Source organism: Candidatus Omnitrophota bacterium, assembly GCA_021735655.1.
Taxonomy (GTDB): domain Bacteria; phylum Omnitrophota; class Gorgyraeia; order Duberdicusellales; family 4484-171; genus JAHKAJ01.
The window spans coordinates 173,014-341,261 of sequence record JAIPGM010000001.1 but is presented as its reverse complement, the minus strand read 5'-3'; the positions used below and the strand labels follow the sequence as shown (position 1 = coordinate 341,261).

At 36.7% G+C, this 168,248-nt stretch carries 136 protein-coding genes and 1 tRNA gene (1 of these 137 running past the window's edge); 9 read left to right on the top strand and 128 right to left on the bottom strand.

The window, feature by feature from the left end:
* Window positions 1-361: 361 nt before the first annotated feature.
* The 26 genes from K9L86_00930 to K9L86_00805 all read right to left on the bottom strand — a co-directional run bounded on the left by K9L86_00930 (window position 362) and on the right by K9L86_00805 (window position 23,979).
* Window positions 362-790, bottom strand: coding sequence for a hypothetical protein (locus K9L86_00930; protein MCF7907432.1), 429 nt, complete (start codon window positions 788-790; stop codon window positions 362-364).
* A gap of 176 nt (window positions 791-966) precedes the next feature.
* Window positions 967-1,479 (bottom strand): hypothetical protein, encoded by a 513-nt coding sequence (locus K9L86_00925; protein MCF7907431.1) that lies wholly within the window; start codon window positions 1,477-1,479, stop codon window positions 967-969.
* Window positions 1,480-1,764: 285 nt separating this feature from the next.
* Window positions 1,765-1,841, bottom strand: a tRNA-Met gene (locus K9L86_00920).
* A 22-nt stretch (window positions 1,842-1,863) separates the two neighbouring features.
* Window positions 1,864-2,160 (bottom strand): septum formation initiator family protein, encoded by a 297-nt coding sequence (locus tag K9L86_00915; protein MCF7907430.1) that lies wholly within the window; start codon window positions 2,158-2,160, stop codon window positions 1,864-1,866.
* Window positions 2,132-3,397: a phosphopyruvate hydratase gene (gene eno / locus K9L86_00910; protein ID MCF7907429.1), complete on the bottom strand. Its 1,266-nt coding sequence runs from the start codon at window positions 3,395-3,397 to the stop codon at window positions 2,132-2,134. The genes K9L86_00915 and eno overlap by 29 nt, the downstream gene beginning before the upstream one ends.
* 74 nt (window positions 3,398-3,471) lie before the next feature.
* On the bottom strand, window positions 3,472-3,927 hold the full coding sequence (locus K9L86_00905) for a YbhB/YbcL family Raf kinase inhibitor-like protein (GenBank protein ID MCF7907428.1): 456 nt from the start codon (window positions 3,925-3,927) through the stop codon (window positions 3,472-3,474).
* 75 nt (window positions 3,928-4,002) lie between these two features.
* Complete coding sequence (locus tag K9L86_00900; GenBank protein MCF7907427.1) at window positions 4,003-5,151, bottom strand: aminotransferase class I/II-fold pyridoxal phosphate-dependent enzyme; 1,149 nt, start codon at window positions 5,149-5,151, stop codon at window positions 4,003-4,005.
* Window positions 5,148-5,864: a 4-hydroxy-tetrahydrodipicolinate reductase gene (gene dapB, locus K9L86_00895; protein MCF7907426.1), complete on the bottom strand. Its 717-nt coding sequence runs from the start codon at window positions 5,862-5,864 to the stop codon at window positions 5,148-5,150. The genes K9L86_00900 and dapB overlap by 4 nt, the downstream gene beginning before the upstream one ends.
* Window positions 5,865-5,882: 18 nt before the next feature.
* On the bottom strand, window positions 5,883-6,761 hold the full coding sequence (gene dapA / locus K9L86_00890) for a 4-hydroxy-tetrahydrodipicolinate synthase (protein MCF7907425.1): 879 nt from the start codon (window positions 6,759-6,761) through the stop codon (window positions 5,883-5,885).
* A gap of 17 nt (window positions 6,762-6,778) precedes the next feature.
* Entirely contained in the window at window positions 6,779-7,591 is an 813-nt protein-coding gene (gene dapF / locus K9L86_00885) for a diaminopimelate epimerase (GenBank protein ID MCF7907424.1), read from the bottom strand.
* Between the two features lie 6 nt (window positions 7,592-7,597).
* A complete protein-coding gene (lysA, locus tag K9L86_00880) occupies window positions 7,598-8,854 on the bottom strand; it encodes a diaminopimelate decarboxylase (protein MCF7907423.1) in 1,257 nt (418 codons plus the stop codon).
* Between the two features lie 6 nt (window positions 8,855-8,860).
* On the bottom strand, window positions 8,861-10,255 hold the full coding sequence (gene argH / locus K9L86_00875; GenBank protein MCF7907422.1) for an argininosuccinate lyase: 1,395 nt from the start codon (window positions 10,253-10,255) through the stop codon (window positions 8,861-8,863).
* 121 nt (window positions 10,256-10,376) lie between these two features.
* Window positions 10,377-11,549: an argininosuccinate synthase gene (locus tag K9L86_00870; protein MCF7907421.1), complete on the bottom strand. Its 1,173-nt coding sequence runs from the start codon at window positions 11,547-11,549 to the stop codon at window positions 10,377-10,379.
* Window positions 11,549-12,484, bottom strand: a complete 936-nt coding sequence (argF, locus tag K9L86_00865; GenBank protein ID MCF7907420.1) for an ornithine carbamoyltransferase — start codon at window positions 12,482-12,484, stop codon at window positions 11,549-11,551. The genes K9L86_00870 and argF overlap by 1 nt, the downstream gene beginning before the upstream one ends.
* A 7-nt stretch (window positions 12,485-12,491) precedes the next feature.
* The gene (locus tag K9L86_00860; protein ID MCF7907419.1) at window positions 12,492-13,673 is read right to left on the bottom strand and encodes an aspartate aminotransferase family protein; all 1,182 of its coding nucleotides are present in this window, start codon (window positions 13,671-13,673) and stop codon (window positions 12,492-12,494) included.
* A gap of 10 nt (window positions 13,674-13,683) precedes the next feature.
* The gene (argB, locus tag K9L86_00855) at window positions 13,684-14,535 is read right to left on the bottom strand and encodes an acetylglutamate kinase (GenBank protein MCF7907418.1); all 852 of its coding nucleotides are present in this window, start codon (window positions 14,533-14,535) and stop codon (window positions 13,684-13,686) included.
* Between the two features lie 8 nt (window positions 14,536-14,543).
* Window positions 14,544-15,632: a bifunctional glutamate N-acetyltransferase/amino-acid acetyltransferase ArgJ gene (gene argJ, locus K9L86_00850; protein MCF7907417.1), complete on the bottom strand. Its 1,089-nt coding sequence runs from the start codon at window positions 15,630-15,632 to the stop codon at window positions 14,544-14,546.
* Window positions 15,629-16,636, bottom strand: coding sequence for an N-acetyl-gamma-glutamyl-phosphate reductase (argC, locus tag K9L86_00845; GenBank protein ID MCF7907416.1), 1,008 nt, complete (start codon window positions 16,634-16,636; stop codon window positions 15,629-15,631). The genes argJ and argC overlap by 4 nt, the downstream gene beginning before the upstream one ends.
* Window positions 16,637-16,741: 105 nt before the next feature.
* Entirely contained in the window at window positions 16,742-17,095 is a 354-nt protein-coding gene (locus tag K9L86_00840) for a DUF192 domain-containing protein (protein ID MCF7907415.1), read from the bottom strand.
* Entirely contained in the window at window positions 17,095-17,469 is a 375-nt protein-coding gene (locus K9L86_00835) for an acyl-CoA thioesterase (GenBank protein ID MCF7907414.1), read from the bottom strand. Before K9L86_00835 ends, K9L86_00840 begins: the two co-directional genes overlap by 1 nt.
* A 176-nt stretch (window positions 17,470-17,645) precedes the next feature.
* Window positions 17,646-18,194, bottom strand: a complete 549-nt coding sequence (locus K9L86_00830; protein MCF7907413.1) for a prepilin-type N-terminal cleavage/methylation domain-containing protein — start codon at window positions 18,192-18,194, stop codon at window positions 17,646-17,648.
* Window positions 18,195-18,247: 53 nt separating this feature from the next.
* Entirely contained in the window at window positions 18,248-18,907 is a 660-nt protein-coding gene (locus K9L86_00825; protein MCF7907412.1) for an RNA pseudouridine synthase, read from the bottom strand.
* A 7-nt stretch (window positions 18,908-18,914) separates the two neighbouring features.
* Complete coding sequence (locus tag K9L86_00820) at window positions 18,915-20,480, bottom strand: long-chain fatty acid--CoA ligase (GenBank protein ID MCF7907411.1); 1,566 nt, start codon at window positions 20,478-20,480, stop codon at window positions 18,915-18,917.
* Window positions 20,481-20,492: 12 nt separating this feature from the next.
* Window positions 20,493-20,828, bottom strand: coding sequence for a VanZ family protein (locus K9L86_00815; GenBank protein MCF7907410.1), 336 nt, complete (start codon window positions 20,826-20,828; stop codon window positions 20,493-20,495).
* 39 nt (window positions 20,829-20,867) lie between these two features.
* On the bottom strand, window positions 20,868-21,257 hold the full coding sequence (locus tag K9L86_00810) for a response regulator (GenBank protein MCF7907409.1): 390 nt from the start codon (window positions 21,255-21,257) through the stop codon (window positions 20,868-20,870).
* Between the two features lie 49 nt (window positions 21,258-21,306).
* Window positions 21,307-23,979: a PAS domain-containing protein gene (locus K9L86_00805; GenBank protein ID MCF7907408.1), complete on the bottom strand. Its 2,673-nt coding sequence runs from the start codon at window positions 23,977-23,979 to the stop codon at window positions 21,307-21,309.
* Window positions 23,980-24,086: 107 nt separating this feature from the next.
* On the opposite strand from K9L86_00805, the gene K9L86_00800 reads away from it, so the two are divergent.
* The 5 genes from K9L86_00800 to K9L86_00780 all read left to right on the top strand — a co-directional run bounded on the left by K9L86_00800 (window position 24,087) and on the right by K9L86_00780 (window position 28,316).
* The gene (locus K9L86_00800; protein ID MCF7907407.1) at window positions 24,087-24,818 is read left to right on the top strand and encodes a ComF family protein; all 732 of its coding nucleotides are present in this window, start codon (window positions 24,087-24,089) and stop codon (window positions 24,816-24,818) included.
* Window positions 24,815-25,903 (top strand): LptF/LptG family permease, encoded by a 1,089-nt coding sequence (locus tag K9L86_00795; GenBank protein MCF7907406.1) that lies wholly within the window; start codon window positions 24,815-24,817, stop codon window positions 25,901-25,903. The genes K9L86_00800 and K9L86_00795 overlap by 4 nt, the downstream gene beginning before the upstream one ends.
* Complete coding sequence (locus K9L86_00790) at window positions 25,887-26,972, top strand: LptF/LptG family permease (GenBank protein ID MCF7907405.1); 1,086 nt, start codon at window positions 25,887-25,889, stop codon at window positions 26,970-26,972. The genes K9L86_00795 and K9L86_00790 overlap by 17 nt, the downstream gene beginning before the upstream one ends.
* A gap of 55 nt (window positions 26,973-27,027) precedes the next feature.
* The gene (locus K9L86_00785) at window positions 27,028-27,654 is read left to right on the top strand and encodes a prepilin-type N-terminal cleavage/methylation domain-containing protein (GenBank protein MCF7907404.1); all 627 of its coding nucleotides are present in this window, start codon (window positions 27,028-27,030) and stop codon (window positions 27,652-27,654) included.
* 77 nt (window positions 27,655-27,731) lie between these two features.
* Entirely contained in the window at window positions 27,732-28,316 is a 585-nt protein-coding gene (locus tag K9L86_00780; GenBank protein MCF7907403.1) for a prepilin-type N-terminal cleavage/methylation domain-containing protein, read from the top strand.
* Window positions 28,317-28,325: 9 nt separating this feature from the next.
* Here the strand turns inward: K9L86_00780 and alr are convergent, their stop codons facing one another.
* From alr to K9L86_00645, 27 genes are all read right to left on the bottom strand, one after another.
* Window positions 28,326-29,450, bottom strand: a complete 1,125-nt coding sequence (alr, locus tag K9L86_00775) for an alanine racemase (GenBank protein MCF7907402.1) — start codon at window positions 29,448-29,450, stop codon at window positions 28,326-28,328.
* Complete coding sequence (gene tsaB / locus K9L86_00770) at window positions 29,429-30,094, bottom strand: tRNA (adenosine(37)-N6)-threonylcarbamoyltransferase complex dimerization subunit type 1 TsaB (protein ID MCF7907401.1); 666 nt, start codon at window positions 30,092-30,094, stop codon at window positions 29,429-29,431. Before tsaB ends, alr begins: the two co-directional genes overlap by 22 nt.
* The gene (tsaE, locus tag K9L86_00765) at window positions 30,091-30,570 is read right to left on the bottom strand and encodes a tRNA (adenosine(37)-N6)-threonylcarbamoyltransferase complex ATPase subunit type 1 TsaE (protein ID MCF7907400.1); all 480 of its coding nucleotides are present in this window, start codon (window positions 30,568-30,570) and stop codon (window positions 30,091-30,093) included. The genes tsaB and tsaE overlap by 4 nt, the downstream gene beginning before the upstream one ends.
* 5 nt (window positions 30,571-30,575) lie before the next feature.
* Entirely contained in the window at window positions 30,576-31,424 is an 849-nt protein-coding gene (locus K9L86_00760; protein MCF7907399.1) for a thiamine-phosphate kinase, read from the bottom strand.
* Window positions 31,421-32,458, bottom strand: a complete 1,038-nt coding sequence (mtnA, locus tag K9L86_00755) for an S-methyl-5-thioribose-1-phosphate isomerase (GenBank protein ID MCF7907398.1) — start codon at window positions 32,456-32,458, stop codon at window positions 31,421-31,423. The genes K9L86_00760 and mtnA overlap by 4 nt, the downstream gene beginning before the upstream one ends.
* Entirely contained in the window at window positions 32,458-33,246 is a 789-nt protein-coding gene (locus tag K9L86_00750; GenBank protein MCF7907397.1) for a TatD family hydrolase, read from the bottom strand. Before K9L86_00750 ends, mtnA begins: the two co-directional genes overlap by 1 nt.
* Complete coding sequence (gene metG / locus K9L86_00745; GenBank protein MCF7907396.1) at window positions 33,236-34,822, bottom strand: methionine--tRNA ligase; 1,587 nt, start codon at window positions 34,820-34,822, stop codon at window positions 33,236-33,238. Before metG ends, K9L86_00750 begins: the two co-directional genes overlap by 11 nt.
* Window positions 34,782-35,579 (bottom strand): stage 0 sporulation family protein, encoded by a 798-nt coding sequence (locus K9L86_00740; protein ID MCF7907395.1) that lies wholly within the window; start codon window positions 35,577-35,579, stop codon window positions 34,782-34,784. The genes metG and K9L86_00740 overlap by 41 nt, the downstream gene beginning before the upstream one ends.
* A gap of 7 nt (window positions 35,580-35,586) precedes the next feature.
* Window positions 35,587-36,369: a hypothetical protein gene (locus tag K9L86_00735; protein ID MCF7907394.1), complete on the bottom strand. Its 783-nt coding sequence runs from the start codon at window positions 36,367-36,369 to the stop codon at window positions 35,587-35,589.
* A gap of 30 nt (window positions 36,370-36,399) precedes the next feature.
* A complete protein-coding gene (gene tmk, locus K9L86_00730; protein ID MCF7907393.1) occupies window positions 36,400-37,032 on the bottom strand; it encodes a dTMP kinase in 633 nt (210 codons plus the stop codon).
* Complete coding sequence (gene cysS, locus K9L86_00725) at window positions 37,014-38,417, bottom strand: cysteine--tRNA ligase (GenBank protein MCF7907392.1); 1,404 nt, start codon at window positions 38,415-38,417, stop codon at window positions 37,014-37,016. The genes tmk and cysS overlap by 19 nt, the downstream gene beginning before the upstream one ends.
* On the bottom strand, window positions 38,414-38,890 hold the full coding sequence (ispF, locus tag K9L86_00720) for a 2-C-methyl-D-erythritol 2,4-cyclodiphosphate synthase (GenBank protein ID MCF7907391.1): 477 nt from the start codon (window positions 38,888-38,890) through the stop codon (window positions 38,414-38,416). The genes cysS and ispF overlap by 4 nt, the downstream gene beginning before the upstream one ends.
* A gap of 6 nt (window positions 38,891-38,896) precedes the next feature.
* Complete coding sequence (ispD, locus tag K9L86_00715) at window positions 38,897-39,559, bottom strand: 2-C-methyl-D-erythritol 4-phosphate cytidylyltransferase (protein ID MCF7907390.1); 663 nt, start codon at window positions 39,557-39,559, stop codon at window positions 38,897-38,899.
* 3 nt (window positions 39,560-39,562) lie between these two features.
* Window positions 39,563-40,549: a TRAM domain-containing protein gene (locus K9L86_00710; protein ID MCF7907389.1), complete on the bottom strand. Its 987-nt coding sequence runs from the start codon at window positions 40,547-40,549 to the stop codon at window positions 39,563-39,565.
* A gap of 58 nt (window positions 40,550-40,607) precedes the next feature.
* Window positions 40,608-41,933: a DNA repair protein RadA gene (gene radA / locus K9L86_00705; GenBank protein ID MCF7907388.1), complete on the bottom strand. Its 1,326-nt coding sequence runs from the start codon at window positions 41,931-41,933 to the stop codon at window positions 40,608-40,610.
* Window positions 41,934-42,033: 100 nt separating this feature from the next.
* The gene (locus tag K9L86_00700; protein MCF7907387.1) at window positions 42,034-42,750 is read right to left on the bottom strand and encodes an MlaD family protein; all 717 of its coding nucleotides are present in this window, start codon (window positions 42,748-42,750) and stop codon (window positions 42,034-42,036) included.
* 2 nt (window positions 42,751-42,752) lie between these two features.
* Window positions 42,753-43,505, bottom strand: a complete 753-nt coding sequence (locus K9L86_00695) for an ATP-binding cassette domain-containing protein (protein ID MCF7907386.1) — start codon at window positions 43,503-43,505, stop codon at window positions 42,753-42,755.
* Window positions 43,502-44,266, bottom strand: a complete 765-nt coding sequence (locus tag K9L86_00690) for an ABC transporter permease (protein MCF7907385.1) — start codon at window positions 44,264-44,266, stop codon at window positions 43,502-43,504. Before K9L86_00690 ends, K9L86_00695 begins: the two co-directional genes overlap by 4 nt.
* The gene (locus tag K9L86_00685; GenBank protein MCF7907384.1) at window positions 44,266-45,189 is read right to left on the bottom strand and encodes a hypothetical protein; all 924 of its coding nucleotides are present in this window, start codon (window positions 45,187-45,189) and stop codon (window positions 44,266-44,268) included. Before K9L86_00685 ends, K9L86_00690 begins: the two co-directional genes overlap by 1 nt.
* Window positions 45,186-47,630 carry an ATP-dependent Clp protease ATP-binding subunit gene (locus K9L86_00680; protein ID MCF7907383.1) on the bottom strand — a complete coding sequence of 815 codons (2,445 nt, stop codon included), beginning with the start codon at window positions 47,628-47,630 and terminating at the stop codon, window positions 45,186-45,188. Before K9L86_00680 ends, K9L86_00685 begins: the two co-directional genes overlap by 4 nt.
* A gap of 4 nt (window positions 47,631-47,634) precedes the next feature.
* Window positions 47,635-48,702 (bottom strand): protein arginine kinase, encoded by a 1,068-nt coding sequence (locus tag K9L86_00675; protein MCF7907382.1) that lies wholly within the window; start codon window positions 48,700-48,702, stop codon window positions 47,635-47,637.
* 11 nt (window positions 48,703-48,713) lie between these two features.
* Window positions 48,714-49,199, bottom strand: a complete 486-nt coding sequence (locus K9L86_00670) for a UvrB/UvrC motif-containing protein (protein MCF7907381.1) — start codon at window positions 49,197-49,199, stop codon at window positions 48,714-48,716.
* A gap of 12 nt (window positions 49,200-49,211) precedes the next feature.
* The gene (gene ilvE / locus K9L86_00665; GenBank protein MCF7907380.1) at window positions 49,212-50,093 is read right to left on the bottom strand and encodes a branched-chain-amino-acid transaminase; all 882 of its coding nucleotides are present in this window, start codon (window positions 50,091-50,093) and stop codon (window positions 49,212-49,214) included.
* Window positions 50,090-50,758: an ABC transporter ATP-binding protein gene (locus K9L86_00660; protein MCF7907379.1), complete on the bottom strand. Its 669-nt coding sequence runs from the start codon at window positions 50,756-50,758 to the stop codon at window positions 50,090-50,092. Before K9L86_00660 ends, ilvE begins: the two co-directional genes overlap by 4 nt.
* Window positions 50,751-51,908, bottom strand: coding sequence for an ABC transporter permease (locus K9L86_00655; protein ID MCF7907378.1), 1,158 nt, complete (start codon window positions 51,906-51,908; stop codon window positions 50,751-50,753). The genes K9L86_00660 and K9L86_00655 overlap by 8 nt, the downstream gene beginning before the upstream one ends.
* Entirely contained in the window at window positions 51,908-53,323 is a 1,416-nt protein-coding gene (gene lysS, locus K9L86_00650) for a lysine--tRNA ligase (GenBank protein ID MCF7907377.1), read from the bottom strand. The genes K9L86_00655 and lysS overlap by 1 nt, the downstream gene beginning before the upstream one ends.
* Window positions 53,324-53,362: 39 nt before the next feature.
* A complete protein-coding gene (locus tag K9L86_00645) occupies window positions 53,363-54,649 on the bottom strand; it encodes a hypothetical protein (GenBank protein MCF7907376.1) in 1,287 nt (428 codons plus the stop codon).
* Between the two features lie 88 nt (window positions 54,650-54,737).
* On the opposite strand from K9L86_00645, the gene K9L86_00640 reads away from it, so the two are divergent.
* Window positions 54,738-56,003 (top strand): O-antigen ligase family protein, encoded by a 1,266-nt coding sequence (locus K9L86_00640; protein ID MCF7907375.1) that lies wholly within the window; start codon window positions 54,738-54,740, stop codon window positions 56,001-56,003.
* Here K9L86_00640 and K9L86_00635 read toward each other — a convergent pair.
* The 46 genes from K9L86_00635 to K9L86_00410 form a co-directional block, all read right to left on the bottom strand.
* On the bottom strand, window positions 55,923-56,927 hold the full coding sequence (locus tag K9L86_00635) for an undecaprenyl/decaprenyl-phosphate alpha-N-acetylglucosaminyl 1-phosphate transferase (protein ID MCF7907374.1): 1,005 nt from the start codon (window positions 56,925-56,927) through the stop codon (window positions 55,923-55,925). The two genes, K9L86_00640 and K9L86_00635, sit on opposite strands and share 81 nt — an antisense overlap.
* The gene (locus tag K9L86_00630; protein MCF7907373.1) at window positions 56,914-58,041 is read right to left on the bottom strand and encodes a glycosyltransferase family 4 protein; all 1,128 of its coding nucleotides are present in this window, start codon (window positions 58,039-58,041) and stop codon (window positions 56,914-56,916) included. Before K9L86_00630 ends, K9L86_00635 begins: the two co-directional genes overlap by 14 nt.
* Window positions 58,042-59,145 carry a glycosyltransferase gene (locus K9L86_00625; protein ID MCF7907372.1) on the bottom strand — a complete coding sequence of 368 codons (1,104 nt, stop codon included), beginning with the start codon at window positions 59,143-59,145 and terminating at the stop codon, window positions 58,042-58,044.
* 230 nt (window positions 59,146-59,375) lie between these two features.
* Entirely contained in the window at window positions 59,376-60,128 is a 753-nt protein-coding gene (locus K9L86_00620; GenBank protein ID MCF7907371.1) for a hypothetical protein, read from the bottom strand.
* 151 nt (window positions 60,129-60,279) lie between these two features.
* Entirely contained in the window at window positions 60,280-61,023 is a 744-nt protein-coding gene (locus tag K9L86_00615; protein MCF7907370.1) for a polyprenol monophosphomannose synthase, read from the bottom strand.
* A 131-nt stretch (window positions 61,024-61,154) separates the two neighbouring features.
* Window positions 61,155-62,096: a flippase-like domain-containing protein gene (locus K9L86_00610; protein MCF7907369.1), complete on the bottom strand. Its 942-nt coding sequence runs from the start codon at window positions 62,094-62,096 to the stop codon at window positions 61,155-61,157.
* A gap of 1 nt (window position 62,097) precedes the next feature.
* Complete coding sequence (locus tag K9L86_00605; protein ID MCF7907368.1) at window positions 62,098-63,204, bottom strand: radical SAM protein; 1,107 nt, start codon at window positions 63,202-63,204, stop codon at window positions 62,098-62,100.
* Complete coding sequence (locus tag K9L86_00600; GenBank protein MCF7907367.1) at window positions 63,204-64,187, bottom strand: glycosyltransferase; 984 nt, start codon at window positions 64,185-64,187, stop codon at window positions 63,204-63,206. The genes K9L86_00605 and K9L86_00600 overlap by 1 nt, the downstream gene beginning before the upstream one ends.
* Before the next feature lie 25 nt (window positions 64,188-64,212).
* Complete coding sequence (locus K9L86_00595; GenBank protein ID MCF7907366.1) at window positions 64,213-65,196, bottom strand: radical SAM protein; 984 nt, start codon at window positions 65,194-65,196, stop codon at window positions 64,213-64,215.
* A 7-nt stretch (window positions 65,197-65,203) separates the two neighbouring features.
* Window positions 65,204-66,184 (bottom strand): radical SAM protein, encoded by a 981-nt coding sequence (locus tag K9L86_00590; GenBank protein ID MCF7907365.1) that lies wholly within the window; start codon window positions 66,182-66,184, stop codon window positions 65,204-65,206.
* Window positions 66,185-66,189: 5 nt separating this feature from the next.
* On the bottom strand, window positions 66,190-67,356 hold the full coding sequence (locus K9L86_00585; protein MCF7907364.1) for an aminotransferase class I/II-fold pyridoxal phosphate-dependent enzyme: 1,167 nt from the start codon (window positions 67,354-67,356) through the stop codon (window positions 66,190-66,192).
* A 68-nt stretch (window positions 67,357-67,424) separates the two neighbouring features.
* Window positions 67,425-69,032 (bottom strand): hypothetical protein, encoded by a 1,608-nt coding sequence (locus tag K9L86_00580; protein MCF7907363.1) that lies wholly within the window; start codon window positions 69,030-69,032, stop codon window positions 67,425-67,427.
* A gap of 10 nt (window positions 69,033-69,042) precedes the next feature.
* Window positions 69,043-69,783 (bottom strand): glycosyltransferase family 2 protein, encoded by a 741-nt coding sequence (locus K9L86_00575; protein ID MCF7907362.1) that lies wholly within the window; start codon window positions 69,781-69,783, stop codon window positions 69,043-69,045.
* Window positions 69,784-69,795: 12 nt separating this feature from the next.
* The gene (locus K9L86_00570) at window positions 69,796-70,653 is read right to left on the bottom strand and encodes a ChbG/HpnK family deacetylase (GenBank protein MCF7907361.1); all 858 of its coding nucleotides are present in this window, start codon (window positions 70,651-70,653) and stop codon (window positions 69,796-69,798) included.
* Between the two features lie 22 nt (window positions 70,654-70,675).
* On the bottom strand, window positions 70,676-71,692 hold the full coding sequence (locus tag K9L86_00565; GenBank protein ID MCF7907360.1) for a radical SAM protein: 1,017 nt from the start codon (window positions 71,690-71,692) through the stop codon (window positions 70,676-70,678).
* 10 nt (window positions 71,693-71,702) lie between these two features.
* A complete protein-coding gene (locus K9L86_00560) occupies window positions 71,703-73,256 on the bottom strand; it encodes a glycosyltransferase family 39 protein (GenBank protein MCF7907359.1) in 1,554 nt (517 codons plus the stop codon).
* Window positions 73,257-73,497: 241 nt separating this feature from the next.
* Window positions 73,498-74,322, bottom strand: a complete 825-nt coding sequence (locus K9L86_00555; protein ID MCF7907358.1) for a polysaccharide deacetylase family protein — start codon at window positions 74,320-74,322, stop codon at window positions 73,498-73,500.
* Window positions 74,323-74,357: 35 nt separating this feature from the next.
* The gene (locus K9L86_00550) at window positions 74,358-75,326 is read right to left on the bottom strand and encodes a hypothetical protein (GenBank protein MCF7907357.1); all 969 of its coding nucleotides are present in this window, start codon (window positions 75,324-75,326) and stop codon (window positions 74,358-74,360) included.
* A gap of 83 nt (window positions 75,327-75,409) precedes the next feature.
* On the bottom strand, window positions 75,410-76,447 hold the full coding sequence (locus K9L86_00545) for a glycosyltransferase (protein ID MCF7907356.1): 1,038 nt from the start codon (window positions 76,445-76,447) through the stop codon (window positions 75,410-75,412).
* Window positions 76,416-77,795: an NAD(P)-binding protein gene (locus K9L86_00540; protein MCF7907355.1), complete on the bottom strand. Its 1,380-nt coding sequence runs from the start codon at window positions 77,793-77,795 to the stop codon at window positions 76,416-76,418. Before K9L86_00540 ends, K9L86_00545 begins: the two co-directional genes overlap by 32 nt.
* Before the next feature lie 3 nt (window positions 77,796-77,798).
* Window positions 77,799-78,788 carry a radical SAM protein gene (locus K9L86_00535; GenBank protein MCF7907354.1) on the bottom strand — a complete coding sequence of 330 codons (990 nt, stop codon included), beginning with the start codon at window positions 78,786-78,788 and terminating at the stop codon, window positions 77,799-77,801.
* Window positions 78,789-78,797: 9 nt separating this feature from the next.
* A complete protein-coding gene (locus tag K9L86_00530) occupies window positions 78,798-79,775 on the bottom strand; it encodes a radical SAM protein (GenBank protein ID MCF7907353.1) in 978 nt (325 codons plus the stop codon).
* A 61-nt stretch (window positions 79,776-79,836) separates the two neighbouring features.
* Window positions 79,837-80,673: a hypothetical protein gene (locus tag K9L86_00525; GenBank protein MCF7907352.1), complete on the bottom strand. Its 837-nt coding sequence runs from the start codon at window positions 80,671-80,673 to the stop codon at window positions 79,837-79,839.
* Between the two features lie 200 nt (window positions 80,674-80,873).
* Window positions 80,874-81,053 carry a DUF5989 family protein gene (locus K9L86_00520; GenBank protein ID MCF7907351.1) on the bottom strand — a complete coding sequence of 60 codons (180 nt, stop codon included), beginning with the start codon at window positions 81,051-81,053 and terminating at the stop codon, window positions 80,874-80,876.
* A 12-nt stretch (window positions 81,054-81,065) separates the two neighbouring features.
* The gene (locus tag K9L86_00515; protein ID MCF7907350.1) at window positions 81,066-82,343 is read right to left on the bottom strand and encodes a hypothetical protein; all 1,278 of its coding nucleotides are present in this window, start codon (window positions 82,341-82,343) and stop codon (window positions 81,066-81,068) included.
* Window positions 82,344-82,345: 2 nt separating this feature from the next.
* A complete protein-coding gene (locus K9L86_00510; protein MCF7907349.1) occupies window positions 82,346-83,635 on the bottom strand; it encodes a hypothetical protein in 1,290 nt (429 codons plus the stop codon).
* Window positions 83,636-83,645: 10 nt separating this feature from the next.
* The gene (locus K9L86_00505) at window positions 83,646-84,602 is read right to left on the bottom strand and encodes a radical SAM protein (protein ID MCF7907348.1); all 957 of its coding nucleotides are present in this window, start codon (window positions 84,600-84,602) and stop codon (window positions 83,646-83,648) included.
* A gap of 19 nt (window positions 84,603-84,621) precedes the next feature.
* A complete protein-coding gene (locus K9L86_00500) occupies window positions 84,622-86,049 on the bottom strand; it encodes a B12-binding domain-containing radical SAM protein (GenBank protein ID MCF7907347.1) in 1,428 nt (475 codons plus the stop codon).
* A complete protein-coding gene (locus K9L86_00495) occupies window positions 86,049-87,164 on the bottom strand; it encodes a radical SAM protein (GenBank protein ID MCF7907346.1) in 1,116 nt (371 codons plus the stop codon). The genes K9L86_00500 and K9L86_00495 overlap by 1 nt, the downstream gene beginning before the upstream one ends.
* Complete coding sequence (locus K9L86_00490; protein ID MCF7907345.1) at window positions 87,161-88,144, bottom strand: glycosyltransferase; 984 nt, start codon at window positions 88,142-88,144, stop codon at window positions 87,161-87,163. The genes K9L86_00495 and K9L86_00490 overlap by 4 nt, the downstream gene beginning before the upstream one ends.
* Complete coding sequence (locus K9L86_00485; GenBank protein MCF7907344.1) at window positions 88,134-90,068, bottom strand: hypothetical protein; 1,935 nt, start codon at window positions 90,066-90,068, stop codon at window positions 88,134-88,136. The genes K9L86_00490 and K9L86_00485 overlap by 11 nt, the downstream gene beginning before the upstream one ends.
* On the bottom strand, window positions 90,068-92,002 hold the full coding sequence (locus tag K9L86_00480; protein ID MCF7907343.1) for a hypothetical protein: 1,935 nt from the start codon (window positions 92,000-92,002) through the stop codon (window positions 90,068-90,070). Before K9L86_00480 ends, K9L86_00485 begins: the two co-directional genes overlap by 1 nt.
* 15 nt (window positions 92,003-92,017) lie before the next feature.
* A complete protein-coding gene (locus tag K9L86_00475) occupies window positions 92,018-93,589 on the bottom strand; it encodes a glycosyltransferase family 39 protein (GenBank protein MCF7907342.1) in 1,572 nt (523 codons plus the stop codon).
* Complete coding sequence (locus tag K9L86_00470) at window positions 93,586-94,557, bottom strand: hypothetical protein (protein ID MCF7907341.1); 972 nt, start codon at window positions 94,555-94,557, stop codon at window positions 93,586-93,588. Before K9L86_00470 ends, K9L86_00475 begins: the two co-directional genes overlap by 4 nt.
* Window positions 94,502-95,716 carry a DUF362 domain-containing protein gene (locus K9L86_00465; GenBank protein MCF7907340.1) on the bottom strand — a complete coding sequence of 405 codons (1,215 nt, stop codon included), beginning with the start codon at window positions 95,714-95,716 and terminating at the stop codon, window positions 94,502-94,504. The genes K9L86_00470 and K9L86_00465 overlap by 56 nt, the downstream gene beginning before the upstream one ends.
* Before the next feature lie 11 nt (window positions 95,717-95,727).
* Complete coding sequence (larC, locus tag K9L86_00460) at window positions 95,728-96,909, bottom strand: nickel pincer cofactor biosynthesis protein LarC (GenBank protein MCF7907339.1); 1,182 nt, start codon at window positions 96,907-96,909, stop codon at window positions 95,728-95,730.
* The gene (larB, locus tag K9L86_00455) at window positions 96,906-97,652 is read right to left on the bottom strand and encodes a nickel pincer cofactor biosynthesis protein LarB (GenBank protein MCF7907338.1); all 747 of its coding nucleotides are present in this window, start codon (window positions 97,650-97,652) and stop codon (window positions 96,906-96,908) included. The genes larC and larB overlap by 4 nt, the downstream gene beginning before the upstream one ends.
* Window positions 97,642-98,502, bottom strand: a complete 861-nt coding sequence (larE, locus tag K9L86_00450; GenBank protein MCF7907337.1) for an ATP-dependent sacrificial sulfur transferase LarE — start codon at window positions 98,500-98,502, stop codon at window positions 97,642-97,644. Before larE ends, larB begins: the two co-directional genes overlap by 11 nt.
* Before the next feature lie 11 nt (window positions 98,503-98,513).
* The gene (locus tag K9L86_00445) at window positions 98,514-99,809 is read right to left on the bottom strand and encodes an SGNH/GDSL hydrolase family protein (protein ID MCF7907336.1); all 1,296 of its coding nucleotides are present in this window, start codon (window positions 99,807-99,809) and stop codon (window positions 98,514-98,516) included.
* A 150-nt stretch (window positions 99,810-99,959) separates the two neighbouring features.
* Entirely contained in the window at window positions 99,960-101,543 is a 1,584-nt protein-coding gene (locus tag K9L86_00440; GenBank protein ID MCF7907335.1) for an amino acid adenylation domain-containing protein, read from the bottom strand.
* A gap of 1 nt (window position 101,544) precedes the next feature.
* On the bottom strand, window positions 101,545-102,690 hold the full coding sequence (locus K9L86_00435; GenBank protein ID MCF7907334.1) for an acyl-CoA dehydrogenase family protein: 1,146 nt from the start codon (window positions 102,688-102,690) through the stop codon (window positions 101,545-101,547).
* A 27-nt stretch (window positions 102,691-102,717) separates the two neighbouring features.
* Entirely contained in the window at window positions 102,718-102,954 is a 237-nt protein-coding gene (locus tag K9L86_00430; protein ID MCF7907333.1) for an acyl carrier protein, read from the bottom strand.
* Window positions 102,955-102,973: 19 nt separating this feature from the next.
* On the bottom strand, window positions 102,974-104,017 hold the full coding sequence (locus K9L86_00425; protein ID MCF7907332.1) for a hypothetical protein: 1,044 nt from the start codon (window positions 104,015-104,017) through the stop codon (window positions 102,974-102,976).
* Between the two features lie 163 nt (window positions 104,018-104,180).
* Window positions 104,181-105,743 carry a glycosyltransferase family 39 protein gene (locus K9L86_00420; protein MCF7907331.1) on the bottom strand — a complete coding sequence of 521 codons (1,563 nt, stop codon included), beginning with the start codon at window positions 105,741-105,743 and terminating at the stop codon, window positions 104,181-104,183.
* Between the two features lie 111 nt (window positions 105,744-105,854).
* Window positions 105,855-107,354, bottom strand: coding sequence for a glycosyltransferase family 39 protein (locus tag K9L86_00415; protein MCF7907330.1), 1,500 nt, complete (start codon window positions 107,352-107,354; stop codon window positions 105,855-105,857).
* Window positions 107,351-108,202 carry a glycosyltransferase family 2 protein gene (locus tag K9L86_00410; protein ID MCF7907329.1) on the bottom strand — a complete coding sequence of 284 codons (852 nt, stop codon included), beginning with the start codon at window positions 108,200-108,202 and terminating at the stop codon, window positions 107,351-107,353. The genes K9L86_00415 and K9L86_00410 overlap by 4 nt, the downstream gene beginning before the upstream one ends.
* A gap of 216 nt (window positions 108,203-108,418) precedes the next feature.
* Here K9L86_00410 and K9L86_00405 point away from each other — a divergent pair, with 216 nt between their 5' ends.
* On the top strand, window positions 108,419-109,465 hold the full coding sequence (locus K9L86_00405; protein ID MCF7907328.1) for a radical SAM protein: 1,047 nt from the start codon (window positions 108,419-108,421) through the stop codon (window positions 109,463-109,465).
* A 22-nt stretch (window positions 109,466-109,487) separates the two neighbouring features.
* Window positions 109,488-110,648, top strand: a complete 1,161-nt coding sequence (locus K9L86_00400; GenBank protein ID MCF7907327.1) for a nucleotidyltransferase family protein — start codon at window positions 109,488-109,490, stop codon at window positions 110,646-110,648.
* A gap of 19 nt (window positions 110,649-110,667) precedes the next feature.
* On the opposite strand, the gene K9L86_00395 is transcribed toward K9L86_00400, so the two are convergent.
* The 10 genes from K9L86_00395 to K9L86_00350 all read right to left on the bottom strand — a co-directional run bounded on the left by K9L86_00395 (window position 110,668) and on the right by K9L86_00350 (window position 120,197).
* A complete protein-coding gene (locus K9L86_00395; GenBank protein ID MCF7907326.1) occupies window positions 110,668-112,101 on the bottom strand; it encodes a radical SAM protein in 1,434 nt (477 codons plus the stop codon).
* Window positions 112,102-112,112: 11 nt separating this feature from the next.
* Window positions 112,113-112,958: a signal peptidase I gene (locus K9L86_00390; GenBank protein MCF7907325.1), complete on the bottom strand. Its 846-nt coding sequence runs from the start codon at window positions 112,956-112,958 to the stop codon at window positions 112,113-112,115.
* Window positions 112,959-112,984: 26 nt separating this feature from the next.
* Window positions 112,985-113,710: a hypothetical protein gene (locus K9L86_00385; protein ID MCF7907324.1), complete on the bottom strand. Its 726-nt coding sequence runs from the start codon at window positions 113,708-113,710 to the stop codon at window positions 112,985-112,987.
* Window positions 113,703-114,593, bottom strand: coding sequence for a hypothetical protein (locus K9L86_00380; GenBank protein ID MCF7907323.1), 891 nt, complete (start codon window positions 114,591-114,593; stop codon window positions 113,703-113,705). Before K9L86_00380 ends, K9L86_00385 begins: the two co-directional genes overlap by 8 nt.
* Before the next feature lie 15 nt (window positions 114,594-114,608).
* Complete coding sequence (locus K9L86_00375; GenBank protein ID MCF7907322.1) at window positions 114,609-114,782, bottom strand: hypothetical protein; 174 nt, start codon at window positions 114,780-114,782, stop codon at window positions 114,609-114,611.
* Window positions 114,783-114,819: 37 nt separating this feature from the next.
* A complete protein-coding gene (locus K9L86_00370; GenBank protein ID MCF7907321.1) occupies window positions 114,820-115,974 on the bottom strand; it encodes a radical SAM protein in 1,155 nt (384 codons plus the stop codon).
* Complete coding sequence (locus K9L86_00365) at window positions 115,974-116,267, bottom strand: PqqD family protein (protein ID MCF7907320.1); 294 nt, start codon at window positions 116,265-116,267, stop codon at window positions 115,974-115,976. The genes K9L86_00370 and K9L86_00365 overlap by 1 nt, the downstream gene beginning before the upstream one ends.
* 3 nt (window positions 116,268-116,270) lie before the next feature.
* Window positions 116,271-117,764 (bottom strand): alkaline phosphatase family protein, encoded by a 1,494-nt coding sequence (locus tag K9L86_00360; GenBank protein ID MCF7907319.1) that lies wholly within the window; start codon window positions 117,762-117,764, stop codon window positions 116,271-116,273.
* Window positions 117,752-118,990, bottom strand: coding sequence for a glycosyltransferase family 4 protein (locus tag K9L86_00355; GenBank protein MCF7907318.1), 1,239 nt, complete (start codon window positions 118,988-118,990; stop codon window positions 117,752-117,754). Before K9L86_00355 ends, K9L86_00360 begins: the two co-directional genes overlap by 13 nt.
* A 67-nt stretch (window positions 118,991-119,057) precedes the next feature.
* Window positions 119,058-120,197: a hypothetical protein gene (locus K9L86_00350; protein MCF7907317.1), complete on the bottom strand. Its 1,140-nt coding sequence runs from the start codon at window positions 120,195-120,197 to the stop codon at window positions 119,058-119,060.
* Between the two features lie 120 nt (window positions 120,198-120,317).
* On the opposite strand from K9L86_00350, the gene K9L86_00345 reads away from it, so the two are divergent.
* Window positions 120,318-121,664, top strand: coding sequence for a coproporphyrinogen III oxidase family protein (locus K9L86_00345; protein MCF7907316.1), 1,347 nt, complete (start codon window positions 120,318-120,320; stop codon window positions 121,662-121,664).
* A gap of 7 nt (window positions 121,665-121,671) precedes the next feature.
* Here K9L86_00345 and K9L86_00340 read toward each other — a convergent pair whose 3' ends face one another.
* The 19 genes from K9L86_00340 to K9L86_00250 form a co-directional block, all read right to left on the bottom strand.
* Window positions 121,672-122,475 carry an ABC transporter permease gene (locus K9L86_00340; protein MCF7907315.1) on the bottom strand — a complete coding sequence of 268 codons (804 nt, stop codon included), beginning with the start codon at window positions 122,473-122,475 and terminating at the stop codon, window positions 121,672-121,674.
* A 1-nt stretch (window position 122,476) separates the two neighbouring features.
* On the bottom strand, window positions 122,477-123,154 hold the full coding sequence (locus K9L86_00335) for an ABC transporter ATP-binding protein (protein ID MCF7907314.1): 678 nt from the start codon (window positions 123,152-123,154) through the stop codon (window positions 122,477-122,479).
* 45 nt (window positions 123,155-123,199) lie between these two features.
* On the bottom strand, window positions 123,200-124,300 hold the full coding sequence (locus K9L86_00330) for a glycosyltransferase (protein ID MCF7907313.1): 1,101 nt from the start codon (window positions 124,298-124,300) through the stop codon (window positions 123,200-123,202).
* Complete coding sequence (locus K9L86_00325) at window positions 124,300-125,460, bottom strand: glycosyltransferase family 4 protein (protein ID MCF7907312.1); 1,161 nt, start codon at window positions 125,458-125,460, stop codon at window positions 124,300-124,302. The genes K9L86_00330 and K9L86_00325 overlap by 1 nt, the downstream gene beginning before the upstream one ends.
* A complete protein-coding gene (locus K9L86_00320) occupies window positions 125,457-128,615 on the bottom strand; it encodes a radical SAM protein (GenBank protein MCF7907311.1) in 3,159 nt (1,052 codons plus the stop codon). Before K9L86_00320 ends, K9L86_00325 begins: the two co-directional genes overlap by 4 nt.
* Window positions 128,616-128,625: 10 nt before the next feature.
* Entirely contained in the window at window positions 128,626-130,788 is a 2,163-nt protein-coding gene (locus K9L86_00315; GenBank protein ID MCF7907310.1) for a B12-binding domain-containing radical SAM protein, read from the bottom strand.
* A 9-nt stretch (window positions 130,789-130,797) separates the two neighbouring features.
* Window positions 130,798-131,670 carry a radical SAM protein gene (locus tag K9L86_00310; GenBank protein ID MCF7907309.1) on the bottom strand — a complete coding sequence of 291 codons (873 nt, stop codon included), beginning with the start codon at window positions 131,668-131,670 and terminating at the stop codon, window positions 130,798-130,800.
* A 25-nt stretch (window positions 131,671-131,695) separates the two neighbouring features.
* Window positions 131,696-132,508, bottom strand: a complete 813-nt coding sequence (locus K9L86_00305) for a class I SAM-dependent methyltransferase (GenBank protein MCF7907308.1) — start codon at window positions 132,506-132,508, stop codon at window positions 131,696-131,698.
* Between the two features lie 12 nt (window positions 132,509-132,520).
* Window positions 132,521-136,375 (bottom strand): radical SAM protein, encoded by a 3,855-nt coding sequence (locus K9L86_00300; protein MCF7907307.1) that lies wholly within the window; start codon window positions 136,373-136,375, stop codon window positions 132,521-132,523.
* Window positions 136,372-138,600 carry a radical SAM protein gene (locus tag K9L86_00295; protein ID MCF7907306.1) on the bottom strand — a complete coding sequence of 743 codons (2,229 nt, stop codon included), beginning with the start codon at window positions 138,598-138,600 and terminating at the stop codon, window positions 136,372-136,374. The genes K9L86_00300 and K9L86_00295 overlap by 4 nt, the downstream gene beginning before the upstream one ends.
* A gap of 121 nt (window positions 138,601-138,721) precedes the next feature.
* The gene (locus K9L86_00290; GenBank protein MCF7907305.1) at window positions 138,722-142,189 is read right to left on the bottom strand and encodes an ABC transporter ATP-binding protein; all 3,468 of its coding nucleotides are present in this window, start codon (window positions 142,187-142,189) and stop codon (window positions 138,722-138,724) included.
* The gene (locus K9L86_00285; protein MCF7907304.1) at window positions 142,186-142,968 is read right to left on the bottom strand and encodes an ABC transporter permease; all 783 of its coding nucleotides are present in this window, start codon (window positions 142,966-142,968) and stop codon (window positions 142,186-142,188) included. Before K9L86_00285 ends, K9L86_00290 begins: the two co-directional genes overlap by 4 nt.
* Window positions 142,969-144,264, bottom strand: a complete 1,296-nt coding sequence (locus K9L86_00280) for an FAD-dependent oxidoreductase (GenBank protein ID MCF7907303.1) — start codon at window positions 144,262-144,264, stop codon at window positions 142,969-142,971.
* Window positions 144,265-144,419: 155 nt separating this feature from the next.
* On the bottom strand, window positions 144,420-145,388 hold the full coding sequence (locus tag K9L86_00275) for an ATP-binding cassette domain-containing protein (GenBank protein ID MCF7907302.1): 969 nt from the start codon (window positions 145,386-145,388) through the stop codon (window positions 144,420-144,422).
* 6 nt (window positions 145,389-145,394) lie between these two features.
* Window positions 145,395-146,360, bottom strand: a complete 966-nt coding sequence (locus K9L86_00270; GenBank protein ID MCF7907301.1) for an ABC transporter ATP-binding protein — start codon at window positions 146,358-146,360, stop codon at window positions 145,395-145,397.
* Window positions 146,361-146,375: 15 nt separating this feature from the next.
* Window positions 146,376-147,470: an ABC transporter permease gene (locus K9L86_00265; GenBank protein MCF7907300.1), complete on the bottom strand. Its 1,095-nt coding sequence runs from the start codon at window positions 147,468-147,470 to the stop codon at window positions 146,376-146,378.
* Between the two features lie 28 nt (window positions 147,471-147,498).
* Window positions 147,499-148,464 (bottom strand): ABC transporter permease, encoded by a 966-nt coding sequence (locus K9L86_00260; GenBank protein ID MCF7907299.1) that lies wholly within the window; start codon window positions 148,462-148,464, stop codon window positions 147,499-147,501.
* On the bottom strand, window positions 148,465-150,183 hold the full coding sequence (locus tag K9L86_00255; protein MCF7907298.1) for an ABC transporter substrate-binding protein: 1,719 nt from the start codon (window positions 150,181-150,183) through the stop codon (window positions 148,465-148,467). It lies immediately after the preceding gene.
* 40 nt (window positions 150,184-150,223) lie between these two features.
* Window positions 150,224-168,248 carry the end of a 4-alpha-glucanotransferase gene (locus K9L86_00250; GenBank protein ID MCF7907297.1) on the bottom strand. The gene runs 119,639 nt beyond the window's last position, so 18,025 of the gene's 137,664 nt are visible here — the last part of the coding sequence; its start codon lies beyond the right edge, outside the window; the stop codon is at window positions 150,224-150,226.

The following is a 168,248-nucleotide window of genomic DNA, read 5'->3' as shown; positions in this document are numbered from 1 at the left end:
CTCCTTTACGGGGTCAATTAAGCCCCAGAAAAACAATACAACCTATAACCTATCTACTCTGTGACTATCTATTTATTCTACTGATAATCCAGAGTTTTCACCAACTATCATTGAACAATTATCGTATCATCTCCTTTTATTTTTCATCTAACACAAAAATTAGCTATCTAATTAGCTGCACCAAGGATGAGTAACCCTAAACTTATTAACCCTTCTCTTGTTATGATTTTCTTGGTTTTAAATTGTATATTAGCCCCTTATAATACTCCAAACAAAAATAACAAAAGCATCAGTATTGTGCCTACTGCTGCCGCAATTATATACCAATGCATTAATTTTCTTATTAACATATTACCTCCTATTATTTCCTCAAGGCTTTGATTGCCCAGATAATGAAACGGATAGATAGGTAGATGGGATAACCCAAAAAAAGTAAAAAAATACCACAGAACCCTGCCGTCCGAACCAATAGTCTAAGTTTTCCTGACTGCCCACACCGCTTCAATTCATTCTCAATCACCTTTGCGAAAATGGCATCATCTACGGAATCATATTGAGGGTATTCTCCACGGATATCTTCTAATATTTTTTCTTTAGACAAATACTTATCCGATGTTCCTGGTTGTTTATACCTCTGATTAAAAAAATAACAATTAGACTTTTGAAAAGAACAATTAGACTTTTGAAAAGATAAGAAACCGCCTAAATAAGCTAAAAAAACTCCACAGAGTATAATCCCTAAGATAATTAACCCTTCTCTCTTTATGATTTTCTTGATTTTAGCTTGCATATTAGCCTTATTCTACACCCAACCCAGTTTCTTTTAAAGTAAAATAATAAACCCGCTTTCTAGAATTTGATTTAAGTACCAAAAGCAGCCCTTATAACTATATCTGGGGCTAAATTTGAAAACCTATTTATAGAGAAGTATGAAGGTAGTTATGAGAAAAAATAAGGCATACTGTTTCATTTCTTATTTTTTCTTTCTTGTAGATGTAGGTATATTGATATACATATAGTTGCAAGAACGAGTACAAAAATAAGCATAATCTGGTCTAGTGTCGTTTGAGTGCCTGAAAAGATAGTTACACACACTGCACCAGCCAAAATTAACAGTAGGTAGTTTCTCCATCCCCGCCAATGACATCGTATTGCATCTTTTTTTCTTTGTTTACATTCTTTTGGAGCAAAAAAATAATGCCACATAGCAAAACCTGGGAGTATAGTAAATATCCTTTTTTGTGTAGGAGTTAATGTTTGCAAAGCGAGCTTTTCTTTAACTTCTCGTTGCAAAGATGAAGCCTTAATGAGAATTTCCCTTGTTCCTGCACCAAAGCCTCTTGACTTAGCGGCGTCCAAAAGCAACTGATAGACGCCATCTTTATATCCCTTTTCATCAGCTAAGAGCATTTCACTTAGCTCTTCTTCAGGTATATGCAAATACCTTTCAAGTATCTTCTGTTTTTCTTTTGTATCCATTTCGTTCTCCTTACACAACATTATACCATTCTCAAAAAAGATAAAAAAATAAATTTCATACCCCTTTTAGATAGCCTAAGAGTATTTTTTAAAATTTCCTCTACGCACCAAAAACAGCCCTTATAACTATATCTGGGGCTAAATCGGATGGGGTGGGGGTCTTTATGGGGCGAGGAATAAAAGTCTACAGGATACTTTTGTTATCCCAGTGTTATCCGAACGCCCTTTCCTCTACCCAAATAAAAAACCCAGACTAAAATTAATTAATCTGGGCTTTTATAAAGATGGTTGCGGGGTTGGGATTTGAACCCAAGACCTCAAGGTTATGAGCCTTGCGAGCTACCAGGCTGCTCCACCCCGCGAAATTATAACTATGTTAACAACTTATTCTTCGATGTCAATAATTATCTCATTCTCTCTGGCTATCCCTAGATCATCACGAGCAATTCTTTCATAAAGATAAGGATCACCATCTAGATTACTAAGCTTATCCTCATAGTCAATTATCTCAACTGACAACTTCTTAATCTCCTCAGTCAACCGGCTATTTTCCTGCCGCAGGCTTCTAATCCTTGCATAATTAGGAAAATAAATAACCGTAACGATAATTAAAATTAAACAACCAATAACCGGCCATTTAAGCCGCTTAAGCTTATTTATATTTAAAAGTTTTACCGCCATAGCGTGCTTTTTTACCTAATTCTTCCTCTATCCTTAATAGTTCATTATACTTAGCAACCCTATCAGTTCGGGACAAAGACCCGGTCTTAATCTGACCAGTTGCCTTAGCAACTGCTAAATGAGCAATAGTTGTATCTTCAGTTTCACCGGAGCGATGAGAAATAACCGCTGTGTAGCCGGCCCGATGGGCCATATCAATTGCAGCTATGGTTTCGGTAAGTGTACCGATTTGATTGACCTTAATTAAGATAGAGTTAGTAATATCATTTTTTATTCCTTTCTTCAAACGCACTACATTGGTAACAAAAAGATCGTCACCGATTAGCTGAACTTTTTTACCTAATCTTTTTGTTAGCTTAGACCAGCCACACCAATCATTTTCATCTAAACCGTCTTCAATCGAAACAATTGGATATTTATTTACTATCTTTTCATAGTAGTCGATCATGTAGTTAACATCTCTTTTTTTACCTTCAAAGAGATAAGCCCCATTCTTATAGAATGAGCTTGCCGCAGTGTCTATTGCCAAGGCTATCTCTTTACCCGGTTTATAACCGGCTTTTTTAATAGCCTCAATAATTAAATCCAAGGCCTCTTCATTCTTTTTTAAATTCGGAGCAAAGCCTCCCTCATCGCCTACTGAGGTTGAAAGTTTCTTGTTCTTTAAAATTGACTTTAAACTATGAAAAGTCTCAGTTGCCGCAGCAAGAGCCTTGCTAAAAGTGCTAAAACCTAATGGCGCAATCATAAACTCCTGAATATCTAAATTATTATCAGCATGGACTCCACCGTTAACAATATTCATCAAAGGAAGCGGCAAAACAACACCCTTTGCACCACCTAAGTACCGATAAAGCGGCTGCTTCTTAGATATGGCATCAGCCTTAGCCACGGCCAAAGAAACCGCCAGTATTGCATTTGCCCCTAATTTTGATTTGTTATCAGTGCCGTCAAGCTTGATCATTATCTTATCAATGTTACGAAAATTAGCTTCTTTGCCTTTTATCTTAGGAAAAATAATTTTCTCAACATTTCTTACTGCCTTTAAAACTCCCTTACCACAATAAGCTTTACCGTTATCGCGTAACTCAACAGCTTCAAACTCTCCGGTTGAAGCTCCTGAGGGAACTATGGCCCGACCTAAAACACCATTAGTTAAAATTACATCCACCTCGACAGTGGGGTTTCCCCGTGAATCAAGAACCTGCCTTGCTTTTACTTTTTTAATCTTTGCCATTTTCCTCCTCCTTCCTTAATTTAACAATAAAAGTGAATACTGCATTTAACGAAAACTACCTTAACTATTTTTAATTAACGCTGATAAGAAACGACTATTTTAGTTTCAGCGATAATATGACCCTGGATTGCTTTTATGAGCTCACTTTTAGTCGCTCCCTCCTCCAACGAAAGTTTCATATCTAAAGCGTAGAGCTTGAAAGAATAACGGTGGGGTTTACCTTGAGGCGGACAAGGACCTCGATAGTCCAAAACTTCAAAGTCATTGGTTCCCTGAACTATTCCTAAAGAACTTAGCTCATCAATGGTAATGTTCTCTTTGAGCTTGCTAGTCTCAGCCGGTATATTAAAAATTACCCAGTGGACCCAAACCTTAAACGAAGCATCGGGGTCATCGACAATTAAGGCAAAACTCTTGGTTGCTTGAGGCGCATTGCTCCAGGAAAGAACCGGAGAAAAATCCTGGGCATCACAGGTGTAGCGATCAGGAATATAACCGCCATTCTTAAAAGCATCGCTCTCAATATCCAAAGCAAAGTTACTGCCGGCAATTAAACTACTCGCCAACAAAAACAAAATTATTTTAAAACTACACTTGCTTAACACTTATATCCTAACCTTTCTTAAAATGTTCTTATCTACAGTTAAAGCAAAGCGAATAAACCCTTCGCCGTACTTTCCAAATCCTAAACCGGGAGTTGCAACAATTCTTTTTTCTTGAAGCAAGTATTTAGAGAAGTCTATCGAAGACTTAAACTTTCTCGGGACTCTAGCCCAAACATAAAAAGTTGAGTCGCAATAGCAAGGCTCAATGCCTGATTTTTCTAAAACATCAATAAAGATATCCCTTCGTTGTCTAAGCGTTTTTCTCAAATTATTAACGTAACCGCTCTGGGTATCTAAAGCAGTTATTGCTGCCTCTTGAATTGCGCCGAAAATTCCTGAATCAACGTTAGCCTTAACCTTAAGCAGGCCTTTAACTAATTGGGGATTACCGCTGGCCCAACCAACCCTGAAGCCGGTTACACAATATGTCTTTGATAGTGAATGGAACTCCAGGGCAACCTCATCGGCTCCTTTAACTTCTAATACACTGTGCGGCTTATCTTTAAAGTAAATTTCCGAATAAGCATTATCATAAGCAAGGATTATTCCATATTTAGAACAAAAATTTACCACCTCTTTTAAAAATCCTAAAGGGGCCAGGCTTGTTGTCGGATTATTCGGATAGTTCAAATAGATAAGTTTGGCTTTATTTCTCACCCCAAGCGGAATCTTTGAGAGCTCAGGCAAAAATCTGTTCTTCTCAAGGAGCGGTAATTCATGAATCTTTGCGCTTACAAAACGAGCTGCACTTTTATAGCCGGGATACCCGGGTGAAGGCACAATTATATATTCACCGGAGTTAACAAAAGCTAAAGGAAAATGAATCAAACCCTCTTTTGAGCCGATTAAAGGAAGCACCTGACTTTCAGCGTCAACTGATACTCCAAAACGCTTCTTCTGCCATTTTTTTATAGCCAAACGAAAAGCGGTCTTTCCTTGATCTAAAGCATACTTCTGATTAATCTTTATTTTTGCGGCTTTGCTTAAGCTGTTGATTACGGCTAATGGTGCGGCAATATCCGGATCACCGATACTAAGATCGATAAATTCAACCCGCTTCTTTCTTAAAAGTGACTTTTGCCGGTCAATTTCAGCAAATAAGTACGGTGGGAATTTTTTTAGCCGTTCTGACAATTCAAATTTTTTCATTTTCCTAAAACATCCTCCATCGAATATAAACCAGCCGGTTTACCTTTAACCCAACTAGCGGCAACTAATGCTCCCTGAACAAAAATATCTCTGGTCTTAGCCGAATGGGATAACTCTAGCTTATCAAGATCGCTTTCAAAAACTACTTTATGATCACCAACGATTTCATCCTCACGCTTAGCTTCGATATCTTCAACTTTTATATTAAAATCATAACCGTTAATAATTTCTGCTATTTTCTTAGCGGTTCCCGAAGGAGAGTCTTTCTTATGGATATGATGAGCCTCAAAAATACTGGCTTGGTAGCCAGCTAAACTTTTGGCTGCCTCTTTTAATAAACGAAACAAAATATTAACTCCCACACTCATATTCGGTGAAAAAACTATCGGGATATTTTTTGCTGCCGACTTTATTTTTTCCTGACTAGATGAATCTAAGCCGGTTATACCGATGACTGCTGACTTCTTAAACTCCGTTAAGTAAGATAAATTATCAGTTATCGCCTTGGCGGCACTAAAATCAATCAAACAGTCACACTGCTGGATATAGTCACGGGATTCAACTATCGGCACCCCATTGATATTCTTTCCGATGTCAGGATGGTCCAAGCGCTCCAAGCCAAAAATTATCTGAAAATCACCTGACTCTTTAGCCAAGGCAATTATCCGCTCACCCATCTTTCCCCGGGCACCGCTTATGCCTAATTTAACCACTATATCCTCCCTAAACTATTAAATTAACTTATACTTTTTCAAAACTATCTTTAAAGTACTTAGATTTGTCTCACTCAAATTACATAAAGGTAGGCGCATATTCGGCTCAATTAACCCCATAAGCCCTAAGGCAGTTTTTACCGGGATCGGATTTGTTTCAACAAAAAGAGTTTTAATTAACTCATAAAGATGGAGTTGAATTTTTCTAGCCTCAGCTAAATCACCCTCTAAAAACTTCGCTACCAGCTGATGGATTTCCTTAGGTACGATATTTGCGGCCACCGAAACTACTCCTGATGCGCCGGTAGCAAGTATCGGCAAATTGATCTCATCACTTCCTGAAAAAAGCAGAAACTTATCGTCTACCAAACTCATTATCTTAGTAATTTGATCAAGTGAACCACTAGCTTCTTTAATCCCGACAACATTCTTACAATCCTTATAAATTCTAGCCACGGTCTCAGGAAGGATGTTGCTTCCGGTGCGCGAAGGAACATTATAAATAATTATCGGCATATCAACATTATCAGCTATTTCTTTAAAGTGCCGATAAAGCCCCTCTTGGGTGGGTTTATTATAATAAGGAGTAATTACTAAAGCAAAATCTGCTCCAGCGCTCTTGGCATGAGTAACCAGATCAAGAGCCTCATGAGTTGAATTAGAACCGCAACCAGCCAAAACCGGAACTCTTTTATCTATATGCAAAACCGCTAAATCAATAATCCGCTTATGTTCAGGATGAGTAAGAGTTGCACTTTCTCCAGTCGTCCCGCAAACTAAAATACCGTCGGTGCCGCAATCAATATGCCAATCAATCAACTCTTTCAACTTAGCTTCGTTTATATTTCCTTGAGAGTCAAAAGGCGTTACTATAGCGACAATACTTCCTTTAAGCATAAATCCTCCTAAATAATTTAAAACTTTAAACTTCCCTGGCAAACCAGATCAGCTTTGCCTTTAAGCCAAACATCCCTTACTTTATCATCAATCTTACTAAAATGCACGCTTAAGGTTTCTTGGCTTTTAGTTAAGACTCTAACCTTATGATTACCGCTTGTGACTTTAAGTTTAAATTTTAATAAAATTGCCGCGGCAACACTTCCAGTGCCACAAGCTAAAGTTTCAGCTTCAACCCCCCGCTCATAGGTTCTTACCCGAACAAAGTTATCATTAATTATCTCAACAAAGTTAACATTTGTCCCGGCCGGTTGAAACTTTTTATGAAATCGTACTGCCCGGCCTATTTTTTCAACATCGATTTTATCTAATCCAGAAACAAAAATAACCACATGTGGCACGCCGGTATTGATAAAATTTAGATGTATCTTTCGACCCAAAACAACAATTGGGATACGCACCTTAATCTGTTTAGGGTCGCTAAGCTTAATAGCAACCCTATCAGCTTTTAAGCAAGCTTCAATTATTCCGGCTTGAGTTTCAAACTTAACCTGTTTAGCTTTACTCTTGGCCCAATAAGCAGTACAGCGAGCGCCGTTTCCACACATCTCGGCCTCTGAGCCGTCAGCATTAAAAATCCTCATCCTGAAAGATGCTTTCTTCGAAGACTCAATAACCAAAAGGCCGTCAGCTCCGATAGACAATTTGCGCTGACAATACTTTCGGGCAAGCTTTTTTAGCTGGCCGGCCTTAAGCTTTGTCTTACGATTATCAATAAGAATAAAATCATTACCGGAAGCCTGCAGTTTATAAAAAGTTATCGTAGTCATTATGTTTTAAAAAACAATCCTTTCGGATTTAACTAAATCGGCATACTTTTCTCTTCGGCGGATACGCTGAGCCTTGTCTTTCTTTACTATTATCTCAGCTGCGCGGGGTCGTGAATTATAATTCGAGCTCATGCTAAAGCAATAGGCTCCGGCGGCCATAATTGCCAAATAGTCACCCTCATTTACAGTTAGATTCCTGGCTTTACCTAAAAAATCACCACTCTCACAGATCGGCCCCACCACATCAACTAATTTCTTAGGCTTTGCTTTCTTACTCTGAGCCTTTTTTACGGTAATTATATTATGATAAGCCCCGTATAAAGACGGCCTAATCATATCATTCATGGCCGCATCAACAATTATAAACCTCTTCTTAAAAGTATCCTTTAAATAAATTACCTTGGTAACTAAAATACCGCTATTACCGACAATAAAACGACCCGGCTCAAGTATTACCTTTAAGCCGATGCTTTTCAGCAACGGCAAAACTTGTTTAGCAAAGCTTTGAGCAGTCTGAGCTTTTTCCTTATTGTAAACTATACCCAACCCCCCGCCGATATCAAAATATTTCAATTGAACTCCGGCTCGTGAAACCTCATCGACTAATTCTTTTACCTTTCGAATCGCTTTTAAGTACGGTGCGCTTTCGGTAATTTGCGAGCCAATATGAATATGGATGCCAATTATATTCAAATATGGATAATTATCTCTAACTAGAAGGATTTCTTTTACCGTATCGATGTCCATTCCAAACTTGGTTTCCTTTTTACCGGTAATAATATAACTATGAGTCTTAGGCGCAACATCAGGATTAAGCCTTAAGGCCACATCCGCCCTTAGCTTTAGCTTTCTGGCTAAAGCATTAATTCTTTTTAGCTCGGCCAAAGACTCGACGGTAAACATCAATATACCGTAATCAAGCGCTTCTTTTATCTCCCGATCAGTTTTGCCGACTGAAGCGTAAACTATTTTCTTAGCCGGACATTTTACTTTTTTAGCCCGATAAAGCTCACCACCGGAAACAATATCCAATCCGGCTCCTTGATCCACCAAAAGCTTCATGATCGAAAGATTAGAATTAACTTTGGCTGAATAGCAAATTAAGGGTTTAATCGAAGAAAAAGCCTTCTTAATCTTTAAAAAGTGATCAACGATTGTCCTTGAGCTGTAGACAAAAAGAGGGGTTCCGTATTTCGTGGCTAGTTCTTGAACCGGCAAATCCTCACAATAAAGTCTGTTTTTCTTAAAACGAAATTCGTGCATTTTAGGCTACTTCTTCTTAGAAGGTTTTTTGGAAGTAGTATGCTTCTGTTTCGGTAACGATTTTTTTGACGCCACCGCATGCTCGGCGCTCATTATTTGATTTACGTTTTTATGATTCAACGACGAATTAAACTTTTTTAAAATTTTATCCGACATATCTTTAATCTTAATTTTGTTATCTTCGGAATAAATTATCAGCTTTCCAATCGTAGTATGGGCTTCCGAGAAAGCAACCCCGGCATGAACCAAAAACTCTACTAATTCTGTAGCATAAAGCTCCTCATCTTCAAGGGCTTCAAGAATTCTTTTTTTATTCAACTTTATACCAGCAATTAGCCCGGCAACTATTTTTAGCTCTTGTTCTACTACCTCGGTAGATGAGAAGAGCGGCTCTTTATCTAGCTGCATATCCCGATTATAAGTTAACGGTAGCCCCTTCATCATAGTTAAAACTGAAACTATATTACCATATATTTTTCCGGTATTTCCCCTGACTAACTCTAGAAAATCAGGGTTTTTCTTATGCGGCATAAGTGATGAACCGGTGCAGAACTCCTCCGGTAAATCAAGAAATCCAAACTCTTTGGTCGAATAAAGGATAAAATCTTCAGCCATGCGTGACAAATGCATCTGTAATATTGATAGAATGCTCAAAAACTCAATTACAAAATCACGGCTGGCAACATTATCTAAAGAATTTTTAACCGTGTAAGACTTAGAATGTTTTAACTGTGCTTTTGAACTTTCCAAAAACTTTTTTAAAGCCTCACTATAGGCTGCCTTAGGAATAGCACTTCCGGCCAAAGCACCGGAACCGATATAGATCTCTGACTTCTTTACGAAGGCATCTAATCTCTCAAAATCCCTTTCAAACATACAAAAGAAAGCTCCGGTATAGTTAATAAATGAGACTACCTGAGCTCGCTGAGTATGAGTATAGCCGGGAATAAGCGTATCTCGGTAAGTGTTGCCGAGATGATTCAGATTAGCCAAAACTACATTAATCAGACTTAAAGTATAGACCCCTTCCCGATAGCAATACCACTTCTCATCAAAAACAACTTGATCGTTTCTTGAACGTAGAGTATGTAACTTCTGAGCCAGCTTCCCTAACCTTTTAGAGACTCTATTTTGAATATCAGTATGGATATCTTCAGAATTAGGGTTAAACTTGAATCTTCCTTCTCTAACCTCTTGAAAAATATCGCTTAAAACAGAAGTTAATTTAATGGCATCGTCTTTACTTAAAAGCCCGGCCTCTTCCAGGGCGGTAACGTGAATAATTGAATGATAGATATCATATTCAACGATTTTATAATCATATTGTATTGATTTCTGAAATTCAAAAAAATCTTTATTTACTTCCTTCCTAAATCTTCCACCCCATAATTTATCAGCCATGTTTACCTCCTCAATGAAACTTGCATTTTTCTTCGAAAAATGCTTAGTTGAATTGATATCCGCCGAGTTACGGTAAATTTACGGAGGAAATTTACCGTATATCTAGCGAGGCGGATATATTCTATTTACCAACAAAGGGCATTCCCCAGATTTTAATAAACCCTTCGGCCCAATCTCGGTTAAATTTATCTTTTTCACCGTAAGTTGCCAGCTCTTCCTTATATAAAGAGTGCGGCGAACTTCTTTTAGCGATAATTATATTTCCTTTGTATAGTTTCAATCTTATCTTTCCGCTTACTTTGCTTTGAGTTTCTAAAATCGCCGCATCAAGGCTGATCTTCAGCTTAGAAAACCACAAACCTTGATAGGCCAGTTGGGCATATTTCAAGGCTAAAAGCGCTTTTTGTGAAAGAGTCTCTCTGTCTAAGACTAAACTTTCAAGCTCCTTATGAGCTAAGTGCAATATCCAAGCTGCCGGAGCCTCATAAACCTCTCTCGACTTTATACCGACAACCCTGTCCTCAATAACATCAGTCCTGCCGATTGAGTGTTTGCCACCGATTTTATTAAGCTTGTTTATAAGCGCCACCAACTCCGTAGATTTCCCGTTTAGCTTAACTGGCTTTCCTTTAGAAAACTCAATATCTAAATATTGAGGACTAGAGGGAGCCTTTTTTAAACTTTGAGTTAAAATAAAAGCATCTTCTGGAGGCTCGTTGTCCAAATTTTCGAGGCTGCCGGCTTCAATGCTTACTCCCCAAATATTTTTATCAATGCTGTAAATCTTCTTCTTGGTTGATTTAATCGGCAACTTTTTACTTTTTGCATATTTAATCTCTGAATCTCTAGAGGTTAAGTGCCACTCTCTCAAGGGAGCAATAACCTTTAGTCTAGGATTCAAAGCTTTCACTGCTATCTCAAACCTTACCTGGTCATTACCCTTAGCCGTACAGCCATGAGCAACATAAGTTGCTTTTTCCTTTTTGGCTACTTCAACTAAATATTTAGCAATTAAAGGACGTCCAAGAGCTGTCGCCAGAAGATATTTATTCTGGTAAACTGCCCCGGCCTTAAGTGCCGGAAGTATATACTGATCAGCGAATTCTTTTTGTAAATCTTTTATATAGATTTTAGATATTCCGCTGGCCTTAGCCATGCTTTTAAGCTCTTTAGGTGAGAACTCACTGCCTAAATTAGCAGAAAAAGCTACCACCTTGTAGCCTTTATCTCTAAGCCAAGCCACACAACAAGAAGTATCTAATCCTCCCGAATAAGCTAAAACTACTTTTTTCATTATTTATCCGCCTTATTACCTTTTAAAAGATAAACTAAAATTGCCTTTGCCGCATGGAGACGATTCTCAGCCTGCTTGAAGACTGCCGAATTTTTACTGTCAATTACCGAATCGGTAATCTCCTCCCCTCTGTGAGCCGGAAGACAATGCATCACGATACAATCACTCTTAGCAGCTTTTAAGATTTTATCATTTATCTGAAAGTTTTTAAAAGCTTTTTTTCTTTTCTTTCTTTCCGACTCCTTGCCCATTGAAGTCCAAACATCGGTGTATAGAACATCCGCGCCTTTGGCTGCTTCACTAAGTGAAGGATTAAAAGATATCTTTGCCCCGGAAATCTCTGCCTGAGCCTTAGCCTCAGCTAAAACTTTATTCTTAAGCCCATACCCATAGCCTTTAGGAATACTTAGAGTCAAATTGCCACCTAAAATAGAAAATGCATGAATTAAAGAGTTGCAAACATTATTACCGTCACCGGCATAGACGATTTTTAACTTTTTTATATCGCCCTTAGCTTCCTTGATTGTAAGAATATCGGCTAATACTTGCGAAGGATGAAAAAAATCACTTAAAGCATTAACTATCGGTATTTTTGAAAGTTTTGCAAACTCTAAAATTGTATCATGCGAAAAGGTACGCAAAACTACCGCGTCTAAATACACTGAAAAAGTTCCGGCAATATCACCAACCGATTCTCTTTCTCCGATTTTTATCTCTTGAGGGGTATAGTAAATAGCTTCAGCGCCTAACTGTACCGCCCCAATATAAAAAGCAGTCTTAGTCCTCAAGGACGGTTTTTCAAAAATAAGCCCTATTGATTTTCCCTTCAGTGAATCTCGATAAAGACTTCGATTGCTTTTTATCTTTATCGCTAAATCAATAAGCTTTTCAATCTCTCCTTGAGAAAAATATTTAAGGGCAATAAAATGATTCATTCTGGCTCTACTTTTTTTTAGCAAACTTAGCTAATACCGCATCTAATATCTCTAGACCCTGATCCAACTCAGATCTAGTTACGTTTAAGGCCGGTAACATCCTTAAAACTGTTCTATGGGTAGCGTTTATTATTAACTTCCTCTTTAAACACTCTAAAAATAAAGGCTGCGCATCAATTGATAGCTCGATTCCCAGCATTAAGCCTTTTCCTCTCACTGCTTTAACCAACGAATACTTTTTCTTGAAAGTCAAAAATCTCTTATGAAGATAGTCACCATTCTTTTTAACCTTACCAAGAAGCTTCTCTTGATCAATTACCTTAAAAGTTTCAAGTGAGGCCGCAGTCACTAAAGGCGATCCGCCAAAAGTTGAAGCATGCATCCCCGGCTTAATTATATCAGCTATTTTCTTGTTAACAACTATTGCTGACATCGGGGCTCCTGCCCCGATACCCTTTGATAAAACCATTATATCAGGAGTTATGGAATAATTCTGATAAGCAAACAGTTTTCCAGTTCTGCCCATTCCGGTTTGGACCTCATCAATAATTAATAAAAGGCTATGCTTTTGGCAATATTGCTTTAACTGCCTTATATAATCTTTATCAGCTACGTTTACTCCACCCTCTCCCTGAATTAGTTCTAGGATTACCCCGACCGTCTTTTTATTAACCTTATTCTTAAAGCTCTTTATATCATTAAACTTTGCTTCTTTGAAACCTCCGAGTATCGGCTTAAACGGTTTTTTATATTTAGCTTGGGCTGTCGCTGAAAGAGCACCGAAAGTTCTTCCGTGAAAGGAATTTTTCATAGTAATCAACTCATATCTTTTTCCTTTACCAAAGAGACGGCTAAGCTTTATCGCCCCTTCAATGCCTTCAGCCCCGGAATTAGCAAAAAATACCTTAGCCGGAAAACTCTTTTTCACAATCTCTTTAGCTAATAAGGCCTGCTCTTTAAAAAACAAATTATTCGGAAGATGAATTAACTTTTTTGTCTGTTTATTAATAGCCGCCGCGATTCTCGGATGACAATGGCCCAAAATTGATACCCCCCAGCCGGGAAGTAAATCCAAATATTTATTACCTTGGGCATCCCAAAGCCAGCTTCCCTTACCTTTAACAAATACCGGACCTACTCTAGTGTAAGTATTTAACGAATAATCCTTATATAACTTCTTAATGTTCATTTAATCAATCCTATTTTACTATCTCGGTGCTAATACCCTGATCGGTAAATATCTCTAAAAGCAAAGCATGGGGAATTTTGGCATCAACAATATGAGCCTTGCCTACACCGTTATTAATTGCTTTTTTGGCAGCCATAACCTTTGGCACCATACCCTCATCGATTATTTTTTCCTGAATTAACTCTTTTACCTCTTTGGCAGTTATAGTTGAAATTAAAGAGTGATCGTCCTTAGGGTCTCTCATTACTCCTAAAACATTGGTTAAGAGAACTAACTTTTCTGCCTTTAACTCAGAGGCCAGAAAAAAAGCTACCTCGTCAGCATTTATGTTATAGGAAACTCCGTCAGCTGATACACCCATCGGGCAAATAACCGGAATACCGCTCTCTAAAGCCTTAAATAACGTTTCTTTATCGAAACCGACCATCTCACCGACCAAACCTAGGTCAACCTTACTCTTTTTTTTCTTAACCCTTAAGATACTATTCTTCTTCTTAAAACCTAGGGCCTTAACTTGATGGGTTGCTACTTCGCCAAGAATAAGATCATTTAATTTATTAAGCTCCTCTTCGACTACATTTAAAGTAAACTGATCAGTCACTCTCATGCCGTCAACAAATTCAGTTGCCACCTTATGGTCTCTGAGTCTTTCAGTAATATTAGGTCCACCGCCATGAACGATAATTGGCCTAATACCGGCAAATCTTAAAAAAGCAATATCCTCAAGAACGCACTTCCTGACTCTTTCTTCGCCTAGAATTGAACCTCCATACTTAATTACAAATATCTTTTTATGAAACTTCTTGATATAAGGCAGCGCCTCAATTAAAACATCGGCTTTTTTTATTGCTTCTTGAACCATATTAACTCCTAACTATATTCAGCGTTTATCTTAACATACTGCGGGGTTAGATCCGAGGTGTAAATGCTTGCTGACGACCTACCTCTCTTTAGGTCAATCGCTATATCAATATTTCTCTTCTTAAGGGAATTTGTTTTAATACCTATATTTTCTCCCAACTTAACCCCGACTTGCCCCAAACTTTGGATAATCCTTCCCCAATTTGCATTCTCACCATAAATAGCACATTTAAAAAGATTGGAATTTGCTAAAGCTAAACCGCACTTCTTTGCCTCAAGTTTAGTTTTTGCTCCCTTTATCCGAATATGAATAAATTTACTTGCCCCTTCGGCATCTTTGACTATTAGCTTGGCTAATTCTAAACATACAACCTTTAAACTCTTAGAAAAATCAGCTATTTGAGCTTTGTTCTTTAAAGGAACCTTTCCGCTCGAAAGACATATTAAGGTATCATTAGTACTCATACAACCATCAACGCTTATTGAATTAAAACTTTCTTCAACTGCTTCTTTAGCAATTTTTTTAAAAACAGCCTGCGGTAAATCACAATCAGTAAGCACAAAAGCTAACATTGTAGCCATATTAGGACAAATCATCCCAGCGCCCTTGGCAAAGCCAACCACGCTGGCCTTACCTTTAAGAATCTGTTTGCCGGCAGTTTTAACAAAGGCATCCGTAGTAAGAATGCTCTCTGAAAAATTCTTAGACTGCTTTCCCAAGTTCTTTATTAAAGGCTCTAATCCCGATATGATTTTTTGCTTCGGTAATTTTTTACCGATAATACCAGTAGAAGCAATCAAGATGCTAGATTGTTTTACTCCTAGCTTCTTAGCTAACTTTAAAACTATATCTTCGGTATCTTTTAAACCAGACTTATGAGAATAACAGTTCGCATTTCCGCTATTGACTAAAACCGCCTTAATCGGATTTTTAATATTTTTCTTAGCCGCTACGACCGAATAAGAAAGATTAGCATTCGTTGTAAAAAATCCGGCTACCTTAGCAAAATCCTCAACATAAATAAGTCCAAGATCCAACTTTTTTCTTTTTAACCCGCAATTGATTCCGGAAGAAAGAAAACCTTGTGGTAATTTCATAATAAACCCAGTTTTTCATCCCAGCCTAAAGCTATATTCATATTTTGCACTGCCTGGCCGGCGGCACCTTTTATTAAATTATCAATCGTTCCAATGATGACTATCTTTTTATCTTTAATCTGGAAACCAATATCACAAAAATTACTACCGACAACATCTTTTAATTGAGGAAGCTTCTGCTTAAACAACCTCACGAAAGGGGCTTTCTTGTAGTACTGAGCATAAATACTGTTAACCGTATTTTCTTTGACCGGTTTGACTAAATCAGCATAGATAGTCGCCAAAATTCCTCTCTCAGCCGGAATAACGTGCGGAGTGAATCTAAGTGAAACTTTCTTTTTACTAATATTAGAAAGCACCTGTTCTATCTCCGGTAAATGCTGATGATCAAAAAGTTTATAGCCAAACAGATTACCGCTTAAATGATCATAGCGATAAGTTAAATCCGGATTTCTTCCGGCACCGCTAATCCCACTTTTAGCATCAATAATTACATTCTTAACTACGCCTTCTTTCAACAAAGGAGCTAGACTTAAAGTTGAGACCGTAGGATAACAGCCTGGGTTAGCGATAAGTTTCGCCTTTTTTATCTTCTCTTTATAATATTCCGGAAGCCCATATACCGAGTTCTTTAAATTTTTTAAATCCTTATGTTTAGCCTTATAAAATTGTTCATAAACCTTCGGATCTTTTAGTCTGTAGTCAGCTGACAAATCTACTACTAGCTTTCCTTTCTCTAAGAAAAAAGGCGCCACCGTATAAGATAACTTATGCGGCAAAGCTAAAAATATAACCTCAGCCAGTTTGGCCGCCTGCTCAAGATCAGGATTGGCACAAACCATATCCAATTTGTTTTTAAAATGAGGGAAAATAGTTGAAAATTTCTGAATTTTTTCAACCTTTGCGCAGATATAGCCAATCTGCACCTTAGGGTGATTAAGTAGAATTTCAATCAATTTTTCGCCGGTAAAACCGGTTGCTCCTAATACTGCAGCCTTAATCATTTAAACCTCCCATACCTATATATTATAAGAACAAAGCCTATCATAAACTAAAAGTTAAACCTAGTCAATATAATTTAGAAATAGGCCTGAAATTACTTAGGCTTTTCAATCTCCAAGAGTTATCTCTAATTGATCACCTAGGGCCAAAGATCTGCGCTTGGCGCGATTGGCAGGAAGTTCTATAGTAATAGCCGCCTTGGAGCAAGTAACCATTTTCCAAGGCTTAACTGCTTCACAAATTCTTATTACCTTATTGCTCTTATCCAAAAACACAATATCAATAGCAAACCTCATAAAACAAGTGTGAATCGCCGGCGCATTATGAAAAATAAGGGCTTCTTTTTCATCAATTTCCTTTTTAAACATTAACCCCTTTAGACGCAAGCCAAAACTCTTAGCTATCCTGGCTTTACCACTTATTACTGTACCCTTATCTTTATCAAAAATCGAATATGTCATTATCCTATCCTCTCGTTTACCTCTTTTGACATCGCCTTGGGCTTAAAATTACTCCCCACACAAACAAGTTTAGTAATTGCTGAAACTAACACCTGATCAGCTCTTTTTACTTCTTGGGAAAACTCCAAAGATACGTTTTTCTTTTTAATAACCTCAGTATAGATTGCTAGCTTATCGGCATATTTAGCCGGAGCCTTATAACTAATATTTACACTACCAACCACAAACAAAGTATCTTCTTTGGCCAATTTATCTACATCCAAACCCTTATCGAGTAAAAATTCGGTTCTGGCTTCTTCAAGATACTTCAGGTAATTAGAATAATAGACCACTCCTCCGCAATCAGTATCGTGGTAGTAAATCTTTTTTTCTATCGTATGCATAAGGTAACAATTATACTAATCACTAGTTTTTTAGTCAAATAAATGTTTTTTAGCTTAAAGAAACGGTGAGTTTAGGTCGGTTGAATTAAATTGTTCGCTGGTCAGGTAATCTCTAAATTTTGTACTATTTAAGTTTTTAGCCAGCTCTTTTTATTTTTACAAAACGTTCAATTATGAAAAGTCAGAGCACCTAAGGTTCCAGCTTCACCGCTGATTGGTGACTGGACTGTTCCACTGGTAAGAGTGCCGTCATCTAAAATCTCAGAAATTTTTATCAGTGCTTTTTGAGGAACTTGTCCCTGGTTATCCGCAACTCCCATTCCCGGCCGGTCATCATCCATGACAACAATACCATCATTTAAAGAACCGTCTCCGTCCCAAGCATAGTTCTGAATCCAGCCGTAGCTACCTCCCCAAGGGTGTGCGGGCCACTGTTCAAGATAAGCACCATTCCAACCGGCATCTCCCGAATCAGTTATATAGGGATTGTTAAGGTAAGTTGTAGAATCCTCCATCATGTAGGTCGGCGCCCGTTTATTAGTGGACACATAATAATTACTTGCGGCTCCTTGCAGAGTTTTTATGTCGCTTACTGCTCGAGCGACCTTTGACTTCTCGATTGACCTAAAAGCATTAGGAGCGACAATAGAAGCAAGGATGGCAATAATAGCAATAACCACTACTAATTCGATTAAAGTAAACGCCTTTTCTCTCATAATTTTAGTCTATCATTAATGCCTCTTATGTAAAGATTTTTTTTGAAAATTATTTACTTTCTCCTTTTATCTAAAAAATCCTTCATATCATTAGCTAAATTGATCTTTAAATTAACCTTATCGGAGCTCACCGGATGAAGAAATTGCAAATAAAAAGCGTGCAAAGCCAGCCGTCGAAATCTAATTGCAAAATCCTTCCGGAAGGCATACTTTGTTTCACCTAAGATCGGATAACCGATATTAGCTAGTTGTATACGCAACTGGTTAGTTCTTCCAGTTAAAGGAGTAAGTTCTAAAACACTGAAATTAGGAAATCTTTCTAACACCCTATAAATTGTTTTTGCTCTTTTGGGTTTTTCACCAAAACGTTTCCCCTCGCGATCGATTATCTGATCATCAAGTAAGCCTTCCCTTCCATCTAAACGACCCTTAACAAAAGCAATGTACTTTTTTTTAACTTCACTCTTTCTGAACTGCCAGGTAAGATCAGTCTGGATGGCTGAGCTTTTCGCGTAAATAATCAAACCAGTAGTTTCTCGATCTAATCGATGACAAGGAAAAACTTTCTCATTTAACTCTTTAGCAATAAGCGTGGTTAAAGTCACCTCTTTCTTGCTAGATGCAGGTTGAACTAAAATTTTCGCAATTTTATTTACAACAACTAAATATTCGTCATTAAAAACAATTTCAAACGCTTTATTATGGGAATTCATTTTATCCTTATTCCTTTATTCCTTCGAAAGTTGCCCTAACCTCATCTCCCAGCTCTCTTTTTAGTATCTTTCCGGTAGCATTTTTAGGCAAGTTTTCTTTAAAGAAAACTTTAAGCGGTATTTTATAGGCTGCTAAATTCGACCTTAAATAATTAATAATTTCACGCTGTTCTATTTTACCCTCTGTAACCACAAAAGCAACCGGGACCTCTCCCCGATGTCGATGGGAAACACCGACCACCGCAGCCTCCTTTATCTTCGGATATTGATAAAGTAAATCTTCAATCTCCCGAGGATAAACATTAAAACCTCTCACATTAATCATCTCTTTGCTGCGACCAATGATATAAATACAGCCTGCTTCATCCATCTTAGCTAAATCGCCAGTATAAAGCCAGCCTTCTTTTAAGGCTTTTTTTGTATCCTCAATTAAATTATAATAACCACTCATTACATTAGGGCCTTTAACCAATAATTCACCAACCTCACCCAAGACAACTTCCAGGCCATCTTTACCTACAATCTTAACCTTAACCGAAGGAAGAACCCGGCCGACTGAACCTGGTTTGAGTTTTCTATCTAAAAGGTTGAGGGAAACTACCGGTGAAGCTTCAGTTAAACCATAGCCTTGAAGCAAGGGTCGCTTAAAATTCTTCTCAAAATCTTTAGCTACTTTTAAAGGAAGAGCTGCCGCACCAGATATGCACAGACGAATTGGATTAATAAAAACATTTAAAACCCAGCGCAGCTTAGTAAGCTTCATCGCACTCAAAATACTATAAAGTGAAGGTACCCCGACAAAAATAGTAATCCGATGACGAAAAATTGTCCGAATGACTCGCTTAAACGGACGCACTGAGCGCATAATAACTACTAGACCGCCATTATAAATAGGAAGCAGCATGCAAACGGTTGAAGCAAAAGAATGGAAAAGAGGCAAAATACAAACCACCGAATCAGCTTTGCTGAATTTTATAACTTGCGAACAATCCTTAATGTTAGAAATAAGATTTTTATGACTGAGGCAGGCGCCCTTAGGTTTTCCGGTTGTTCCGGAAGTGTAAACTATTTCAGCTAAATCATTTTCAACCACTTCGCACCTTTTAAAATTCCCTTTAGAATTCCTAACTAAAGAATGAAAGCTAAGCATCAGCCTGCTTTGACTCGGGGCCGGTAGAGAAATTATATTCATAAGCGTATCAACACGCGAAAGAATATTCTCAACATCTTCCACTTTATCAATAGAACAAATTAGAATTTTTGCCTGAGAATCGGAAACTAAATAACGGGCCTCCTCTCGCTTAAACATCGTATTAATCGGAACAACTACTGCGCCTAGCCGGGTAATCGCAAAAAAAGAAAATACAAACTCCGGGCAATTGGGCAACCAAACAGCAACCTTATCCTTGGATCTTATTCCTAAACGATAAAGAGAAGTCGCTAAATTGTCTGCCGAGACTTTTAACTGCTGGTAGGTTATTTTGCGGGCTCCAAAAATTAATGCCGGACGATTAGCAAATTTAGAAACTGCATTGTCTAAAAGTTGATTTAAATTATTAATATTATTTTTCATGCCTATCTTTAACTAGATAACTCTAAGCAAACAACCCAAAAAACTTCCCAAAAAATTAGCAGCTATATCCGTGACCTGAAAACTTCGATAGGGAATAAAGTACTGAGCTATTTCGATCAATATGCTCAGCGAAAAGGAATAAATGAATCCACCAAGTACAGCATGCTTTTTATTTGCTTTGCGGAAAGTATTCACCGTTACAAAACTAAGCAAAAAATAAGCTAATCCGTGGAAAAATTTATCTAAAAAAGGAAAGACAATTTCTTCGGCTACGCCAATCGGAGAAATAGAAAGTACGAAAATTAGCAAAGAAAAAGTAATTACTGTTGGCCAAGAAAAAAAACGCATAGGTTGGACTGGGTTATGTTTTAAAGCTTTAGGCTAAAATCACAAGTCTTCTTCAAAGTTCCGACGTTTTAGCACTTCTTCAATTTTTGCCCTTAAAACATCTATTTGGACAGGTTTAATCAAATAATCTTCGTTATAAGCACTTGCCGCTTTTACTTTAGACTCTTCGTCAGCCCTAGCAGTGAGCATAATTACCGGAATAGACATTGTCTTCTTTGAACTCTTAAGTTTATCTAAAGTCTCATAGCCATCCATACCCGGCATCATAATATCAAGAAGTATTATATTCGGCATGTACTTGGCGGCGACTCTAATACCTTCTTTACCGCTAGTGGCCGTTGTAACTTCATAGCCTTCAACTAACTCTAGGTTCGCTTTGACAAAAAAGGACAGATCTTCTTCATCATCAATAATTAGTATCTTTTTCATCAATAACCTCCCTAAAAAAATAATACACCTTTATTAAAAGATGTCAACCCTATCCAGCGGCTATCGGCAGAATAACTCTCGCCATAGTCCCCTTCCCAAACTCACTATCAATAGTTAACTTACCCTTATGGTTCTCAACTATTATTTTAGAAATTGATAACCCTAGACCAGTCCCCTTCTTATCACGCTTTGTAGTAAAAAAAGGCTCAAACAGCTTAGATAAATTATCTTCAGATATACCTTGGCCGGTGTCGTTTATTTCAATAACGCAGGCTGGATAGGCTAAATAACCAGCCGAGACTTTTAAAGTTTTTATCTTAATAATCGAACCCTTAGCTACAGCATCGACGGCATTCATTATTAAATTAAATAAAACTTGCTGTAGCTGGTTTTTGTCTCCGGAAACGAAAATATCTTCTTTAGTAAAATCAGTATCAATTTTAACATTAATTAAAGAAATCCGATACTTAACTAACGTGAGGGTATCGTTAATCAAATCAACTGGATTAAGTTTTTCGGTTTTTATTTCCGAAGGCATTGCAAATTTAAGAAGATTACGTACTACGCTGTCGGCCCGCAGAGTAGACTCTTTAATTTTTTTAATAGCTAACCTTTCATCTTTGTCTGCTTTAACTAGTTTTTTTTCTAAAAACTCAATACCTCCCAAAATAATACCCAAAGGATTCTTTACCTCATGGGCCATACCCGAAGAAAATCGTCCCAAAGCCGCTAGCTTTTCAGACTGAACGAGCTCATGTTGAGCCTCTTTTAATCTATCATAAGCAACATCAAGATGCCGCTTCGACTTTATACGTTCCTCCTCAACGCCGATGGCTGAGGCAATAACCCCTAAGAACTTGCGATCATCTTCCCTAAGTCTAAAATAGTCCCTGTAGAAACCACTCAGCAAGCCAACATAGCTACCTCCGCACCTAACTGCCTGGCCAACAAAAGTATGAAGTTTAGAATTTTTTGTCGATTGAGAAATTTCTGATACATCTTTAACTAATATCTCGCCTTCAGCTCTCATAGTCTCATGACAAGCACTCTTATAATATTTTACTAACGGCTTATAGCTACCAGAGCTATTATACTCACCGAGAATCTCAAAAGAATTTGTATCTGGATTAAATTGCTGATAAAACATCGTATCAACTTCAAGGATTTCGCCGCTTAAAGCAACAAAGCTCTGAATATTAGCAACCGGGTCTATTCCCAAGCTCACAAAACAATCATTTGTCTTGCCTAATCGTTCCTCGACTTCTTTACGATGGATTACTCCAGCTAAAGTATTAGCAATGGCCGATAAAAACTCTTCCTCCTGTTTACTCTGGATATGGCCATCTTCCATATATATATCTATTACCCCCAAAACTGCCCCTGAGTAGATGATCGGCAAACAATAATGGGCGTTAATTCCGCCATTTTTAATTCCGATCTCATTACCTTCCTGAATATGGGCTGAAAATTGTGGTCTTGCCAACTGGGCAGCTCGACCAGCAATATGCTCACCAAAAGCAAAACGCTTTATACCCGGGATCTCTTCTTTAGAAAAATTAACCTGAGCTCTCAAGACTAAGACTTCCGGTTCATCTCCAACTAAGTAAATCGCCACCTTGGATTTTGAACTAAGCCAAGGGGTAGATACAATAATGCCCGGGGCACATTTTAAAAAACCCTCAAGAGTAATATTCTCTAAAGAAAAACGTAAAAGAGAATTAATTACTGCCTGAGCAAGGTAGCTGCGTCTTATTTCGACTTCCTGATGATTAATTTTTGTAAAATCCTGAATTGTTTCTATCGCACCAACGATTTTACCTTCAGTGTCAATAACTGCCGATGCAGAAACTTTATAAACCATCCTTTTACCTAAAGCGTCAACCTCAATCATTGCTTCATGAGCCACGCCATCAGACAAAACTTTACAACTCGGACACTTGCCGCAATTTTGAGAAGAAAAATTACTAAGAATATCATGGCTGACCGATTGGCTAGAAACATCTCCTTTGGGAAACCATTCTTTGTATTGGCGATTTTTATAAGCAATCGATAAATCCGGAGAGACAACCGAAATGCCGATACCAATATTATCAATTAGCCCCTGATATTGTCGATTAAAACCCCTGAATATATTTTGTTTTTGCTGGTATTCGGTTATATCTGTGCCAACGCTTACAATGTATTTTAGCTTTGATTCCTTGTCTAAAACCATCGTGTTGTGCCATTTTATAAAAATACGCTGCCGATTACGAACTAACCAAATATTCTCATACTCTCTAGGGAACGATTTGCTACTAATCCAATTAAGTCGCTCCCTCATCAATTCAGCAGTATCCGGCTCTAAAAAGAGTTTCCAAAAGGATTTATTCCTTACTTCACCGAATGTATAACCGGTTATTTTTTCGCAAGCCTGATTAAAACGTAAAATTTTACCGGTAGGATCAAAAACAAAGGTCATAGCCCCAATCCTATTTAGAGCTATTGGAGAAAGGCAATACTCCTGATCAAGCTCATTCTCGATAACCTGACGCTTTCCGATAAAATATCTAAAGTAGCCACTGGATATTATTAGAACTAAAACTACTGACAAGCGATGAATTAATTCTTGAGAGCTAGGGGCAGTAAGATTTTCAAAAAAAGTTCCCTGACCAAAAATAAGCATGTCGCTCAGGGCGGAAAAAATCCAATAAATTAGAGATATAACAAATCCAAACAGTAACATCAATCCCCCTTCTCAATTACTCTATAAACAATATTATACTACAAATCTAAAAATAACGAAACAAACTAACTATTGAAATTAAAAAAAAAGCTAATACAATAGCCCTTGTGCTTAAAAAGTATATAAAAACTGCCAAGAATTTACTTTTTCCCTTAACCTGTTTTAGCTGCGAGAAAAAAATACATCAGGGACAGCTCTGTAATGACTGCTATAAAAAAATAAAGTTCTTAAAACCGCCTCTTTGCCGCTATTGTTTACGAAAAATAGATGAACCAGAAAAATTAACCTGCAATAAATGTAAAACTAAACTATACCCCTATATGCGAGCAATCAGTGCAACCGAATATAAAGAGCCCTTAACTAAGCTAATTCAGCTATTTAAATACCGTAATTGCGATTATTTAGGTGACCTCCTAGCTCAGCTAATAATTAAGCATCTAGAAGATATCCAATTTTCTGCTTATCGCTATCACTGCATAACTGCCGTTCCCTTGCACCGTTATAAACTAAAAATGAGGGGTTATAACCAAGCTGAGGTCTTAGCTAACTTCCTATCAAATCATTTCAATATTCCCCTAAGAAATGATATAATAAGTGTCACGAGATTCAGGCCTTCTCAGACAAAACTGGCCAGGCTTAAAAGACAAAATAATGTAAAAGGAATATTTAACGCAAGCAACGCTGTGAAAAACCTAAATCTTATTCTAGTTGATGATATCTTCACTACTGGATCAACTATTTTTGCGTGTTCAGAAGCCCTAAAAGAAAAAGGTGCCAATATAATCACAGCCCTAACTTTATCCAAAACTGTAAGAAACCAATTTAAACAACAATCATGAAAATAATCCGCAGCTACATCATTAAAGATTTCTTTACTGTTTTTATCTTCTCGCTTCTTATTTTAAGCACCGTGCTGTTGATGGGCAAACTGATTGATCTCTCAGATATGATTGTTCGTAAAGGCGTTAATATTAAAGACGCCTTTACTTTGTTGTCATTTGCCTTCCCGCCGCTCATGCGCTACACCCTACCATTAGCATTCTTCATGGGTGTACTCCTATCTATGGGCCGATTAATCGCCGACAATGAAGTAATTGCCATGCGAGTAGCCGGGGTCTCAACTTTTAAAATACTACACATTTTTCTGATTATTGGAACAATCTTCGCATTGCTACTATTTATTCTAAATGATAAGGTAGTGCCTCAACTTACCTACCGCTACCATAATGTAAAAAAAATACTTATGAAAAATATATCGGCCTTTATTGAGCCGGGGGTCTTTTTAGAGCATTTCGAAAATCATGTCATCTATGTATCCGATAAGCAAGAAAATAAATTAAAAAATGTCATAATTTATATGCTCGATAAGGAAAATAAAAAAGCGACCACAATGATCGTAGCTAAACAAGGAGAGTTCATCGTAGAGAAAGACGTGCTAAAAATGAAACTGGAAGATGTCTATTATCATGACATCGACTCCGCCGGCAAACGTGATGTACGTGGTGAATTTAAAATCTTCTTTAAAAATATCCCGATTGAAAAAGAAAAACCGACTAAAACCGAAAAGAAACCTTCAGACATGAGAATAGAAGAGCTACTCAGTAAGATTAAACAATACCGGCAAAAAGGCATAGAAACGACCGATTTTCTGACTGAATTTCACGAAAGGATAAATCTATCCTTCTCGATCATTGCCTTCACTATCTTAGGTTTCGGAGTATCTCTAGTTGTACGCCACCGGGAAAAATCGATTAACTTCGGTATTGCCTGTTTAGGTGCACTAACCTACTACCTGCTTTCAATACTAGGTAAAGCCTTAATCGAACGTCAAATAGTAACCCCTTGGATCGGAATTTGGCTATCCAGTTTTATAATTATGCTTTTAGGAGTTTCTCTTATCTATAAGTATGCGCATTCTCGATAAATATACTTTAAAAAGTGCTGTTTTAGGATATATTTCTATCCTAGCCATATTTATCGGTCTTTTCTTTGTCATTGATACCTTCAGTAATCTTGCCGATATCCTAAAATCAAAAATACCATTTCTAATGCTCGTGCGTTATTATCTAAGTATGATTCCTTGGATCTTCAAATGGGTAAGCCCTTTTGCACTCCTGATCAGTATGCTTTATACCTTAGGGGAACTCAATCGGGGTAACGAAATTGCCGGAATGCGCTCAGCCGGAGTAAGCATTATGTCCCTGTCTTTGCCGCTGATTTTGTTTTCAATTGTTGTCTCCTCTGGCGCCTTCTACCTTCAAGAAAAAGTACTGATTAAATCTCAAAGAGAAGTTGAAGAAATTAAAAGAAACTTCATAAAAAAAGACCTCTCCGGATCTTCGCTTGAGCGAAACTTTAAGTTCTCCTCAGGTGGAATGATTTTCTTTGCCCGGGAATTTTCACCAAGTGAAAAAATCTTAACTGATGTTGCAATCTTTCAAGAAGACAAAGAAGGTGACTTTATAAAAGAAATAATCTGTAAAACTATCTACTATAAAAATGAACAGTGGACCGCTACATTAGTTAAAGAAAATACCTTTGACCGCTATGGTAAAAGCATCAACAGCCAAAACTTGGACAAAAAGCCTATTCCCTTAGCTGAAAACCCTCAGGAACTTCTACTTAAAAAAAGTATTCTCCTGGAATTCACTCCTCTCAATGATTTACAACGTGAAATAGATCAGTTAAAAAAAATCGGCTCACAAGAAAAACTAAAAGAATTAATCATTCACTATAACCAAAAATTAGTCGAGCCTTTCTCCCATTTCTTCTTAGTTATCGGAATTCTACCCTTTGCTCTAGAAATTAAAAAACGTAAGGTTGGCCTTACTTCCTTGGGGGTAGGGTTTATCTTTATCTTTATCTACTACTTTATCTCTTCATTTAGCGTTGCTTTAGGAAAATCAGGCATTATTCTGCCAATGATTAGCCCTTGGATGGCGCCACTATTCTTTTTAACTATCGGCGTAACCGGATTGCGCCTAATAAGGTAAATTACACTATTAAATCCATCTTATCGTGATATAATTATTCAAAAGGAGATTTTTTATGAAAAAATCATTCACTCTAATCGAACTTATCGTAGTCATTGCTATCATTGCTATCCTTGCAGCAATTATCGCTCCTAATGCCTTTAAGGCCATTGAAAAAGCCAAAGTTGCCAGAGTAATTGCTGATTCCAGAGTTCTTAAAACCTCAGTTGGTGCTCTTTATGCTGATACTGGACGTAAAGTTATGGATGGCTACACTGGTACGCAAATGCACTTGTTACCAGGTCAAAACCCTTTAGACACAAATCCTCTCAATATTACTCTGCATTGGGCACCAGCAACCTGGCCAGGCTGGGATGGACCTTATGTGGAAAAGACTCCCGGAATGCATCCTTGGGGAGGCCAATATGCTTTTACTTGTTGGCAAGATTATAGCGATCCGGTAAATGGCATAGAAGAATTAGTTTTAGAAATAGATAATTATTGTTATCCTTACGTTGAAGGCGTTATTAATCCTAGTACCTGTCGAATGCCACAGAGTGCTGCTAAAAAGTTAGACACTATGGTGGATGATGACGAAGATTGGCCGCTCAATACCGGTAATGTTCGCGGATCAGCCGGAGGGTCAATGTCTGATATTCACTGGATATTATTTTGGGATTATGACGATCGCTATACTCCATAATATTTAGGCAAACAGCAAATTACCCTATTAAATTACCTCTTCCTGTTGTGATATAATTATTCAAAAGGAAATTTTTTATGAAAAAATCATTCACTCTAATCGAACTTATCGTAGTCATTGCTATCATTGCAATTCTAGCGGCAATCATTGCTCCTAATGCTTTCAGGGCTATTGAGAAGGCTAAAGTCACTCGGGCTATAGCTGATATTAAAGCTACCAAGACTGCTATCTTATCCCATTACGCTGATACCGCTCAATGGCCATTAGAAGAATTTCCCGACGATGACCCCGCCGATGGTTTCGTAGATGAAACAGAATGGGTACCGGTATATAGTTCTACTTTGGTTAATGCAACCTCTGGTGCAACGATTAGAGGTTGGGACGGTCCATACTTAGACGGTAGTATGGTCATGCATCCCTGGGGAGGAATTTATGCTCTTTATTGTTATGATCTCGAAGCAGATGGAGCTCCTTATGAGCTTAGTATTTTAATTTCTAACCATTGCTTTCCTACGCCAGGTGTTTTTTGTGCACCAAAAGCTGAACCATTACAGAAAATTGACGATACCCTTGATAATGGTATTCTAACTAATGGAACCTTTCGCATACATCCAGTTGTTGGCAATGATGAAGCATTTTATATCTATCACACCGGGGCTTAAAAGAAATTTCTACTTCTTGTAAATTCGAGGTATTCTCTCGGAAAGTCTACTTACAATTTCATAGGGAATAGTTTGAGCCAGTTCAGCTAAGTCTTCAGCCAATATTTTCTTAGTTTTGCTTTCACCAATTAAAATTACTTCTTCACCAACCTTAATATCGCTTCTACCTTTTAAGTCTATCATAATATGATCCATGCAAACTCTACCGACTAACTCGAAAAATTTACCCTTAATTAAAACTTTAGACTTGTTAGACAAAGACCAAGGATAACCATCAGCGTAGCCAACCGCCACCGTAGCGATATTGCGGTTATTCTTAGCTATGTAGGTTCTTCCGTAACTAACTCCTGAGCCTTTTTTAACCTGTTTAATAAAGACAATCCTTGACTTTAAACTTAATACCGGTTTAATTCCGATATCTACCTCAGCCTGAGGTTTAACCCCATAAAGAATGAGCCCGGGACGAACCATATTAAAATAAGTGTGACTGTAACGCAATAACCCAATACTGTTAGCGCAATGTTGATATTTAAATGATATACCTTCGGTTTTTAACTGCTCGATAAAACCATTAAAAGCATCTATCTGATACTGAGTAAAACCAGGGTCACTGTCAGCGGCCGGGAAATGGGTATAAATACCCTCAAGAATTATATTTTTAAGTTTAGCTAACTCCCTGACAAATTGGTCAGCTTGTTTATAATGAAACCCTAAACGACCCATCCCGGTATCAACCTTTACATGAACGGCTACTTTACGACCCATCTTTTTAGCCAAACGATTTAATTTTTTAGCAAATTCTAAATCGACTATTGTCGGAATAACCTTGTGTTCTAAAAATAAATTACAAAAATTACTTAAGACTGCCGTTAAAACAATCACCGGGGAATCAAAACCAGCCTCACGCAAAGCCAGGGCTTCCTCAATACTGCCAACACCAAAAATATCTACGCCGTCTTTTTTTAACTGTTTGGCTACTGGAACAAGACCATGCCCATAGGCAGACTGCTTGATAGTTGCAATTATCTTAGTTTTTGGCTCAAGGTAAGCTTTGATTGCTTTAAAGTTACTACTTAAAGCCGCTAAATCAACTTCAATCCAAAGCGGACGAATTATTTTTTTTGGATTTGGCATGTTTTTGGATGTAGATATAAAGGCTTTAACTTGTCAATTGTGGTAAACTTACCTTGATTATAACACAGCTCAGCCTCAAGTAGCAAATCCCGAGCCTTAGGGTATAAATCTTTATCATAAAACCCAATCTTTTTATTTAAATTGGAAACCTGATCTCTTAGATCTTTATCATAGGTACAAAAAAGATAATCCTCTTTGTTCTTGATAAACTCCTCTAGTTTGTAAAGTTTTTCTTTAGCCTCTTTCCTTAAAACTCCCAATCTAGACTTAAAACAAACTCCGTAGATTAAACCTCGCCGGGCATCGGAAATAACCGCTATTTTGCTAGACTTATTCCTCAAAGCATAAGCTAAAGAATAAGAACTTCCCACCTCGATAGTCGGTTTTTTAGTTACCAACATAAAGGCTTTAATTACGCTAAAGGATATCCGAAGGCCAGTAAAAGAACCTGGGCCACTGCCAACTACAAAAGCATCCATTGACTTTAGACTTAGCTTATTCTTACTTAACTGCCTGTCAATCTGCTGAATAAGTAAAGACGCCCCAAAGCGTTTCTTTCGATTAAAATCAGCCACTAGCTTTCCTTTATATTTTATAGCTAGTGAGATATTCTCAGAACTGGCATCAACTACTAATAAATTCATTTGTTAATCAATCCTTTTATGGCTTTTATTTTCTGCTTATTATAACCTACCGTTGAAATTAATAACTGCCTTGAACTTTCAGCTAAGTATGAGAACTTAACCACTATATACTTATCCAATTCCTTATCTATCCTATCACCCCACTCAATCAAAGTAAGACTATTATCGGAATAGATAAAATCATCAAGCCCTAGGTTTAAGGCCTCATTTTTATCCAAGCGATATAAATCAACATGATAGGTCTTAAACTTTTTAGTTAGATACTCACGTACTAAAGTAAATGATGGGCTTAGAACCCGACCCCGATAACCTAAACCTTTAAGAATGCCCTTGGTAAAGGTAGTTTTACCGCCGCCCAAGGCTCCAACTAATACAACCAGGTCCCGACCAGACAAAGCCTTTGAAAACAATTCACCGTAGTGCTTAGTTTCCGTAGCCGATAAACTCTTTAACTTTAATGTCAAATTAAACTTCATCTCAATTAAAAATGCAAGTAACCGTTCGGCGATAAATTATATAACTTATTGTTTTTCTCAATTTTATACCCAAACTGCTTAGATTTCACCCTACCAACACAGTAGAATTTCTTTTCCAAAGTTTTAAGCTTCTTCTCAGCCTTATCTACAGTAAAAATCAATTCATAGTCTTCTCCGCGATAAAAATCAGCTTTCCCGTTGACGGCAGGTATAGCCTCTTTATTAAGACAAGCACCTTTTTTACTTAAAGTCAAAACTCGATAAAGATCTACAATAAAACCATCGGATATATCGATCATCGAATTTAATCTAAAATTCTTAGCTAAATATTGGGCCTCCTTAAGCCTTGGCTCAAAAGGCTCATTTAACCTATTTGTACCTAACTTTCCAGTAATAAAAATATAATCTCCAACCTTTGCGCCGTCTCTTGAGATAAATTTAGGGGCTACACCTAACCCCCAAACATCTAAAAATAATTTTGCACTTTTAGCAGTATCACCACCAACTAAAGAGAATTTATATTTCTTAGCCTGAATTAAAACTGCTCCCAATATCTTCTTTACGTCGCTAATTTTTAAATAGCTGGGAATGCCTATTGAAATACCGATAAATTTTGGAACTCCTCCACAAGCAGCAAAATCTGAAAGCACTCTTGCTACTGCCCGCAAACCGATTGTTTTAAACCCTGTCTTTCCTAACTTAAAATGAATATTCTCAATAAATAAATCGCTCTTAAGTAATAACTTATCGCTTCTGGATTTAACTTGAGCACAGTCATCGCCGATGCCGATTAAAACTTCCCGGCTCTTGGGAACTATTTGTCTCAAGTAATCAATCCAAGCTAATTCCTTCATCGACACAACACCTTTTTAATATTCTTTCTAAACGGCGGATAGATAATCCCTTTATCGCTAACAATAGCTGTAATCAGCCTACTCGGAGTTACATCAAAGGCCGGATTACAAACTTTAGCCTGCTTTGGCGCTATATAAACTTTGCTTACCACCTTACGTACTTCATCAGGCTTTCGTTCCTCAATCGGAATAGAAGCACCGCTTTTTAATGATAAATCAAAAGTAGAAAATGGTGCAACCACATAGAAAGGTACTTTATGGTAATTAGCAATAACCGCAACATTATAAGTACCAATTTTATTAGCTACATCACCGTTGGCTGAAATGCGGTCAGCCCCAAGGAAAACTTTATCTATCTTGCCTTTAGCCATAAGTGAAGCGGCCATGTTATCGCAGATAACATAAGAAGGTACTTTTTTCTTTATTAGTTCCCAAGCGCTGAGGCGTGAACCTTGTAGTAGCGGTCGAGTCTCATCAGCATATACAACTATTTTATTATTATACTTTTTCGCAGCCTGATAAATCACCGCTAAGGCTGTACCTTGTCCTGAAGTAGCAAGAAATCCGGTATTACAATGAGTTAGAATCTGATCACCTTTTTTAATTAGCTTTAAACCGCAATCAGCCATTTGTTTACACAACAAAACATCCTGTTTATGAATTGCCTTAGCCTCATTTAATACTTCCCTTTTAATGACTGAAATACTTTGCCCGCTAACCTTATTGGCTGCCTTCCTGAGGCGATTAAGGGCCCAGGAAAGATTAACTGCTGTCGGCCGACAAGCCTCTAAATCTTTCAAAGACTTTTTAAATTGCCTCAAAAAAACATCTTTGGACTTTGAAAGGTTGTTAAGATGAATTGCAACACAATAAGCCGCAAAGACTCCAATCAACGGAGCTCCTCTGACTCGCAAGAGTTTAATTGCCAAAAAGCCATCTTCTAGCCTCCGGCACTCTCGCCAAAGCTCTTTTAGCGGCAGCTGAGTCTGGTCAAGATAAAACAAACGATTATTTTTAAATCTTAGCGAAGTCATCATTTGCCTCCGGGGTTAAATGAAAATGCCTTTCTGGCATTTAAAAAAACTTGTTTTTCTAATTCATCCCTCGCCACACCTTTTATTTGAGCTGCCCGATCGTAGACTTTACCTATATCTAAAGGCGTGGAATTGGTATCTTTTATTCTCATATAAGGAGAATCGGTCTCAAACAAAATATTTTCTAAAGGGCATTTCTCTAAAGATCTAAGTATTTTATTACTCTTACGCAAAATATTCAAAGAAAAAGAGACAAAACCCATCTTCTTAATAATTCTTTCTAAAATTTGGACCGAATGAGAAAAACAATGGAATATCACCATTTCGTAAGTTTGATAAAATTCATCCAATATATCCAATACCCGTTGAGGCTCATTTAACTTATCTCCTAAAGGATTAATACGATTATGTATAGTTATCGGCAAATTATTATCTTTAGCAATTTTAATAAAAGTCTTAAAAATTTCTTCCTGTTTTTTGGTTGATATAGTCGCTTTGTAGTCAAGACCGATTTCACCGACAGCAATAACTTTATCATTATTTTTAATTAGATTTCCGTAAGCTTTTGGTGTTTGATGATCAAAGCTCTCTCCCGATAAGGGATGAAAACCTAATGATGTATAGACATGGTCGCAACTCGCCGACAATCGACTAGAAGCTAAAGAACTATTCAGGTCTATACTCGAATCGATAAAGCAATATTGAAAGTCATTTCTTGAAGTATCCAGAATTTCTTTTCTGGTTATTTCTGAAAGGTTATTGAGGTGACAATGAGAATCAATCAGCATCAATGCGTGGAAAAAGCGGTTTTTCTTTTTTTATTTTGAATTCTTTCTGAGTGCCCCATTTAGCTGAAGCTAAAGAAAATTCACCCTGAGTTAGCCCTAACTGAGAATAAATCGACTTAGCCGCATTCGGCATAGCCGCAGATAAATACAAAGCTGATATACGAATGCCTTCAAGAAGATAATATAAAAAGTTTTCAAGTTCTTCAACCTTTTTCTCTTTCCAAAGAGTCCAAGGCTTTGAGTCTTCGATAAACTTATTCATGGCTCTAATAAAACCAAAAACTTCCTCTAGGGCAACTGAAAAAGCACAACTATCCATAAGCTCAGAATACCTAGCCTCAAGGTTACCAAGACTTTGCTTAAACTCAAAAGGGAGACTGCTCTTTGAGGGCTTAACTTTACCTTCAAAATACTTTTCAGCCATATTTAAGGTCCGATAGACTAAATTACCTAAATCATTAGCTAAATCAGAGTTAGTTCGATTAAACAAAGCCGGCCAAGAAAAAGTACCGTCAGAACCTATTGGTACCTCGCGCAACAAAAAGTATCGTAAAGCATCTACGGCCATCTCTTTGCTTCCTGAGAGTGAAATAGCTAAAGTCTCGATAACGTCAAAAGGATTGACGATGTTCCCTCTTGATTTAGACATTTTTTCACCCTCAAACTTCCACCAACCATGGGCAAAAACAACTTTAGGCAGTTCAAGATCCAAAGCCTTTAGCATTATCGGCCAAAATATGGCATGGTGGCGTAGGATATCCTTAGCCATAAAATGAATCTCGGCTGGCCAAAGTCGAGAGAATTTTTCCTGATCTATACTGTAACCGGCTCCACTAATATAATTAATTAAAGCATCAAACCAGACATAAATTACATATTGATCGTCACCGGGAAAAGCAACCCCCCAACTTAAACGCTTTTTAGGACGGGAAATACACAAATCCTCCAACTTATTCTTTTCTAAAAATGCTGATACCTCATTATAACGACTCTTGGGTTGCGCAAAACCAGGATTATTTTTAAGATGACTAACTAACCAATCCTGATATTTTGAAAGTTTAAAGAAATAATTATCCTCTTCGATAAGCTGAACCTCCCGCTTACAGTCCGGACAACCTCCAGCTTCCTTAACTTGAACCGGAGTCCAAAAACCTTCACAAGGGGTACAATAAAACCCCTTATATTTGGCCTTATAGATATCACCCTTTTCAATTAATTTACTAACCACCACCTGAACTACTTGTTTATGGAAATCATCAGTGGTCCGAATAAAAAAATCATTGGAAATATTTAGTTTTTCCCACAACTTCCTGAATATCTCTGCCTTATTGTCGATGAAAACCTTAACCTCTTGTTGCTGAGCCTCAGCAGCCTTCTTTATTTTTTCGCCATGTTCATCAGTGCCAGTCAAAAAGAAAACCTGGTTGCCTTTCAAGCGTTGATAACGAGCCGTGCAATCAGAAATTATATTGGTATAGGCGTGGCCGATATGCGGTTCGGAATTCACATAATAAATAGGGGTAGTAAGATAAAACTTACTCATTTTCTTTAAAGGTGATTTTTTCTGTTCGGCCATCTTCAAACTGAACACAGACAAGCCGCTTTAAAACATTTACTGAAATTACCTTACCCTTTCCTTGTTCAGTATCGATAGTTTGGCCCTCTTTAGGTAATCCCTTAGATAATTCACGATAATTCTTGTACTCATAAAAAAGACAACACATTAACCTTCCGCAAATACCGGAAATTTTACCACTACTTAAAGGTAATTTCTGAGCCTTAGCCATCTTCATACTTACCGGCTCAAAACTTTTCAAAAATCGGATACAACAAAGAGAGTGACCGCAAGGTCCTACGCCGCCAAAAAGCCTGGCTTCGTCGCGTACGCCAATTTGCCGCATCTCTATTCTAATCTTAAAAACTTTGGCTAACTCTTTTACTAGTTCCCGAAAGTCTACTCTTCCTTCAGAAGTAAAATAAAAAACAATTTTTTTCTTATCGAAAGAATACTCAGCGTCAACCAACTTCATCGCTAATTTGTACTCTCTAATTTTACGCGCACATAAGCGCATCGCATCTTTGGATTCCTGCCTATTTGCTTTAATCACCTTCTTGTCTGGGGGAGTTAGCTTTCGGACAATACTTTTGACCGAACTTTCCTTACTCTCACTTTTTGGACAAAGGTTGGCCTCACTTACTTCGATGACCTCACCATAATCAAGTCCCCGATCGGCCTCAACAATAACATAATCATGAACACTGACGTCCTCGGTAACCTTATAAGTCATCAGCTGTCCAGCTTCGCGCAACCGTACTAAAGCAACTTTCATTATCTTTTCCTTATTTTAGTTTAGCCTTTATTAAATTCAGGGCTAAATTAATATTCACGCTACCATGAGCACTGTAAATTTTCAATAAATCCTCTAAAATACTGCTGATTCGGGACGGACTGTAAGAATTTAAAATTATCGCACATTCCTTATAATTAGACAACTGATTATTTCGCCCACCCTTTTTTACCAATAAATCAGTATGCAGCAAAGCAATTAGTCCCCATAAGAAAACAGAAAATTCCTTACGGTCCTTAAAAAACAGATCCCGGCCGGCGAAAAGATCAAAAATAAGTTCCCGATCGCTCGAAACTAGGCTATTTTGGCTAAACGGTAAGAAAATCTTCCGGCAACGCGAGATAATTGTTGCCGGAACCCCGTCTAATTTTGACATACAAAGAGCAATGAAAGAATTGTCCGGGGCCTCCTCCAAAGTCTTCAGAAATGCTGCTGCAGCCTGGGGAGTTAAATTTTGGGCACCTTTTATAACTATAGCTTTACGTGTTAGACGAAAACTTTTTAAAGAAAGAAAACGAATCGCCTCACGAATAGCTTCGATTTTTATAGTTAAGCCCTGCGGCTCAATTGTCAATAAATCCGGGTGATTAGCCTCGTCGATCCGTTTGCAATCCCAGCAACTATTACAAAAACGATCTGCATCTTGACAATTTATCAATTTTATAATATCGGGAACTTGCGAAAAGTCCTCTCCGATAAAAGTATAGCCGACTCCAATGCAGGAATGTTTTTTAAGGGTATGGAAATAACTAAATAACTCTTGGCTTTGGTCCATCGTAAGCGTCAATTTGGCGACTATTAAAAATTAACAATACTTGACTAAAATTCTGCTTATTTTTTTATAGATACTTTCTAAATCTCCGCGGGCATCAATAGTTTTTATCCGGCGAGGATATCTTTTTGAAAGCTGTAAGAATCCTTTGCGTAGCTTATTATGAAAATTTAAAGGCCGCGACTCGATCCGATCACGCGTCTTTAAGCGACTAAGGCCTTTTTTTGCCGGAAGATCAAGATAAAATGTTAAATCCGGCTTAATTCCTAAAGAAAATATTTTAACTGAAAGTTCAGTAGCTTTCTTTAAGCCAAGAGCAAAGCCTTGGTAAACTAGAGTAGAATCAAAAAAACGATCACAAATAACAAAATCATATTTCAACAGGCTTTTTTCTAACTCCTCCTCGATGAGCTGGGTTCTGGCTGCTAAATATAACAAGAGTTCTGTGTGTGCCGACAATTTCTTGTTCTTTTTATCTAAAAGAATTTTTCGGATCTTTTCACCGATTGCGGTTGAGCCTGGCTCACGATAAATTTTAACCGAAAACTTTTTCCGCCTTAAAAAATTATTTAAAAATTTTATAACGCTGCTTTTTCCACAACCTTCTAGCCCTTCAATGGTAATAAAAATTGCTTTTTTCTTGGCTTTTAAAGCTTTCTTCGCCATGTTGTTCCATCCTTAGTGTCTTCTAAAATGATTCCTTTAGCTTCTAAGTCTTTCCTGATTGAATCAGCCTGGTCAAACTTTTTCTTCTGCTTACACTCTGACCTAAGTTTAACCTTCTCATCTATCTCCTCAACCGACACTCCTTTAGCTATCTCCTGTTTAAAGCTAAGCCCAAGAATACCTCCCATTTCTTTTATTAGTTCTACCCCACGGCGAAGCATGAATTGTTTATTCTCCTGGTCGCTTTCTAAAAGTTTATTACACCTTGCAACTAAATCAAATAATACAGCTAAAGCCTTTGCGGCATTAAAATCATCATCCATCGCTTCAGTAAACTGCTGTTTATACATAAGCATACCTTCCTCTCCAAGACCACTCTGGACACCCTTAGCCTTATCGACCAATATCAAAATTCTTTCGTAAGCTTTCTTTAACTCCTCCATTCTTTCCCAAGTAAAATCTACCGGATGTGAATAATGACTTTGCAAAAATAAAAGTTTAAGCACATCTAGAGGGTAGCCTCGATCTTCTAGCTCATTAATAGTAATAAAATTGCCTAATGATTTAGCCATCTTCTCTTTATTAATTGTCAAAAGACCATTATGAATCCAATACCTAGCAAATTTTCCGCCGGCGCCTTCAGATTGAGCGATTTCATTTTCATGATGAGGAAAAATAAGATCAATTCCTCCGCCATGGATATCAAACTGACTGCCTAAAATATCAGAACTCATAACCGAGCATTCAATATGCCAACCCGGGCGCCCCTGTCCCCAAGGACTATTCCAACTGCGTTCATCAGGTTTGGCCTTCTTCCAAAGAGCAAAATCTAACTGGTTATGCTTAATCCCGATTTGATCTTTTTTCGATCCTGACTCCAACATCTCTAAGCTCTGGTTAGATAATTTACCATAGCCGATAGCCTTGGTGATATCAAAATAGACATCTCCTCCTGACTCATAAGCAACGCCTTTTTTGATTAACTTTTGTATAAAAGCTATCATCTTCTTGATATATTCAGTAGCCTTTGGTTCATGGGTAGGTTTCTTTATTCCCAATTCATCTATACATTCATGATAAGCCTTAAGATACTTTTCTGAAACCTTCTTAACTGCGATATTTATATCCTCATTTTTAAATTCTTCCTTGGCCTTATTAATTATCTTATCGTCAATATCGGTTACATTCCTAACAAATTTAACTTTGTATTTTTTAGATTCAAAATAGCGTCGAATAACATCAAATATATAGGCGCTGCGCACGTGTCCGATGTGCGGCTCGCCATAAACGGTCGGACCGCAAACATACATTGAAACCTTACCTTTTCTCAAAGGTTTAAACTCTTCCTTTTTCCTGCTCAGCGAATTATATATTTTGATACTCATTTTTCCTTCAAAAGAGCTACAGCTAAACAGCTCATACCATTTTTGGTACCAAGAATGTTTTGGCCCTCTTTCGATTTAATCTTTAGGTTCACATTTACTGTTACTAGGATCTTCCTCAAAGATTTAGTAATTGCCTGTTTATACTTAACTAGACGAGGTTTATCGGCTACGATAATAATATCAACATTCTCAATTTTGTATTTGCCGCCGATTTTTTTAAGCACAAAGCGAGTGATATCTATGCTATCGATATTCTTTGACTGCTTGCTCTCAGGAGGAAAATAATCACCGATGTCGCCTAAACCAGCTGCGCCAAGTATCGAATCACTTACTGCATGTAATATTAAATCTCCATCAGAAACTGCTTCAAGACTAAAGGCAGCCGGAATCTTCATCCCGCCCAGAATTAAGCTTTTCTTCTTTGTGCTAAATTTATGAACATCAAACCCCAAACCAACTTGATAACCATTCATATCCTTTCACCTCTTAAGTCTATATATAGCTTCAGCTAAAGCTATATCTTGGGGATAGGTTATTTTAATATTATATCTATCCCCCTCTACGATTTTAACTCGCTTACCTAAAAGCTCAACCGCCTGGGCACTATCGGTGATTGCTTTTGACTTAAACTTTTTATAAGCCTCGACTATTAAATCTTTTCTAAAACCTTGCGGGGTTTGAGCACAATAAAAATCATCCCGCTTAACAGTCTTTTTGATAATCTTTCCTTTAGTCAACTTCAAGGTATCAGTAGCTTTAACTCCTAAAATTACTGCCGGATTAATTTTAAGTGCTTTGATTACCTTAATTACTAGTTCTCTACTTATCAGCGGCCTGGCTCCGTCGTGGACAAGAACCGAATCAATACCGCCGTCTAAAGCCAACAAACCGTTATATACTGAATCTCTTCTCCGTGCGCCACCCTCAACTAAAATCACTCGGCCGTCTTGAATAAACTTTCGAGCTAAACGAAAATGGCTCTTTCTCAACACCAAAACAATCTGCTTTACCTGTTTTAGACTTTTAAAAACTTCTAAGCTATGGGAAAAAAGAGGCTTCGAGCCTAACTTTAAAATTGGCTTATCTCGCTTTCCGAGCCGCGTGCCAATGCCAGCAGAAACAATTACTACGCCAAGGTTCATTACCTACTTTGCTAATTTTGTAAACACAATTCTTCCGCTTGAACTCTGTAAAATCGAAGTAACCTCAATAGTTACAATTTTACCGATTAAGCGTCGACCACCCTCAACCACAACCATAGTTCCGTCCTCTAGGTAACCTATAGCCTGGCTCTGTTCCTTACCTTCTTTTATCAACTTGAGTTGAAAACGCTGACCGGCAACAAAAGTTGGCTTCAAAGCATTAGCTAAATCATTGATATTTAAAACACCTACGCCCTGCAACTGAGCTATCCGGTTTAAATTATAATCAGTGGTCATGACCTTAGCATCTTGCTCTTGACCCAAACGGATAATCTTCTCATCTACACTTTTAACCCCTTCTACCGGCTTATCATATATTTCAACGTCAATGTTTGGCTCTTGTTTTAAAGAATGTAGAATTTCAATACCCCGCTTCCCCTTTTGGCGTTTCATATGATCAGTGGAATCACTCAAAGCATGAAGTTCATTAAGTACAAACCGAGGAACTAAAAACTTAGCTTCGATAAACCTAGTCTTCACAAGATCTAGTATCCTTCCGTCAATAATAACACTAGTATCCATGACAATAATTTCTTCCTTCAACTCTTGACGTTTAAACTTAATATAAGGAATAATTAAATGGAAGTCATCTTTGCCTTTTAGGCCTAAGGTGAGTCCCAAGTAAACAAAGATGAAAGTGACAAATATTCTAATATTATTAACTACTTGGGAAGGGAAATCTGGAGATGATGAAAATTGGTTTAAGGTTTCAGAAAATATCCAAGCCAACAAAAGCCCCAGCATTATTCCAAATACTGCGCTAGATAAGCCTTTTAAGGAAACTCGCCGGGCAAACACCTCAAAGAGAACGACAACGATACCAACCGCAGCGCCGATTGCCGCAAAAAATATTGAATCGGTTCCGCCCAGAACATAACCCATTCCGATAAAAATTAAAATAAACAAGATTCTTAAAAAAAATAAACCCATAAAAACCTCCTCAGCATGTCTGCTTTTTGCAGAATTGATTAATGAATACTTTTTTCACTCAGAATACCTCTTTCACTGCCTCTTTTAGACAACCATAACTTTTAATTCTTGAACTAAAACCTTTATCCACCTCCTTTAGGTTAGGCTCAGGAATTATACAATATTTAAAATCAGCTCTTTGAGCTTCCTTCAGTCGCAAATTTATGTTAGAAACACGCCGCAGCTCACCGGCCAGCCCTACCTCTCCGATAAAAAGCGTCTCGGGAGGTAAATTCTTATCCCGAAAGCTAGATATAATTGCCATCACTGCACCAAAATCTGCTGCGGGGTCATTAAGTCTCAAGCCCCCGGCAACATTTAAAAAAATATCTTCGCTGGAAAGAGATAATTTTAAGCGTTTTTCAATAATCGCCACCAAAAGTGAAAACCGGTTGAAATCAAAACCAAGACTTCTTCGACGGGCCACTCCAAAAGAAGCCCGACTGACTAAAGATTGAAGCTCAATCAACAATGGTCGCAACCCTTCAATTACACAAACAACACAGCTCCCCGGAAATGATTGCTCACGATGAGGAAGAAAAATATCAGTGGTCTTCTTAACCTCCGCTAACCCAATTGATTTCATCTCAAAAACAGCTAAATCCCCAGTCGGTCCAAACCTATTCTTCATTGACCGTAAAATACGATAATTCGAAAGTGATTCACCTTCAAAATAAAGAACACAATCGACAATATGTTCAAGTACTTTAGGCCCAGCAATTGCACCATCCTTAGTAACATGGCCAACCATAAAAATAACAATTCCCAAGGTTTTGGCTATCTGAGTAAGGTAATCAGTGCAGCCTCTAATCTGAGAGATGCTTCCCTTGGAACCATCAAGTTGCGGATAATAAACTACCTGAATCGAATCAATTACCACAAATTTGAATCCATTCTCCTGAATCGCTTTATAGATATATTCAACATTGTCTTCATCAAGAATATAAAGTTTTTTGGTATCGCTTTGAAAACGTTTAGTTCTAAGAGTTAGCTGCTCAATTGACTCTTCAGCACTAACATAGAGAGTCTTACCATTTTTGGTGAGACGGGCAGCCACTTCCAGCAAAAGAGTTGACTTGCCTACGCCGGGCTCACCACCAATAAGCACTACCTCGCCGGGAACAAGCCCACCGCCGAGCATTCGATCAAACTCCCCAATTCCGGTTTCGATCCGCGATAGCTCTTTTGAATCTATTTCACCGATAAGTTGAGGTAAACGCTTCTCCTTTCTAACGCCACCGGAGGTTTTTTTTACCTCCTCAACAAAAGTCTCCCAGCCTTGGCAAGTAGGGCATTTGCCCAACCATTTAACCGATTGATACCCGCATCCGGAACAATTAAACATGATTATATAATTGAATAATTGGTAATTGGTAAGTAGTTAATACTAAAACCGACGTGATAAAGACTGCATCTTTAATCAATTAACTACCTTCTAAAATTTCCTATTTTCTTTTTTTGCGATCTTTAGGCTTATGTAATAACTTCCAAGGATGAGCCTTCAAATCTCCGATAAACTCCTCGGTTGTTTGATAAAGTGAATCGTCATACAGCAAGCGTCCGATGGTCCCTTGTTTGTCCTTCATATCTTCAAGTAAACCCTTCACTTCTAAAGTAACATCTTCAATATTATTAACTATATTGGCAACTGACTGTTTAATTTCGCCCTCTCTTAAAAAAGCTCTTACCTCATTCATGGTTTTGGAAGCACTGGCAAAAATATCAAACAAGGGAACCGGAGAGATTCCTTCAACAATATCACCCTCTTGGATATAAGCAGTTACCTTTTGCGGCGGATCGATCTCTAGATACTTTTCACCGAACAAGCTTAAACTATTTACAAAAAAATAGGAGTCTTTAGGAATATTCACTCCTTTTTCTATCTTCGCATAAACAAATACCAACGGCTTATCGCCAATCTCCTTAACTACTACCGTTCTTACCTCACCTACGTCTACACCGCAAAAACGGACCGGGGAAGCATTCGCTAACCCTTCGGCAAAATCAAAGGTAACCGTCACTTCATAGGTACCTTTAAAAATATTTACCTCTTTCAAGGAAATCAGTGTAATGAATACTATAATCAACGCTCCTAAGAAAAAACTCCCCACTTTAATGTAAACGATATTTTTCTTCCTATCCCAAAGATTTTTTACAGTCATATTTATACCTCCATTTCCTGTATTGGGCCTCCAGAAGACCCTTTTAAGAATTGAATAAGGCGGTCGTCTTTACTATTTTTTAGATCTTCTTTATCGCCCTCAAATATTATCTTGCCACCAAGCAGAAAAGCCAATCGATCCGCAAGCCTTAAGCCGACTTCTAAATCATGCGTTACCACTACTGAGGTAATCCCGAGGCGCCGATGGAGATCTTCAATTAAAGAAACTATCTTGTCAACAGCGATCGGGTCAATTCCGGTTGTCGGCTCATCATAAATTATAATTTTCGGATTATAAATAACTGAGCGAGCTATAGCAACCCGCTTTCTCATTCCACCACTTAATTCATAAGGATAAGAATCTTCTATCCCCTTTAACCCTACCAAGGCTAATGTTTCGGTAACCTTTTTTCTTATCTGCCGTTTACTCAAAGTTGTATGCTGATAAAGAAAAAATCCAACATTTTCCTCGATACTTAAAAAATCAAACAAAGCACTGCCTTGAAAAACTAAACCAAATTCTAACCTTACTTTTTCTAATTTCTTTTTGCTCAACTGAGTAATATCAACATCATCAATGCAAATTGTACCATGATCCGGTCGAAGCAAGCCGATAATATTCTTTAAAAGGACAGTTTTCCCGGCGCCACTGCGTCCAATCAAAAGGAAAGTTTCCCCCTTATTAACCGTAAGGTTGATTCCTTTTAGAATCTGTTTTTCGCCAAACGACCTGCTTATTCCTCTTATTTTTATCATACTCCAGTAAAGTAAAAAAGTGCCGTTAATACACAATCAAAAGCAACAATAAAGATAAACGAACGCACTACCGAATGAGTAACTGAACGCGATACGTCAATCGAAGAAGAAGGACGAAATCCTTCATAACAAGATACAAAAGCAATAATGCTGCCAAAGGAAAAACTCTTAACCAAGCCGCTCATAATATCTCGGCCGCCTAAAGCTTGAAAAGTCATTCTAAAATATAAACCGAGGCTAATTCCAAACTTAGTTGTACCGACAAGATAACCGCCGATTATCCCCATACAATCAGCGTAGATAATTAGAATCGGCATGCAAATTGCTAAAGCTAAAAACTTAGGCACAACCAGATAATCTATCGGATCCACCCCGAAAGTCTCTAAAGCATCTATTTGCTCACTTATCTTCATCGAGCCAATCCCGGCAGTGATTGAAGCACCACTTCTAGCGGCAACGATTAATGCTCCGATAACCGGGCCCAACTCCCTAACCATCGAAAGAGCGACTAAGGTTGCCAGCTGAATTTCCGAACGAAATGCTCTTAATTGATAAGCAGTCTGAAAAGCAATAATTATTCCAAGAAAAAATGAAATAAGCGAGACCAAAGGCAGGCTATCGATACCGATAAAGACAATCTCTCTACCAATTGCCCTTAAGCTGCGCTTTTTGATAAAAATCCAACGAATGGTATCTTTAGCGAAAAATCCCAAACTACCCAAATAATGAAATAATTGGCCAACTGATTTCAATAGGCTCATCAAAAATCCCTTCGCTTTTCAATACCAATAACGGTGCTATTTTCTTGCATTTTTAGCTTCAAATACTTATCATCTTTCATCCTGTAACGCAACTCGGTGTCAGGCGAAGCTGAATCTTCTTGTTTGTCGGTTCCAACCGAAACATCTATATTCTCATCAAGACTTTTCTTTAATCCGAACCTACTTTCATCTTCCGAAAAGAGTTGCCACTCATCAATAAAGGCCTTTTTAGCCCGATATTCGGCTTGTGGTATATAGCTATACAGATTTCTTAAATCTAGAACTTTATCTCCTTCAAGAGTTGCTACCGTACCATCAGTCATAACAAACTCTGAATCAGTAATATTGAGTACCGGTGGTTTCCCCAAAAGATCTAAACGTAAATGGGCAAACTCCCTACCCTTATAGGTCCCCTGGTCAATAGTTAAAAAACCGCTGAGTGAAAAATTACTACTACTGCCCCAAGCCTTAGCCGAAACTTTTAAGTGCCCCTCTAAAAACTGATTTGCCGCATCCCACTCGGTATTAATATCCAAAGAAAAATTAGACTTAGCTAAGTCAATACTCCCTTTGATTAAAGCTTGCGGCCAACAAAGTTGCTCGATAAAAATAACCTCACCCCGTTTTACTGCTTTAAGCGCAAGCCAAGGTATTGTTTTATCACCGAAGGTCAAAGACGACCCCTCCGAAGCACCAATAGAAACGTTACGCCCCTCAACCTCGTAAATCAAAGAACCTTGATCTTGATAGCTGCCCAGCGAAAAATCTCCACTTAGAGCATAATCACCAAGGTTAAAGTCTACTAATTTTATTTCTCTATTGTTTAAGTTAAATTCGATGTAATTTTCTGAAAATGGAAAAGCAGATATTCCGATTAAACTCAGAATAATAAAAAAGAGGAGCATAAAAAGGCAATTTTTCATTCAAATACTAAAGCTCCCCCTTTTTTAATTACTTTTATCTTTATTTTATCGCTCTCTGACTTCTTTTTTAGCTTTTCGGTAAATTTGCCTCTAATAATATCCTCAGCCAAAGGATCCTCAAGGAATCTTTGAATAACTCTCTTTAAGGGTCTTGCGCCAAAAACCGGATCAAACCCTTTTTCAATAAATAAATCCTTAGCTTTAGGGCTTAGTATAGCTTCAAAACCTTGCTCAGCTATTCGACTATTAACATAAGCTATTTCGATATCTACTATCCTTGCCAAATCTTTTCTATTCAATGGCCTAAAAACAACCGTCTCATCTAAACGATTTAAAAATTCCGGCTTAAAGGTCTTCTTTACTTCTTCAAGAAGAAGATTCTTCATTTCTTCATAGCTTATATCTTCACTAATTGCTTTAAACCCCAAAGAGCCCCGCTTTCTGATTATTCCAGCTCCGACATTAGAAGTCATAATCAAAATTGTATTTCTAAAATCAACTCTTCGACCATAACTATCAGTTAATCTTCCTTCTTCTAAAATTTGTAAAAGTATATTAAACACATCAGGATGAGCTTTTTCAATTTCGTCTAAAAGCACAACCGAATAGGGCCGACGTCTCACGCGCTCAGTAAGCTGACCCCCCTCTTCATAACCAACATATCCCGGAGGAGCCCCAAGCAACCTTGAAACATTAAATTTTTCCATATATTCACTCATGTCCAATTGGATAAGTGCTTCTTCATTACCAAACATATATTCAGCTAAAGCCCGAGCAAGCAAAGTCTTGCCTACCCCGGTAGGGCCCATAAACAAAAACGAACCAATCGGCCGACGCGGTTCTTTGATTCCAGCCCTGGCTCTTCTAACTGAACGAGCAATTGCATCAATTGCTTCATCTTGCCCGGCCACTCTTTCACGTAGATCATGCTCTATCTTTAAAAGTTTTTCTGATTCTTTTTCCTCTAAACGATAGATCGGCACACCAGTAATGCTAGCTACTAGCCGAGCAATTTCTTCATATCCAACCTCAGGAGTAATCTGATCTCTTTTCTTACTCCATTCTTTTCTTAAAACCTCCAACTTAAGGCGCAAAGTTTTTTCTTCATCACGAAGACGAGCAGCCTTTTCGAAATCCTGTTGCTTAATAAGCGCTTCTTTTTCAATAATAATATTAGAAATTCTCTCCTCTAGTTCCTTTATTTCTGAAGGTGCGGTTAATACATTCAATCTTGATCGGGCACCCGACTCATCAATTAAATCGATAGCTTTATCCGGCAAAAATCTTCCCGAAACATAACGATCAGACAGTTTTGCCGCAGCCGATAATGACTCGTCGGTAAATTTAACCCGATGATGAGCTTCGTACTTATCACGCAAACCTTCTAAAATCTGAATAGTTTCCTCAACGCTATTGGGTTCAACATATATTGACTGAAATCTCCGCTCAAGAGCAGCATCTTTCTCAATATGTTTTCTATATTCATCAAGAGTAGTTGCTCCAATGCATTGGATTTCGCCGCGGCTTAAGGCTGGTTTTAAAATATTAGAAGCATCAATCGCTCCTTCGGCGGCACCGGCACCAACTAAAGTATGGAGCTCATCGATAAAGATAATTACATCTTTAGAACGCTTTATCTCCTCCATTACCGCTTTTATTCTTTCCTCAAACTGACCGCGATACTTGGTTCCGGCAATCATTAAAGCCAAGTCTAAAACTATTATTCGTTTTCCCCGCAAAACCTCGGGAACATCACCTTTAATAATGTCCTGGGCTAAACCCTCAACAATCGCTGTCTTACCAACTCCGGCTTCACCTAAAAGCACCGGGTTATTTTTTGTTCTTCGGGATAAAATTTGGATCACTCTTTCAATTTGGGTTTTTCTTCCGATAACTGGGTCAAGCTTTCCATCACGAGTTAGCTTAGTTAAGTCACGACCAAAAGAATCCAAAGCCGGCGTTTTCGACGAACTTTGATTAGTATTCTGATTTTGAGTTTGTGTTGCTCCGCCTAAAAGAGCAGAAATCTCATTTTTTATTCTTTTTAAATCCGCCCCTAAAGAAATTAAAACCTGTGAGGCAATGCCTTCTTCTTCACGAAGTAAACCTAAAAGTATATGTTCGGTTCCAATATAATTATGACCTAAATTCCTAGCCTCCTCAGCCGACAGTTCTAAAGCCTTTTTAGCGCGAGGGGTAAAAGGAATATCTCCCAACACCGAGGATACACTTCCGGTAGAAATCAACTTTTCAATTTCAATACGTAAACGTTCTAAATCAACGCCTAAATTTTGCAAAACCGCACAGGCTACCCCTTCGCCTTCGCGAATCAATCCTAGAAGGATATGCTCAGTGCCAATATAATCGTGATTAAAACGACGGGCCTCTTCTTTTGCCAAAACTAAAACTTTTCTTGCTCTTTCAGTAAAACGATTAAACATTTTATTATCCTCCTAACCTTTCTCTTAAAATATCGGCTCTAATTGAATCACGTTCTTTTTCTTTTAAAGTCCGGCCTTCAATTTTTTGTAAATGAGCCGGTTGAATCATAATAAATAAGTTACGCAACAACTTCTTGCCAGTCTTACACTTTGAAAAATCTACATCTTTAATTATACCTAAATCTAGGCCTAATGACAAGATAGAAAGATGACTCAGGGCTTCTTTGCTATTAATCAAACGAGCATTTCTTAAAATTCCTAAAGCCCGCCAGACATTATCCTCTAGATTCTTTTTGTACTTCTTAATCAAAATATTGCGAGCACCGATTTCGTGATTTTTGACCTGGTTAACTACACTGATCAAATTGTCGATTAGCTCTTCCTCGCTTAAACCTAAACTCACTTGGTTGGAAATCTGAAAAAAATTTCCTAAAGCTTGCGTGCCTTCACCAAACAAACCCCGAGTAGTAAAAGATATCCGGGCCAAAAGCTCTAAAATCTTATTGATCCGTTTGGTAAGGATTAATGCTGGGAGATGCAACATACATGACGCTCTAAGTGCGGTTCCAACATTAGTCGGACAAGCAGTTAGATAGCCTACATCGGGCAAAAAAGAGAAAGATATTTTTTTACTCAAATCATTATCGATATTATCAAGAATATCCCAGCATTTCTTCAGATCAAAACCAGAGGTAATTACCTGCATCCGGAAGTGATCTTCCTCATTTACCATGATTGAAATCTCCTCATCCTTAGACATAATAAGTCCTCGGTGTGAAGCCTGGACTAAGTGCTCTTGAGCAATTAAGTGCCGCTCAAGAAGAAAGTGACTATCTAGCTCTCCGAGGTCATCCATGTTAACAAAAAAACTATTCTTGAATCTTTTAATATGCGGATAGGCTTCCTTGGCTGACTTGAATACTTCCTCCCGTTGAGCAATTGTAGCTTTAGAAGGAAAAGGAATTCCGTCAATGTTACGAGCCAGACGGATGCGCGATGAGAAAACGATCTCCGATTCCGGACCCTTCTTGCTCAACCAACTATCTTTGTTATCGAGAAAATTCCTAAACATTATTTAAATTACTACTTGTTTTTATCCAACTTCTTAAGTTTATCTCTAATTTTTGCTGCCGCTTCGTATTCCTCCAGCTGGATCGCCCGCTCTAGCTGATCATTTAACTCTCTTAACTTTACTTCTGAAGAAACCGGTCTCTTAACATCTAAAGGAATTTTACCAGTATGGCGGATTGCTCCGTGAATCTTCTTAAGCAAAGGAAGTAACTGTCTTCTAAAAGCTGTATAACACCGGCCACAGCCCAGCCTCCCTTTTTTCTTAAAATCATTATAGTTAAAACCGCAGGCCGGGCATTTTAAGGCTCGATTATCTTTTTTAGTCAAATCAGCATTTACCAGACCGCCAACAAAATCAGAAATATTCGGCTGCTGAGCAAGACCTTCAGACTTATTCTGAGCACAAGCCTGGCAAATATGCATCTCAGCTACCTTATCATTAATAATCTCGGTAAGATGAACTGTAGCAATGTTTTTATGGCAAATATCACAAAGCATAGCTTTATTTTCCTACAACTTATACCTTACACCTGAAGTTTTAGTTAAATTCCTAAACTCCTGCATTATTTTTTTAGTAAATTTACCCGGAATGCCAGTGCCGATCCTCCTACCGTCTACCTTTACTACCGGAACGATTTCGGCTGCAGTTCCAGTTAAAAAACATTCATCGGATAGATAGAGTTCATGCCGGGTTAAAACGTGCTCATTGGTAGAAAGTTTTAACTTCTTAGCAATATCAAGTACTGCATCGCGGGTGATCCCCCGAAGAGTACCCATACATTGAGGTGGCGTATAGAGCTTACCCTTCTTAACCATAAATATATTGTCACCAGTACATTCAGCTACATAGCCGAGATGATCAAGCATCAAAGCCTCTTGATAACCGGAGTTGATCGCTTCAATCTTGGCTAAGATATTATTCAAATAGTTAAGCGACTTAATCTGTGGATTTAAAGCTTCCGGAATATTACGTACCGTAGGAACAGTTATTATCTCCATCCCTTTTTGATATAGCTGTTTAGGATAAAGAGTAATCTTATCAGTAATAATAACTAATGTTTCATTGCCCTTACATTTTCGCGGATCAAGACCTAAATCGCCTTCACCACGGGAAACAACTACCCTGATATAACCATCTTTAAGTTTATTCGCCTTAAGCGTTTTTATAATTGCTTCCACCATCTGTTTTTTAGTGAAAGAGATATTTAGCATAATTGAATGAGCAGACTCATACAATCGGTCGACATGCTCTTTCAGTTTAAAAACCAAACAGTCGTAGGTTCTTATTCCCTCAAAAACTCCATCACCGTAAAGATATCCATGATCAAATACTGAAACCTTTGCGTCTTTTTTCTCAACTAACTCTCGGTTAAGATAAACTTTCATGCTCACCCTCCGTTTATTTTTCCGTCTTCAATAACTAAAACTTTTTTTGCCTGTCTAGCTAGCTCCTGATTATGGGTCACTAAAACTATTGTTTTTTTCTTGCTCCTATTTAAATTCGAAAGCAAACTAACCACTCTCTCTTGTGACTCCTTATCAAGATTACCAGTCGGTTCGTCACAAAAAAGCACCTGAGGGTCATTGACCAAAGCTCGAGCAATAGCTACCCTTTGTTTTTCGCCACCGCTAAGTTGCGATGGAAAAGCCTCAACTCTTTTTTCAAGTCCTAAATATTTTAACAACTCCTTAGCTTTTTTGAAAGAGTATTTTTGCATCTGACCAAATACGGCAATTGCTACATTTTCCAATACATTCAGCTCTTCGATTAAATGATAAAACTGAAAAACAAAACCCACGGTTTTATTACGCCAAAGGCAAAGATCGCGATCGTTGAGCTTAGATATTTGCTTTTCTTGAAAAAATACCTCACCGCTAGTCGGAAGTTCAAGGCCGCCGATAATATGAAGCAAGGTTGATTTTCCGGCTCCCGAAGGACCGGTTATTGCCAAATAGTCTTGTTTAGCTATTGATAAAGATATATCACAAAGAGCCGCAAAAGGCATACCGTTGTTATAAGTTTTGTTTACAGATTTTAATTCTATCAACTCATTCATATCTAAGCGCCTCACAAATATTAAGCTTACTCGCTCGATAAGCCGGCAAAAAACTAGAGATAAAAGAAATAATCAAACCGACGATAGCAATTGCTAATACGTCTTTATAGTCAACTACCAACGGCAAGTAATCAGTGCCAAAAATGTCAGCCGGAATTTTAACAAAAGGATACTTCTCAAACACAAGACAAGTACCAACTCCGAGCAAAGACCCCAAAACTACCCCGGTTGAGCCAATCATTAAACCGCCAAGGGTAAAAATAGTTCGGATGCTTCTTCTTCTGAAACCTAAAGACCTTAAAATTCCAATATCTTTGGTCTTCTCAACTACCTTAACTGTCAGCGCCGAGAATATGTTAAACGAAGCTACCAAAATAATTAAACCTAAAATAATAAATAAGGCTAACTTTTCTAGTTTTAAGGTAGCAAAAAGAGCTGAGTTTGACTCAATCCAGCTGTTAACCAACAACTTGTTGGAATATTTATTTAACAGCCTTTCCTTAATTTGATCAGCCAAGTAGGGATTTTTGAGTTTTACCCCTAAGAATAAAGAATAATTAGCCGAAAGAGACTTTGCTTTCTTTAAATCAGTAATCAAATAATAATTATCAATATCGTATAAGCCTACTTTGAAGACCCCTCTAACCTTGCTGCTTTTAAGTTTAAGGTTTTTCTCTAAAGGGTAAAACTCTATTTTTTTATCGATAAAGAACTGCTGGCTTAAGCCTTGGCCGATGAAAAAACCCTCTTGGGCAAACTCTTTCTTTATATATTGAGAAAATTCCTCTTTAGCTTTAGGGTCAGAAAAGTCCACCCCTCTTACAGCTAAAGGCATTATTGTTTCACCAAATTTAGCAAAAACTTGAGTATTAACTGAAATTTGAGCTGTCTCGACCTCATCCCAGTTTTCTAGATCTTGTTTAACCGCCAGCAGACTTTCTTGATCGAAACTATCAACGGTCAAGTGATCCTGAAAACGCATGATTCGTTTCATCAAACCGCCATCAATTCCATTTACAATTGAAAAGGCGATAATCAAAGCGGCGACCCCGACAGCAACTCCTAAACAAGAAATGATACCAATAAAAGAGATGTGTCGAGTGCGACCCCTAAAAATATAACGTCTAGCTAAATAAATTTCGGTTAACATTAACCTAAAGGTTTAAGCAGCGGAAAAAGAATCACGTCTCTTATCGAGGGTTGGTTGAGAAGAATCATAACTAGCCTATCAATGCCGATTCCCAAGCCAGTAGCTGGAGGCATTCCGTATTCTAAACTTAAAACAAAATCATCATCAATTTTCTTTGGAAGCTCATCTTCAGTCTCTAGTTGCTTTTTAAAACGTGCTCTCTGGTCAATCGGGTCATTGAGCTCAGAGTAAGCATTGGCAACTTCAAGTCCAGCAACAAAAAGTTCAAACCGCTCAACTAAGTTTGGGTTATCCCTTTTGCGCTTAGCCAAAGGCGAAGTCCAAGTAAAAAAATCAACAATGAAGGCTGGTTTATCCTTAGGATAGTTTTTCTCAATCAACTCCTCAGTTATATTCAGGATTTGAGAACGACTCAAACCCTTTGCTAATTTTAATTTCTTACTAATTTTATCAAACATTTCCTTCTGAGAATCACTAGATTCGACATCAAACTCTTTTTTAAAAAGTTCAGCAAAAGAAATCCTCTGCCAAGGAGGAGTTAAATCTAACCTTTGCCCCTGATATTCAATCTCACAGCTGCCGTTTATTTCTTTAGCTAAATAAGAAAACAAATCTTCGCAAAGCTTCATCATATATTCATAGTTCTGATAACAAGAATAGGCTTCAAGCATAGTAAATTCCGGATTATGCCGGGTTGAAGTTCCTTCATTCCGAAAGCTTCGATTCAACTCATAAACCTTTTCAAGCCCACCAACTAAAAGCCGCTTCAAATAAAGCTCAGGAGCAATCCGCAAATAAACATCAGCATCAGTTGCATTATGATGGGTCATAAACGGTCTACCGGCTGCTCCTCCGGCTACCGTGTGAAGCATCGGTGTCTCAACCTCAATAAACTTTAACTGATTTAAAAACTCTCTGATTAAAGAAATTATCTGAGAACGTTTTATAAAAACATCACGAACCTGAGAGTTAGCAATTAAATCTAAATAGCGCTGACGATACCTTACTTCAACATCTTTTAAGCCATGCCACTTCTCAGGCATTGGCCGAAGAGCCTTAGCTAGGAGTTTTAATTCATCGATTAAAACCGTTTGCTCACCGGTCCGAGTAACAAAAAACTTGCCGCGGATTCCGACAATATCGCCGATATCCATTTCCTTATAAAGCTTATAAACATCCCCTAATTTATTAGCCTGAGCATAAAACTGGATCCTTCCGGTATGATCGCTCAAATGAGCAAAGCCGCTTTTTCCGTGCTCACGCTTAGAAATTAATCTTCCGGCAACCAGGACTTCTTTTTCCTCCTCAAATCCATCTAGTATCTCTTTAATAGTCAAAGACTTAGGAAAGCTCGTCTCCAAGAAGGGGTTACCAAACTCTTCGCTTATTTTCTCTAGTTTTTCATTCAATTCCATGATGTATTGATTATATAGAATATACCTTGATATGTCAAATCACTTTAACTTAGCGTAATATTCCTGCAATTTAAAGAATATTTCTTTAGGCTTGCGTTCAGCGTTAACTATACCGAAATACTCCTCGTTAGCCACATCATCAGGGTGACCCCCAGGAAGATAAAACCCTTCGGTATTATAAGTTCTAAAACTAGATCTTTCTTCGGAGTAATAGTCAACTAAACCTCCTAAACCTACATGATAAGAGCCAACCTTCCAAAGCGAATCATTAAACTCATGGACCAGGCCGCCTAAACACTGCTTATCGGAATGAATTCCCGAAAGATTACTTTCTATCTCCCGCCAAAGGCCTAAAACAAACTTTGCCTGTAAAGCCTCATGCTCCCAACCTTTGCAGTTGTCAGCCTGATGCTCATCAACCACCTTGAATTTAGTAGTACGAAAAGAGTCGGTTCCAAACTCAGAGATATAAAAAGGTCTTTCAGTTAAGCTCTCAACTTGTGAAAAAAAATCTCTAAAGCTTTTTCCCCGGTAAACATTAAAACCCCAAACATCTATCTCTAAACAAATATCAAGTATGTGGCTTACCGAATCTTCAAAATCGCAATCACTAAAACGATCACCCAAAACTGAGGTCACCGGATGATCTGGATCAACTTGCTTTATTGCTTTAGCTACCTGGTTTGTAGCTTGGGCTGCTGCTTCTACTGTTTCATAACCCCAATATTTATTATAGTCAAGATTCCACTCGTTACCGATCGCCCAAAAAAGAATTGCCGGATGATCTTTGTAAGCTTCGACTACTTTTAAATACTTCTGGTTATCAATGTCAACTTTAGACATTGCTACATTCATAATAATCATAATCCCATTATCGAATAACTCATCTAAAACCTTACGGCCCTCTCTAAAATCATCGCCGAAGGAACTATAAACCCTAACTGTATTTAAATTCATCTTCCTCATCAGCGGAACATCAGTTAAGTAATGCTTAACAAACTGCCGCTCCTTCCAATAAACAAAAATCTCATGCCCCTGAGGTATACGGCCGGCCCAATCAAAGAAAAAACCATATTCTACAGTTTCGTTTGGGCATATTGGGTTAGGACCAAAATCAGGAGCGGCTGTCTCCGGAGACCAGGTAACTCCTTTGATTATAAAGGGAGAAGCCTGGCTATATCGACCCTGACTATCAGGTTTAGCTACTAAAAGCTGTTTTCCCTCAAAAAAAACCTTACTCGACCGATAAGAGATAGCAGCTTCGAGATAGCTAGATATCAAAAATAACAGCCCGAAAATAATTATAGTTAAAAATAATTTTTTCACGTTTTACCTTTTAAATCTACCTTTAAAGTATATAAATCTTTTTACTATATGTCAAATTCTAGTTATAATAGTAACAAACCTAAAAAATATGCCAATAATTACTTTAACCAAATCAATAGCGAATAAACTTAATTCACCGCTCAGGCCTCTGACTGAAAAACAGAAATTAAAACTACAGTCAGCAATATGGAAAATTATAGTTAGCTGTATTTTCCTTTACCCGCTTCTGCCGATATTTGGCTCTAGGATGCTTGATTCAACAGTTAATTTTGTAATTTTTTGCTCTAGCCTTTTATATATTTTTATCTTCCGAAAAAATATCAAGAAAAGTTTTTTTAACTTAATAATCATAGTTTTTTTCTTAAACCTATTTGGTTCAGCACTGTTTGTTTCTGATCTTGTATCAAATCTAAATAAAGTTTATGACTTTTTTATCATTCTGTTATTATTTTACTTCGCTAAGCTTACCCCAAAAAACAATCAAATAGTTCTGATAAAAACACTCCTCCTGAGTTGCTGCTTTGTGGCCATTTACAGCCTTTGGGCATTATTTAATAACTATTTTGTAAAAGAGCTATTATCGCAATCAAGAGCCTTGGCCCCTTTCATTAACCCCAATCTTTTAGCCGGTTATCTAATAATACTAATCTTCATCAGCCTTGGCCTACTTTTACAAAAAAAAGAAGAAGCTAAATGGGTATTTGATAAATACCTGGCCTTTTTTTGCGTCCTTATTTCTTTTATTGCCTTCTTCTTTACTAAATCTATCGGCGGATGGTTATCCTTGCTTAGTCTGTTGCCTTTTCTACTATTTTGGCGTAAAAAAATAAACAAAAAAAGCATTACCGCTATTCTTGTAATCGGCTTATTATCAATAATTGTTTTTTATCTACGTCTGAACAATCCGGAAAAAATAACCAACCCCTTTTTTTCTATTCACCAAAGAGTCGCTTACTGGCGCGGAACAACTGAAATAATCAAACAACACCCTTTTGTCGGCGTCGGTTTAGGCAATTTTTATTTGCCCGGGTCTCGCTATAGCCACAACTCTTATCTTCAAATTTGGGGTGAGCTTGGAATGATAGGAATTTTAAGCTGGCTAGTGATAGTTTTTAATTATGTAAGAATGAACTTAAAAATACTTATAGCTTCGAAAAACACATTACTATCATTAGCTATATTCGCAGCTGGGTTGTCGTTTCTCCTGCATAATATTGTCGATTTCTCTTTCTTTATTCCTCAAGTAGCTTTTCTCTGGTGGATAATCCTCGGACTAACAACTAGAAAATTTACTGACATTAGCCTTAATGATCATAAGAATTGTTCCCAAAAAGGCAATAATCAGAAAAATTAAACACCATAGGCCTGGACCATTCAATAAAAGAATTGCACTTAAACACCAAACCGCAGTTAAAAAATAAATACTTGCCAAAGACCGCTTGTAAGAATAGCCCTTTAACAAATAACGTAAAATGATGTGATCATCACTTTTCCGTAAAGGAGAGATTTTCTTACTAGCACGCACCACAATGAGATAAAATGTGTCAACAATCGGCAATCCTAGAACCAACAGGGGCAAAAAAATGGCTAAAATATTATCGAAGCTGGCATAGTCTCCATAAATGCTTAAGGTTGCAAACAAGAAGCCTAAAAAGTGACTTCCAGCATTACCCATGAATATTTTAGCCGGAGGGAAATTAAACAAAAGAAAAGCCAAAAGAACCCCAAAAAGAGCAACAAAAACAAACAATAAAAAGCTTCCAGTCTTTAAAGCTATCACTAAACATGCCAAGCTAACAATCAAAGCTATACCTGCACATAGCCCATCAGCGACATCAAGATGATTAAAAGCATTGGTTATCCCTACTATCCATAAAAAAGAAATAAGATAATTAGCCCAGTTTGGTAAAAAATAAATCTGGATTTGCTTTCCGTAAAGGAGAAATAAAAATACAAAAATGATTTGAATCAGGACTCTGGCCTTAAGCTTTAAATCCTTCAAATCGTCTATCCACTCAACCAACAACAATATAAATGAAAAGGTAATTATCCAAATAAACTGAAAAGGCACAACTTTAGCTTTAATAAAAGAAAATAAAATAAGGCAAATGATAAAAACCAGAGAAAAACTAACCCCCCCAATATAAGGTATATTTCTATCTCTGATAAAAAGATTGTGTTTTAAAGATAGCTTTCTTGAAATAGCAAGAAAAAATATACTGAGCGTAAAAGCAAAAAAGAAAAGCGCTAACAGCTCTATCAACTTAAATAGTAGCATAAATATTTTCTATTTCTCTCAGCGTTCTAGCAAAAGACCAATATTTTAAATTTAACTTTTTCCGGCCATTCCTGACAATTGTACTCCAATTATCATAGTTTTTCAATATTTCCCAACAAGCGCTCTCTATTTCTAAAATATTGGTTGGATTGACGACCACCCCCTGATTGCCGCTTTTCACTATATCGAAAATGCCACCGGTATTAGTGACTACCACCGGAACTCCTGATACAACCGCTTCAATCAAAGACACTGGTAGACCTTCCCATAAAGAAGTGAGCACAAACAACGATGCCATTTTAAATAAAAGAGAAACATCGTCAGACCAGCCCTTTAGGTGCACCTTACCGCTTAGCCCTAGTAACTCTATCCTTTTCTCCACTCTCTTACGCAAAGGTCCGTCTCCGGCTATGATAAAATTCAACTGAGGATTTCTATCAAGAAGCATTTTTGCTAATTTCAAAAAATTAAAAATATCCTTTTGAGGCTTAAACGAAGAGATTGTAAAAACAGTATTACCAGGAAAAATTTCGCTTCTTTGATCATACACCTTATTAAACTTATCTATTTCTATGCCATAATGAACAAGAAAAATTCTATTTTTATCGGCGATTTCATTCTCTATTCCTGTTCTAAGGTCTGCTTCAGAAACAACTATTATCTTTTTTGTAATCTTGGCGGTCACTTTTTCAATTAAAATATATAAATAATGCACTATCGGATTCATGAATTTATGAAAAGGCCAACCGTGTACAGTGTAAATAATACCTTTTACGCCTGCCAGATAAGCCGCCCATCTTCCCAAAATAGAAGCTTTAGGGGAATTAGTATGAACTATATCGAATTTATTTTTTTTGATATAGAAATATAATTTCAAAAAAGCAATAAAATCGTAGAAAGGATTAATATTTCTTATCAACTCCGGAATTAATTTTATATGTAAATATGGGAGTTTTAAAAATTCTTCCTTGAGATAGCCCTGGTCTCCGGAAGATAAATACAGTGAGTACTTGTTTCTATCTAGATTTTTTACAAGCAAAAGCAACTGACCCTGAGCTCCTCCCAATTCAAGGTGGGTAATAATAAAAAGTATCTTTTTTTTAAACGGCTTCATTTAATTTTCAAAAATAGGAATAAGTTTATTTTTGTATGTCGCGATAGAAAGCTCTTCAGGGATATATAATTCTTGGAGCTTTTCTACTCGTGCTGGTTCAAAGTTTGAGGCTATCTCACAAATCCTATCTATACTAAAATCGTTTCCCCGACCAAAGATATCACGTACTTCTTTTAGACCTCCAACCTGAGGAAAAAAAGTTATTTTACCAAAAGTTAAACTTTCAGCTACAGAAATTCCAAACGGTTCTTTTCTTTTAAAAGGAAAAACGCAAATATTGCTTAAAGAAAGTATCCTATCAACATCATCTCTAAAACCTAAAAGGACTACATTTTTTAGAGTATCCCCCTCTATCAATTTTTCTATTTTTGCTTTATATAAACGATTTCTTAAATTGTTCGGCGATATATCACCGGCGATAACCAAAAGGATGTTGGGATTTTTCTTTAATGTCCTTTTAATATCAACTATAAATTCATACTGTCCCTTAGAAGGATGCACTCGAGAAATTATTGAAATAACCGTTGATTTTATAGGGATATTTAGCTCACTTCTTGCAAGATCTGATTTGTAGATTTTATAGTCCGTAGCATTTAAAGGTTCATAAATAATAATGCCCCTTTCTTTGCCAAGCAAGGCTTCCCTAATAGCTTGAGATTGACATATTATTTGGTTTGAAAATCTGATAATGAATGCCCCTAGAGCTTTATTCAAAAAACTAGAAGGCAGAAACTCTCTTAAATACCAGATATGTCTTTTTTTGGTAAATTTAGCAACAATAGCCGGAAAAACTAAAAGTAAAGAATTACTACAAATTATTTCAATATCTTTGCGGATTGCATAAATGCTAAAATAAATAACGGAAAAAATAAAATGAAAAGGAAAAAAAATATAATATAGCGGTGAAAGCGAGATTTTAAGGATCGGTATCGGAAATATTTTTAAAGATACATTTAATTTTTCGATTTTTTTAGAAAGGGGGCCTTGGGAAGGCAAGACTACCGTTATTTCAAATTTATCAGACAAAGTTCTAATAAAATTAATTAACCCTCTTTCTGCTCCGTAGATATAAGCTCCAGCGTTAAAAACCAGAATTTTTTTCATTTTTCGCCCTACAACTATCAACTATATATAGCTTAACATCTTTATTAATTCGTATTTTATGTTTATGCGTATTTTGATAAGACTGCAATTCATGAGGAACTTCACATGTTGATCGGATTAACCCCCCCCCATAAATTGTAATATTGAATTTGAATCGTATAGAAGGATTTATGAAACTGCAATAAAAAAATTATCAAGTTTCATTAGCTAAAACTTGCACGCTGGCCTTATTATTCTTGACTTTCCTTTGGAGTTCCGATTTGTTGACCATTTACCTTTGCTGAAACCAAATTTCGCTTGTTGGTAGTAGTACTATCCTCGCCTGAAGAAAAATCATGTTCGATATAAATATAATCAGCCTTAACTACACCTACCCCTAAAGCAAGCCAAACGGTAGACTCAATATTTTCATAATTGCCATCTGCGTAGGCTCTTTCACCCGTCGACGTAAATTTAAGGCAATCATCAAATAATCCTGCGGGAACTTCTACTCTTTCCACTGATTCCAATGTTATCGTATTTGTATTCAGTCTGGCTCCTTCACTTGAGCGATCACCATACCCGATTGCATTGCTTAAGAAAGTTTTACTCTCTCCAACTGCAAGATTTGCCAACTGCATGAACGGCGGGGTAAATATATCATAACCACCTGGACCATCTATTAACTTGTACAGTTTTAGTCCTTCTGAGTCTACAGCCAAACATTCTTTTTCCTCTAAGGCTCCCGAAACCTTTACCATGGTCCTTTTACCGGAAATAGATTCTTTTGATTCTATTTTATCTACTTCAATCATATCGGAAAATTCTGCCTTATCTGCTCCACCCTCAACGTAGCCTATTCCGCTTGTTAAATACTCCCAACTATCACCTTCATTTAAAGGGTAATACTTACTTAAATCATAAGCTAAAGCTAATGGAGTAAAAGCAAATGTTATTGCAAAAATCAAAGCCGCAAAACATAAAGTTTCCATGGTCCTAATCATTTTGGACACCTCCCTTTAGCATTGTAAATTGTGCATCTAATATAAAAACACACTTCTTTATCCCTTAATTTTATCATATTCTATATAGAATCAAATACTTTTTTAATCGTATTTCTTAAAAAATTTCCCTAACCTTTAAGTCGAAAGGCCTTTATTTATTGATAATATTTGATCCTGTATTGCGCCCCCTGGAGAATCGATTAAAAAACAAACACAAAACTCTAATAAAAGCCTCTATGACAATCGGCAAAGACATTTTAGACTTATCATATCTTCTTCCTTGAAAGATAATTGGATGCTCAATTACCTTAAAGCCTTTCCTTAAAGCTCTAAAAACCATTTCAATCTGGAAAGCATACCCTCTGGAAGATATAGTTTGGAAATCTATTTCTTCCAATACATTCTTTCGCAAGCATTTGAATCCGCTGGTTAAGTCATAGACCTGCGTCCTAAGCAATATTTTTGAAAAAATATTTGCCCAGCGGCTCAACAAAACTCTCGGATATGACCAATCGTAGACTCCTCCACCCTTAATATATCTGCTGCCAATAACTAGATCATACCTCTCAATTAAAGCGATCATCTTTAACACCTCACGCGGAGCGTGAGATAAATCTGCGTCCATTTGAATTATTATATCGTAACCTTTCTTTAGGGCATATTTAAACCCCTCTATATAAGCACTGCCCAAGCCTTGACGACATGCCCGAGTTATTAAATGTAGCTTAGGATATTCTCTTTGCAACTTTATTACTATTTGAGATGTCCCGTCAGGCGAGCTATCATCCACTATCAAAACAGAAATATTACTTGCCAGAGAAAAAAGTTTACCTAACAAAGGTAAAATATTCCCAGCCTCATTGTAAGTAGGGATAATTGCTATTATCTTGCTCATCGTATACTCATTTTGCTACCTTAATGCTATATATCTTTTTTTGCCGCTCAAAAATAATAAATTATTTATCTAGCCAAATATTTCCGCATTACTAACCTTTAAAAACTCTCCTAGAAACCATAAAATATTAATCAGACCATAATCTTTTTCAAAAACTTTCTAAGGAATAACAAACTGAATGTTAATGGTAAAACAAATTGGATAAATGACATAAGCACTCCACTGCTCAATAATTTTTCAGGTGAGCCAAATTGTAAAAAAAGTAAAACTATGCTAGCCTCCCTTGTCCCTAAACCCGAAATGGTTATGGGGATATTACTTATTATGATTGTCCAAGGTACAAATATAAGTATCGCGTATAGTGGTATATCTAAACCGACTGTCTTAAATATAAAAATAAATATAAACAATTCACCGACCCACATAATAACCGAATAAAAAAGTATCACCACTAAACTTTTTAATTTAAAATTCCTGTGAATATTGAATAAAGCCTTTAGAGACTCATAAAATTGAAAATTTACTTTTTTAGCCAAATAAAGAATAAACTTATTTATAAATTTAAATGATAATATACAAAAAATGAATAGAAATGCTAAGATTAATGAGAAAAAAATAATGTTATCTAATTTAAAAAAATAAATGTAAGCAGACGACATAATGCTAATTAAAACTAAAAGATTAATTATGAGCTGAAAGAGTAAAGAACCAACCCCCAAAGAAACTGGAAATTGCTTCTGTTTTTTAAGATAAAAAGCTCTTAACAACTCTCCGCTTCGAAATGGCAACATCGATTTTGCCGGAATACTTCCAATCCTTATAAACATTGCTTCCTTCAAGCTAATATGGCAATTGAGCTGTCGAAGTATTTCTACCCACTGAACAGAAGAAATAAATAATTCGGTAAATATAAATATACCGACTCCTAATAATAAAAAAAATAGATTTGCCTCTTTGAGATGCTCGGCAAATTGATAAATATTTATCTTAGAAAACAATACAACGAAAATAATTATCGTAACAATAGATATCGTAAAAGATTTTATTTTTTGAAGGTTAATTTTAGTCAACATATCAATTGTAGTTATTGCCTGATCTCTTTAATAATACATTTATATAATTCACAGTCATCTTAGGTATATATCGAGAATTATATAAAACATTAGGTAACATATTACAACCATGAAAACAATGGCATTTAGTTTCTTTTATTTTCTCAAGAACTCTTTTTGATTTTTTTGAAAACCATATTTTTTTAAAATCATAATTCGCCGTCCTTAAATCTCCCAACTTTTCCTTTCGCAATTCACAAGGAAACACCCCTCCGTCAGGGTAAATAACTACATTTATTTTACCGGCATAACAGGGAGTTATATATTTGTCAGCCTCAAAAGTCTTTACGCTTAAATCTGTCGCAATAAATTTAGCCGCAGATATTACATTAGATATAAAATGATCGCTGGCCCCTTTTAATTTACCGCTGACAACATCAGCTCTCACAACCTCTGAAAGCTTTTTGTATATAGCTATATCACTTGATTTTATTGAGTTGTCTTTTAAATTACCGCGAACTAAAGGACAATTAAATGAATCAAGTTTAAGAACATCCCTTGCGTAATGATAAATATCAAAAATATCGTTTTGATTTAAAACTGAAAATGAGCAAACGGTTGAAATAGATAATTTCGGATAAGAATTCTGAACTTTTTTTAGATTGCCAATGGTATTAATTGCTCTTTGAAAAATACCCTCTAGGCCTCTAATTTCATCGTGCCTTTTGCCAATGCCATCCAAGGAAATACTTAGGTTCAACTGTAATTTTGGACACCTTCTTAATATTTCCTTAGTATGTCCAATTATTTTATCAGTAAAATAGCCATTGGTCACTAGGGAAAGTTTTTTAATGTTGTTATTCTCATAAAAAATACGAGCAATCTCTGAAATATCTTCTCTCATGAATGGCTCACCGCCGGTGATAAGTAAAAATATAAAGTTGCCCATATTTTGCGATATCTTTTTAACCTCCTCACAAGACAATTCGTTTTCGTCTGAATTAAGGCTAGACCAATATAAGCAGTGCTTACACTTTGCATTGCATTTATTAGTAATAAAAAATGTAACATATTCTGGATTCACACTTTTCTTATTAATCAGTTTAAAAATTTGTTTAATATACTGCATTAGATAATATTACCCCCCCCAAACTTGATTACACCCCAGGTTATGCCAACGAAAGCAACTAAGCAATTAAGGTAATAAAAAACAGCAGCTTTAATTGCAAACATTATCCCTTTGGATTTCAAGGTAAAATAGATAAACTGCCTGCTAGACAATAAATATAGCAATAAGGCTGAGAGAAAAATTACATACGTTTTTGGAGCAAAAATTAAAATAATGGAACTGATCAGCAACAAAGGCGACAATAATACTGAAAATATTTTTTCCTTCGAGTGAGGAGTTTTATCCGGAGAAAATTTAAATAAACTTTTATTTTTCATTAAAGTATACACTTTATCTTGGGATTGAATAAACATTCTTTTTAGTACGCCTCGTAATTTAATATAACTTCTGTGCTCAATTTTAATGTTTTTATTTAGATATATTATTCTTTCCTGCTCAGACAGTCGCATACCAAAATCACCATCCTCGACGCTTGCATTTTTAATATTTTCATTAAACCCTCCTACCGAAACAAAGTCTTCTTTTTTTACTGCAAAACAATTTCCGATGAAAGTCCTAATATATTTACACCTGATTGCTTCAATGTGAAAATATAGGTATAAATTATGATATTGGCTTGCAAAATTCGTGAATCTACAATATTCTGTGCATGCAGTTTGAACGGCAGCAATTTCTGGTAAAGATTGAAATGAATCACTTATTAATCTCAAGGTATTGCTAAATATTTTAACATCGGAATCAATGAAACAAAAAATATCCCCTTTTGCTTGACAAGCACCAATATTTCTGGCTTTGGCCGGACCGACGTGTTCTTTCAACTTAATTATCTGGCAAAAACTATCTATTTCTCTGAAATAATCAAGAGTTGAACAATCATCTACCAAGATAATCTCACAAGGCCTAAGATCAGATTCAAAAATAGATTTCAAACATTCTTTTATGTCAGCTGGTCGATACGATGGAATTATTACTGAAATATCCATATTCTAGTTTAGAAATTATCAGATATCAATCAAATAATCTTCTAATGTTTAAAATTGTATTAAGGTTAAACTTCATCAGGCAATTTAGTTCCAAAGTACTTGAGCACCAACAGCCCTGACAAAATGGCATAGCCAACCCTCGAGCAAACATCTTTTTAAATTTTGGGTCTAAACAGTTCAAATGATAAGATTCCTCACGCGCCGCTGAACAAGGCCAAACTTTTCCATTAGCTGTGATGCAACAGATTAATTTTCCGGCATAACATTTTAATTTTAGAGGGTGCGGCCAAGTACTAAGATAGTTAAGGCTAGCAATCGAATTAATAATAAATTTATTAGTCCTTTTTGAGTCGATCAACCTTTGAACCGCCTGTTTATACTCTTTAATCTCGGGAAAAAAATCGCGAATGTCTTTTCCGGCTGAGTGCACATGGCTAACCGGTTGAAATTTTACTTTTACATTTAATTGCTTTGCCTTTTCCAAAATGAAATCTATATATTCTATATTATATTTAGTTAAAGTAGTATTGAACTTAACCTTGATGTTGTATTTTTTTGCCGTTTCAATGGCCACCATAACATTGTCATATGACCCTTTACCCCTTAAAAAATCATGTACATCTTTCGGACCATCGAAACTTATCTTTAGCATATCCAATCCCTTAATCTCATTTATTCTTTCTGGGACTAAATCACCGTTAGAGGTCAACCCCGTAAAGATACCCTTAGCCTGACTATAATCTATGATTTTACCTATATCATCCCTAAGTAAAGGCTCTCCGCCGCTAAATATTATCACCTGGTTGCCCATTTGAGACAATACATCGATTACGCAAAAAACCTCATCGCTGGATAGTTCTTTCTCAACGGTGCTCCATCGATAACAATATTTACATTTTCGATTGCATCGATTAACCAAATGCCAACTTACTATTAAAGGAATCCGGTAAGAAAAGCATTTAGCCTTTAGGATAGATTTAAGAGAAGCTATTTTATTTATTAATTTCATTACCCATTTAAAAGACATTAACCGCATTTAATATCGCCAAAGGATGCAGAGATAAAAGATAATTTAACTCAATGGTTGTGTTCCGCCAGCAACCTTGGCTACAGTTGGGGGGCCGCATACCCTTAAGGGCTGACTTAAAATCTCCTTTCAAAATATCAAACGGTAAGTAGCCGTCAGGAATCCTGTCACAAGCAGAAAAACTGCCTTGAGGACCTATCCTAAAATGAAGCGTTCCGGCCCAGCACTTTAACTCTTTGCCATGGGGCCAATTATACAAATATCGTAAGCCGGGCAGCGAATTAGCAATGTACCTATTTCCTCTTTTCTTTTCATATATAAGCCTATTTATGGCTTTTTTATATTTAGCTTCCGAAGGCATATTGTCGAATATGAAATCCTGATCATTGCGAAACTCCAAAGGTTGGAAAGTAACTCTGATACCGAGCTTAGCGGCAATTAACAATACGTAATCAAGCCTTTCCACATTCGTTTTAGAAATAACACAATTAAAGATCACTTTAATCTTGGATTTCTTTAGCAGCTCTGCAGCGCCGATAGCATGCTCATAAGAACCCGACTGGCGGTTTGAATCATGTACCTCTTTGGGGCCGTCAAAACTCAACTTAACAGACCCGACGTCTTTAATCTGGTCTAGCTTTTTAGAAATTAAAGAACCATTGGTGGTTAACTTGGTATATATTCCTTTCTGATAACAATACTTTAAAATCTTTCCTATATCATCACGCAAAAGCGGTTCGCCTCCAATGAAAGCTATAGCTTTAGTTCCCCATTTCGATAATTTATCAATGACAGCGCAAACATTCTGATAATCTAAATCTCTTACTTTTTTATTCCAAATACTGCAATATTTACAACGATAATTACACCTCTCGGTGATTACCCAACTAACCAGAAGTGGTGTCCTTTTCTTCAACAATATTTTTCCGAGTATAGCACCGCCAACCAATAATTTTTTATACGACTTCATTTTCGCTATTCTTGTTTAAAATACCTATTTAGAATGCTAGACAAACGCTCAATGTCTTTTAAAGAAAAATTACTGTATACCGGTATTTGAAAAAGATCGGCATCCGCTTCCCGGGCAACCGGATAATAATCGCCGAGAGAACTATCCTTACAGCAATTTTGTGCCATATTAGTAGTCCCGATTATCCCCTTACGGAATAAAACATTAGAAAAATTCTTCCTATTTTTGCTTTTAACAACAAAGTAATAAAATATAGGCTTAGTATGGTCGTCTAAATTCTGAGTGGCTATACTTTGATCTAATCTTTCATTTAGAAGCTTTACATTCATAATCATTCTTTCAAGTTGAAAATCTAAGGCTCCAAATTTAAGAATTCCTATTGAAGCCTGAAAATTAGTATACCTTGTCTGAAGCAACTTAAATTTTCCCTTTGTCCGCTTGGCGACTTTCTTAAGATCTTTACCAAAAATCATGGCCAGGAAAAAAAGTGGGTATATAAAAATTGTGAACAAAAAATAGCTGGTTAACATTGATTCCATAATGGTAAAAAATATCTTCTTAGCAACTCCCGAATACTTCGGGTAAGAACATACCTGCGTAGCTTTTTTTAACTTTTGATGTAATGATTTGTTACTAGTTACTATCATTCCTCCGCCGAAAGTATGAAAAGGTTTTACTGTTTCAAAACTGAAATAGGCACAATTACCGAAAGATCCGACTTTTTTATTTCGATATTCAGCGCCAATTGACTGTGCACAATCTTCAATCACGAACAAACCATGCTTTTTAGCAATCTCTGATATTCTATCCAATTCGCAAGGTTTTCCGAAAAGGTGTACCGCAATGATAACTTTTGTCTTTTCGGTAATTTTCTCTTCTATACATCGGGTATCTATATTATAATCATTAGCGTTTATGTCCACGAACACCGGGACAAACCCCGCCTTTTTGACCACTTCGGGAACAACATAAAAAGTATAAGCCGGGATAATTATTTCATCGCCTTTTTTTAGCCCTAAAGACTCTAGTATCAATTTCAATCCGTATCTTCCCGAGGAAACAGCACAGGCCGATTCGGTTCCGATATATTCAGCAAACCTCTGTTCAAATTCCTCAATAGAATCGCCCTCCATAAGCTTCCTCTGGAAAAAAAGGCTTAATAGCTTTAACATTTCTTTATATGTAACGGCTATCCTATGCGGTGGTATAGCTTTTATAAACATGGCTAGCGTAAACTCCTTTAGAAAACAAGGCTATCCTTTGCGATCACAAAAACATCTTCGGTCTCAAACAATCTGCTATCTTGAGGGACGTCCATTAAGGCAAATTTCTTTCTATTCTTTATAATATCTTCAACGTAAGCATTAAAAGGATTAAAATAAAATTGAGATCTTTTTATGTAGTCCTCGGAAAAATTACTTTTTTGGACAACCATGTGGGTTATATTATACTTTTTAAAAAAATCATCAATTTCTCGCAAATCATTAGAATAATAGGCCCGGAAAAAATCATAGGTGCGCTTCTTAATGAAAGGATAAAAATTAGCGTAATAAGGCATAGAGGTTTCTTGACTAATAAACACTATTCTTTTGGCAAAAGTAGGCACATCATCCATTAAAACCGGGTGTCCGGCAATAAGACTACTTTCAGGAAGCGTTGATAAAAACCTATAAAGGCCGGGATAGGGAGCTACGACATAATGAGCATGTAGCTTAGGCGCAAAGGATAAACCAATCAAGGCGATAAACCCTGTTATAAGTGCTATCCTGCCTGCTGACACCTTTATCTTTTGTGTAATCTCACTAACACCTAAGGTTATAATAAAAATTAAAAATAAAGGTAACGGATATCTAACATATCTTGAAGGACCGTATAGCGAATACATGAATAAATTTGCGATCCCAAACAATACAAAAGAAATAAATATAAAATAAAACAGCTGCGGTGGCATAACCTTCAAAATTTTCTTTCTGAGAACAAGGAGGGCGATCGAAGCGACCCCAAACAACCATCTCAAAGGATAATCTATTGCCAAACCACTCTCGTAGTTAGTCCAGCGTTCATAACTAGACTCAAAAAAAAGTGGTTTTCTCCCTCCGGGATAAAACTCCTCCATGGCCTTCATCTCTTTTAATTTAGTAAGCTTTATTTGACCAGATAAATATTTTGGCCACAATATTAAAAATATTATTATTAAGGTTATCATAAAACCCAATAGTTTCTTTGAGGCTGATTTATTATGTTTCAGGCAATCTATAATCAAAACTAAAAATTGAGTCAATAGACAAATTAGAAGTAAGGACGGGTGGAAAAGTGAAAGCAAAATCAAAGTTATACTAGACTTAAGTAAATCTTTTTTCAATAGATAATACAAAAACATCACACAGAAAACTACCGCAAAATCTTCTCCATTGCCGGTACCAAAAACTTCAAAAGCCTCTCTGCTCCAGGCTAAAGAAATAAACAAAAGGCCGCTTAAGAATCCACAAAGATTACCTTTCAATATCTTACCTATCCCGAACATGTAAAGCGCCGAAAACACACAAAGAAAAAAAGGTAATATTTTTGTAACCCCTATCGGATCATGAAACAGGCTTGCAAAATAATAAAATGTATTTAATCCCGAAGGATTCCAACTTCGGTAATAATCAGTTATTGGATCGTTCCGAAAAAGATTACTATTATTGTAATTACTATAAAAGTAGATTTCTTGGCGCACATCATCGTTAATCGCATATTTATTTGTCAACAAAGGGTACTGGCAATATAAAGTAACCAAAAGAGAAATCACCGCCAAAATACCCAACAAAAGTCTTTCTGTATTTTTTGAATATCGCGCTGTAGTCATAATGATATATTTACTTATGATATTTCATGTCTTTTATTGAATAAACAAGCTTTTTTGGCTTAGAGCTTTTATCACCACGCGCCCACAATAACATTACTAAATCGTGAATAACACTCCCTACCCTGCCGATATTGTAATGGGACTTGCCATAAAGCCTTTTATTGTGCCTTATCTCTACCTCGCACACTGAACAATTGCTTTCAATAAGTAAAGGGATAAAACGATGCAAACCACCGTACAAAAATATATTTTTGACCACGTCTTTCTTGTAAGCCTTATAAGTTGAACTTACTTCGTGCATCTTTACCTTAAATAAAAAAGAAATTACTCTATTTACAATTAAAGATGGCAGCCTTCTTGTAAAAAAGTTATCGGATCTTTTAACTTTCCACCCACCTACCATATCGTAACCGTCCTGAATTTTATCGATAAACTTATGAATATCCTCTGGATCATGCTGCAAGTCTCCGTCCATGGTAATAATAATATTTCCCTTTGCAAACTTAAATCCTGCGGCCAAACCGGCGGTTTGGCCATAATTTCTATCAAAACTAATAATGTTTACTGAGGTATCCTTCTCGTAAATATCAGTTAATATTCTGAAGGTATCGTCGTCGGACCCATCATCCACAAAAATAATCTCATAATCCCTACTCAAGCGCTCTAATTCCTTTTTTAACTTGTCATAAAGAATCATTATATTCTTGGATTCATTATGCAAAGGTATAATTACAGAAATATCTTTTATCATGCCGCCTTTAACTTATACATCCTTATAACTAACTAAACTTATATTGAATTGCTTCACTAATTCGCTGAACTTTGGATTAATCAATGCCTGCAATTCGCGTTCGCGTTTACCGATTAGCGAATATCTATTATAATTAAGTAAAGTACGCTCTTGCTCTCCGATGATATAGCCTGGATGACACATTATTTCAGTAAGACCATCCTCTAGGCAAGAAAACAAATTTTGATATTTTTCTAAAATCATATTGCCTGCTTCGTAAGAACCGTAAAAATAATCAGTAGATCTTAAGCCCTGCATTTGGTTTGATAACAAATTAACAACTAGTGTTTTATAAAAACATTTTCTAAAAATGCAAAAAGGGTTCGAAAATATCTTATTAAAATACATAGGCTCATTAATCGCTCTTATTTTTGATATCTTATAGCGTTTTGCCAACACTTTAAGAATCTTTAAAGCTGGCCCTATCAAATGCAGATGCTTTTCGCTATCTAGATGAGTAACTGACATTCCATTTTCTAAAGCTCTCTCAATCTGAGCAACCCATTCCGACTCAAGCTCAATCAAATCTATTTTATTCTGATATATGCCTGCTATAATTTTAAAAATATTTCGCAGGAAAAAACCTTCTTTATCAACAAGCGTTCTAACGTTCCCTAAAGGAAGAACCGGCTCACCGCGCACAATATTAAGATGAACCCCCACACCCAAACCAGGATTATCTTTAGCTAACCTTATAGCATCATAAAATGATGGCATATTTGTCATTAATGATGCACTAGTCACTGCCCCTTTCTTATGTGCTTCTATTATTCCTTTATTAATTCCTTCAGTTAACCCAAAATCATCAGCATTGATTATAACTTTTTTCATAAATATTCAATTAATTCTGCTATCACAAAAGCGATAAATCCCCCGATAAACAACCCAAACTGCAATCTTTGCACAAAGATGTTTTACCCGCACCCTTCGATGCATTCTTTCGAAATAATTTATACTTATCGCTATTCCAAATTTGCTTCAATTCCACCTGCAATATACTTCCTAAAGAATAATGCCCCTCCATATCAAAACAACAAGGAACAACCACCCCATCCCACAAAATAAGCGTTGATAACCACAGTTTATAGCAATTATTGCTTTTGTAAGTTTTTTTTCGATATGCTTTTCGAACATATCTTGAATTTTTAGGCAAAAAACTTTCATCTGAAGGAATTCCTGGAAAGTTAACACGCAACTTCTTGATTAAGGCCCGATCAACCCCCAGATTCCGTGCTAATTCCTTAAAATGAATAATGTCCCTCTCAATACCTCTCATGGCTAAAACTTGCAAATCAACGAAAGGCTTCAAGTTGTCTCCCCGCTGTTTAATTAGCAAACCTGTATTTTCAATAACTTTTTTGAAACCATCACTCCCCTTATACTTTTCGTATATCTCTGAATTTGCACAATCAAGAGAAATAATCACCTCGTCTACTTTAAATCTAACTAAATTCTCTATGTCTTGCTTGCTCAAAAATGCACCATTGGTACTGAGTCTAATAAAAATCTTCTTCATCTTTGCATACTCTATCATTTTGAATATTTCTTTATTTAATAAAGGTTCGCCTAAATTATACATAACTAAGTAAATTATGATATCTTCCAGCTGGTTTATTATTTCTTTAAAAAAATCAAAAGACATATCTCCTTTAAGCCTCTTTAATTGACCTCTACCAGTAAGGCACAGGGCACATTTCAGATTGCAATTAGTGGTCGGTTCTATCTGGACAATTGGCGGCAAACCCCACGCCTTAGGCCTTCGAAACATATAAGAAAGCAAAGATTTAAAGGCGTTAGGTAATCTCCGGCTATAAAATGTCGCCCTCAGCAATGACGCATATTTAGATAACAATATTTTTAATTTTTTCATAATTACAATCTTAATAAAAACTATTTGCTTTGTAAATAGCTACCTCGGTTTGGATATCTTTAAATAATTTTTTCCTTACTATCTTGTAGCAATCTTGATTATTCAATAACTCTCGGCAGACAGCCAAAACTTTCTGATATCGAAGGTCTCCATGTTCTGTCGAATCACCTAACCATTCTGTAAAAACAATATAATCAACTTCCTTTTCATCCAAATATTCTCGTAAAGACGCAACTAAATGTTTAGCATCATACAACCTATCGTCTGCTAAATTCCAGAGAGGAACAGATCTTAATTTTAAGTCATCATAGCTTATATCTTTATTGGAAGGCCTAGCAAGAATATGCCAAGTAAGTCCTTGTATCAAAAGAGGATCACGGAACCCAACTTCAACTACTTTTTTATTAACATCTATATGTGAAAGAATGAAATTGTAAACTTCTAAATGATCTTTTTTAGACTCATATTCCCATGATAAGCGTTGCGGATAATTCTTGTATAGATTAACCACGCTTGGAACATGTAAAAATACAAATAAAACAACGAATAGATTAAGGAAATATCTATAAGCAAGCGACATCTTTTTTGCCTTAAGTATTAAATTATTAATCTGATAACCGGCTAAAAGCCAAAGGCAGGGAACAGCTGATATTATGTATCGATGAGATTTAATCGGGTAAAGGAAAGCTAATATCATTGTAACAACAAAATATATCAAAAAAACATTAGTTCTCTTATTTTTTATATCACGAAAAGAAACTGAAAAAAATACAAGAAGCAGCAAAGCAACAATAAGCGAAATTGAAAATTGATTACTAATTATTTTAAAATAATAAACAGCATTTTCCCAACTAAACATCTTATAGTGCGATACATCTGAGGTTGGCAAATATAAAAGTCCAGCAAGTTTATAGGGCAGTTTAATTTTTAGGTAAGAAGAAGCGGTAAAAGGAATCTTACTAACATAGCCTACGAAGCGAAAAGGAAAACTTAGCCATATAATTGAAAGAACAATGAAAGGTCCAAAGAGATAAGCAACCGATTTGTTTATAATACTTTTGACTTTGAAACCATTATTTATTAAATGAGTTGCTAAAAGCGTAATTACCATTAGAATTCCATAGCCATACTCGATCAAAAAACCAGCAGCCATCAAACAACTCACTGCGATTAATTTATTGCGACTGGGCTTGTTTATTGTATTTAGATACAAAGCAAATGTACAATAGGCTACAAATAAGTAAGGTAATTCAAGAGTGCTCTTAGCTGCATAAATAAGCACTATGCTACTAGTTAAAGCAAAAAAACAAGGAATCAAACCTGAAATAGCGCTAGGTCTTTTGCATATTTTTCTACCGAGAAAATATAAAACAATAAGGAAAAAAAAGTAACAAATTAAACTATAAACCCGAGAACTAATTATGCTAACTCCAAAAATACAATAATATAAGCCTAGAAACCAGGAATTTAAAAAAGGGTACACTGATTGGTCGAATGTATGCTTGAGAAAGGAAATTAAGTCGCCTGAGCGAAAATCCTGATAAATAACCAATGCTGGCAACACTTTCTCACTCTCTTCATTATCATAAGTTAAATAGGAAAACTTCGCTATATTATTAAATATAAATAAACATGCTAGCAAGACTACAAAAAAAATAATTAAATAGAAAATAAAATTTGTAAATCGACTGCGAGTAATCATCATAATAATACTTTCTAAGTAGTGAACATTTAAAAAATAATAATCATAAATCCATCTTTAAAAAATAAGCAAAAAAGATTCAAACGCTTCTTTTAATGCTACATTACCTAAGCTGTAAAACTTCTTTTATTGAAGTAAATTTAAAGCTTTGCAAAAGTTCTAATAGCTTTCCTTTCACGCTGCCTATATTACTATATTGAATCAATCTTTTCCAATTAGGAATTTTGAACTTAGCTGCCTGACTATCAAACTCCCAAGAGTGTAGATAGACCATGGCCGGATGGCCTTTTGCGTTTATCTCAATAATTTTATTCTTGATAAAACTAAGCGGAAAATTACGTAAAAACATGCCTCCACAAAAAGGTAAGTTGTAATTCAAAAATTTGAATGTAGAGGGCGGAAATTCAATAAAATTATCATTAATTTTATATGGAAACCTTTCTAATTTTCGAGATTTTATCAAATTAAAACTAAAAGGATAAATACTTGAATCATACCTTAATCCTGCCGCCTGAAGAATATCTACCGCCCAATGAGCATCATTAATAATTGACCAAGTCGGGGCACGATATCCTAAAATATTCGTCTGTGCACTCTCTCTTAAAACATCTAACGAAAGGGCAAGGTCACGAGAGAACTCCTGCTTAGACATTCTATAAACTAATTTATGGAAATAACCATGGCTGGCCAACTCATGACCTCGCTCAGCTATCATTCTAACAATATCAGGATATTGCTTAACTACTGATCCTACAATAAAAAAAGTAGCTTTCGTGTTACACTCCTCAAAAAGTGACAATATCTCATCTATATTTTTTAATAAACTTGTAGATTCTGTGTTACTAAAATTATTTCCATTGATAAGCGTTGTTTGGTACCACTCTTCTACATCTATACTTATCGCGTTCAGCCCACTTTCAACTTGCATCAACACTCCAAAATGAATAGATTAATTATAATATATTAACAACCAATAAACCAATTTCTAATCAAATATGGCAAATTTTTCGGATTATAAATTACATTATTAAGGATGGCGCACTCCCAATTACAGCTACACTCAGAATTTATTTTGTATTTTTTCTCAAAATCGTATCTTTTTTTAGAGTAAATTATTTTTTTTATATCATAACCATCATCACGAAGGCTGCCTATTCTTTCGCTAATTGGCTCACAAGGAAAAACATTCCCCGTTTCATCTATGACAATTATTTTATTCCCTGCTGTACAAGGAGACCTTAACCTTCCATATTTTATCACGTTAACAACTTCTTGAGTGACTGATTTTCTTAAAGCACGAAGCCCTCTTTCAAAAGCCTTTTTGCTACATAATTTATCTTTATAAAGTAAATTCATAGCCTCGGTATACTTATCTAACCCGAAACTCTTCGCCATAGGATCCCTAGGATTACCATGAACCGTTGATATAGTAAAATCATCTAAAAAATTTTTCTGCTTTATATACGAAATGATCTCCTTAAGCTGGTTTTGGTTGTAATAAGAAAAAGTTGTTGCTGCCGCCAATCGTAGATTACCATACCTTTTCTTTAGCTTTGATAGCCTCCAATATGTATCTTCAAGTTTATCAAAGCTTCCTCCTACCCCTCTGATATGATCATGAGCTTCTCCGATGCCATCTATAGATAATTCAATTGTAACCGTAGACTTTTTGCATAGTCGCAATATTTTTTCAGTCATCAAACTTATTTTTGCCGGAAAACTTCCATTTGTAGGAATATTCATAAATCGCAAGTGATTGTTTTTATAAAAAATAAAACAAATTTGGTCAAGATCGTCACGCAAGAAAGGTTCTCCGCCAGAAATAGCAAGATTCATAATCCAATCAAAAGACCGAGATATAGCTTCTATTTCATTTAAATTTAGCTCTTCCTCCGCCTTGGCATTCTCTATGCGTTTCCAATAAAAACACATTTTGCATTTTAAATTGCATCGAGCAGTGACAAAAAAAACAACATAAGTAGGCGGACTTTTTTTAGAGTATCCCTTAATAAATTTTATAACGTCAAACTTTCGGAGCATTTTTCTAATCTTCCCTGTTTAATCCTAACGGTTACATCCCCATAATTTCTGTTAACAAAAAAATAAAAAGTACCTGCTAAAAAACCTATTAGCTCAACTATATGCGTCGATATAAATACTATCGGCAAAAGAATAAAAATCTTTTTATTTTTCCGAAACCAAGGGTAGGAAAACCACAAAATTAGCCCAAAATAAATTGCTAAAAATGGCATGATATACATGCTATTACTAAAAAATAATAAAAAAATAAGAATTATGATCGGATATAGTAAATATACAAACCATATCTGAGGAATCAATGAATAAATCTCCCTAAACATCATAGCATTCATGCCCGTATAGAACCGCTCGTTAAACTTCTTTTTTAGGTATCTAAAAGGAAATGGTTCTGGCCGATGGTGAACTAGCATCTTCGGTATATAATGGAACCTGTACTTTTTGTTACAAGCCAAATAAAAAAACTCGATATCATCAATGTGATAATTAGCTATTTCATTGAATCCTCCCACGGCCTCCCACACTTTACGCCTCATAATCACATTACATAAACGAATATTATAAAATCTTACTGGCCCCTCACTAGTAACATTCATCCGCTCAACTCCTTCTACAAAAAAAGTCTCATTAGCTGCCCCGGCCAGAGTATAACCCAGTGATAAGTTATTTTGCGACTGCAATTCAGGCCCACAAACACCATCTACCGATTCTTTCTCGATGTATCGAACTGCTTCGCTAAGCCACTCTGAGCAAGGTATAGTATCATCATCCAAAAAAGCCAATATCCTTGCATTAGTTAGCTTTACTCCTAAATTTCTCCGAAAAGCAGGGTGCGGATTTTCCTCTTCTATAATAATTATCTTTATATCAGTTTTTTTTAATTCTATAACCTGATCCTTATCTTTAATGAGGATAATTTCAATTTCAGAATTAAGAAAACTTTGTTTTGAAAGGGCATCTACGCAGATAGCGGCCTGCTCTGGTCTAGTTACGGGGATAATTACTGCTATTTTCATGTAAAAATTTAACCTTCTCTTTCACATCATCGAGGCATTCTTCCATATTAAAATAAGAATGGGTTCCATTCCTTCCTATTAAAAAAAGATTATTAAAAGAACTAAGTGCCTTTTTAGCTATGGATAAATATTTTTTATACTCATAAGTTGGTAGCGGATAGGCATATCTTATCCTCTTTACGCAAAAATTACCTACATCTTGATCACTATCGATTAATTTATTAATCTTTAAACCTTCTTTTACTGCTATTGCTAGGTCACGATCATTCATAAGCCAACATGAATCATTGTAGTTACAAAACACTTCTGCACATATCAATGTCTTGTTCTCATCTACAGCCATACCATTACTCCAAAACTTTGGCTCATGTAATCTTGAAAATATAACTTTCCGGGAAGGAAAATAACACCAATGCCACCGGGAGATATTTTTCTTATTAACAATCATACTTACCAAAACTAAACTTCTATATTGTATTCCTTTTTCTAAATTGTGAGGCAAAGTTAACCCATCAATAGATAATGCTTTAAAAAGCTCTGTAAGCGGTATTGAAGAAAAGATATATTTAAAATTTATCTTGTAAGGTTCTCCTTTAGAGCTGGCCAATAAACAGCTCAGCCCTCCGTTAGACCTGGTAATTTTTCCGATTCGAACATTTTTGTGAATATTACAACTAGTACCTAATTTTTGCTCGAAAGCATTAATTAACGCCTCCATTCCTTCTTGAGGGTAATAAAAAGAGCGGGCGCTTTCCCTGAAAGCATCGTCACCCCTAGAAATACATTTAGTTAATTTTGATAGTTTTTTACTACCCATTCTCCTTATCCCCAAGCTAGAAGAAAGCTCGCCACACGGCCTGCCCCAGACTTTCTCTGTATATTCCTTGAAAAACATATTGTACAATGTTTTCCCGTAATGTATCTTTATCCAATCTTCAAAATTATCTGGAGTCAAGTTATTTTGTCTTTTTAAATACACACCAAGCCTATCAAAAGCTATTTTTAATAAATGCATTTTTTTTACATTAAATGCGGTACCGATGCTCAAGGGGTAATTTACATATCTATCGTTAAACATGATCTTGCTTTTTCTCTTCAAAAATAAAAACTTTTTTTCACCAAGGATATCTTTAAAATAATTTATATTCTCTGACTTATTAAAACAAACTCTATGCCCTCCGATATCAAACTTAAAGCCCTCGAATTGAACTGTCGTTGCTAAACCACCGGATACAGACTCTTTTTCTAAAATAAATATTTTTTTTCTTTCTTTAGATAAAAGCTCTGCGGCTATTAGCCCGCTCAACCCGCCACCAAGAATAAGCACTTCGGTTTCAATCTGTTTCATATATTATAATTTATAAGTTCTTTTTACCTCTAAAATAGCTCCTAAATTAAAAGAATATATACGATTCAACTCAATTCTGGTATCACACCAACAGGATTTACAATCATTAAATTCAATATTCTCGAAAGCATTTTTAAATCCTAATTCTAAACAGTTACGAGGTTTGCTTTTAAAAATTAAATTGCCACAAGGAAAAACATCACCATTGGACTCAATCCGACAGTAAATTCTTCCAGCACAGCAATTTATTTTTCTATACTCAGGCCACTGCTCAAGGTATTGCAAACCACTAAGTGAATTACTAACGCTACTATTACCTTTTCTTTTTTCAAATATGAGATATTTAAGTGCTGATTTATACTTATCTTTTGGTGGCAATAAAGTCTTAACTGCTTCTTCTTTACTAAAAGGAGTGAACTCGACAACAGCAAAATTCACAGTTAGGTCCAACTTTTTGGCAAAATCTAATATAGAATCAACATGCTCTATATTATGCCTAGTCAAGACTGTATGAAGTTTTACAAAAATATTACATTTTTTTGCTGCCTCGATCGCATCCAACACAGATTGATAAGAATCTTTTTGCCTCTGCCTACCATGCACATCTTGCGGCCCATCATAGCTTATAATAATAAGGGGGTTAGCTTTACGAATCTCTTTAATCTTTTGGGATACTAACGAACCGTTACTGCTAATGGTTACGTTGATGCCTTTTCTTTTTGCATAATAAACTATTCTATCTATATCATCTCTTATCAATGGTTCACCCCCAGTAAAATTAATACTATAGGTGCCCATCTGAAATAATTCGTCCAAAATAGAATAAATCTGTTTTGTATCTAGCTCTTCTGAATGATCACTCCATCGCGTACAATAAGCACAGTGCCAGTTACATCTATTAGTAACAGACCATCCGACCACTAAAGGAATTTTCTTCCTAAAAAATTTTGCCTTTGACAAATTATAAGCAGCTAATAGTTCGGCTTTTTTCATTTCATATCATTAAATTAACTTGATAATACTAAAAACAGTATCTAATTTTATGGCAAATAAACAGTTTAATTCTACAAGTGAAGCGCACCAGCATTCATCACAAGCAAAAGGCACAAGGCTATCAAAAGCTTTTTTAAAGCCAAGGGTTATGCAATCTACCGCAAGGCCTTTATTTTTATAATCATTGCATCCATAAAGACGGCCATCAGGTTCAAGACGACAAATAATGCGACTATTTACACAGGAAATTTTTGACGGTGATGGCCAATCATAAAGATGTTTTAATCCTGAACAAGAATTACCTATATATTTGTTTTTTCTTTTTTCTTTTATTAAATAGCTAACTGCTTGATTATACTCTTCTTTGATAGCGGCAATGGAGTTAGGCTTACTTCCCTCAAGCACCGAAATCGTCGTCGGTTGGAAAGTAACCGGAATCTTCAATTCCTGCGCTTTATGCAAAATAAAATCAATATGGCCTAGATTTAACTTTGACAATACGGTTATTATTTTTATTTTTATATTATTTTTCTTAGCTGCCTCTATCGCTCCCATTACTTGTTGGTAAGAGCCCTTACCTCTGATGGAATCATGCACCGCTTCTGGCCCATCTAAGCTTAACGACAATAAGTCGAGATTAATAAGGGATTTTATTTTTTCAGGAATCAAAAACCCATTAGAATTCAATGCAGTACTTATTCCCTTTTTTTTACAATAAATCAGAATCTTATCGATATCATCTCTTAATAAGGGCTCACCACCGGTAAAATGTATCCGTTGAGTCCCTGCCGCCGCCATTTGGTCGATAAGTGAAAAAATTTGTTCGTTGCTTAATTCATCCGAAGTTTTTTCCCAAATGCCACAATATAAACATTTATGATTACACCTATAGGTTAACGACCAGCTAACTATCAAAGGTATTCTTTTTTTCAATAATTTTATTCTCAGTAAAGCGCAAGCTAATCTTACTTTCTCAATATTTTTCATCGGCTTAATTTAAATTATTATCCTTAGCAAATTCTGCACACTGGCTCGTTATTTTTAAATTTTATCGCAATCTAGCTAGGCTACTGCTTTCTTTTTTATTAAAATATTCATCTAACAAAGGGTAAAAATAATTTATCTTTTCTTTATAGAATTCTATACACACATCCTTATATTTTTCATAACCATCTTTTGGCAAATAATACCAAAGTGCTAATATATAAGTTAATATAAATTGAAAACATCTATACTGCATCTGATGATCAAGCTTTGTTCCTTTAATATTATCCGAAGGAAAAATGCCCATTTTATGCAATATTTCACCAGTTGTAGGATTGTTCGACTCAGAATCAACAGCGAAATTATCTGGCTCTGAAATGTTTAAATCTAATTTATATTTATCAAAATATCCTATTTTTCTAGGGGTGCCACATTCATATACTGGCAACGAATAGATAATTCCGTAACGAAAATACATATCTTTGATTAAGCCAACTACCTCCCTCATGTGGGTTGGGAATAAAACCATGCTTTTATCCACACCATCACACACATACTTTATATCATTGTCTAAGCAATACATTAAAGAACGAATATGCAAAGTTATTTTACACAAACCACACATCGTAAGCATAACAAACTTATGTTTTCTAAGATTATGCATGTAGTTAGAATACGATACCTTTCGAAATATTTTATCTACATCGATTATTTTATGAATAAACTTATCTTTACCGAATTTTTCTACAAGCCTTTCGACATTTTTTTTAGAATTTTCTATCGAAAATACACCAAAACGTGTATAAGATAATAAATGGATCTTATCAAACTCTTTAGCCATTAAAGCTGCGGCACAGGTTGAATCTGTTCCGCCAGAGTATAAAATAACAAGCTCTTTCATTGCGTTTTAATTTTACCCACTTTAAGTGACTTTATTATAAATTTAAGTATAGAAATATAAGCCCAAAAGATTAATTGCATCGACCAGCCAAGTATCTCGCAATAGATAATTCTAAGTCTATGCGGCAATAGCAATGCTATAGAACAAACAACAGAAGCAATAACTTTTCTTAATAATGTTGCCATTTTATTTCAGTAATATTAAAATAAAGCGTAAACTGCAGGCAAAATAGATTGATTTCCTGTCAAGCTGACAAATAAACCTAAAATTACTAATACTAAAAATATAGGCAGTAACCACCATTTCTTATTTTCTTTAATCAAAAAGAATATTTGCCACAGAATCTCTTTATTCTGTTTAAAACTAGTTTTTCTTTTCATTTGTTAACCTCCCTATGGTTCTATTTTGCCGATATCCTCTTGCTTAAAAACATTATATATGTTTTCTGCCATAATCCGGTACCCCAAAGGGGTGCAATGAAGATCATCTTGAAAATAAATCTCTCTTTTATTCCTAGCAATTAACCTACTAAAAATTCTGCCTTGATCGACTAAAGTTAAAGAATATTTGAGAGCTACATCGGCTATGACCTTGTCAATCATTGGATAAGGGTAAGGGTAATTTTGGATAACAATTCTGACATTATTGTCTCGACACACACTAATAATCTTATCCAAATCATTTATCAGCTGCTGCTCAATTCTTTTTGCTTTATAGAATTTATCTATACTTTGTAAATACGAATAATAGTCCATGAACGCCTTATCATCTTTCAGACTAGGGTTACTTTCTAGATTTTTTCTAAAATCAGAAAGCACCTCATCCACACTCAAGGTTTTGCTATTATACATATCGTCATATATATCAAGTATAAATTCAGGACCATAATAAGCAAACAATTCTGAATTAGGGTCAATGACCAACACCGATTTTCTAAACAAATCAGAAGCTTTATCGTGCTCACCTGCCGCCCTTAGGTGCTCAATTAAGTCATAATCAGCATCTGCTATTTCTGCAAATATGTGCTCGTCTGGATTAAGAGCTTTACTCAATTGACGCTTTGATAGCGATGCTTGAGTAGCAAAAGTACTATCTTGCTCGAAACTATCTTTAAAAATCTTTTGCCGAATATTTAAAGCTACAATCCTTAACATCTTGTAAGTTCTGAGCTTATAAACAAAGTTAGGCAATTTCAAATAGGTTTCTGCTTCCCTGTCGAATCCAATAAAATTGAATTGGTTAGCAACTCCAACCAAAAAAATAATTATCTCAGGTTTGTAACGTTCTATGTAGCGAGGTAATATCTCTAGAACCTGAGCAGAATTGATCTCGCATACACCGCTATTAACAACGTGAAATTTACCTTCACCATACCCCTCATTCAGCATAATCTGCAATTTACTAGGCCAGGCGTTTTTCTCTCCTACGTTAGCCCCAACTGTGTAAGAATCACCAATACACAAAATTACTCTTTCGCCTTGTTTATTTTGGAATTCTGCAAATATTTCATCTGCCGTTGGTCGCGATGAAAAATAAACATGCCCAATAATTCTTAAAACTACCTCCAGTACGATTAAAGAAAAAAACAGACTAAACAAACTTATGCAAACTTTTGCCCTTAAACGATATTTGGTCTTCTTAGATGTATTATGAGTATTATTTTTATCCACGATTACCTCCTATTTTCCTCATCGTTTAATAAGTAATCATTATCAGTTAAAGCATCATATAATAGCCCGGCAATAATTTTATGACCTGAAGCATTGGGGTGGATTGGTGTTTTAAAAAAACTCTTATTATTACTTCCAACAACCGCACGCATCGCATCCAGGCAAGGTATATTTTTAGTATCAGCTAATTGCTGCATGAGATCTTGATAAATTTGGATATCTTTCCTATGCTGATAGGCTTGAGCCTCCTTCGCTTTCAAAAAATAATCTTTTGCCGATAGGGAATCTTTTTCTAATTCATAACACATTCCTAAATAGTAAAAAACTTCGCTTGAATAAGGATTATTTATAGCTGCCTTTTTAAGATTTGCAATCGCTTGGTCTATAGCTCTCGCCTTAATGAGCTTTAGTCCGATTGATAAATACTCCTCAGCTTTAAGTTTTTTTTGGTCTGATATTGGTTCCGGTAAAGATAGGTCCATGGGCATTTTAATGAATATGATTTTTATTCCTTTCTTCTTAGCTATCTTTAAAATCTCATCGAGATTATTTTTATAATCTTGAGGCGATACTCTTACGCTATCAGAAAAAGTACTTCCTTTAATTCCTGAAAAATCTTTCCTGTAACCTTTAAGATATAAAACAAAATCCCTGCACACTCTAACTAATTTACTATTATTAAAAATGTTCTCCAGAAAAACTGAGCTCCTATTCTTAGGATACAATTCCTTATCCATTTTGCCATTGCTCCGATAGAATCTGTGCTTGTCCATATCATTAACTCCATAAGCTATGGTAATAATATCCGGATCAAACCTGAGCAATTCATTTTTTAAAAATAATAACCCCTGATAAGAACTATATCCGATGACTCCGGCATTTATGACCTCGTAAATTTTTTTGCCTTTGGGGTTATGATTAAGCATATTTTCTAGCTGGTCGGGATAAGAGTCTTCACCTTCCACTGCCCATCCAAATGTCGGCGATGCACCCAAGCAAATAACCCTAACCAGATTTGCTTTTTTGCCGAAATTCTGAACCTCGTCCCTTAAGCCGATAAAATTTGTCTTTAGGCCTGTCTTTTGAAATTCTGTATCTAAATTTTCCCTCTGGCGCCAAAAAAGTATTGAATCTTGCTCTAAAACACGAAGTATCTCTTGAAGTCGATCATTATTGGGAAATAAATACCTAGCCCCTACCTCTAAAGTTACAAATAATATACAACTAACGATTACACACGCTATGCTAGAGTATATAAATTTTAAGCACTTTCCAGAATTATTTTGAACCATATAACCTTCTTTATTCTTGTTTATCTAATATCTTTCTTATCGAAGAAATAATATCGAGTTTAAAATTCATAAGATAATTTAGCTCTAAAGAGCCACAAAAACCGCATCCCGAACAATGCGCTTGAGGTAACTGATCTAAAGCTAACTTTAAGGCCTGTTTTTTACAATTCGGGAGCGGAGAATTATAATTAATTCTATCGCAAGGAAATAGCTCACCATCGGCATTAATAATACAAAAAAGCCGCCCCGACCAGCATCTAAGTTTTTTATATTTTGGCCAATTATAAATATGCTTAAGTCCGCGAAGGGAATTACGCATATGCCTATTACCGGATTTCTTAGTTTGGATAAGCTTATCAATAGCCTTTTTAAATTTATCCTGAGATGGCGCTAAATTAGAAATGTCACTTATCCCTCGATAGAGTTGCTTTAAAGGCTGAAAAGCCACTATCGTATTGTACTTTTCTGCTATAGCAAGAAGAAAATCAAGATGATCTATATTATACTTTGTTAAAGTCGTGGCAAAACCAAAATTCATCCCCTTCTTAGAAACAGAATCAGCAGCCGCTAGAACCTGTCCATAGGAACCTTTGCCCCGTAATAAATCGTGTATTTCTTTTGGCCCGTCTAGACTCAATTTTAGAAAATCTAAGTTACTAATTTCATCTACTCTTTCAGGCACTAATGTGCCATTGGAATTCATTTCAGGATAAATACTTTTTTCTCGGCAATAGCTTATGATCTCACCTATATCTTTTCTTAGCAACGGCTCTCCGCCACTAAAAGAAATTCTTTTAGCCCCCAAAACGGCTAATTGATCGATAAGACTAAATATTTCTTCTTTGGTGAATTCTTCAGTTTTTGTGTTCCAAAGATTGCAATATTTACATTGTAATGTACAGCGATTTGTAACCTGAAGACGGACCGCCAAAGGTATTCTTTTTTTTAAAAACCTTACTTTAAACATACAATTGAAAGAATGAAGTTTATCTTTTAAGGTCATATTCTTTTTTATTTCCAAAAAGCATCCGTAATCCAACCCGGAGATACTTAACAAATTCAGAAAAAGATTTTACTTTTAAGGTAATCTTGAGAATATGCACAGGTCGAAAGTAAAAACTACGGTAGGCTTTAACTGTATAATATTCTATCTCCTCTTGGGATAGGTCAACCCAAGGAGTTAACATCCTTCGTTCCTTTTCCTTACCAAGCATATAGTCGCTCCAATAATCCTTACCAGTCTTACTTTTCAGTATCTCGTTTAATCCTGAATTAGGTTTAGCAATTGCCCTGCAAAACTGCACAAAATCCAAGCCTAGATCTTTTGCGAATTTAATTGATCTATTTATGCTATCCCTGGTTTCTCCGGGGTTTCCGATCATGAAAAAACCCATAGTTAAAATATTGTATTTCCTGCAAAGCTTAATGCTGTCCTTAACTTTTTCAATGCTTATTTTTTTTTGGATTCCTTGTAGCACTTGTTGGTCTGCCGACTCTATCCCAAACAATATCTGTCTACATCCTATAGATTTAGCCTCTTTAATTATATCCTCATCGACTACGTCTACCCTAGATCTACAAGACCACTCAATTTTAATATTTCGTTTCTTCATTTCTTTGCTTATCTCGAAAAATCTTTTCTTATTAAAAAAGAATGTGGCGTCAAAAAAGTCTATCTCACGAATATTATATTTATGGTAGCACTCTTCGATTTCGTCAACGACGTTTTGGGCTGACCTTTCCTCATAAACCTGGCTGTTAGAAATCGCGCAAAAATAACAATTATACGGACAACCCCGGCTAGTAACCATAATCGTAAAATTCTTTCTCTTTGAAAGAAAAGAAACATATTTATCGTTAGGAAGTAAATCCCGGGCCGGAAAAGGAAAATTGTCAAAGCCGATGGCTTTATCGGAAGGCGGGTTAATCATCAGTTTTCCCTTATGCCGATAGGCAAGACCTTCTATAGTTCTAAGGTCTCTGCTTTCGGCCAAAGCCCGAAGAAGCTTAGGCAAACTCTCCAGGGCATCATCCAAGATGCCGTAATCTATCTCCTGATAAAAAAGTGACTCTTTAAGATATAATTTTAGATTGATTCCGCCAACTATGATTGGAATACCCAACTCCGACTTTAAAGTTTTTATCCAGTCAAGAGTGTTATGAAAATGGTAAGATTCCAACCGAAACCCAAGAAAATCTGGCTTGAAATTACGCAAAATACCCAAAACCTTCTTTTTTGAAAGCCTAAGGGTGTAAGCATCTATTAAAATTACTTTGTGACCAGCTTGGCGTAAAATAGACGCAACATAAGCCAAAATTATCGGCGGTGCCTGACAAAACTCTTCATCAACAACCCGTAAATTCTCGGAAAATATTTTATGTCGATACAATGGATGTATTAAGGCTATTTTCATTATTTAAATTTCGTCTCTTCTTTTACAAAGTTGATAAAAGTTTTTCTTTGAGCCAGCCATTCTTTCAAAATTGAAGGGTAAGTACTAAAATTGTGTACTATGCTGTTAACTATAGCGCACTCCCAAGAACAATAACAATCGCCCTTGGCTATCTGCCTCTGAATTTCTTTGGCTTTTGATGAATTGATAAGTTTAAATATATCATACTTAACGTTCCTTAAATTACCGTAGCTCTGGGATAAAATCTCACAAGGCCGCAGTTCACCATCTTCAGAAATAACAACCATCTTCTTTTTAGCAACACTGCAAGATATAGGCATCTTTCGATTCCGCAAAGCCCCTATGAGATATTTTGATACCAAGCTTTTCACTGGCCAGACAAAAGACGACAACGGCAAGCTGCTCCTCAATGAAGGCCTTTTATTTAAATTTACATAATTTATTGCTTTTTCAAACATCTCTAACGATATATCTTCGCATGCTTCGATTCCCACATTGCCGCGCATATAATTTAAATCAAAAGAATCAACTTCAAATTCATTTACAAAATTCAATACTTCAGGTATATCTTTTGAATTATAACTAGAAAAAACAGTAGCTACGCCTAACCCCAGATTTGGATAATCTTCTCTCATCCTATCTATCAGCCCAATCGTCTTTTTCGCTTTACTAAATATACCGTCTACGCTACGTATATAATCATGTTTTTCGCCTATATTATCTATGGATATTTTAACATCCAGATAGGCATCTTGTAAGCTATTCAATATCGTTTTAGAAATGTCCCCTATCTTATCGGTAAAAAAACCGTTAGTATGTACTGCTATGTACTGAACTCCATTATTTTTATAAAAAATACGGCAAATCTCAGGTATATCATCCCTAAGAGTAGGTTCTCCTCCGGTTATAATCAGTGCTTTTACATGTTTCAAAGATTTAGATATTTTTTCATACTCATCCAAAGTAAGTTCGCTATCAACATTAGACTTATCTATAGAATCAAGGTAAAAACAGTGTCGACATCTAGCATTGCATCTTGCAGTAGTAAAAAGTATTAAATAGGTAGGGTAATTGTAAAATAAAAATTTTAAGGCTTTAAAATACTTTCCAATCATAATTTCCTACTCTTAAATAAAATCTGTAAAAATCCTACAATTACACCAACCACTACGACTAAAGACCAAAACTGTAAAATAAACACTGCTCTCAATAAAAACCAAGTACCCTTCTCTTTATAAATAAAATAAAAAAAGTTCGATAGTAACAACAGCTCGATTATAAAAACGATCAAACTTATATATATAAACGGTTGCGGCTTTAATGCTGACATTGCTAGGGTTATTAAGAAAAGTGACCCGAATACTTTACCTAACCCTACCCTTAAACTTGTTCCCTTAACACCAAACCTTCTTTGTTTTGCAAACACATAAAACCAATTAACAGACCTTCTGAATAATTTAACAGTTCTTTTAAAAAAACTATCAAAATAATGCCCGACCTTAAGTTTTGGATCTACTTTTAAAACGCAACCTTTATTAGTCAGTTTATATCCGAATTCGTATTCCTCGCCGCCGGCACCCCTAAAGGTAGAACTAAATCCGCCACTGGCCGAGAACACGCTCCTTCTTATTGCAAAACTAAAAGTATGCACCTCATCTATGGCAGTATCTTTACAGGAGTGGTAAAAATTTGCCTCTAAAGCTAAAAGAGACGCCATAAAGCCTCGGTTACAAGGTTCCTTATCCATAACCCCCATAATTACATCCGAGGTTCCCCCGCTAAACTTTTGGCTTATCCGCCTAAGAAAATCACCGGGAATTATTATGTCTGCATCGATAAAAAGCAATATGTCCTTACTGGCAAAACTTGCACCGTGAGTCCTTGCCCAGCCTGCGCCAAGATTCTCACCCGATGAGATCACCTGAGCATCATATGAGCGTGCGATTGCTAATGATGAATCTTTAGAGTTATCATCTACCACAATGATTTCACAATCGGGATATTGGTTAGCAACGATTGCATCAAGGCAAAGCTTCAACGTCGCCTGATCGTTATAACAAGGCACTATCACCGAAATTCCTTTATTATTCTCCATCCTGCTCATTCTTTAAAAAAATAATATAACCACCAATACCCAGCAAAGCCAACAGGCTAATTGCCGCGCCTAAATAAAAATCTAAAGGAACATATCGCAATACAATATCATGCCTTCCTTCGGGTAAATCTACCGCTAAAAGCCCCTGATGATTAGCAATCAATCCTGTGTTTGACTTCCAGCTTCTATGGTAATTTTGATTTATAATCAGAGTATCAGGCGTTAAAAAATTAGCGTTTATTTCTATTCGCGTCGGCCCCAGTGACACAATCTCTATTTTATTGTCCTTACCTAAAGCAAAGGCCTCACCCCGGTAATTAGGATTAACGGCAAGTTTATCAGCTATAGACCTAAATTGATGTATATTGCTAAATGGCTCATAGTAGTTATTCTTATTAATGATATATTTAGGAATTGCTGATTCGGCTATGTCTAAGCTTTCAGCATATCCACAAAAAGTTACCACGCCGATATTCTGACGAATCAGGGGAAATATTTTAGTATAATCTTTAATTAATACATAGTCCTGCGGCCGACAAGGCTTAGGGGAATTAGAAGAGCTGCAAACTGACAACTCTCCTTTTTCTTCTTCGATATCTTGAATCGGATCATCAAAGGCAATCTGGAAAAATGATTCTGGTGACCGAATGAAAGAAGCTGTATTCGGAACTGGCTTATATACTATCCGCTTCATAATATTTTGCTGAACAAAAAATGTATCAAAAAAGCTATAGATTATAAGTATTCCTACTGCGATAGCCCAAAACGGCCGAAATCTCGTTAGTCTTTTCAGTAAAAGAAAAACGCTACCCGATATAAGGGCAACCGGAAAAATAACAAATGGCAAAAAGTACCTATCTTGTTCAACAATCGCTCGAATGAAAGGGTGTAAATTCCATAATAATCGATATAAATCTAGATGGCTATAGGGCCCGAACATAACTATGGTAAAAAATATGAACGGAAAGAAAAACGAAAACATCTTCTTGCCATAAAAACATAAAGCTAGCAGAAAAAAAACTATAGGAATATAGCCAAAGTAAATTTTTAAACGATGTTGGTACCCTTTATCAAAAATTGACTTAATGAGTTTTTCGGAAGTAAAAAAATGGTTTCGATCTATCGTATCATAAGTGGTTTCTTCACCGGCGCCATGAAAATAGACATCGGTTCGTGAATTCAACAATCCAACCATAGGCAATATTTTAACCGAACACAACAAAACAGCACATAAAACTATCATCGTAAAATTCTTTAAATACCCTGAATTAAACCTCAACCTCAACCGCTTCTGAATGCTTAAAGATTTCATAAGGGAAAAAATGAAAAAGAAAATAATTGTCGGTATGACAAGAAGGGAACCAAGCGTAATTACCATAGCCAAAGCCAATGAAGCGTATATAATAAATTTTCTTTTATGTATAGATTTAAGATAAAAAGCAATCACCCAAGGGAGCATATAGCTTAAAAGAACGCTAAAATTTGCCTGAACAGTATGGTAAGCTCCCCAACTAGAAAATATATATAAAAATGAAGAAAATAAGGCACCTAGGTAGTTATAGCCCAAAACATTCTTAGCCAAATAAAACATCCCTAGGCCACCCAAAAGAAATAAAATAAACATGCTTAGCTTTAGTCCGGCGATTTCACCAAATATAAGGATTAAAAAAGCCAAAGGGTTCAAGCTCCAATCACGAGGATGAGCTATCAAAGGATAACCTCCGGCTAAGAGATGAGTTCGTATCGGAAGTTGTTTATATTCAAGCACACTAGTGCGATAGGCAGAAGCATAAAAAGTATAAAAAGACCAATCGTTGTCGCTGGTGATCATAGAATTTATATTTTTTAATAAAGGAAAATAAGCCATCGCTACCATAATAACTATCAGTAATACACTTAGAAGATACTTTTTATCTACTCTCATTATTTAGCTTTATTGAAACTAATTTTTTTCCCAGGCACGAACCAAAAGTAAGCCAACATACCTATAAGTGTAAAAAAACTTACAATCGCGCCTAAATAAAAATCTAGAGGAACATATCTAAATGTCACCTGATGAACACCTTGATCTACAAGCTCAACTGCCAGCAAGCCTTTGTGATTTATCAGCTTGCCCTTGTCCACTGTCCAACTCTTGTGGTAATTCTGATTTATAATAAGCCGATCAGGACTTCTAAGACTAACATCAGCTTTTACTATATTAGGACTAAGATATGTCGAGTCCACCTTGTTGTTTTTTTTCAAAAAAAATACTTCTCCTTGATAATGAGGGTTGTCCCTTGCTACAGTCATTAAATCAATTGGTACATTTATATCTTGGGATAACTGTTCGTAACCACGGACATAGACAATTTCTCCTACCTGTTTACCAGTAGGAAGTATATATTTAGGCTGAGCGTATTGAGAAAGGTTTAAATTCCCCGACCAATTAAAATTCACCACTCCTATATTTTGACGTAACAGCAACCAAAAAGGCTGATAGGACCGTATGTCTTTAACCTCATGAAATCCCGGCCAAGCTCTTTCTATGGTAGTGTTTTCTATCTCAACCGGAAAAAACGAATCATACACCTCCAAAGACGGCTTTCTTTCGTAAACCATAGGACTAAAAATCAATCTATTATTCGAATACATATGATATGCACTAATCCCGATGATTATAAATACCAGCGGTTTAATTATCTTTTTATGTCTAAAAATTAAGAAAAACCTCCCGGCAATTATAGAAATAAAAAAGGGAATAAAAAAACCAAAATATTTATTAAGCCTCCATATCCCATGAACTGACGGATGAATCTGCCAAAATATCTTAAATAAATCCAGGGGACTTCTCGATCCAAACTGAATGAGGGCAAATACGATCAGAAGCAATATGTAGCGCATATTTTTTTTTGCATAGATTAAAATCGATAAAAACATAAAAACGAGTGGAAGATACCCTAAATACATTGTTGAATATCCACGAAAGCTCTTATCCAACAAGGACTTTTTAAGTAATTCCATATCCAAACAAGCGCCAAAGGCCTTAGTGGCTCGGGAAATCGCAGAATAAGAATTCTCGTATGGCAAATGAATATACTCTGTGCGCATTTTATAAAGTTCAAACATCGGAATGACTTTAATAGCAAATAAAAGACAGGTTCCGATTATTATGGCCAGAAAAAAAGCTATATACGATCCTCTGATTTTAAACTTAAACCCCTTATTTATACTGACGGCATAAAAGCAGGCTAATAAAAACAAAGCCAGCACTACCGGGATAAAAGATAAACCAGATAGGGTCAGAATCGGACTCAAAACTAAACAAGCAAGGATTAAGAATCGCTTATCTTTTTTAGATTGCAGCAAAAAAGCAAATAGCCAAGGCAAAAGATAACAAAATATCTTAGGGATATTTCCGTCAACTACCTCAAAAGCCCCCCAACTGCAGAGAGAAAAAGTCAAGCAAGAGAAAATAGCTCCCATGAGATTGTATTTCAAAACATATCTAGTAAAGTAAAACATCCCCAAAGAACCAAACATAAAAATAAAGTACACCATCAACCTTAATCCTGCTACTTCCCCAAACAATAAAATAAAAAAGAAAAAAGGGCTTAGGGTATAATCGAAAGGGTGAGCAATCGAAGGGTACCCTCCGCCTAGATAAGGAGTACGCAACGGCAACTGATGATATTTCAAGGCTGTTAATCTTGATATGCCCGCATAGTAATAAAAACCAAACCAGTCATCCTCGCTTATAATTGTAGAATCGATATCCTTTATCGTCGGAAAATAGAACATTCCGACAATAAGCATAATGACTAAAATTGCGATAATATTTCTGCGCTGGTACATTTCCTGATATAAAAACTTAATCATTTTAAATATATACCTTTAATTTTTAACGCTATATTGTAAAATTTCCACACCATTATAAGAATAAGAACTTTTACTCTTTAAAACATAAAATTCATCAAGATACTTCTGCGTAAACTCAAGGGATTTCTGCGACATCCACCCCGGAGAAACAATAAGCCAGATATCTTCATCGTTCTTAGCTAGATTATTAAAGTTATTTTCTATATCCTCTTGCCGGGCATCTAATTCTATACCCGTAATAAAATTAGCCTTATCGTAAAACTCCCGATACTGCTTTCCGTTTACCAGCCTGCCAAATCTATCTATGTTCTTTAAGGCATGCTTTTGGCCGTATTTATAGTAATACCAAAAAGGAACAATTTGCTGTAAAGGGACAAACACAATAGCATCTTCTTTTTTTATCCGTTCTTTTAAGAAAATAGCCCCATCTCGCCAGTCGCCTTTTACCTGCGGATTATATAGAATGTTTAAAGAAAATACTGACAGAAAAATAATAACTACTGGAATAACTGTTTGACGAGTTAATCTTGGCATCTGACTTATTCCCCTAGCAACAATGATATAAAAAGCCGGGGCGGAAGCAACGAGATACCTAGTTATATAAATCGGAAAAAAAATCTTTGAAAAACTATAGGCACAAATAATCGGCACTACCAGCCAGAGCAAAATCAAAATAATTCCGCCTAAGGGATCAGAAGAAAGGTCAGAATCTTTCCTGAATTTCTTTTTAGGGATTAATCCCATTAAACAGAAAATCAAAAATATAAAAACAGTAATTCTGGGCACAACTAAACGCTGGGAATCAATCCAAAACCCCAAACCACCATGCGCCTGCCTGGGCCCCCCGTAGCTGAAAGCCTCAAAGGTTTCAAGCACCAAAGCAAGATCGGGTTTCTGAATATAATCGATTTCATTAGTCTTAGGGTTTGTGACTATCACCGAAACCAAAGAAATAAAGCATAATAAAACTATTATCTGGGAAATAACCCATCTTCTTTTAAATTTTACTCTCTTTCTTTGAGCAAATAAAACTATACTCTGAGCAATTATTATAAATATTCCGTAAGGATGCGTATAAATAAGAAGGCCATTGATCAAGGTATGAAAAACAAGATATAAACTATTTTTGGTTTTTTCCAGGCTTTTTACAAATAAAAACATCGACAAAATACCCAGCAAAACAAATAAGCTGTAATTTCTTAGCTGCTGGGAATGATAAATATGATAAGGCGAGATAGCCAAGATAAAAGCACTCCACGCTCCTACTGACCGGCCAAAAAGTATTTTAGCTAGTTTATAGATTAAAAAAATTGAAACTAACCCAAAAATAACTGATAAAGACCGACCAGCAGATTCACTGGATCCAAATAAACTAACCCATGGTTTTAAAATTAAAAAATATACCGGTTTAGCTATATAACGGTGAGACGGCACATCACTCAAATTATACTCAGTAAAGCTTAAAGCGCAGGCTTCATCATACCAAAGACTCTTACTATCTAACTTATATACACGCAGTAATAAACCAACGATTAAAATAGCAAAAATTATTAAAACTTTATTTTGTGGTATTGCTTTTAAATTCATTTAAAAGATTTTTCCGATGGCGCTAAGAAAACAAAATCAATCATTACTTCTTTTGAGGTTAAATTTTTAAACATCAACGAATAATAGCCTTTATCTAAATACATAGTTTCGGTTGGAATCAACAACCACTCCTTACTAGAATCTAATCTGATGACGGTTGCCCTATTGTCTGACTGGCCTTTCAAGTTTAACTCCAAATTACCACCTGAAGGCGAAAAAACTGAAAGGAATGCTTGATAATACCCTGCCTTCACAATATCGGTTTCACACAAAAATTGTGCATTTTTTTTATCGGTCTTAATAAAGTTGGTGGCATGCAACGGATGATAATTATGAACCTCCCAATCCCCCTTGCCGCTTTCAGGATTAATTATGCCTAAAGAAAACATACCAGAATCGGAGTTAAATACCGGCATAAGAAAAAAACTATTAATCGAAACCTTACCTTCTAAAGGAATGGATTGACCTTCCCAGGGAAAGGTTTTTCCCACAGCCCAGAATTTTAAATACAACTCTCCTTGAGGGAGAACCCAATAAGGATTTTTTGATAAGGAAACAAAAAACCAACGACCTTGGGCTTCTTCATCTAAATACCAAATATTTTCAACTAGGTGATACCCTTTATGCTGGATTCCTTTTGAATCAACCGCTTCAACATAAATACCAGGGAAAGCTTCTCTATTTCTCCAATCATGATGAAGATATACCAATAAATTATATTTTCCATCTTTAGGCACAGATGCTCTAATCTCTGAAAAATTATCTGCCTTATCGGTAAAAACTACTTTTCTTGATCCAACCACCCCCTGTTTCCAATATCCTTGTAAATCATTAGTTTCGATTACCAAAGAGGTTTCTGACCGGACATCTCCTCCAGTAGAATAAATCAAAAGAAAACAATAAAATATGCACTTAATTGTTGTCTTTAGGATTTTCATCTTTCTTAATTTCAGGATATACTCCATCATCCGAAGCCTGCCAATTCATTTCAACGCTTTTTAAGCTCTCACCCTTAATAATTATTCGCGAAGCATCCAAAACCCCCAATCCTTGTTCGCTAGCCATCCGAAGATGATGTACATACCAAGGAGTACCCAAATTGGAATCTTCAGGTCTCGGCCCCCAATCTTTAGTAATCAACCGAGTAGCAGTTGCGTCTGTCGCCACCGGATCTCTCCCGGCAATCACCAAAAACCCTCCTATACGCTTGCTAACATCTACTGGTTTGCCTCCTAAAAACACTGAGGCACCACCCTTTTCCATCCCAAAGCTTCCATCGATAACAACTAAAGATGGCTTTAAAGCTTGGTTAATGTCCACTATTACCTGATGAACTCCAGCTTCATGCAATTTATACCGCGGCTCGCCATAAAAAATAGAAGGCATAATACCCATAAAATTCTTCATACCTAAACTTACCGGGCATGGTTTATGATGAGTTTTCAGAGAAGGGATCGAGATAATTACATCTGCTTCAGCTACTATGTCAGGAATTGCCAAAAAGCCTAATTTAGTCCTTGAAGGAAAGTATTTAAAATTAGTAGTATGGTCCATTAAATTTATCAAATAAATCTTATGTCCATATTTTTTATTTAATAAATCGATTAAATGCTTAACTTGAGCACCATCTTTTCCTTCCTCGCCACCAAAGTTTATTTTATAAGGACGCTCGACCCACTCACCAATTATTACTTCTTTAGCTCCGGCCTTCAAGCATTCTTCCGCTACCGAAGCAACTACTTCCGGATGAGCAATTTCTCCGGTTGTAACTGGATCATGCCCATTAAGGCCGCCACTTACATAGTTAGGCTTTATAAATACTTTATTACCCTTTTTTACTATACTTTTCATACCACCGATTGCATCGATAGCTTCTCTGGTAATAGAATATAAATTATAACCTTTTATTATCGAAACTTCAGTCGTAACCACTTGTTTCTGTTGTGGTAAAGATATAATTTTGGAATTTTTCGGCGGATAGAAAGGTGCCGGTATATTTTTATGCTCACCGGGCAAAGGCTCACTAGATGCCTGAATCTCGTTATCGGCGTAAGGCCTAAAGATAAGCACAATAAATGAACACAATCTCACAAATGATCCAAATAGACGCTTAAGTTTCACCGACATCAGCTAAGCCTTTAGGTTTCTTTTAAAACTTGATCAGCTATTTTCTTTACTTCGCTGTATATATTTTTAAAAGGAATATTTTCCTTTTGAGCAACTTGTTTACAAGATTCATATTCAGGAGCGATAGTCTTTATCCCTTCACTAGTCCGGCCAACTTTAACCGCAATCGGACCAAACTTTGTATCAATCATAGCAATCTTGCGTAAAAGTTTTCTCCGCTTAAAACCACGCATCCTTATACCAAAGGTAGTTGTTTCCGAGAATAAACAAGAAAGCATGTCGTCGAGCTTGCTAGGTTCGGTCAAAATACTTAAAGTTACTGCCGGCCGGTTTTTTTTCATAAAAATTGGAGTAGTGAAAACATCCAAAGCATCTCGGCTAAGCAATCTTTCTGAAATATAGCCTACTGCCTCGGGGCTCATATCATCTATGTTTGTCTCAATAAGTATTACTTCATCATTATCGTATATATTATCCTCCTCGGTTTCCCCTATAAAAATTCTTAAAAGATTAGGAATTGACAAATCTTTTCTTCCTCCGCCATAGCCTATTTTTTTTATCTCCATGTCTGGTAAGAGACCGAACCCTTTAGAAACTTTCCTTATAATGCAAGCTCCAGTAGGCGTAACCAATTCAGAGTCTATCCCTTTTGAATAAATCGGAATGCCTTTTAGCAAAGCTATCGTGGCCGGCGAAGGAACAGGCAAAGTACCATGCTGACACCTAACAAAGCCATCCCCGACATGAATCTTTGACGAATAAATACATTCAATACCTAAAAGTTTTATTCCTATAAAAGCTCCCACTATATCTACTATAGAATCAACTGCCCCTACTTCATGAAAATGTATTTTTTCTATATCTTGATTATGTATTTCGGCTTCTACCTTTGCTAACAACTCAAATGTCTCTCTGGATGATTTTTTTATATCAGCATCCAAATTACTTTCTCCTATAATCTTAAGGATATCTTTTAAGCTACGCTCGATTTTTTGTTTTTTTATGTCAACGCTGAATTTAGTACCTGAGATAACACCTTTTTTTACTTTCTCAATTTTTATTTGATAATCGGATAACTTTAACTTATTCAATTCTTTTCGCAAATCTTCAATATCTAACCCACAGTCCAAAAATGCCCCCAAAATCATATCCCCACTTATCCCACAAAAACAATCAAAATAAGCTATCTTCATTGTCGATTTATTATACTAGCAGCGTACCCTGCCCCAAATCCATTATCTATATTTACCACTGTAATTCCCGGAGCACAGCAATTAAGCATAGTAAGTAATGCCGAAAGTCCCTTAAAGCTTGCTCCATAACCCACACTGGTAGGAACAGCTATAACCGGCTTATCCACCAACCCTCCGACTATACTTGCCAAGGCCCCCTCCATTCCGGCAACAACTATAATCACACTGGCTTTAAACAGTTTTTGTTTATGTTTAAGCAACCGGTGTACACCGGCGACCCCCACATCATATACCTTTTGAACTTTATTGCCTAAAACCATGGCTGTAACCGCGGCTTCTTCGGCTACTGGAATATCCGAAGTACCGGCACTGACAACCAAAATAGTTTTTTCTGACTTTAACTTTTTATTTTTTCCAATAACTACTATTTTTGCCTGTTCATAATAAACAGCATTCTTTCTGATTCGTTTTATAGCCCTATAAACCTTTTTATCGGCTTTAGTTGCCAAAACACAAGAGTTAACCAAGGAAAGTTTTTTAACGATAGTTGTTACTTGGTTTAAAGTTTTCCCCTGACAGAATACGACTTCTGAGAATCCACAACGTAAATCTCTATGAGTATCCACCTTAGCAAAACCTAAATCCTCAAAAGGTAGAGACTTTAATGCCCGCATAGCTGAGGCTACATTTTTTTTGCCCGATTTTATATCCTGAAGTAATTTTTTTAGTCTTTTAGTATCCAAATTTATCCTCGCTCTTAAGCAGCTTATTCATACTGCCAGTTTCATAACCTGCCAAATCTAAAGTTACATAGAAAAAACCGATTTTTTTAAATTCTTCAACAACTCTGTCTGACAAACCAGCCTTAAAAAATAAAGAAATATCTTCCTTGGGAACCTCTATCCTTGCTATTGGCCCATGTATTCTTACTCTTAACTGGCTAAAGCCAAATTTAAGCAACACCCCCTCAGCCCGATCAACCTTTATTAATCCATCTTTGGTTATTTTAGTTCCGTAAGGGAATCTTGAAGATAGGCAGGCAAAAGACGGTTTATTCCAAGAGCTTAAACCGAACATCTTCGAAAGTATTCTGATTTCTTTCTTGGTTAGCTCGGCTTCTTTTAAAGGACTTCTTATGCCTAGTTCCTCTATTGCCTTTAGGCCCGGCCGATAATCAGACCGATCGTCGTGATTTGAGCCCTCAACAACATAATCTAAACTATGCTGTTTTGCTAAATCCAAAAGTCTGGAAAACAATTCTTTTTTGCAAAAATAACATCTTTGAGGTGAATTTTTAGAAAACTCTTCATTATCTAGTTCACGGGTATTAATAATAATATGCCTTATTCCCAGCTGCCTTGCCAATTCCTTAGCCTGCCTTGATTCCCGTAAAGGATAAGTTTCTGACTCTGAAGTCACAGCAACCGCCTTACTTTTTAGAACATCCTTGGCCACCTTGGTTAAAAGCGTGCTATCTACACCTCCGGAATAGGCTATTAAAGCACTTCCCATATCAGAAAAAATACTCTGCAGAGTTTCCAATTTCCTAAGTACAGCCCTATCCAAATCTTCAATATTTAAGGTTTTACTCATTTTGATAAAAGTCAAAAATATAAAATATTACTTTCCTTAATAAAGTCAGCTATTAATTCAGCAACTACCTTATTTCCCTCAGCTGATAAGTGAAGTGGACCCAAAAAATAATCTTCTAGGTCTACTTTTTTATTTTTGACTCTCTGAGATAACAAAGGCAGCAAGTCCAATGACAGAACATTTTTTTTACTAGCAAACCTGCTCACAAAAAGTTGTGGCCCTGACATGTTCTCAACATCATCAAATTGAGACGCTACCGGAAAAATAACTAATATTACCGGGACATTTCCACTTTTACAAAAATCGAATATTTTACCAAGATTATTTAAGGTAATCTCCCATGCATTTTTAATGTCCGGATCGTTTGCTTCATCTATTAGCTGGGTAATTTTAAGCCCTTCTTCAACCGGTACCATTTTTTCAATATCGCCGTTGAATCTTAGGTTAGTAACCGCCTCCTTTATGAAATATAAAATGCGGCTTTTGTTACTTAACCAATCAAATATCGTAATAGCCGAAGCTGCCAGCTGAGCCCCTTCGCTGTCGCCGCCGAATCGTCTCAAGCCAAGCTTCTCACTAACATCGGTTAAGGTAAAAGCGACTACAACTAAATCCGGATCATAGTTAATACCTTCTTTTGATAAATAGATATATTCCTGCCAGGGAGAATAACCGCCCACACCGGCATTTATTGTTTCAACTTTTCTATTATTATCTTCCTCTAAAATTTCCTCAACCTGACAGGGAAATGTTTGATCGTAGCTTTTCAAGCTAAAACCAAAAGTTATAGAATCGCCCAAATAAAGGATTCTTTTTGTATCAGCCGGTTTAGCGTAATCTAACTCGGGACCCCTTAAGCCTTTGGAATTTATCTTTACTATCGCTTCAGCCCATATAGATTCGCTATTTGGCCGTAATTTCCAGATTAAATCATCATCCCGCATTAAAATTGTCGGTTTTTGCAAAGCTAAAGGTTGAAAGTATAGTTCGAAAATAACTATCGGCAGCATTATCAACAAAAAATACCGCACTGGTTTAATTGCCATTATTCGATTTATATAACGGTTAAAAACCGGCAACATCTTTGCTGCCCCTGATATGAAAATCAACACCAAAGATATCGATAATAAATAAAGCCTGGTAAGTTTTATTTTCTCAACTGTAATTTCAGACAAATTTGGATTAGGATCTAAAGACAGAATTAATGACTTCTGATAAAATAAAAAAAGCAGTAAAAAGATGATACCTGTGCCAAAAATAAACTTTCCAGCTGCAGTAAAAAGAGACTCCTTATTGTAATCCTTCATAATAGCATGCCTTTAAAAAAGATTCGCCATCCTAGAATTGTTGATATATAAATTCAAGCGGAGGCTTTATAAAAAAATATAAAATATAGCTGATTATAAATATAATACCACAGAGAACAATTGTTACCATGAGTGTTTTATGGTTTTTTTTCATCTTCGAATTGTTTTCAATTTCTTCCTATCAATTTTTCCGGTAGAAAGCCGAGGTAACGACTTTTTAAAAAATATTTCCGCAGGAACCATATAGGAAGGCAACTGCCTGGAACAAAAAAGCTTTACCTTACTCTCAGAAACAGAATAGTTAGTTTTTAGGCTAATCACGGCTTTGATTCTGTCCCCAGCTGCATCAGCTGAGACTCCTACCACAGCTGCTTCTTTTATTCCCGGACATGAATGCAAAACTGCTTCAATTTCAGCCGGCTCAACCCGATATCCCCTTACCTTTAACATTTCATCATTACGGCCACAATAAAGAATATCTCCGTTTTTTCTAATTTTGGCCAAATCACCAGTTCTATATACCTTACTGGCTTTATTTAAAAAATTGAGCTTAATCATAGCTTTCTCGGTTGCCTGAGAATTATTCCAGTATCCCTGCATAAGTGTGGGTCCGCTAACACATAATTCGCCCGATTGACCGTTTTTAACAAGATTGCCAGCCTTATCAACTATGAAAATATATTGGCCGCGACAAGGACACCCTATCGGGATCGGTTTATCTACCTTAGGAATACGCTTTAAAAAATAACAAGTACAGACATTCGTTTCGGTAGGTCCGTATAAATTATAGTATTTAGCTCCCGGCAATATCTTCATTAGCTTATGCAGATGCTTTGGGGGAAATACCTCACCGGCGAAAATAATTCTTTTTAGGGCTGATAAATTCCTTTTCTGAAGATTACCGTAGTAAAGAAGCTTGATTAAAACCGAAGGTGTAGAATACCAAGTGCTAATTTTCTGGCTCTCGATAAAATCTGCCAAAGATTTAGGAAAAATTGATAAAGACTGAGGAACAATACAAATGGTCGCGCCGGCCTTTATGCTGACGAAAATATCAAAAATGGAAAGGTCGAAATGAAACGGAGACTGAGCCGCCACAATGTCGGCTTTAGTAATATTAAAATACTTATTGGCCCAATTTATGAAAGCAAGTGAAGCCCGATGACTAATCTCTACTCCTCTGGGTTTTCCGGTTGAACCAGAAGTATAAAGTATATATGCCGAGTTGTTGTCTTTTAATCTTCTCGACCTTGGGGAAATGCTAACATCTGAATTAAATATCTCCTTTTTAAAAACCATCTTAATGTCGCACCAATCCCTGCTACTTTCTTTTTTGTTGGCGTCAACTACAAATATATACTCTAGACTATCTATACCGCGTATTATTTTAACCAGAGATGGTAACTTTTTTGAAGAAGAAATCAAATATTTCAATGAACAATCCTTAACAATTAAGGTCTGCCTCCGGGAATTATCCAAAGGATCCAAAGAAACATAACAACCGCCCGATTTTAAAATACCAAATATAGCAATAACAGCATCAATCGATTTATCTATATATATTCCTACTCTGTCGCCAACCTTTAGGCCTTTATCGACTAAGCAAGAGGCCAACTTATCACTCAACAAATTCAAATCTTCATATGAAAGTTCTTCTTCGCCCTGTCTAATGGCAACTTTAAAAGGTTGACTCTTTGCGCTTTGCCGCAATAATGTCGGTAATCGGTATTCCATATTATAATCCGCTAAGACCGGCAATGATATTTTTTTGTATCTGCGATGTTCCCGAATAGGCAGTGCTCGCTAGAGCATCTCTCAATTCGCGCTCCAATTCATACTCAGTCATATATCCATATCCACCAAAGATATCCATGACACAGCGAATACTTTTAATATAAGCTTCGCTAAGATACAATTTTGTCATTGCTGAAGCCATTGATGCCGATTCTTTGCAGCTCTTAAGCCAAGCGGCCTTATGAAGAAGCAAGCGGCTTACTTCAAGGTTCGACTGGATATCTACAATCTTATTGGCTACGGATTGGTATTTACCGATTGGCTTGGTATCCAACTTTCTGGAATTTGCGTATTCTATGCAATATTTCAGCTGGCGATCCATAATACCTACACAATTAGCTAAAATAAAAACCCTTTCCCATTCCATGCTATCATTAAAAACCAAGGCTCCTGAACCTTTTTGACCGACTAAATTGTTTTTCGGTATCTTACAATTATTAAAAATCACTTCCGACATCGGACTGGTCCTAAGCCCCATTTTTTCGAAATTTTCACCTATAACTAATCCCTTGGTACCTTTCTCGACTAAAAAGCAAGATAAACCGGAGAATCCTCGAGACTTAGCGGTACGAGCGTAAACAATAAATATATCAGCCAAAGGGGCATTGGTGACAAAGATCTTGGTTCCGTTCAAAGTGTAATAATTATTCTTTTTAACAGCGGTAGTTCTAAGGGAATAGACATCCGAACCTGAACCGGGTTCAGTCATTGCATTTGCCCCAATTAAGCTACCGTTACAAAAACCGGGAAGTAATTTTTTCTTCTGGGTTTCTGTACCAAAATGATAAATCGGCGCCTCTGCCCCCCAAATATGGGCATTGATTGAAAATATAAGTCCATTATCTTTACATCCGTAGCCTATACCTTCCAAGATAGCTACTATATCAAGTAACCCAAATCCCAATCCACCATACTTTTTGGGCATTAACATGCCCTGGAGACCAAAGTCAGCGCAGGCCTTCCAGCCGTCTAAGGAAAATTTACCGTTCTTGTCCCTTTGAATAATATCATCATTGAGTTTGGCCGCCGCAAATTTTGTTGCCGCCCTTTTGAGTTCTTCTTGATTTTTACTCCAGGAAAAATTCATATTCCGAATCTCCTTTTTATAAAATAATTACCTATTAATCTTACGCTCTAAGCTCTTAACAATATTGTTTAAAGTATTAAAATTATCGATGCTTATTTCACTCATATCCATAGATAGATTAAATGTCTTATCAATGAAAGCGAGCAGTTTGATAAATCCCATAGAATCTATGATCCCTGTCTCAAATAGTAAATCATCATCTCCTAAACTACCCTCATCAAACATAAAATTGCTAATGATAAAGTTTCTTATTTTGTCCTTCAATTGTGACTCCTTTTTTTAGCTAAACAAAAAATACTCTTTGTAAAATAGCCTTTGCACAATTAATGTCCAAAGCGAAAACAATAAAACCGAAACTTACAAAACTAAATGTAAAAAAAATAGCCAACGGGTCCAGATAAGGCTTGACGGTCAAGCGACGAATCGCAGGATGTTTTCTTTTTATCTCCTGAAACCCATACCAGGTTAAAAGACCCAAGCCATGATAAATTCCTAAAATAAAAAAATTAAAGTTTCCTCCGTGCCATAACATAAATACAAGCATAGAAAAAAACACGCCAGCATAAACTTTTACACTGGAAGCCCGATGGCCGAAAAATGGAAAAAAGAAATAATCTCTTATCCAGGTATACACTGATATATGCCAATTTCTCCAAAATAAAGCTATATTTTTTTGAAAAAAGGGCTTTTTAAAATTCTCAACAATCCGGTATCCAAACAATCTAGCTATTCCAATAGCCATGTCAGTATAACCTGAGAAATCCATATAGATTCGTACAGCTAAACCGTATATAGACACCAACACCAGCAAACGCGAATAATTCTGCGGTGAATTAAGCAACGGCATTATCAATCTTGCTAAACTATCGCCGATAATGAATTTCTTAACCATACCGCAAATAATGCGAAATAATCCGTAATTGATATCGCCAAGGCTGGTGCCCGCGGAAATACTTTTCTGGGCTCTAGTTTGGGAATGAAAATTATGAAATCTTTCAACCGGACCAGCTAAAAATGTCGGAAAGAATAAAATATATAGTCCGAAATCACTAAAGGAACTCTCGGGCATATTCCTTCTATAAACCTCAACAATGTAATGTATGAGCCTGAATATTATATAAGAAATTCCTAAAGGTAAAACTATCCCCGGCATTGGTATTTTTGGCATTGATGCAAACCAAGATATCCTCGACATGCTAACAGCTAGTAGACCAATGTATTTGAAAAAGCAGATATTACCAACCAGCCAAACTAATAACAATTTAAGAATAATTTTTTTTCTTTTGTCGGTTTTACGCATTGAGGCTCCGCCGACATAAACTATCACTATATTGAAAAGAAAATAGAACGTATACCTTAAGCTAATGGACGCGGCAAACACAAGGCTCATTGCAAATAAAAATAAGCTTCGCCACTTTCGGGGCAGGCCGAACCAATAAAACACAACCATTAAAGGCAACAACGAAAGAAACAAAAACATAATCTACTGCTTACTCCTTAAACAAAACTGTTTCTTCTTTCAACTTAGACAAAACCTTATATTTTTTTAGAATATCTTTTTTTTCAAACCAATCCTGATTTCCTAAAACTATATAGTCGGCATCAGAAAAACTTAGCTCATCGTCCCTTCGTAAGTTTATTTTACCAGACAAAATATAGTCACTAAAAATGTCGTAAAAAACGAGCACTGTGCGGGCTCCGTGATTATTATAGCTTATGGTTACTTCCTCGCTACCGCTGATTTTACCCTTAATGTCGTTAATGATTCCTTTCTCGCTAACTGTTTCAGCGTAAGCATCAAAAGCCGGCGGACGAAAATAAGGAAGATGATACCCGAAAAAATCTCCGCAGAAAAAAGGTGTTTTATTGTAAGGAATTACCCAAGATATTATGAAAAAAACTCCTAGGCAATAAATAATTATTCCCCTCAACATAAATTTCTTTAAGTATTTACGCCTAAGACTATCAATTGACCAAGCAGAAATTAAAGCAATGAATACAAGAAACGGCAATGTGTAACGTGCCCATTTCATAGATATAAAAGTATAAATAAGATAAGGCACAATCAAACTTGCTAAGAAGAAGCCTCTTCGTTTCATTTTGTATCGCCAGGATAATATCAAGGCAATTACGAATAAGGCAAAAAGAACCCAAGATGTGTAGTTTAGCATCTGAGACGGGTAAAAAAACATATTACTTATACTAAATATCGGTATTTCCGGTTCGCTTAAAATAAACAAATTGTTCTTAAAAGAAGGATAAAGAAACGTAGCGTACTCACAAAAGCTTACCCAGGCTGATTGAAGCTTAGAACCCCAATATACCCAAAATAAAATAAATGTTACCGCCAAGCTAAGAATCAAGTTAAACAATGATTTGGATTTTTTTTCCACAGCTTTAGAAAATATTTTAAAAGTTTCCCAGCATAATGGCACCAGCAGGAAAAAAGCTATCTGCAGCTTAGCCCAAGTCGCGAGGCCCAGACTTAAGCCAAACAACAAAGAGTAGCCTCTCCGGGAAAAACTCTCAGAATACAAAATAAAACAAGTACACAAAGCCGTGAAAGTTGTCAACGGTAGGTCTAGTCCAAATTGCCGAGAAGAAAAATAAACAGAAGGATAAAAACTTATCAAAAAAGCAGCCAGCAAACCAGTCTTTTTGTTAAAAATCTTCTTCCCTAAAAAATATACAGAAATTATCAACAAGGAAAAAAATAAAAAATCTACATACAGCCTGATTGAAAAAAGCGAAAAGTGAGAAGGGACCAATAACCAAGAAATAAGATAGATAAGTGGCGGCCAAGCTATATGGCCGCTCCCTTCTCTAAACGTATAAAACATTTGTTTTATCTTACTAAATAACGATTGTTTGGATTCTGATATCCCCCTAAACAATATCTGGAATTTTGCGGCCTCTATCAAATGCCAAGCAGTGTCAACCCCGTCCGGAGTATCGTCAATTGCCAGCCATATAAAGTTATTTATAAAATGAAAAGACAAAATCATTATCAATGAAATTACTATAAAATGCTTCTTGCTAGATAAGGCTTTCATTGTTTTCGGTTAAGCTTTTGCTGTAAATGAGTCTCGTTTAATACAGTAATTCTCATTAGTCTACATATTTTATCATAACCCCAGCTAAATCATCAACAAAACACAGGCCTACTATGGGCTAATGACTTTCTTTGTATACTCCAATACCCACAAGCCATCAAATTCCCGGGAAGTTTTCAAGGTAAGATTTTCATCCATCCAATCCTTTACTATTTTTGAATGTTCATCCAAGCCACCGGTTCTACCCCAATCATTAAAAATAACCCAAATACGTTCAGCAGGTAAGCCTCTTATTTTATTATATGGAACTATAGTGGCTGTTTCCTGGATAGGCCTTTGCCAAGATGATTCCGACAAGCTCGGATCAAAAAACATATAAAAATCAGCTAATCTCCGCTGGCTATAATATTCCATAGAACGTATGGCCGAAGGATTAGTATAAGCAACAATATCACCCTCTCGGACATTGTCCTCAAGAAAAGTTATGGCCGGTTTAACCGGTTTTTTAAGATAAGTTCCGATATGATGCTTAAGCGGCGGATACATCCGATCCTGATAAAATCCGAAAATAGCAACTATCTGTAAAAAAACAAGAGAAATAAAAACAATGATTCTCCAGCGTCGAACCAAATAAAACAATCCCAAAGAAAGAAGAATATAAAAATAAGGACTGAACAACATCAGGCCCCGATCTAAATAAATTGAGAAAAAAATACTGGAAAACAAAAATATCAATAATATCGGAGCAAACGATAAACAAAAACAAAAAAATACCCCCTGGCAAATAGCCTTATCCTTTATTACTTTATATAATAACGCACCAATACAAACTAAAGTTATTAAACTAGCCACTAGATAAAAAAATCTGTTTCCGCTATAACCCAAAAGAAAATTCTCAAAACTAATAAGTAGTGCCCCAAGCTCTGGCTTAGGCACCCAAAAACCTAATTTTACAAAAGCAAACTTACTGATAAATCCCGGAAAATAAAACATAAATCCGGCAAGAACTATTAAAAAAGGCCATATTTCTTTAAGCTTGAATCTGACCCCCCGGAAGCAAACAAAATAGACCCCTTGAAAAAACAACAAAAACAAATAAAAGTAGTTTGTGTACACGCCAAGCAAAGAAATTACTACAAAGTAAACCCAAAATATTGTTTTTCTCTCATTAAGAGCCCGAAAAAATAAATAAGAAGAAAATATTCCCAAAAAAGTTACCAGGCTGTAATTCCTGGCTTCCTGAGCATACCAGAGGTGGAAAGGTGACAAGCCAATGATCAAAGCTGACAAAAGCCCGATCCTCCGGCTAAATATCATCTTTCCCAAAACATAGGTCCCTACGCAAGTAGCCAGACTAAAAATAGCAGAAGGAAAACGCAGGCTGAATTCAGACAAACCAAATAACTTTGACCAAAAATGAATAATAATCCAATAAAGAGGGGCGTTCCAACTGAGCAAGGGAGAACGGGCAAAATCAACCGAGTATATTTCATCATACCAAAACTCATGCCGGCTAAGACCATATACCCTAAGCAGAAAAAGAGCAAAAAAGAACAGAGAAATCTTTATCCAAAAATCACGCCGGTTTGTAATTCCGTTTTCGGTTTTCACAATTTTCTAGTCCAGAAATATTTATTAGTTAAAGCCAAATAAACCAACCTAGGAAAATCATATATAATCACAGGTAAAATTTTTCCGGCATACCTACCCAACCCCTCGTTTTTAGCTATTGTGTAGTAGCGATTGCGAAAACAAAGATACTGCCGGAATTTCTTAGGAAAACCTGAACTTTTTCCGATATGACAACAAGAAATAAAAGGAAAAAAGAATGATTGCCACTGCCTATTATTTGCTCGCCAGGCCAAGTCCACATCTTCCACTAAAAAAAAGAACTTTTGATCAAAGTATTCTCCACTTTCTTTTAAATCCTCAAGCATCGTCCGCCGATAAAGAGCGCAGGCTGAGCAGGCGCCGAAAACATAGATAGATTCATTGAATTGGCCGGAGTCAGTTTTCCCCTTCCCAAGATCATAGAATCTCCTCAACCAGGAAAGATGGATTCCACAGGAATCAATAGTTTTTTTGTCAGCTTGCAATATTTTTGGCTGGATTATTCCAATACGATCAGACGGCAGATCATCTATCAACTGAGATACTTTTAAAATAAAGTCATCTTCCAAAACCACATCACAATCAAGAGTCAAAACCCATTCTCCAGATGAGACTTCGATAGCTTGATTCCTAGCCCTACAAGCACCGAGATTTTCCTGATTTTTCAACAAAGTTACCTGAGGGTATCCCTCAGTTACAATAGCTGCTGTTTTATCAACTGACCCATTATCGACAACAATTACTTCTAAACCATCAGACAGATTCTTAATCAATGGTTGCAAACATTTTTCAATGTAAATTTCGGCGTTAAAAGCTGGGATAATCACCGATAATAAAGGTTTGCTCATAAATACTCAAGCTCTTTGTTAGATTCTACTAAAAACTTTAAAATTAGCACTATTATGAAAAATACTAGTGTATCTACCTGGGAATATATATTATATATACTTAATGACCATAACACAATAGCCTGTCTTAAGCCTAGAAATCCCCTTCAAAACCCTGTCTTTACGGGGCTAAAAATGATATAATAATTTTTAATTGTACTCATATTACATCACCTTATGTTTTCGTTAAAAAACAATCTACACTATCTTTCAAATTCTCACAATATGCTCCGCCTCCTAGGAATACTTTCCCGAAGCAGAGCTTTTACCGGACCGCTTAAGATAACTCTTGATATAACCAATAAATGCGACATGGCTTGCGAAATGTGTTGGTATCATTCAGGGGCGATATCCAAAAAAAAACCGGATCAGCATATCTCCTGTGATACATTTTCTGCCCTGGTTAAGCAATTAAAAACCCTTCAGGTAAACACTATTTTATTTACCGGAGAAGGTGAACCACTAATGCATCCCGATCTGTTTAAACTTATAAGCATAGCCGGTGAGCAAAAAATCAATGTTGAGCTAATGACCAATGCCTTTTATCTTGATAAAACTAATATAGCCAAGCTAATAGAAAAGGGTGTAAAAAAAATTCTGGTAAGTCTTCATTGCGCGGATGCTGAAACTTTCCAAAGGATCAGGCCCTCCAGAAACAAAAAAGATTTCAATACTTTATTAAACAATCTCTTCCTGATAAAGTCCCTAAAAGGCAAAAAACGATACCCTCTCTTGTTTCTGGTAAACGTAATATCTAATCTTAATTACCACAATGCTGCCGAGATGATCGCTCTTAGCCAGAAATTATCGGCAGATAAGCTGCTGTTTAAACCTCTACTTATGACTCCGGAACTAAATAAAAGACTTATTCCTCCGGAGTCTGAGCAGGAAGAATTCGTGGAAAAAATCTCAAGCATTTCCAGTAAGATAAAAATTCCCAACAATATTAAAAGTTTCTTAAATTTTGCCAGTGGTAACAAAATACCTCAGAAAATTCAAAGCCAGACTAAACAAAAACCCTGCTATCTGTCTTGGGTTCAATCAGTTATAACTTTAGAAGGTGAAGTCTTAGGTTGTGTTTATGCCGAAAAAAAATCACTCGGAAATATAAATAAGTTATCTTTTAAGGATATATGGTATGGAGAAAAATACCGGACCTTTCGTAAAGGAAAATCCTGTCCGGAAGAATGCCCGGGCAAAACCATTTATCCTTTATTTTTATAATACTAAGTTTAATTACTACAAGATGAAAACTGAAGAAAAAATAATCAAATACCTAGCGAAGGAAATAGTCTATGGAAACCAACGTGATCTACTCCTAAAAAGCCTCAAAGCAGAAAACATACACGGAAAAAACCTAGGTTATGCTATTTTTTACCATGAGCTACCTCACTTTCTTCAGGTTATACTTAAAGAAAATTCATACCCGATACCGAAAGGCTTTGAACAACTTTATAAAAAGTTTTATTGCTTAAAAATTTTTAACCATGAAAATCTATGTATTGAATTATCAAATATACTCAAAGAAGCGGAAAAATCCGATACCCTAATTATTCCGATTAAGGGCTTTTCTTTGCCTGATAAATACTACAAGCATTTTGGGATACGTCCTTCATCAGACATAGACCTGTTCACCACTGAAAAAAACTTTGAAAAAGCAACTTTTCTTCTTCTGGCCATGGGCTATAAAAAGGAATTTCTCGGATCTGACGAAGCTTACTGGCGAAAGCACCAATGTCACCTCTCTTTCACTAAAGAAACTAATGGCCAAGCTACACTAGTCGAACTGCACTGGGCTTTAGATTGCAATCGCTTTAAGCAAAAAGTATTGCCTGATGCATGGAATCGCCTGCGCCTAATCCAAGGCCCAGGATACTCCTTTAGAGCTTTAAGCGCCGAAGACACTATTCTAAGCCTTGCCTTACATCAGCGACGGTTCGGAAAAATACTTAATTTAAAATACATTTGTGACTTGGGGATTATCCTAAAAGAGGAAAATCTTAACTGGGAATATATCTTAAAGGCAGCTGAACAAGAAAAAGCCAAAGCAAGCCTCTACCTTCTATTATATCAAATGCAATTCGTTTTGGATGTCGACCTTAAATTTTTCCTGAAAAAACTTAAAGTGCCTGGTTGGCAAAAATATTTAATATCTTCTATCGTGCAGCGCTTTACCTACACCCCAGTAAGAATGGAAAATCTACCTTATATCTACACCCTCTGTCAATTTATCTATTACGACACCATAAGCTACCCCTTAAAATACATTTTAACCGTACCACAGGAACAATTTGCTAAGTATTATTCTCTGCCCCAACGTTGTGTAACAACAGCTAGAAAATACCACCTAAGAATTTTCTATATACCCTATAGACTTATAAAACACATTTTCAAGATGATTTTTTAAAAGCGCCTTTAAAACGCGGTCAGATCGGATCAGCAATATCCAATAACTGAAGAGCCTCAACCTTTTGCCACATCTTTAAAACAGCTTTCATTTTCTTTTGCTGGGCGGGAAAAAAAGAATAGCTCTTCCAGGGATCTAATCTACAATAATCAGAGAAGCTAACCGCTTTTCTGGTTATTTTATACTTTTTCGGAAACATATAAAACAAAGAAGCCGGGTCAATCACGCATTTATTTATAATTACAAGCACTCGTCCTTTAAAAATTTCATTGGTGGTTTCAATGAAGTCACTAGTCTTCTTAAAATCTACCATGCTTTCACCCGGAAATATATAGCCAAACTGCACAACACATTTTATGCCTTTTGCCCGTAAATAACGAAATACCTCAAAGTATTCCTGGTTAGTATGGAATGAACCTTTATACTTTTTTCGTAAGCGCTCAGAACCGGTTTCTGGAGATAAGGCTAAGCTACTATGTTTTCCATCTTGAAAAGTCTTAGCAAATGCATCAATGAACTCAAATGATGGCAAAGACCAACAATCAAACATCATTGAAATTTTTATTCTATTTTTGCGGATAGACTGAAATAAATCAAAATAATAAGATTTGTCAAGATTAGGATCAAAACAAATACAAAAAGTATCTACTCCTTCTCGAAAAGCGTCTTTAATGGTAGAGATGACTTTTTTGGAAGAACGAAAAACTAAATTATTTCGGTTGTTAATTAATTTCTGCGCCATTGCCGATCCACCGCAAAACAGACAATTAAACCGACAGCCTCGACCAACAGAAAGATAAAAAGGATTCAGTTTAAGAAGATTGTATGTTTCTGTATCCTGCACTGACTGGTAAATTTTAGCTAATGAACCTAAATAAAACTGACTATTTTTCATAAGTTTAAAATTAGAGAAATTTAACTGATCAAGATCCTCCTTTTTTGCTACATAACTCTGCTTGTTATGTATTACCTTTTTGGCTCTACGCCAAGTAAGATTCGGCACAGAACTTAAGTCAAAATGGCCGTCTTTTAACTGTCGCATCAACTCCAGCAGAGGTTTCTCAGCATCACCTCTAATAATAAAATCAACTTCCTTAACTTCAGGCATTATTTGATCGGCAAAAAAGCTTGCCGTATAACCTCCTAAAATAACTTTAACGCCAGGAACTATTTTTTTTATACTTCTAACTAAGCCTACGGTTTTAGAGCATTGTAAATGCCAATGCAAAGTAACTCCAACCAATAATGGCTTTTTAACTCTTAAATATCTGGCCAAAGAAAAACTATTATCAAGATATTCTTCTATGCCTAAATGAATTATTTCAGTCCTGTAGCCGTTTCTCTGCAAAATATCTGCCAAAGCAAATACACCCATCGAGACATTAGGAGCAATATGCTTAGCATTAGGGCCCGGCCCGGAATGATGGATTAAAACACAGTCAAATTGTTCCATTTTTAATTCTTCTAAAGTTTATCTGGAAAATCTCCTCTAGCTTCTATTTCCTCTCGGCTAAAGCAGTTGAGCAGGATTCGGCTACCTCCTGTAAAAGCATACACTTTAGACCTTTTTAAACCAGAGCCTTCAAGATAGCACACAGCTTGCTTAATCAATCCTCCAGCAACTCCCCTCACACGGTAAAGCAACCTTACATAAGGACCATAGAAAAAAAAGCTGCCTTCTTTGTCAATTAAAATCCAAAGTTTACCTATGGGCTTACCCTTAAACAAAGCCATAATTCCTGTCTGAGTTCCACCTTCACATAAAGAATCAAATGACCGATGATAAAAGCTTTTAAAATCATCATTGCTTTTTATGTCCCCCACCACGACATAAGAAACCTTTAAAGGAAACAATCTTTTAATCCAACTACGAAAAAACCCAAGAGAATATATTCCTTCCAAAACCCTGGTTGAAGCCTCTTTCCCTAAAAACACAATAAAAAACAGCCAGCAGCACCCAGGACCTCTTACTGGCTTTAGGTGGCCATCACGATAAACTCCAGCTATTTTACCAATTATATTTTCAGTAGAAACCTGATCGAGCTTATAATTAAAGTCACCTCTGGTCCAATAAGTGGAAAACCCCTTATTATTAACTACTCGGACAATCCGGTGGGCAACCGAAAATTCTTTTTTCCGATAAACAATAATATCTCCTACTCTTAACGAAGCAGAAGATACTGCCTTAATCAATACCTTATCTGAAGGCCTCAAGACCGGCCACATACTGTCGCTTTCGATAAATGATACTGTATAGTTTTTCTTCATTTTAAAAGGCAAGACGTAAAAAAAGGATAATGCTATAAACAAAATCCTATCTATGCAGTTAAGAAAATTTATTGAGGAATCTGAAAAATACTGTCATCTATTTCCTGATTAACCTTTATTTTGTAAAACTCCATAACCCTTTCCTCTTGGCCTTCGGGCTCATAAAGAGTTTGGACAGTCCTGCGGGGAAATACTGATCCTTCAACCTCCTGGTAATCCTGTGGTTTTAGATCCATTAACTTGTTCCAATTATCTCCCTGAAGCAAAAATACTTCGTATTTATCCGGTCGGCGGGAATCAGGTATCTTATAATATGCCTTTACCTTACACTTTCCGAAAAACAATAAAGTAGCTACTGCATATGTTGTACCAGAAACTTCTCTTAGGCCGCTCTCCTCTTCTAGAACCGCCCCACCTCTTAGGTCACCAGACAAAGCTTGCTCGACCATCCCCATATACATCTCTACCGGAACCATCGAAGAATTAGACCAACTTTTGCCTTTATCAAAAATGAATTCACCATCATCGCTTGCCTCAGGACGAACATCCAAACGCTTCACCTTAACTCTCCCCGGGGACTTCGCCCAAACATCTATATATAAAATAGTTTCAGCATCAATATCAGAAACCACTACTTTATACTCAATACTTTTTATATTTGAAACCTGGTAAGCAAAATTATCTTTAGCACTCTGAACCAAATCCTGATATGAAATATCTGCACCGAACACTGTTATATTAACAAGCATACTAAATACCGCTAACCCTAAATAAAACATAATTTTACTACGCATTTTTTCTCCTTTTGATAATACCATTAAATAAAGTAGAAGCCAAAACTTTGCTACCAATCAAATCTTTGCCGTTAATCAATAGATATGATTTACAACGCATTGCCAATTTCCTTAAGACATCCAAACGATAATCGGTCATCGGGTCATTTTTTCTAAAAATTACGTCTGAGTGTTCAATTAACCTCTTAAATGACTCTTTAGAACTTAAAGGGCAGGCTTCACTCTTTAAGCGCGGTTTCTTCGATATAAAAAACAAATAATTTGGTGAATATTCAACTAGCCGCTGATCTCTGGAGGCAGCAAACAAAGTGTCATCAGCCTGAAAAATAAACGGACTGTCATCATCCATAAGTTTGTAATCTTTACTTTGATTGGTTAACAAAGAACTTATGGTTGTTTTACCTACCCCACTGCGACCAATGAGAAAAAATGAAGATTTACCTCTTTTTACCCAAGCACCATGGACCATAAACATTCTAGCTAACGAATAGGTAAAAAGAATCATCCTGTCAACAAAGTAAGTTATCATCGGATCTTTTTCAATCAAGCCCACTTGGGCGTAACGCTTAAAATAGTTTATTTCCAATGAGGACCCCCTAGGGGTAACCAAGTTATAAATTATTGACTTTTTATCAAACTGGCAAGAAAAATCTAAAGATTTAGATTTGTTTTTTTTGGCTAAACCTTGATAATCAGAGATAAAATTAAAATCTATGAAAAAATCTCGTCGGATAGCATTGTTTCCACTTAAGGCCTTACGGCCAAAAAGCATAGCATATTTACCACACAAGAGGTCCCACAGGTATTTACTTTTAGTACGTATTTGGATAACTCCACGACAATCTCCTGCAAGAGGGTAACCTACATTGTAGTATTTACTCATACAAAAGTTAGAAAATTACCAACAACAGCAACAACCGCAGCAGCCGCAGCCAGCCGTAGTTCCGGCAATGCCTGCCTCTTTGGGATCGAGCAGTTTAATTTTTTTAAACTTAGGTTTTTCGTACGCAGCAACTGAAGAGGCAATTTTGTCTTGGTTTTTCTCTTTTTTCTTTTTCGAATGGCTAACCATAGCTAATCTCCTGTCTACTATAATATTATCACTATAATTATATCACATCTTCAATCTCATCCGTAAACTTTTTTTCTCCCTTAAAAGCACTAACCTTTTGTACTTCCATTTTCTCTGCCTGCCTATTATATCTCTGTGGATCCGGGAGATCGGTAAATAACCTAAAACATTGGGGATCAGGAGCAAATGGATTATTAAAATAAGAATAAGACTCGCACTTAGCACCACCGAGGCATCTATCGAAATAGGTGCATTTCCTACATTCTGGATTGACATTATCTAAATTCCGCAAAGCCCACAAGGTATCGGAAGAAAAGTAAACATCAAGCAACCTATCCTTTAATACATTACCAACTACTATCGGACAACGCCTACAGGCGAGAATGTCGCCGTTGGTAAAAATATTTAGATGACATCCTCTAGTAATACCGCAGCTTGGACAAGACTGATCCTGACTGCTTAGATAGCATGCATCTTCACAAACTTTAGAAACCCAAAATTTTCCCGGTACATCTAATTTTTTCTTCAAAGCCTCACGCCTAAGATAATACTCTTTCATTTCTAAAGGCGAAAGCATGAACTCCTTCAGCTGCCCACCTTCTCCTTCAGGAAAGTATCTGCGGATTCCAAAAGACCTGACCCCGAGGCTTTTAAGATACACAGCTAAATCATCTATTTCGTTTAAATTCATCCTGGTCAAGGTAAGCGAAACTCTGGTGGAAATTTTGTTCTTTATCAGCAACTCTATAGCCCGCAAAGCCTTATTAAAACTTCCCGGACCTCTTATTTGATCATTAGTTTGCTCAAATCCTTCTAAGCTAACCTGCACTGCGTTCACCTTCATTCTTTTTAATTCTTTAACTACCGACTGCGTAAGTAATGAGCCGTTAGTCATTATCTGAATTCTTAAATAATCATTATGCACGCTCAGCAACTTTAAGAATTTAAAAAAATCCTTCCGCAAGAAAGGCTCTCCTCCCCCTATATGCATGTAAGCTTGCTTAGCGGGAACGTTTAGAGTCTTAAACAGTTCCATACATTGGCCAAGAACCCCTTCTAGCTTGCCAAAAGGCAGTTCAGGCACCGGCGCCTTGTCCTGATAGCAATGCTTACACTGCCAATTACAGCGTTCAGTTATATGCCATTGGATAATAAAAAATGGATTTTGAAGAAAATGTTTTTTCTTAGCCATTATTTATTAACAATAAATATTTTTTTCTTAATTCCATCTGCAATAAAAGCAATTACATCTCTTTCTATGTCTTGCTTACCTACTTTCTTATATTTCTTTTGAACCTGAGAAATTACCTGAGTCAGTTTACCGCCTTTGGCTAACTGGCGCCAAATGATCTCAGCTGTTTTGTTTAATTCGTAAAAACTTTTTTCCTGTTTATTAAGAAATACTACCTCTTTGTCGATCTCTCGCCAAGAAATAATTTCTTCGTTAATAGTCATGCACTTGCCCTTTAACTGGTCGGCTTTCATAACTTACCTCCTTTTTCTGTCTACAAATACCTCACCGGACATTTTAGGATCTTTTTTTATCCCATAAAAGGAAAAAATCGTAGGCAAAATGTCCAAAAAATCAACTTTATCCTTGATAACCTTTAAAGATTGTCTCTTGCGACTTGAGACAATGAAAACCCCTTCAGGATTATGTATAGAATAATGCGGTTTAAAATCTACTAACTCCTTTACTGGTATCTCCTCGCCCTTGATTAATATCTTTGTCGAATAGTTTATGGCCTTGTAATTCGGCACTACTTTAAATGAATTATCTTGTTTTTCAAATGATATATCCAAAAACAAAGGCTCACCTTTATTGGTGATTATCTTTTTCATTTTCCTGCTTAAAGATAAAAATATTTTTTGGGGGTTGCGTCCGCGGATAAAACCCTTTCGTACAGCGTATATACCCCAAGGATTAACATTATCATACACGCTGGTTCGATCCCAATCAATACCGTCATCATAAAAGAAAAAATTTAATTTATGATAAATTTTATCCATAAATATGTACTTCTTAAATATTCGTGAATCGACCATGCCGTAGTGAGAAAGAATCATAACCGTAGAATCACTATCGCTCAGTTTCAATACTTCGCCAATATTTTTATCAATGTAACGATAATAATCCTCAATTATCCCGCCATACTTTTTTTGTCGACGCCGATGAACCGCGCCCTTAAATCTTTTCTTGGCCAGAGGCAGGCAATCCCAGAAAAGATGTGACAAGGAATGTATTTCATGCAAAGAAAGGGCAAAAAAATCAGGCTGAGGAAAACGTTTAAGAAGATATTTAGCCCATTGGCAATACAAACTATCGTAGCGTAATTTATAAGACAAAGCCCCTCTAATATAAGGCTTACCTCTCTGAATGAATGACTCTATTTGACTATCCGGCTTAAACTTAAGCAGCTCTTTTGCTAAGTTAGCCGGGTAAGTTAACCGGGAATGCAGATTATCTAAGTTTAGCTTCCAGCCACTGTCAGCATCCTTATTAGCTTTGCGAAAATAAATATCATCAACATTGTAAAATCTAGATACATTATAATGAGGCAAAGCTATCGGGGGCCAATCACCCATACAGCCAATTACCCCTATTGTTTTGCCTTTATTTGCCAAGATCTCCCATGCTACCGGACGTTTCCTGGTCCTTCGAGAAGCTGGTATTTCTCTGCCACGTGAATCTTTTTCGGTTGAGGAAATAACTCCATGAACCTTAGGTAAAAAACCAGTCATTGAAGTCAACCAATCCGATAAATCCGAATGGCTCCCTAAACGAGGGATCTTCTTGATATACTCTCGGTATATATCAAAAATCTCCCAAAGATCAGCCTCAAGCATATTAATATTATTAAGAGTCCCGCTGACCCCTTGGTCTACTAAGCGGCTTAAAACCGGTAAATCACCTTTCTTAAACAAGTGATTCATTGCCGGCCAACAAGCCCCATCAATACTTATAAGTATTACCTTAGGCATGAATTCTTTAGGATAGCTATTTTGAAATTTTTAACAAACAAGTCTAGGGAAGCCTCAAAAAAATTCCGTCTGGCAGTCCAAACAGCCCTGGCTTTTTTTCCAATTTTATAAGCTAAACCAGGATCATCTACAATAAGCTTAAGTTTTTTAGCAAAAGTATTAATATTATGAGGATCAACCACCAAAAAGTGTTCTTTATCTTTACAACCATAATAAAAAGCTTTCTTACTCATTCCTTTTCCGATTACCGCACAACGCCCACAAAGCATTGCCTCTAAACCTATTTTGGATCCGTGAGTGCCTTCAGGCAAATAAGGAGTCTCTTCGCTTTCTGGGGCAACCACTGCCGTAGAAGCGGTAATGATAGAAGGTACCAGCCAAGGCGGCTTAAAATCCAACAGGCAAGTGTAAGGCAACAAACCCTTTTCTCTTATTAAATTCCTCAAATGAATCCGCATCCGCCCTTTTTCGGTAACAAACAAAAGATAAAACTTACCTTTAGGCAATTTAGCTGCAGCTTCAACAAAGGCAAAAGTTTTTTTGAGGGGAGAAATCTTTCCTAGAAAAGTAAAAACTGGTAAGCGTCTGTTAAACCGATCAAAATAATCACTTAAATCAAAAGGTTTTGCTTGAGGGTGAAAACTATCGTCTAGAGCCCTAGTGTAAGACATCTTTCCAATAGAAGGTGATAGTTTATCTTCAGGGATAACCCCTGAATCTACCAACCGGCTTTTGACCTGGGGCGAATTAACTACCAAATCTGCATTTTTAAACAGCTCAAGAAAAATAGGCCTAAGCTCTGGCTCATCAAATAAATTAGTAATGTCACTGCCAGCATGATCTAAAAACCAAGGCACACCCGTAGCTTGCTTAACCAAAAGACCAGCAACCCCATAAGGAAGCAGATAATTTGAGTAAAGCACATCTATTTTATTCTTTTTCACAATTTCTATTGCCATGCTGGCAAGCTTAGCAATAAACGGCTGATACTGAGGGATAAAACGCCTACTCAAAGGCTGCGTACTGAATACTCTTACATTTTTTGGCTCAAGCTGACGGGCATCAGAAGGATAAATCTGCTCTCTATATTCAAAACCAGCTTCTTCAGCATTGGTTACAACAAAAACCTTATGTCCACGTTGCCCTAAAGCCTTGCTCAACCAATAATTGCAAGTTGAAACCCCTCCTTGTATCGGAGGATATTTACCTAATATACATATATTCATTGTTTGCCCTTAATCCCTTCCTTTCCAGTAAAATGAAAACTATTTTATCATGAATACAGTTTAACATCTATACCTTTTCTTTTAACCATCTACACATTGGCTTAAAGACTTTTTTATGTGCATATTCACCAAAAAGAATATCAGCATGCCCCCAGTTATTTAATATCTGCGTTGTAACATCGCGACTGCCTATATATTTTGTTGCCTTTAGTTTTTCATCTAAAGAATAGTACCATTGAGAGAAAAAAGCAATTACTGGCACATCTACCTCATTTATTTGATTTGCATAAGTTATCTCAGAAGACCCTATACCTTGGCTGTGCAAAGATATTGATTCAGCAATCTGAACAATAGGCCAGTAAGGATCCTTAGACAGCAGCCAAGCTAGCAAAATTTCAATATTATTATACCCTTCAAATAGATTAGCTATACCTTTAGACCCCCAGCAAGGCCCTCGACTGTTATGTATCCTTTCGGCCATATATTCCGCTAAATTCTTAGGCCCCTCAACTGGACTAGGAGCATTGGGGTTATCAATCGCTTGCTGTATTAGCTGCTTAGTAAAATTAAGATTAATAGAGTACCGTCCAACATTCATTAATTGTTCTCGGGAAGCTGTCTCTTCTTGAAAAGCTGCCTGAATACGAAAAGAATCTAAGGCCTCTTTTAAGGTAATTTTGTGATCAAAGGAAAAATAATCCCACCAAAGAGAGCCGTCGAGGATAATCAAACCGGCAAGATCGCTAAACCAATTACGACAAGCATAATAATAAGCCAGAGTCCCACCTCTGCTCATCCCAGCAATAAATATTTTATCTGTTTTGGTAATTTTCTTGATAAAATCGACGCTTTTTTTAATATCTTCCAAAAATACCCCATAAGTCCAATCGGCCATAAACGATAAATTATCTTGGTCTTGGATATCAGCACTGTGGGTCCGATAATCTAAGCTAAAAATGTCTACCTGGTTCCGAGCAAGATAAATACGAAACTCGTAGTTCTCCCGATAATCAATTAAAGTAGAATTTCCCCAGGTTCCCGGTAAATAAAGAAGAGTAGATTTTGCCTTTGTGCTTGCTTTATCTCTGATTCGCTCCAAAGAAATAACCCCATGTTTGTCTCCCGAAACCGGACTAAATTTCCATGTTGTCAGGTTTAAGTCTTTGTTGCCGGGAACCGTCTTATGATTTAGCTTTTTCCAACTCATATATACGCTGTTTATTATCTAAAATCATGAATTATCGCACGAATTTGCTTCCAATCAGTAAAACACCACCAAGAAAAGCATTGCCCGGTTTAGTTACAAGAGATATAATAACTTCCAATCATGGGCAATCTACAAAAATCCAAAGCAACTCTTACCATACCGCAGTTACGACAATCCAATGACTTATCACTAGTATATGTCCACATCCCTTTTTGTAAATACAAATGTCACTTCTGTTGTTTCTGCCGCAGGTATAATAATGATTTTCTAGCCTTAAAAGAACTAAAAACCCCTTACATCAAAGCTCTCTTAAAAGAGCTCGCGGTAAAAAGCTTTTGTTCCGAAAAAAACCGAAAAACAAAGCTAAAAGCAATTTATTTTGGCGGAGGAACTCCGTCTTTACTCTCGGTAAAAGAACTGGATAAGATAATTTCTTCAATACTTTCCTGCTCCGGACAAAATAGAAGCGACATCGTAGAAATAAGCATAGAAGCAACTCCTGATTCTTTAACTGACCAAAAAGTCCGCGGCTTAAAATCTATAGGGTTTAACCGAATAAGTATCGGGGTGCAAACTTTTAATAACAAAATCCTCTCAGGCTTAAACCGCGACCACCGAGCAAAGGATATTTATTCTAGTTACGATCGCATACGTAAGGTTGGTTTTAAAAACGTAAACCTTGACTTGCTATGCAACTTTCCAGGCCAGACGTTTTCCGAATGCAAAGATGACTTAAAAATTGCTGTTAGCATGGAACCAGACCACATGTCTTATGCCACCTTACTCCCGGTGCCTGGCCCCTTATTTGATAAATCAACGAACATAATCGAAAAAAAAATATTCAACCCATACCGAATGAACTTGATAGCGGGCAATTTAGATTTAATCCTCCATGCCTACGACTATTTATCTAACAATGGATATCCTAATTATTTTCATACTTATTTTGCCAAAAAAGGAAAAGAGTTTCTATCAGAACTAATCTTTGTTTTCTGCGTTCCCTTTATGGGCCTTGGCGCCGGAGCCATAGGCTGGGACGGCATGAATTCAATAAATATCAAAGAGTACATCAAAAATCCTCTCAGCCAAACCAAAGCGCTTCTCTCTAACGACAAACCATTTTACTGGAGCCTTCTACGTGCTATCTACCTACAGCTTCTATTACCCGAGGGAATAAATATAGATTATTTCAATGACCGGTTTAACTGCGATCTGGAAAAAATAATATCTAACCCGGATCGTTTTTTAAATTACTCCCGCCTAAATAAAAAATACAATTTCTGGCCGAGCCACGACTACAACAAAAGTTTAAAAACATTTAAAAAAATGATTCGAAAAGATGTAATTGAAAAATATAAAGGGTGTATACGCATTGTTCCAAAAAAGCGATTCTCCCCAGAAGGGCTAGGAATTTATGTTAATGAAGTTTATGCCCAGCAAAATATTACCAACAATTTAAGTGAATAATCATTACCTAATAATAAGATAAGCTACCGCTCATCTTAGCTCGCCGCACAGCATAACTAAAAATAATTAAAGATAAAGGCAACAAACATACTGCACAAATAAACAACACAACTAACTCGTTAGTTATCTCGACAGATGTTGCCCCGGCAAGTATAACTTTACGCAAAGCCCTGACAGCATAAGTGATCGGTAAAAACTGAGATATTTTCTGAAACCCTTTAGGCAAAACACTCACTGGATAATAAACTCCGCCAAAAAAAGCAAAGAATGTACTAGCAAACCAAGCAATCGGATCACCTCTTTTACAAACCACTATTACTGCAGCAGCCAATATACCTATGCTTAAAAAATTAACGACAATCATAATTAAAGTTAAAAATAAGGCAAACCAATCCAAAGCAACAATGCCCTCCTTAAACAATAAAATTCCGGTTACCAAACATACCACCATAGCAACTAAAGCAATAAGACTATTCCACAAACCTGCCGAAATTGCTACGATACTACTTTTTACCGGGGTAGCAAAAATAACCTCTAAAGTTCCGTACATCTGCTCCTGCCGCATACCTTCAGAAGCTGAACGCAACAAGACAAGAAGATAGCCGTATACTGACAAGCCTATAACCACAAAAGGGAAGTACCCTCCTCGATATTCGCTGAAGGCAATATTCCCCTGCTGGTCGATAAACTTAGATATAAAATAAAAAGTAACAACCGGTATAACAATACCCGCCCAACGCAACATGAAAAATAGCTTATAACTTAAAAAAATTTGAAAATCTTTCTTAATAAATGCTATAATTTTTCCCATATCAACTATCCTGTTGCCTTAGGCAACCCTTATCCATTACTGCTAATTTATTCGCTAAAAACGAAGCTTCCTCTAAGTTATGACTAGTAAAAATAACTGTCTTTTTGCTTTCTTTACCTAAGTTTTCTCTTATAAAAATTCTTAAATGTTCAGCGTGAGAAGAATCCAAATTTTTAGTGGGTTCATCTAAAAGCAAGATATCCGGATCATGCAATAATCCTCTAGCAATAGCCAGCCTCTGTTTGTATCCCGAGGAATACTCTTGAACCAGAACATCACTCATATCCTCGATGCCCAGCAATTCAACCAACTGCTGGATTCGCCTCTTGGCTTCGGATTTTCCCAAACCGTACAAAGCAGCAAAAAACTCTAAATTCTGCTGACCGCTCAAGCGCCAGTAAAAACTCCTCTCTTCCCCGGTAACCAAACCAATTGTACCTTTAACCGAAATCCGACCACTGGTTGGAATAATTAAAGAAGCGATTAGTTTTAAAAGAGTTGTTTTTCCGGCAGCATTAGGACCCATAATAGCCATGGTGGAACCTGCTTCTAAAGAAAAACTAACTCTATCTACAGCCTTTACCTCGGTTCGAGCTGCTGAGCCTCTAAGCTTCTCACCAATGCCTTTGTGTGGCTTAAATATTTTAGTTAGTTGATGCGTCTCAACAAGATAACCCAAATCAAATTCTCCTTTATTCCTTAAGTTATAGCAACTGTGAAAATTCTAAGCATTGATACCAGCCAATATTTCATAGGCTGATTCACTAACGACATCTAAAGAGTATTGCTTCTCTACTGTTTTACGAGCATTATCCCCTATCTTTTTACCCAAATCTTTATCTTTAATCAGAGCTTCCATCCTTTCTAAAAATTCTTCCTCGGTTCCAGCTAAAAATCCATTCTCGCCATTATCAATAATACTGGCTGCTTCTCCGATATTACTAGAGATGGTTGGCTTGGCCATAGCCATATATTCAAATAATTTAACCGGGCTTTTTGATAAATTAAACCGGGTCTTATCCAAAAGCGGTACCAATCCAACATCAATACTATCTAGATGACTGGGAATACTCCGATAATTAATCCACCCAGCATATATTATACTGTTAGAACTCGAAGCTTTGACTAATTTTCGCAATTCATTTCCGAAAATACCGTCTCCGGCAATAACCAGCTTAATAAAAGGATATTTTTTACGAATAGCCAAAAAGCAATCAATGATAAATTTTATATATTTTAAAACCTCTATCCTATTCACCGAACCATGCCATGAAAAAATAAAATCTTTCTTGTCTTTACGACCAAGGGACTTAAATTTATCAGTATCTACTCCGGTGGGCAGATAATAAACCTTCTTGTTAAACTGCAAAAGATAATCTCTTAAATAATTACTAGCCGCAATACAAAACATGCTGTTCTTTGCAAATAAACCAGCAAGGTATTCGGCTTTTGACTTAGGGAATAGTCCAAAATAATACCCTATATCTTCTCTTGCCTCCCAATCATCCATATCAAACACCAAAGGTATCTTTTTAAGCTTAGAAACTAGCCATGCCGGAATTGTATGATAATTAAAGCGATTTACGATAAAGATCGGCTTATCTTTTTCTTTTGAGAGTAACTTAAATCCCTTATAAATATGCTTAAACTTCTCAAAAAAAGTAAAATCAATTTCATCTTTTCCTGATTTAGCACCCAACCTATCGGAAAAAGAAAAAACATCAGCCCTTAGTCCTTTTTGCCTTAGTTTAGCCGATAAACTATAACAACGGGTTCTGGCTCCCGGATTCTCAAGGCCTTCTCGAGTTATAAATACAAACTTCATTACAGTATCTTTTTGTAGGCGCAAATTAAGGAATCTGCCGTGTTGGTCCAGTTATACTTTCTCTCAGCCCGCTTACGTGCATGCTTAGATAATTTACCTCTTAATTCTTTATCTTCAACTAGGCGCAGAATTCCTTCAGCTAAAGAATGATGATCCCCCGGCTTGACTAAAACTCCACAGCCGCCGATCATATTTCTTACTTCACCTACTAAACTTGCCACTATTGGTTTACCGCTGGCTAAATACTCTGCAATTTTTAAAGGACTCTTGCAACGAGTTACCTCAGTATCTTTAAAGGGTGCCACGCATACTGATGCAGCATTAACATAATCGGGAATATCACCATAAGGTATGCTCCCGGTAAAAATAACTTTATCTTTTAAGCCTAAATCATAAGTAAGCTGTTTCAATGAATGTTCCGAAAAACCTTCACCAACAATCATAAATTTGACATCCGGCCGCTCAGAAGAAAGGATATTGGCCGCTTTTATAAATATATCTACGTATTGGGCTCCGTGTAACTGACCAATATATAAAACTAAATCTGAACTAATATTGAATTTTTTCTTAACCCATTGACCATTTAGGCTAGGCTTAAATTTATCTAGATCAGCTCCTACCGGAGTATCAAATATGTATTCTTTTTTTACTCCAAACTTATAAGTTAAGTTTCTCAAACACTTGCTAGCACAAGAAGTTGAATCAGCTAAAACCGGAAGCCATCTCTCTAATACTTTAAATGAAAAACCGATGAAACGGGAATGTAAACCTCTACCGCAGGATTCATACCAAATTTTCTCCTCCCAATCATCCCAGTCATAATGAAGAGGCTTAGCGGCAATATAGGCAGCAATTACCGTAGGGATTGAAGAGTAATGATGACATTTCTGCAAGTGGACGATATTCGCCCATTTACACAATTTTATAAGTTTAATTATATTTATAATAAAAGCTTTCGGAGAAGGTGTTCGATCTAAGGGGATCAGTTCTATAGATCCCATATTTTTAGGATAATGTTTTTCATTTATAGTTAAAGGGAAATAACACAATTTAACCTTGTGATCCTTTTTCTCAAATTCTCTGGCTATACTCTTAATTCTTATCGTCCAAGGTTCAGACCGATCAAATAAATCATGGGGGTGCACCATTAGTATTTTCACTTTTTTCTTCCCCCCAAGAGAACTTTATTTCTAAAAATCATAAATACCCAAAAATAAATAATATAAAAAAATGTGTAAAAAGAAACAAAAATCAGGATTAACCATTTATTAATATTTCTTCTTTTTAGCTTAAATTCTTCTTTTTCTGGTAACTCTTGCAAAGAATTCAGGGATTTTTCCAATAAGCCGAGATTTTCAAGCAAAACTTTTTGCTCTTTTCCCTCTATAATATTAGTCTCCATAACTTTAATCTTAAGATCGCAAGCTAACCCTAGAATACGCTTAGCTCTTTCTTCCCGTACCTTGTATGTATTTCCCTCATAAGTTTCCCATAAATAATGCCAGTTTTCTTGAGGTAAAGGCTTTATTTTAAAACGCTCTCTCTGCTCATAGATTTCAGTTCCGGCTATTAGATGTAAGGTGTTTATCGATTTTATGGTATCCAGATATTTTGCATTTCTTTTTATAAAATCGTAAGTTTCTTGAAAATCTTTCTCAGCCTCCCCGGGAAAACCAATCATTGTAAAAATTTCTGTCTCAATGCCTGCTTTCTTAGCAAAAATTATATTTTTTTCAGAAATCTCTGCCGTAAAGCTCTTATGCATTAACTTTAACACCTTGTTCGAACCAGACTCAAGGCCAATTTGAAGTTTAAAACATCCGGCCTGCTTCATTTTTTGGAAATATTCAAAATTCATATCTTTGCGGGGGGCAATTTGCCCAGTCCATCTAATTTGAAGATTTTCCTTTATTATCCTGTCGCAAATATCATTCAAGGTATTTAGATCACCATTCAAAATATTATCGACTACAGTGAATTCATCTACATTATACTTTTGCTTATGATATCTCAATTCCTTCATAACCGATTCAGCTGACTTTGACCGATAAGAAGAAAAAAGCCGATAATTTTTGCAAAAAGCGCATTTACTCCTACAGCCTCTTGACCATTCAACAAGGAAAGATTTACCGTATAGACTCAAATCAAATTCCTCATAGGTCGGGAAAGGAATCTTATCTAAAGAAACAATCTCACCGCTTTCTCGACAAACCCACTTACCATTATCCCGGCTGCAACAACCCTCGATACCTTTAAGCTCTTTTTTCTTTAAAATTCGGTCTACTACCTTAAACAAAGTTTGCTCGCCTTCGCCGATCACAAAAGTATCTATCTCTTCCTCAACATTATCCAAAAATATCTTTCTCTGCTCATAAGTAGAAGTTGCCGGACCACCTAAAATTATCTTTTTACTTTTATCCCTACGTTTTATTCTCCTAATGAACTCTATAGTTATTTTTTCTTTAGGGTCAACTACCGAGAAACCTAATAGGCTGCAACCTGAAGACAAAATATCATTTATTGCCTTATCTATTTCCTTCTTAAATAATTTTAAAATCAAAGGAAAAGAATCTTGATTTGACCAAAAGTTTTTATTTTCTACATGCCAGAGCATTTGAAAATTTGGCTGACTCAAATAAAATTTCTTATTCAAGTCTAAGACCGATGGCTTAAAGCCTTTATGACGAAGATAGCTACACACATAGCCTACTCCGATATGAGGATTTTCTTGACCCCAAGGGGGCAAATTAATTAATAAAAAACTATCTCTATATTTATCTGTTTTTTGTTCTGCATATCCTCTAGACATAATTTTATTTTCTGTAGTTGACTCATCTTTATCGTATGGATTGCCTCCACCTACAACGATTCCTTGTTGTTTATTTAAAGAGTTTCCAGTAAACTCTAAAGATTCCGCCTCTTCGGTAAAGGGAATATTTAAACTAGCAACTACTTTTTTAAGTTCAAATATCCGGGCTTTTCGCAAAGAATATGTATTCTTATCACCAATAAACCATCTCTTGTCACTATCTTTAGCCGGTAATGTGACTTGATATTTATCGGGATTGCAAAATATCTCTGAACCGGCCATTACATAAAGAGGGTTGATAGACTTTATCATGGAAATATACTGACGGTTTCTATTCAAAAAATCTTTGGTCTGATTGAGATCATCCTCTGTCTCCTGTGGATAACCCACAATTAAATAGAGATATGTTTTTATCCCTGCTTGATAAGTATCTCGGATAACTTTCTCGGCAATTTCGACAGTAAATATTTTCCTCATTGCTTTGAGAATCTTATTCGAACCGCTCTCTAGACCATACTCCAAACGATAAAAACCTGCTTTCTTCATTCTCTCTAATAGTTCTAAGGTCATTTCCTTGCGGGGAATTGCCAGAGAATTTATATTTACAGAAAGGTTAGCTTCGATTAATAAATCACATATTTGCTCAAGAACCCTAATATCTCCATTTACTGCTGGGTCAGATAGGCTCATATGAATAATATTGTATTTTTCTTTATAGAATTTTATCTGGCTTATAATATAATAAGGTGCTTTTGACTTAAAGGCAGAAGAAACGCTTTTAAAATCGCAGAAAGGACAACTACCTACGCAGCCACGAGAAAATTCCATAGGTAAGCTCACGGGTGCTTTATATTTTTTTAAATTGAATTCTTCAAATGTAGGAAATGGCAGCGAATTAAAATCTTTGATCTCTGCCCTCTGTTTAACTCCTTCAAACTCACCCTTCTTAATTATGCCTGGCAATCGACCTATATCTTCTAGCTTATTGCTAGCTATTTTCTTTACCAATTCGACAAGTACCTCTTCTCCTTCTCCAATCACACAGTAATCTATCTGCGTCCTTAACTTCCTAATTAAATCATTTCTCTGCTCATTTATTGAAATTGAAACACCACCTAGAATTATTACCTTATCGGGATCGCTAGTTTTTATTCTTTTTACTATCTCCTCCAACAAAAGGTCAGAGCAATTAGTAGAAAGTGAAAAGCCAACTATCTTATGCTTAAAACTTAAAATTTTCTTTATTAAAGGTTCTATGTAAACATCTAATTCCTTTCTAATATCAGAATATCTTTCTGGCTCTCGCCACCAATGAGAATAATTCATACTCCACAAATATTTACTTTGCTCATTAACGGCATTGTAAAGCTCAATATTCATATCAAATACTTCAGTGCTAATATTTGCATTCCTCAAAGAGGTACTTAAACAAGCTAAGGCTAGGGGTGGCGTATCTACTCCCCAAGGAGCAAGACCCACTAATAAAATTTTATCTGTTAGATTCATATGTAAATTTTTAAACCTTTAATTTTATTTTTAGCTTATTTTTCCAAACATCACCTTTTTTGATCAATAAAGATTCAGTGCTGTGGTCATCTTTAAGGTTCTCGCCAAAACGGCAAAAATTAATCATTCGAGTATGCAAGTGAAGCGGGGTATTATGGACCTGCACGAACACACCACCCTTGGATTCTTCCTTCAGGGTCATCATCGGTAAAAATCCCTTAGAGCCGATGCTTATCGAATCAAGCTTCAAAAACAATGCTTCCTCCCAGTTCTCGGTAAAATTATCGGAGAATCGGTGTTCTTCACCATTAACTTGGCAACTATCGTATTCCTGTGACAAGATAATGCCGATCTTATATTGAGATAGCTCCAAAGACCTTTTAAACTCTGTTTTTACCCGCCATTCGACAGAAGAATCACCTTCTGTTTTTATCGTCCAGCATTGAAACAAAGAAATCTCCGGCCAACTCATTCTTATTTCCAAGCCTCTGTTGGATCTGGCTACCCGACACTTTGCCGAAGAAGAATCAAACCATCGCCCATTGGCATGAAAGGAAGCATTTAGGCCTACGTCTTTAGTTAAGGCCTTATTGTCATAATATAACCTACCGCTTCCTTTTTGACTAAAGTCTATCTTTAACTTCTTACAACGAAAAACTTTTTCCGCTTCTTGAGTTTGGACTAGAAAATCCCCCATACCCATATCGTGCTGCTTTTGATAGTTCAAAATAGTAATCGGTATAGCTATCTTTGAAGCAAGAGTTATAATTTTTCTGGCTCGTTTTGCTCTAATCGCAGGAGTATTATGAGGATAGGCGCAGAAATTTTCATAATTAGGCTCAAGCTCTTTATTTCGAAATAAGAATTTTGGCATCCTTTTCAAAGGAGAATAAAAATAAATACCGAAATTGCTCATATTCTCAGCTAAATCCGAAGTCGGTATTAAAAAACAAGTAGACAGGTTTGTGATTTGATCAATGTAGTCTTTGTTTCTTTTGATAAATCTATAAGTTTGGTTAAATTCTTTATTCGACTCACCGGGGTGGCCAACTATAATGTTGATTCCTGTCTCGATACCTGAGGAATGGGTTTTTCTAATAACATCCTCTGCCGTATGAGAATTATATCTTTTATTCATCTTATCTAAAACTAAATCTGAAGCTGACTCCATACCATAACATAAAAATCTGCATCCCGCCTTCTGCATCTTCTGAAATAACTCTAAACTCATACCTTTCCTTATGGCCGCATAGCTTGTCCATTTTATAGACAGGCCGCTTTCAATGATCAGGTCGCAAAGCTGCTCCAATTGCTTTAAATTTCCATTACATAGTAGATCGTTATACTCAAACTCTTTTTTACAATTATTTTCTACATGGTATTTTATCTCTTCAAATATTTTGTGCGGATTTCGAAATCTAAAAGGATTACTGAGCTTATGGTCTACGCAAAAACTGCATTTATTTATACAGCCTCTGCTGGTAATAATTGGAATTGGTTTGTAAACATGTTCTTTATGGTATTCATCCAGCTCGAACTCCGAAAAAGTAGGAAAAGGAATATCGTTTATCTGCTTAACAGGATTCGCCGGTGAAAAGTCATGATATTTCTTATCTAGACAAATTATTGTCCCAGGAACCTCCAACAAATCAGACAAAGACTGTTTATCTTTAAATCTTTTAACTATATCCAATAAAGGCAGCTCTCCGTCGCCAATGACAAAAATATCTACCACCCTTTCAGGATCTATATTGCAAGTATCCAAAAAACATCCTGGCCCGCCTAAAATAATTATTTTCGAAGGATCTTTTGATTTTATCCGATGAGTAAGGTAGGTGGCGATATTTATACTAGCTACCGTAGTAGAAAAACCGACCAACTTTGCAGGATGACTACAGATTCGATCAACAAAATTTTCAAGTTCTTTATTGAATGCCTTAATAAAATCTTGGGCAATCCGAAGCGAACCAAAATTACTTATTGTTTCTATATCCCAAAAATATTTATGGCATTCTTGAGCATTATTAAAAAGATCCACATTCAAATCTATGACATCTACGTTAATATTGTTTGACTTCAAAAAACTGGCTAAATAGGCCAAGCCTAAAGGCGGCATCTTTGTCTGCCAAGGCGGAGTCATTACAAAAATTAATTCGCAATTTTCATTTTTCATGAGCATCCTTTAAATCTCTTGCTTAGCCTCTTCGCACCTGCGGCACAAAAATCCTTCAGGAACCTCTCCTGTTCCACGAATCATATCCCAAATCTTTCTTCTTTTGCCATTCCATATTTCATGGATGCTTTGTTTGTTTAGGTCGCCTAAAATTACTTCTCTTCGCCAATCCATGCAGCACAAAATAACCTTACCATCCTCTACCACATGAAGCATCTCATCAGCCCAGATAGAATTACATCCACTGATCTTGCCTTGATGGTAGACTTTTGGTAAATTAGTTACATTGCTGGCCCGAGATATGGGCCCGTCAAAATAGCTTATTCTTTCTATCCCCAGTTTTCTCCAAAAACTAATAGCCTCTTCCCGCTCTTGAGGAGTCAAATATACATGGCGCAAAAAAGTTAGCATAAAATAGTTCTTTATATTTTTCTTCGCTTTTGCTTTTTCGATAAAATTGGTTATTCTCTTCAAGCTGATCTCATAAGGAATGCCCATTGCCCGCTCTATAGTTTCTTTTCTGATCCCATGAAAGCTTACCCCGATCCAGTCTAGACGAGAATCAATAAGTTTATCAGCCAGGTCATCGCTAAGTAAGGCTCCATTGGTCAAGATATGCACACTAGCCCAAGGAACTTTATCTTTGGCATAATTTATTCTCTCAACTATGCAAGGATCAGTTAAGGGCTCGTTATTCATGTAAACTATAATGCATTCAATATCTTTATGGTTACTGCATTCATTAATAACTTTTTCATAAAGGCCTCTATCCATTATTGTCTTGAACCTTACATCTTTTATATCTTTATAGGGACAAAATACACAAGAAGCATTGCATAGAGAAGTAGTTTGGATTGAAAGATATTTAGGAAAAGTCAGCATCTTAAATTTTCACAATTTTGCTTATTCAAATCTTATCAAAAACAATACACGCTACGCCAGTACCTTTTTTATCTATTGCTCGCTCATAAAAATTGCGATATTCACCTTCATAATAATGGCACACCCTCCATAAAATAGGCGCGAATAAAGGTATGAGCCAATTTATTTTTCTAAATTTATTCTGCAAGTATTGTTCCCCAAAACTTATATAACGTTCTCCAAAATATATAACCTTCTTAACCTTTAAATTGGCTGGATCAATTATCCGCTCTTTAATCGCCGCTACACTATACTTCCGCTGGAAATATCCTACCCCTTCTGGGTTATCTTCTTCTATATAATCCTTGCCATTAAACGGAAAAGTTATCACAGCCCTCCCGCCTTTTTTTAAAATTCTTGATATTTCCTGCATCATTACACTATCACCATTGCCCTTAATATGCTCTAATACCGAAATACAAGAAACTCTATCAAAGTAATTATCAGGAAAATCGAGCTGTCCTTTCTCTGTAGCTTCGTGAATCAAGAAATTTTTTCCAGAAATATTGCATAACCCCATCTTTCTAATATTGCTCTGATAATAAGTAATACTGTCTTTTATAATGGACTGATCATCAAATACGTGCACGTTACAGTTATTTTTCGCTACGACAAATAGAGGAAAAATGGACTTTCCACTACCGATATCGAGATACTGTTCACCTGCTTTTAGTTCAAGGTTATTGTAGACTAAAGGGTATTCCAACCATTTAAAATAATAAAAACTTTGAAAAAAACGCTCAAGGCTGATTTTTCTTAAAAATAATTGAAAATCGATAGCACCCACTTTACCCGCCATATTCAATTAACTTCAACCTCCTTCTTTTAGATTTATTCTTTTATGAAACTCCTGATTATGCATCAAATTATCACATTCTTTTATACAGCCTATATCCTTAAAGTAAGCGTTGCTTTTCGATAAATACTTTGCTTTAACTCTAAACTCATTGTATTCGGGCGAAAACCAAATATCTTTAAAAGATTTAGTCTTGATGTTGCCGATTATTTTTTTAACCCCCCGGCAGCAGGGCGCAACGCTTCCGTCTGCCAAAACTCTTGAAAAAATCCAGCCGGCATAACAAGGCAATTGATCAATGCTCGATTTATCATATTCTCCTTTTTCAAAGTCTCCTTGGAAACTAGATACTCTTTTTAGAAAATTCTCAAAAAATTCAAGCTGCAGCTTGTTATCTTTATTTCGTTGCTGAACCATAAGAGCTCTCTTTAGCAATTCGCTTCGTTCATCTTTATTCAACAAGAACTTATCGGTTTGACCGGAAATAATATCAACCAAGGTAAAATAGGCTGCATCAGCTCCATGATCTAAAGCAAAATCATACATTGCTTCAAAATCAGTGAAATTATTATTCATGATTACATTAGCAAAGGTAGTCCGCGGTTTATACTTATTTAGCCCTTTCAAATAAGAAAGATTTTCTTTTAATTTCTTAAAATAATCCTCACCGGTACCAGGATGAACCAAATTGTAGACTCTCGATGAAGAACCCCAAATGCTTATGCATAACTCCTCCAATCCCAAATCACACAATCTAAGAATATCCTGTCTAGAGACCAAACCAAAGTTCGTAGTTACCGCAACTAAAATATTCTTTTTTCGGGCATGCTCTATTACTGTCATCAAATCTTTATGCATAAAAGGCTCTCCGCCACCAGTGAACCTAATACGCTTTGTTCCTAAATCAGCTAAATCATCGATTAATTTAATAAGTACCTCTTTAGATAATTCTTGTTTCAATAAATCCAAAGCTGGTTTATTTTTTTTCAATAATGGCGAATACATCCAACAAGAAATGCATTGCAAATTACACTTATTGGTCGGATCAATTACTACTTGTTCGGGTCCCAAAAAAGCCTTCCGGCCATGGATGACCCCGGCAATTAAAGGGTCACTGTGGTAATTCTTAAAATTATCGTTTTTGGACCTAAGCCTCCTTAGAGGCTTCATGGCTTTAGCTACGTACTTAAGTGTCAGCCTTCCCAGTGGCGTCAACATATTCATCTTGTTATGCATCCAAGTGTTCCTCCCGATATCATCGCAACTCTTGTAACAACCGGCCTCCTTTGTATTGGGATCGTTGCCAATCAACCTAAAGAAAGGATCATCTTTTCTGCAAACTAAAGTCTTTTTACGAAAATGTGCCTGTTTAGCACTATTCCAAATTTCGAAAAATCTATCTTTATACAAAGAACCGGTCGGAATTCTATGCGCCTTAAGACAAGAATGAACTTCCCCGTTAGGAATTATTCGTGCAAAAAGCCAACCAATATAACAAGGCATACTATCAATAACACCTCTATCGTATTTTGCCTCCTGGACATCTTGAGAAACAGAAATCCTTCTCAAAAACTGCTCAAACTGAAAAAGCAATACCTTTTTACTCCTAATTATGTAATTTTTATCTAATTTTAATTTTATTTTCCTGCATAAATCATTAAGCTCATCCAACTGTCCTTGATTTAAAGCAAGCATATCAGTAGCCCCAGGCATAGTATCTACAAGGGTAAATTCTAAAGATTCAGATTTAGTCTCAACGGCAAAATCAAGCATCTTCTCAACTTCAAGGTAATTCATGTTAAAAATAACGTTATAAATTTTTATACAGGGCTTACTTTTCTTTCGTAAGTTCAGATATAGTAAATTCTCTTTTATCCGTTGAAAGTCAGCCTCGGTTTTATTAGGATGAGTTTTTGCATAAGTTTCGGCCGTAGCCGCCCAAACACTCACCGTAAGATGGTCAACCTCCATATCGATTAAGCAATCTATCTTTTCTTGATTAAGAAGAGTAAAATTAGTATTTACGTGACAGATTAAACCTTTCTTTTTTGAATAATCGAGAATCTCCATAATCGCTGGATGCATAAATGGTTCACCACTTCCTGAATAATAGACCTCAGTAGCACCCATATTAGTAATCTCATCCAATAATTCCTTTACCATTCCTAAAGGTAAATATTGATTTTTTTTATCAGCCGATAATCGTTTCTCTTTCAAAAGAGGTGAATTGCACCAACAAGCAATGCAAGTGTTATTGCAATCATTAGTCAAGTCTATCTGAACGTGGAATGGACCTTTATAACCATGTTCACCATCAAATACACCTAAAATTTCTGAATATCTCTTTTTTAAATTATTCGGTTTAATATTACGAGTAATTTTTGCAAGCGTATCCTCAACCCTACCCTTTATAATGCTATTCTTGATAGTTAAAAGGTAAGGCTCCTTTTTTTTCTCTTTATTTTCAAATTCCTTCAATCTCCCGTCGATTTCTAAATTTACTCCCCAATTATCGCAACTCTTGATGCAATTGATGTTAGAAAAATACTTATGATGCTTAGTTAAATTCTTAGCGTTAAGCCGAAACTTTTTATATCGATAGGAATGCCAAATTTTAGAAAAAGTTCTTTTCTTAATATTACCTAAAGATAACTTACCTGCCTTGCAACAAGGGATAACATCACCATTAGCTAAAATACGAGAATAATACCACCCTATATAACATGGGATGCTATTTATTTGCTTTTCATATATCCCTCTCTCTAAATCAGAGCGCAATAATCTCCTCAAAAATGAACCAATACCCAACATATTCAACAATTTTATGCTCACTGCATTTTCATCGTCAACGCACTCAATATTTTCCTCGCAAGTTTTACATATATTATTTTCAAATTTATACCAAAATGCAACCGGACGAGTCCCTCTGGTTGATGTCGACTCTGAAACAATAATTCTCTTATCTTTTATCTCGTGATCTTTTTTGCAAACCAAAGAACTGCTACACTGAGAAACGCAAAAGCCGTTTTTGTAATTTTTCCAAATCTTTCCAAAATCAAAAAATTCCTCATCAATAAAACTATCTATCGGCATTTCTTTAGGCGTATTAAAAGATATTAAATCTTTTCGCTTTCTTATATTGTCCAATTGATTTACTATCTCGCTCTTATAGGCATCTTTCAGGGCCAAATGATCTGTTTTCCCAGAAATTATATCAACAACCTGAAACTCTAAAGAATCGGCATCCATTGATTTAGCAAAATCAACCATTTCCTCAATATTTCTATAATTTTTACTGCAAATTACATTATATAATTTTAAATGCGGCTCCAATGAACCATACCGCTTCTTATAAAAAGCCAATTTCTTTAAGTTACTCTTTATTTTTTCGAAATCAGCTTCGCTTTTTCCTGGATGAGTTAAGCTGTAAGTTTCAGCATCACCGGCCCATATGCTGGCAGTAATTAAATCGACTTTGCATTTTACTAACAGCTCTGCCATTTCCTCATCGATAAGAGAAGCATTGGTAATTATATTTAGATACATATTTTTTGACTTTATATTTTTTATAACCTCTTTTATTTCTGGATATAAAAATGGCTCCCCTGATCCGGATAAAATTACCTCCTGAGTTCCTAAATCAGACAAATCATTAATCAAACTTTTAACTAATTCGAAAGAAAGTTGTTTTTTGCCTTCTGGAAATGATTTTTTTTCCTCAACTAAAGGTGAGTGAATCCAACAAGCAACGCAGCTACTATTGCATTTGTCGGTTAAATCTATTTGGACAGTGTGTGGGCCACAAAATATCTTCTTTTGCTTAGTTATACCCTTACATATTTTATCCCAGGTGACTAGATAATTCTTCATATCTTACCGATAAACTTCTTTCTATGAAAAATAGAATAATTCAAGTAATCTTTAGTCTTCTTAACTGCATTGCCTAAACCATCTTTTTGTGCATAATTATAGAACCTTTTTAGATCACCCAGCAATCCTCTTTTTTTCCTTTGATAATCTAGCCACAACCTGTAAGCATGTTGTTTTGATTCTTCTAAATCTCCCAAAGAAAGGTTATCCGGCTGGAAAACACAACTATAATGACCATCATACAAAGACCAATTCTTAGTAAGAATTTTTTCCTTTTTATCTAGCTCTTCAAAAAGAGTTGTGCCTGGAAAAGGTGTAATAATTGAAAATTGAACTGACTGTGGATCTAATTTTAAAGCATAATCAACTGTTTTTTTAATTGTCTCCTTAGTTTCTCCAGGAAGACCAAAGGAAAAAGTCAAATGAACCTTTATGCCTAAATGTTGGCTATATTTAATCATCTGCTCTGCTTTTTTAAGGTCTAGACATTTTCCACACCTATCCACTAACTCTTGCGAAGCACTCTCTACTCCATACTTTACCGCATGTAACCCAGCCTCCTTCATCTTATCTAAAATCTCCTCATCCATAAGGTCGGCTTTAGCCATAATTGCCCAGGGGACATTATCTAGCTTTCTCTTTATAATCTCATTGCAAAAATCAAGCATCCTAGCTTTTCCGACATTAAAAGTATCATCATCGAAATAGACTGATTTAAAGCCTTTTTCTCTTACTAAGTACTCCATTTCATCAATGCAATCAGTTACGTCCCTCACTCTATAGGTCTTTCCGCCAAAAAGAATCTGAGGCCAAAGGCAAAAACTGCAACCAAAAGGACAACCCCGCGAGGCAACTATTTGAACCGAAGGATGAGGAATATCACCAGGTAAATCCCAATATTTTTCCATCGGAAGCTTATCCCTGTGAGGCCAAGGTAAACAATTTATATCAAAAGGCTCCCGAGGATGATTCTTAATAATATTACCTTTTTCATCTCTCCAAATAAGGCCTTTTACAAAAGTAAGATCTTTTTTGCCCTTAGAAATAATCTTCGTCAATTCCAAAAGCGTAAATTCATATTCTCCGAATAAAACATAATTAATGAATCTATTTTCTTTTAAAAATTCAAATTTATAAATTTCAGAATTTGGACCGCATAAAATTATTGTAAAACCAAAATTTGATAACTTCCTTAATAGCTGCAGATCATGGTAAAATGAAGGCACAGAGGTCTCAACAACTAAAACATTACAATTAGCTCCTAAAAGCCGCTCGATAAACTTATCTTCGGATAAACATTCTGCGATAGCATCAACTAAGTCAGCCTTGATACCGTTTTTTTCTAAAAGAGAGGTGGCGTAAGCAAGAAAAAAAGGAAATGGTAAGTAATTTCCTTCGCTTAAATCTTTCATGTGCGGCCAACGAGAGCCAGCCCTTACTCCCCCTACCCCGTTATTCTGCCAAGGTAGATTTACTAGCATAACTTTTAATTCTTTGGCTTCGGAAATAGCACTTACTCGTTTCATTGTAGACTTAAAGTAATCTTGACGCACATCTTCTATTTTCTTATCTAACAGATAATTGTCTTCGTATAATTTTATTCTGCCAGCAAAAAGCTGATAACAACCCGGCGGATAATCCCTTTCATCTTCGTGATTAATCTTTCTAAATCCTATAATATGGGTATTAATATCTAAAGGGGTATTTTGAACAAGGGGGGAAAAAACTCTGCTATCATCGCAAGATTCAAATACCAATGAAGGCAAGAGAGTGTTTCCAGTAGGAAACCTTACTCCCACAAAAGAAGTAAAAACATTATCTAGACATAAATCTTGCCAATATTGATTAAGCCGGGGAAAAACTTTCTCCTGAAAGCTATTAATCCAAGTTTTATACTTACGGTTAACTCCGCAAACCATCCGGAATTCATCAATATGAAGATGCTCTTCTATTTCTAAATCTATCTTCCAGTATATTTGGTGGTCGCCCTCTAACTTTATTAGCCAATTCTGGCTCAAAGGTAACTCCTGGAAAATTACCTTGACCTTGAGATAATCTTCTCCTTGATCCATAATTTGCCAATGAGCCTTTGAAGAATCTGTCCATAATCCTAAAGTATTAAGCCCGACATTAAAGTGTACATTTTCGGTAATTGGGGAATTATTCCAAGACATGCCAATCCCTTTATCCAAATAATCTATTCTTAGCTTGCCGTTAATAAGCATTATTTGTTTTTGTTTACGCTTACAATTTCTCCTCTGCGGCAAATAAATAAAATATTTTATACCTCTATAGACAGCATAAATCAAACCCCCCGCGCTTAGATGATTTCGAAACTTTTGATAATTACTTCCTAGTCTCAATTTCTATCATCCCCCTAAAGTATGGATATTTACCTGGCAAAATTGCATTATTACTTGTACTTTGATACTGCAACAACCTTGCCCTATATAAAATACCTGTATTTTCTATAACCGCCTGCATTTCTTTATCTTGTCTTTCGCTTTTAAAAATTATCGAGGGAAAACATTCTGAAACAGCAGCTATCTTGTTTGCATCCCCAGACCAAAATCTAAAAGGTAGAATATCGTGATTCTTAACATAGACATCAAGAAATTTACCGCTGTTAAAACTGGGAATTTCCCAATTCCTGTATTTAGAAGAAATCATTACACTAGCCTGTTCTATCTCTAAATTAACTTCACCGTAAATCTCCATGTCAACTTGCCAAGATATTGAATTCTTGCCGAGCAACTCTAATTTCCATGTTTGAGAAATGGGAAGGTAAGGCCAACCTCCAGTTGCCACAATTTTTTCCTTAGCTTTATGCTCTATTTCCCAAGCTGCCTGGTAAGAATCCTGCCAGATTCCTTTTGAACGCAATGAGGTATAAATTCCTAATTCCGAAGTTAACTCTTCTTCCTTCCAGAAAATTTTAACTCTGCCACGATCAAAAACAAATCTTATATCATCTTTTTTAAGCTCGACAATATCTACCCTAGAAGCTTCTCTTTCTAATTTAGCTTCTTTTCCAAATATGATTTCTCCTTCGAAATAAGTATACTTTCCAGGTTTAACCAGTTCTTCTTTTTTAGATACAATCAAAGGAGAGCAAAGGCCAACGCATTCTCCATCTTCACTTCTTCGCTTATAAAGGTTTATAATTCGTCTATCAATTTGGGAAATAATTTTCAAAAGCATTTTTGGAATTTTACTTTCATTGTTTGATCTCAATAGTATATTCGAAATTCTATTATCTTTTAGTCTAATCGGACCGATCTCATCCACATATCGATCAATAAAAAAATTGCCTTGCTCATAGCCAGTATCCCAATTATTATAGTCATCTTGAAGCTCAAGCTTCAGATGATGATCAGACAAATGAATCTGCTCGCTTATTTCCATTTCGACTTTAACTCTTAGAATACCCTTTCTTTTGAAACTAAGAGAAAAAATTTGTAAAAGCGGTAGTGAGTCATAACTTAAAATTAAAACTACTTCTTCATCGGAAATCTTTTTTGTCTGCCACCTAGTTTCCTCCCTATGAAACCACTTCCCGAAAACGCATAATGAACTATGTAGACCGGCCCCTTTAGTAATCTCTTTGTCCTTAAAGTATATCCTTAAAGATTTTTCTTCCTTATCAACAAAAAAACGAAAATTATCTTTTGATATAGTACTTTTAGCGCTAAGCAATCTTTTTGCTTCTTGTTGCCTAAGTAAATGGTCCTGTCTTTCTTGTTTAAGGTAATGATCAATGGGACTTTCCTCTTCAAGCAGGCTAAGTTGAACACCAAAAGATGTATTTTTTTGAATAAAACTTTGCCTGGGAAGGCTTAGCTGTAGTACCCGACAGGAATTTTCTTCATCGCTGTTCTGTACAATACAATCAAAACTTTCATTGTTATCTAAAGCAATCGCCGGTAACGATGTTTGTTTTCTTAAACCAAAACATCTTGCTTTCGGGTCTTTGAGAGACATATCCTGCCAAGAGCTGAATTTATCTGGAAAATCTTCCTGCTGATAACCGCAAAAGAAAGTTTTGTACTCACTTATTAATAGTAAACCGATTTTCATAATCTCTGGATTGAAGGTTTTCTTTACGATGGAATTTAAATTCCAAAGAAGCCCCCCATTCTTAACTGAAAATTTCCAAGTTTGTTTAAAATCAAACACTTTCCAAAATAGTTTAATTATGAAAACTTCCTTTTCTTTAGTTATCTGCCAATCCGCAGAAGTAGTATCGTACCAGATATTATTGATCAAAAAAGATATATGGAATCCTTCTTTTTTGGTGACTTCTTTATTCTTAAAGTATAGCTTTAAAGACTTTTCCTCCTTATCAGCAAAAAGACTAAAATTGCCCCAAGCAAAAGTTGATAAATCCCGCAATCTGACCTGTTGCGCTTCTTTCTCTAAAGCTAGTTGCTGGTTTACTTTTTTAATGCTCTCTTCAAATATATCTTTCTCTTTTTTAATATACTCTTCAAATATATTTTTCTCAGGAAATATTTTAAGAAAAAATAGATTGTCTCCGGCTAACTTTAAATCCAACTGAATAATGCGTCCTTCCTGGTCATAACCTGTATTGAAAAGTCTAATCTGAGTATCCTTATCCTCTGCGGTCAAAACAAAAGAAGGACAACTCTTAACTTCCAAGTCTGCGGTTAAACCGACCATAGCTTGGGGAAAATTAGCTAAACCCAAATTCTGCCAAGTAGATTTAGAAATAAAGGAAGGAAAACCCCCGCCTTGGTCTAAATTTAACCATTTTTTATATTGAGGGTTAAGCAATAAATCTATATGCGGATCTCTTACATCTTTGTCTTTTATCTTCACCTGCCAACATAATCTGCTTTCAGAAAATTCCAAAACCCAAACCTGAGAAGGCCCTCTACCTTTATATTCTCCCTCAGCAACAATTTTATTAGCTGAAAAATGGCTTATCTTCCAGAATAAATCAAAAGAAGAAAGCCAACTACCAAGGGAAGAAACAAAATAAGCCACATAACCACCAAATTCTTTAGTAAGGGGCACTCCTGCGTAGCTAAAAGTAATTCTCCCATTATTAAATACTAATCTTAATTTATCCTTTTCTAAAACTGCAATACCACTTTTATCCCCAACAGTCTCTAGGTAATGATAGATAATCTCAGCGGGATTACCTCTGTCGATAAGTTTACCTTTATCCAAAAGGATAACTCGATCGCACAGCCTACTTATCATATGCATGTCATGACTTACTAAAATAATAGTCTTTCCCGATTCCTTTAACTTGAATACTTTATCAATACATTTCTTTTGTGCGTCAGCATCGCCTACCGATAGAATATCATCAATTAAAAGAATATCCGGCTCTACAAATATAGCCAAAGCAAATGCTAAACGGGTATACATGCCCTGTGAATAATATTTAACCGGGGCATCGATAAATTTACCAATATCAGCAAATTCGACGATTTTCTCCATTTGCTGTTCAACTATGTCTGTATCTAACCCGTAGATACGGGCATTAAGAATAACATTTTCCCTCCCGGTAAACTCAGGATTAAAACCAGCCCCTAGCTCCATCAATACCGATACCTTTCCTCGAACAGATATATCTCCTCTATCCGGAGCAAACATGCCAGCGATTAATTTTAATAAAGTAGTTTTTCCGGCACCATTTTCACCAATTATTCCTATAACTTCACCCTTATTAACTGTAAAGTCTATATTGCTTAAAGCCCAAATTTCTTCCCAAGAAACTTTCCTGTCCCTTACAAATTTAATCCGGTACTTCTCCCAAACATTATTAAATTCTATTATCCTCATACTCGTTTTAATAAACTATTTTCATTTTTAAGGAAAAAGGCATAACCAACGATGAATGACGTAAAGGAAATAAAAAATAAAGTTAACAAAATTGGAAGGGATAACGGCTTCGCTTCAAACAAAATTAATCTATAAGAAACTACATAGTAAGTAACTGGATTACTTAAGCAGATCCAGCGAAATGAAGCCGGTAACATATCCAAAGAGTAAAAAATAGGCGTAACCCAAAACCAAACCATTAACCCGATAGCTAAAAGATGGGATACATCACGAAAGAAAACATTTAAAGATGAAAAAATCATAGCAAGCCCGACAAGAAAAAATAAATAAAAAAATAAAACTACCAACAGAAACGGCAAAACCGTAATTACCCTCGGATTAGAAACAATAAAAAAAGGAAGCAGAATCAATAAACCGATCAGAAAAATTAAAAAATTAGAGATAATCGAAGTCATTGGAACAAACTCTCGAGGAAAAATGGCCTGCCTTAATACCGAAAAATTGGCAATAAAAGACCCGGCGGCTTCGTTTATAGCATTAGAGAACAATAGCCAAGGGACTATCCCTGATAAAACAAAAAAGGTAAAATTTTCAATACCCACCTTAAATACATTAGTAAAAATAAAATTAATACTTACAGCCAGAATAAGAGGGGTCGCCACTGCCCACCAAATACCCAACATAGAACCAGAATACTTTGCCTTAAGCTGCTTAATCGACATCTCCCACAAAATGGATTTATGGAAAAATACATTTTTTATTCTTTTTCTAAACTTCATTTATATACTCCTAGCCGTAGCTTGGGCCTCCAAAATAACATCCTCCATAGATAGGTATTGCCAACCGCCATAACGGCCGACCGAAACAACCTTGTTTTTCGACAAAAACTTAAAAATTCTATGCCTGGCTGTCCTATAATTCTTATCATAAATCGGATAAGCGTAATCTATATCATTCGTGTATTCGCAACAAGTAGAATTATCCTTTCCGAGAATTCCGGCTCTGGCTAAATCTTTTTTTATCGCCGTGGCAAGCCTTGACTTACTTATCGCAGAACCACCGAGATATGAAGCTTCGGCATATAAAGAGCTCATGCCTCGTGGCGCAAGCTGCGATGAAAAGTTATTAAAAAATCCGACTCTAAAAAAGGAACTATCTTTTCTCGGAAAGTAAATCCAGTGTTGTCCTGGCCTAATATTTCCTTTTACCCCTAGATTTATATTATAAATAGATAGCCAGTTTAATCTTCTAAATTCAGATAAAATATCTTTTGGCAATCCTTTAATAATTTTGCCAAGCTCGGGTAAAGGTATGGTAGAAACTAAAATGTCAAATTTCTCTTTGGAACCATTCTTAAACCTTACTGCTTTATTCTTTAGGTCGATTTCTGCTGCTTCGGAATTTAAAAAAATATCATCCACCCTACCGGAAAAAGACTTTATCAACTCTTCTATTCCGCCTTGCTTAGGGTACCAAAAAAAGGAATTATACCCTAAATTATTACTTCGGCTTCCAATGGCCCCCTCAACAACATCTTTACGCGAAGGAAGAACTACGAATCGCTCTGCCCATTCATAAGAAAGGTTTTCTAAGGGCATTTTCCAAAATTTAAGGTTATAAGGAACCATAAAATGCCTGGCAATCCCTTTACCAAAATTGCTATCTATCCAATCCCGAAAATTATTGGTTTTAGCAGTTTTTTGTCCATTAGTATTAACCTCAATAAAGTTTTGAAGGCATTCTGCAGCTATATTTTTAGGCAGACCGAAAAGATTAGCCTGAAACGGATAAGGCAATAAACGTTGATGAGTATCAACCCAGGCACTTCTTTTATGTTTTAGCAAATTGCCCTTAAGAAGTCTCTTGACCAGCAGAAAAATATCCTTTCTTCGGAAGTGCAGAAGATGACCTCCAAAATCAAAGGTAAAGCCATTCTTTTTTATTGAACGGCACAATCCTCCACATTCTTTCTCTCTTTCAAAGACAGATACCGCTTGGCCCTGCTTACCCAAAAAATAGGCAGCACTTAAGCCGGCTAACCCGCCTCCGACAATCAGGATTCTCTTTCTTTTCATTGGTAATTTCAAGACAAAGGCCCCTTTAGAAAGCCTTATTGATATTATCTTAATTATTATACATTAAATTCAATGAATTCCAACCAAATTACAAATCAATAGCGAAGGAAAAAAATCAATAGAATAAAAAGAAAAGTCCTGAAAAAGGCGCGGTTTTATGGCAAGCTTGACCTAAAACAACTAAGCCAATGGCCGCTACTTACCTCTCTTAACTCCGGTGGCTTTTTGCGACAGCCATCAGAACGAAAACTGCAACGAGAATAAAATGAGCACCCTTTTGACCTTGGCTGATCCTTAGTGTCACTAGCAATATGAACTCTTTTTATTTTCTTAACCTCTAGCTGCGGTGATGCCGCAAGCAAAGTCTCAGTGTAGGGATGTAGTGGATTCCCAAACAACTCTTTTGACTGAGCTCGCTCAACTATTTTTCCTAAATACATCACACATACCTCATCGCTGACGCACCTAACTACATTTAAATCATGGGCAATAAATAAATAAGTAAGTTTAAACCTTTCCTGTAACTCTAGCAATAAATTAATGATCTGGGCCTGGATAGAAACATCCAAACTTGAAACTGGTTCATCAAGAATAAGTAGTTGCGGATTAAGAATTAATGAACGGGCAATACTAATTCTTTGGCGCTGTCCGCCACTAAACTCATGCGGATAAAGAGTTAAACAATTCTCTGGTAAACCCACCCGATCAAGCATCTTCTTTGATAAATCAAGTATCTCCTGTTTTGATTTTACGCTATGTAAAGCAGCTAGCCCTTCCTGAATAATTTTAGCTACCGTAAAACGGGGATCTAAAGAGTTAAACGGATCTTGAAAAATAATCTGCAAATCTCGACGCAACGGCCTCATCTGGCTTGCGGTCATATTAGTTATTTGATGACCGAGAAAGTTAATCTCGCCTGAGTCCAGCTCAATTAGCTTAGCTATTGATCTAGCCAGAGTGGTTTTTCCACAACCAGACTCACCGACTAAAGCTAAAGTTTTCCCCCGCTCAAGAGAAAAACTCACCCGATCAACTGCTTTCAGCCAACCAACCGTCTTATAAAACAAACCTCTTTTGATCGGATAATATTTCTTTAAATTTTTAACTTCTAATATTGCACTCATAGTCTACTACTTCACATAGTGACAACTCACCCAATGCCCTGGACTAATCTCTTTATATTCCGGATACTGGCTTAGACAATTATCTTTTTTCTTTGGACAACGCGGATTGAAATGACAGCCTAAAGGTTTACTAGCCGGATCTGCCACTGAACCTTCAATAACTTTTAGTTTCTTTTTAATACAATCACCCCTGGGGATAGATGAAAACAAAGCCTGAGTGTAAGGATGTAAGGGATTTTTAAATATTTCTTCTGTTTTAGCCAATTCAACTATCCGGCCAGCATACATTATTGCTATCCGGTCAACTACCTCTGAACAAAGAGCTAGATTGTGGGTTATTAAAATAAAAGTAAAATTACTCTCTTTTTTTAACTTAAGCAAAAGCTCCATTATTTGAGCCTGGATGGTTACATCTAGGCTGGTAGTTGGTTCATCGGCAATAATTAACTTAGGCTCACAAGATAGGCTCATTGCGATTACTACTCTTTGAGCTTGGCCGCCACTTAAATTATGCGGGTAATCATTTAGCCTTGACTTTGGATCAGGAATTCCAACTTTGTTCAAAAGATCAATAACTTTTTTCTCTTTGGTCTCCTTTGATACCCCTTTTTGATGAAAGCCAATAGCCTCGCCAATTTGAAAACCAATTCGATATACCGGATTCAATGCCATAAACGGCTCTTGAAAGATAATCGCGATATCCTTACCTCTAATTTTTTGCATCTGATTTTGAAATAGCTTTAGAATATCGTTCCCTTCAAAAATAATTTCGCCGTTAACACTCTTACCCGGTGGCTGAATCAAGCGCATCACTGAACTAGCGGTAACACTTTTTCCGCAGGCTGATTCACCGACCAAGCCCAAAGCCTCGTTCCTCTTCACCGAAAGGTTCAACCCCTCTACCGCCTTAACGACTGAGTCTTCAGTGTAAAAATAAGTGTGCAGATTCTTGATCTCTAATATATTTTCCATATTAAAATTAAAAAGCTAAAATTTCCGACCAATAGTCATCTTCGGATCAAAAACATCACGCAAACCATCACCCAAAAGATTAAAGGCCATTACGGTAATAAAAATAAATACACCCGGTATTAATATCCAAGGGTGAAATTTAATCTGAGCAATAGCCATTGACTCACTTAACATATTTCCCCAGCTGGCGTAAGGATCTTGAATACCCAAACCTAATAAACTTATCGCTGATTCACCTAAAATATATCCTGGTATTGAGAGTGATACTGCAACTACTAAATAAGAAAAGGTATGCGGGATAATATGGCGCCAAATAATTTTCAAGTCAGAAACTCCCAAAGCCCTAGCCGCCAAAACAAACTCCCGCTCACGCAGAGAAAGACTCATCCCCCGGATAACCCGGGCTAAGCCCGGCCAGCCGATAAAGGACATTATGCAAACCAAAGCAAAGTAAATCTGTAGAGAAGTCAAAGAATAGGAAAATATACTCCGCAAAGACAGCATCAAATAAAATCCCGGAATCATCATAATAACTTCACAGACCCGCATGATAATCGTATCGGTCTTTCCCCTAAAGTAACCGGAAATTCCGCCAAAAAACAAACCCAATAATAAAGCGATGATCACTCCGACAAAACCAATCGAAAGAGAGATTTGTCCACCGTAGAATATGCGTGAAAAAATATCCCGACCGCGTGAATCAGCACCCCAAAGATAAATTCTCGCCTCATTTTCAACGCCAAAAAGATGCCGGTTGCTCTTAACTAACCAAAGAATGCTATATTTATCTCCTTTGGTAAAAAATTTAATCGGATACATTTTAGCTCTATCTTCCTTATATACACGATTATAAAACTCGTCAAACTCAAAAGTTCTTTTATAGACAAACGGTCTCTGCAAGCGACCGCTTTGATCAATAATGTGAATTTTTACCGGCGGAGCATAGCTTAAAGTTCTTTCCTCATTATCATAATGATAAGGAGCAATAAACCCGGCAAAGACAGCCGATAGATATAAAGCCACTATGGTCCAAAAGGCAACCATGGCCAAGCCGTGTCTTTTTAATTTGCGAATTCCTTTAGTTAAATTGCTGGAATTTTCTTTTTTCATCTTTATTGTTCAATCTTAACTTATCGTTCTATTGATACTGAATTCGCGGATCTACCCAGGCTAATAATATATCGGCAATTAAATATCCAGTAATCAAAAGAAAACTAATCATCAACAGATCCCCAACGAATAAAAATAAATCCTGGCTCCTTACTGCTTCAAGCATCAACTGACCCAACCCCGGCCAGCTGCAGATTATCTCGGTTAAGGCTGCACCGCTTAAAAGCCCGGCTAAAGTTCCGCCAAACATAGTAACCATCGGATTAATAGCATTTCTTACTGCATGGACATAGATGACTCTGCGCTCTGGCAAGCCTTTAGCTCTGGCTGTTGTAATATACTGAGCTCTAAGGACTTCGAGCATATTTCCCCGCATAAGACGCTGCAGTCCGGCAATACTTGACGTACCAATAACTAAGGTTGGAATAATTAAATGTTTAAGTACATCAAAAATCTTTCCGAGGCGACTTAGATTTTCATAACCCAAGGAATGCATTCCGCCTGAAGGTAATATTCCAGTTACCGAAGCTAGATATAAAAGTAAGAGAGCAAAGAAAAAATTAGGAATTGAAAGACCGATGAATGAAAGAAAAGAAAAAAACTTATCGCTAAACTTATATTGATTAACCGCACAATAAATTCCCAAAGGTATAGCAATTAACCAACTGAAAATAAGCACCGAGAGCGACAAAATGATTGTATTAAACATCCGTAGCTTCAAGAGCTTAAAAACCGGTATCTTATAAGTAAAAGAGTATCCAAAGTCAAGCCGAGCTACATTAGCTAACCAATAATAATACTGAATAAAAACATTCTTGTCTAAATGATATTTAGCTTCATACTGCTTAATTGTATCTTCGGATACTTGGGGATTTTGCTTTAAGCTATCAAAGTAATTACCGGGAGCAAGATTAATACAAGCAAAGCCGATAAAGGTAATTATTAAAAGTAATGGGATAAATAGAAGCAGGCGACGGATAATATAAGCAGTCATTTATTTTTTTATATAGATTTCTTCTAAGTTATGAAAAGCTCCTCCATAAGGAGTAGGATTTAAATTGCCAAACTTATTTCTTACGGCAAATATGCTTGAAGGTAGTACTGTATAGATCAACGGTAACTCCTCGGCAACTATTTCCTGCCAGCGATCATAAAAAACTTTTCGTTTCTCCCGATCTAATTCCTGAACCCCTTGATTAAAAATATCATCAATTTCAGCTTCCCACTTTGTAGCTGGTTTTTTCTGTTTTGGATACCAAGCATGGAGATGCCCACTTGACTGCCAAACATTACTTCCAAAATGCGGTTCGATTCCGCCGGTAAACCCTAAAATTATTGCATCCCAGTCGTAAGTAGAATCAAATTTACTAGCTAGCTGATTGAAACTAAGCGGTACAAAATTTATTATAAAGCCAAGCTGCTCAAGATCTTTTTTGATAATATTAGCTATTGTTATCCTTTGAGTATTCTCGGCATTAGTAAAGAGGTTGAACTGGATTTTATTACCTTTTGAATCTTCAACTTTACCATCATCGTCGCGGTCTACTATGCCGATTTCTTTAAGTAACTCTTTGGCTTTCGCCAAGCTATAATCGTACTTTTCTACATTAGGATTATGGAAAAATCCACTTGATGGGCTCATCGCCGAATATTGAGGAGCGCCTAGGCCATTCATTACAATATTAACTATCGACTCTTTATCAATAGCGTGTGCAACCGCTCTTCTAAACTTTACATCACTAAACCATTTTAATTTATCCGGGGCAAGATAAGGCTGTTTAGTTTTTGGATTTTTTCCAGGATTTTGATTAAAAACTAAAAAATTAGTACTAAAGCCCAGTCCAGTATTATAAACCGTAAAATTACCTTCCTTCTCCTGAGGCTTTAAAATTGGATAATCAGGACCACGAAGGCCATAGTAGTCAATCTCAGCCTGCTGAAACTTTAGGAGAGCTACATCTTGATTTTGAACGATTAAGTAAGTTATTTTTTCAATATAGGGCAATCTTTTTTTCTGTTTATCCTTTCGCCAGTAGTTGGGATTCCTAATTAAAATTATCCGCTCACTAGGTAAGTACTTTGAAAGCATATAGGGACCGGTCCCAACAATAGTTTCAAGTTTAGCGTCCAAGCCCCAATGAGAGTTAAATTTTCCTTGTTTAACCACATCTTCTAAGAGATGCTTTGGCATAATCTCATGGCCCATTGAACGCAAAAAGGGAGCAAACTTAACCGGCAAAGTAAATCTTACGGTAAATTTATCGATTTTTTCAACCTTAAAAATTTTCCCTTCAATAGTAAAGATATCTCGAGCGCTGGTATCGATATCCGGATTATAGATAAGCTGGTTAAAGGTAAACACAACATCGTCAGCAGTAAATAGTTCTCCATCTACCCAGCTTACATCTTCACGTAACTTAAAGGTCCAAACTTTGCCGGTTTCATCTACTTCCCAGTTCAAAGCAAGATTAGGTTCAACTTCAGTTGTCACACCATTAGTACGGGTTAGCCCTTCAAAAACTAACCCCATAACCGCCCCAACATTAGCCTCTTTAGAAACTATCGGATTAAATGATTTAGGGTCAGTTATCGTAGACAACACCAAATCTCCGCCATGCTTAGGCTTATTCTTTGCACAGGGACATTCGGCATAAGTCAGGAAAGGTTGAAAAAGTAATAAAAGCACAAGAAAAAAACCATTAATTGCCTTCATTGAAAGTAATTATACCTTAAGGCTTGTCTTAAAGCAACCTTCAGGGAATTAAATAGGTGTCTCTATCCCGGCGTTGGAAACCCTTACTTTTAAGATGGGCCTCAACAACATCGCGTTTCAGCCGTGGGCCGTAAAATTGAAGAATACTGTCTACGCTTACTTGCCTGATTTGGGGATTGCTAAGAAGCTCGTCTATGTCTTGTTTAAATCTCTCGAAAGGAGATAATTTTTGTTTTGGTTTAGAACCCTCACCCTTTTTACCATTATCAAGCGGAAATTGTTGTGTTTTGGTTTCGGCAGATTCTAAATTATTAAATACTTTAAAAAATACTCTTGTAAGCCTTCGGTAAGAAAAATGTAATTTAGCTAACCAATAATTCCCTCTAGCAATTCTTTTTCTCAACCAAGTAAATCGTAAAACCGTAATTATCGAAGTAATGACCTCAGAAGAAAATTCAGGCGCCTCTAAGCAACTTAGCCCTACAGGCTTTATCTCGGTTTGGTAAGCCTGGTACGGCCAGACAATAACTGGTCTCTGGTAATAAAATGCTTCAAGCGTGGCATTACCCCAACCCTCCCAGGTAGAAGTAACAATGACCATATCACAAAAAGCATATATCGTCTCTAAGCTAAACTGACCGGAAAGCACTTCTTCACCCAGATAAACAAATTTAAGACCCTGGCTTTCAGCCCGAGCTCTTAGTTGGTCAACGTAACCTGGTTGAGAATCTTGGGCGCTATGGCTTACAACAAATAGCAAAGGTTCCCCCATTTCTTCCTGAACTTTAGCCAAACCATCAATAGCATGTTCTAAATTCTTTCGATAAACGGGCCTTACCGGTGCTAAAAATACATGGCAATCTTCAGTAATCCCGTGCCTCTGTCTTAGATAAGTCTTAAGCCTAGCTACGCACGAATGATCTACTTTTGGCTTTCGGGAAAAATCTCTTACGTTCGGAACAATAAATACTTTGTGCAAACCAGCATCGAGATGATCTGAAATATTTCTCAACTGGCCTTGATTTATAACAACGACTGTTTGGCGACGGATTCGATTATGAAGGTTATCTAAGTAACTAGCACAATCAGTGCGAATATGTTTTGAATAGCGGGATCGTTCCCACCAAAAATCATGGTTATGAGAAATAAAACCTAACCGAGGAAACTCTTCGGCAAGTTCTATAAGTGCCTCGGCAAGAGCGAGGTTTCCCGGTAGACAAAATACATTTTCCGAAACAATGTAGTGAATATTATTTTCCAAGATACACTTACGCAGATTGCGTTTAATTATCTCTTTTGCTCTATGAATTAATTCAAAATCTTCAGCATCTAGCTTTCCCTCTCTTTCAATCTTCTCTCTTATTTTTGTTGCCTGTTCAGCAAGAAAATCACTCTCAATGCAATCCGGAGCCTGACCGGTGATACTTCCATCCTGAACAATTTTGCTATGACCAGAAAATAGAAAAATATGTGCGCCCAATCGATATAAAAGATTTCGCCACTCTTTTATTTCTAAAGATACTCCATCTAAAGCAAATTCATTAATACGGTAAGATACAAATAAAATGTTTTTTCCTTTCATCATTCTTGATACAACTAAAGTAATAATAAAATAATAAGGTGCACTAAGCAAAAATCTTAATAAATATAAACTCACTCTTAACCAATAGGTAAAGGTTGTCTCTTGAAATATTGGCGAACTGGAATAATTTCTTCCGTTATCAAGGGGGGCTTTTTCTGAAGAACTATTAAGAGTTACATTGACGTCTCCAACCGGAGAAAAATAATCAGGCATCTGACGGCCGTTGTCTAAAGGATGATTCTGACCAAAAACAATCTTATTTTTAAAAAATGCTTGGTGAGCTATTATATAACCAGCAGCGCTGACACCTAAATTGCTAACTCCACCCGGCCTACTCAATTGACCGGGAATATTAGTATGGTACTCATGATACCCCCGGCCATTTGAGTCCTTAGCTTCATTGGCTAGCTGTACCCCTTCTAAAAATTTAGCCGCCCGGTCTAATCGGCCGGCTTTCACTAATGCCGCAACATATAAACCTGTATACCATGACCATAAACCAGCATTATGATAACACCCGGGATTATTCTTAAATTGATACCGATACGGAGCACCTGTGTGAACAAAATGTTCAACTTCTTCTGCCGGATAATGTGCCGGCACCAGTAATGGCTGATTATTTTCTGAAATTACATCAATATATTTAATTATCTGAGCAGTTTGCTCCTCTGTAGCCACGCCGGAAAGAATTGCCAAAATATTACCAAAAGCATCAAAGCTATCATAGGGACAGCCAAATGTCGCTGCCTGATTCGGGCTTTGTAATTGATTGAAAAAATGACGGAAATGCCCCAAATTGCCTTGACCGGGATTTTTATTTATCCAAAATTTGGATCTGACTATATTCTTTACCCAAGCAGCCTTAGCTTGATAAACTTCTGAATTAGAATTATTATCTTCAGCTAAAAGGTAGGCATACTCTGAAAGTGCCATATACCATAAAACTTCATCATACAAAACAAGGCCTTGTTGAAAATATTCATCAGCCCAATCTCCGGCAATCGGAATAAACAATAAACCGTTATCCATAACCCATTGTCTTTCTAAATATGCTATAGCTTTTTGTAGCGGCGATAAATTTTCAACGAGAAACTGTTTTTGAAAATAGGCTGGTCTGGACCGATAATATTGGCCAGAACTAACAATATAAAGAAGGGTTGGATCAATTCTTGGGCTAGTTGTCCCATAACTTACCCGATGATACCTTGAAATGTTACTCGGAATAGCCCCGCGTCTCTGTCCGTACCGACATTGATGATGTTTTAATACGCTTAATGTTAAAGCTAAACTACCTTTACAGCCGGAAAGCATTTCGGCTAACCCCATCCAAACAGAATCACGAGCAAATACTCTCTGATAATTATCTCTATCAGCTAAGGCAGCGCGATAACCCATGACAACCCCAAAAATGTCTGTACATTTTAATTTTGCTAATAAACCTTTCGCCTCACGAAAACTTTTTAAATGACTATTACCGCTACTAACCAATAATCTTTCTCGGCCATTATCCAGCGGCCTTGAAAAAAGATTAGTCTGCTCATCGGCTATCTCGGGAATTTTATCCTGTTCTAATTGGGCTAAATAGCTATCTAAGGCTTTCTTGCGACCTGGCTTATAATGAAAAACTCTCAGATGTCTCAGAAACCTTACTAAAGTATCCTGACCAGCGGTCTTAAGCCTATCTCCGTACTCATCAAGAAAGCTAACTGGTTTCAAGGTGAGCATCTCAGAATTGGTAGCTGAAAAATTTCTCTGATGACCAGCTAACTTTGCCTCTACATTAGCTTCACTTACTCTGCCTAAATAAACTATCTCAAATATAACTCTTCCTACAAAATGTGTTTCAACTGGGGCATCACAATCAGTAAAATAATCAGTTCTTAAAGTCTCTTTAATTGCCTCTAGATATTCTATTAAAAACTTAATTCTAAGATTGAATTTAGCATCAATATAGCACAATACCCCTTCACTCATTGCCCAGCTAAAAGGACTAGTAAAATCTGGACGTTTAAGTGATCTGGAATCAGCTGGCTTTGGTTCAGCTTCACCATCAACCCACCCATCAACTTCACCACCAATGCGCTTTTGATAATCAAAAGGGCAGTCGCTTAAAAAAGGTAAGGCAACTCTTAAAGCATGCTCGAATACATGACCGCGCAGATTATAATATTGCACTCTGCGCTTATAATTATCTATCTGCTTTTTAGTATAATGATAATTTACTGAGTTGCCTTGAGCATCCTGATAAATTAATATCTCACTTACTTCTCCGTCAATATAAGTAACATTTACTCTAGCTTCGGGAAAGTTCGCATCATGATAAACATCTTCGTTACCAAGTCGCAGGTGACCTCCGGCAGTAAAAGTCGCCCCTAAAATTCTAGCTCTACCTCTATTGGGAATCCGTTCTGAATAAACACCGTACCAAAAAGTGTGTAATAGCTGATCCTGCTCATCAACAATTCGGGCCATTTCAAAGTGATCGATAGCCATATCAGGCCAAGCGTCAAAGCCAACTCTATCGATATGACAATAGTCATGGCCAAGAACATCTACATCCAGAACTTGAGCCTGGTGTAGACTAAATCTAACAAAATGTCGAGGGTCACCATATTTAGTAAAGGTATGGGTTGTGTAGCCAATATTAAGAGAACCTAACGTATCGAGTTGAGCAAAGCCAATTACATCACCAAAAATCTTTAGCTTCTCAGCATATCCTGGACCAAAAAAAGTATCAATTAAAACTCCTTCATCTTCATAGATTCTGACTGCATAACGGGTATGCTTATAATGCATATATTGATCATAAAAATCAATTCTAACTGCTTTACCATCCGGCTTTCTATTTCTGGTGAACTTAACTCCGGGTTCAATCCAAACAATAGCCTTAGAGCCGCCTTCATTTTCAAAAGTATAACGATTTCCAGATAAGCATAACTCTCCTGAAGGAGTCACAATAAGTGGACTGCTACGACACAAACCAACCTGGTTAAGTCGCTCTGGTGAAATAGAATCATAAAATACTTCGACAAAGTTATCTTCTCTATCATAAAGGCGGTGAGAATGCTTGGTAAAAACAGCCTCTCCTTCTTCACCTAAAACCTCTACTCTGACCACAAGCCCTTCTTCAATATAAGCCCTACATGGATAATTTTTATAGTCACTTAAAACAACCCAAGTTCTGCCGCCAATAGTTAAGTTGCCACGACCACCTTTTAGGTAAATACCTTCAATTCTTCCTCTAGCTAAAGATTTCAACAACGCAGGCGGCACACTGCTTTGCTTAAACTCTAAACCTCCAGTAAAAGTGTAAATTACTCGGTTGTTTTCATCATACACTCGAGAAAAATTATAAGTAATAACCTCATTCCCGCCCTCTCTATCAAGAATGGTAGCCCTGACCACCTTTCCATCCACTGCAACTAAATTAGCCCAGGCTTGTTTATGTTTTATTAGCTGTATTTGTTCATCACCAAAAATACTAATTCTTCCAGCCTTGGTTAATTGATAGTTAACAACTTTTGTTGTTCCCCGACATAAATCTTCATCGTAACCAAAAACGAAAAAAGCAGTATCTAAGAGTTCCCCCTCTCTATCAAAAAGAGTTGACTGATAGGTCCTAAGCTGCATGGCTCTATAGCTACCTTGATCAACTCCTCTTTTGCTAGACATAGCAACTTCTATTGGATAGCCCCACTCCAATGTTATCCGAGCTCTATGGCCAGCATGCCCCTTAAACTGACCCCATTGCTTACCACCATAACTTAAAACTTCGGTAGCTTGGATTTCTAATTCATCTAAAACAGCGAAAGGATAAGCAGATACCTCTTTCCAAGAAATATGGGTATAAAATGTCTGTAAAAGATTGCCTTCACCATCTAATAAGCGAGCAATCGGCTCATATTCCTGAGCTATTTTTTGACGTCTTAATGTTCTACTTCGACTATATCTAGCGCTATTAACCCTATCGCCAAATCCATTATTAACAAGCCAACTAGCCGCTGTTCTTCGGCCAACGCCATACTTCTGACCAATTTTCAAACTATCTACTCCGAATTCGCCTAAGTCAGCTGCTAAGGCCAGACGGCCAGGACCAATCTTCCTCAACTCCTCTGCTCTTTGTTGAAGGCTCTCATTGTCTGGTCGTCTTAAAATAGTAGATAACATGCCTACGCTTTTTCCATACTCAGAAGATATCAACTTCAAGTTTCCTAAATGTTTTTCAACTAATTCATCAAGGCCTACCTCTGGCACTAGCGATGCTTTGCGCCGTCTACCATTATCAAGAGGCTGCATAGAACTAGCTAGTTCTATCTGCCCTTGCTGCATATCCCTAGTTAACTCTTGGACAAAAGCATCAATCTTATCTCTGGTAACATGCTGCATGGCCACTACGTGGACGCGGTCCCCGCAAGGCGCTAACTGCCAAGTGTCAATTAGGCTACCCGATGGCCGGGAAAACATTGTTATATTGGAAAAAGGGTTTACCTCCGAAGGCAATCCCCTTTCCTGTAATCTGTAATAAAGATATTGGGCATTATCCACACAAGCCATAGCTTCTTCTCTGCAACCCTCATACCCTCGGCTAGCAACAGCCTGCCAAAAATACAAAATGACATGGCCAGTTTGGGCAGTCAATAATCGATCCGAAATAGTTATCAATCTATCCCTAGCACAATTTTTCCGAACCATGAATATGCCCGAAGGCATCGGTAGGCCGAGAAATTTATGTCCGGATATGGCAATACTATGGACGCCGTTAGCCAGATCAATTTTTGGCGCAGCCTCGAGAAACGGTAAAATCATACCAAAAAGCGCGGCATCACAATGGATATAGTAATCAGTAACATCCTGTTCTCTTAATATTTCAATAACTCTTTGGGGATTATCGATAGCGCCTTTCATAGTTGTGCCGATGTTAAGATTTACAATTACCGGGCGGCCACGATTTTCCTCTATGGCTTCGGCTAATTCATCATAATCAATTTGGCCGTTAGACAAAGAGGCGACCTTTCTTACTTCCATGTTAAGGCTCCTGGCCACTTTATCAATCGAGTAGTGCGAATCCTGACTGTAATAAAGTATCCCGCCGGGAAAATTTTCCCGGCCAACTAATAGGCCAACCCGATTTCCCCAGGTTCCTCCAGCAGTTATGCCGCAGTAAAAATCTTCGTACCTTAAACCGTAAAGATCAGTAAAAAATTTCAAGGCTTCGTGTCGAAAACCTTCCACATCCTTTTTTCTCAAGGTGTATTTAAACAAGCTGCTCAAGGCAGCAAAAGATGTCTCATTGCCGGCGATATTTGCCGGAAATCCTAAAAATCTTTCCATCAAAATTTGGATCCTTGCTTCTAATTGATCCAAAACATCTAAGACTTCCGGAGACGGTTCATAGACAATCCGTTCCGGAAATACGGTTTCTACCGGGGCGGCTACCGCTTGAGAATGATCACCTAAAAGATCACTTACAAATTCGGCTATCTCAACCGGGGTCAAATAAGGTACAATCTCAAAACAGGACCATTGCCCGTGTGATAATAAGCCCCATTTTTGACGCAACTCATAAAATGGTGGCTCAAAGATTATTGTATTTTTTTGCGCGGTGAACCGGCAAGGATAACCGTAACGGTCAAATAGAGCTTTAATAGAAACACAAACTTCCCTGGCCCGCTCAGCCTGAGCCTTAAATCCTTTAGTCCCAATAACTTTTGTAGCAAACCAAAGATAAAGCGGAGCATGACCACTACGTGATCCAGAATTAGTGGTGTCGTTAGAGTTAACATACTCAGCTGCTTTTTGACTACAAGCAATGTTCTGAAGGTATTTCCTTCTGGTAAGAACGATGACTCCTGGCATCGGACACCTTACAAAATGATACAACGGTAGACTCATGCTATCTAAGCCATGTTGAAAATCTATCTTTGCCGCATCTTCCAAAAACGACTGGCCTATACTTAACGGTGACATGCTGCAATGAATATGTTTATGCTTTAGGCCCAGGCTCCCTAAAATTCCTTCCACTTTTCCTAAATCATCAACCGCCCCCAGGAATCTGCCAGCAGTCAAGCAGACCACCGCCGGCCATGATGAATTCTCCCTAATCTTTCTCTTTAAATCACCATAGTCGATCTCGCCATTCTCTAAAGACCTAATTAACTTTATTCTTCCTTGATCAATGCCCAACACCTGTAAAGTATCATAAAGAAGGCTATCGACCTGATTAGAAATATAAAATATAGCCTTGGGAAATCGATTGCTAGCCACGTACATGGCATAATATTCAGCCTGACCGATTCCGATAGTCACATGACCGCCGTAATTTTTAGGAAGGCCGAAATGGCCGGCCCAGAATCTAAGAAGCTCCCGCTCCTGCTCCTTGGTATTATTCCTTACATAGGTCTCTTCGTCAGGTTCACCCAAATTATTCAAAGGATATTGATAAAAACGAATTAAATGGTCATAAAGCGGATCTGCCCTAGGCACGATGCCCTCGATTGATTTTTCAAATGCGGCTAAGCGCGCTCTGACCATCTGAGGGTTATTTTTTCGGCCATTATCTAGAGGAACGTCGAGAACCGGCTGGTAACTGGTAATTGTCTCTCGAGTATAAACCCTTGCCTTAATTCCAGTAAGGTTTTCATTAACTTCTATCTCAAGCTTCCTTAAGCTAAAATCAGGATGTGATGCGATAATCCCTTCCACTAACTCATCAGGTGAACCCCGAATTAATATCCTGGATTTTTCTCTTACCCCAAGCAATCTAGCAGCCAGCTCACTTTTTCTTCTTGTGCCAAGAGCAGCGTAGTACACTAAAGAATACTTTGAAAAATCAACATCTACTAAATTATTATTTAAAAAATCTACTTTACCTTCTGGAATGAATCTTCTTCTTACTGCTTCATCTCTTAAGAAAACTGCGTAATGATAATATGGCTCCCAAACCTCAATCCCAGTTGCCTTAATCCCAAACATATGGGCCATGAAATCCGAAATGCTTCCATCGCCGCTGCCTACCTCAAGCAGCACATCTTCTGGAGCTACGCCAATATGATCAAAAAATCCGGCTGTATCATCCTCCTGATACGCCCCATACATACCTTGACCGGAAGGATCGAAAGCAAGAGTAAAATTAGGTAGCTTGCCGTAAGTTTTCCTATAAAGAGATTTTACTGCTTTAGTTATCCGTTCAAATTTTCTAGCCGCCCTAATAATATCACCAGCTATAGATACGGCTTCAGTCTCAACTCTGCCAAGAGCTCTAAATAAGTGAGCCTCTAACCTTGCACTATCAAAACAGTCAACCATCTCTAGGACTTGCCGATAATTATATTTCTTGCCATTATCCAGGGGTTTATTTATTGACGATGTCTTGTTTCTTAAAATACTTCCTAAATAAGGCAAAAATAAAATGCTTCTCCGCAACCCCTCTAACAATCCTCCAGGAATTCTTTCAATTAACCAATCATCAAATACTATAAACTTATCATCGACCACTTTACCAAAAACAATATTGCGGTCAGAAAAAATAGCTCCTACTATTTCCCTTCCCCAAAATATTTTACCGGTTTTAACAACAGCTAATATCTCGCCTTTGGATAAACCGCGCATATCTTTAACAATTACATTAAGCGGCCATTGGATTACCGTACTATCAGAGATGTCATGCTCTTTGCGGCCATTATCTAAAGGGGTATTCTGAAATTCTGCTGTTTCCCTAGCTATCTGTTCTTTAAAACCAATAAAACCATTCAAAGCTTGCCAATAAGCTAATATTAAAGTTGGCTGTTTCCGGCTATCGCCACGCCTAAGCGAACTAAGCTTACCATCAAAAAACACTGCAACTGGCAAATCTAATTTTTCTATATCTGAAACATAAGGCACGCTAACGAAAGAAAAGATATCCCTTCGACTGGCCAAAACTGGAAAATCACTCTTAGCAGCTGGCTTAATACCCCAAGAATTAATTAGCTCACCTATGAAATGAAAAATAACTGCCGGGAAATGACTACTCTTTAAAACCGCTAGCCAGCTTAGGAAACTTCGATAGTGACAACCCTGATAATAATGGCCAAGATTAAACGAATTAAGCAATCTGGCTTGATCAAAGCCGCTTAACAAATGCTCAATATCTCTTTCAGAATCGATCCAACCATAGCGAGATGAACTCAGAATGATTTGATCGGTTTCAACCCTATCCGGCCATTCACCAGCCCGCGGTACAATTCCTAAAGCTAAACTTCTTGTAATCCTTAAGCCAGCATGTTCTAAAATATTCAAACTGCCGCCTCTCTTAGCCGCTACAGCATCCCAATGAGTCTCAATTAAAACATTATCTCCTGTAATAACTGCCTCAGCAAAAAGATTACCGATCTGTTCGTCTGCTGTTGTAAAATCAGCTCGCCCATTATCAAAGGGGCCGATTTTTTTAAATTGCCGAGCTAACTCCATATTATGTAATAGCCGATTTTTTATACTACTCATTCTTAACGACTGTAAAACCCACCAGATGATTTTTGTAAGATCTTGAGTATCTGCGGACGGATAAAAAAGAAAGCGATTGGTTTCCGGAATATCATTACTAAACAACAACTCCCCGAAAGCATATTGGAAATCAGGGTCAAAGAATGGGCCGGAAGAATCCGGCAACCATAGAACCTTCAATCCTGCTTCGGTCAAGGCTTGAAGTTTATCTTTTAGCTTCGGCTGGCCTTCCAGGTGCCTATGTTCATCTGCCTTAGATCTATCAATTATCAGAAAGCGTGCCGGCGCAAGCGATAAAGAACTTTTGAAGTATGGATAAGTAGTTATGCCTAAGCGGTTATGTGAAAGCCTTAAGCCGGCCTCGGCATAACCGCAATTGATAGCCTGATTGAAATACTCGCTTGGAAAAATAAAAATTCCCCACTGGTTTTCTTGAGTTTCGTCAAGGCCGCTATATTTTACGGTATCCTCTGAATCTTTAGTAACGTATAATCTGTTACCGTCATTCTCAACCATAACTCCTCTTTCGAGACAGCGATCAATACCGGATTTTAAACCATAATAGAAATACCCTTCATCAAGATAATGGCTAGAAGAAACAACACCCCAGGCCGGTAGCTGGCAATGCTTTGCTATCTCTTCTTGTAAATAATTAACAGATTCACAATCTAAGAAAGGCTGCAAAAATTCTACTAAAGCCTTAGTCCGATAACTATTCGAAATTAGCTCGGCTAAAATTCTTAACGGTTCTGAGGTAATCCCGACCGAACTATCCCGACCGTTATCAAGCGGCTTGGGTAAGTTAACTCCGTTTAAGCGATCAAAATCAGCGCTTATCCGCCGGAAGTAATTTTCTCCGAAAATCCTATAGAGACAATGCTGAGCCCAGGTATGCAGCTGAGCACTTTCAAGGGGATTTTGTAATATGCCTAAATATAATTTTCTTGCCCGATCTACCTCAGATTTACAGGATTCTTCTTCCTGCCACCTAATTGCCATTGCCAAACAAAACATGGCATCTTTCCTTAATAGGCCATCACACTTTTCATCGGTAATTATTCCAGGAAGAAGGCCGATTAACCTTCTGCGCTGGTTACTTTTTAAATAATAGCCTAGCTTGGTCAACTCAAATAAAGCAAAACGCAGACGACATATATGATAATTATCTATCTGACCATCTTCCTTTATTGCAACCTTAAATCTATTAAGTAAAGATAAGTGTCTACCGACATCCCGCAAATGATAAAGTATTCCCATTGGTGCCATTTCAATGGCAATTTCATAAAGACTATGACGCCAAGGCAAAGTCGGCCGGCCGGCTTGATGATCAAAGGTTCTCTTTTGATCAATTTGGGTAAATTTTCTCAAACGTGTATTATTGGTTCTTACCAAATTATCAGCTGCTTCAAAAATCCGGCCGGCAACTTTTTCTACATGGACGGTTAAATCAAAAGAAAAATTTCCTGCTGACTCAGCCCAAATCTCAAGGAAAGAAATCATTCGGTGAAGAGCCAATGTGTCGATCTCATCAGTTACATGTATATAATAGTATTGCCGATGTTGCCTTATTAATTCTGATCCATCGGTATGGTTATGCCGAATATCTTCCTTAGAAGCATATATGCCCCCGCCGTTAAGAAGCTCACCAGGAATATAAAATACATTAGCTTTTCTTAAAGGCTCTCTTAACTCAGGTTTAACTGCATTATTAGCTCCCTCAGAAATAATCTTAACCTGCAATCTTTCAACCTGAGAAAGTTCACTAATAACATTAGCGGTTGCAGCCAGAAAAAGCACGGTTGCCTTTTGATAAATTAGTTCATTTACTACTGTCTGATCACCCCAAATAGCAGTAACACCTCTTTCAGCAAGAGCTTGATTTACTCTGTCCACATCAGCAGGACCAAATACTGGCTCTTTAGTTTTCGGGTTAATTGGATTAGCTATCCAAACCACCGCCCCCTGTAATTGGTCATCAAAACTCTTCATTGCCAGTAATCTCCCTAGATCTAAAGCATCAGGAGAAACTTCAACGATCTCCCGCGCCTCAACTAAAAATGGTTTAGGTAATCCTTCGCGGCGATAAATTGCAAAGTAACGGTTATTAAAACCCCTGGCCTGAAACCCAAAAATCTTAAAAATAGTCAAAAAAAGCTTAGTGATGCCGCTGCCAACATCACCAAAGCCTTGGACAATATAGCTCATCGGACTTCCAAATATATTCAAATTTTTAACAAATCTTACCACTTCCTCAGGGTACCTATTCTCTCCAACGTCAAGAACCTGTCTAAGCCAACGCAAAGCAGTAACCGTCCCCTGAACAACCCCTCGACTAGTCACCATCCATTCAGTGTGCGGGAAACCTCCCTCTTCCACCGGATTACTGGTAGTAGGTTTAAGTATGTGATGTGTATCAACAGCCTCATAACCAGGGTATGCCTTAGCAAACTCATTGATATCGGCCACAGTCTCTTTTGCTGCCGCGATCATAGCGCTCATCCGCCGGTTAACCCGGCGCATCATATCTGGACCATCAAGGATAGAAAATCCTAAAAGACGAGCAACCACTAAGGCCCGGGAATAATCAGAAAATATAGCTTCCTCATCTGCCTCACCAGCGGCTTGAGAAATTTCTGTACCTAACCTGGTTATCCTATCTCCACCCTTACAGATCAATAGTCCTTGTTGGTAAATATCTTCAGGACCATAAACTGCCGCCAAAGCAATCCAGTTATTTTTATCTTCCAATATGAAAGCCGTCTTCTTGCCATGATAAGGTATCTCCCAAATTGCATTTTTAGTTTCCATCGAACGACTTAAACGGCTTGCTTCTCTGACTAAACCTTGCTGGGTGTAGGCATTGAAGATAAGCTCTGGTTTAGTTATGCTTCCTCTGCCGGTAAACACAAGAAGAAGAGGCTTGCTAGCCAAAGGACAATTTTCATAAATATTACCCTTTAGGCCAATAACTATCGGCAAGTTTCTAGCTATCCTGTATTCATCAAATGATGTATCTACAGCAATAGCTGCCTCTATCTGCGCCGGCTCCAGGCATAATCCTTCACCTTGGCTAAAAACATTTATGATTGTCTGGATCAAAAATTCCCGTTCCTGTTCAACTTGAGCTCGTCTACCATTATCAAGAGGGACTTGAAATAAACTATTTCCTTTATCGTAAGTCTCTGGTTTCACAATAGACGCATTGATGAACTTCAACACTTTCGGCCATTGCCGAGTTACGTCTAGATCGCTCATATCTATAATTTTGAGGCCCAAAGACTCTCTTTGCCCGGCATCGGCCAACAATCCCCCTAAAATTTCTCGGTATAGATCGTCTAAGGCCATAACCCAGTTCAACCTAACAACTACATCTAACGATAGTTCTACCGGGATTGTTCCTGACAGCCGGGAATATAAAAGATTATTTTCGGATAAACGTCTGCCTAAAAGCGCTCTTTCTGCTAATTCATTCCTTATACATACATGAGTAGCTCCGCAGGATACGACTTTCCATCTATCATCGCTATCGTATATTTTTCTGGCCAAAAAACTTTTACCCCGGCCCTCCATTCCTGTTATCAATAAACCGTCCCGGCCAACAAATTGCAAACTCTCTCCATTAACCCAAATCCAGTCATCATTTGGTAGTTTCCGGCGGCCATTATCGAGAGGTATCACAACAGGCCAAGCGAATTGAAAGTATTCAATCTCGGGTTGTTGAGTCTCTGAGTTTATGGCTACTGGCAACTCATCTCTAGTCTCAATAAATATTATTTCAAAACTTTCGGGTTTTGTGCCGCGATTAAGCCATTGACGGCTAATCATTTTTCTCGGAAAACCCAGGACATCTAGAACCTCAGACTTTTGTCGAAGGCGGCGATCAACAACAGCTATGCCGCGTTGCCTAGCCTCAATCCCAAGAAGATCTACCACTCTCTGACGATTAGTCGCATCGCTATCACCAGCCGACCAAAGCCTAGCTTTTAAAGTTTTAAATCCCTGAAGCAGCTCATTCAAACTGAGAAAAATTTGAACATCTTTATATCCCTGTAATTTGAAATAATCTAAAACTGATAAATATTTATAATAAATCCGATCATTTTCAATTTCCATCTCTTCATCCGAAAAATCTATAAATGGACTTAAGTGGGCCATGCCAAAAAGATTTCTAGCCCGAATGACTAGACAACCACAAAGCGAATAATCAAAACTGGCAATCAACCCTTCATCACCCTCAACTAAAACTAAGGTATCCGGTTCCTGAGCAATAAGATATTTTTCACTGTAACTTTCTCCAAAACTAGCACCATCCTGTACTAAAGGAACTTGCCTATAGGCTTGGATATCTTCTTGGCGTTCAGATATTGAAGAAAGGCAGAAATAATCTACCTTTGGGCTCATATTCTGAAGTGACACTATCCCCGGCTTAAAATCCAATCTAGACATCTGTGCGCGCCTAACAGTTACTACCAGCCTTTGTCTAACATTTCTAAATGAGTCAACCAGATTATCAGAAACCAAAGTTATTTGATCATCCGACTGCCCGGAGCGGCCGTTATCTAAAGGTTTTTTTCTAGATAATAAATTTAGAATATAACTAGAAAAAAGTGAATCTTTACGGTTCATCAAATAAGCATCAAAAACTTTCATTAAGTATTCCCAAGCCTGCTCGCTAATAACCCGCGTTGCCGGAGGTAATAGATTAACTATAAAATAAGTTTTGATTGGGGCGACGATAAACTTACTAAAAATAACATCATAAGCCTTGTGGCGCTCCTTTAGGCCGCTATAACCTTCAGCCTTAGATGCTTTACGAGCCCGGGCTACAACCACGGTATAGAAAATGTTAATAGTCAGTCCGCCAAAAAGAGTAAAAATAGTTCGAAACATTGCTTGCGCTAAAGGTAAAGGCACAACCGGAAGCAGTTCAACTAAATTATACAAAATGTGAGTAGCCAACCCTTGAAATACTCCCCAAGCACCAACTTTAAAACTTTGCCGATAGCGAATGCTTCTACCCTGATTAAGATATTGACCGACGATATCGGAAATTAACCAGATCAAAACACCGGTAACCATATCCAGGAAAGCCCCCGGCCAGAAAATCACTGCCCCTAAAGGAATACTATTTTTTATATTTGTATACCAATCAAGGCCGCCGAATAAATACAATAACCCTAAAGAAATTCCACCGATAACAGTAGCAACTAAAACTTTTCCTAGACGATTAGCGAATGAAAACCGATTGTTTTCGATAGCTTCATTATTCCGGCCGCCGTTATCCAGGGGGAAATTACGGGATGTCGGGCCGGTCCGGCTCTGACCTTCCCCACTTCGGAAGTGGGAAATGGTTTGACGTCCATTATCTAAAGGAACGACTTGGTCCAAATCTTTAAATGAACTGCCCATCACCCTGCCGGAATGATTAATTGCTACGGCCAGAAGCTTGTTTGTACCGACTATATCAATCTGGGTTGAGCCGGGAACAAACAAAAATATGCCATTAGCGGTATCTAATCCAATTATCGGAAGATTGAGAAATATTAAATCATTCATACAGGTAACAATACATGGACGAAAAGCAATAAAGGGAATGAAGATAGCCTTATGGGGAATTTTTTTCTTAGCTCCGGAAAATACCGGAAGAGAACTTTCAGCGCACAATGGCATTAATAACTTGTGGCGTCCAATTTTTAAAGTTCTTTGGCTTAAATCGTCTGGCCCCTCAAACTGCCAGCTAAATTTAAGTTTAAGGCCTTGAGAATTAACTATGTTGTATTCATCGCCTTCACCTAAGCCAATGGTTAAGCCTTGAGGAATAGCTAAATCTAAATTTAAATTGGGATTTCCTGAATCCGGAAAACCAACAAAGACACTATAATATTTCGAAGGGAATCTTTGGCTTAAGTATTCTAAAATATTTAAAATTGGGCCGGCTTTTGGCTGCTCGGCTTGCGGAATATGCACGGCAACAATAACTAAAATTTTATTTCGGAATACAATCCTGGCTGCTTCTTTAAATTGAGCAAAGATATTCAAAACAACAATTTTAAAAGCTAAAAAGAATGACCAATACTCTGCTTCATAAAGATCAAAGGCGATCTGACGATCGCGATGCTCGGCTGAAAAAGAAACATGCTCCATCTCAGCGTGCACATCAGCCGTAGCTAAACTAATTATTCCCGGCTTGCGTAAATCATTGATCTGATCCAGGTGTGCTTGGAAATCACTGTCAGAGCTGGGATCATCTTGTAACTTAGGGCGCACTCCCCAAATTGAAAGATCGCCCTTTAAGATATTCCACCACTGCGGTAACTCATCTAGCCCCAAACAACGCAAGCTCAGTAAAACTGCCTTAGGATTATCTTTATCGCCGATATAAGTACGAAATTTATACATGATAAACGGTTTACCCTTATAGCCGAATCTCTGCTCTTTAAAAATAACTGACTGTCCAGTCTTGTGTTTAAAAATCTGATATTTAACAAATATAGCTATGGGTAGGCTAGCTAGAATAATCAGAGGCAAGAAAGATAAGGTTAGAATTAAATCTAAAAGGCGCAGCGAAAACCGATTAAAAGGACTCTCGACATTGTAAGTTTTTACCGGAGGGGCCTTATTAGCCGTTCCTAAACTACCAAGATTTTGTCCTTTTGACCGAGAATCTCTACCGTTGTCTAAAGGTTTGCTACTCGATTCTAAGCCATGCTTAAGCCGCATACCGAATAAAGTACCAAATAAAGGCATGTTGTCCGGTACTAAAGCTCCCTCAACCAGCCCCCCTCTTAGACCATCCCAACGTTGCGGTCCGCCGGCTTTGCTTGACCAAGAATCAAGAATCCATTCAACGTCCCTATATTCACGAAAACCTTTTAAATCCGTACCAAACATCGTACTATGTCTTCGCCAATCGCCTTGCATTACCGCATCAATCGGCATGCCCGGACCAGAATCCATAATATAAACATAAGTGCTGTCGTCTCCGGCAAGAACTTCGCCGTTAGATTCAACGACTAATATTAAAGCCCGAGCCAGGCGCCACTTACTTAGGCGCTGGGAAATCGCATGTTGTAAGGTGTTACGTACGGTTGAACGCACCAAGGTATTTTCCTGAGGGCACAAACTAACTCGATTAATCGCAGTCAATAATTTGTTGATATTAGCAGTCATTTCATATCCAGCTGAACACATATATAATTTTTCCGGTATATTATGCATGCTGGTGCGCGAACGCAACAACCCAAGATAATGAGCATCAAGCAGATAAAATCCGGCCACGTTAAAAGCCCCTTCTTCACCAACAGTATAATCCCATTTAGCCTGAACATAATCATAAAGGTTATGATCATCAAAAAGTAGCGCATGCCATAAATCATAAGCGAATTGATCAAAAAAGGGATTAGCCCAAGAACTATTTTTAACCGGCTGAGCTACCGGCGTAAGCACCCCTTGATTAGCTTGAGATTTTTTTATTCGACAACCTAAAAAAGCCTCTCCTTGTTTAGCTGCTTCAATATGTCCACTTAACTCAGCAACAAGTTGAGCTTTCTCTTGCCGCTGGGCAATAGTTAAAGCCGAGCTTAAAAGTTCTTCTACTAAATTATTCTGATTAACTTCAACTATAGTTTCATAAGTTTGTTTTTTAAACACGTTGTAAGCATTTAAAGCGAATACTTCAAAAATCATTACGTCAACAAACTCCTTAGGCGAGCGGACTCGGGCTAAACGTTCGATTGCCTCAGGAGTTATCCAGTCTAAAGTTTCAGCATAAGCAACAAAGCCAGCTAGGTATTCGCTGATAAATTCTGCTTCGGTTTCGATTATTCCCAGTTTTTTTAATAAATTTACATTCCAGCTAATACTAGTTTCCAAATAAGACATTAATATCCGACGGGCATTAATCAGTGACCTTGACCAGTGATAACTACTTTGAGCAAATAACACTTCAATATCTCCATAGTCTGACCAAGAGAATTCACTGCCTTCGGCCCACTCCAGAAGA

What these genes read in the sequence shown, in the direction of transcription:
- tmk (MCF7907393.1), bottom strand. Translation starts at nt 37,032, where the DNA reads ATGGCGAAGAAAGCTTTAAAAGCCAAGAAAAAAGCAATTTTTATTACC.
- K9L86_00375 (MCF7907322.1), bottom strand. Translation starts at nt 114,782, where the DNA reads ATGGTTAGCCATTCGAAAAAGAAAAAAGAGAAAAACCAAGACAAAATT.
- K9L86_00900 (MCF7907427.1), bottom strand. Translation starts at nt 5,151, where the DNA reads ATGAAAAAATTTGAATTGTCAGAACGGCTAAAAAAATTCCCACCGTAC.
- K9L86_00340 (MCF7907315.1), bottom strand. Translation starts at nt 122,475, where the DNA reads ATGGGAAAAATTATAGCATTTATTAAGAAAGATTTTCAAATTTTTTTA.
- K9L86_00625 (MCF7907372.1), bottom strand. Translation starts at nt 59,145, where the DNA reads ATGAAAAAAATTCTGGTTTTTAACGCTGGAGCTTATATCTACGGAGCA.
- K9L86_00510 (MCF7907349.1), bottom strand. Translation starts at nt 83,635, where the DNA reads ATGGTTCAAAATAATTCTGGAAAGTGCTTAAAATTTATATACTCTAGC.
- K9L86_00630 (MCF7907373.1), bottom strand. Translation starts at nt 58,041, where the DNA reads ATGAAGCCGTTTAAAAAAAAGATACTTTTTATTATTACCCACCTTGAA.
- argC (MCF7907416.1), bottom strand. Translation starts at nt 16,636, where the DNA reads ATGATTAAGGCTGCAGTATTAGGAGCAACCGGTTTTACCGGCGAAAAA.
- K9L86_00640 (MCF7907375.1), top strand. Translation starts at nt 54,738, where the DNA reads ATGCCAATAATTACTTTAACCAAATCAATAGCGAATAAACTTAATTCA.
- K9L86_00930 (MCF7907432.1), bottom strand. Translation starts at nt 790, where the DNA reads ATGCAAGCTAAAATCAAGAAAATCATAAAGAGAGAAGGGTTAATTATC.
- K9L86_00480 (MCF7907343.1), bottom strand. Translation starts at nt 92,002, where the DNA reads ATGATTAAGTTTTTATATCAGGAAATGTACCAGCGCAGAAATATTATC.
- K9L86_00590 (MCF7907365.1), bottom strand. Translation starts at nt 66,184, where the DNA reads ATGAAGTCGTATAAAAAATTATTGGTTGGCGGTGCTATACTCGGAAAA.
- K9L86_00790 (MCF7907405.1), top strand. Translation starts at nt 25,887, where the DNA reads ATGCGCATTCTCGATAAATATACTTTAAAAAGTGCTGTTTTAGGATAT.
- K9L86_00370 (MCF7907321.1), bottom strand. Translation starts at nt 115,974, where the DNA reads ATGGCTAAGAAAAAACATTTTCTTCAAAATCCATTTTTTATTATCCAA.
- K9L86_00305 (MCF7907308.1), bottom strand. Translation starts at nt 132,508, where the DNA reads ATGGCGGGTAAAGTGGGTGCTATCGATTTTCAATTATTTTTAAGAAAA.
- K9L86_00495 (MCF7907346.1), bottom strand. Translation starts at nt 87,164, where the DNA reads ATGATTGGAAAGTATTTTAAAGCCTTAAAATTTTTATTTTACAATTAC.
- K9L86_00685 (MCF7907384.1), bottom strand. Translation starts at nt 45,189, where the DNA reads ATGAAAAATTGCCTTTTTATGCTCCTCTTTTTTATTATTCTGAGTTTA.
- tsaB (MCF7907401.1), bottom strand. Translation starts at nt 30,094, where the DNA reads ATGAATTTATTAGTAGTTGATGCCAGTTCTGAGAATATCTCACTAGCT.
- K9L86_00295 (MCF7907306.1), bottom strand. Translation starts at nt 138,600, where the DNA reads ATGCTTATTAACGGCAAGCTAAGAATAGATTATTTGGATAAAGGGATT.
- argJ (MCF7907417.1), bottom strand. Translation starts at nt 15,632, where the DNA reads ATGAAATTACCACAAGGTTTTCTTTCTTCCGGAATCAATTGCGGGTTA.
- ispF (MCF7907391.1), bottom strand. Translation starts at nt 38,890, where the DNA reads ATGAATGGTTATCAAGTTGGTTTGGGGTTTGATGTTCATAAATTTAGC.
- K9L86_00810 (MCF7907409.1), bottom strand. Translation starts at nt 21,257, where the DNA reads ATGAAAAAGATACTAATTATTGATGATGAAGAAGATCTGTCCTTTTTT.
- K9L86_00680 (MCF7907383.1), bottom strand. Translation starts at nt 47,630, where the DNA reads ATGTTTAATCGTTTTACTGAAAGAGCAAGAAAAGTTTTAGTTTTGGCA.
- K9L86_00275 (MCF7907302.1), bottom strand. Translation starts at nt 145,388, where the DNA reads ATGAGTGCAATATTAGAAGTTAAAAATTTAAAGAAATATTATCCGATC.
- K9L86_00565 (MCF7907360.1), bottom strand. Translation starts at nt 71,692, where the DNA reads ATGAAAAAATTAAAAATATTGTTATCTAAATATGCGTCATTGCTGAGG.
- K9L86_00445 (MCF7907336.1), bottom strand. Translation starts at nt 99,809, where the DNA reads ATGAAGGATTACAATAAGGAGTCTCTTTTTACTGCAGCTGGAAAGTTT.
- larC (MCF7907339.1), bottom strand. Translation starts at nt 96,909, where the DNA reads ATGAAGATAGCTTATTTTGATTGTTTTTGTGGGATAAGTGGGGATATG.
- K9L86_00670 (MCF7907381.1), bottom strand. Translation starts at nt 49,199, where the DNA reads ATGCTTTGTGATATTTGCCATAAAAACATTGCTACAGTTCATCTTACC.
- dapA (MCF7907425.1), bottom strand. Translation starts at nt 6,761, where the DNA reads ATGCTTAAAGGAAGTATTGTCGCTATAGTAACGCCTTTTGACTCTCAA.
- K9L86_00795 (MCF7907406.1), top strand. Translation starts at nt 24,815, where the DNA reads ATGAAAATAATCCGCAGCTACATCATTAAAGATTTCTTTACTGTTTTT.
- K9L86_00485 (MCF7907344.1), bottom strand. Translation starts at nt 90,068, where the DNA reads ATGAGAGTAGATAAAAAGTATCTTCTAAGTGTATTACTGATAGTTATT.
- K9L86_00830 (MCF7907413.1), bottom strand. Translation starts at nt 18,194, where the DNA reads ATGAGAGAAAAGGCGTTTACTTTAATCGAATTAGTAGTGGTTATTGCT.
- K9L86_00540 (MCF7907355.1), bottom strand. Translation starts at nt 77,795, where the DNA reads ATGAAACAGATTGAAACCGAAGTGCTTATTCTTGGTGGCGGGTTGAGC.
- K9L86_00310 (MCF7907309.1), bottom strand. Translation starts at nt 131,670, where the DNA reads ATGCTGACTTTTCCTAAATATCTTTCAATCCAAACTACTTCTCTATGC.
- K9L86_00780 (MCF7907403.1), top strand. Translation starts at nt 27,732, where the DNA reads ATGAAAAAATCATTCACTCTAATCGAACTTATCGTAGTCATTGCTATC.
- K9L86_00600 (MCF7907367.1), bottom strand. Translation starts at nt 64,187, where the DNA reads ATGGATATTTCAGTAATAATTCCATCGTATCGACCAGCTGACATAAAA.
- K9L86_00525 (MCF7907352.1), bottom strand. Translation starts at nt 80,673, where the DNA reads ATGAAAGAGCTTGTTATTTTATACTCTGGCGGAACAGATTCAACCTGT.
- K9L86_00595 (MCF7907366.1), bottom strand. Translation starts at nt 65,196, where the DNA reads ATGAAATTAATAAATAAAATAGCTTCTCTTAAATCTATCCTAAAGGCT.
- K9L86_00265 (MCF7907300.1), bottom strand. Translation starts at nt 147,470, where the DNA reads ATGAAAAAAGAAAATTCCAGCAATTTAACTAAAGGAATTCGCAAATTA.
- K9L86_00545 (MCF7907356.1), bottom strand. Translation starts at nt 76,447, where the DNA reads ATGAAAATAGCAGTAATTATCCCCGTAACTAGACCAGAGCAGGCCGCT.
- radA (MCF7907388.1), bottom strand. Translation starts at nt 41,933, where the DNA reads ATGTTTAATTGTTCCGGATGCGGGTATCAATCGGTTAAATGGTTGGGC.
- K9L86_00585 (MCF7907364.1), bottom strand. Translation starts at nt 67,356, where the DNA reads ATGTTAAAGCTATTAAGCCTTTTTTTCCAGAGGAAGCTTATGGAGGGC.
- K9L86_00505 (MCF7907348.1), bottom strand. Translation starts at nt 84,602, where the DNA reads ATGTTTAAAGTAAGGTTTTTAAAAAAAAGAATACCTTTGGCGGTCCGT.
- K9L86_00285 (MCF7907304.1), bottom strand. Translation starts at nt 142,968, where the DNA reads ATGAAGTTTAGAAAAAGAATAAAAAATGTATTTTTCCATAAATCCATT.
- K9L86_00610 (MCF7907369.1), bottom strand. Translation starts at nt 62,096, where the DNA reads ATGTTGACTAAAATTAACCTTCAAAAAATAAAATCTTTTACGATATCT.
- K9L86_00760 (MCF7907399.1), bottom strand. Translation starts at nt 31,424, where the DNA reads ATGAAGGAATTAGCTTGGATTGATTACTTGAGACAAATAGTTCCCAAG.
- dapF (MCF7907424.1), bottom strand. Translation starts at nt 7,591, where the DNA reads ATGACTACGATAACTTTTTATAAACTGCAGGCTTCCGGTAATGATTTT.
- K9L86_00300 (MCF7907307.1), bottom strand. Translation starts at nt 136,375, where the DNA reads ATGAAGAATTATCTAGTCACCTGGGATAAAATATGTAAGGGTATAACT.
- K9L86_00280 (MCF7907303.1), bottom strand. Translation starts at nt 144,264, where the DNA reads ATGAAAAGAAAGAGAATCCTGATTGTCGGAGGCGGGTTAGCCGGCTTA.
- K9L86_00925 (MCF7907431.1), bottom strand. Translation starts at nt 1,479, where the DNA reads ATGGATACAAAAGAAAAACAGAAGATACTTGAAAGGTATTTGCATATA.
- K9L86_00635 (MCF7907374.1), bottom strand. Translation starts at nt 56,927, where the DNA reads ATGCTACTATTTAAGTTGATAGAGCTGTTAGCGCTTTTCTTTTTTGCT.
- K9L86_00820 (MCF7907411.1), bottom strand. Translation starts at nt 20,480, where the DNA reads ATGAAAAATAATATTAATAATTTAAATCAACTTTTAGACAATGCAGTT.
- K9L86_00345 (MCF7907316.1), top strand. Translation starts at nt 120,318, where the DNA reads ATGGGCAATCTACAAAAATCCAAAGCAACTCTTACCATACCGCAGTTA.
- tsaE (MCF7907400.1), bottom strand. Translation starts at nt 30,570, where the DNA reads ATGAAGTTTAATTTGACATTAAAGTTAAAGAGTTTATCGGCTACGGAA.
- K9L86_00825 (MCF7907412.1), bottom strand. Translation starts at nt 18,907, where the DNA reads ATGAATTCCCATAATAAAGCGTTTGAAATTGTTTTTAATGACGAATAT.
- K9L86_00620 (MCF7907371.1), bottom strand. Translation starts at nt 60,128, where the DNA reads ATGATTAGGACCATGGAAACTTTATGTTTTGCGGCTTTGATTTTTGCA.
- K9L86_00785 (MCF7907404.1), top strand. Translation starts at nt 27,028, where the DNA reads ATGAAAAAATCATTCACTCTAATCGAACTTATCGTAGTCATTGCTATC.
- K9L86_00440 (MCF7907335.1), bottom strand. Translation starts at nt 101,543, where the DNA reads ATGGAATACCGATTACCGACATTATTGCGGCAAAGCGCAAAGAGTCAA.
- cysS (MCF7907392.1), bottom strand. Translation starts at nt 38,417, where the DNA reads ATGAGTATCAAAATATATAATTCGCTGAGCAGGAAAAAGGAAGAGTTT.
- K9L86_00660 (MCF7907379.1), bottom strand. Translation starts at nt 50,758, where the DNA reads ATGAATGAGTTGATAGAATTAAAATCTGTAAACAAAACTTATAACAAC.
- K9L86_00385 (MCF7907324.1), bottom strand. Translation starts at nt 113,710, where the DNA reads ATGCGTAGTAAAATTATGTTTTATTTAGGGTTAGCGGTATTTAGTATG.
- K9L86_00270 (MCF7907301.1), bottom strand. Translation starts at nt 146,360, where the DNA reads ATGGAAAATATATTAGAGATCAAGAATCTGCACACTTATTTTTACACT.
- K9L86_00580 (MCF7907363.1), bottom strand. Translation starts at nt 69,032, where the DNA reads ATGACTACAGCGCGATATTCAAAAAATACAGAAAGACTTTTGTTGGGT.
- K9L86_00360 (MCF7907319.1), bottom strand. Translation starts at nt 117,764, where the DNA reads ATGCCTAAGGTAATACTTATAAGTATTGATGGGGCTTGTTGGCCGGCA.
- K9L86_00605 (MCF7907368.1), bottom strand. Translation starts at nt 63,204, where the DNA reads ATGCAGTATATTAAACAAATTTTTAAACTGATTAATAAGAAAAGTGTG.
- K9L86_00655 (MCF7907378.1), bottom strand. Translation starts at nt 51,908, where the DNA reads ATGTTAACCGAAATTTATTTAGCTAGACGTTATATTTTTAGGGGTCGC.
- K9L86_00255 (MCF7907298.1), bottom strand. Translation starts at nt 150,183, where the DNA reads ATGAAGGCAATTAATGGTTTTTTTCTTGTGCTTTTATTACTTTTTCAA.
- argF (MCF7907420.1), bottom strand. Translation starts at nt 12,484, where the DNA reads ATGAATCATTTTATTGCCCTTAAATATTTTTCTCAAGGAGAGATTGAA.
- K9L86_00840 (MCF7907415.1), bottom strand. Translation starts at nt 17,095, where the DNA reads ATGACATATTCGATTTTTGATAAAGATAAGGGTACAGTAATAAGTGGT.
- alr (MCF7907402.1), bottom strand. Translation starts at nt 29,450, where the DNA reads ATGCCAAATCCAAAAAAAATAATTCGTCCGCTTTGGATTGAAGTTGAT.
- larE (MCF7907337.1), bottom strand. Translation starts at nt 98,502, where the DNA reads ATGAGTAAAACCTTAAATATTGAAGATTTGGATAGGGCTGTACTTAGG.
- K9L86_00410 (MCF7907329.1), bottom strand. Translation starts at nt 108,202, where the DNA reads ATGAGCAAACCTTTATTATCGGTGATTATCCCAGCTTTTAACGCCGAA.
- argH (MCF7907422.1), bottom strand. Translation starts at nt 10,255, where the DNA reads ATGGCTGATAAATTATGGGGTGGAAGATTTAGGAAGGAAGTAAATAAA.
- K9L86_00355 (MCF7907318.1), bottom strand. Translation starts at nt 118,990, where the DNA reads ATGAATATATGTATATTAGGTAAATATCCTCCGATACAAGGAGGGGTT.
- K9L86_00290 (MCF7907305.1), bottom strand. Translation starts at nt 142,189, where the DNA reads ATGAGGATAATAGAATTTAATAATGTTTGGGAGAAGTACCGGATTAAA.
- metG (MCF7907396.1), bottom strand. Translation starts at nt 34,822, where the DNA reads ATGGCCGAACAGAAAAAATCACCTTTAAAGAAAATGAGTAAGTTTTAT.
- K9L86_00465 (MCF7907340.1), bottom strand. Translation starts at nt 95,716, where the DNA reads ATGTCGGTGAAACTTAAGCGTCTATTTGGATCATTTGTGAGATTGTGT.
- K9L86_00470 (MCF7907341.1), bottom strand. Translation starts at nt 94,557, where the DNA reads ATGATGGAGTATATCCTGAAATTAAGAAAGATGAAAATCCTAAAGACA.
- K9L86_00420 (MCF7907331.1), bottom strand. Translation starts at nt 105,743, where the DNA reads ATGAAAGCCTTATCTAGCAAGAAGCATTTTATAGTAATTTCATTGATA.
- K9L86_00535 (MCF7907354.1), bottom strand. Translation starts at nt 78,788, where the DNA reads ATGAAAAAAGCCGAACTATTAGCTGCTTATAATTTGTCAAAGGCAAAA.
- K9L86_00575 (MCF7907362.1), bottom strand. Translation starts at nt 69,783, where the DNA reads ATGATAAAAGATATTTCTGTAATTATACCTTTGCATAATGAATCCAAG.
- K9L86_00260 (MCF7907299.1), bottom strand. Translation starts at nt 148,464, where the DNA reads ATGACTGCTTATATTATCCGTCGCCTGCTTCTATTTATCCCATTACTT.
- K9L86_00520 (MCF7907351.1), bottom strand. Translation starts at nt 81,053, where the DNA reads ATGAAAAGAAAAACTAGTTTTAAACAGAATAAAGAGATTCTGTGGCAA.
- K9L86_00500 (MCF7907347.1), bottom strand. Translation starts at nt 86,049, where the DNA reads ATGAAAATAGCCTTAATACATCCATTGTATCGACATAAAATATTTTCC.
- mtnA (MCF7907398.1), bottom strand. Translation starts at nt 32,458, where the DNA reads ATGACTTCGCTAAGATTTAAAAATAATCGTTTGTTTTATCTTGACCAG.
- argB (MCF7907418.1), bottom strand. Translation starts at nt 14,535, where the DNA reads ATGGTTCAAGAAGCAATAAAAAAAGCCGATGTTTTAATTGAGGCGCTG.
- K9L86_00405 (MCF7907328.1), top strand. Translation starts at nt 108,419, where the DNA reads ATGTTTTCGTTAAAAAACAATCTACACTATCTTTCAAATTCTCACAAT.
- K9L86_00690 (MCF7907385.1), bottom strand. Translation starts at nt 44,266, where the DNA reads ATGAGCCTATTGAAATCAGTTGGCCAATTATTTCATTATTTGGGTAGT.
- K9L86_00555 (MCF7907358.1), bottom strand. Translation starts at nt 74,322, where the DNA reads ATGCAAGTTGAAAGTGGGCTGAACGCGATAAGTATAGATGTAGAAGAG.
- K9L86_00330 (MCF7907313.1), bottom strand. Translation starts at nt 124,300, where the DNA reads ATGAAGTTTGTATTTATAACTCGAGAAGGCCTTGAGAATCCGGGAGCC.
- K9L86_00860 (MCF7907419.1), bottom strand. Translation starts at nt 13,673, where the DNA reads ATGAACATTAAGAAGTTATATAAGGATTATTCGTTAAATACTTACACT.
- ispD (MCF7907390.1), bottom strand. Translation starts at nt 39,559, where the DNA reads ATGAACCTTGGCGTAGTAATTGTTTCTGCTGGCATTGGCACGCGGCTC.
- lysS (MCF7907377.1), bottom strand. Translation starts at nt 53,323, where the DNA reads ATGGAATTGAATGAAAAACTAGAGAAAATAAGCGAAGAGTTTGGTAAC.
- K9L86_00550 (MCF7907357.1), bottom strand. Translation starts at nt 75,326, where the DNA reads ATGTGTTTTTATTGGAAACGCATAGAGAATGCCAAGGCGGAGGAAGAG.
- K9L86_00750 (MCF7907397.1), bottom strand. Translation starts at nt 33,246, where the DNA reads ATGCTGATTGATTCTCATTGTCACCTCAATAACCTTTCAGAAATAACC.
- K9L86_00365 (MCF7907320.1), bottom strand. Translation starts at nt 116,267, where the DNA reads ATGAAAGCCGACCAGTTAAAGGGCAAGTGCATGACTATTAACGAAGAA.
- K9L86_00675 (MCF7907382.1), bottom strand. Translation starts at nt 48,702, where the DNA reads ATGTTTAGGAATTTTCTCGATAACAAAGATAGTTGGTTGAGCAAGAAG.
- K9L86_00395 (MCF7907326.1), bottom strand. Translation starts at nt 112,101, where the DNA reads ATGGAACAATTTGACTGTGTTTTAATCCATCATTCCGGGCCGGGCCCT.
- K9L86_00815 (MCF7907410.1), bottom strand. Translation starts at nt 20,828, where the DNA reads ATGCGTTTTTTTTCTTGGCCAACAGTAATTACTTTTTCTTTGCTAATT.
- K9L86_00315 (MCF7907310.1), bottom strand. Translation starts at nt 130,788, where the DNA reads ATGAAAAATGAAAATTGCGAATTAATTTTTGTAATGACTCCGCCTTGG.
- K9L86_00915 (MCF7907430.1), bottom strand. Translation starts at nt 2,160, where the DNA reads ATGGCGGTAAAACTTTTAAATATAAATAAGCTTAAGCGGCTTAAATGG.
- K9L86_00320 (MCF7907311.1), bottom strand. Translation starts at nt 128,615, where the DNA reads ATGAATCTAACAGATAAAATTTTATTAGTGGGTCTTGCTCCTTGGGGA.
- K9L86_00435 (MCF7907334.1), bottom strand. Translation starts at nt 102,690, where the DNA reads ATGAATTTTTCCTGGAGTAAAAATCAAGAAGAACTCAAAAGGGCGGCA.
- K9L86_00695 (MCF7907386.1), bottom strand. Translation starts at nt 43,505, where the DNA reads ATGATAAAAATAAGAGGAATAAGCAGGTCGTTTGGCGAAAAACAGATT.
- K9L86_00570 (MCF7907361.1), bottom strand. Translation starts at nt 70,653, where the DNA reads ATGAAAAAAGTTATAATCAATGCTGATGATTTTGGGTTAACTGAAGGA.
- K9L86_00475 (MCF7907342.1), bottom strand. Translation starts at nt 93,589, where the DNA reads ATGAATTTAAAAGCAATACCACAAAATAAAGTTTTAATAATTTTTGCT.
- K9L86_00380 (MCF7907323.1), bottom strand. Translation starts at nt 114,593, where the DNA reads ATGAGTAAATACTACAATGTAGGTTACCCTCTTGCAGGAGATTGTCGT.
- K9L86_00350 (MCF7907317.1), bottom strand. Translation starts at nt 120,197, where the DNA reads ATGAGTTGGAAAAAGCTAAATCATAAGACGGTTCCCGGCAACAAAGAC.
- K9L86_00735 (MCF7907394.1), bottom strand. Translation starts at nt 36,369, where the DNA reads ATGGACCAAAGCCAAGAGTTATTTAGTTATTTCCATACCCTTAAAAAA.
- K9L86_00805 (MCF7907408.1), bottom strand. Translation starts at nt 23,979, where the DNA reads ATGTTACTGTTTGGATTTGTTATATCTCTAATTTATTGGATTTTTTCC.
- lysA (MCF7907423.1), bottom strand. Translation starts at nt 8,854, where the DNA reads ATGCACGAATTTCGTTTTAAGAAAAACAGACTTTATTGTGAGGATTTG.
- K9L86_00530 (MCF7907353.1), bottom strand. Translation starts at nt 79,775, where the DNA reads ATGAAAAATATTGAGAAAGTAAGATTAGCTTGCGCTTTACTGAGAATA.
- K9L86_00870 (MCF7907421.1), bottom strand. Translation starts at nt 11,549, where the DNA reads ATGAAAAAAGTAGTTTTAGCTTATTCGGGAGGATTAGATACTTCTTGT.
- K9L86_00400 (MCF7907327.1), top strand. Translation starts at nt 109,488, where the DNA reads ATGAAAACTGAAGAAAAAATAATCAAATACCTAGCGAAGGAAATAGTC.
- K9L86_00490 (MCF7907345.1), bottom strand. Translation starts at nt 88,144, where the DNA reads ATGGAGAATAATAAAGGAATTTCGGTGATAGTGCCTTGTTATAACGAT.
- K9L86_00615 (MCF7907370.1), bottom strand. Translation starts at nt 61,023, where the DNA reads ATGAGCAAGATAATAGCAATTATCCCTACTTACAATGAGGCTGGGAAT.
- K9L86_00710 (MCF7907389.1), bottom strand. Translation starts at nt 40,549, where the DNA reads ATGGGTTTATTTTTTTTAAGAATCTTGTTTATTTTAATTTTTATCGGA.
- K9L86_00700 (MCF7907387.1), bottom strand. Translation starts at nt 42,750, where the DNA reads ATGACTGTAAAAAATCTTTGGGATAGGAAGAAAAATATCGTTTACATT.
- eno (MCF7907429.1), bottom strand. Translation starts at nt 3,397, where the DNA reads ATGGCAAAGATTAAAAAAGTAAAAGCAAGGCAGGTTCTTGATTCACGG.